The 230686-nt window shown below is 61.5% G+C and carries 191 protein-coding genes, 2 tRNA genes and 3 rRNA genes (2 of these 196 only partly in view); 86 read left to right on the top strand and 110 right to left on the bottom strand.

Translation table 11 applies throughout. The features are described 5' to 3' along the window. The 4 genes from BUS06_RS31430 to BUS06_RS31415 all read left to right on the top strand — a co-directional run. Positions 1-281: the 3' end of an MgtC/SapB family protein gene (locus tag BUS06_RS31430; RefSeq protein ID WP_074268211.1), read on the top strand. It extends 427 nt beyond the left edge of the window; the window shows 281 of its 708 coding nt (coding positions 428-708); the start codon falls outside the window, past its left edge; it ends in the stop codon at positions 279-281. A 457-nt stretch (positions 282-738) separates the two neighbouring features. Next, entirely contained in the window at positions 739-996 is a 258-nt protein-coding gene (locus BUS06_RS31425; protein ID WP_074268210.1) for a GlsB/YeaQ/YmgE family stress response membrane protein, read from the top strand. 277 nt (positions 997-1273) lie between these two features. After that, complete coding sequence (locus BUS06_RS31420) at positions 1274-2668, top strand: selenium-binding family protein (RefSeq protein ID WP_074268209.1); 1395 nt, start codon at positions 1274-1276, stop codon at positions 2666-2668. A gap of 5 nt (positions 2669-2673) precedes the next feature. After that, positions 2674-3324: a hypothetical protein gene (locus BUS06_RS31415; RefSeq protein WP_074268208.1), complete on the top strand. Its 651-nt coding sequence runs from the start codon at positions 2674-2676 to the stop codon at positions 3322-3324. A 158-nt stretch (positions 3325-3482) separates the two neighbouring features. Here the strand turns inward: BUS06_RS31415 and rrf are convergent. The 14 genes from rrf to BUS06_RS31340 form a co-directional block, all read right to left on the bottom strand. Further along, positions 3483-3596, bottom strand: a 5S ribosomal RNA gene (rrf, locus tag BUS06_RS31410). A 231-nt stretch (positions 3597-3827) separates the two neighbouring features. Continuing rightward, a 23S ribosomal RNA gene (locus tag BUS06_RS31405) occupies positions 3828-6707 on the bottom strand. Positions 6708-7025: 318 nt separating this feature from the next. Then, positions 7026-7101: transfer RNA gene (locus tag BUS06_RS31400), tRNA-Ala, on the bottom strand. Positions 7102-7174: 73 nt separating this feature from the next. Further along, positions 7175-7251: transfer RNA gene (locus BUS06_RS31395), tRNA-Ile, on the bottom strand. Between the two features lie 64 nt (positions 7252-7315). Next, a 16S ribosomal RNA gene (locus BUS06_RS31390) occupies positions 7316-8846 on the bottom strand. Together the 16S, 23S and 5S rRNA genes with 2 tRNA genes alongside form the textbook arrangement of a ribosomal RNA operon. 570 nt (positions 8847-9416) lie before the next feature. Beyond that, positions 9417-9977 (bottom strand): phosphonate degradation HD-domain oxygenase, encoded by a 561-nt coding sequence (locus BUS06_RS31385; RefSeq protein ID WP_074268207.1) that lies wholly within the window; start codon positions 9975-9977, stop codon positions 9417-9419. A gap of 4 nt (positions 9978-9981) precedes the next feature. Further along, entirely contained in the window at positions 9982-11433 is a 1452-nt protein-coding gene (gene phnY, locus BUS06_RS31380; RefSeq protein WP_074268206.1) for a phosphonoacetaldehyde dehydrogenase, read from the bottom strand. After that, positions 11430-12698, bottom strand: coding sequence for a phosphonoacetate hydrolase (gene phnA / locus BUS06_RS31375; protein ID WP_074268205.1), 1269 nt, complete (start codon positions 12696-12698; stop codon positions 11430-11432). Before phnA ends, phnY begins: the two co-directional genes overlap by 4 nt. 22 nt (positions 12699-12720) lie before the next feature. Then, entirely contained in the window at positions 12721-13467 is a 747-nt protein-coding gene (locus tag BUS06_RS31370; protein ID WP_074269405.1) for a phosphonate utilization associated transcriptional regulator, read from the bottom strand. A gap of 78 nt (positions 13468-13545) precedes the next feature. Next, positions 13546-14409 carry a 2-aminoethylphosphonate ABC transport system, membrane component PhnV gene (phnV, locus tag BUS06_RS31365; RefSeq protein ID WP_074268204.1) on the bottom strand — a complete coding sequence of 288 codons (864 nt, stop codon included), beginning with the start codon at positions 14407-14409 and terminating at the stop codon, positions 13546-13548. After that, on the bottom strand, positions 14409-15335 hold the full coding sequence (locus BUS06_RS31360; protein WP_074268203.1) for a 2-aminoethylphosphonate ABC transporter permease subunit: 927 nt from the start codon (positions 15333-15335) through the stop codon (positions 14409-14411). The genes phnV and BUS06_RS31360 overlap by 1 nt, the downstream gene beginning before the upstream one ends. Further along, positions 15313-16410 carry a 2-aminoethylphosphonate ABC transport system ATP-binding subunit PhnT gene (phnT, locus tag BUS06_RS31355; protein ID WP_074269404.1) on the bottom strand — a complete coding sequence of 366 codons (1098 nt, stop codon included), beginning with the start codon at positions 16408-16410 and terminating at the stop codon, positions 15313-15315. The genes BUS06_RS31360 and phnT overlap by 23 nt, the downstream gene beginning before the upstream one ends. A gap of 117 nt (positions 16411-16527) precedes the next feature. Next, positions 16528-17622, bottom strand: a complete 1095-nt coding sequence (gene phnS / locus BUS06_RS31350) for a 2-aminoethylphosphonate ABC transporter substrate-binding protein (protein WP_074268202.1) — start codon at positions 17620-17622, stop codon at positions 16528-16530. A gap of 553 nt (positions 17623-18175) precedes the next feature. After that, on the bottom strand, positions 18176-18931 hold the full coding sequence (locus tag BUS06_RS31340; RefSeq protein WP_074269403.1) for a DeoR/GlpR family DNA-binding transcription regulator: 756 nt from the start codon (positions 18929-18931) through the stop codon (positions 18176-18178). A gap of 156 nt (positions 18932-19087) precedes the next feature. Here BUS06_RS31340 and BUS06_RS31335 point away from each other — a divergent pair, with 156 nt between their 5' ends. Both BUS06_RS31335 and BUS06_RS31330 read left to right on the top strand, forming a co-directional pair. Then, complete coding sequence (locus BUS06_RS31335) at positions 19088-20647, top strand: ABC1 kinase family protein (RefSeq protein WP_074269402.1); 1560 nt, start codon at positions 19088-19090, stop codon at positions 20645-20647. Between the two features lie 127 nt (positions 20648-20774). Then, positions 20775-21656, top strand: coding sequence for a DMT family transporter (locus BUS06_RS31330; RefSeq protein ID WP_074268200.1), 882 nt, complete (start codon positions 20775-20777; stop codon positions 21654-21656). 46 nt (positions 21657-21702) lie between these two features. Here BUS06_RS31330 and BUS06_RS31325 read toward each other — a convergent pair whose 3' ends face one another. Beyond that, positions 21703-22620, bottom strand: a complete 918-nt coding sequence (locus BUS06_RS31325; protein WP_254369095.1) for a L,D-transpeptidase — start codon at positions 22618-22620, stop codon at positions 21703-21705. A gap of 435 nt (positions 22621-23055) precedes the next feature. Here BUS06_RS31325 and nadE point away from each other — a divergent pair, with 435 nt between their 5' ends. Further along, a complete protein-coding gene (gene nadE / locus BUS06_RS31320; RefSeq protein ID WP_074268199.1) occupies positions 23056-23907 on the top strand; it encodes an ammonia-dependent NAD(+) synthetase in 852 nt (283 codons plus the stop codon). A gap of 149 nt (positions 23908-24056) precedes the next feature. On the opposite strand, the gene BUS06_RS31315 is transcribed toward nadE, so the two are convergent. From BUS06_RS31315 to BUS06_RS31300, 4 genes are all read right to left on the bottom strand, one after another. Next, positions 24057-24323: an RNA recognition motif domain-containing protein gene (locus tag BUS06_RS31315; RefSeq protein ID WP_074268198.1), complete on the bottom strand. Its 267-nt coding sequence runs from the start codon at positions 24321-24323 to the stop codon at positions 24057-24059. A gap of 481 nt (positions 24324-24804) precedes the next feature. Further along, entirely contained in the window at positions 24805-25419 is a 615-nt protein-coding gene (locus BUS06_RS31310) for a hypothetical protein (protein WP_074268197.1), read from the bottom strand. 120 nt (positions 25420-25539) lie between these two features. After that, on the bottom strand, positions 25540-27195 hold the full coding sequence (locus BUS06_RS31305; RefSeq protein ID WP_074268196.1) for a S10 family peptidase: 1656 nt from the start codon (positions 27193-27195) through the stop codon (positions 25540-25542). 154 nt (positions 27196-27349) lie between these two features. After that, entirely contained in the window at positions 27350-28906 is a 1557-nt protein-coding gene (locus BUS06_RS31300) for a S53 family peptidase (protein WP_074269400.1), read from the bottom strand. Positions 28907-29213: 307 nt separating this feature from the next. On the opposite strand from BUS06_RS31300, the gene BUS06_RS31295 reads away from it, so the two are divergent. Then, entirely contained in the window at positions 29214-29720 is a 507-nt protein-coding gene (locus tag BUS06_RS31295) for a DUF1993 domain-containing protein (RefSeq protein ID WP_074268195.1), read from the top strand. A gap of 102 nt (positions 29721-29822) precedes the next feature. Here the strand turns inward: BUS06_RS31295 and BUS06_RS31290 are convergent, their stop codons facing one another. Together BUS06_RS31290 and BUS06_RS31285 are read right to left on the bottom strand one after the other, a co-directional pair. Further along, complete coding sequence (locus BUS06_RS31290) at positions 29823-30143, bottom strand: YnfA family protein (RefSeq protein WP_074268194.1); 321 nt, start codon at positions 30141-30143, stop codon at positions 29823-29825. Positions 30144-30280: 137 nt separating this feature from the next. After that, positions 30281-30910 carry a LysE family translocator gene (locus BUS06_RS31285; protein ID WP_074268193.1) on the bottom strand — a complete coding sequence of 210 codons (630 nt, stop codon included), beginning with the start codon at positions 30908-30910 and terminating at the stop codon, positions 30281-30283. Between the two features lie 134 nt (positions 30911-31044). Between BUS06_RS31285 and BUS06_RS31280 the strand changes: the two genes are divergently transcribed. Together BUS06_RS31280 and BUS06_RS31275 are read left to right on the top strand one after the other, a co-directional pair. Beyond that, entirely contained in the window at positions 31045-31509 is a 465-nt protein-coding gene (locus tag BUS06_RS31280) for an Lrp/AsnC family transcriptional regulator (RefSeq protein ID WP_074268192.1), read from the top strand. A 95-nt stretch (positions 31510-31604) separates the two neighbouring features. Then, positions 31605-31838, top strand: a complete 234-nt coding sequence (locus BUS06_RS31275; protein WP_074268191.1) for a hypothetical protein — start codon at positions 31605-31607, stop codon at positions 31836-31838. Between the two features lie 304 nt (positions 31839-32142). On the opposite strand, the gene BUS06_RS31270 is transcribed toward BUS06_RS31275, so the two are convergent. Next, on the bottom strand, positions 32143-32463 hold the full coding sequence (locus BUS06_RS31270) for a DUF4148 domain-containing protein (RefSeq protein WP_074268190.1): 321 nt from the start codon (positions 32461-32463) through the stop codon (positions 32143-32145). A 263-nt stretch (positions 32464-32726) separates the two neighbouring features. On the opposite strand from BUS06_RS31270, the gene BUS06_RS31265 reads away from it, so the two are divergent. Both BUS06_RS31265 and BUS06_RS31260 read left to right on the top strand, forming a co-directional pair. Beyond that, complete coding sequence (locus BUS06_RS31265) at positions 32727-33029, top strand: ArsR/SmtB family transcription factor (protein ID WP_074268189.1); 303 nt, start codon at positions 32727-32729, stop codon at positions 33027-33029. 84 nt (positions 33030-33113) lie between these two features. Next, positions 33114-34175 (top strand): alkene reductase, encoded by a 1062-nt coding sequence (locus BUS06_RS31260; protein ID WP_074268188.1) that lies wholly within the window; start codon positions 33114-33116, stop codon positions 34173-34175. 92 nt (positions 34176-34267) lie between these two features. Here the strand turns inward: BUS06_RS31260 and BUS06_RS31255 are convergent, their stop codons facing one another. Next, entirely contained in the window at positions 34268-34795 is a 528-nt protein-coding gene (locus BUS06_RS31255) for a GNAT family N-acetyltransferase (protein ID WP_254369014.1), read from the bottom strand. A gap of 232 nt (positions 34796-35027) precedes the next feature. On the opposite strand from BUS06_RS31255, the gene wrbA reads away from it, so the two are divergent. After that, complete coding sequence (gene wrbA, locus BUS06_RS31250) at positions 35028-35630, top strand: NAD(P)H:quinone oxidoreductase (protein WP_074268186.1); 603 nt, start codon at positions 35028-35030, stop codon at positions 35628-35630. A 270-nt stretch (positions 35631-35900) separates the two neighbouring features. Then, positions 35901-36341, top strand: coding sequence for a hypothetical protein (locus BUS06_RS31245; protein ID WP_074268185.1), 441 nt, complete (start codon positions 35901-35903; stop codon positions 36339-36341). 48 nt (positions 36342-36389) lie between these two features. Here the strand turns inward: BUS06_RS31245 and BUS06_RS31240 are convergent, their stop codons facing one another. The 9 genes from BUS06_RS31240 to BUS06_RS31200 form a co-directional block, all read right to left on the bottom strand. Then, positions 36390-37949, bottom strand: a complete 1560-nt coding sequence (locus tag BUS06_RS31240; protein WP_074268184.1) for a DHA2 family efflux MFS transporter permease subunit — start codon at positions 37947-37949, stop codon at positions 36390-36392. Positions 37950-38052: 103 nt separating this feature from the next. After that, positions 38053-39342, bottom strand: coding sequence for an HlyD/EmrA/EmrK family protein (locus BUS06_RS31235; RefSeq protein ID WP_074268183.1), 1290 nt, complete (start codon positions 39340-39342; stop codon positions 38053-38055). A gap of 44 nt (positions 39343-39386) precedes the next feature. Continuing rightward, positions 39387-40937, bottom strand: a complete 1551-nt coding sequence (locus BUS06_RS31230) for an efflux transporter outer membrane subunit (protein WP_074268182.1) — start codon at positions 40935-40937, stop codon at positions 39387-39389. Positions 40938-40976: 39 nt separating this feature from the next. Continuing rightward, positions 40977-41414, bottom strand: a complete 438-nt coding sequence (locus BUS06_RS31225) for a MarR family winged helix-turn-helix transcriptional regulator (RefSeq protein ID WP_074268181.1) — start codon at positions 41412-41414, stop codon at positions 40977-40979. 226 nt (positions 41415-41640) lie between these two features. Next, positions 41641-42492 carry a carbohydrate ABC transporter permease gene (locus BUS06_RS31220; protein WP_074268180.1) on the bottom strand — a complete coding sequence of 284 codons (852 nt, stop codon included), beginning with the start codon at positions 42490-42492 and terminating at the stop codon, positions 41641-41643. A 10-nt stretch (positions 42493-42502) separates the two neighbouring features. Further along, positions 42503-43465: a carbohydrate ABC transporter permease gene (locus tag BUS06_RS31215; protein ID WP_074268179.1), complete on the bottom strand. Its 963-nt coding sequence runs from the start codon at positions 43463-43465 to the stop codon at positions 42503-42505. Positions 43466-43538: 73 nt separating this feature from the next. Continuing rightward, a complete protein-coding gene (locus BUS06_RS31210) occupies positions 43539-44792 on the bottom strand; it encodes an ABC transporter substrate-binding protein (RefSeq protein WP_074268178.1) in 1254 nt (417 codons plus the stop codon). Positions 44793-44826: 34 nt separating this feature from the next. Next, entirely contained in the window at positions 44827-46815 is a 1989-nt protein-coding gene (locus BUS06_RS31205; protein WP_074268177.1) for a beta-galactosidase, read from the bottom strand. 15 nt (positions 46816-46830) lie between these two features. Continuing rightward, positions 46831-48000: an ABC transporter ATP-binding protein gene (locus tag BUS06_RS31200; protein ID WP_074268176.1), complete on the bottom strand. Its 1170-nt coding sequence runs from the start codon at positions 47998-48000 to the stop codon at positions 46831-46833. A 191-nt stretch (positions 48001-48191) separates the two neighbouring features. Between BUS06_RS31200 and BUS06_RS31195 the strand changes: the two genes are divergently transcribed. Then, complete coding sequence (locus tag BUS06_RS31195; RefSeq protein WP_074268175.1) at positions 48192-49238, top strand: LacI family DNA-binding transcriptional regulator; 1047 nt, start codon at positions 48192-48194, stop codon at positions 49236-49238. Here BUS06_RS31195 and BUS06_RS31190 read toward each other — a convergent pair whose 3' ends face one another. Further along, on the bottom strand, positions 49239-51566 hold the full coding sequence (locus tag BUS06_RS31190) for a bifunctional diguanylate cyclase/phosphodiesterase (protein ID WP_074268174.1): 2328 nt from the start codon (positions 51564-51566) through the stop codon (positions 49239-49241). Positions 51567-52147: 581 nt separating this feature from the next. On the opposite strand from BUS06_RS31190, the gene bcsD reads away from it, so the two are divergent. From bcsD to BUS06_RS31155, 7 genes are all read left to right on the top strand, one after another. Continuing rightward, a complete protein-coding gene (bcsD, locus tag BUS06_RS31185; protein ID WP_074268173.1) occupies positions 52148-52603 on the top strand; it encodes a cellulose biosynthesis protein BcsD in 456 nt (151 codons plus the stop codon). Between the two features lie 91 nt (positions 52604-52694). Then, positions 52695-53666, top strand: coding sequence for a cellulose biosynthesis protein BcsP (bcsP, locus tag BUS06_RS31180; protein WP_074268172.1), 972 nt, complete (start codon positions 52695-52697; stop codon positions 53664-53666). Beyond that, entirely contained in the window at positions 53663-54451 is a 789-nt protein-coding gene (gene bcsQ / locus BUS06_RS31175; RefSeq protein WP_074268171.1) for a cellulose biosynthesis protein BcsQ, read from the top strand. The genes bcsP and bcsQ overlap by 4 nt, the downstream gene beginning before the upstream one ends. Next, positions 54448-56658, top strand: coding sequence for a UDP-forming cellulose synthase catalytic subunit (gene bcsA, locus BUS06_RS31170; RefSeq protein ID WP_074268170.1), 2211 nt, complete (start codon positions 54448-54450; stop codon positions 56656-56658). Before bcsQ ends, bcsA begins: the two co-directional genes overlap by 4 nt. Positions 56659-56715: 57 nt before the next feature. Continuing rightward, complete coding sequence (bcsB, locus tag BUS06_RS31165) at positions 56716-59178, top strand: cellulose biosynthesis cyclic di-GMP-binding regulatory protein BcsB (RefSeq protein WP_254369013.1); 2463 nt, start codon at positions 56716-56718, stop codon at positions 59176-59178. 58 nt (positions 59179-59236) lie between these two features. After that, on the top strand, positions 59237-60367 hold the full coding sequence (bcsZ, locus tag BUS06_RS31160; RefSeq protein ID WP_438803571.1) for a cellulose synthase complex periplasmic endoglucanase BcsZ: 1131 nt from the start codon (positions 59237-59239) through the stop codon (positions 60365-60367). Beyond that, positions 60358-65172: a cellulose biosynthesis protein BcsC gene (locus BUS06_RS31155; RefSeq protein ID WP_074268168.1), complete on the top strand. Its 4815-nt coding sequence runs from the start codon at positions 60358-60360 to the stop codon at positions 65170-65172. The genes bcsZ and BUS06_RS31155 overlap by 10 nt, the downstream gene beginning before the upstream one ends. A gap of 195 nt (positions 65173-65367) precedes the next feature. Here BUS06_RS31155 and BUS06_RS31150 read toward each other — a convergent pair whose 3' ends face one another. From BUS06_RS31150 to BUS06_RS31110, 8 genes are all read right to left on the bottom strand, one after another. Beyond that, on the bottom strand, positions 65368-66546 hold the full coding sequence (locus tag BUS06_RS31150) for an SEL1-like repeat protein (protein ID WP_254369012.1): 1179 nt from the start codon (positions 66544-66546) through the stop codon (positions 65368-65370). Positions 66547-66832: 286 nt separating this feature from the next. Next, positions 66833-68110, bottom strand: coding sequence for an SEL1-like repeat protein (locus tag BUS06_RS31140; protein WP_254369011.1), 1278 nt, complete (start codon positions 68108-68110; stop codon positions 66833-66835). A gap of 3 nt (positions 68111-68113) precedes the next feature. Next, positions 68114-68323, bottom strand: a complete 210-nt coding sequence (locus BUS06_RS31135) for a hypothetical protein (protein ID WP_074268165.1) — start codon at positions 68321-68323, stop codon at positions 68114-68116. A 73-nt stretch (positions 68324-68396) separates the two neighbouring features. Continuing rightward, a complete protein-coding gene (locus BUS06_RS31130) occupies positions 68397-69674 on the bottom strand; it encodes an SEL1-like repeat protein (RefSeq protein ID WP_254369010.1) in 1278 nt (425 codons plus the stop codon). Between the two features lie 3 nt (positions 69675-69677). Beyond that, complete coding sequence (locus BUS06_RS31125) at positions 69678-71594, bottom strand: phospholipase D-like domain-containing protein (protein ID WP_074268163.1); 1917 nt, start codon at positions 71592-71594, stop codon at positions 69678-69680. 2 nt (positions 71595-71596) lie between these two features. After that, on the bottom strand, positions 71597-74233 hold the full coding sequence (locus BUS06_RS31120; protein ID WP_074268162.1) for a type VI secretion system Vgr family protein: 2637 nt from the start codon (positions 74231-74233) through the stop codon (positions 71597-71599). A gap of 563 nt (positions 74234-74796) precedes the next feature. Next, a complete protein-coding gene (locus BUS06_RS31115; protein WP_074268161.1) occupies positions 74797-75618 on the bottom strand; it encodes a YkgJ family cysteine cluster protein in 822 nt (273 codons plus the stop codon). Positions 75619-75685: 67 nt separating this feature from the next. Next, positions 75686-76915 (bottom strand): DUF2252 domain-containing protein, encoded by a 1230-nt coding sequence (locus tag BUS06_RS31110; protein ID WP_074268160.1) that lies wholly within the window; start codon positions 76913-76915, stop codon positions 75686-75688. A gap of 261 nt (positions 76916-77176) precedes the next feature. Between BUS06_RS31110 and BUS06_RS31105 the strand changes: the two genes are divergently transcribed. The 5 genes from BUS06_RS31105 (at position 77177) to BUS06_RS31085 (ending at position 87519) form a co-directional block, all read left to right on the top strand. Then, positions 77177-79315, top strand: a complete 2139-nt coding sequence (locus BUS06_RS31105) for a hybrid sensor histidine kinase/response regulator (RefSeq protein ID WP_074268159.1) — start codon at positions 77177-77179, stop codon at positions 79313-79315. A gap of 90 nt (positions 79316-79405) precedes the next feature. Further along, the gene (locus BUS06_RS31100) at positions 79406-80314 is read left to right on the top strand and encodes a DUF72 domain-containing protein (RefSeq protein WP_074268158.1); all 909 of its coding nucleotides are present in this window, start codon (positions 79406-79408) and stop codon (positions 80312-80314) included. 144 nt (positions 80315-80458) lie between these two features. Continuing rightward, a complete protein-coding gene (locus BUS06_RS31095; RefSeq protein ID WP_074268157.1) occupies positions 80459-82000 on the top strand; it encodes a methyl-accepting chemotaxis protein in 1542 nt (513 codons plus the stop codon). A 215-nt stretch (positions 82001-82215) separates the two neighbouring features. Then, on the top strand, positions 82216-83955 hold the full coding sequence (argS, locus tag BUS06_RS31090) for an arginine--tRNA ligase (RefSeq protein WP_074268156.1): 1740 nt from the start codon (positions 82216-82218) through the stop codon (positions 83953-83955). Between the two features lie 828 nt (positions 83956-84783). Beyond that, entirely contained in the window at positions 84784-87519 is a 2736-nt protein-coding gene (locus tag BUS06_RS31085; RefSeq protein ID WP_074268155.1) for a TonB-dependent receptor, read from the top strand. A gap of 114 nt (positions 87520-87633) precedes the next feature. On the opposite strand, the gene BUS06_RS31080 is transcribed toward BUS06_RS31085, so the two are convergent. Together BUS06_RS31080 and BUS06_RS31075 are read right to left on the bottom strand one after the other, a co-directional pair. Further along, complete coding sequence (locus BUS06_RS31080) at positions 87634-88278, bottom strand: HD domain-containing protein (RefSeq protein WP_074268154.1); 645 nt, start codon at positions 88276-88278, stop codon at positions 87634-87636. 70 nt (positions 88279-88348) lie between these two features. After that, positions 88349-88600 carry a hypothetical protein gene (locus tag BUS06_RS31075; RefSeq protein ID WP_074268153.1) on the bottom strand — a complete coding sequence of 84 codons (252 nt, stop codon included), beginning with the start codon at positions 88598-88600 and terminating at the stop codon, positions 88349-88351. A 147-nt stretch (positions 88601-88747) separates the two neighbouring features. On the opposite strand from BUS06_RS31075, the gene BUS06_RS31070 reads away from it, so the two are divergent. After that, positions 88748-89581 (top strand): AraC family transcriptional regulator, encoded by an 834-nt coding sequence (locus BUS06_RS31070; RefSeq protein ID WP_074268152.1) that lies wholly within the window; start codon positions 88748-88750, stop codon positions 89579-89581. A 229-nt stretch (positions 89582-89810) separates the two neighbouring features. Continuing rightward, positions 89811-90236, top strand: a complete 426-nt coding sequence (locus tag BUS06_RS31065) for a PRC-barrel domain-containing protein (RefSeq protein WP_074268151.1) — start codon at positions 89811-89813, stop codon at positions 90234-90236. A gap of 234 nt (positions 90237-90470) precedes the next feature. Here the strand turns inward: BUS06_RS31065 and BUS06_RS31060 are convergent, their stop codons facing one another. Then, positions 90471-90980: a GAF domain-containing protein gene (locus BUS06_RS31060; protein ID WP_074268150.1), complete on the bottom strand. Its 510-nt coding sequence runs from the start codon at positions 90978-90980 to the stop codon at positions 90471-90473. Positions 90981-91079: 99 nt separating this feature from the next. Beyond that, entirely contained in the window at positions 91080-91886 is an 807-nt protein-coding gene (locus BUS06_RS31055) for a DUF899 family protein (protein WP_083611693.1), read from the bottom strand. Positions 91887-92192: 306 nt separating this feature from the next. Here BUS06_RS31055 and BUS06_RS31050 point away from each other — a divergent pair, with 306 nt between their 5' ends. Then, positions 92193-93710 (top strand): GGDEF domain-containing protein, encoded by a 1518-nt coding sequence (locus tag BUS06_RS31050; RefSeq protein ID WP_074268149.1) that lies wholly within the window; start codon positions 92193-92195, stop codon positions 93708-93710. Positions 93711-93780: 70 nt separating this feature from the next. Here BUS06_RS31050 and BUS06_RS31045 read toward each other — a convergent pair whose 3' ends face one another. Beyond that, positions 93781-94830: a HoxN/HupN/NixA family nickel/cobalt transporter gene (locus BUS06_RS31045; RefSeq protein ID WP_074269398.1), complete on the bottom strand. Its 1050-nt coding sequence runs from the start codon at positions 94828-94830 to the stop codon at positions 93781-93783. Between the two features lie 226 nt (positions 94831-95056). Here BUS06_RS31045 and BUS06_RS31040 point away from each other — a divergent pair, with 226 nt between their 5' ends. Next, complete coding sequence (locus BUS06_RS31040; protein WP_074268148.1) at positions 95057-96175, top strand: 3-deoxy-7-phosphoheptulonate synthase; 1119 nt, start codon at positions 95057-95059, stop codon at positions 96173-96175. Positions 96176-96333: 158 nt separating this feature from the next. Here the strand turns inward: BUS06_RS31040 and BUS06_RS31035 are convergent, their stop codons facing one another. From BUS06_RS31035 to BUS06_RS31015, 5 genes are all read right to left on the bottom strand, one after another. Then, positions 96334-97815 carry a heavy metal sensor histidine kinase gene (locus BUS06_RS31035; protein ID WP_174567564.1) on the bottom strand — a complete coding sequence of 494 codons (1482 nt, stop codon included), beginning with the start codon at positions 97813-97815 and terminating at the stop codon, positions 96334-96336. A gap of 8 nt (positions 97816-97823) precedes the next feature. Then, entirely contained in the window at positions 97824-98510 is a 687-nt protein-coding gene (locus BUS06_RS31030; protein WP_074268147.1) for a heavy metal response regulator transcription factor, read from the bottom strand. Positions 98511-98628: 118 nt separating this feature from the next. Continuing rightward, entirely contained in the window at positions 98629-100110 is a 1482-nt protein-coding gene (locus tag BUS06_RS31025; protein ID WP_074268146.1) for an efflux transporter outer membrane subunit, read from the bottom strand. Beyond that, positions 100110-101333, bottom strand: coding sequence for an efflux RND transporter periplasmic adaptor subunit (locus tag BUS06_RS31020; RefSeq protein WP_074268145.1), 1224 nt, complete (start codon positions 101331-101333; stop codon positions 100110-100112). Before BUS06_RS31020 ends, BUS06_RS31025 begins: the two co-directional genes overlap by 1 nt. 22 nt (positions 101334-101355) lie before the next feature. Beyond that, on the bottom strand, positions 101356-104559 hold the full coding sequence (locus BUS06_RS31015; protein ID WP_074268144.1) for an efflux RND transporter permease subunit: 3204 nt from the start codon (positions 104557-104559) through the stop codon (positions 101356-101358). A 686-nt stretch (positions 104560-105245) separates the two neighbouring features. Here BUS06_RS31015 and BUS06_RS31010 point away from each other — a divergent pair. Continuing rightward, positions 105246-106265, top strand: a complete 1020-nt coding sequence (locus BUS06_RS31010) for a DMT family transporter (RefSeq protein WP_083611691.1) — start codon at positions 105246-105248, stop codon at positions 106263-106265. 78 nt (positions 106266-106343) lie between these two features. Here BUS06_RS31010 and BUS06_RS31005 read toward each other — a convergent pair whose 3' ends face one another. From BUS06_RS31005 to BUS06_RS30995, 3 genes are all read right to left on the bottom strand, one after another. Continuing rightward, positions 106344-106763, bottom strand: coding sequence for a type II toxin-antitoxin system HicB family antitoxin (locus BUS06_RS31005; RefSeq protein ID WP_074268143.1), 420 nt, complete (start codon positions 106761-106763; stop codon positions 106344-106346). 127 nt (positions 106764-106890) lie between these two features. Further along, positions 106891-107070 (bottom strand): type II toxin-antitoxin system HicA family toxin, encoded by a 180-nt coding sequence (locus BUS06_RS31000; RefSeq protein ID WP_074268142.1) that lies wholly within the window; start codon positions 107068-107070, stop codon positions 106891-106893. A gap of 171 nt (positions 107071-107241) precedes the next feature. Further along, positions 107242-108366 carry a mandelate racemase/muconate lactonizing enzyme family protein gene (locus BUS06_RS30995; RefSeq protein WP_074268141.1) on the bottom strand — a complete coding sequence of 375 codons (1125 nt, stop codon included), beginning with the start codon at positions 108364-108366 and terminating at the stop codon, positions 107242-107244. 129 nt (positions 108367-108495) lie between these two features. Here BUS06_RS30995 and BUS06_RS30990 point away from each other — a divergent pair, with 129 nt between their 5' ends. The 5 genes from BUS06_RS30990 (at position 108496) to BUS06_RS30970 (ending at position 113424) form a co-directional block, all read left to right on the top strand. Continuing rightward, entirely contained in the window at positions 108496-109407 is a 912-nt protein-coding gene (locus BUS06_RS30990) for a LysR family transcriptional regulator (RefSeq protein ID WP_074268140.1), read from the top strand. Positions 109408-109682: 275 nt separating this feature from the next. Next, positions 109683-110678, top strand: a complete 996-nt coding sequence (locus BUS06_RS30985; protein ID WP_083611690.1) for a dihydrodipicolinate synthase family protein — start codon at positions 109683-109685, stop codon at positions 110676-110678. Between the two features lie 119 nt (positions 110679-110797). After that, positions 110798-112105, top strand: coding sequence for an MFS transporter (locus BUS06_RS30980; RefSeq protein WP_074268139.1), 1308 nt, complete (start codon positions 110798-110800; stop codon positions 112103-112105). Between the two features lie 201 nt (positions 112106-112306). Next, entirely contained in the window at positions 112307-112945 is a 639-nt protein-coding gene (locus tag BUS06_RS30975; protein ID WP_074268138.1) for a LysE family translocator, read from the top strand. An 89-nt stretch (positions 112946-113034) separates the two neighbouring features. After that, the gene (locus BUS06_RS30970) at positions 113035-113424 is read left to right on the top strand and encodes a hypothetical protein (protein WP_074268137.1); all 390 of its coding nucleotides are present in this window, start codon (positions 113035-113037) and stop codon (positions 113422-113424) included. A 95-nt stretch (positions 113425-113519) separates the two neighbouring features. Here BUS06_RS30970 and BUS06_RS30965 read toward each other — a convergent pair whose 3' ends face one another. Continuing rightward, positions 113520-114245: a hypothetical protein gene (locus BUS06_RS30965; RefSeq protein ID WP_074268136.1), complete on the bottom strand. Its 726-nt coding sequence runs from the start codon at positions 114243-114245 to the stop codon at positions 113520-113522. Positions 114246-114683: 438 nt separating this feature from the next. On the opposite strand from BUS06_RS30965, the gene BUS06_RS30960 reads away from it, so the two are divergent. Next, positions 114684-115649 (top strand): hypothetical protein, encoded by a 966-nt coding sequence (locus BUS06_RS30960; RefSeq protein ID WP_074268135.1) that lies wholly within the window; start codon positions 114684-114686, stop codon positions 115647-115649. Positions 115650-115706: 57 nt separating this feature from the next. On the opposite strand, the gene BUS06_RS30955 is transcribed toward BUS06_RS30960, so the two are convergent. Next, positions 115707-117416, bottom strand: coding sequence for a SulP family inorganic anion transporter (locus BUS06_RS30955; RefSeq protein ID WP_074268134.1), 1710 nt, complete (start codon positions 117414-117416; stop codon positions 115707-115709). A 653-nt stretch (positions 117417-118069) separates the two neighbouring features. Here BUS06_RS30955 and BUS06_RS30950 point away from each other — a divergent pair. Continuing rightward, positions 118070-118927: a PA4780 family RIO1-like protein kinase gene (locus BUS06_RS30950; protein WP_074268133.1), complete on the top strand. Its 858-nt coding sequence runs from the start codon at positions 118070-118072 to the stop codon at positions 118925-118927. Positions 118928-118933: 6 nt separating this feature from the next. Here the strand turns inward: BUS06_RS30950 and BUS06_RS30945 are convergent, their stop codons facing one another. The 6 genes from BUS06_RS30945 to BUS06_RS30920 all read right to left on the bottom strand — a co-directional run bounded on the left by BUS06_RS30945 (position 118934) and on the right by BUS06_RS30920 (position 125678). Then, a complete protein-coding gene (locus BUS06_RS30945) occupies positions 118934-119959 on the bottom strand; it encodes a LacI family DNA-binding transcriptional regulator (protein WP_074268132.1) in 1026 nt (341 codons plus the stop codon). Between the two features lie 24 nt (positions 119960-119983). Continuing rightward, the gene (locus BUS06_RS30940; RefSeq protein ID WP_143787688.1) at positions 119984-121066 is read right to left on the bottom strand and encodes an ABC transporter ATP-binding protein; all 1083 of its coding nucleotides are present in this window, start codon (positions 121064-121066) and stop codon (positions 119984-119986) included. 16 nt (positions 121067-121082) lie between these two features. Beyond that, positions 121083-122015: a carbohydrate ABC transporter permease gene (locus BUS06_RS30935; RefSeq protein WP_074268130.1), complete on the bottom strand. Its 933-nt coding sequence runs from the start codon at positions 122013-122015 to the stop codon at positions 121083-121085. Next, positions 122015-122950, bottom strand: coding sequence for a carbohydrate ABC transporter permease (locus tag BUS06_RS30930; protein WP_074268129.1), 936 nt, complete (start codon positions 122948-122950; stop codon positions 122015-122017). The genes BUS06_RS30935 and BUS06_RS30930 overlap by 1 nt, the downstream gene beginning before the upstream one ends. Before the next feature lie 8 nt (positions 122951-122958). Beyond that, on the bottom strand, positions 122959-124197 hold the full coding sequence (locus BUS06_RS30925; RefSeq protein WP_074268128.1) for an ABC transporter substrate-binding protein: 1239 nt from the start codon (positions 124195-124197) through the stop codon (positions 122959-122961). An 89-nt stretch (positions 124198-124286) separates the two neighbouring features. Then, a complete protein-coding gene (locus BUS06_RS30920) occupies positions 124287-125678 on the bottom strand; it encodes a GH1 family beta-glucosidase (RefSeq protein WP_074268127.1) in 1392 nt (463 codons plus the stop codon). Between the two features lie 390 nt (positions 125679-126068). Here BUS06_RS30920 and BUS06_RS30915 point away from each other — a divergent pair, with 390 nt between their 5' ends. Further along, positions 126069-126410, top strand: a complete 342-nt coding sequence (locus BUS06_RS30915; RefSeq protein WP_074268126.1) for a hypothetical protein — start codon at positions 126069-126071, stop codon at positions 126408-126410. Positions 126411-126412: 2 nt separating this feature from the next. Beyond that, on the top strand, positions 126413-127297 hold the full coding sequence (locus BUS06_RS30910) for a 4-hydroxy-tetrahydrodipicolinate synthase family protein (RefSeq protein ID WP_074268125.1): 885 nt from the start codon (positions 126413-126415) through the stop codon (positions 127295-127297). A 146-nt stretch (positions 127298-127443) separates the two neighbouring features. Here the strand turns inward: BUS06_RS30910 and BUS06_RS37240 are convergent, their stop codons facing one another. The 4 genes from BUS06_RS37240 to BUS06_RS30890 all read right to left on the bottom strand — a co-directional run bounded on the left by BUS06_RS37240 (position 127444) and on the right by BUS06_RS30890 (position 130950). Next, a complete protein-coding gene (locus tag BUS06_RS37240; RefSeq protein WP_254369009.1) occupies positions 127444-128319 on the bottom strand; it encodes a PTS sugar transporter subunit IIA in 876 nt (291 codons plus the stop codon). A gap of 165 nt (positions 128320-128484) precedes the next feature. After that, entirely contained in the window at positions 128485-128673 is a 189-nt protein-coding gene (locus BUS06_RS30900) for a hypothetical protein (protein WP_074268124.1), read from the bottom strand. An 85-nt stretch (positions 128674-128758) separates the two neighbouring features. Then, positions 128759-129052 (bottom strand): hypothetical protein, encoded by a 294-nt coding sequence (locus BUS06_RS30895; protein ID WP_074269394.1) that lies wholly within the window; start codon positions 129050-129052, stop codon positions 128759-128761. A 650-nt stretch (positions 129053-129702) separates the two neighbouring features. Beyond that, a complete protein-coding gene (locus BUS06_RS30890) occupies positions 129703-130950 on the bottom strand; it encodes an NRAMP family divalent metal transporter (protein WP_074268123.1) in 1248 nt (415 codons plus the stop codon). 193 nt (positions 130951-131143) lie between these two features. On the opposite strand from BUS06_RS30890, the gene BUS06_RS30885 reads away from it, so the two are divergent. Together BUS06_RS30885 and ggt are read left to right on the top strand one after the other, a co-directional pair. Next, positions 131144-131848, top strand: a complete 705-nt coding sequence (locus BUS06_RS30885; protein ID WP_074268122.1) for an MgtC/SapB family protein — start codon at positions 131144-131146, stop codon at positions 131846-131848. Positions 131849-131964: 116 nt separating this feature from the next. Beyond that, positions 131965-133578, top strand: coding sequence for a gamma-glutamyltransferase (ggt, locus tag BUS06_RS30880; RefSeq protein WP_074268121.1), 1614 nt, complete (start codon positions 131965-131967; stop codon positions 133576-133578). Positions 133579-133610: 32 nt separating this feature from the next. Here ggt and BUS06_RS30875 read toward each other — a convergent pair whose 3' ends face one another. Beyond that, the gene (locus BUS06_RS30875) at positions 133611-134348 is read right to left on the bottom strand and encodes a GntR family transcriptional regulator (RefSeq protein ID WP_083611687.1); all 738 of its coding nucleotides are present in this window, start codon (positions 134346-134348) and stop codon (positions 133611-133613) included. Beyond that, positions 134345-135310: a polysaccharide deacetylase family protein gene (locus BUS06_RS30870; protein WP_074268120.1), complete on the bottom strand. Its 966-nt coding sequence runs from the start codon at positions 135308-135310 to the stop codon at positions 134345-134347. The genes BUS06_RS30875 and BUS06_RS30870 overlap by 4 nt, the downstream gene beginning before the upstream one ends. 283 nt (positions 135311-135593) lie before the next feature. Between BUS06_RS30870 and BUS06_RS30865 the strand changes: the two genes are divergently transcribed. The 4 genes from BUS06_RS30865 to BUS06_RS30850 all read left to right on the top strand — a co-directional run bounded on the left by BUS06_RS30865 (position 135594) and on the right by BUS06_RS30850 (position 139955). Then, a complete protein-coding gene (locus tag BUS06_RS30865; protein ID WP_074268119.1) occupies positions 135594-136652 on the top strand; it encodes an ABC transporter ATP-binding protein in 1059 nt (352 codons plus the stop codon). Between the two features lie 97 nt (positions 136653-136749). Beyond that, the gene (locus BUS06_RS30860; RefSeq protein ID WP_074268118.1) at positions 136750-138045 is read left to right on the top strand and encodes an ABC transporter substrate-binding protein; all 1296 of its coding nucleotides are present in this window, start codon (positions 136750-136752) and stop codon (positions 138043-138045) included. A gap of 88 nt (positions 138046-138133) precedes the next feature. Next, on the top strand, positions 138134-139048 hold the full coding sequence (locus tag BUS06_RS30855) for an ABC transporter permease (RefSeq protein WP_074268117.1): 915 nt from the start codon (positions 138134-138136) through the stop codon (positions 139046-139048). A 1-nt stretch (position 139049) separates the two neighbouring features. Next, the gene (locus tag BUS06_RS30850; RefSeq protein WP_074268116.1) at positions 139050-139955 is read left to right on the top strand and encodes an ABC transporter permease; all 906 of its coding nucleotides are present in this window, start codon (positions 139050-139052) and stop codon (positions 139953-139955) included. Between the two features lie 45 nt (positions 139956-140000). Here the strand turns inward: BUS06_RS30850 and BUS06_RS30845 are convergent, their stop codons facing one another. The 9 genes from BUS06_RS30845 to BUS06_RS30805 form a co-directional block, all read right to left on the bottom strand. After that, positions 140001-141320: an MFS transporter gene (locus tag BUS06_RS30845; RefSeq protein ID WP_074268115.1), complete on the bottom strand. Its 1320-nt coding sequence runs from the start codon at positions 141318-141320 to the stop codon at positions 140001-140003. Positions 141321-141434: 114 nt separating this feature from the next. Then, positions 141435-142202, bottom strand: coding sequence for an FRG domain-containing protein (locus tag BUS06_RS30840; protein WP_254369008.1), 768 nt, complete (start codon positions 142200-142202; stop codon positions 141435-141437). Between the two features lie 88 nt (positions 142203-142290). After that, on the bottom strand, positions 142291-144060 hold the full coding sequence (phnN, locus tag BUS06_RS30835) for a phosphonate metabolism protein/1,5-bisphosphokinase (PRPP-forming) PhnN (protein ID WP_074268114.1): 1770 nt from the start codon (positions 144058-144060) through the stop codon (positions 142291-142293). Between the two features lie 36 nt (positions 144061-144096). Then, a complete protein-coding gene (gene nadC / locus BUS06_RS30830) occupies positions 144097-144933 on the bottom strand; it encodes a carboxylating nicotinate-nucleotide diphosphorylase (RefSeq protein WP_074268113.1) in 837 nt (278 codons plus the stop codon). A 58-nt stretch (positions 144934-144991) separates the two neighbouring features. Next, positions 144992-145723, bottom strand: a complete 732-nt coding sequence (locus tag BUS06_RS30825; RefSeq protein WP_074268112.1) for an ABC transporter permease — start codon at positions 145721-145723, stop codon at positions 144992-144994. Positions 145724-145748: 25 nt separating this feature from the next. Further along, entirely contained in the window at positions 145749-146519 is a 771-nt protein-coding gene (locus tag BUS06_RS30820) for an ABC transporter permease (RefSeq protein WP_074268111.1), read from the bottom strand. Positions 146520-146546: 27 nt separating this feature from the next. Continuing rightward, positions 146547-147404: an ABC transporter ATP-binding protein gene (locus tag BUS06_RS30815; RefSeq protein WP_074268110.1), complete on the bottom strand. Its 858-nt coding sequence runs from the start codon at positions 147402-147404 to the stop codon at positions 146547-146549. Beyond that, a complete protein-coding gene (locus BUS06_RS30810) occupies positions 147401-148405 on the bottom strand; it encodes an ABC transporter substrate-binding protein (RefSeq protein WP_074268109.1) in 1005 nt (334 codons plus the stop codon). The genes BUS06_RS30815 and BUS06_RS30810 overlap by 4 nt, the downstream gene beginning before the upstream one ends. 362 nt (positions 148406-148767) lie before the next feature. Further along, positions 148768-149250 (bottom strand): MarR family winged helix-turn-helix transcriptional regulator, encoded by a 483-nt coding sequence (locus BUS06_RS30805; RefSeq protein WP_074268108.1) that lies wholly within the window; start codon positions 149248-149250, stop codon positions 148768-148770. 232 nt (positions 149251-149482) lie between these two features. On the opposite strand from BUS06_RS30805, the gene BUS06_RS30800 reads away from it, so the two are divergent. Next, on the top strand, positions 149483-150214 hold the full coding sequence (locus tag BUS06_RS30800; RefSeq protein ID WP_074268107.1) for an alanyl-tRNA editing protein: 732 nt from the start codon (positions 149483-149485) through the stop codon (positions 150212-150214). A gap of 10 nt (positions 150215-150224) precedes the next feature. Continuing rightward, positions 150225-151076, top strand: a complete 852-nt coding sequence (locus BUS06_RS30795; protein ID WP_074268106.1) for an AraC family transcriptional regulator — start codon at positions 150225-150227, stop codon at positions 151074-151076. Positions 151077-151150: 74 nt separating this feature from the next. Here BUS06_RS30795 and BUS06_RS30790 read toward each other — a convergent pair whose 3' ends face one another. The 6 genes from BUS06_RS30790 to BUS06_RS30765 form a co-directional block, all read right to left on the bottom strand. Then, a complete protein-coding gene (locus tag BUS06_RS30790) occupies positions 151151-152308 on the bottom strand; it encodes a peptidyl-alpha-hydroxyglycine alpha-amidating lyase family protein (RefSeq protein ID WP_074268105.1) in 1158 nt (385 codons plus the stop codon). A gap of 359 nt (positions 152309-152667) precedes the next feature. Beyond that, entirely contained in the window at positions 152668-153843 is a 1176-nt protein-coding gene (locus tag BUS06_RS30785) for a glycosyltransferase (RefSeq protein ID WP_074268104.1), read from the bottom strand. Then, a complete protein-coding gene (locus BUS06_RS30780) occupies positions 153840-154700 on the bottom strand; it encodes a polysaccharide deacetylase family protein (RefSeq protein ID WP_074268103.1) in 861 nt (286 codons plus the stop codon). The genes BUS06_RS30785 and BUS06_RS30780 overlap by 4 nt, the downstream gene beginning before the upstream one ends. A gap of 267 nt (positions 154701-154967) precedes the next feature. Beyond that, a complete protein-coding gene (locus BUS06_RS30775) occupies positions 154968-155186 on the bottom strand; it encodes a hypothetical protein (RefSeq protein WP_074268102.1) in 219 nt (72 codons plus the stop codon). Between the two features lie 42 nt (positions 155187-155228). Then, the gene (locus tag BUS06_RS30770; RefSeq protein ID WP_143787687.1) at positions 155229-155738 is read right to left on the bottom strand and encodes a lysozyme inhibitor LprI family protein; all 510 of its coding nucleotides are present in this window, start codon (positions 155736-155738) and stop codon (positions 155229-155231) included. A gap of 315 nt (positions 155739-156053) precedes the next feature. After that, positions 156054-158675, bottom strand: a complete 2622-nt coding sequence (locus BUS06_RS30765; RefSeq protein ID WP_074268100.1) for a TonB-dependent receptor — start codon at positions 158673-158675, stop codon at positions 156054-156056. A gap of 209 nt (positions 158676-158884) precedes the next feature. On the opposite strand from BUS06_RS30765, the gene BUS06_RS37625 reads away from it, so the two are divergent. From BUS06_RS37625 to BUS06_RS30740, 6 genes are all read left to right on the top strand, one after another. Next, complete coding sequence (locus BUS06_RS37625; protein ID WP_143787686.1) at positions 158885-159235, top strand: hypothetical protein; 351 nt, start codon at positions 158885-158887, stop codon at positions 159233-159235. A gap of 503 nt (positions 159236-159738) precedes the next feature. Continuing rightward, positions 159739-160899 carry an alpha-D-ribose 1-methylphosphonate 5-triphosphate diphosphatase gene (locus BUS06_RS30760; protein WP_302050893.1) on the top strand — a complete coding sequence of 387 codons (1161 nt, stop codon included), beginning with the start codon at positions 159739-159741 and terminating at the stop codon, positions 160897-160899. 208 nt (positions 160900-161107) lie between these two features. Further along, entirely contained in the window at positions 161108-162007 is a 900-nt protein-coding gene (locus tag BUS06_RS30755) for a phosphate/phosphite/phosphonate ABC transporter substrate-binding protein (protein WP_074268098.1), read from the top strand. After that, the gene (gene phnC, locus BUS06_RS30750; protein WP_143787685.1) at positions 162004-162864 is read left to right on the top strand and encodes a phosphonate ABC transporter ATP-binding protein; all 861 of its coding nucleotides are present in this window, start codon (positions 162004-162006) and stop codon (positions 162862-162864) included. The genes BUS06_RS30755 and phnC overlap by 4 nt, the downstream gene beginning before the upstream one ends. Beyond that, entirely contained in the window at positions 162861-163661 is an 801-nt protein-coding gene (gene phnE, locus BUS06_RS30745) for a phosphonate ABC transporter, permease protein PhnE (RefSeq protein ID WP_074268097.1), read from the top strand. Before phnC ends, phnE begins: the two co-directional genes overlap by 4 nt. Positions 163662-163703: 42 nt before the next feature. Further along, positions 163704-164360 (top strand): LbetaH domain-containing protein, encoded by a 657-nt coding sequence (locus tag BUS06_RS30740; RefSeq protein WP_074268096.1) that lies wholly within the window; start codon positions 163704-163706, stop codon positions 164358-164360. An 18-nt stretch (positions 164361-164378) separates the two neighbouring features. On the opposite strand, the gene BUS06_RS30735 is transcribed toward BUS06_RS30740, so the two are convergent. Next, positions 164379-165374: a DUF1571 domain-containing protein gene (locus tag BUS06_RS30735; protein WP_167379450.1), complete on the bottom strand. Its 996-nt coding sequence runs from the start codon at positions 165372-165374 to the stop codon at positions 164379-164381. Positions 165375-165647: 273 nt separating this feature from the next. Here BUS06_RS30735 and BUS06_RS30730 point away from each other — a divergent pair, with 273 nt between their 5' ends. Continuing rightward, the gene (locus BUS06_RS30730) at positions 165648-167903 is read left to right on the top strand and encodes a TonB-dependent receptor (protein ID WP_083611685.1); all 2256 of its coding nucleotides are present in this window, start codon (positions 165648-165650) and stop codon (positions 167901-167903) included. A gap of 146 nt (positions 167904-168049) precedes the next feature. Here the strand turns inward: BUS06_RS30730 and BUS06_RS30725 are convergent, their stop codons facing one another. Continuing rightward, positions 168050-169561 carry a CoA-acylating methylmalonate-semialdehyde dehydrogenase gene (locus BUS06_RS30725; protein WP_074268095.1) on the bottom strand — a complete coding sequence of 504 codons (1512 nt, stop codon included), beginning with the start codon at positions 169559-169561 and terminating at the stop codon, positions 168050-168052. A 109-nt stretch (positions 169562-169670) separates the two neighbouring features. Between BUS06_RS30725 and BUS06_RS30720 the strand changes: the two genes are divergently transcribed. From BUS06_RS30720 to BUS06_RS30690, 7 genes are all read left to right on the top strand, one after another. Continuing rightward, positions 169671-170612 (top strand): LysR family transcriptional regulator, encoded by a 942-nt coding sequence (locus BUS06_RS30720; protein ID WP_074268094.1) that lies wholly within the window; start codon positions 169671-169673, stop codon positions 170610-170612. Positions 170613-170779: 167 nt separating this feature from the next. Beyond that, positions 170780-171490: an SDR family NAD(P)-dependent oxidoreductase gene (locus BUS06_RS30715; RefSeq protein WP_074268093.1), complete on the top strand. Its 711-nt coding sequence runs from the start codon at positions 170780-170782 to the stop codon at positions 171488-171490. A gap of 75 nt (positions 171491-171565) precedes the next feature. Continuing rightward, positions 171566-171796 carry a tautomerase family protein gene (locus BUS06_RS30710; protein ID WP_074268092.1) on the top strand — a complete coding sequence of 77 codons (231 nt, stop codon included), beginning with the start codon at positions 171566-171568 and terminating at the stop codon, positions 171794-171796. A gap of 65 nt (positions 171797-171861) precedes the next feature. Further along, positions 171862-172788 (top strand): LysR family transcriptional regulator, encoded by a 927-nt coding sequence (locus tag BUS06_RS30705; protein ID WP_074268091.1) that lies wholly within the window; start codon positions 171862-171864, stop codon positions 172786-172788. A 135-nt stretch (positions 172789-172923) separates the two neighbouring features. After that, positions 172924-174180: an MFS transporter gene (locus tag BUS06_RS30700; protein WP_074268090.1), complete on the top strand. Its 1257-nt coding sequence runs from the start codon at positions 172924-172926 to the stop codon at positions 174178-174180. A gap of 149 nt (positions 174181-174329) precedes the next feature. After that, positions 174330-174767, top strand: a complete 438-nt coding sequence (locus tag BUS06_RS30695; RefSeq protein WP_074268089.1) for a helix-turn-helix transcriptional regulator — start codon at positions 174330-174332, stop codon at positions 174765-174767. 2 nt (positions 174768-174769) lie between these two features. Beyond that, positions 174770-176095 (top strand): type II toxin-antitoxin system HipA family toxin, encoded by a 1326-nt coding sequence (locus BUS06_RS30690; RefSeq protein WP_074268088.1) that lies wholly within the window; start codon positions 174770-174772, stop codon positions 176093-176095. Between the two features lie 2 nt (positions 176096-176097). Here the strand turns inward: BUS06_RS30690 and BUS06_RS30685 are convergent, their stop codons facing one another. After that, complete coding sequence (locus tag BUS06_RS30685) at positions 176098-177291, bottom strand: MFS transporter (protein ID WP_074268087.1); 1194 nt, start codon at positions 177289-177291, stop codon at positions 176098-176100. Between the two features lie 160 nt (positions 177292-177451). Continuing rightward, positions 177452-177973, bottom strand: a complete 522-nt coding sequence (locus BUS06_RS30680) for a dihydrofolate reductase family protein (RefSeq protein ID WP_074268086.1) — start codon at positions 177971-177973, stop codon at positions 177452-177454. A gap of 500 nt (positions 177974-178473) precedes the next feature. On the opposite strand from BUS06_RS30680, the gene BUS06_RS30675 reads away from it, so the two are divergent. The 3 genes from BUS06_RS30675 to BUS06_RS30665 all read left to right on the top strand — a co-directional run bounded on the left by BUS06_RS30675 (position 178474) and on the right by BUS06_RS30665 (position 181989). Further along, complete coding sequence (locus BUS06_RS30675) at positions 178474-179961, top strand: GGDEF domain-containing protein (RefSeq protein WP_074268085.1); 1488 nt, start codon at positions 178474-178476, stop codon at positions 179959-179961. Between the two features lie 86 nt (positions 179962-180047). After that, positions 180048-181250 (top strand): sensor domain-containing phosphodiesterase, encoded by a 1203-nt coding sequence (locus tag BUS06_RS30670; RefSeq protein WP_074268084.1) that lies wholly within the window; start codon positions 180048-180050, stop codon positions 181248-181250. Between the two features lie 112 nt (positions 181251-181362). Continuing rightward, positions 181363-181989, top strand: a complete 627-nt coding sequence (locus BUS06_RS30665; RefSeq protein ID WP_074268083.1) for a LysE family translocator — start codon at positions 181363-181365, stop codon at positions 181987-181989. A gap of 76 nt (positions 181990-182065) precedes the next feature. Here BUS06_RS30665 and BUS06_RS30660 read toward each other — a convergent pair whose 3' ends face one another. Then, positions 182066-183223 carry a porin gene (locus tag BUS06_RS30660; protein ID WP_074268082.1) on the bottom strand — a complete coding sequence of 386 codons (1158 nt, stop codon included), beginning with the start codon at positions 183221-183223 and terminating at the stop codon, positions 182066-182068. 458 nt (positions 183224-183681) lie between these two features. On the opposite strand from BUS06_RS30660, the gene BUS06_RS30655 reads away from it, so the two are divergent. Beyond that, complete coding sequence (locus tag BUS06_RS30655; RefSeq protein ID WP_074268081.1) at positions 183682-184056, top strand: hypothetical protein; 375 nt, start codon at positions 183682-183684, stop codon at positions 184054-184056. 45 nt (positions 184057-184101) lie between these two features. Here BUS06_RS30655 and BUS06_RS30650 read toward each other — a convergent pair whose 3' ends face one another. The 4 genes from BUS06_RS30650 to BUS06_RS30635 form a co-directional block, all read right to left on the bottom strand. After that, a complete protein-coding gene (locus tag BUS06_RS30650; RefSeq protein ID WP_429288594.1) occupies positions 184102-186456 on the bottom strand; it encodes an LPS-assembly protein LptD in 2355 nt (784 codons plus the stop codon). Between the two features lie 259 nt (positions 186457-186715). Continuing rightward, positions 186716-187717 carry a 4-hydroxythreonine-4-phosphate dehydrogenase PdxA gene (pdxA, locus tag BUS06_RS30645; RefSeq protein ID WP_074269388.1) on the bottom strand — a complete coding sequence of 334 codons (1002 nt, stop codon included), beginning with the start codon at positions 187715-187717 and terminating at the stop codon, positions 186716-186718. 53 nt (positions 187718-187770) lie between these two features. Further along, on the bottom strand, positions 187771-189036 hold the full coding sequence (locus BUS06_RS30640) for a four-carbon acid sugar kinase family protein (RefSeq protein ID WP_074268080.1): 1266 nt from the start codon (positions 189034-189036) through the stop codon (positions 187771-187773). Then, on the bottom strand, positions 189033-190049 hold the full coding sequence (locus BUS06_RS30635; protein ID WP_074268079.1) for a 2-keto-3-deoxygluconate permease: 1017 nt from the start codon (positions 190047-190049) through the stop codon (positions 189033-189035). Before BUS06_RS30635 ends, BUS06_RS30640 begins: the two co-directional genes overlap by 4 nt. A gap of 194 nt (positions 190050-190243) precedes the next feature. On the opposite strand from BUS06_RS30635, the gene BUS06_RS30630 reads away from it, so the two are divergent. The 4 genes from BUS06_RS30630 to BUS06_RS30615 all read left to right on the top strand — a co-directional run bounded on the left by BUS06_RS30630 (position 190244) and on the right by BUS06_RS30615 (position 197205). Then, on the top strand, positions 190244-191020 hold the full coding sequence (locus tag BUS06_RS30630; RefSeq protein WP_074268078.1) for a DeoR/GlpR family DNA-binding transcription regulator: 777 nt from the start codon (positions 190244-190246) through the stop codon (positions 191018-191020). Between the two features lie 315 nt (positions 191021-191335). Next, the gene (locus BUS06_RS30625) at positions 191336-194527 is read left to right on the top strand and encodes an efflux RND transporter permease subunit (RefSeq protein WP_074268077.1); all 3192 of its coding nucleotides are present in this window, start codon (positions 191336-191338) and stop codon (positions 194525-194527) included. Continuing rightward, positions 194517-195704: an efflux RND transporter periplasmic adaptor subunit gene (locus BUS06_RS30620; RefSeq protein WP_074268076.1), complete on the top strand. Its 1188-nt coding sequence runs from the start codon at positions 194517-194519 to the stop codon at positions 195702-195704. Before BUS06_RS30625 ends, BUS06_RS30620 begins: the two co-directional genes overlap by 11 nt. Continuing rightward, on the top strand, positions 195697-197205 hold the full coding sequence (locus tag BUS06_RS30615; protein ID WP_074268075.1) for an efflux transporter outer membrane subunit: 1509 nt from the start codon (positions 195697-195699) through the stop codon (positions 197203-197205). The genes BUS06_RS30620 and BUS06_RS30615 overlap by 8 nt, the downstream gene beginning before the upstream one ends. 56 nt (positions 197206-197261) lie before the next feature. Here BUS06_RS30615 and BUS06_RS30610 read toward each other — a convergent pair whose 3' ends face one another. Continuing rightward, positions 197262-198143: a LysR family transcriptional regulator gene (locus tag BUS06_RS30610; protein ID WP_074268074.1), complete on the bottom strand. Its 882-nt coding sequence runs from the start codon at positions 198141-198143 to the stop codon at positions 197262-197264. A gap of 136 nt (positions 198144-198279) precedes the next feature. On the opposite strand from BUS06_RS30610, the gene BUS06_RS30605 reads away from it, so the two are divergent. The 3 genes from BUS06_RS30605 to BUS06_RS30595 all read left to right on the top strand — a co-directional run bounded on the left by BUS06_RS30605 (position 198280) and on the right by BUS06_RS30595 (position 200727). Further along, positions 198280-199065, top strand: a complete 786-nt coding sequence (locus BUS06_RS30605; RefSeq protein WP_074268073.1) for an SDR family oxidoreductase — start codon at positions 198280-198282, stop codon at positions 199063-199065. A gap of 34 nt (positions 199066-199099) precedes the next feature. Beyond that, positions 199100-199828, top strand: coding sequence for a ribonuclease activity regulator RraA (locus BUS06_RS30600; RefSeq protein WP_074268072.1), 729 nt, complete (start codon positions 199100-199102; stop codon positions 199826-199828). Positions 199829-199956: 128 nt separating this feature from the next. Beyond that, positions 199957-200727: a c-type cytochrome gene (locus BUS06_RS30595; protein WP_083611684.1), complete on the top strand. Its 771-nt coding sequence runs from the start codon at positions 199957-199959 to the stop codon at positions 200725-200727. Positions 200728-200746: 19 nt separating this feature from the next. Here BUS06_RS30595 and BUS06_RS30590 read toward each other — a convergent pair whose 3' ends face one another. After that, entirely contained in the window at positions 200747-201055 is a 309-nt protein-coding gene (locus tag BUS06_RS30590; protein WP_074268071.1) for a putative quinol monooxygenase, read from the bottom strand. A 195-nt stretch (positions 201056-201250) separates the two neighbouring features. On the opposite strand from BUS06_RS30590, the gene BUS06_RS30585 reads away from it, so the two are divergent. The 5 genes from BUS06_RS30585 to BUS06_RS30570 all read left to right on the top strand — a co-directional run bounded on the left by BUS06_RS30585 (position 201251) and on the right by BUS06_RS30570 (position 206580). Next, positions 201251-202201, top strand: coding sequence for an oxidoreductase (locus BUS06_RS30585; RefSeq protein ID WP_074268070.1), 951 nt, complete (start codon positions 201251-201253; stop codon positions 202199-202201). Positions 202202-202394: 193 nt separating this feature from the next. Then, the gene (locus BUS06_RS30580) at positions 202395-203642 is read left to right on the top strand and encodes an MFS transporter (protein ID WP_074269386.1); all 1248 of its coding nucleotides are present in this window, start codon (positions 202395-202397) and stop codon (positions 203640-203642) included. A 237-nt stretch (positions 203643-203879) separates the two neighbouring features. Continuing rightward, positions 203880-205145: an MFS transporter gene (locus tag BUS06_RS30575; protein WP_254369006.1), complete on the top strand. Its 1266-nt coding sequence runs from the start codon at positions 203880-203882 to the stop codon at positions 205143-205145. 233 nt (positions 205146-205378) lie between these two features. Continuing rightward, positions 205379-205501 carry an ankyrin repeat domain-containing protein gene (locus BUS06_RS38420; protein ID WP_254369005.1) on the top strand — a complete coding sequence of 41 codons (123 nt, stop codon included), beginning with the start codon at positions 205379-205381 and terminating at the stop codon, positions 205499-205501. Positions 205502-205626: 125 nt separating this feature from the next. Further along, positions 205627-206580, top strand: a complete 954-nt coding sequence (locus tag BUS06_RS30570) for a LysR family transcriptional regulator (protein ID WP_074269385.1) — start codon at positions 205627-205629, stop codon at positions 206578-206580. On the opposite strand, the gene BUS06_RS30565 is transcribed toward BUS06_RS30570, so the two are convergent. Next, complete coding sequence (locus BUS06_RS30565) at positions 206577-207521, bottom strand: cupin domain-containing protein (protein WP_074268068.1); 945 nt, start codon at positions 207519-207521, stop codon at positions 206577-206579. The two genes, BUS06_RS30570 and BUS06_RS30565, sit on opposite strands and share 4 nt — an antisense overlap. 364 nt (positions 207522-207885) lie before the next feature. On the opposite strand from BUS06_RS30565, the gene BUS06_RS30560 reads away from it, so the two are divergent. After that, the gene (locus tag BUS06_RS30560; RefSeq protein WP_074268067.1) at positions 207886-208392 is read left to right on the top strand and encodes a cupin domain-containing protein; all 507 of its coding nucleotides are present in this window, start codon (positions 207886-207888) and stop codon (positions 208390-208392) included. Positions 208393-208421: 29 nt separating this feature from the next. Here the strand turns inward: BUS06_RS30560 and BUS06_RS30555 are convergent, their stop codons facing one another. From BUS06_RS30555 to BUS06_RS30515, 9 genes are all read right to left on the bottom strand, one after another. Then, positions 208422-209324 (bottom strand): NAD(P)-dependent oxidoreductase, encoded by a 903-nt coding sequence (locus BUS06_RS30555; protein ID WP_074268066.1) that lies wholly within the window; start codon positions 209322-209324, stop codon positions 208422-208424. A 42-nt stretch (positions 209325-209366) separates the two neighbouring features. Further along, on the bottom strand, positions 209367-210521 hold the full coding sequence (yqhD, locus tag BUS06_RS30550; protein WP_074268065.1) for an alcohol dehydrogenase: 1155 nt from the start codon (positions 210519-210521) through the stop codon (positions 209367-209369). 95 nt (positions 210522-210616) lie between these two features. After that, positions 210617-211021, bottom strand: a complete 405-nt coding sequence (locus tag BUS06_RS30545) for a cupin domain-containing protein (protein ID WP_074268064.1) — start codon at positions 211019-211021, stop codon at positions 210617-210619. A gap of 459 nt (positions 211022-211480) precedes the next feature. After that, positions 211481-212773, bottom strand: a complete 1293-nt coding sequence (locus BUS06_RS30540; RefSeq protein ID WP_074268063.1) for an MFS transporter — start codon at positions 212771-212773, stop codon at positions 211481-211483. A gap of 113 nt (positions 212774-212886) precedes the next feature. Next, positions 212887-214422 carry a UxaA family hydrolase gene (locus BUS06_RS30535; RefSeq protein WP_254369004.1) on the bottom strand — a complete coding sequence of 512 codons (1536 nt, stop codon included), beginning with the start codon at positions 214420-214422 and terminating at the stop codon, positions 212887-212889. Positions 214423-214665: 243 nt separating this feature from the next. Continuing rightward, positions 214666-215655 (bottom strand): LacI family DNA-binding transcriptional regulator, encoded by a 990-nt coding sequence (locus BUS06_RS30530; protein WP_083611683.1) that lies wholly within the window; start codon positions 215653-215655, stop codon positions 214666-214668. Between the two features lie 161 nt (positions 215656-215816). Beyond that, complete coding sequence (locus BUS06_RS30525) at positions 215817-216623, bottom strand: NAD-dependent epimerase/dehydratase family protein (RefSeq protein ID WP_074268060.1); 807 nt, start codon at positions 216621-216623, stop codon at positions 215817-215819. Next, on the bottom strand, positions 216620-217387 hold the full coding sequence (locus BUS06_RS30520) for a GntR family transcriptional regulator (protein WP_367946974.1): 768 nt from the start codon (positions 217385-217387) through the stop codon (positions 216620-216622). Before BUS06_RS30520 ends, BUS06_RS30525 begins: the two co-directional genes overlap by 4 nt. After that, the gene (locus BUS06_RS30515) at positions 217384-219162 is read right to left on the bottom strand and encodes an IlvD/Edd family dehydratase (protein ID WP_074268059.1); all 1779 of its coding nucleotides are present in this window, start codon (positions 219160-219162) and stop codon (positions 217384-217386) included. The genes BUS06_RS30520 and BUS06_RS30515 overlap by 4 nt, the downstream gene beginning before the upstream one ends. A 140-nt stretch (positions 219163-219302) precedes the next feature. Between BUS06_RS30515 and BUS06_RS30510 the strand changes: the two genes are divergently transcribed. Next, positions 219303-220301, top strand: a complete 999-nt coding sequence (locus tag BUS06_RS30510) for a 2-hydroxyacid dehydrogenase (protein WP_074268058.1) — start codon at positions 219303-219305, stop codon at positions 220299-220301. 107 nt (positions 220302-220408) lie between these two features. Here BUS06_RS30510 and BUS06_RS30505 read toward each other — a convergent pair whose 3' ends face one another. Continuing rightward, the gene (locus BUS06_RS30505; protein ID WP_074268057.1) at positions 220409-221701 is read right to left on the bottom strand and encodes an MFS transporter; all 1293 of its coding nucleotides are present in this window, start codon (positions 221699-221701) and stop codon (positions 220409-220411) included. A 185-nt stretch (positions 221702-221886) separates the two neighbouring features. On the opposite strand from BUS06_RS30505, the gene BUS06_RS30500 reads away from it, so the two are divergent. Then, on the top strand, positions 221887-222825 hold the full coding sequence (locus BUS06_RS30500; RefSeq protein WP_074268056.1) for an SMP-30/gluconolactonase/LRE family protein: 939 nt from the start codon (positions 221887-221889) through the stop codon (positions 222823-222825). 54 nt (positions 222826-222879) lie between these two features. Here the strand turns inward: BUS06_RS30500 and phoU are convergent, their stop codons facing one another. The 3 genes from phoU to BUS06_RS30485 all read right to left on the bottom strand — a co-directional run bounded on the left by phoU (position 222880) and on the right by BUS06_RS30485 (position 225554). Continuing rightward, positions 222880-223587, bottom strand: coding sequence for a phosphate signaling complex protein PhoU (gene phoU / locus BUS06_RS30495; RefSeq protein WP_074268055.1), 708 nt, complete (start codon positions 223585-223587; stop codon positions 222880-222882). Positions 223588-223695: 108 nt separating this feature from the next. Then, entirely contained in the window at positions 223696-224835 is a 1140-nt protein-coding gene (locus BUS06_RS30490; protein ID WP_074268054.1) for a threonine synthase, read from the bottom strand. 89 nt (positions 224836-224924) lie between these two features. After that, positions 224925-225554 carry a helix-turn-helix transcriptional regulator gene (locus BUS06_RS30485; RefSeq protein ID WP_074268053.1) on the bottom strand — a complete coding sequence of 210 codons (630 nt, stop codon included), beginning with the start codon at positions 225552-225554 and terminating at the stop codon, positions 224925-224927. 221 nt (positions 225555-225775) lie between these two features. Between BUS06_RS30485 and BUS06_RS30480 the strand changes: the two genes are divergently transcribed. From BUS06_RS30480 to BUS06_RS30465, 4 genes are read left to right on the top strand one after another with little or no spacing between them, the layout of a single operon-like run. Continuing rightward, positions 225776-226675, top strand: coding sequence for a TauD/TfdA dioxygenase family protein (locus BUS06_RS30480; protein WP_074268052.1), 900 nt, complete (start codon positions 225776-225778; stop codon positions 226673-226675). Positions 226676-226734: 59 nt separating this feature from the next. Then, complete coding sequence (locus tag BUS06_RS30475) at positions 226735-227787, top strand: ABC transporter substrate-binding protein (RefSeq protein ID WP_074268051.1); 1053 nt, start codon at positions 226735-226737, stop codon at positions 227785-227787. Next, positions 227787-228605, top strand: a complete 819-nt coding sequence (locus BUS06_RS30470) for an ABC transporter ATP-binding protein (protein WP_074268050.1) — start codon at positions 227787-227789, stop codon at positions 228603-228605. Before BUS06_RS30475 ends, BUS06_RS30470 begins: the two co-directional genes overlap by 1 nt. Further along, the gene (locus BUS06_RS30465) at positions 228602-229480 is read left to right on the top strand and encodes an ABC transporter permease (protein WP_074268049.1); all 879 of its coding nucleotides are present in this window, start codon (positions 228602-228604) and stop codon (positions 229478-229480) included. Before BUS06_RS30470 ends, BUS06_RS30465 begins: the two co-directional genes overlap by 4 nt. A gap of 80 nt (positions 229481-229560) precedes the next feature. On the opposite strand, the gene BUS06_RS30460 is transcribed toward BUS06_RS30465, so the two are convergent. Both BUS06_RS30460 and BUS06_RS30455 read right to left on the bottom strand, forming a co-directional pair. Continuing rightward, entirely contained in the window at positions 229561-230598 is a 1038-nt protein-coding gene (locus tag BUS06_RS30460) for an ABC transporter substrate-binding protein (protein ID WP_074268048.1), read from the bottom strand. Positions 230599-230640: 42 nt separating this feature from the next. Further along, positions 230641-230686, bottom strand: the 3' portion of a protein-coding gene (locus BUS06_RS30455; RefSeq protein ID WP_074268047.1) for an ABC transporter ATP-binding protein. 785 nt of this gene lie beyond the right edge of the window; the window shows 46 of its 831 coding nt (coding positions 786-831); the start codon falls outside the window, past its right edge; it ends in the stop codon at positions 230641-230643.

Raw genomic sequence — 230686 nt, 5'->3', positions numbered from 1 at the left:
TCGTGCGCGAGTACGTACTGACCGTGGTCTGCCGCGAAGAGGATGAGGTTCATATCCGCGCGGCGCTATCGAACTCGATGTATTCCATGCCCCTGTCGTTTCAGAGTCTGACGAGCGAGGACGTGGCAGAGCAGCCTGGGCGCATACGCGTCACGGCTAACCTGAAACTGCATCCGAAGGATCAGTCGAAGCTCGAATTGATGGCGAGTCGCATCAGCATGGAAGCGAGTGTCTCGAGCGTAAGCTGGATTGCGAAAGAAGCGGAACCGGCGCCGGAGTAGCGCCGCGTGCTGTGTGGAAGCCGGCACCTAAACGTCTGTTCGGCCCGCGCCGCCGCTTCGCTTTCAAACGCCCAACCTGGGGGCACCGGCCGCGGGTGGTAGTCCACGCCTTGCGCCCGGCGACGGCGTCATCTATAACAACCGTAGACGAAGCATCGGCCGGCGCCGCGTTGCATTGATGGTAGAGTGCGTCGTGTGAATCGATGGTCCGTATGTCTGTGCAGCCCGAGACCGAGAACGAAATGAACCGAGCGACTGCGCGTTGTCTTACCGTGCCTTTGCGCCATAGCCACTCTGGCTATGCGCCCTGTCCCGCCACCGCGGCGGCCTCATCGCCAATCCCTCCACAATACATTCAGACATTGTTAAATCCATATCCTGAATATGGACTGCGTCACCCCCTTGGACTAAGCTCTGTCACCGTGAATTTTTCACGCTCAACCATGGAGTCTTGATTATGGAACACGGCATCATTGCATGGCTCATCATTGGCGCGATCGCCGGCTGGCTAGCTGGTGTGCTCGTCAAGGGCGGCGGTTTCGGGTTGATCGTCGACATCATTGTCGGGATCGTCGGCGCGTTTATCGGCGGTTGGCTTTCCGGCGTCCTGCACATCTCGCTTGGGGGTGGCTGGATCGGCTCGATCATCACAGCGGTAATCGGTGCGGTCATTCTGTTGTTTATCGTCCGCCTGTTTAGTCGGCGCGGAGTCTAGCGTTTGCCGTGTCGGGCGACTTCGGTCGCCTGACTTGCAATGCATCAAACCGCTGCTACGTCGCTCTCATCACGTCCCCCTTCTTCTCGCGATCGACTTCGTCGCACAGATCGCATACGACGCATTGTGCATTGCGCGTTGTGCGAACTCGCCTTGCCCCATAACGTCGGCGCATTTGCTTATTCCATATCGAGCTTTGAGCGTGGCTTAAACCAACTACAGTTCAAGATGGCTAGTTGTGTCGTCCCGAGTCGCACTGATACGGAGGAGGAGCACCATGGGCATCTGGAAGCCGGACCCGAGCTTTTATCCCTCACCGCGCCTTGCCGCAGAGGCGCCGCCCGAAAAGCTCGCCTATGTGGCCGCGTTCGATCCTGATCGCACCCGGCCGGATGAGATCGCAGTGGTCGATGTCGATCCGGCCTCTCCGGCTTATGCCAGCATCGTCGGCAATCTGGCCATGCCGCATGCCGGCGACGAGCTGCATCATTTCGGCTGGAATGCATGCTCTTCCTGCCTCTGCCCCAACGCGCCACATCCGCATACGGAGCGGCGTTACCTGGTTGTGCCTGGGTTACGCTCGTCGCGCATCTATATCCTCGATACGAAGCCTGATCCCCTTCATCCGACTATCGTCAAGACGATCGAGCCGGCCACCATTGCGAGCCGCACGGGTTATAGCCGTCCGCACACCGTACATTGTGGTCCGGGTGGGATCTATGTGACCGCCCTCGGCAACGCCGAGGGCGGTGCACCCGGTGGAATCTTCCTGCTCGATCCGGAAAGTTTTGAGCCACTCGGACGCTGGGAAGTCGACCGCGGCTCGCAGCAACTCGCGTACGACGGCTGGTGGCACCTCGGCTACGACACGCTCGTCACCAGCGAATGGGGTACACCGGATACGTTCGAGAATGGTTTGATTCCGGAGGTGCTTCTCGGCGCGCGTTACGGTCGCCGTCTGCATTTTTGGGATTTCACGCGCCGCAAACATCTGCAGGAAATTGATTTCGGACCGGAATACCAACTCGTGTTCGAATTGCGGCCGGCGCACGATCCGACCAAAGCGCATGGTTTCGTCAATTGCGTGATCAGTCTGAAGGATTTGTCTTCGTCCATCTGGACCTGGTATCGCGACAAGGACAAGTGGGCGGTGCGCAAGATCATTGATATTCCCGCTGAGCCTGCTGACCCCGCATTGCTTCCGCCAGTCCTCAAGTCCTTCGGCGCGGTGCCGCCGCTTGTGACTGACATCGATCTTTCGCTCGATGATCGTTTTCTTTACGTGTCCTGCTGGGGCACGGGCGATCTGCTGCAATACGACGTGTCCGATCCGTTCGCACCGAAACTTACGGGGAAAGTGCGTATTGGCGGCATCGTCTCGCGGGCGACCCACCCGGGTGCCTCGAACAGTGCGCTCAGCGGTGGTCCGCAAATGGTCGAGGTAAGTCGCGACGGCAAACGGATCTACTTTACGAACTCGCTGTACGGTGCGGTCGATCCGCAGTTTTATCCGGATGGCATCGACGGCTGGATGGTCAAGCTCGATGCAGGCCCGGACGGCGGTCTGTCGTTCGATGAGGAGTTCTTTCTGGAGTGGCCGGAAGGGCATCGGCCGCATCAGATTCGTCTGCAAGGCGGCGACTGTTCGTCTGATTCGTACTGCTATCCCTGAACGGCATGAATCCATCGACGTCGACGTGGTGGACATGGTTCGTGGTTGCCGCGCTCGGCGCGTTTCACGGCATCAACCCGGCGATGGGCTGGCTGTTTGCTGTCGCGCTTGGACTGTATCGACGCAGTCGGCGAGTGGTCTTGCTCTCGCTGATACCAATCGCACTCGGACATGCACTCGCCGCCGGCTGCATGCTGATGGCCGGGTTGTCGCTCGGTATGATCATCGATCATTCCGTATTGAGCCGAGTGTGTGGGGTCTTGCTGATCGGTTGGGCGGCGTGGCATGCGTTGCGAGGCCATTGCATGCGACCGCGCGTGGGTATGCAGACAGGCTTTGCCGGGCTGATGGTCTGGTCGTTTGTGATGGCAGGTTCGCACGGTGCCGGACTCATGTTGATTCCGGCTCTAATGCCGATATGCGGCGCGTTGGCTCACGCGCCAGGCACCGTGATCTCCAGCTCCGGGCCTACTGCGACGATCGCGGCGATCGCCTTGGGCGTGCATAGTGCTGCGATGCTGGTGACTACAGGTGTGATCGCTGTGGCTGTGTTCGACCACTTTGGCGTTGGCGGTTTGCGCACCAAGTGGCTCAACTTCGATCTGCTCTGGACAGGGACGTTGGCGGCATGTGGTGTGATGCAGTTGACGCTTTGATTTGGCGGGATGAAGCGGCGTTGCCAGTGAGCGACTCTGTCAGCGCTGCCGGAGTGCTTGGGTCTTTGAGGTCTGTGGAGGGGTTTGACGAGCGTATTTGCGCGCGTAAACGCAGAAACCCCACCTTTGCGGGGTGGGGTTTCTGATGCTGCTAGGGAGCCTGACGATTACCTACTTTCACACGGGTAATCCGCACTATCATCGGCGTGGAGTCGTTTCACGGTCCTGTTCGGGATGGGAAGGGGTGGTACCGACACGCTATGGTCATCAGGCATGACTTGTTGCTGCACTGCTCATGGAGCAGTACGGCCAATCGGGAAGAAGTAGTTTCTGGTGATGCTCACCAGCGGTGAGCGTTCTGGGGTTGTGTTGTTTCTGGCACAACATCGATCACTCAACCGTGCGTTCTGCTACCCCCGTCTGGGGGTTCACACGCATCCCCTTCGGGGATCGGACCCGGGTAGGCGCTAAAGCGCCAACCCGGGTCGAGACACACCTGTTATAGGATCAAGCCTTACGGGCAATTAGTATCAGTTAGCTTAACGCATTACTGCGCTTCCACACCTGACCTATCAACGTCCTGGTCTTGAACGACCCTTCAAGGGGCTCGAAGCCCCGGGGATATCTCATCTTAAGGCGAGTTTCCCGCTTAGATGCTTTCAGCGGTTATCTCTTCCGAACATAGCTACCCGGCGATGCCACTGGCGTGACAACCGGTACACCAGAGGTTCGTCCACTCCGGTCCTCTCGTACTAGGAGCAGCCCCCTTCAAATATCCAGCGCCCACGGCAGATAGGGACCAAACTGTCTCACGACGTTTTAAACCCAGCTCACGTACCTCTTTAAATGGCGAACAGCCATACCCTTGGGACCGGCTACAGCCCCAGGATGAGATGAGCCGACATCGAGGTGCCAAACACCGCCGTCGATATGAACTCTTGGGCGGTATCAGCCTGTTATCCCCAGAGTACCTTTTATCCGTTGAGCGATGGCCCTTCCATACAGAACCACCGGATCACTATGACCTGCTTTCGCACCTGCTCGACTTGTCGGTCTCGCAGTTAAGCACGCTTATGCCATTGCACTATCAGCACGATTTCCGACCGTACCTAGCGTACCTTCGTACTCCTCCGTTACACTTTGGGAGGAGACCGCCCCAGTCAAACTGCCTACCATGCACTGTCCCCGACCCGGATAACGGGTCAAGGTTAGAACCTCAAACAGACCAGGGTGGTATTTCAAGGTTGGCTCCACGCAGACTGGCGTCCACGCTTCACAGCCTCCCACCTATCCTACACAGACCGGTTCAAAGTCCAATGCAAAGCTACAGTAAAGGTTCATGGGGTCTTTCCGTCTAGCCGCGGGGAGATTGCATCATCACAAACACTTCAACTTCGCTGAGTCTCGGGAGGAGACAGTGTGGCCATCGTTACGCCATTCGTGCAGGTCGGAACTTACCCGACAAGGAATTTCGCTACCTTAGGACCGTTATAGTTACGGCCGCCGTTTACCGGGACTTCAATCAAGAGCTTGCACCCCATCATTTAATCTTCCGGCACCGGGCAGGCGTCACACCCTATACGTCCACTTTCGTGTTTGCAGAGTGCTGTGTTTTTATTAAACAGTCGCAGCCACCAGTTTATTGCAACCCCTTCACCCTTTGCCCGCAGGGGCATCAAGCTACAGGGGCGTACCTTATCCCGAAGTTACGGTACCAATTTGCCGAGTTCCTTCTCCCGAGTTCTCTCAAGCGCCTTAGAATACTCATCTCGCCCACCTGTGTCGGTTTGCGGTACGGTCTTGTTAGACTGAAGCTTAGAGGCTTTTCCTGGAACCACTTCCGATTGCTTCTTCACCGAAGTGAATGGCCTCGCACCCTTGAATTCCGCGCCCGGATTTGCCAAAGCGCCTTCTCCAATGCAAGGACCGGGACTTCCAACACCCGGACAACCTTCCGCGATCCGTCCCCCCATCGCATCTAACAATGGTGCAGGAATATTAACCTGCTTCCCATCAGCTACGCATTTCTGCCTCGCCTTAGGGGCCGACTCACCCTACGCCGATGAACGTTGCGTAGGAAACCTTGGGCTTACGGCGAGGGGGCCTTTCACCCCCTTTATCGCTACTCATGTCAGCATTCGCACTTCCGATACCTCCAGCACACTTTTCAATGCACCTTCGCAGGCTTACGGAACGCTCTCCTACCATGCATATAAATATGCATCCGCAGCTTCGGTATATTGCTTAGCCCCGTTACATCTTCCGCGCAGGACGACTCGATCAGTGAGCTATTACGCTTTCTTTAAAGGATGGCTGCTTCTAAGCCAACCTCCTGACTGTTTTAGCCTTCCCACTTCGTTTCCCACTTAGCAATATTTGGGGACCTTAGCTGGCGGTCTGGGTTGTTTCCCTCTTGACACCGGACGTTAGCACCCGATGTCTGTCTCCCGTGATTGCACTCTTCGGTATTCGGAGTTTGCTATGGCGAAGTAATCCGCAATGGACCCTTCAACCATGACAGTGCTCTACCCCCGAAGGTGATACACGAGGCACTACCTAAATAGTTTTCGGAGAGAACCAGCTATTTCCAGGTTTGTTTAGCCTTTCACCCCTATCCACAGCTCATCCCCTAACTTTTCAACGTTAGTGGGTTCGGACCTCCAGTACGTGTTACCGCACCTTCATCCTGGCCATGGATAGATCACCTGGTTTCGGGTCTACACCCAGCGACTGAATCGCCCTGTTCGGACTCGCTTTCGCTACGCCTGCCCTAATCGGTTAAGCTTGCCACTGAATGTAAGTCGCTGACCCATTATACAAAAGGTACGCCGTCACCCCTTGCGAGGCTCCGACTGTTTGTATGCATGCGGTTTCAGGATCTGTTTCACTCCCCTCCCGGGGTTCTTTTCGCCTTTCCCTCACGGTACTGGTTCACTATCGGTCGATCACGAGTATTTAGCCTTGGAGGATGGTCCCCCCATCTTCAGACAGGATTTCACGTGTCCCGCCCTACTTGTCGTACACCTAGTTCTTCCTCGCTGTTTTCGTCTACAGGGCTATCACCTGCTATGGCGGCACTTTCCAGAGCCTTCGACTAACAATGAAGATAAAGAGTACAGGCTGGTCCCATTTCGCTCGCCACTACTCTGGGAATCTCGGTTGATTTCTTTTCCTGCGGCTACTTAGATGTTTCAGTTCGCCGCGTTCGCTTCGCACAGCCTATGTATTCAGCTGCGGATACTCCATACGGAGTGGGTTTCCCCATTCGGACATCTACGGATCAAAGCTCGTTTGCCAGCTCCCCGTAGCTTTTCGCAGGCTACCGCGTCCTTCATCGCCTGTGATCGCCAAGGCATCCACCACATGCACTTGTTCGCTTGACCCTATAACGGGTGTGTCTCATGCCGCATCCACTGGGGATGCAACGCTTGCCACATCGTTACAGGTTGAGTATTCGTGTTGCGCCGTATTCCAAAGCAATCTTTCGATCACTTAAAAATACATTGATACAATCACAACCCTGATTCACCTACTCAATCACCCATCTCTAAGTGATCTTTCGTGAATCTCTTTACTACTTCTTCCTGATTGTTAAAGAACGACAGCCGATATCGCAATCTCTGATTGCGTACCACTCTGACTGGCTCAATCGCCAATGCATAACGCCCGGTTCACCGAACCAGACTTTCTGCATTGAGGATTGGTGGAGGATGACGGGATCGAACCGACGACCCCCTGCTTGCAAAGCAGGTGCTCTCCCAGCTGAGCTAATCCCCCAGTCACACAGACATCTCTATCTGTATTGATGCCCCAGGGGTTTCAGTCATTAGCGCAGCCACCGCAGAAACAGTGGTGGGTCTGGATGGATTCGAACCATCGACCCCCGCCTTATCAAGACGGTGCTCTAACCGACTGAGCTACAGACCCCTGAGTCTGTCTTAAATCACAGCCGATAAGCGTGAGCGCTCAACGTTTGACACGTTAGCTCGAGAAAGGAGGTGATCCAGCCGCACCTTCCGATACGGCTACCTTGTTACGACTTCACCCCAGTCATGAATCCTACCGTGGTGACCGTCCTCCTTGCGGTTAGACTAGCCACTTCTGGTAAAACCCACTCCCATGGTGTGACGGGCGGTGTGTACAAGACCCGGGAACGTATTCACCGCGGCATGCTGATCCGCGATTACTAGCGATTCCAGCTTCACGCACTCGAGTTGCAGAGTGCGATCCGGACTACGATCGGTTTTCTGGGATTGGCTCCCCCTCGCGGGTTGGCGACCCTCTGTTCCGACCATTGTATGACGTGTGAAGCCCTACCCATAAGGGCCATGAGGACTTGACGTCATCCCCACCTTCCTCCGGTTTGTCACCGGCAGTCTCCCTAGAGTGCTCTTGCGTAGCAACTAGGGACAAGGGTTGCGCTCGTTGCGGGACTTAACCCAACATCTCACGACACGAGCTGACGACAGCCATGCAGCACCTGTGTATCAGTTCCCTTTCGGGCACCCCCACCTTTCAGCAGGGTCCTGACCATGTCAAGGGTAGGTAAGGTTTTTCGCGTTGCATCGAATTAATCCACATCATCCACCGCTTGTGCGGGTCCCCGTCAATTCCTTTGAGTTTTAATCTTGCGACCGTACTCCCCAGGCGGTCAACTTCACGCGTTAGCTACGTTACCAAGTCAATGAAGACCCGACAACTAGTTGACATCGTTTAGGGCGTGGACTACCAGGGTATCTAATCCTGTTTGCTCCCCACGCTTTCGTGCATGAGCGTCAGTATTGGCCCAGGGGGCTGCCTTCGCCATCGGTATTCCTCCACATCTCTACGCATTTCACTGCTACACGTGGAATTCTACCCCCCTCTGCCATACTCTAGCCCGCCAGTCACAAATGCAGTTCCCAGGTTAAGCCCGGGGATTTCACATCTGTCTTAGCGGACCGCCTGCGCACGCTTTACGCCCAGTAATTCCGATTAACGCTTGCACCCTACGTATTACCGCGGCTGCTGGCACGTAGTTAGCCGGTGCTTATTCTTCCGGTACCGTCATCCCCTCAGGGTATTAGCCCAAAGGATTTCTTTCCGGACAAAAGTGCTTTACAACCCGAAGGCCTTCTTCACACACGCGGCATTGCTGGATCAGGCTTGCGCCCATTGTCCAAAATTCCCCACTGCTGCCTCCCGTAGGAGTCTGGGCCGTGTCTCAGTCCCAGTGTGGCTGGTCGTCCTCTCAGACCAGCTACAGATCGTCGCCTTGGTAGGCCTTTACCCCACCAACTAGCTAATCTGCCATCGGCCGCCCCTATAACGAGAGGTCTTGCGATCCCCCCCTTTCCTCCGTAGAGCGTATGCGGTATTAATCCGGCTTTCGCCGGGCTATCCCCCACTACAGGACACGTTCCGATGTATTACTCACCCGTTCGCCACTCGCCACCAGGATTGCTCCCGTGCTGCCGTTCGACTTGCATGTGTAAGGCATGCCGCCAGCGTTCAATCTGAGCCAGGATCAAACTCTTCAGTTCAATTCCTGTTACTGTTTTCGGTTCAATCAAGAACCGGTCGCTCACTCAACGTACTGACGAATTGTTCAATCATCTTGCGATGAAAAAACCTTCCTTTCATTACTGTGTGAGACTTGATACTTTCGCTTTCGCAGCAAACCCCGAAAGGCCCACCGCCGCGTCGCCATCAAGCGCCCACACTTATCGGCTGTTAATTTTTAAAGATCGGTTACGCATTCACCACCAAACCGGCACCGCGTTGCATCACCTTCACAACCCTTCGGTACCGCTTCGTTCTGCGTCGCTGCATCAGCAGCAGAGAAACGAGATTATGAAGAACTTCCGCTACGTCGTCAACAGGTTTTTTGCACCAGCCTGACCTGCCCAACCCGCCGAAAGCCTTGCCACTGCTGGCTCTCCCGCTCCCCGCGCTCCGCTGTCCGAAGCGCGAAAGAACGAGATTCTAGCGACCCAGCACATGGCTTGCAAGCGCTATTTGCACACTAGGAAAGGGACGTGAAAACGCAGCCGCGAACGTAAGCGACGCTTACATCACAGGGCCACCATAACCACAGAAATGAAGTACCCCGATCACGCCGTAGCGTGCGTCTCCATCACCCGTTCCACGACATCCAGGTAATGATCCACATCAGGGGTCGCGCGGTTCGCCTCTTTGGCGAGATCGTCCCAGCGGCGCACGCGTAGCGCATCTTCCGCAAAGGGTTTGTTGAGAAATTCATCCGCTTCCTGCCTGCTGAAGATGCCGCCCTGCAATTCAAGACTGCGCACAGAATCAGCCGAGAGGCGTCCAAAGTACGTATCGTCGATTGCGCACAGGCAACGCTTCGCGTCGACGTGCAGACGAATCGGCTCCAACACCGCATCCGGCAATACAGGACGCAGAAACGGCAACGCAAAATACTGATGCAGATCGTCGATACCGCGTGCGGTAGGCGTCTCGCCGAAGCGGTTCAGCAAATGCCCAAGATCATGCAGGAAAGCAGCAGCGACCAGTTCATCGCTTGCGCCCTCCTTTTCAGCCAGCGCCCCACTCTGCAGCGCGTGCTCCAGCTGCGTCACCGGTTCGCCGCTATAGGCGACGTTGCCGTACTGCTCAAACAATGTACGAATATCATGAAGACTCAAAGCCACAACATCACTCCCAAGGTAATGAAAACGTCTTGAGGTTGGTAAAGCTCTTCATGGCTTCCTGCACCCCTTCCTTGTAACCCAGGCCCGAATCCTTGATGCCGCCGAACGGCGTCAACTCGATCCGGTATCCCGGTACTTCCCACACATTCACCGTACCGACCCGCAATTCGTTGATGAATCGCGTGATCGCATCCTGACGGTTCGTACACACGCCCGACGACAGACCGAACACCGTGTCATTGCTGATCCGGATCGCGTCGTCGAGCGTGTCGAAGGTAATGATTGGCGAAACCGGCCCGAAGGTCTCTTCGCGAACCAGAGACATAGCCGGGTCCACCCGGTCGATAACAGTCGGCGCATAAAGCGCACCCGAGCGCTGGTTGCCCGTCAGCAAACGCGCGCCTTGGGCCGCCGCCGCGTTGACGCGCGCTTCGAAAAGCTGCGCTGCGGCCTCATCGATAACGGTACCCATCTGATTCGCAAGATCGAACGGGTCACCGTAGGACCATGCACGCGTCATTTCCACCACGCGTTCGGTAAATTCCGCGGCCACGCTCTTTTGCACGAGCATGCGCTTGACAGCCGTGCAGCGTTGACCCGAATTTTTGTAGGATCCCTGAACAGCCAGCGTAGCCGCGCGGTCGAGGTCAGCGTCTTCCAGCACGATCAACGGATCGTTGCCACCCAGCTCTAGCACAACGCGTCGGTACGCTGCTTTCGCAGCAATATATTTGCCAATCGCCACGCCGCCCGTAAACGTCACCAGTTCCGCAAGCGGATGCGTAATCAGTTCATCGGCGATTTCGTGCGGGTCCCCGGTCAACACCTGCAGCATCGGCTCCGGCAAACCCGCTTCATAAAGAATATCGGCCAGGTAGAAAGCCGATAGCGGCACCTTTTCCGACGGCTTCAACAAAACACGGTTATTGGTCGCGATGGCCGGTGCAATCTTGTGCGCCACCTGGTTCATCGGGTGATTGAACGGCGTAATCGCGACGATCACGCCCGCCAGCGGTTCACGCTGCGCGAACACCCGACGCTTTTTACCGTGCGGCGTCAGATCGCATGAAAAGCTCTGGGCATCGTCACGCAACGCTTCGATCGCCGCGAACTTGAATACATCGGCCACACGTCCGATCTCGTACCGCGTGTCCTGCTTCGACAGGCCCGATTCGAGCGAGATCAGATCCGAAGCCACCTCGGCGCGCTCACGCAGCAAAACCGCCGCACGCTCGAGAATCTGTGAGCGCTCGTAGCGCGTGAGCTTCGACTGATAAGCGCCGGCGTACTGAAACGCCGCGCGCACATCATCGACGCTTGCCAACGACACCGTGCCGACGCGCAATCCGGTGTACGGATCGAACACGTCGAGCGTGCGTTCGCGCAAACAACGCTCGCCCTCAAGGCGCAGCGCTTCGACGCGAAACGCGGGATGGTCCGTCAGCACCGCGTTCATGATGCCGCCACGTGGTTCAACGCGAGGTCGAACACGTCGAAGTTTCGCAAGCGCTTGCCGTCCGTAAGACCCTGAAGATGCCGGTTAAAAATCAACGGCACTTCCTGCTCGGAGATGCCACCGTGTGAACGAAGCGGCACGGTGAGGCCCGAAAGATCATGCTCGTCGCGCCGCGTGCCGAGCACCACATCGCGCTTGCTGACCACGACAATGTCGCCGACGCGGTCATTCGGCAACTCGAAGCGCTCACACGCCGCGCGGTTGTCCAGCACGACCTCCACGCCATCCAGACCGCCAATCCGTTCGATCACCTGCCTCGCGTTCACATCGTGCGGCAGATAGATGGTTGCAAACGAGCCCAGCGCGCCGTGGTGGACCACATAAGGATCCGTGATGGGCAGAATCACCCGAGCCTTGCGTGCGCCCAGCCATTCGTCCATCACGTCCTGCAGATAGATCACATTAGGCTCGCCAGTCTGCGGATTGTGCTTCGCGTTCATGCCGTGATCGGCCGTCAAACCGATCACCCAGCCAAGCGCATCAAGCTGTGCAAGATAGCGATCCATCATCGCGTAGAAATCGTTCGCGCCCTGGGTACCCGGCGCCCACTTGTGCTGAATGTAGTCGGTGGTGGACAGATACATCAGATCGAGCTTGCGCGTTTCCGCAAGACGCACGCCCGCGGCGAAGACGAATTCGGACAACCCCGCGCTGTACACATCGGGCACTGGCAAACCGACCAGATCGAGCACATCCGCGATGCCGTTGTCTGCCAGCGTCACCGTATCCGCCTTCTCTGCCGAGAAACAGATGCCCTTCAGTTGCCAGCCAAGCAGACGACGCAACTTGTCCTTGGCCGTCACTACAGCAACCGCAGCACCCGCTTGCGCCGCCGCTGCCAGCAACGTTCCGGCGCGCAGGTAAGCGGGATCGTTCATCATCACCTCCGCGCCCTCGCCGCCATTGGCCTGCGGATCCCAGAAGTAGTTGCCGCAAATGCCGTGCACCGAAGGCGGCACACCGCAAACGATCGACAGGTTATTCGGGTTGGTGAACGAAGGAATCACGCAATCGCCCTTGAGCGCGGTGCCCTCTTTCATCATCTTGCCAATAAAGGGAGCGACGCCCGCGGCAACCGCCGCCTCGAGGTAGTCGTACTCGCAACCGTCGACGCACACCACGACCACCGGTTGCGACGACGACAGCCGGTAAGCACGGCCATTCACCTCGATGCTGCGCTCGCTCTGCTCGGACTGAATAGACATCGTTTCCTTCCTTGCGCGTCGATTACGCGCGTTCTGCGTCGATTGGAACTGACGACGGCACCAGCACACTGCGTTGTCCAGCCGACTCACAGGCTTCGTGCGCGCGCTGCAACCCACCGTTGACATGCGCATGCATCAGCGCAGCAGCGCGATCGGCATCGCGCGATGCCAGCGCCTTCAGGATGGCGCGGTGCTCGGCCAGCGAGCGCTCCATCGCGTCGGCATGCACCACCAGCGCGGCGCGCCGGAACAGACTCAACTCACCCACGAGACGCCGGTACGTCTCATACAGCTTGCCATTACCCGCCGCCGCCACGATGCCGTCGTGAAACGCCACATTGGCCCGTGCGTAGGCGTCGTGATCCTGCGCGTCGAGCGCGCTGCGCATGGCGTCGATCTGCATGCGCAAACCCGCCAGTTGCGCCGCGTCGATGCTCGACGCCAGCATCCGGCACGCGGCCTCTTCAAGCACGGCCCGCACGGCATAAATCTCGTCAGCTTCCGCGAGCGACACCACCCGCACGAACACGCCACGATTCTTTTCGGTCGTGACGAGTCCGGCCTGCTCGAGCGCGCGGAACGCTTCGCGCACCGGCCCTCGCGAAACCTGTAGCCGCGCGGCCCAGTCGGCCTCGTTGAGCTTCGCGCCGGGCGCCAACACGCCTTCAACGATGTTGCGCTCGATCTCGTCGCGCACCAACGCGGTGAGCGAATGCCGGCGTACGACGTCAATCGGATCGGCGGCTGCTGTTTCCATATTTTCGGTCATTTCGACATTTTTTGCCACATCAACGTGCGTTGAACGCCGACTTGACGTTCAACACCGGAAGTCAGGGCAATCCGCGGGTCAGTCGGCCCGGCGGCGCGGAATCCGTGCGGCGATCAACAGCAGCGCCGCGAGCGAGACAAGCAGCAGAATCAGCGAGAGGGCCGAGGCCGGCAGGTAATAGCCGCGCTCGACCTGACCGACCACGACGATCGGCACCGTCGCAAATCCCGGCGGATACACGGTCAGCGTGGCGCCCAGTTCGCCAAGCGAAAGCGCGAAACCGAGCGCGAGACTCGCGCGGATGGCCGGCACCAGTTGCGGCAGGACGACCCGGCGCAGCACCATCGACGGCGGCGCGCCGAGGCTGGCAGCCGCCTCGCGCAGGATGGTCAGTTCCGGGCGCAACGCCGCGGCGGCACATCGGTAGCAGAACGGCAGGACTAGCGCGAGCTGCACCAGCACCACAATCGCGGCCGAGCTCGACAGATCGAGCGGACGTTTGTGATATGCAATCAGCACCGCCAGCCCGAGCACCACGCTCGGCACCCCGTTGGGCATCATCGCGATCGTATCGACGAACGCACCGAGCCCGCGCCGATCGCGCCCTTCGAGCGCCAGCGCCAGCCAGAGCCCGAGGATGGTGCCAAGCACCGCGACGCCGAAGCCGATCTCGAGACTCGTACTGAGCGCATCGAAATCGCTCGAACCGAGGCGCTCGAACCAGCGCATGCTGAAACCGTCGGGCAAGATCGTGCCGGACCAGTGAGCGGCCACGCTCGATAGCGCCACCACCACCACCGGCAATACGAACAGCCAGAAGCACAGCAACGCGGCGAACGCCATGAAGGCACCGCCTGCGACGCGCGTGGCGAGGCTACGCTGCACCGGACGCGCACGCTTGTGCATGACCGGCAAGACAGTGGGATCCAGTTCGACGGCCATTACCGTGCTCCTCTAACCTTGCGGCGGTTGACCTGGCGGTACAACGCATACAGCGACAGAGACATCATCAGCATCACCACAGCGCCGGCCGCGGCGGTCGGCAGATCCAGGTCGACGGTCGCGGAACTGTAGATGGCAACCGGCAGCGTGATCAGATGCGCGCTGCCGAGCACCAGCAAAATGCCAAACTCGTTGAGCGTCAGCAGAAAGCACAGGATCGTGCCGGCTGCAATGCCCGGCCATGCAAGCGGCAGGATCACCTTGAACGCCACCATCAAGCCATTCGCGCCGAGACTGCGGGCGGCTTCGATCAGGCGCATGTCGAGGGTCGCGAACGAGGCGAGCGTCGGGCGCACCACGAATGGCGCGTAGAACACCACTTCCGCGAGAATCACGCCGCCCACGCCGAACAGGAAATCGAGCGGCGGCGCCTGCAGATGAAAGAGCCGCTGCAAGCCGATGCTGACCGAACCTTGCGAGCCGTATAAAAAGATCAACGTGAAGGCGACAAGGAACGACGGAAAGGCAACGAACAGTTCAAGAAAACGCGTGACGAGCCGCGCGCCGGGAAACGGCTTGAAGAACAGCATCGACGCGAGCGCCACACCGAGCAGCGACGCCAGACCCGCGCTTGCGAACAGGATCCACAGCGTCGTGCCGACCACGCCGCGCGTGTCAGGATTGCTGAAAAACGCCGCGTACGCCTGAAAACCGAAGCCGCCATGCGGCCCGGTCAGACTCAACAACAGCAGCCGCACCAGCGGATAGATCACCAGCGGTCCGAGCACCACCACGGTGAGGAACACCAGTTGCCACTGCGCCGCACGTTCTCGACGGCGTACCGCAGCCGCGTGCGAAGCGAAGGTGGCCGCGCGCCGCGCGTCGCCGAGCGCGTCGGGACTATCAGGGGTTGATAAGGACGACATCGTCTGCCTCATAGCGCAAGGAGATACGCGCGCCCTTCTCGGGCAGCATGCCGTGGCCGCGTTGCATCGTGACGAGCACGGGCTCGCTGGGCATCGCATCGAGCACGACGGACACCGACAGCACCGCGCCATACCACTCGACCGAGCTGATCATGCCGTGCAGATGCCCTTCGCCGAGCGGCACGATCCGCAGCGCTTCGGGACGCAGGCAGGCCACCCGCTCACGTTCGTTGTAGCGCGAATCGCCGAGCGGAAACGCGACGTGCGGCGGCAGCAGATTGGCTGCGCCGAGATAACGCGCCACGAAGCCGTCGTTCGGTTGATCGTAGAGTTGCTGCGGTGTGCCGAGTTGCGCAATGTGACCTTCGCGCATCAGCAGCGTACGGTCGGACAACACCAGCGCGTCGTCCTGATCGTGCGTCACGCAAACAATGGTGAGATTCGGCAGACGCTCATGCAGCGCCTTCAGTTCGGAACGCACCGAGGCGCGCAGATTGGCATCGAGTGCGGAAAGCGGTTCGTCGAGCAACAGCACATCCGGCTCGATCACGAGCGCACGCGCGAGCGCCACGCGCTGCTGCATGCCGCCCGACAATTGTGCCGGCATGACATGGCCCGAATCGCCAAGCTGCACGAGCTTCAACGCATCCGCCACACGGCGGGCGATCTCCTTGGACGATTCACGACGCGCGCGCAAACCGAACGCTACGTTCTCGAACACCGACAGATGAGGAAACAGCGCATAGCTCTGGAACAACAGGCCGAGATTGCGCTTGTGCGGTGGTACATGCGTGAGATCGTGACCGGCCACCGTCAAGGTGCCGGCGAGACCATCCGCTTCGATGAATCCGGCGATGAAACGCAACAACGTCGTCTTGCCGCACCCGCTGCGGCCGAGCACAGTCAGCAATTCGCCGCGCTCGATGTTAAGCGACAGGTCATCGAGCACCGTGCGCGTACCGAAACGCACGGTCAGATGCTCGATCTGCACGCCGCCCGGCGTGCCCGGTTGCGCCGCAGCGAGCGCCTCCGGTGAGGCGCCGAGCGCGCCAGGGGCAAGAGTTGCGGTATTCACCGGATTCATCCTCCAACTAGGGTCTTGCGGGTGAAGACCTCGCGGCGCGCGTGTGGCGGGTCAGCTCAACAGCATGGGCCGGCCGTCACGCGTCCTGCGAGGCGTACTACAAGCGATTTACTGCGCCGGCTTGACGACTTCCACCTGCTTGCCGGAATCGCCGATCACGTCGTTCTTCCAACGTGCGGTCCAGTCAGCCTTCTTCGCCATGACCTGGGTCCAGTCCACCGGAATCAGCTTCACGCCGGCAATCGCCTGCTTCACCGCTTCGCCGTTCTTGCCGGCCAGCGGCACGTCAGTGCGGCCCGGAATGCCGAAGATATCCGGCACCTTGGCCTGCACGTCCTTCGACATCAGGTAGTCGATCAGCTTCTTGCCTTCAGCCTGGTTCGGGCCGTTCTTGATCAGACCGATCGCGTACGGCAACTGGAAAGTCGTCGGCTTGCCGCCCGGCGCTGCTGCCAGGAAGATCGGCTTGAGCGACAGACCGCCATTGGCCTGGTCGTCCAGATCCATCTGCAGGTCGCCGTTGGCGAGCGAGATTTCGTTGCGCGAGAGCAGCACGTCGAGGTAGCCGGTGCCCTTGGTGTGGAACTTGGCGCTCGCCTCGAGCTTCTTCAGATAGTCGAACGCCTTGTCTTCACCCATCAGCGAAGTCGTCAGGATGATCACGGCCATGCCGTCGCCGGCGGTCGCCGGGTTCGAGTAAGCGATCTTGCCCGTGTAATCCGGGTGCAGCAGATCGGCGAACGTCTTCGGTTCGGTCTTCACGACATCCGGATTGATCGCGAACGAGAAGTAGTTGTTCACGAAGGTCGCCCACGTACCATTCGGCGCCTTGGCGATGGCCGGCACGTTCTTGTAGTTGGCGCTCTGGTATGCCTGCAGCAGACCGGCCTGATCCGCCTGCTGGATGAACGGCGGCAACGTGACGAGCACGTCGGCCTTCGGCGCATCCTTTTCGATGGTCGCGCGATTCACCACTTCACCGCTACCCGCCGTGACGATATTGACCTTGACGCCTTCCTGCTTTTCAAAGCCCGGCAGCACGTCCTTGTAGAGGTTCTCGAGGCCATCGGCCGTGTACAGCACGACTGCGTCGGCGGCATGGGCCGGCAGCGCAGCGCCGCCGAATGCAGCAGCCGCAACCAGTGCCGGCAAGGTTTTGCGGACAATGCTGGCCGTCGCGCGAAGGTGATTCGTCTTTTTCATGTCGCTCTCTCCGAAAGGCAAAAAACCAGACGGTCGGGATAACCCGATACCTGTTGTGATTTGACGGCGGTAGCGCCGCGCCGATTGAATTCGCCCGCAGCGGCTGTCAGGTTCGTGCGATTGCAGATTGCTGACAACCTTGCTGCTTCTTTCCAGCCAGACTTACAGCCAACCCGACACTTTGGCGCTGCCTGCCTTGCCTGAACGGGCACGGCAAGGATTGCAGGTTTGCGTGACAGCGCCGTGACCATTCTGGCAATTTCCAACAAACGACACAATTCGCCAATAATATGCAAACGGAGATTGTTCAAAGCAGTGCGTCGAGAAGCCCTGCCCAATCCATTCGACGATATCGCCGCAGTATGTCAGCGGCACGGCAAGCACCTGATTACCGACGCGACGCATTCGCCCCTCGCATTGCCGCAAACCGGCGGGCGCACGGGGCTCCAGTGAGGCGCCCAGGCGCGCGTTTTTGAGCTTGAACGTCAGACGAAAGCGCAGCACCCGGGTAAGTGGCACGCTGATACCGTGCGTCGCGATCAGACAAACGACGTCACGCAATCAGCAGTTCCGGCCCGCGCGTGGCGATAGCCTTGGCAAGCGTGCGGTCCGGTGCGAGTTCGGTCACCAGATAACGGGTGCTTTCGAACCCGTTGATCCGCACCGGCGTGACACGCCCGAACTTCGAATTGTCCGCTACCACCACCGCCAGGTTGGCGGCAGCGATCATCCGGCTGCGCACTTCGGCGGCCATGCGCGTGTAGTCGGTCAGCCAGGCATCTGCGGAGATGCCGCCTGCTCCGACAAAGGCGAAGTCCGCGTGATACTGCGTCAGCTGATAAACCGTGTCGAGGCCGAAAGTGGCGTCCTCGTTCTCCGAGAGCTCGCCGCCCAGCAGGGTGACCCGGTTCTCGTTGCGACGGCCAAGCAGCAGCGCGATACGCCAGTCGTTCGTATAGACGGTGAGCCGGTGGCGCCCCGTCAGCGCCCGCGCGACGGCCTGGGTGGTACTGCCCGAATCGATGATGAGCGATGCACCGTCCGGCACCAGATCGGCCGCGCGCTCGCCGATCGCCCGCTTCGCGCCGGCATTGGCCGCTTCGCGTACATCGAGATCGGGTTCGCGCCGGTCGCCCGACAGCGCGCCGCCGTGGGTGGTCACCACCAGGCCGCGGGCGGCCAGCGTATTCAGATCGCGGCGGATCGTTTCGCGCGACACATTCAGTTCGCGTACCAGCTCAGCCACCGACAGCGCGCCATTTTTGGTCACTTGCGCGAGGATGTACTGATGACGTTGTTCTGCAAGCATCGATAGACGGCCGGCGAGCGGCACATATAGGTTCAGGAGGCCGCGGTATTGTAGTACGCGATCGCCCTGAGCGCTCCCCTATTCCCGCGCTTCCCTGCTAACCTGACGGTCCAGGTAGCGCGTCGCCCGATGCGCGCCGCGTCTTACGATCTACTCATGCCGCCATTGCTTCGCCGGTCACTGCTGCTTTTCCATGCGCTGCGCTTCGGCGCACGCCTGATCTGGCTCGCCGCGCCGCGTGAGCACAAGCTTCACTGGATGATCACGCTCGTGAAGCGTGTGCATGCAACCGAGGGTGGCCGCGATAGCCTGCACAGTTTGCTGCCCACGCTCGGGCCGCTCGCCAGCACGTTCATGCAGTCACTGGCCGAACGCCCGGAACTCGCCACCGGCACCCTGCACGATGCCTTCGACGCGATCGGCCGCATGGAAGCTCCGCTGCCGCCGCATGAGGTCGAGCCGGCGCTGGCCGGCGCGCTCGGACGACCGCTCACCGGGCTCTTTACACGCGTCGATCTGCTGCCGGCACGCAGCGGCTTCGCCGAACAGACCCACCTCGCCCGCCTCGCCGAACCGGTGAACGGCCACCGCGATATCGCGATCAAATTCGTGCGCGCAGCGCAGGTCGAACAGATCGGCGACGAGTTGGCGCTGCTGCGCTGGGTGGCGCGCTGGCTGGAAAAGTTTTCCCGCGACGCGCGTCGCCTGCAGGTCCGCGCGCTCGCCCAGTCGTTCACCGAAGACGTGCTGCGGCGCTTCGACCTGCGCGCCGAAGCCGCCAATCTGAGCCAGACCGGTCATCATTTCGATGGTGACAAGCGGCTGGTGGTGCCGGACGTGATCTGGGACCTGTGCACCGCGCAGACCCTGGCGGTGCAGCATCTCGACACGGTGAGCGCGACCAATCTGCCAGGGTTGCTCCAGCATCGCATCAAGCTCGCGCCGCTTGCCACCCACATCGTCGAAGTCGTCACCGAGCAGGCATTCGAGCACGGCTTCTTTCATGCGACTTTCGATGCCGAGCATGTGCGCGTCAGCGTCGAACCCGAGACGCTCGGGCGAATCGTGCTGGCGCAGTTTGCGGTGATGTCGAGCCTGTCCTCGCACGAACGGGAATTCTTCGTGCATGGCGCCACCGCCATGTTCGAACAGGACTACGGCCGCCTTGCCGACCTGCATCGCGAGGCCGGCCACGTCGAGTCGACGACGCGCACGGAAGTGCTGGAAGCCGAGCTGCGGCGGCGCAGCGAGGCGCATTTCGCCGCGGAACCCGAAGACCGCACGGCAGGGGCGCTGTTTCATCATCTGCTGCATGCGGTGCTGCCCTTCGAAGGCGGCACCGTCTCACCCCGGCTGGCCACCGCCCAGCGCTCGTTCCAACAGGCCGAAGCGCTGGCACGCGCGCTGCATCCCGGCGTCGATACGTGGAATGTCGCGCGCACGGTGCTGGCCGGCATCGCGCAGCGCGACATCGACCATCGCGGCTGGATCAAGCGCATCGCGCAGGAAGTGCCGCATCTCGCTCACATGCTGCCGCGCCTGCCACAGCTCGCGGTGCGCTATCTGCAACGTCAGCACGATGCGGCGGGCTCCCGGCAGCATACGCAATTGCTGCGCGAGATCGGCATCGAGTACCGGCGTACGAGGTTTTTGCTGTGGGCATGCGCCGTGTGCGGAGGCCTGCTAGGAGCGGGAGCGGTATTGCTGACGCGGTAGGGCTATGCGACGGTGAGGCGGCAAAGCGCGGTGAACCCTCGTTGCGCCCAGAGTGCAGCCTCGAACAAGACACGCCTGACGCACCGCGCAATACTGCGAGCCTTTTACGCCGCTGCTCACGCTGTCCATGCTCGCTACCCTCATCGCTGCTGTCTTTGTCGTGCTCTGGTCGACCGGCTTCGTAGTCGCCCGCGCAATCACGCCGTTCGCCGATCCCAACCTGTTCCTGCTCGCTCGCTTTGGCGGCACTGCCCTGCTGTTCGCGCTGGCCGCGGTTCTCGCGCGCGCCGCCTGGCCGACGGGACGCGACCTCGGCAAACATCTGTTGGCCGGCGCATTGCTGCAGGGAGTCTATCTCGGCGCCGGATACTGGGCCGTCGCGCAAGGTCTGAGCGCCGGCGTGATGGCCTTGCTCGGCGCACTGCAGCCGCTACTGACTGCGGCCGTGGCGGTCCCGCTTTTCGGTGAGCGTCTGTCGCGGCGCGGCTGGGCCGGCATGGGGCTCGGACTCGCAGGCGTCGTGCTCGTGCTGCAGCCCAAACTCAGCGCGGCTGCGCCGCATGCCTCTCACGTAGCGCACGGCAACGCACCGAGCTGGCTGGTGGTCGCCGTGTCGATTCTGGCGATTGGGGCAATCACGGCAGGTACGCTGTTTCAGAAGACTTCGCTCGCGCGGGCCGACATTCGCAGCGCCAGCGCCGTACAGAACTTCGGCGCCGCCGCCGTAGCGGCAGTCCTCGCGCTGGCGCTGGGCGAGCATCGCTGGGTCGCCTCGCCCACTCTCTGGGGGTCGCTTGCCTGGGGCATCGTGATGCTTTCCGGCATCAGCGTGACGCTGCTCGTGTGGATGGTCCGGCGCGGCGACGCCGCGCGGGCCACCGCACTGATGTTTCTGGCGCCGCCTCTTGCGGCGATCGAAGGATATATCGGCTTCGGCGAAACACTGCTGACGGTGCAGATCGCCGGTTTCGTGGTCGCGCTGCTGGGGGTGTTGCTGGCCCGTTCGTAGCGCAGTTTGCGGAGCGGAGTGTGGCCCGTCTTTCTGGCCGCACACCTCAGTCAGCCGTGTCCCCCGCGGCCGGCACTTTCGCACGAGCTTTACTGCCTGGCGCCGGCGACCATGCGGGGCGCGCTTTGCGCTCCGAATCGACGACAACGATGTAACGGCCCGCCCACGGCGTCACCTGGCGGTCCGAATGCAGCACCCAGAGCGGCTTGCCCGACTCCACCAGCGCCTCGTATTCCGCATCGAGAATACCGTAGTGATCGAGAAACACGTTGAGCGACGCGGGAATCCGCACACAACCTTTCGAATGACGGACACCCAGCAACGGTTCAAGCCTGTCAGGATCGGTCGCATGCATCTGGAATCGCATCTGCGACATACCGCCCTTGCCCCAGCCGCGTTCGCCCTGCGCCCAGCCGAGATCGAAGATCCGCATGTCGCGTTTGCCGTAGCCGCGAATGCCGTTCTCGTTCATCGTGCCTTCAGCGCGAAAATCCATGTTGTCGGGGGTGTGCTCGAACACGCCCAGCGGCGTAATGAAGTGATCGAACTCGCCTGGCCGGCCGGTCGCGACCGGTGACGCACCGATCATCAGCCATTTGTCGGATGGCGTCGCACGGAAATAGATGAAGAGCGCCTGAACGTTGGCGTTCCGATCGACCAGCACGACATACTCGCCCGACAGATTGCCAAGCTGATTCTGTTCGAGCGCCGTCTGAAGACGTTGGCCGTATTCCTGTTGCGCCGCTGCGGGCACGTTCAAACGACGCGTGACATCGCGCGCGAACATTGCACGCAGCAGCAGCGCCCGATGAGGATCCACCACGCCTGCCGCGTCCGGTGCCGCGACTGCGGAGGCTGTGATATCGGCCGGCGCAGCAGGCTCGCTCTTTTGCTCGCCGGCCGCGAAAGAGAAACTGTAAGTTAAAACAAATAATGCGCTGACTAATGCGGCAGCCCGCAATATGGCATTTGTCGCGACAACCAGTTTGTCACCTGATTTGGCAACCGCTGCACGGCATGTATCCCTGACGTGTAACGCCCTCTCAGCGGCGTTTCGATTAATTTCTACCCAATGGATCGCGTCACTTTCCGCGGGCTGGTCGAGCCGTTTTTTTTCGTTCATCGCGTGTTTGAGCAAACCTGCTTATCATTACCCGCCAAGCGGCTCATGCAGCGTACAGATTAACAGGATACTACTCAGGACATCCGTTACTGTCGATAACAGCGCTACCCGATTTCAACAGGCGATCCATTGAATAGGCGAAATTGGCGCAACGACGCGTGAGCGTATTTAAATCCACGGTCGAAGTGAGTTTAAACGGAAAATCCGCCGTTAAACTGGCAACGGGAAGTGCGCCCGCCCGCATACTTTGAGCAATCCATTTGCAGGGGAAGAAACATGACGCAACACGATCCGGTCGAACGGCAACGGCTTATCGCCAGGGAGATGCATGTCACGGACAGTTTCGTGGCCGAAGAGGAGATCGAGCGGCGTATCGCCTTCCTCGCGCGCTACCTGCGAACGAGCGGTCTGAAGACGTATGTGCTCGGCATTAGCGGCGGCGTCGATTCGACGACGGCCGGGCGTCTCGCGCAGCTTGCCGTCGAGCGCCTGCGCACAGAGCAGTACGCCGCACATTTCGTTGCGATCCGGCTGCCTTATGGTGTGCAGCAAGACGAAGCGGATGCGCAGCAGGCACTCGCCTTCATTCGCGCCGACGAAACACTGACGATCGATGTCAAGCCGGCGGCCGATGCCATGCTCGCGTCGCTGGGCACAGCTGGCATCCCGTTCACGGACGATGCCCACAAGGATTTCGTGCATGGCAACATCAAGGCGCGGCAACGCATGATTGCGCAGTATGCAGTGGCGGGGGCACGTGGAGGCGTCGTGATCGGCACTGACCATGCGGCCGAATCGGTGATGGGCTTCTTCACCAAGTTCGGTGATGGCGGCGCGGATATCCTGCCTCTCGCCGGCCTCAACAAACGCCGGGTGCGAGCAGTGGCCCGCGCGTTAGGCGCCCCTGATTCGCTCGCGCACAAGGTGCCGACGGCCGATCTGGAAATGTTGCGCCCGCAACGTCCTGACGAAGATGCCTATGGCATTCCGTACAACGACATTGATGATTTTCTGGAAGGCAAGCCGGTCAGCGCTGCGGCTCGCGAGACGGTGCTGCGCTTCTATGAAAACACGCGTCACAAACGCGCGTTGCCTTATACGCCGTTCGACTGGCCTGAGCAGGCGTGAACGGACGGGGTGCGCGTGCGATGCGGCGCGCCGCAACCGGGTGACGGTTGCGGACCTCTGGACTATCCGCCGCACACAAGCGAAGCCGCAGACGTTCCCGACACCCCAGGCGTTGGCGAAGGCCGCAACGGATTCAAGGATCGAACCGCTCAGCCTGCGGGCGGTTCCTCTTCCCGGAACAACTCGCTGCTCACTTCCAGCGGCAACCCCGCCAGATGCTTGCCGTGCAGTTCCCGAGCGATGACCTCGCCGACGTACGGTCCATCCGTCTCCAACTCGACGGTCGCGTTCGCTTCAGGCGTCCCGATCTCATGAACCGTTACGCTTTTCGCGTAGTGCCCCAGTTCATGCTCGAGAAACTCGCGAACTTGCTGCTCGGAGCATGATTCGGCGATATTCCGGACGAACAGGTTCATGGCGGCGTTACCTCAGCGCCCGCGGCGCTCCGTGCTACGTATGCGTACCGGCTGAAGGCTCGCGCGTTTCCTGGTTTGCGCGGCAGCACTCATGATGAGGGCTGTCCCAAGTACAGCCAATGACAGATAAAAGGCAATCATTTGAAATCTCCCCTTCGAGTTTCGTCCTGTTACCAGGATAGACAGAAGCGCTCGCAAATCCAATACCACACGTTGCTATGAGCAAGTTCGATTCCCGCTATCCCGCCAGCAGTCATGCTGACCGGATCACGCTGGAAAGCGAAATAAACTGTTGACGGGTATCGGTCATTACGGACGTTGTCAAAAGCCACCAATGCACTGTACCTGAATAAACGCAAACAAAAATACCTATACACGCGCTGTTTGGCCCAACCGCAACGTTTTTGGGCCAGGCGCACAGAAGAACGGGGGAAAGCGGGAGGGAGAAGTAGCCGGCCTGACGCATCGTGCGAGCGGTGCGTCAGGGCTCGCTATCGCGGGTGCCGGTCGCGACGTTGAGACCGCTCACATCGCACGAGTCCCGGCCGAATCCCGCATACGCGGCAGACCAGTTGCCGACAATGGCAGCCTGCGCGACGCTCAGGCTCATCTTGCCTTCGCACACGCACCGTTTGAGATGCACGACGAAACGTGCCTTGCGACGCTCGCCACTCGTCCCGGCCCACGGCAGCAGATCGAGATTGGCGGGCGCATCGGGCGAACCGCCAAGCAGGACCGGCACGCGGCGGTCGATCGCATAGTCGGCCCCGGCGTCCGTATCGATACCGCGCTCGGCGAGCAGATGGGCCTTGTGCTGCATCATCACATCGAACGGAGGCGACACGGCGTCCGCATAATCCGGGCGGCAGATCGTATCGGCAATCGATTGCTGGGTGACGCGCTCATCCAGCATGGTGGCGTCCTGCGCGGCCGCCTCGCCGGTGCGCAGTCCCGCAAGCGCACCGAACACCACCACCGCGCCCAGACGCAATACCCAGGCGGCACGACTGTCATAGGCGCCTTTCAGCGCGCGCAAAATATGAAATTGTCTACTGCGCAGCGATCCGCCACGTCTGCCTGCCTTTCCTTGATTCATTCGGTGGCGCGCCAGGCCTTGGCGCGGAATGGTTAAATTCGCAGGGCAATTAAAGCACACTCGGTATCGCGGTGGAAAATCGGCGCTGACCGGCAAGCACCTGGTCAGCGCCGAAACCGCCTAGCTCGGCCTGCGAGCCTGCAAGTCGCGAATCCTGGCCACCGCGGCTGTGTTCGACACCGTTGCCTCATACATCCTGGCCAGATCCGCTTTCAGCGCCGTACGCGAAGCGCCGTCGAGATAGACCATATGCCCAGAGGGATAGAAACGCGCGGACAGGTTCTGACGCACCTGCGGGCTGACGAGCGGCATCTTCTGCAGATCGATCACGGTCTGGTAAAACGGCGTGACGAAATCGAAGAAGCCGTTCGCCGACAACACCTTCAGGTCCACATTGAGCGCCATGACCGCAGCAAGATCGCCCGCGGTGTACAGAATCACGTTGCCCTTCGCGTCCACGCCCTTTTGCGCGCCGGTCGGATCGATATGGCTGAAGTCCCAGTACTGGAACGCCTGGTCGTTCAGATCCGTGAACGCCGAATTCGACGTATAGAGCAACTGCTCGTTGAGATAGACGTTCCACATGCTTGTGTAGACGCCTGTCACTGCCGTCATGGTCGGGTCGTTGCCGCCCGAGTTCGGGTCGATTTTCCCCGCGATGCCGGTTTCGATCGCGGTCACCCGGCCGTCATATTCCCCGAGCGCAAGCCCCTTCGATTTCAGCAGCGTGGTCAGAAACAGCGAGTTGCCACGGCTGTCATAAGCCGCAATGTCGAGGCTCCATGCGAGCAGCGTCGCCTTGTCGATGCCGGTGTATTCGCTCAGCTTCTCGACTGTCGCCGCATCCGTGGCGGGCACCTTGCGCAAGGCGGCGAGATAGTCCGTGCGCGAGAACTGGGCGACCTCCTCGGCGAACGCGCCGAGATCGGTCGGAGTGGGCGCAACGCCGAGCTTCTTGTGATACCACGCATCCGCGGCGGCCGTCGGCAAGGCGCCGACCGGATTGCCGGACTGCGTGTAGTCGAGTATCGACGACTGCAGCGTAATGCCGTTCAGATCGACGCCATCTTCGTGCAGCATATAGGCCAGCACGCAGCTGCGGGCCGTACCGTACGATTCACCGTAAAGATACTTCGGCGAATTCCAGCGGTTGTTCTTCGTCAGAAAGCGCTTGATGAACTGCTTGATCGAGGTGGCATCCTGATCGACGCCCCAGAAATTGCGGTTCGTGCTGGGCGCGATTGCCGCCGAATACCCCGTGCCGATGGGATTGATAAAAACCAGATCGCTTTTGTCGAGCAGGCTATCGGGATTGTCTTCCAGCGTATAGGGTGCGGGCGGCGTGAAACTCGGCATTGCCGTCTTGATACGGCGCGGCGCAAACGAGCCGAGCAGCACGAATACCGATGACGACCCCGGGCCGCCATTGTAGAAAAAGGTAACCGGGCGCGTTTCTTCCTTCTGGTTGTCCTCCGTGAAAGCCACGTAGAACATCTTGGCGTTGGGTACCGAGCTGCTCGGATCCACTGTCACCAGGTGACCCGCCGTCGCGGTGTAGGCAATCTTGCGACCGCCGATCACAATCGAATGCTTCGTGATCGCAGCATTCTCGGTGGTATCGGTGACGGAATCGTTAGGTCCGTTGCCATAGGCAACAGGATCGAAAAACGGTTGATCTCCTGACTTGTGCGCCGCGGTCGTGGCCGCCTTGGCGGGAGCAGCATGAGAATTGTGGGACGACTGCGGACTGCCGGAAGCTGACTCGGTGTTGGTCATGATCGCTCCATCTCGTTTTACGTCATTTTCGTCATCTAGGCGTCATACGGACGCTGTCTCGAACCACGCACCACCTTCTTTGCAATAACCTTCGCAACAACAACACCGCAAGCACACGCCAGGTTCATCGGGCGCGTGCTTGCGAGACTACAGACTATAGTGCCGCAGCGATCTTCTGACCATTGGGGCTGCCAAGTCCGGTACACGCATCCCAGCCCGCCGAAGCAGCATACGAGCCGTTGTTGCCTTGCGTGATGTCGTTAAACGCGCTCGTCGCGGCATACAGCTTCGGATTGACGAAGCCGACTGGCGAACCGTTAGCCGCGTTGATGCGGGCAATCAGCGCGGCCCACAGCGGCGCCACCGCGCTCGTGCCGCCCACTACCGTTTGGGACCCATCGATCAGCACGTCATAGCCGGTCTCCGGCGACGCGTCTCCCGCTACGTCGGGCACGCCACGCCCTGTCAATGCCGTCTTCGCACCGGATGCATTCGTGGAAGACAAACCCTCTTGCCAGGTCGGGACGGGAAATGCGGTACTCACACCGCCACCGCTTGCGCCGCCCTGGCTACCGTCGTTCCACACCACCTCCTGGGAGATCTTTGTTCCCGAGGCCGTCAGCTTGGTCCCGCCGCATGTCAGCACGTACGGACTCGAGGCGGGAAAATCGACCACATTGCCACTCGTGCCGTCGCTCGAACCGCTATCGCCGGAGGCCACGCAAACTGTCACGCCCATGGTTGCTGCGGATTGCAGCACGCTGTTGAACGCCTGCTGCGACTGCGCTGTCCATGACGACTCCGGGCCGCCCCAACTGATCGAGATGACCGACGGTTTGTTGGTCGTGTCGTGAACCGCGTTGCTCACGGCGTCGATAAAACCGGTGTCGGTATTGGGCGTGAAATAGACCGCGATTTTCGCGCCTGGGGCGATTGCACCGACCACCTCGATATCGAGCGACACCTCGCCGTCCGGACCGCTCGCGTCGCCGGTGGGCTTGTTCTTGCCTTTGTCGACACTCACCGCGACCACGGTAGGCGCAGTCACGCCGAGATTCGAAAAATAGGTGCTCAGATCGGACGTCTCATAGCCGCCGCCAAGCTCGATAATGCCGACGCACTGGCCGCTACCGTCGCCTTGCGGGTATTGATACAGCGCCGCGACCTGCAGCGGTGTGAACGCACCCGAGGCTTGTGCATTGGCGGAACGGATCGGCGGCCGGATGCGGAAATGCGGACGCGCCTGCGGCCGGTTATCGAGCCCGAGCACGGCTGTCACGACGTTCGCAAGGTTGCCGGGCAAGCTGATGACGCCGGTTCGGCCGCGATACTGGCCGATTGATTGATGCTCGTAATGATGCAACTCGACGTCGAAGGCGGCCTGAAACTGCGCAATGGTGCCGGAAAGCACAATAGTGCGGGCAGCGGGATTCTCACGCTCCACGGTCAGGCCCGATTGTGCTGCGAAGGCCTTGACCTTCTCGATATCTTCCGCCGCAGCACCGAACTCTTTGGCGAAGGCTTCGCGTGATAAAGGCTTGACGCTGGAGTCGCCCGCTTCGATCCTGGCGATCAACGCGTCGAATTGCTCCTGCGCGTGACGGCGCAGGACGACGTGGACTTCGATCCGTTCAGCCGGATCGCATTGCCCGATGAGTTTTGAACCTTCCGCTACCGTGCGCTCACTTCCTTGCAGGGGATGCTTGGCCATAGTTTCGATACTCCTCGGTGCGCCGCCGTGCGGCTGCGCGTTGGTCCCGGCGGGCATGCGCCTCGTGACACATTCAGGTTGCAGCGCAACCCGCGCAGGGTTCTGGTTGCATGGACATCATCAAGCCGTCCGACAGATCCATTCGAACACAGTTCCAGCGCGCGCAACAGTTGTCCGGATGGCTATGTCCTGGATGCGTCACGCGGGCCGCGCTATGATGCTGCAGCGGCGAACCAGTCGTTACGTTGTCTCGTGCGGCAATCCCGCACGTGCGTCAGAGAATCTGAGCGAATCAGGGGAAAGTTCCATGTCAATTTCGATGTATCAAGCCTCCGTGCCCGTGCTGGTGCGCGGTCTGACCTGCCTGCAAAGCATTCTCGGCAAGGCCGAGGCGCACGCGGCAGAAAAGCAGATCGACCCGTCAATTTTTGTCAGCGCCCGGCTCTTCCCGGACATGCTGCCGCTCGTGCGTCAGGTCTATATCGCGACCGACACAGCCAAGGGCTGCGCCGCACGTCTCGCTGGCGTGGAGCCGCCCAAGTACGACGACGTCGAGGTGACGTTCGAAGAGCTGCAGGCTCGTATCCAGAAAACGATTGATTACCTGAAGGAATTCAATGCGGCGCAGATCGACGGCTCGGAAGAACGCACCGTCACGCTGAAAATGCGCCACGGGCCGGTTGAGTTCACAGGCCTCAACTATCTGCTGCAGTTCGTGTTGCCGAATTTCTATTTTCACGTCACGACGACGTATGACATCCTGCGTCACAACGGCGTCGAACTCGGCAAACTCGACTATCTCGGCGCACGATAACGCCAGTTGTTAGAGTCAGCCGGTGAAGGGGCTGCCTGGGCGGAGCGTCAGGCGTGCCAGGCAGCTACTCACACGGCATAGAAAGTCGTGCCGGCCGCGCACTCAAACACGCGGCTGGAATGCGATGATCCCCATCCCAGCCAGCGTGAACGCGACTCCGGCCAGATCCCAGAGTGTTGGCCGCACCTGCTCGACGCACCACAGCCACAAGATCGCCACCGCGACGTACACACCGCCGTAAGCGGCATACACACGGCCGGCGGCCGCGCCATGCAACGTCAACAGCCACGCAAACGCGGCAAGACTGAGCGCGCCGGGTATGAGCAGCCATGCGGAGCCGCCCTCTTTCAGCCAGCGCCACGGCAGATAGCAGCCGAGAATCTCGGCGACGGCGGTCAGGACGTACAGCAGAAAGGTCTTCATTCAACGGCGAGGTTTTGATGGTGATTGGTTATGGACAGACCACGGCGCGCGAGGCGCGCTCGAGTCTATCGCCTTTATTAACATAATCACCTCACTCACGGCACCCCGGCCATGTGCAATCAATGGCGTACGCGCGGCTAGTCAAGCGACAGACGCAACGCGAAACCGATCAAGGCAGCGGAGAACGTCCAGCGCTGCAGTGTTTGCGCGAGAGGATGCGAGCGCATCCAGCCTGCAATACGCGCAGCGCCAATCGCACAGGCTATGTCGAAACATGCGCCGATAGCGACCAGGATCACGCCAAGTTCGATCATCTGCAACGCGACCGGCCCTGCTTCCGGCCGCACGAACTGCGGCAGCAGCACCGAGCAGAACAGCAGCGCTTTAGGATTCAGCAGATTGGTGAGCAGGCCTTTGACGAAGGCGGTCCGCAGCGGCCGCGGCCCACCCGTCGCGACGCCGCCCTCGGGCAACGCGAACACCGGCGAGCGGAAAATCTGTACGGCGATCCATGCGAGATAGACGGCACCGCCGTACCTCACCACCTCATAGAGCCATGGCGCGCTACGCAGCAGCGCCGCGACCCCGCACGCCGACAGGGTCACATGGGTCGCCCGTGCGAGGCCGAGGCCGCCCGCGGTAGCAAATCCGGTGCGTGCGCCGCGTCCGATGCTTGTCTGCAGCAAGAGCGCCATGTCCGGCCCTGGCACCGCGTAGACGATAAGCAATGCAGCGACGAAGACGATCAGAAGGTGCGCGGAAATCATAGGAGCCTCACGTTTATCAAGGCTCTATCTTGCTGTCGAAGTACGAGGGTTTTCTGGCGATTTACATAGACGAATCTCAGTACGCTGGTGGAATGCGCTAACATGCCGGAATCCAGCAGATCTTTCCCCTCTCGATGGACGACCTCGATAAAATCGACCGCGCGATCCTGGCCGCGCTGCAAAATGACGGCCGCATATCCAACGCCCGGCTGGCCGAGGTTGTCGGCCTCAGCGAGACCCCTTGCGCTCGTCGGCTAAAGCGTCTCGAGAGCGCCGGCTATATCGAGCGGTACCGGGCCATGCTGTCGCGTTCGGCGCTCGGCTTCGGCGTAGTCGCGTTCGTTTATGTTCGCTTCGCGGTGCACGATCGCGCGGTGGCGACCCGCTTCGAGCACGAAGTGCAGGCGATTCCCCGCATCCTCACGTGTCATAACGTGTCGGGCAGCGCAGATTACGTGCTGCAGGTGGTGGCGCGCGATCTCGACGACTACGGCACGTTCATGCGTGACGAACTGCGCAGCCTGCCGGGTGTGACGTCCGTGGAATCTTCGCTGTCGCTACGCGAAATCAAGTCCAATGGCGGCCTGCCATTCGTCTGATCCGTGGCATGGTGCGCGCCGCCCACCAGTCGTGGCATAGTCGCCGGTACGGCACGGCATGACGTTCTCGCCGGATGAACCACGGAGTTTTCTCGATGAATCACGAACAGGCGCGAGCCGAAGAATCGCGCGCGATGGAGCGCGTACTGACTGCCACACAACGCGTGCAGTCGGCTTTCACTTCCCTGCAGTCGCAATTTCCGCCCACCGGCGAGGGGCGCCCCTCGCAATTTGCGCTGCAGACCTTCGACGCGGCACTGCAGGAACTGGAAGATGCGCAAGCAGCGTTCGATGAATTGCTCGGAGATCTGCTTGACGGCAACCGGTGAGTGGCTTAGCTGTCGCAATCTTGCGTAGCCGCTGAGATTCGCGCGGTGGAGGAGGCTTTGGATCGCGTCCCCGCCCGCCGCGAATTCGGGTGGCGCCGGCGGGCTTGACCGTTAGTTGCGTTCATGCGCCTGCCCTACTCCCTCTAATCCACGCTTGACGACCCGTCCATCACCTACTTGCGCGCTCGCCCTCCGTCCGCGTCATGCCGAGCGCCCGCAGGAAAAAGGGCGATTGATGCACGTGCTAAAACAGGCGTCGTTGTGAAGCACAAGTGAAGCACAACGCGCCCGCCCTTACCCGCTTTTACTGACTCGCAGCCTGACCGGCCCCCGCCTTCTTCTCCGCGTTCTGCAGGTCTGTCGGATAGTTCGGATCATTGCGCGATGGGTTATAGCCGTTCGCCTCCAGTTTCTTCAATTCGGCGTTTTTCTTCGCCCGCGCCTGCTTGCGCGCCGCCTTTCGCTGAGCCTTGGTGGTTGCCGACGCCGGGGTCGCCGGCGCAGCTGCCGCGGCGCTGTCCGAAGCGCCCCCGCTGCTTTGGGCGAACACAGGTGCGGCCGATCCGATCATGAGTGCGGCCGATGCGAGGAGGACTGCCATTTTCTTCGAAGGTGAAAAGGTCATTGTTTATCTCCAGTCGAATGCAGGATTTAAAAGCCATATCTCGTCGATGCTTCATACGATTCCCAATCAAACCTCAGCATGGGAACCGTCAATGTATCCGAATACGTGGCATCGCGCCCCCGATCTGCGGGCGTCAATCAACCTCATCAACAGTAGTGGCTTGACGTATATCGCAAATATCCGATATATAATTCGCCCCGTTGCGATGCAGATGCCGGCCCGCTTCGGCCCCTGCACCGCTGTTCATGATTGAAACCTCACTGATGACCATCGACATCGACGCGATCCACAAGGCGCTAGCCAATCCCATCCGCCGCGAGATTCTGGCGCGGCTGCGGGACCCGCAAGCGCACTTCGCCGATCAGGAGTTGCCGCTCGATCACGGCGTGTGCGCCGGCAAGATCGACGCGAGTTGCGGACTGTCGCAGTCCACCGTGTCGGCGCACCTGGCCGCATTGCAGCGCGCCGGCCTCGTCACGTCGAAGCGGGTCGGCCAGTGGGTGTTTTTCAAACGCAACGAGCCCGTCATCCAGGCGTTTCTCGAGCACATGAACACGGATCTCTGACACGTGCGTCTGCCTCGCCGCGCTTCTTTCATCACGCTGTTCTTATTGTCCCGGGCCGCTGCCCGCCAGGAAAGGTGAATACTTATGCCGACGCTTTTTGACCCGCTGCAAATTGGCGATCTCACGCTGCAAAACCGCATCATCATGGCGCCGCTGACGCGTCAACGCGCGGGCGACGTCCGCGTGCCGAACGCACTGATGGCGAAGTACTACGCCGAGCGCGCCTCGGCCGGCCTGATCATCAGCGAGGCCACCTCGGTCACGCCGCAGGGCGTGGGTTACGCGGCAACGCCGGGTATCTGGTCGCAGGAACAGGTTGAAGGCTGGAAGCTTGTCACCAGCGCGGTTCACGCGGCGGGTGGCAAGATCTTCCTGCAGTTGTGGCACGTCGGCCGCGTGTCGGACCCGATCTTCCTGAACGGCGACCTGCCGGTTGCGCCGAGCGCCATCGCGCCACAAGGCCACGTGAGTCACGTGCGTCCGCAGCGTCCGTTTGTGACGCCGCGCGCGCTCGATCTGGCCGAGATTCCCGCCATCGTCGAGGCTTACCGCAAGGGTGCTGAAAATGCCAAGGCCGCTGGTTTCGACGGCGTTCAGGTGCATGGCGCGAACGGCTATCTGCTCGACCAGTTCCTGCAGGACAGCACGAACCATCGCACCGACGCATACGGCGGCCCGATCGAAAACCGCGCTCGCCTGATGCTCGAAGTGGTGGATGCGTGTATCGAAGTGTGGGGCGCGAATCGCGTCGGCATGCACCTCGCACCGCGCGGCGACGCACACACGATGGGCGACTCGAACGCCGCAGCGACGTTCGGCTATGTCGCGCGTGAACTCGGCAAGCGCAAGATTGCGTTTATCGCGGCACGTGAAGCGCTCGGCGAGAACCGCCTCGGCCCGCAACTGAAGGCGGCGTTCGGCGGCCCGTACATTGCCAACGAAAGATTCACGAAGGAGTCCGCACAACAGGTGCTCGACGCAGGCGAAGCGGATGCCGTGGCGTGGGGTCAACTGTTTATCGCCAATCCGGATCTGCCGCGCCGCTTCGAACTGAATGCGCCGCTGAACCAGCCGAATCCGGCGACGTTCTACGCCGAAGGCGAAGAGGGTTACACGGATTATCCGGCGCTGGAAACGGTGGAGTAAGCGCAGGAACACGTGCTGCAACAGGCACTGGATCGCGCGTTGCAATGAGCGCAAGTCACGCCTGAACGTGCGGCGGACGCAACCGGAATGTGTTACCCGGTTGCGTCCGCCGCAGTCACATCGCGGTACATAAAAACCCGTTTTGTTTCGTCAAGCCCGCGCGCCACGTGCGCGGCGCGGATTGCCCGCAATTTCGCATCGAGGCGCTCGCTTTCGATCACGCTAAAACCCAGTCGCCGGTAGTACGGCGCATTCCACGGCACATCGCGAAACGTCGATAGCACCAGCTGCGGCACACCCGCGCGACGGGCGAGTGCGGCCACCTCGTCGATCAGCCTGGCCCCGATGCGCCGCCCCGACCATGTGGTCAGAACATCGAGTTCCTCGATATAGAAACGCTTCGCCAATCGCGCGAACATCACAAAAGCGACACAGTTCCCCGTATCGTTCACCGCTACGATGATTTCCGACGCCTCGATCTTCCGGCGCACAAAGTCCACGTTCATCGGCCGGGCGTCCGCAATGCCGGTCAAGCCGACCGTAGCAAAGCGCTGCGCGGCTTCGTACTCGATCGCCCGCACCACCTCTGCCTCATCGGGCACAGCAAAACGATAACTCATGGCAAACGGATCCAGCATAAGCGTCCGCTACAGATGACTAACAGAAGGCAGTGTCGCACACTCCAAAACCCGGGTTCACTGCAGATCGGTTACCCAACGACAACGCCGGCCAGGCGCTCCACGCATACACAAGTTACGCCCACGCGCGCAAAAGCGGTGCTACTGTTAGATGCGCAGGCCGTTCAAATGCATCACTTCCCGTCAGGCGCGGCCGCTCACCCCAGGAGACATCATGGCGAAAGTATTGGTTCTCTACTACTCGATGTATGGCCACATTGAAACCATGTCGGAAGCGGTGGCCGAAGGCGCCCGCTCGGTGCCAGGCACCGAGGTCACGGTCATGCGCGTGCCCGAAACCATTCCGGCCGATCAGGCGGCGGCTCACGGCGTCAAGCTCGACCAGAAGGCGCCCGTAGCCAAACCCGACGATCTGGCGAATTTCGACGCCATTATCTTCGGCACGCCGACACGCTTCGGCAATATGGCCGGCCAGATGCGCACGTTCCTCGACCAAACCGGCGGCCTGTGGATGAAAGGAGCGCTGGTCGGCAAGGTGGGCAGCGTGTTTGCTTCGACCGGCACGCAGCACGGCGGCCAGGAGACCACCATCACCTCGTTCCATAACACATTGATGCACCACGGCATGGTGGTCGTGGGCGTGCCGTACGCATGTGCGGGACTCGTGAAAATGGACGAGATCACGGGCGGCACACCTTATGGCGCGACAACGATGGCAGGTGCAGACGGTAGCCGCCACCCAACGCAGAACGAACTGGAAATCGCGCGCTACCAGGGAAAACACGTTGCCGGAATCGCGGCGAAGTTGGCTAATTAAGCGCACTGGCGCGAGCGCGGACTGAATGCAGAGGGCCGTGAATGCCAACGCGGCGCGCGACACGTGAGCAACGCGCGCGCCGACTAGTCACACTAAATGAGTGCTTCGTTGTGTCACTGCGCTGACACAGAACGTTCACCTGAGACCGCGGCATAAGCCCAAAACAAAAAAACCTCCATAAAATTGGAGGTTTTAACAAAATTTAATTTGGGTTGCCGTCTTATATCAAGCAGACTGCGTAAACAGCACGGTCCGTTGACGGAGAAACTCATGAACGTTGAAGATACATGGGACGGTCACATGCGCCGCGCGCACATCGACGCCGCACACGAGCAACACGTAGCGGCGTCGCATGCACAGGCCGCCCCGCTCGCGCGACGCGCGATGCTGGTTTGCATCGCATTGGTGTGTGTATGGTCGATCGTCGAAACACCCTGGGAACTGAACCCCACTGATGGCCTCACGCGCTTCCTCGCGCTGATGCTCGCCAAATGCCTGCTACTAGCCGTCGGTGCCGCGGCATTTTTCGGGGTTCGGTATGCTCGCACCCTGTTTGTTTTCCTCTGCGCATCGAGCGTGTTCGCGGTCGCCTCTACGCTACCGTTCGAATACACGATCTCGCACGAGCTGTTCACGCTCTCGTTAGTCGAATGCGTGTGCAAGGTCGCGCTCGTCGTCAGCTATGCGACCTGGTATATAAAAAGCCATTGAGCGAGCGGCGCGTAGTACCACGCGCCGCGGCAGCACGATCGGGACTGCTTAGTGCGCAGCGGCAGCCGCTGCATCCGCACTGCCCTTACCCGGTTTCGTCAACCAGATCAGCGGAATGATGGCGATAAAGATCACCGCTGAGAGCCAGAAGATGTCATTGAGGCCAAGCATGGCCGCCTGCGCGTCGAGCGAACGTTCGAAGAATGCGAGCGCCTGATGCGAACCACCACCGAGTGTCGTTTGCACTGCATCGAGCCCGGAAACAAAGGTTGGATTGTCGACGCTCGATTGTTCCGCGAGGCGAGCGTGATGCAGGATCTGGCGATTGTTCCAGCCTGTGCTCGCTAGCGAAGTCCCTACGGCGCCGGCAAACACGCGCACGAAATTCGACAGACCAGCCGCAGAGGGAATCTTCTCGGCAGGTAGTCCCGAGAGAATGATCGCGGTCAACGGCACAAAGAAAAAGCCGGTCGGGAAGCCCTGCAGCAAAGTCGGAAGCACGAGCGTGCGAGTATCGACGCCCGTCGTATAACCCGAGCGCATGAAGAACACGGCCGCAAAACCGAGGAACGCCAGGGTCGCAAGCACACGGGCATCGGAACGCGGCAGGAGCTTCGCGATGACCGGCGAGAGCAGCACGGCGAAGATGCCGAGTGGCGCCATGACGAGACCCGCATCGACGGCGCGGTAGTTCAGATACTCTTGCATCCATTGCGGCAACAGCACGAGGTTCGAGAAAAACACGGCATACGCCACCGAAATCGCCGCGGTTCCGCCAAGAAAATTTCGTCCTGCGAACAACCGCAGGTTGACGATCGGATTTTTCTCCGTCAACTCCCAGATCAGAAAGAAAGCGAAACTGATCAACGCGAACACCGTTAGCGCGACGATGACCGGCGAGTTGAACCAGTCGAGATCCTTGCCTTTGTCGAGCATCACCTGCAGCGAGCCCACCCAGGCGATCAGCGACAGCAGACCTACCTTGTCGATGGGCAGACGTTTGGTCGGCGTTTCGCGCTCGCGATAGATGGCCCACGTCACCGCCGCGGCAAAGATGCCTACAGGAATGTTGATATAGAAGATCCATGACCATGAATAGCTGTCGGTGATCCAGCCTCCTAACACCGGGCCGGCAATCGGACCGACAGTCGCAGTCATCGCCCACAGCGCCAACGCAAGCGAGCTCCTTTCCTTTGGATAGGAGCCGAGCAGAATCGCTTGCGACAGCGGGATCAGCGGACCGGCCACCGCGCCCTGCACGATCCGCGCTGCAAGCAGCACCGGCAGGTTCGGCGCGAGGCCGCACAGCCACGACGACACCACAAACAGCAGGATCGCCCAGACAAACAGTTTGATCTGTCCGACCCGCTGCGTCAGCCACCCGGTGAGCGGAATCGAGATCGCGTTGGCGGCCGAGAACAGTGTGATCACCCAGGTGCCCTCGTCCACCGATACGCCGAGGTTACCGGCGATGGTCGGAATCGCGACGTTCGCGATCGACGAGTCCAGCACGTTCATGAAAGTGGCCAGCGCCACGGCGAGAGTCGCCAGCACGAGCTTGCCGCCGGAGAGCGGCGCGAGTGCAGCGGGATTGGTCGATTGATTCATTTCATCACCCGTCGGAAGGATCGACGGTCAGAGAGCGTGCACGTCTATCTGACCTGTCAGCTAATACGGCAAAAAAATTGGCGTCTGCGTGGGCTGTTGAAGGTCAACCGGCGTTCCGCGATGTCGCGTGACGTACGGCGATCTTCTGCGGAGTACTCTTCGATGCACCCTGGCTGAGCGGTATGTTCTGGGCGATGATCTGCTCGATCTGGGCCTCGGCTGCCGCGCCGTACTGGGCGAATACATCCGTGCGGTACGTCGTGTTGACTGCAGCGGCCAACTGGGTGCCGGACTCGTCATGTGTATTCACTTCGACCTGCATCGACAGACCGATCCGCAACGGATGCGCATCAAGTTCGTGCTGGTCCAGTTGTACGCGCACCGGCAGCCGCTGCACGACCTTGATCCAGTTGCCGGTGGCGTTCTGCGCCGGCAATACATCGAAAGCCGCGCCGGTGCCGGCCGAAAAGCCCACCACCTTGCCGTGATACTGGACATTCGATCCGTAGACATCAGCCGTCAATGTGACGGGTTGACCGATGCGCATGTGCCGCAGTTGCCCTTCCTTGAAGTTCGCATCAACCCACACCCCGTCGAGCGGTACGATCGCCATCAGCGGTGTGCCCGGGGCAACACGTTGGCCGACCTGCACCGAGCGACGCGCGACATAGCCAGTCACCGGCGCGGGCAAGGTATTGCGTGCGTAGTCGAGGTAAGCATTGCGCACCTTCGACGCCGCGGCCTGGACATCCGGATGCTGGCCAATCGTGGTACGGTCGGTCAGCGCGTGATTTGCTTCGGCTTGCTGACGCGCTGCCTCGAGCGACGCCTCTGCGGACCTGACGGAGTCCTGAGCATGCGAAATATCCTCTCCCGACACGGCCCCCGTTCCGGCCACGGCTTCACGACGCTTCAGATCGTCATTCGCGCGTGCCAGGTCCGACTCGCGCTGGGCGATGTTTGCCGCGTAGAAGTCGTTGTTCACATAGAGACCGCTGACTTGCCGCACGGTCTGGCCGAGCGTCGCTTCAGCGTTCAGGAGTGCGACCCTTGCGTCGGCGCCGTCCAGCGTGACCACCGGATCACCCTGCTTGACGATCTGCGTGTCGTCCGCGTTGACGGCAACCACCGTACCGCTGACCTGCGGGGTCAACTGCACGAGATTGCCGCTTACATAGGCGTCGTCGGTAGACTGCTCGAAGCGCCCAATCGTGTAGTAGTACCCACCGTAGGCAGCGCCGGCCACCGCGACAGTGGCGGCCAGCAGTATCAGCATAAGCTTGCGCTTGCCGGGATTCTGCGTGTCGCCCTGGCCAGCCTGCTCGGGCTGTCCGGTCTGCTCGGGTTGTCCGGCTTGGGCCGGCGCGCGCTCGATAGTGGTTGTATCGCTCATTTCAATGACTCCGGGCAAAGAATGAAGGTGTCGCAAAACGCGCCTTAGCGTGCGGCGACGACAGGGTTGGGTCGAGCCGCGGATGCATCCGGCTGGCTGCTTGTGTTGGACCGTTCGCCAGTGCCTGCCTTGGCCTCTGCACTGGCACCGGTGTCCTCCGTGTAACCGCCGCCGAGCGCTTGCGCGAGCGCAATCTGCTGATCGCGGCGATTCATCTTCAGATTGGCGACCGACTCGTCGGCAGCGAGTGCATTGGTGTCGGCATTCAGCACCGTGAGCTGATTCGTCAGCCCCGCCTTGTATTGGGTTAGCGCCAACTGGTAAGCGCTGCGCGCGGCGTCCTGGGCAGCCTCGGCGTCGCCGAGCTGGGTGTCGGTGGAACGGATCTGCGCGAGCTGCGTGGCGACTTCCGAGAGCGCCGTAACGAGCGTCTGGTTGTAGCCCGCGACGGCATCGTCAAAATCGGCGTAGCGCCCTTTCAGTTGCGCGCGCAGTTCGCCGCCGTCGAAAATCGGCAGATGGACCGCCGGCCCCGCGTTGGCGGTGCGGCTTGCTGCGGTCAGGAAACGGCCGAAGCCGAACGCATCCAGACCGATAGCCGCGCTCAGGTTGATGTCGGGGTAAAACTCAGCCTTGGCTTCCTTGACGTCGTGCGTCAGCGCATCGACGCGCCAGCGGGCCGCCACCAGATCCGGGCGACGGCTGACGAGATCGGCCGGGAGGTTATCGGGCACACGCACCTCATCGCCAATGCCGAGCGTGGGCCTCGCAATCGACAGGCCGCGATCGGGACCTGCGCCGAGTAAAGCAGCCAGTTGATAGCGTGTGGTGACGATGCTGCCGTCGAACGAGGCCAGCGTGGCGCGACTGGTGGCGAGATTGGCCTGCGCCGTTTTGCGCTCGACTTCGGTATCCAGTCCGTTGGCAATGCGACCCGCCGTGATGCGGTCGATCTGCTCGCGCTGCTCGACCTCCTGTTGCGCGATGTCGTGCAATGCGTACAGCCGGGCCAGCTGGTTGTAGTTGCGCGCGATCGCCGAGGTCAAGGTCAGCTTGACGACCTCCGCATCCGCTTCGCTTGCCTGGAGTTGGGACATCGAAGCCTTGAGCGCCTCGCGATTCTTGCCCCACAGATCGAGGTCGTACGAAGCTGTCAGCAAGCCCTCGTTTTCCGATTGCCAGCTGCCGGCATAAGGTGGCGGGATCAACGCGGTACCCGAGTACTGCTCGCGAGTGAACGAGTAGCTCGCGCCTACCTTGGGCAGCGTGCTCGACTTCGCCGTTTCGGTATATGCCGCGGCAGCGGCAATACGGGCGCGAGCCTGCGCGAGTGTCGGACTACCCTGCAGTGCTTCGGCCAGCAGTGCCTTGAGTTGCGCGTCGCCGAACTGGTTGGCCCAATCCGTTGCCGGCCAGCGGCCCTGATCCGACGGGATGCTCTGCTGGGTCGCGAAGCTCTGCGGCTGCGCCATCTGCCTGTCGCTGGAGATGCCCGCATAGTTGGCGCACGCCGACAGCACCGCCGCGCAGATCACGGTTACGCTGGCCTTCGCGAGCCGCAAACCCGCGATCTTTCCATTTAACTGTGACTTCATTCTCTGACCTGTCAGATATATGGGTAAAAAAAATGCCTCTCAGCTCTCAAGGAATTTCTTGAGCAAGCGGCCGAACTCTTTGTACTCTTCTTTGCTAAAGCTCTTGAGGCGCCGGTTCAGTACCATTGGTGCGATGTCGGGAATCTGACTCGCGACTTCTCGGCCCTTCTTCGTGAGTGTCAGGTTGACCACCCTCCGGTCTTCGAGGCTACGCGAGCGCTCCAGCAGGCCTTTGGACTCCAGTTTGTCGAGCATTCGGGTCATCAGGCCGGTGTCGATACCGAGGAACTTCGACAACTCAAACGGCGTGGTCGCCACGCCGCGCTGCATGGACAGCAGAATGCCCATTTGCTGGCTGGTGATCTCCAGGTCCTTCAGCGCGTTGTCCAACTCCGCGATCAGGAGGTTGCGGGCCTTGTTGATGAAAAAGCCGATGCTTTCCTCCGACTGAAACCGTTCTTTCGTGTAGTGATCCATCGCTGACTCCGTGATCGTTGCAATGCAGATTATCTGACATGTCAAATACTGTCAAGCAAGATTTTTAGCATTTTCGGGAGCGTCTCGGCGTAGGAACCACTGAGTTTCTCGTCCGAGGATACGTGAAAGGCGACAACCGCAAAAAAAGCCCGCATCAGCGGGCAACCCTCTCGGAGGAGAACACGGAACATCGCTTCGAACTCAGCGCATCACATTACCTCGGCCATCACCCTTTCGTCGCGCCAAACGTCAACCCCGCGACGAAATGTTTTTGCATCGCAAAGAACATCGCCACGGACGGCAGCGCCGCCAGAATCGACCCCGCCGACACCAGGTTCCACGCCGTCGTCCACTGCCCCTTCAGCGCGGCCACTCCGACGGTGATCGGCGCCGCCTCATCGCCCTGCGTCAGACACAGCGCCCAGAAGTAGTCGTTCCACACGAACGTGAACACGAGAATGGCGAGCGCCGCGAGCGCTGGGCGGATCAGCGGCAGGACAATCCTGAAGAACACGGTCCATTCGTTGGCGCCTTCAATCCGCGCCGCCTCAACCAGCTCGAACGGCAACTGCTTGATGAAGTTGCGCAGGAACAGCGCACAAAAGCCCGTCTGGAACGACACATGAAACAGGATCAACGCGCCGACTGTATTGAACAGCCCAAGCTTCAAGGACAGATCCCGCACCGGAATCATCAACACCTGCACCGGCACGAAATTGCCCGCCACGAAAGTGGCGAACAATGTGCTGTTGCCCCGAAAACGGTAGATAGCCAGTGCAAAACCCGCCATCGCCGCCAGCGTGATAGACCCGGCCACCGCGGGCACCGTAATCAGCACGCTGTTCCAGAAGTAATGCAGCATCGGCGAGGTGGTCAGCGCGTCGCGATAGTTGTCCCACATCGCAAAGTGCTTCGGCCAGCCCCAATAGTTGCCTTCGCTTAGCTCATCGGATGAGCGCACCGAGGTGACCAGTACAGCGATCATCGGCAGCAGCCAGATCAGCAGCGCCACCGGCAGCGAGAGTTTGTATAACCGCCGTGAAGTCGGCCGCCATTTGTCGATCGGCATCGGATACATATCGGGCTCCTTATTGCTCGGCGCGCAGCATCCGCCGCAGGTGATAAACGATGTAGACCAGCATGATCGCGAACAACACCACGGCGACCGCCGCGGAATACCCCACCCGGTAATACTTGATCGCCTGGTCGTACATGTAATACGCCAGCACGGTGGAACTCTCGAACGGCCCACCGCCCGTCATCACCGAGATCAGGTCGAAGCTGCGCAACGCGCCGATCACCGTGACCACAATCGCCATGAAGGTGGTAGGCCGCAGTTGTGGCAGGATCACATGCCACAGCATCGACCAGCCCTGAGCGCCTTCCATGCGAGCCGCCTCCACCTGCTCGCTGTTCAGCGAGGTCAGTCCCGTCAGATACAGAATCATGCAGTAGGCGGTTTGCGGCCACAGCGCCGCGAAGATGATGCCCGGCGTCGCATAACGCGCATCGCCGAGCACCGGTACGCCGTGCCCGAGTATCAGCGCGAGCAGGCCGAAGGTGGGATCGTAGAACCACGAGAAAATCAGCCCGACCACCACGCCTGAAAGCACAAACGGCGCAAAGAACAGTGACTTGACGACGCGAATGCCGGCCACAGCCTGGTTCAGATACAGCGCGACAGCAAGCCCCATGGGCGGCGCCAGCAGAAACAGCAATAACCAGATCAGATTGTTTTTTAGCGCGGTGTAGAAAGCGCGCGTGTGGAACAGCTCCAGATAGTTCGCTATACCGACGAAACTGGGATCGGTCATCCCATCCCAGTTGAAAAAGCTGATGCGGATCGTCGAGAGAATCGGCCAGATGACGTAGATCGCCACCATCACGCAAGCGGGCGCGAGGAAAACAAACGCCGCACGCTGTTGCCGGCGCGCCGTAGGCGATGGACCGCGCTGCTGCTTCGCCGCACGCGGCAAGGCGCTGCCGGAGGAGCCCGAAGCTCCCGGCCCGGCATTGCCGGTAATGGATTGACGGCTGACGGAGTGAACCACGGCGAGTCTCCTGCTCGATCTCGATCAAGCGCAGGCAGCGCGAAGCCGCCCACGCTCACTTCTCGTACTTCTCTTACTTCTTGTAGATACGCTGCCGCGTCTGCTCAAGCTGCGCCAGCACGTCGTCGAGCTTCGAAGGATCGGAGATAAACTGCTGCATCCCCTTCATGCCCTCGTCGGCCATCTCCTTGGTCATGTCACGATCGTAGAACTGCGCAATGCCGCCCTTCGTGTTGGCGAGAATCTGGAAGCCGATTTTCGAAATCGGATCTTCCGGTTCCGGCGACTTGCTGTTCGCGGACAACGACCCGAGCCCCGTCGCAAGCTGTGCGCCGATCTCCGGCGTTTCGACGAAGGCCAGGAACGCATGCGCATCCGCCTTGTTCTTCGCTTTCGACGGAATATGCAGCGACTCGACCGGGCCATCCTCGGCGGTCGGCACCTTCGAATCGATGATCGGGAACTGGAAGTAGCCCATTTCCGGCTTCACGTTTGCCGGAAAACCGCCGGTGATGAACGTCCCCATCAGCATCATCGCGGCCTTGCCCTGGAACAGGAACGGCTGCGCCGCGTCCAGATCGTAGGAGAGCGAATTGTCGATAAAGTAGCCGTCGTCGATCAGTTGCTTCCACGTCGTGTACACCTTCTTCACGCGCGGATCGGTGTACGGCACTTCACCGGCCATCAGTTTCTGATGGAATGCGTTGCCGTTCAGGCGCAGATCCAGATAGTCGAACCAGCCGGCAAGCGTCCAGGCATCGCGGCCACCCACGGCGATCGGCGTAATCCCGGCCGCTTTCAACTTCTTGCAGGCGTCGAGAAATTCGTCCCACGTTTTCGGCTCGCTCGCGATCCCCACCTTCTGGAACAGGTCCTTGCGATAGAACATGCCCCACGAGTAGTAGACGGTCGGTGCCGCGTACTGCTTGCCCTTATACGACGAGGCTTCCTTCGTCGAGGCGTAGGTATTGTTCCAGCCGTTCTTGCTCCAGTCTCCGCTCAGGTCCTCGAACAGGCCGCGCTGTGCGTAATACGCCATCCGTTCACCGTCGTGCCAGTTCACGATGTCGGGTGAGACCGTCGACAGCCAGCCAGGCAATTGCACCTTGTAGGCTTCCTCATCGATAAACGACACGTTGACGTCCGTGCCCGGATGGGCCTTCTTGAACTCGTCGATCACCTGCTGCCAGACCGCCCGTTGACTGGCGCCCTTGAACGCGATGTTGATCGCGAGTGTGCCTGCCTGCGCGCTGCCGGCCATCAATGCCGCTGCGGTGGCCGCCGTCAGCGCGACGGCAACCAGAACCTTCCGAAGTTTGAATTGCATGCCTGTCTCCTTGGTTTTTACGTCGTTTTAAGCTCTAACTGGTCCGATAAACTGCCACGCCCTGCGGCCCGATTTCACGCGAGCCGATTACAAATGCATCGTCCGCGACATCCGCGAGCGTATGAGACTGCTCGCCGTAATTCAACACGTACGCCAACCCACCGCGCCGGCTGATACGCAAACCGTCGCCGAGCGCCGTCACATCAAGTCCTGCTTCCCGCGCGACGCCTGCAAACAGTCGCGTCGTCAGGACGTCGTCGAAGATGCTCGCCAGGTAGTGAATCGAACCGCTCCGAACATACGCGGGATGACCGTCGGCGAAACGGCCGCGAATCTCGAGCGCTGCCGCGCTGGCCGACTCCGACGTTTCGATCAGATCGCGCCAATGCCGCCCTACCCCGTCCTCGAGGCTTGGGCTACCCGCGAGCCTGACCGGTTCAGTCACATTGGGCCGCAGCGACTCGACGCGCCACACGCGCATCGGCAATACCGAGGCCAGCGACCCCGGCGGCAACCCCGCGGGAATCTGCAGATCGTCTGTCTTCGAGCCGGTGCGCGGCCCGAGCACGACTTGTGCGCCCGAACGGGCCAGACGCTGCGCGAAGTCCGCGGGCACCACCGGCAACGGCGGCACGACAATCATCCTGTAGCCATCGAGCGGCGCATCGACCGGCACCACGTCGACATCGAGACCCAATCCACGCAGTGTCGAGTAATACTCGAAAGCAAAGCGCGGATAGTGGAAGTCCGCACCCTGCGGATGAATTTCGAACAACCACTTCGCCTCGTAGTCGTAGACGAGCGCGACCTTCGAGCGCACGTTCGCATTCGCGTCGGCGTCCGCGGCCAGCACCTTGTGAATCTCCTTGGCCACCTGGGCTGCCTCACTGCCGCCAAGATCCAGCAGGTTATCGGGCGTATTCAAACCCGCGTGCATCTGCTCCTGGGCAAACGGCGCCTGACGCCAGCGGAAATACGACACGCAGCCCGCCCCGTGCGCAAACGCCTCCCAGCTCCACAGACGCACCATGCCAGGCAGCGGCGCCGGATTCCAGTGCGCCCAGTTGACCGGCCCCGGCTGCTGCTCCATCACCCAGAACGGCAGCTTCGACATGCCACGATAGACATCGTGATTGAACGATGCGAAATCCGGATGACCGGTGCGCAGCCATTTCGCCTTGAGTTCGGGCGCAAACCACTGCTCTTCGAGTGCGCCGAGCGGATAGCTATCCCATGTGGCGACATCCAGATCGGCAGCGACCTTGTAGTGATCGAATTCGGTGAACAACTGCATGAAGTTGTGCGCAACCGGCCGGCCTGGCGAGTGCGCACGGATGATCTCGACCTGCATGCGGTTGTAGCGCGCGACTTCATCCGATGCGAAGCGCCGGTAGTCGAGCCGGTGCGACGGATGCGCCTCGGTGACGGTCGCCACCGGCGCGTCGATCTCGTCGAAGCTGCGGTACTCCATGCTCCAGAACACCGTGCCCCACGCGCAGTTCAGCGCATCGATCGTCTGATAGCGCGCCTTCAGCCACTCGCGAAACCGCAGCACCGCCGCCCGCGAATAGCTGACCACCGTCTGATGGCAACCGAACTCGTTATCGGTCTGCCAGTACGCAACGGCCGGATGCTTGCCGTAACGTTCGGCCACTGCGGTGCAGATACGTTCTGAAGCAGCAAAATACGAAGGCGACGAGAAATCGTAGTGACGACGCGAACCGAAGGCCCGCGGACGGCCGTCGACGCCAACCGGCAGGATGTCTGGATGACGGTCGATCAGCCATTTCGGCGGCGTCGCGGTCGGCGTGCACATCACCACTTGCAGGCCAGCCGCACCGAGCACGTCGACGGCGCGATCAAGCCAGGCCCAGTCGTATTCGCCAGGCGTTGGCTCCATCCGGCTCCAGGCAAATTCAGCAATCCGAACCTGTTCGATGCCGAGCGCTTTCATGCGGCGGGCGTCGTCTTCCCACATCGACTCCGGCCAGTGTTCCGGGTAGTAACAGACTCCAAGGCGCATCCGAGTGCCCTTCCTTTACGCGTAGTGTTCGACGGATTCGAGCGAAGCAACGGCGAAGCCGTCTTCGGTGAACAAATGACAGACCGGTGCAGGCGCCCGAAAGGTAGCCTGATCGCCCTGCTTCAGGCGCGTGTCTCCAGGCGCCTTGGCGATCAATACGACGCCCTCGCCTTCTTCAAGGTGGACATAGCTGTGCTCACCGAGCTGCTCGACGAGCGAGACCGCGCGGGTCAGCAACGAAGATTCATGAGCGGTGTCGGCAGGGGCTTCCTGAACCCCTTCGACCATTTCCAGATGCTCAGGCCGCACGCCGAACGTCACAGGCTGCCCGACCCCAAGCGCTGCCCCGTCGACGCTCACACGCACGGTCTCGCCGCTGCCATCGAGCTTCGCGCTCACGCCGCGGGCGTCGATCGAGGCAACCTTCCCTGGCAGAAAATTCATCCGGGGCGAGCCGATAAAACCGGCCACAAAGCGGCTCTTCGGACGGTGATACAGCTCGAGCGGCGCGCCGATCTGGGCAATGCTGCCGTAGCGCTCGGTGTCCTTGCCGGCGTGCAGCAGCACGATCTTGTCGGCGAGCGTCATGGCTTCGATCTGGTCGTGCGTCACGTAGACGACGCTCGCCTTGGCAAACTGCTTGTGCAGCCGGGCGATTTCGACGCGGGTCTGACCGCGCAAGGTGGCATCGAGATTGGAGAGCGGTTCGTCGAACAGAAACACGCCGGGTTGGCGCACGATGGCGCGGCCGATCGCCACGCGCTGCCGCTGTCCACCCGACAAAGCCTTGGGACGCCGGTCCAGCAGCGCTTCGAGTTGCAGGACGCGCGCCGCTTCCCGCACCTTGCGGTCGATTTCGTCCTTGGGCGTTTTGGCGAGCTTCAGGCCGAAGGCCATGTTCTCGAACACGGTCATATGCGGGAACAGCGCGTAGCTCTGGAAGACCATCGCTACGCCACGCTGGGCCGAAGGCACGGCGTTGACGAGCTGACCGCCGATAAAGAGATCGCCATCGCTCACGTCCTCGAGACCGGCGATCATGCGCAACAAGGTGGACTTGCCGCAACCGGACGGGCCGAGAAACACGCAGAACTCGTTCTCGCCGATCTCGAGATCGACATCGCGAATGACGGGTGCACCGTCACCGTACGATTTTTGGACGCCTCTTAACGAAATGCTCGCCATTGCTCCGTCTCCGTGATTTAATCGGCTCGAAGTCGGAGATTAAGCGCTTAATCTGTTCGGCCGAAAAAAATTGACCGCGTGCGATCAATGGCCTGCAGCGTCTCCGAAATCTTGCTGTCTGTGCGATTAATGGTGCCGTGCCTTCATGCCGGACGCAAATTTTGAGAAACAGTCCCACATACTGAACAACCATGCCAACACTGAGCGAAGTCGCACGCCGCGCCGGTTGCACCCCCGCCACGGTGTCGAATGTGCTGCGCAATCGCGGCCGGGTCGGCGCGCAGACCCGGCAACGGGTGCTCGATGCCGTCGAAGCGCTCGGCTATCAGCCGCATCTCGCGGCACGAGCACTTGCCGAGGGCCGTGCGCCAACCATTGCATTGATGGTCTCGAGCATCGCCAACCCGTTCTATCCCGAGTTTGCGCTGGCGGTCGAGCGTGCGGCGCGCGGCAGCGGCCACTTTCTGATCATCTGCAATACGAACGAAGATCCGCTGGCAGGCCGCGCGTATCTGGAACAGATCGCCGGCACGCTCTCCGAAGGCGTGTTGGTCATGAACGCGAATCTCGACTTCGCCGATCTGCACAAGACCGAGGCGCGCGGCGCGCCGGTCGTGCTGTGCATGTGGGAACGTCCGAACGAGCCGCCCGGCCTGCCCTGCGTGGCGGTCGATTTCAGGCTCGCCGGGCAACTGGCCGGACAGCATCTGCTTGAACTGGGGCATCGGCGCATCGGCGCCATCGTCGGCAGCAAGGTGGCCGGCATCCATGCAGCACGTTACGAAGGATTCCTCGACGCGCTGCGCACTGCCGGTCTCGATGTCGCGGATTCGCCCGTGCGCTACGCGCCGGACACGACCCAGGGCGGCTATCGCGCGACCCGCGAATTGCTCGAAGCGGATCCCCGCCTGACCGCGATCCTCGCAACCAACGACCTGCCCGCGCTCGGCGCCCTGCATGCGGCCGCCGATCTCGGCTTGCAGGTGCCGCATGATCTCTCCGTGGTCGGCATCACCGACATCCGGCTCGCCCAGGAATCGCGGCCTGCGCTGACCACTGTCGCCGTGCCGACTGTCGAAGCGGCCGAACTGGCGGTGTCCTTGCTGCGTGAACTGATCGAGGCATCGCCGCGTGGCGTGCGGGCTAACGGCGACGCGCCGCGGATGTGTGTCACGTCGGAGCCAAAGCTCGTCGTGCGTGGCTCGACACGCGCGCCTCGCACCGCTCAGGGTTCCTGACTATTCGCTGGCCGGCCAGGGCAGATGCGGCGCGGACCAGTCGAGTTCCGTGCCGACCACCGAGCGCATTTGCGGCGACTGGATCGCCACCGTCACCGCGACGCACGGCCGTCCGCTCGCGAGCGACAGATAAGGATTACTGGCTACCGGCACGCCCGGCAGCAGCACCGCGTTGCGGAAATACGGGCGATGGTCCCAGCGCGCATCGCGCGGATCGGAGACCGGCTGCAACGTGCCGGCAAGGCTCGTGCTCGCGACGCCAGCCACTTCGGGTCCGATCTGACGCCCCCGGTCATCGAGGATGAAGCAGCTGATGCAGAGGTCCTGCTGCGACAGATCGGCAAACGCATCCTCCATGGCGATGCCGCTCAGCAACGCATCGGCGGCGCTGCGCAAAGCGAACCGGTACGGCTCGACCTTGTTCTCGAACAGCGCATGCAGATGTGCGCGGCCCTGCGCAATCACATCGAACGAGCGGTCGATCATCCGGTTGACCGCGTCCGGCGGCGCGATTCTGGCAGCCGGCCGGCCCAGCAGATAACCCTGCGCGAAATCGACATTCGACTCGACGGCCAGAATCAGTTCCTCGGTCGTCTCGACACCCTCGACCACCACCAGCATGCCCGCCTGATGCAGCAAGGAAACGAGTTTGGGCAGGATCGAATGCTGGGTGTCCGGAATCGTCGCGCGAATCAGCTCGCCGTCCAGCTTGACGAAGTCCGGACGGATGCGGAACAGCCGGTCCAGGTTCGATTGACCCGCGCCGAAGTCGTCCACGGCAATCAGAAAGCCGTGCTGACGATAACGCGCCGCGGCACGCGACATCTCGTCGACGCTGCCGCCATGCGACTCGAGAATTTCGAGGACGATCTTCTCTGGCTCGAGTGCGGCCGAGCGCACGATCGCCGCAAGCTGGTCGGCGTACCCATCTGCGACGAAAGTGGCCGGCAGGATGTTGAGAAAGATCCACGCTTCGTCGGGTATCAGCCGTTGCGCGTTGCCAAGGTGCACCACGTGGCTGGCGCGATCGAGCTCGCCTTCGTCGCTGAGCGGCCGGGGCGCAAACAGCACCGCGGGCGGCACCAGTGAACCATCGCTCTGCTCGCCGCGCAGCAGCGCCTCGAAGCCGACCTGCTTCTGATGCGACAAGCTATAGAGCGGCTGAAAGTGCGACGTCAGGTAGTAGTCTTCCCATCTGGGCCGTGCGCTTCCCGACGGATCGGCCGGGTCGCCGGCAAACAGTAGCTGCAGCGGATCGAACGGACTCGAACGCTCGGCACAGACGCGATTTCTGCCGGACTGTTTGGCGCGCAACAGCGCTTCGTCGGCGCGGTCGAGCAAGGCCATGATGCTCTCTCCCGTGCGATGCTCGGCCACGCCGAAGCTTGCAGTCACGTAACCATCCGGGCGAGCGATACGGGAGACCGCGCCGCGCAAACGTTCAGCCAGTTCAAGCGCGGACGCCAGCCCCTCGCGCCGCAAGATCGCGAACTCCTCCCCGCCGATACGGCTCACGCTATCCTGCGCGATGGTCTGATCCATCAGCACCTGGGCGACTTCATAAAGTGTCTGGTCGCCGGCAGCATGGCCGAACTGGTCGTTCAACGACTTGAAATAGTCGATGTCGACAAAAATCGCGCAGACCTTGACGCCTTCAGCGAGCGTCGAGAGGCGCCGCTCGGCCTGCTCCATGAAGGAGCGGCGGTTTTGCAGGCCGGTCAGCGGATCGGTCGCAGCCAGCTCGGCAAGGCGGTTCTCCAGCAGGAAGTGATCGCGCCGGAACCAGTAGAAGCCGAAATGGAACACCGACGCAGTCGGCACGCCAATCGCCACCCATAGCAACGTGACGACGTTCACATCGTGCGTATACCCTTGCCTGAACAGTAGCGGTAAACCGCTTGCGTAGAACACGACTGTGCCGGCAAAGAAGTGCGTCGGCGTGAGCCAGAGCGGCGCCGCGCAGATCGGAATCACCAGCAAGGCCGGCAGCGCCCACAGTAACGGCTCATTCAGGCCATTGACGTTCAGCGCGATCAGGATCACCAGCACCAGCGTAAACCCAACCCCGAGCGCGCCGAAGATTCCCGTGGTGCGCGCCTTGCGCACGCCCGCCACCAGCAGCGCCAGCATCGCGACACAAGCGAGCCGGTAAGAAATCGAAATGGTGGGGCCGGCTACGAGGCTGCGTGCCAGCACGAACAACAGGGCAGCCACGACCGTAGACGCCATCGTGATCGTCGAAAGCGGGCGCTGCTGGTCAAGCGAACGTCGATGAAAGCGGTCACGCAAATGGGCATCGGTCATGTGTTGCGCGTGGATGGGGAGCATGTTGATAGAAGTCAGCCTGGTTCCGTCACTCTGCCGCTGGTTAACGGCATATGTCTGACAAATATTAATGCCCTCATCAAAAACAAATTTCCGCGGCGAGCGACGCCGCTCGAGCCACGCCGCTGGGCGGCGCGCAGGTCACTCTTACCGCAAGCAAAGCGTCGGCTAGCAGAGCACTTATTCGCGGCGCGGCAGGTGCGTCAATGATGCAACCGCACAACAGTCCTATGCGTCGATCAACGGGCTCAAACCGTTTCAATTCGAGGTCGTGCGTTTTGGTCCTCGCCTTGTACGCCTTAATGCGTAACGGATCGGAAAAAAATTCGCGCAAAGTTTGCTTCTGTTAATGCGCAGTGTGCGCAAGGCCATATAACTTCACGCCGGACGGTGGTAGCGAAATATTTATCTCTTAAGTAGACTGCCGATAAAGGGGCGCCGATCAACATACAGCACGCAGCACAGGTAAAAACAACCGTCGCACGTGCCACGCACGCCTTACCAAAAATCACTTTCAGATGTCCGGATTCAGACACCCGTTTTAACGACGGATAAACAGCAGACGGTCATCCTTTTCGGAAAACATGGTCCCTATTCTCGACTACCTGCTCGACCGCCAGATCTCCCCTCAATGGCGCGGCTTGCTCACTGCATTGGCAGAAGAGTTCGAAGCGCAGATCGGGCAAGGCGAACTGCGTCAGTTGATGTATCGCGTCGGTTGCCGTTTTGCAGCGGCGCATCCCTTGCCGCCCTGCGGCTCGACTGCCGATCTCGCCGAGGCATTCAACGCACGCTGGCAGGAAGCGGATTGGGGTTACGTGGATCTTTCCGACGAACCGGATTACCTGCGCATCGCTCACTCGTGCGCGCCGTTGCATGCTTTCGGCTCCGCCGCGCTCAGCTGGACGCCCGCCTTCCTCGAAGGCGTCTATCAGACCTGGCTCAGCGCACTCGGTGCAGAGGGTCTGTCGGTCGCGCAAGCGAGCGAGTTCGATGAGCACGCAACGATCGAATTCAGGCTTGGCCGCCAGCCGGCATGAGCCCAGTCAGGGGATGGACTTCTACTGGCTGTGACGGCCAGCGGAAACGGGCAACGCAAGACAAGACAGACATGAACAACATGGCGGCGACATGAGTCCTTCGAGCGATATCGAAACCCTCTTCGGGCATTTCGGCGGGAATGCCGGCGACTATCAGGAGATCGGTCGCGAGAACGAGGCCAGCACGGCGCGCACGCGCTGGCCGCTGCTCGTCACGCTGGATCTGACGCAACCGTCGATTCCGGCGATCGTGCAACGGCGCGATGCCGCTTCGAAACAGGCCGACGACGCCGCCCAGGCGCAGGCCGCTGCAGACGACAGGCCCGAGGCGTCCGTCTCCGCCGACACGCCGCTGACCGGGCCGGCGCTGATGCGCAGCAAGGCGCCGTTGTTTGCGCGGCCGCATCGTCGCAACATTCCGCCGGTTGCCAATGTCGTGAAAGCGGACGGACCGCGCGGTGCAGAACGCTTTTCGGCGTTGCCGCAGGTTGCCGATCCGCAGGTCGCCGCAAGCCAGACCGCCGCGCCGGTAGCAGCGGCCGCGGCCGTTGCACCGGCTGCGTCGATTCCGACGGTCCCACCCATCCCGCCGGTCGTGGCATCGACAGCTCCCGGTTTTGCTTCTATCGCTCATATGGGCGACGTGCCGCCGGTAGTGGCTCCGGCCACTGCGCATGCTGTTCCCTCGCAACCGTCGGTTGCGCCCGCTCTGCGCGCCTTCGCACCACCCGCCGCCCCGCTGTTTTCCGCAAAGTTCGCGGGGGCCGGTGTCTCGCGCGTCCCGACCACCTCGTCCAGCTTTACCGCCGGGACGCCGCGCGCAGCTGTAGCGGCACCCGCACCCACACCCGCCCCGGCAGTCGCCACAGCACAGCCTGGGTCGATCCTCGGCAAGCTGTTCAAGCCGGCCGCGCACAACCCGGCTTCAGCCACCGCAACACCCGCGCCTCAAAACACAGCGGCACCGCTCGCGTCAGTATTCGATCGTTTGCGCGGCGAGGCACCCGCCGCGGCAACGCCTGCTCCTCACTCGTGGCTGACCAACGGCCCACGTCGCTCATGAAAGTCATTGCGGTCGTATCGGCGAAGGGTGGGGTCGGCAAGACCACCCTTGCTGCCAACCTGGCTTCCGTTCTCGCCACCAGTGGCCGGCGTGTGATCGCGCTCGACCTCGACCCGCAAAACGCGCTGCGCCTGCATTTCGGTGTGCCGCTCGACAGCATCGACGGCCTCTCGCGCGCCACCCTTAGCGGCGACGCGTGGCAGAGCGTCATGTTCGACGGCGTCGATGGCGTCACGGTGCTGCCCTACGGCGCCGTTCTCGAAGACGACCGCCGCCGCTTCGAAGCGCACATCGATCACGATCCGCTGTGGCTCGCGCATGCGCTCGCCACGCTACGGCTCGAAGCCTCCGACATCGTCGTCATCGACACACCGCCAGGCTCGTCGGTGTATACGCGCACAGCCCTGTGCGCGGCGACCTTCGCGCTGAACGTGGTGCTGGCGGACGCCGCCTCCTACGCGGCGATTCCGCAGATGGAGCGGATGATCGAAACCTATGCCTCGCCGCGTCCGGAGTTCGGCGGTGTCGGCTACGTGATCAATCAGGTCGACCAGTCGCGCCAGTTGACCAAAGACGTCCTCAAGGTGCTGCGCCATCTGCTCGGCGACAAGCTCTTCCCTGGAGTCATCCATCAGGACGAAGGCGTCAGCGAGTCGCTTGCCTGCGACACCACGCTGATTCACTACGATCCGCTCAGCCAGGCAGCCGTCGATTTTCGCTCCTGCGGCCAGTGGCTGATGTCGCGAATCGACGCGATCGCTGTTTCGCCGAGGAGTGTTGCATGAGCACACCGCAATCAGAGGGCATCGATACCGCCGCGCCACCTTCGCGGCTCGAGCGCATCGTCGACGCGCGCCTGTGGGGCAGCACGGTCGTCTCCGTCTGCCTGACGCTGTTTGCGCTGGTGATCCTGTACTTCGTGTTCACCGTGCCGCTGGCGTTCTACGAGCAACTGACCTTCGCGACCTGCTGCTTTATCTGCGCGCTGCTGTTTCGCCGACTGCAGGGACGCTATGCGACGCTCGTCATGATCATGCTGTCGGTGGTCGCGTCAGGCCGCTATATGTTCTGGCGGCTGACGGCCACCACCTACTGGGAGCATCCGCTCGACGCCGTCTGGGGTCTGCTGCTGGTATCGGCCGAGGTCTATTCGACCATCGTGATGATGCTCGGCTACTTCCAGACCGCCTGGCCGCTCAAGCGCGAGCCGATGCCCTTGCCGGCCGACCGCAACGCATGGCCGACCGTCGACGTGTTCATTCCCACGTACAACGAGCCGCTCTCGGTCGTCAAACCGACCATCTACGCAGCGCTCGCACTCGACTACCCGGCCGACAAGCTGTCCATCCACGTGCTCGACGACGGCCGCCGTCCGGAGTTCAAGGCGTTCTGCGAGGAAGTCGGCGTGCACTGGACGATCCGCACGCACAACCGCCACGCGAAGGCCGGCAACATCAACGAAGCACTGAAGATCACCAGCGGCGAGTACCTCGCGATCTTCGACTGCGATCACATCCCCACCCGCTCGTTCCTGCAGATCGGCCTCGGCTGGTTCCTGCGCGACAAGCTGCTGTCGATGCTGCAGACGCCGCACCATTTCTTCTCGGCCGACCCGTTCGAGCGCAACCTCGGCACCTTCCGCAAGGTGCCGAACGAAGGTGAACTGTTCTACGGCCTCGTGCAGGACGGCAACGACCTCTGGAACGCCACCTTCTTCTGCGGTTCGTGTGCGTTGCTGCGCCGCTCGATGGTGGAAGAGATCGGCGGCATCGCGGTCGAGACCGTTACGGAAGATGCGCACACTGCGTTGAAGCTGCACCGCCTCGGCTACACCACCGCGTATCTGGCGATTGCCCAGGCGGCGGGGCTCGCCACAGAAAGTCTCTCGGGCCACATCGGCCAGCGGATCCGGTGGGCGCGCGGCATGACGCAGATCTTCCGGATCGACAATCCGTTGACCGGCAAAGGCCTGAAAATCGGCCAGCGGCTGTGCTACCTGAACGCGATGATGCACTTCTTCTACGGTGTGCCGCGCCTCGTGTTCCTGACTGCACCGCTGTCGTTCCTGTTCTTCGGCGCCCACGTGATCGAAGCCGCGGCCGGCACGATCGCGATCTACGCGCTGCCGCACATGATGCATGCGAGTATCACCAACTCGCGCATGCAGCGTCTGTTCCGCCATTCGTTCTGGGCGGAAGTCTATGAATCGGTGCTGGCCTCGTACATCACCGCGCCGACGCTGCTCGCACTGATCAACCCGAAGCTCGGCAAATTCAACGTGACGGCCAAGGGCGGCCAGATCGAAAAGAACTATTTCGACTGGGCGATCTCGCGTCCCTACCTGTTCCTGCTGCTGTTGAACCTGCTCGGCTTTATCGTCGGACTCGTGCATATCTACCTGCGGTGGGACGTGTCCAGCGAAGTCAAAACCACCGTGCTCAATCTGGGATGGACCGGCTATAACATGCTGATCCTGGGCGCGAGCGTGGCCGCGGCAAGCGAGCGCCGGCAGATTCGCGCCGTGCACCGCGTGGCCATGAAGATGCCGGTGATGCTGAAATTTTCGACCGGCCGCACGCTGGCTTGCCAGACCATCGACTACTCCGAAGGCGGCGTCGGCGTCGAGCTGCCGAACGGCATCCAGGTGCCGATGCACGAGCGCGTCACCGTGTCGCTATTTCGCGGCGATGAGGAATACGCGTTCCCGGCCACGGTCGGCTTCACGGCACCCGGCCGGGTCGGCTTGCGCTTCGATGCCATGTCGCGCGAGCAGGAATACGAGTTCGTGAAGTCGACGTTCGCCCGCGCCGATGCCTGGATGGGCTGGGCCGAAGGCCGTCCAACGGACACCCCGTTGCGCGGACTCTCACACGTCCTGCTGGTCGGCGTACGCGGCATCGCCGGCCTGTTCGAACACCTCTATGAAGATCTGCGCGGCTCGATGCGTAGCCGCCCTATCGATGTCAAAAAGCTGGAAACGAAAAAAGACTGACTTATGGGCCATGGGATTGCGCGGACATACCAACAACACTTGCAAGGCGAGCACGGCATGACAGGATGGGCATTGCGCTTGCGCTCTAGCCGCCTCGTTCGCGGACTTGCCTTATGGCTGGCTTTTCAGACCGCGTTCGCGGTGCCGCTGGCGTCGGCTGCGGAGCTCGTCGCCGGTGCGCCGCATGGCGCCACCGCGCCGCCCGGCACGCCCGACGCCACTGGCGTGGGGAACGTGCCCGCGCCAAGCGCCGCAGTACCGCTCGATCCGAATGCGATCACCCAGCCCGCGCTGGCAACGCCGACTCCGGCGCTCGCGGCGTCCTCGGTGAAAGCGCTCGGCATCAAGACGCCGACCACCGCGGAACCCGGCACGCTGGTATCGGGCGGACGTCGCCAGACGCTCACCTTTGCCGACTTCGGCGCGCTCGATCCGCTGCAGTTGCGCGGCACCGAAGGCCAGAACGGTATCGCCTTCTCGGTGCGTAACGACGAAGTGGTGACCGGCGCGATCCTGCATCTGATCTACAGCTACTCGCCGGCTCTGCTGCCGAGCATCTCGCAACTGAAGGTGCTGATCAACGGCGAAGTCGCGGCAACGCTGCCGGTGCCGCACGAGCAGGCCGGCCTGCTCGTGGCGCGCGACGTGTCGATCGATCCGCGCTTCATCACCGAGTTCAACCACCTCAACGTGCAGCTGATCGGCCACTACACCGAACGGTGTGAGGACCCGGCGAACTCGTCGCTGTGGGCCACCGTCAGCAATGCGAGCTCGCTCGATCTGACCTACGCGTCGCTCACCAGCAAACCGGATCTCGCAGCGCTGCCGCAGCCGTTCTTCGATCGCCGCGATGTGCGGCGCCTCGAGCTGCCGTTCGTGTTCCCGGCCAAGCCTGGCGACGAAACGCTGGAAGCGGCGGGTATCGTGGCGTCGTGGTTCGGTGCGCTGGCTGGCTATCGCGGCGCGCTGTTCCCTGCCCAGGTCGACGAAGTGCCGCTGTCGGGCAATGCCGTGATATTCGCCACTGCCGACCAACGGCCCGCCGGCGTGACGATTCCCGCGATCTCCGGACCGACCATTGCGGTGGTGGACCGCGAAGCTCCAGCGCGCGGCAAACTGCTGCTGGTGCTCGGGCGTAACGAAGCCGAACTGAAAACCGCCGCGAAAGCACTCGGTGTCGGCCAGAGCGTGCTCTCGGGAGAAAGCGCGACGATCACACAACTGAACGAACTCGCCCCACGCGCTCCGTACGACGCGCCGAACTGGCTGCCCACCAACCGGCCGGTGCGTTTTGGCGAACTGGCCGATGCCCGCGATCTGACCGTCTCCGGCTACGATGCCGACGCCGTGCGCGTCAACCTGCGCGTGCCGCCCGATCTGTTCATGTGGCACACCAAGGGCGCGCCGATCGACTTGCGCTACCGCTATACCGTGCGGCCGACGCCGGACCGCTCGTCGCTGAACATCAGCATCAACGACGGTTTCGTCCAGGCGCTGCCGATTCCGGCGCGACCCGCCTCGGTGTTCGAGCTCGGCCACTATTTCAACAACATCCTGCCGGACAAGACCGCTGACGCGCGGCGCACTGTCTATATTCCGCCCCTGCTGCTGACGCCGCGGGCACAGTTGCGGCTGCATTTCTACTACGACATTCCGAACACCGGCGAATGTCACGGCCGCTTGCTCGACAACGTGGTGGGCTCGATCGATCCGAATTCGAGCATCGACCTGTCGTCGTTCCCGCATTACATGGCGTTGCCCGATCTGGCGGCGTTCGCCAACAGCGGCTTTCCGTTCACGCGGATGGCGGACCTCTCCGAAACCGCCGTGGTCCTGCCAAACGATGCCGACTCGAGCGACTACAGCCTGTACCTGCTCGAGATGGGCCGCATGGGTGCCTCGACCGGCTACCCCTCTACGGGCGTGACCGTCACGAGCGCCGACCAGGTCGATCAGAACGCCAACAAGGACCTGCTGATTTTCGGCTCTCCCGACCGTCAGCCGCTATTGCAGCGCTGGGCCAAATCGATGCCGTTCTCGAGCGATGGCGACTCGCGCACGTTCGAGCTCTCCGACATCGTCTTCAAGCTGGAAGACTGGTGGCATGGCGAACGCGGCGTGGAACGCGCGCCGGCGCGCGCGGACCTGTCGCTCGTCAGCTCGAACGGCGCGGCCCTGCTGACCGGTTTCGAATCGCCGTTGCAGAAGGACCGTAGCGCCGTCGCGTTTGTCAGCGCCGCGGGCCAGTCGGATGCGGACCTGAGCTCGGCCCTGCTCGACGCCGACGTGTTGCCGCAGATCCAGGGCGCGATGGCCGTGATCCATGGCCGCAGCGTCACGATCACCTCGAACGGCGTGGCTTACTACATCGGCCATCTGTCGCCGCAGGAATATATGCGCTGGGCGCTGTCGTCGCACCCGCTCCTGCTGCTACTCGGCGGCGTCCTCGCCGCGCTGATCATCGCCGCGCTGTTCTACCGTGCGCTGCGCTCGATCGCCGCGCGCCGCCTGAAGGATTGATATGGCGGTCAAACTCAACACGGCGCCCTTGGCACTTGCATTCGGTCTCGTTGCGTCCATGACGTCAGCGGCCATCCCGACCGCGGCCGCCGCGGCTACGGCCCCGGCTTCGACTTCCGCGCAGTGCGACTGGCCAGCGTATCGCACCTTCGTCGAGCACTTCGTGCAGGCCGATGGGCGCGTGATCGACTATTCGACGCCGACCCAGCAAACCACCTCCGAAGGCCAGTCGTACGGCATGTTCTTCGCGCTGGTCGCGAACGATCGCGCCACCTTCGACCGGCTGCTCGACTGGACTCGCACCAACCTCGCCGGCAACCAGTTCGACGCGCAGAACCTGCGTCTGCCTGCATGGCAATGGGGCAGGAAGCCGGATGGCTCGTTCGGCGTGCTCGATCCGAATTCTGCTTCGGACTCCGATCTGTGGATCGCCTACGATCTGCTGCAAGCGGGCCGTTTGTGGCGCGACACGGACTATACGAAACTCGGTGAAGCACTCGCCGCGCAGATCGTGAGCAAGGAAGTAACCAGCCTGCCTGGCCTCGGCCCCATGTTGCTGCCCGGCCCGCAGGGCTTCCAGGCCGGCGGCGTGACGCGCCTGAATCCCAGCTACCTGCCGTTGCCCGTGCTGCGTGCGCTCGCCAAGGCGCAGCCGGGCGGCCCGTGGAACAAACTCGCCGATGCCGCGTACCAGCTCGTCAAAACAACGTCGCCACAAGGTTTCGTGCCCGACTGGGCGGCATGGCGCGCCGGCCAGTTCGTGGTCGATCCGAAGAACGGCGACACCGGCAGCTACGACGCGATCCGCGTGTATCTCTGGGCCGGCATGACGGCTTCTGCCGATCCGCTCGCCAAGCCCTGGCTCGCCGCCCTCGGCGGCATGCGCAATCAGGTCGCCCAGGTGGGCTTCCCGCCCGAGAAGGTCGCGGCGACCACCGGCAGCGTCAGCGGCGAAGGACCGCTGAGCTATTGGGGCGCACTTGCGCCTTACTTCAAGGCGCTCGGCGACGAGCGCGGCCTCGGACTCGCGCGCACCCACCTGGCTGCGCTCGACAACCCCGTCGCAGGTCACGAACCAGTCTATTACGATCGTGTGCTGGGCTTGTTCGGCACCGGATTCATCGATGGCCGCTATCGCTTCGACGATGCCGGCCGCCTCGTGCCGAGTTGGAGAAACGCATGCGATTGAGCGCCCTCGCGCTGGCGCTGAGCCTCGCTAGCGTCGCTGCGGCGACGTTGCCCACCACCGCTTTTGCCCAGGCTTCGTCTGATCCGCTCAACGTGCTGATCGATCAGGGCAAGTACTGGCAAGCGCACCACCGCGGCGACCTCGCCGAGCAGGCGTGGCAGAAAGTGCTGCGCATCGATCCCAAGCAGCCCGACGCCCTGTTCGGCATGGGCATGGTGCTCGCCGACCGCAAGGACGGCAGCGGCGCGCAGCAATATCTGGCGCGCCTGCGGGCAGTCGCGCCGAACTATCCGACCATCGACGATCTCGGCCGGCGCCTTGGCGAAAGCAGCGTGCGCGACCAGACCGTCAACGACGCCCGGCGCCTGCAACAAAGCGGCCAGGCGGCGAGCGCCGTGCAGGAATATCAGCGCGCGTTGCAAGGCAAACCCGCTACGCCCGAGCTGCAGCTCGAGTACTACCAGGCACTCGCGGCCACGCCGCAAGGCTGGGACCAGGCACGCCGCGGACTGCAGCAGCTCGCGCAACAGAATCCGGACGATCCGCGCTACGCGCTCGCATACGCCCAGCATCTGACGTATCGCGACGTCACGCGTCGGGAAGGTATCGGCCAGCTCGAGAAGCTCTCCGGTGACAACACGGTGGGCCCGGCCGCACGCAAGAGCTGGCGGCAAGCGTTGCTATGGCTCGATGCACGCGCCCCCGACGCCCCGCTCTATCAGAGCTACCTGCAACTTGCACCCGATGATGCCGCAGTCAAGGCGCGCTTCGATTCGATGGTGCAACAGGACAGCGCGGCGCGCGAACGCGCCCAGCAGAACGCTGCCGTCGATGCACGCGGCCGCACGATCGCCGAAGGCTTCGCTGCGCTCGACCGCAGCGACCTTGCCACGGCGCGCGCCAAATTCTCTTCAGTGCTGGCGAGTAGTCCGAACGATAGCGACGCGCTCGGCGGCATGGGTATCGCCGCACTCAAGCAGGAACACTTCTCCGAAGCGCGCGACGACCTGGAGCGGGCCTCGCGCAGCGGCAACCCGGCACGCTGGAAAGACGCGTTGCTGAGCGCGACCTACTGGACCTATACCAGCGACGCGATCGGCGCACGCAGCAACGGGGAATTCGCCAAGGCCAAGTCGCTATTCGAGCGCGCCATTGCGATCAACCCGTCCGATGTCACCGCGCAGGTGCTGCTCGGCGAAATGCTGCTGAACAACGGCGATCCGGCCGGTGCGGAACAGGCATACCGGATGGCGTTGCGTCGCCAGGCGGACAACCCCGACGCGATTCGCGGCCTCGTCGGCGCACTTGCTGCGCAGGGACGCGGCGACGAAGCGCTGCAGTTTGCCAATCAGCTCAATGCCGAACAGCAGTCGAAAGCAGGCGGTATCGATCGGCTGCGCGGCGAAGCGCAGGCCGCTCAGGCGCGTGCCGCCGAAGCGCGTGGCGATCTGGGCGCGGCACGCAGCCTGTTCGAAGACGCGCTGCTCAGCAATCCTGACGATCCGTGGATGCGCCTCGACCTCGCGCGCATTTACGTGCGCCAGGGCGCGATCGGCAACGCGCGCAGCATGATGGACGGACTTCTGGCGGCTCATCCCGACATGACCGATGCGCTCTATGCGAGTGCGTTGCTGTCGGCGGAAACCGAGGACTGGTCAACCGGCCTCTCGCAACTGGACCGGATTCCGCCAGCCCAGCGCACCGACGCCATGGCGACGTTGCAGCACCGCCTGTGGGTACATCAACAGGCGAGCCTCGCGATCCAGATGGCGAAGCACGGCCAGACCCAGCAGGCCTTCGCGACACTCGCCGCCGCGGAACCCGTGGCAGCCGGCAATCCGGAGCTGATCGGCGTGGTGGCGTCGGCCTATCAACAGGCAGGCGATTCGAACCGCGCACTGTGGCTCGTGCGCAGCGCCATGAGCGCCGCGCCCGGCAATACGGATCTGCTGTTGCAATACGCCGGCATCCTGCTCGCGACTCATCAGGATGCCGAACTGGGCACGGTGATGCGCCAGCTCGCCGGGATGCAGTTGACGCCGCAACAACGCACCGATTTCGGCAACCTGAATCTGACGATCGTCGTACGGCAATGCGATGCCGTTCGGCAGCGTGGCGACCTCGCAAGCGCTTACGACGTGATCGCGCCGTGGCTCGCGGCGATGCCTGACAATCCGGATCTGCAGGCTGCGCTTGGACGCCTTTATGGGTCGGCGGGCGATGACCGCAATGCGCTCGCCAGTTACCGCGTAGCACTTACGCGCCGCCCCGATGATCTGAGCCTGATGCTGGCGGCCATCCCTGCCGCTACAGGCGCGAAGGATTTCCGTTATGCAGAGGCGCTTGCCACCCAGGCACTGAATGCTGCGCCGGACGACCCCGGCGTGCTGGCAGCCGTTGGCCGCATGTATCGCGCCGAGGGCAAGCTGACGCTTGCGGCCACGTATCTGCAACGCTCGCTGGTCGCGGCCAACACACCCGTGGGTTTGGCCGCGCCGCGCGCCGGCTCGGCGAGCAATGTGCCACGCGGCTGGGAAGTGGCCATGCGCCGGATCGGCGCGACGCCGCTGCCCGGCACCAATCCGTTCGAAGGAAAAACCGCCGTCGATGTGCCGGCCGATGCCGCCGGCTCGAGTGGTACATCCAGCGCAGGCGCTGGCTTCAACGTCGGCGCACGGGCACCGGCGTATGCCGCGCCCAGCGCGTCCCCGTATTCGCAGTCTTCCTATCAGACGCAGACCGTGCCGACCTATCCGCCGCCTTCACAGCCCGCACCGTACGTAGCGCCCTATGTGGCGCCCACGGCGCCTGTCGCGCCTGTGGTCCCGTACACGACGCCTTATGGCGCGCCTTCCAGTGCGCCGAGTTCGAGTAACGCAGCGGGCGACTACGGTCCCGATGACTCCGGTTCGTCCCAGGCGGGCGCACCCGGCGCTATGCCCTTGCAACCGTATCCGGGACAGGGACAGGCGCCGATGCAACAGGCGCCGCTGCCGTATAACGCGCCTTATCCTGCGCAAGCTGCGACGCCGTATGGGGCGCCTGCGCCCTACGTGTCGACGCCGTGGCCGATGTCGCCTGCGGCACGCGAGGCGCAGGCCAATGCAGCGGCACAGCAGACTCAGGGCGGCTATGCGCCGCTTCCTGCGAATCAGAGCAAGGCTAGCAAGAAGCAGAAGACGGCCCGCAATCAGGCCACCACGCACAAGGCGAACGGCGCGGGACAGGCGTACGCGCAAGCGCCGTATGGTCAGCAACAGGGTTATGGGCAGCAGCCGTATTACGGTCAGCAACCGTATCCGCAACAGCAGGGATATACGCAGCCTTACCCGCAACAACAGCAAGGGTATGCGCCGCAGCCGTATCCGCAGCAGGGGTATGGGCAACCGGCGTATCCTCAGCAGCCCTATGCGAATCAGGGAGCCTACGCGCAGCAGCAGCCGTATATTCCGCAACCGCCGGCGGGTTATGCGCAGCCGTATTATCCGCAGGCTCCCGCTGCGCAAGCTGCGCCGGCTAGCGGCGGCAGCTATGCGCCGTCGCCGGTCAATGCTGCCAATTCGCAGACACTTGGTGTTGCCGAGGAACTGGCGCAGGTCAATCGAGAGCAGACGAGTACGGTTTCCGGCGGCGTCGTATTTCGCAACCGGTCAGGCGAAGACGGTCTGTCCCAGTTGACCGATATCGAAGCGCCGATCCAGGGGCGCATCCAGGCCGGCAACGGCCACATCGTTGTGACAGCCACGCCGGTGACCCTCGACGCGGGCACTGCGAGCAACCAGCTCTCGACGATCGCACGGTTTGGATCGGGGCTCGCGCCCTATCTGCCTGGCAAAACGACAAGCTCGACCGAAGTGGTCGATGCAACCAATCAGTTCGGTTCGCAAAATGCAAGCGGCGTGGGTTTATCAATTGGCTATGAAGCCCGGAGTTTCAAGGCCGACGTCGGCACGACACCGATCGGCTTTCCGATTGAGAACATCGTCGGTGGCGCCGAGTACGACGGCAGCGTGACCGACAAGGTGTCGTACACACTTGCCGTCGCCAGGCGCGCAGTCACGGACAGCTTGCTCTCGTACGCAGGTGCAAAGGACTCGGGGCAAAACCTCGAGTGGGGTGGCGTAACGTCGAACGGTGGTCTCGCGAGCATCGCCTGGGACGACGGCACGAGCGGTCTGTACGTGAACGGCTCGGGCCAGTATTACACCGGCCGCAACGTGGAAGATAACTTTGCGGTTAAAGGCGGCGGCGGGGTTTATACGCGCGTCTATAAAGACGCCGATCAAACCTTCACTGTCGGCGTCAACACGACGCTCATGCACTACGACAAGAATCTGTCCTACTTCACGTATGGCCAAGGTGGCTACTTTAGTCCGCAGCAGTACGTCATCCTGAACCTGCCTATCGAGTACATGGGTCGCAACGGTCAATTCACTTACGACCTCAAGGGATCGATCGGCGTACAGCACTATCGCCTCAATTCTTCGCCGTATTTCCCGACGGACTCGACATTGCAGAGCGAGGCCGCGACGAACATGGACAGCGTCACCACGACCACGCTCGACAGCGGCGCGATCTACCCCGGTCAGAGCAAGACGGGAGTCGCGTACTCATTTAGCGCAGTCGGCGAGTATCAGCTTGGGCCGCAACTGGCGGTGGGCGCGACTGCTTCGCTCGGCAATGCTTATCAATATCGTGAATGGCTGGCCGCCGTGTATGTGCGATATAGCTTTACGAAGCAGAATGGTTTGCAGCCGTTCCCGCCGACGCCTTTGACTTCGCCTTATGTTTCGTTGTCTAACTAGCAGATGAAGTGGCGAGGGGTGACGGGGCGGATATGGATTTCCCGTGACGTACGTCGCATGTGCCGGCCGGATAGCAGATGCCGGTCGGACACGCCACCGGCCTGCTCATACCAAGCGGGGGTACCGGCCGGAAACGTTGCGCCAGCTACAGTTAGCGGAGAGTGCGTGACTTCTTTCACCTGGTCGGTATGCTCATCAAACAATTCCTCCTTGAGCAATACCGTTGCCCCCAGTAGTACGGGAGAAAAGAAAAATAGGGCTGTCGCGCCGGTTCTCAGGATTCCTCTCAGGCGGCAGTTCACTCGTGCGCGCGACAGTACCCAAAGGCGCGCGCTCATCCTTCGCGCTTTTGGCGGGAGCCAGAGGAAGCCCTGTCGCCGGGTCAAGGTTCTTATCACGCGCAAGACGTTCAACAAGCTTCTCCTCGGGTCTCTGCGGTGGGTTCGCGGCGTCCTGCTCCTTCTGCCACTGGAACGTGCCATCCCACTCCGGTAGCTGCGCGGGAGGCAGCGGCACAATCTGATCGATGTCCGGGACCTTCGGATTCAGGCCTTGGTGAGCATCAAGAAAATTCCAGATCAAGCCGTACCGACGCGTGCGTTCAGAATCCTTGGATAGTCCAATGTAATAGAGTTTGTCCGACGGGTCCGAATCGAGCCCATATTGCAAAGCGAAGGCAGATGCCGCATCACCCGCGGCCACACCCTTTTGAAACGCCAGGACAGCTTGTGAGTATTGCTTATCTGTCATCAGGTCTACAGCGAGATAACTAGCTGCCTTTCCGTATCCCTGGTCAGTTGCGCACTCCATCATCTGCCGCGAAATGTCTGGAGCGCGATCTTTACCCGAAAGTAAATCACCCACGTAATACTGCCCTTCCGGACTTCCCAGGTCCGCAGCCTTGCGGAAATAAATCCGCGCCTTCCTCTCGTCCTGCTTCACGCCGTAACCGAGTTCAAGGTAGTGGCCCATGTCGTAGTAGCCGCCAGGGATGCCCGCAGCGATCAACTGTTCGGCCAGGTCAACCGTTTCCGTGGCCGCGTGGGGAGACGATGCCTGTCCGGTGGAGACCAGCAGTTGCAGGTTGTGGTTGGCCTTGTAGTGACCATACGCGGCGGCGATCCGGTAGTAGCGCGCTGCGGCGTCGAAGTCTTTCGGACCCGGTTTCTTTTCGAGGAACAGCGCATATTTGAACAGCGTATCGGCCTGCGGATCGAGCGGTGGCAGGTGGTCCGCCTCGTGGACGCAGGTGAAGGCCAGTTTCGCGCGCACGGCGCTCCATTCGGCTTGCGTGGGCATCGGATTATCCTTGTTCGAACAGGCGCTGAGCGTAAGCGCCAGGCAGATCGCAATTAATTTACTTCGTCTCTTCATCGTTCAGTCCAGCCGCAAACGGCTCGCACCGGTCCACGTGAATCCAATGAGTGACGCGATGGGAGCTAGTCCATTTGTTTGATTACGGGCATTTTCCGTAATGATGTACTCCCACGCTGCAGCCGCGAGCTTCGAGTCGTCCGATGCACCGTTCCTCTCGCCTCCCATATGGATATTCCACAGGTGCCTGCGCAATGGCTGCGTCACGTCCATGCGCTCATGACAGATGTTCGGTTCGCTGCCCACCTCCATGCTGCACCGGTTGACGTTGGTCGAACCGGGTGTCCTACGCCTCGTCGCTGTAGGCAACCAGGCTCCACGTCACATCGGTATGGTGCAGGCGCATCCCAAGCAACGCGTCGAGTCCCGGTATGGCACGCGGCTGGGTTATGGTGAGGCGCGGCATGATTTCTCCCTTGCCGATACGCTGTGTCGCGTCCGGACTGAAACCCGCCCATTGTTTCGCGCACCAGACGCCATCCTGCGGGCAGAACTCGTTGGTGCGAGCCGTGGCGCCAAGTGGCAAACGGTTGTCCTTTTTGGTCGGCGTGAGAGGCAGGCCCGTCGCAGGGTCGAGGTTTTTCTCATGGGCCAGCTTTGTAACCAGCGACTCGGCAGGCTTCTGCGGTGGCTGGGCGGCGTCCTGCTCCTTCTGCCACTGGAACGTACCATCCCACTCCGGTAGGTTCGCGGGAGGCAGCGGCACGATCTGCTCAATGTCGGCCACCTTCGGATTGAGGCCTTCGCGGTAGTTGAGAAACTTCCAGATCAAACCGTAGCGGCGTGATCGTTCGTGATCCTTAGGCTGTCCGATGTAAGACATCTCATCCGATGTATTCGGATCGAAACCATATTTCAGGAAGGACGCCGATTGCGCATCACCCGCTAACACACCCTTTTGAAATGCTTGGACAGCCCGTGAGTATTGCTTATCTGTCTTCAAGTCTACAGCGAGATAACTAGCTGCCTTTCCGTATCCCTGGTCAGTTGCGCACTCCATCGTCTGCCGCGAAATGTCCGGAGCGCGATCTTTACCCGAAAGTAAATCACCCACGTAATACTGCCCTTCCGGACTTCCCAGGTCCGCAGCCTTGCGGAAATAAATCCGCGCCTTCCTCTCGTCCTGCTTCACGCCGTAACCGAGTTCGAGGTAGTGGCCCATGTCGTAGTAGCCGCCCGGGATACCCGCAGCAATCAACTGTTCGGCCAGGTCAATCGTTTCCGTGGCCGCGTGGGGCGACGATGCCTGTCCGGTGGATACCAGCAGTTGCAGGTTGTGGTTGGCCTTGTAATGACCATACGCGGCGGCAATCCGATAATAGCGGGCGGCCGCATCGTAGTCTTTCGGGCCGGGTTTCTTTTCGAGAAACAGGGCATATTTGAACAGCGTATCAGCCTGCGGGTTGAGCGGCGGCAGGTGGTCCGCCTCGTGGACGCAGGTGAAGGCCAGTTTCGCGCGCACGGTGCTCCATTCGGCTTGAGTGGGCATCGGACTATCCTTGTTCGAACAGGCGCTGAGCGCAAGCGCCAGGTAGATCGCAACTGATTTACTTCGTCTCTTCATCGTTCAGTCCAGCCGCAAACGGCTCGCGGCCGTCCACATTAAGCCGACGTGCGACGCAAGCGGCGTCTCATAGCTGTTCTGCTTTCCGGCGTTCCGACTGATGACGTACTCCCACGCTGCGGCCGCGCGCTTCGGGTCGTCCGACGCGCCGTCTTCAATGCTATTGATATGGATATCCCACAGGTGCCTGCGTAGCGACTGCGTCACATCCATGCGCTCATGACAGATGTTCGGTTCGCTGTCCACCTCCACGCTGCACCGGTTGACGTTGGTTGAACCGGGTGTCCTACGCCTCGTCGCTGTAGGCAACCAGGCTCCACGTCACATCGGTATGGTGCTGGCGCATCCCAAGCAACGCGTCGAGTCCCGGTATGGCACGCGGCTGGGTTATGGTGAGGCGCGGCATGATTTCTCCCTTGCCGATACGCTGTGTCGCGTCCGGACTGAAACCCGCCCATTGTTTCGCGCGCCAGACGCCATCCTGCGGGCAGAACTCGTTGGTGCGAGCCGTGGCGCCAAGCGGCAAACGGTTGTCCTTTTTGGTCGGCGGGAGAGGCAGGCCCGTCGCAGGGTCGAGGTTCTTCTCACTAGCCAGCTTTGTAACCAGTGCCTCAGCAGGCTTCTGCGGTGGCTGGGCGGCGTCCTGCTCCTTCTGCCACTGGAACGTACCGTCCCATTCCGGTAGCTTCGCGGGCGGCAGCGGAACGATCTGATCGATGTCCGGAACATTCGGATTCAGGCCTTGGTGAGCATCAAGGAAATTCCAGATCAAACCGTACCGACGCGAGCGTTCAGAATCGTTGGACAGTCCAATGTAATAGAATTTGTCAGACGGGACCGCATCGAATCCATGCCGCAAAGCGAAGGCAGATGTCGCATCACCTGCGGCCACACCCCGCTGGAACGCCTTGACGGCTTCTGCATAGAGTTGGTGATCCACAAGATCGATACCTAGATAGCTGCCAGCCTTTCCATAACCCTGATCGATCGCACATTCCATCATCTGTCGAGAAATGTCCGGCGCGCGATCCTTTGCGGAAAGCAGGTCGCCGACATAGTATTGCCCTTCGGGGCTACCGAGGTCAGCGGCCTTGCGGAAATAAATCCGTGCCTTCTTCTCGTCCTGCTTCACGCCGTAACCGAGTTCGAGGTAGTGACCCATGTCGTAATAGCCGCCAGGGATGCCCGCAGCGATCAACTGTTCGGCCAGATCAATCGTTTCCGTGGCCGCATGGGGCGACGATGCCTGTCCAGTGGAGACCAGCAGTTGCAGGTTGTGGTTGGCCTTGTAGTGACCATACGCGGCGGCGATCCGGTAGTAGCGCGCAGCAGCATTGAAGTCCTTCGGGCCGGGTTTCTTTTCGAGGAACAGGGCATATTTGAACAGCGTATCAGCCCGCGGGTCGAGCGGTGGCAGGTGGTCAGCTTCGTGGACACAGGTGAAGGCCAGTTTCGCGCGCACGGCGCTCCATTCGGCTTGAGTGGGCATCGGATTATCCTTGTTCGAACAGGCGCTGAGCGCAAGCGCCAGGTAGATCGCAACTGATTTACTTCGTCTCTTCATCGTTCAGTCCAGCCGCAAACGGCTCGCGCCCGTCCACATGAAACCGACGAGCGACGCAAGCGGCGTCTCACCGTTTTTCTGCTTTCCTGCGTTCCGACTGATGATGTACTCCCACGCTGCGGCCGCAAGTTTCGGGTCGTCCGACGCGCCGTCTTCGATGCTATTTGTATGGATATTCCACAGGCGCCTTCGCAACGGCTGCGTCACGTCCATGCGCTCGTGACAGATATTCAGTTCGCTATCCACTTCCATGCTGCGCCGGTTGATGTTGGCCGAACCATGCGTGAGAAACACGTCGTCAACGATCATGATCTTGCTGTGAACGTAAACTGGCATCCAGGGGCTGCCTGCTGGCGAGTCGGGCGCAACCAGCGAACAGACGTGAACCTTGAGACCCGGGATCGGCTGCGGCAGAACCGCCTTGCCCGTGTTGAGGTTGTCGTCGTACTCGTGTTGCAGCTTCGCCTGCCTGGCTTGCGCTGCGTCAACGGCGCGTTGTGCGTCGGCCCGTTCCCGCGGGCTGCTCGCGTTTCGCATCTGCGTGTTCGCCGCCGTAACCTCTTTCCGGACATCCTGCAATGCGGAGCCGAGCGCGTCACTGCGCTCTTCCTTCGCGATGACCGGAATGGTGTCCGCGCGGCCAAGACTATTGAGCATGTCATAGGTCGTTCCAGGCCCCTGCCCGATACCGTCCCTGTTCGCGTTGGTCACAACAAAAAGATGAACCGGCTTTGCAGGATCACGTCCTGCGCAGATCTGCGCCTGTACCGCGCTCTTGATCTTTTCCGCAAGAGCCGGCCAGCGGAAGTACTGATTCTCGATATAGATGAATTTCGTTGCGTTATTGACCGCCTGAAGGTAAAGCGCCCTGATGTTACGCACACCTTCCTGCGACTGCGTGCGGCTGATGTGCGCCATGACGCGTGTACCGATCCTGTCGCGCGGTTCTAACTGCGCTGCAAATCCACTACGCTTTGCGAGCAGGTCTTCCTTCGCATCACGTTGCCACGCCCAGCAGAAATTGTCGTTCAGATGTTCGAGAATCGGCCCCGCCACGATGGCCGACATGTCCTGCCGTGGTGTATCACCATTGCGCCCCTGGCCCGGCGCTTTCTTCGCGTAGCTGTGACGGTCATCGTCCCAATAGGCATCCAGCGTGTTATGTCCCATCACGAAGCCCACAGCCACTTCCGGCGCTTCATAGTCGATCAGCACCATTTTCTGGTGATGGGAGGGTTCCGCACCGTATGCGCCAATAGTCCCGGATGTTGGGCCATCGCCGCTTCCCCGCATGAGTTTTTCCCGATACATGATCTCCTCGCGGTCGTGCAGCGAGAAGTCACGCGTCACCAGTTCGATGCCGATATCCCTGAAGGACTGCGAACCGAATATCTGGTACGGGTCCTGTCTGAGTGCGGTATACATCTGCGATCCGGCAGGCGCTGCACCCGAAGGTTTGCCGCCTGCCGGCAACCGGGCGTTGTGATACCAGTTCCGGTCGTAGGCGATCTGATATGCATCCTCGTTCTGTGTCATGAACCGCGCACCCTCGGTCCACCCCGGTACCTCCTGTTCGCCGATCTGCGCGATCCAGGCGGAATCGAGCCAGCACAGGACGCGAACCTTGACACCCGCTTTGGCCTTCCTGATGAGCAGATCGCCAATACGCAGCGATTTGCCACCGTCCCGTTTGAAATACATCGACGGCTGGAAACCCCAGCAGATGTAATCAATGGTACGCGTCGCCTTGTCAATGGCGTCATAGAGTGCTCCGAACGCATCGTGGCCGTTCACAAGCGGCGTGTAGTTGGCGGGCTTTGGACGATATTCCGTCTTCTGCACGAACCACGGCAGGGTTATCACCGCGCTCCGCGCGCACGACAGCGCGATGGGTACGGTAATCGGTAGTTGCTGGGTCATGGTCAGGCGTCCGTATCAAGCAGTTCGTCATAGTCGGCGCGGTGTTGCGCGCGATCAACCGCGCCAGCATTCGTGCCGCTTTGCCCCTCGTAGAAGTGAAAACCCCCATTGGCAAGCGCACCGTTATCCGCGTTGCCCCGATATTGATCGGCCACGGGAATCGTGTAGCTCGCGCCATTGGCAAGCTTGAGCGTGTATTGCTGAGTGGTGGGGTGGTGTTCGACCTGAAGCAGACCGGTTTCGTCCATGACGCTCTGCTTGACCAGCGTACCGCCCGCGAACAGGCTGTAGGGCATGTTCGCGGGAATCGCCGCGCGAGAGGCCGGCGACGCACCCGCGTAGAACGTCAATGGCGTGGTCGGCATGCCGGCGAGCGCTGGGTGGTTCAGGTCCAGCGGCATGTTCAGTGTCGCCTTACCCTGCTTCTGCACCGTGATCGTCTTGATGAACAGGTCGAACGGGCCACCGAGCGTGATGCTGCCGTCCTTCATCTGGATGAACGCGCCACCCGACTCAAGCGTCAGTTCCTTCTTCGCACAGATGCGCACCGTGCCATTGACGCTCGACACCGTCAGATCCTGTTCCGCGATCAGCGACATGGCATCGGTCTGCGCCTGAATTTCGACCGGACCTTTGGCTGCAAAAATCCTGATGCCAAGTTTCTGCGCGAACAGAGACAGCTTTTCGCCCGCCGCCACCGTAAAGCGTTTGAGCACGCTCCAGTCGACGTTCTTCCCGGCAACCGCCGAGATGTCGCCCTGCGCCGCAAACTGCACGTCCTGGGCCGCCACGAGCGCCGCCGAAGCGGGTGTACTCATGAGCAGCCCCGGTTTCTTCAGGCCATCCAGATCCTCCCTCATCTGCTGCTGCGCATCAGTATCGGCAGGCTCGGCCTTGGCGCTGCTGGCCGATGCCGCCAACGCCTTCGCCGTCGCCAACGCGCTCTCAAGCTGGGCGATGGTCTCCTCCATGTCGAGCTGCCTGCCGGTCGCGCCGGGGCGGTCGTAGGTCGTGACCATCACCCCCTTGCCCGCGCGAAGCGCCCCCCAGCCCGCAGTCCTCAGCTCGTAGCCTTCGCCCCGGTACTCCAGCCTGCTGTTGACGAGATAGCCGAGATTCAGTTGCGACTTGCCCGAGTGTTCCGTGCTGACCTTGATGCCTTCCTGGCCTGCCCAGTCCTCCATACGCAACTTGTTATTCGATTGCGTGCGAATCATGTTGCGCGAGAGCCATCGACGGTCGTTCGTGACGAGGTCGCGCGCCTGGCTGTGGTGATGGAAGGCGACGATTTCAGGCTTGTCCGGGTCGCCGTCACGACAAACGATCACGGCTTCGGCATCGTCCAGCGCGGGGAAGTGGAAACCGGTCTGCAACTTTCCGGCGAACGGCTTCGCCAGGCGTAGCGGTACGCTCTCGCCGCCATTGGGCCACGTTTCGAAGTCCGCATCGAAGCGAACCGTATAGTGTCCGCTTGCGGTTATATAGGCATATTTGTACGAGTCCGGGCTTGTGACGCGCGCTGAAAGTGTGCCGGTCACTTTGGACCAGGTTTCCGGTTCGAGTCTGAGACGGAAACGGCGGTCGGCAGGAATCGCCTTGTAGCTATTCGCATAGGGCCTGTCGCGTGCGCCGCTGTGCGTCACCTCGACAATCACCTGGCCTTTCGGCGCATCGGGCAAGGTGGTGTCCATCTCAAGCACGCTCGCGCACCGCAAAGCCAGCACGTTGCTTTCGCCCTCATACACGACCTGCCAGGCAATGGCGGCTTCGTGCCGAAGCTGCGCCTCCCACTTCGCGCCCGCCTGGTCGAGGTGGTGCGTGCCGTAGATATACGTCTGGCCGTAGGTAGTTTCGTCTTGCGGCGCGACGTTGGCTTCATCCCTGAATCGCTCCCAGGCCTGGGCCGGGTTGTAATCCGCTACGACGAACGATTGCGGCACCGTCTCGGTATGGGTTTTGATCGCCGTCACTGCCTCGACGCCGCCCGCTTCAAGTCCCGCCGCCTCGCGATACGGCACAATCCGTTGCGGCTCGTCGTAAATGTAATGGTCTATGTCGTCCCCAAAGACCACCTGATCGCCGTATTCCGTCTCCACAATGAAGTAGTAGATTCCGGCCTTTTCCGCCAGCATGTGGATATAGGCACTGTCGCTCATCTGGTGCTGCATGCGGAACAGATGCTTGCGGTATTGCCTGCGCAACCTGAATGAAAACTGGTGCTCCCTGAGCCCATGGCTGCGCAGGATCGCCGCGATAATGTCGGGCGTGCTGGCATGCTGGAATACTTTCCTGCGGGTCACGGCCTCCAGCCGCGCCAGATGCGACTTCAGCACGACCTCGTACTTGACATGGTCCTTCGTGGTCTGGATCGTGGAGAAGCGCGCGATGAAGCCCGAGATTTTGCGTGGCGGCCCACCGTCAGGCACGATGGAGAACTTCGCATCGAGGTTCAGGTAATCAGCGCGCGCAAGCTGCAACGGATGGGTCAGCACAATGCGCACCTCGGTGGGCTCGCCCATCTTTTCGGTCGCTTCGAACGATACGACCGAGAGCGCCGCTGCGCTGTCCGTGCCAGGTACATCGAGGAAATACGCCTGCCGTCCTGTTAGCAGGTTTGCAACCGGATCGAATTCCGCCATACACGAGTCCCTGTTTTCTTGTTGTTGTTCCGCGCTGCGCCGGCCGCTGCACACCCGGCGATCGGACTCATCTGGAAACCGCCCATGCCAGTAAGTGCCAATGCGATCTTTAGCGCGTTCTGAAAATCAAACGCGCTAATGTTCGAAAAAACGGGCCCTCGGAAAGACACCCTTCCGGATAAATGTGTGGCGAACGACGAGCAACGTCCGGCATGGTAAAACGGTTTGTCATCCTAAAAAAGGGAGGAAAACCGGGGAATGAAACGAGGGGGACTCAAGCTCGAAAAAATGCTTAGCTTCGAAGACAAAGCAGAGGGGTCATCAGCATGACCGATACGCGCCGGTGGCCCGGCTTCCTGAGTCTGTTGCCAGAACAGATCTCTGCGCCTACAACCAGGTCGCCAAACTCAAACAGACCGGATGCCTGCTCGACTGCTATACCTTCAGAAAAACTTGTCCACAGAAACCGTTCATAAGGCTGTGGACAACCCGTCTGAACGCGCCGCAAGTACCTGACGCAGAACACTTAACGCTCTGCGTCCTCCGCGCGGGCAGAACGCTCGCTAAGCAGCGGCCGCGGGAAAAAAGCCGAGATATTCAAAGGCCTCCGGACGATCGGCATCAACCCAGGCACTGAGCGCCCCCACCGACTCAAGCGTGTTTACGGTTGCCCGGCGATTCGACACAAATCGCCAACTCGGCAACGCGCCAGACTCCGACTCAGCAGCAACTGCCTCCACGCCCTGCGCAACACCCAAACCATCCGCCTGCGCCCCCACCCGCTCAAGCGCCGCAAGCAACGCCTCACGCTTCGGCGTATGCACCACAAACCCCTCATTAGCCAACGCAGCCACATCGACACCAAGCAACGCACACAGCCTTTGCTTCGCCACCGCATCCCGAGCATCGGCCGCCCGCGATTGCTGAATCAGTTCAACCGTCGTCGCATCCACCAGTTGCCCCCCACGCATCAGCGGCGCAAGCCCAGGCGTCCACGCCTCCGGCGGACAGCCCTTGGCCGCCGGCTCCAACTGGATAAACGGATTGATTTCAGCCGGATAGATGCGGCAGACCAACGGCCGCTCCTCATAGATACCGCAGCGCATATCAGCCTGCAGGTTCGGACACGGCCCGGCAAACGCGCCAGTCAGGATCACCACGATCCGCGTGGGCAAGCTGCCGCTCATGGCCGCAAACGAACGGCGGCGTTTATGAGCCGCCTGCAGATTGTCCGCGGCGGGCTCTTCGGGCCAGGGCAAAGCCTCGCAGAGAATCTGCACTTCGTTACCGCGCCCAAGCCAGGCGAGTGCTTCTGCGACTGTCAACGGCAAACGCAGATCGTGGCAGCACTTGCCGCACATCGTGCATTCGAAATCGATATCCATGCTCATGCTCAATCAGCGTTCCATCGCGCGTTGCGGGGCCGGCCGGCGGCAGGCTGGCCGCACTCTATCACGCGCCGGCTTCGAGCGAGTAACGCCGGCAGTGTTCAAGATAGCCCGCCTCGTGACCGCTCATCAGTTCCACAATACTCTTCCAGAGCCACGGCGGCGCATCGATGGTTTTGCTGCGGCTGCGCCGCAGTTCACCCAGCCACGCCTTGCGCTCCGTGTCGTCCATCTGGCTCGCATGGGCCTTGCCGACAACAAGCGCGAGAAAGCGTGCCGCCTTCATCGCTTCATCGCGCGTCAGTTGTTCAATCGTAAGCTTCATGTCTTGCGGCAACAGTTCACGAATCACCACCGCTCGCTCGGCGAGACGAGCAGCGCGCATCCGGTCGCCAAGAAACGGCGCGAGATGGCGTGCGCCCTCCACCACCCGCTGCGCATTGTCACGTGGCATGCGCGCGCCGGCGTAGCGTGGCGCCGCCGCTTGCGCCGCCTCCTTGATGTCGATCAGGCAAAGATCGTCACCGTCGATCGAGGCACCGTCGACGTCGAGCAGCACGGCATAACGCAAACGCCCTAGCGAACTGCAGCCCTTGACCCAATAGGCTGCATCGAGCACGGTGACTTTCGCCGCTTCGTTCTCCGAACGTAACTCTGTGGCCAGACGCGCAAGCGTGCGCTTTTCGAACAGCGCCGCAATCTCGCTGCGCTCGCTTTTCGACAGCGGCCAGAAACGCTTGCCGAGTGGAATTTCCGGCTCGACATCTTCGATGCGCTCTTCGGCGAGGTGCTGCCACGAGCGACGCAGCGCTTCCCTCATGACCACCCGCACCGCCTCGGGTTTTTCGGCCTGGATGTCCGTGTGATCCGAGGCGTCGTCGAAGGCGCGTTCGTAACCGTCCGCGAGCGCTTCCATCATGCGTACGGTAATGACGCCGGACAGATCCGAGCCGCGTGCTGCCGTTGCGAGCGACAAGCCGAGCCGGATCAGATCGTGTGCCGGATTGCCGATTACCGTCTGATCCAGATCGCGAATCTGGATTTCCACACGGCCCTGCGCATTCGCCACCGGCCCGATATTGCCGGCGTGGCAATCACCGCAGATCCACACGGCAGGGCCTTGAGGCAACGCGTCACTTTCCATGCCGTCGAGCCACTCGTAAAACTTGCTGGTGCTGCCTCGCACATAGGCGTCGGCTGAACGCGCCATTTTGGCGTTGCGGCGGGCGGCCAGCAGTTCCATTCGGGCATCGGGCTTGGGAAGCGCAGCGCGGGCGGGATTTTTCTTTGGCATTGTGGAGACGTCCAGAGGCTGTCGATCGATTTGTCAGTCGTCCACCATGCCACAGCGCGACCGCGCGAACAACCCGACGAGGTGCTCCTGTCAGGGCTGCCGCCGCACGCAGCCTTTCGGGAACATTTCGGGAACGCGGATTGCTACCCGCATTCTGGATGCACTCGCCTGGCAAGTGCCCCGATCCAGTCCGCCGAACCCGCGACGCGGCACCTGCTGGTGTGAACGCGCGCATCTATGTGACAACTGTGGAGCAGAACAATGCCACTCACGGCAGACGACCATGGCTGCCCCGGCTGGAAAGGGGAAATGGCCGAACGGATCCGCGGATTCGACTGGACGGCAACCGAACTGGGTCCCATCGACCAGTGGCAGCAAAGTCTCGTCGCTGCCGTGCAATTTGTACTTGGCTCGCCGTTGCCGATCGTGATGTTATGGGGCAAGCAGGGCTACATGGTCTACAACGATGCCTACGCGGTGTTCGCCGGCGGTCGTCATCCCTACCTGCTCGGCTGTCCCGTCGAGCTGGGCTGGCCGGAAGTGGCGTCGTTCAACCGCAATGTGATGGCCACCTGTCTCGCGGGCGGCACGCTGTCGTACGTGGACAAGGAACTCGTGCTGCTACGCAACGGCCAGCCCGAAGACGTATGGATGGATCTGTACTACAGCCCGGTGGCCGACGACAGCGGTGCGCCGGCGGGCGTGATCGCCGTGGTCGTGGAAACAACGGGGCGCGTGCTCACCGAACGCTCGCGGCAGCACGCCGAAACTGCGCTGCGCCTGCTCACCGAGACGCTCGAGCAACGCGTCACCGACGCTGTCGCCGCGCGAGCGCTGGCCGAAGAGCAATTGCGCCAGGCTCAGAAGATGGAGGCAATCGGCAGCCTCACGGGCGGCGTCGCGCACGACTTCAACAACGTGCTGCAAGTGATCAACGGCAACCTGCAGATGCTGGCCGCCGACGCGAGCGACCATCCGGCCAGCCAGCGCCGTATCGCCGCCGCCACGCAAGCCGTCAAACGAGGCGCGCAACTGGCCGCTCATCTGCTTGCCTTCGCACGCCGCCAGCCACTCTCCCCCGCAGTACTGAATCCGCGGCGGCTGCTCGACGGCATGAGCGAGATGCTGCACCGCGCGCTCGGCGAAACGATCCGGGTCGACACCGTGCTCGGCCCCGATCTGTGGAACGTGCTGGCCGATCGCAACCAGCTTGAAAATGCCCTGCTCAATCTGTCGATCAACAGCCGCGATGCCATGCATGGCGAAGGCACGCTCACGATTCGCGCCGAGAATCTCGTTGTCGCCGAGCGCGACGATCCAGGCTACGCCGATCTGACTGCTGGGGAGTACCTGGTATTTTCGATCGCCGACACCGGCATCGGCATGCCCGCCGAAGTGCTCACGCGTGCAGTCGAACCGTTTTTCACAACCAAGCCCAATGGGCACGGCACCGGTCTGGGCCTCAGCATGGTGTTCGGCTTCGTCAAGCAAAGCGGCGGCCACACCGTGATCGACAGCGTGGTCGGCAAAGGCACCACGGTGCAGCTCTTTTTCCCGCGCTGCCGCGAAGCCGAGACCGCCGAGATCGCAGAGCAGAACGAGGCGCCGGTCGGCGGGCGCGAGACGATTCTCGTGGTCGAAGACGACGCCGAGGTGCGCCTGACCGCGGTCGAAATGCTGATGCAACTCGGCTACAAGGTATTGACCGCCGCAGACGGCGACGCGGCGCTCGAATTCGTCGACAGCGACCTGCAGATCGATCTGCTCTTTACCGACGTAGTGATGCCCGGCACCGTCAAAAGCGTCGAGCTGGCGCAGCGCGCCGCGTTGCGCTCGCCTGCCATTCCAGTACTCTTCACCTCCGGCTACACGCGCGACGAAATCTTTCACCACGGCAAGCTAGACGCCGGCGTGACGCTGCTGAGCAAGCCGTATCGGCGCGACGACCTTGCCAGCAAGGTGCGCGGCGTGCTGAATGCGCACCGCGCGAAGCTTGCAAATGCCGTGACAGACACACCGTATGCTGTGGCGTCGCCCTGTGTACTACTGGTCGAAGACGATCTGCCTTCGCGTGAAGCGATGGGTGAGCTGCTCGAATCGTTCGGACTGCAATACACTGCGGTGGCCAACGCCGAAGAAGCCCTCAAGCTTGCATCGACGCAACGATACGATATCCTCTTGAGCGACATCAGCCTGCCGGGACTATCCGGGGACACGCTGGCGCGAGCGCTGCGAAGTGCGCAGCCGGACCTGCGGATTCTGCTAATGTCGGGCTACGGCGAAAGTGCTGAAATCGGTCAGGCGATACCCGGCGCACGAATGCTCGCCAAGCCCGTAGATATCGAACTGTTGCGGCGTGAACTGGCTGCGTGCACCGCGCACGCCGAGCCGGCAACGTAGGAAGACTGCGCTCCTGCGCGGCGCAGCAGACCAATGCGAAGCAAACCGGGGCGGCCCGGGCAAAGCACTCAAAGCGACAGAATGGAGACCATGAACATCCAATGCGGCACCGCCGGCTGGACCGACAAAACACTAATCGCCTGCAAGCGTTTCTATCCGCGCGGCTGCAGTACGGCCGAAGCGCGGCTGCGTTTCTACGCAAGCCAGTTTCCCCTCGTCGAAGTCGACTCCGCGTACTACGGGATGCCGTCGGCGTCCAATTCGCAGCTGTGGGCCGAACGCACCCCCGACGGCTTTACCTTCAACTTCAAGGCTTTCCGTATCTTCACGGGACACCAGACCTCGCCCGACGTGCTGCCGAAGGACATCGCAATGGCCTTGAGCACACCCGCCCTAAGCGCGCGCAAGAAAAATCTTTACTACCGCGATTTACCGCCGGAGATTCGCGACGAGCTGTGGCGGCGCTACCTCGAAGCGCTAGAACCGTTACGGCAAACACAACGGCTCGGCGCGGTGCTGTTCCAGTTTGCGCCATGGATCACGAGCGCTCCGCAGGACCTCGCCCACGTCGATGAATGCGCCGCTCGCATGGCCGGTTATACGATGGCGGTCGAGTTTCGCAACCAGTCCTGGCTGGACGAAAACCACGCGCCCAACACGCTCGCGTTTCTGCGTGAGCGGGCCCTCGTGCACGTGATCGTCGATGCGCCCCCGGATGTGAAAAACCGCGTGCATACCGTGTGGGAAGTCACGAATCCGCAACTTGCGATGGTACGTATGCATGGCCGCAACACGGAGAGCTGGAGCCCCGGCGTCGGCGCGTCGGCGTCGGACCGTTTCAACTACGACTACAACGACGCCGAGCTGGGCGAGCTGGCCGCTTCGATTCGGGCGATTTCCACGCGGGCTGCGAAAACCCACGTGATTTTCAATAACTGCTTCGAAGATCAAGGGCAGCGCAACGCGCTGACCATGACTGCGATACTCGTCGATGCATAGAAAAATGTCGAAAGGCGGTACCCGCACAAGCCCCAGCGCTGTTTCGCCCGTCACGTATAAAGTTTTTGCACCCAGCGGCCGATAACGACAATAGGACCGGACTCCTCATCCGGACGTCAAATCTGCTGGAGCCCCCTCCTCGTCATGTTTTCCCGACTCTCGATCAAACTCCGTATCTGGGCGACGGTAGGATGCCTTGTCGTACTTTTGCTGCTCCTCGGCCTGGTGGGCCAATTCAGCACCGGATCCGGCCAGACCGCCTTGCGTGAGACGTACTCCGTGCAACTTGCTTCCGCGGTGGCGATGGGCGACAGCAAATACAACCTCGCCATTGCCCGCGTGACCATGGACCGTGCGATCCTGCACCCCGAATCGCCCGATCTGCCGACGCTGATCGGCAAGACGCACGGCTATCTCAACACCTCGAAGCAGGCGCTCGCCCGCTACCTCGCCCAGCCGCACGACGCCGATGAGCAACGCCTCGCCGATGTCGTCTCAAGCAACTTCGACAAGCTGCTCAACGAAGCGATCGAACCGGCATTGCAGGCACTGCAGCACGGCGATGCAAAGAGCGCCGACAAGATCGTGATGACGACGATGCCGGTCCTCTCGCTCGCACTGACCAAAAGCACCGATCAGTTGAACGCTTACCTGCTCAAACGCGGCGCCGACAACTACGACGGCTTTCAGCAGACGCTCAAAACCATGAGCATAGTGTCGGCCGCGCTGATGCTGCTGGGTATCGCCATCGCCGCACTGTGCGCGATGGGTTTGCAAAAAGCGATTTCGCGGCCGCTTGCGAACGCATTGCGCGCCTGCTCGGCCATCTCGAAGGGGGATCTTACCGACCCGATTGAAGTGGGCGGACACGATGAAATGGGCAAACTGATTGGCGCACTCTCGGCGATGCGCGACGGCCTGTCAGGCACCGTCTCGTCGGTACGTGACGGCAGCGCGACCATGGCGACCGCCACCCAGGAAATTGCCGCCGGCAATGCAGACCTGTCGCGGCGCACCGAATCGCAAGCTGCGGCCCTCCAGCAGACCGCCGCCAGCATGGAGCAACTGACGGCAACCGTGCGGCAGAACAACGCCAACGCGAGCCATGCGAGCCAGCTCGCGAAAGAGGCCTCCGAGATCGCAGCAAACGGCGGCGGTGTGATGGACCGCGTCGTGGGCACGATGGCCGATATCAACGAGCAGTCGGAAAAGATGTCGGCGATCATCGGCGCCATCGAAAGCATTGCATTCCAGACCAACATCCTTGCCCTGAACGCCGCAGTCGAAGCCGCGCGGGCCGGCGAAGAAGGCCGGGGCTTTGCCGTGGTCGCGGGCGAAGTGCGCACCCTGGCGCAACGATCGGCCGCGGCAGCCAAGGAGATCAAGGGATTGATCCAGACCGCGGCGAGCCGCGTCGGCGATGGCACGGGTCTGGTCCAGACCGCAGGCAACACGATGGCGCAGATCGTGGAATCGATCCGGCGTGTCAGCGAGATCATGACCGAAGTCGCCGCGGCATCCGGCGAGCAGAGCGATGGCATCGAACAGGTAAACCGGGCCGTGGCGCAAATGGACGAGGTCACGCAGCAAAATGCGGCACTCGTCGAACAGACGACGGCCGCGGCGCTGTCGCTCGACGAACAGGCGAAGGCCTTGCAACTCGCGGTATCGCGGTTCAGGGTTTAACGGAAGTCTTGCCGCGCGAACGGCGCTCCCCCGCCCAGGCGCTCGCCTGCGCCATGTAGAATCGCTGGAAGGACAAGGCGCCTGCCCGCCGGTCGCCTTGTCCACCAGAAGCAAAACTCAAGCTGCAGCGACCGCGTTTCTGCCCGACCTCCCCTTCCGGGGCTACGTCAGCCCTGCCTGGTCGCATCCTCCAAAAACACTCAACGCCCTGATCGATGCCGAATCAAACCCTGCTCCAACTTCTCAACGCGCGTGTCCAGGATGCCCTCGCGGCCGCAGGCTGCGCGGATGCCAGTGCCAACGTCCAACCTGCCGGCCGTCCCGAGCATGGGGACTATCAGGCGAACGGGATCATGGCGGCAGCGAAATCGCGCAAACTCAATCCGCGCCAGTTGGCCCAGACGGTGGTGGAGCACCTTGATCTCAAAGGCATTGTCAGCCAAGTCGAGATCGCCGGACCCGGCTTTATCAACATGACGATCGCACCAGAGTATCTCGCGCGCTGGGTGACGCAGGCGCTAAACGACAACGGTGGCCTCGCAGTGCCGCGCATGACCGGGAACGCCGTGCAATGTGTCGTGATCGACTACTCGTCGCCGAATCTCGCCAAGGAAATGCACGTGGGCCATCTGCGCTCTACCGTGATCGGCGACGCGTTGGCGCGGGTTTTGCGTTTCGTCGGTCACAAGGTGGTCGCGCAGAATCACGTCGGCGATTGGGGCACGCAATTCGGCATGCTGACCGCATCCATGGACGAAGCCGGCACAGATGACGCTTCGAACGTCGCCCTTGCCGATCTCGAAGTGTTCTATCGGAATGCGAAGAAACGCTTCGACGAAGATCCGGCATTCGCCAATCGGGCGCGCGACTACGTGGTCAAACTGCAAGGCGGCGACCCGCGCGTGCTCGAACTTTGGAAGCGCTTTCTCGATGTTTCGATGACTCATTGCGAGGAGATTTATCGTCAGCTGAACGTGGGCCTGACACGGGCCGATGTTCACGGCGAAAGTGCCTATAACGACGACTTACCGGTGGTCGTCGCCGACCTCCAGGCCAAGGGCCTCGCCGTCACGAGCGACGGTGCGCAGGTGGTCTTTCTCAGCGAATTCAGCGGCAAGGACGGCGAGCCCGCAGCCTATATCGTGCAAAAACAGGACGGCGGCTATCTCTACTCCACCACCGATCTCGCCGCGACCCGCTATCGCGTCGGCACGCTAAAGGCGGACCGTGCGCTCTACGTGGTCGACGCCCGGCAGAAGCTGCACTTCCAGCAGGTGTTTTCCGTGGCGCGCCAGGCCGGTTACGTACCGCCCGAGGTCCAGCTGGAACACGTTGGATTCGGCGTGGTGCTCGGCGACGACGGCAAGCCGTTCAAAACGCGCAGCGGCGACACGGTCAAACTCGCGGAGCTGCTGGCGGAAGCGACGCAACGGGCCTTCAATCTGGTCAGCGAAAAAAGTCCCGAGTTGCCGGAAGCCGACCGGCGTGCGATTGCGCAGGTCGTCGGCATTGGCGCCATCAAGTACTTCGACCTGGCCAGGAACCGCAGCACGGATTACGTTTTCGATTGGGCCAGCATGCTGTCCTTCGAAGGCAACACTGCGCCGTACCTTCAATATGCCTACACGCGTGTCCAGAGCGTGTTGCGCCGCGCAAATGCATCGGACGTGGACGCCACCGTGAGCCTCGTGGAACCGGCCGAGCGGCAACTTGCGCTGCAGCTGGCGCGCTTTTCCGATGCCGTGCTGGCCGTGGCACAAGACGCGTTGCCGAATTATCTGTGCGCCTACCTGTACGATCTGGCTGCAGTCCTGATGCGCTTTTACGAAGCGTGCCCGGTGCTCAGCGCAACCGGCGAGACACGAACAAGCCGTCTGCAGTTATGCCGTTTGACTGCCGACACGCTGCGCACAGGCCTCGGGCTACTCGGGATCGATGTGCTTGAGGCGATGTGAAAAAGCCAACTCGCGGAGCGGCACGCCACAGGCACACTCCGGCAGCGGGCCGCAACGGTCCGCACAATTACAAATCGTAATTTCACAGATCGAGCGCTCGGGGGTCGGCGTGCGCCGGCCGCACGCTCGACGGCGCTTCAGAACGATTCAGTCGCGCCTCAGGCGTAAGCACTTCCGACCGGCTAAGGGCACTCGCCTAGCGACGGCGAGCGGGTCGGCCATGATTAGACGAAGCACTCTAGACGCCCCGGCTGGGCGTGCAGACCGGCACAGCAAACAAATCGGCGAGAAAACAACAAGATTTATTTGTATCAAACTAATTTTGACTAGGCGATTGTGTCTTGGTAGTGTTTTGCAACCGTTCGTAAGACATGTGTCAACACAGCCCGTCGACCGGTAAAAATGGCCTCGGCAACATCTTGCGAATGCAAGCAACAGGCCCGCTTTGAGTTCTCGACAAGTGAGATGTGAAACGCATTAACCAGCGATCATGTAAAGCATTTAGTAAGGAATGCATAAGGTTAATGTGTGCTTGATTTAAAGATGAGAGTGTCAGCAGCAGGAAATCACAGGAGCTGACCGACACCCGCCTGGCAAGACAAAAACGCTGCGCAATCCGGCAATAGAACATTAGTGCTACTAAATACAAAGTAGCCCCCCACCGGTTTGGCCGTGCCTCGTGCATGGCAAGTCGTGGTGCGTGATGACACACGTGGGGCGGCTTGTGACGGAATACGGCGAATCTTTGCCGTGCAGAGGGTGGAGAGGTCCAAAAGGCCTCTCTTCGCACAACAGCGTCTGGCCTTACTGACAAGTGTGAGGGGAATGATGAAACAAAGGGCATTAGCAATCGCCATCAGAAGAATAATCTGGGCTGAGCTGGCATTCTCAGCTGCGATCGCCGTTCCGGCGTTTGCGCAAAGCCAGCCGGCTGCGACGGGGGCAACACCCGCAACACCTATAACAACAGCACAAAACGATGCAACGCCGGGCACGACACCAACGCCAGCGCCGGCACCCAGCGGCACGTCAGGCACCACCGGCACGGGCAGCGGCCAGGTGAAGCAGCTGCAAACCTTCCAGGTGACCGGTTCGCTGATCCGCAGTTCGGACAAGGTCGGTTTCAACCAGGTTCAGACGGTTACCCAGAAAGACATCCAGGACAGCGGGGCAACGACCGTTTCCGACTTCCTGCGGCAGACGTCGGCGAACTCGGCCGATAGCTGGAGCGAAGGCCAAACCTCGAATTTCGCTGCGGGCGCCGCCGGTATTGCCCTGCGTGGTCTCAGCGAAAAATACACCCTCGTCCTGCTCGACGGCCAGCGTGTCGCGCCGTTTGCGTTCTTTTCGAACAGCGTCGACTCGTTCTTCGACCTGAACTCGCTTCCGCTGAACGACATCGACCGCATCGAAATCGTGAAGACCGGGGCCGTTTCGCAATACGGCTCGGACGCCGTCGCCGGCGTGGTCAACATCATCACGAAGCACGACTTTCAGGGCCTGCAACTCGACGGCAGCCTGGGCACTTCGGTGAGCAACAGCGCGGGCAATGGTACGTACAAGTTTGGCGTGCTGGCTGGCTTTGGCGATCTGAATTCGGACCGCTTCAACGTCACCGTAGCGGCGAGCGCTTACAAGGACAACGGTTCCACGCTGGCCGACCGCGACTCGACGCGTAACCAGGACTTCACCGGTCAGCCGGGCGGTTATTCGTTGCTCGCGCCGTCATACTGGAACATGGCCGATGGCAGCGCGCAGGCTGTGGGCGGATGCCTCGGCGGCGGCACAACCCATCCGGCGTCCACCAACTCGCTGAGCGCGGGCTCGGCAGGTACGGTCTGCAGTTTCAACACTGCGAACGACACGTCCATCGCGCCGATGATGGAGCGCTACAACGCCAAGATTCACGCTGACTTCAAGATCAACGACACCACGACGGCGTACGCGGACTTGCTGGAAAGCTACAACCAGACCACGCAGAATGACGGTGTGCCGGTTGTCGGGAATCCGCAGGCCCCTACGCTGATCTGGAATCCGGCGACGAAGCTGCTCACGCCATTCAACTTCACAGTGCCGGCGAGCAACCCCTATAACCCGTTTGGAGTGGACACGCCGCTTACGTATGCTTTCCCGAGGGCTGTAGCGGAAACAACGGATGCCAACTATTACCGCGCGTCGACAGGCATCAAGGGTTCGTTCAGCCTGCCGTACGGTGACTGGGACTGGGCAACGTCGATCAGCCATTCGCAAAGCACGGTGTCGAACACGTATAGCAACCAGTTGAACGCGAGCGCGCTGGCCAACATCTACCAGAACGGCGTGTTCAACTTCGGCAATCCCGCGTCAACGCCGAACGGACTGAACGGTCTGTTCCAGAACGCGAACAATCTGGGTATCTCGAAGCTCGATACGGTTGACGCGACGATTTCGACGCCAAACCTGTTCCATTTGCCTGCGGGCGACGTGGGTGTGGGTTTCGGTGCGCAGTTTACGCACCAGAGCGAAACCCTCACGCCGGGTTACGAGTATGAGCAGGGCATCGTCACCAGTCCGGACCTCCAGACGGTGGATGGCCAGCGTAACGTGGCGGCCGTGTACTACCAGATCGACATTCCGATCGTGAAGAACCTGACGTTCAGCCAGTCGGGACGTTACGACCACTACAGCGATGTCGGCGGCGCGTTCTCGCCACGCTTTGCCTTGCGTTATCAACCGGTGCAGGCACTGACGATGTATACGTCGTACAGCCGCGGCTTCCGTGCACCGACGTTCGTTGAAAACAGCGCATCGCAAACGCTGGGGCTTCAGGTGAATCAGGCGACCGGCCAGAACTACACCTCGATTACAGAGGGCAATCCGAATCTGGCGCCTGAGCATACGAAGAACTTCAACATCGGCTTCGAACTGTCGCCAACGCGGACCACCGACGTCGGCCTCGACTGGTACAAGATTCGCGTCGACAACGTGATCGGCCAGGGTGCGCCTTCGCAGGTTGTTACCGACGCCAACGGCAACCTCCTGTACGAAGTCATCCCCTATCAGAACCTGGGCTACCTCGACACGAACGGCTTTGAAGGCACGCTGCGTCAGGCGCTGCCGACGAAGGTCGGTACCTTCACTCTCGCGGCTGACTGGGCTTACGTGAACAGCTTCAAGCTCGGCACCCCAGGTCAGGCGCCGATCAATGGTGCAGGCAACAACTACACCATCACGCAACCGTTCGGCGGCAGCTTCCCGCGCTGGAAGGGCAACACCTCGATCGACTGGAATTACCAGAAGTGGGACGCTCAGTTGACGTGGGAGTTTACGGGCCCGTACGCGCAGAATCTCTTGCCGGCCCCCGCTCCGGGCAAGGTTGGCTCGTATAGCCAGTTCAACCTGATGGTGCAGTACACGGGCTTCAAGCACTGGACGCTCTACGGCGGTGTCGACAACATCTTCAACCGCACGCCTCCGTACGATCCGATCTTTGCGAACGGCACGCTGGACCAGAGCGGTTACGACACGTCGATTTATAACTACCTTGGCGTATTCGCGCAGATTGGCGCAACGTACAAGTTCTAAGGACGTAGCGCGACTAGTAGTAGCTCTTCAGACCGCTCCGGCTCTCCTTGCGAGAACCGGAGCGCTAGTATGAGCAGGACACCTGATCTCTTTTGCGGTTACCCACACTAACGCTCAGATTTCGTCCGCGAATTCGTCGAGAAAGCGCTGCAGGCGTTCATGGCGGAGCTGTGCCAAACAGGCGCCCGTTTCAGTCTGGAAACCCGAAGCGAGTTTAAGAAGCTTCGCGCGGAAATGATCGAGCGCGAATCTTCGGTCATCCAGAGGCCGCTCCGATGCATGCGGATCGACCGGGTCATACAGCGCGCTGCCCATGCGGCCGGCGACATAAAAACACCGCGCCACGCCGAGCATGCCGATTGCATCCAAACGATCCGCGTCTTGCAGCGTCTTCGCCTCAACCGTCAGCGGCGCAACGCCAGCTGAAAAACTGTGTGCAGCGACGGCGTGCGCGACGGCTTCAACCTTGGCGGGTGGCCAGTCGAGCGCGAGCAGCACATGTGCGGCCTTGTCGGCGGAAAGACGCGACGCCTGACTGCGCAGCGGCGAGTCTTTCTCGGTCGGGACACAGTCGTGCAGCAGCGTCGCGGCGAACAGCACTTGCGCATCGCCGCCTTCCTTCGCCTGAATCGCCGCCGCATTTTTCCACACACGCTGCAAATGCGAGGTGTCATGCGAGCCGTCGCCGCCCGTGTCGCCCGTTTGCGGCAGCAAGGTGTTGGCCAGATCCTGGAAGGGGAAAAATGCAGGGTGCGTCATGAGGGTGATGGCAATCGCCAGTTGGGTAAGCCGGCGATTATCGCCTGGGACACCCTGACTCGCGGATTATTCAGTTCGCCTCGACCATCGACCGCAGCGCTACATCGCGGATCTCCAGCACCTCGAAGATCCCTAAAGCCCGCAGTGCCGGCAGGGCGTCGACGATATCGCGCTCTGCGTCAGCCCTTCCCTGCGCAGACGAACGGCGGTCCGTCCAGATTCTCGCGTTGGCGAGAAACGCACCCACGGTTCCCTTGCGCACCACAACCCCATTGATATCCCCCTGATTCAGATGGTCGGGTAACAGATCTTGTGCTTTCATCTTTAGCTTCCTTCATTGGTGATTTGAACCGGCCGCAGGTAGGCCACGCATCCGCCCATCAAGCCACGCCGCCGGAAAGATTCCACTGTAGATGGACGAGTCCAGCACGTCTCCGGTATAAAGGCCATTCAATACGTCGTTCCGGCCATGTCAGATCCTTTGATTTCCGTGCACGAGGCGGAATCCGCCAGCGGGCCTTTCCTGATCGCTGTCGAACGCAGCGGTGCTGAAACACGCATCACGCCCACGCATCAGCACGCCCGCGGCCAGTTGCTCGGCGCGTTGCACGGCTTGCTGTCGGTCGGGATCGCTAACCAGCAGTGGGTCGTGCCCGCCGTGCACGCGGTCTGGATTCCACCGCATCGGACGCATTCGCTGCGCTCGCACGGATCGTATTCTGGCTGGAGCGTCTATATCGACGAAGCGGCGTGTGCGGAGCTGCCCGCCGAACCCTGCACGATCAGGATGTCGGCGCTGCTGCGGGAAGCCGTCAAGCGTGCTGCGAGCTGGCGCGCGGCGGTGCTCGATACGGCGCAGTTGCGCGTGGCAGGCGTGATCGTCGACGAAATCCAGAGCTTGCCGCGCGAGCGTCTGGGCTTGCCGATGCCCCTCGACAGCCGCTTGCAGCGCGTCGCCCATGCGCTCACCGAAGACCTCGCGGACAACCGCCGGCTGGAACAGTGGGCCGCGTGGGCGGCGATGTCGCCGCGTACCTTGAGCCGCCGCTTTGTCGACGAGACCGGCTTCAGCTTTGCCGAATGGCGGCAACAAGCGCGCCTCTTGCGCGCACTCGAAATGCTGGCCACGCAGACGCCAGTCACGAGCGTGGCGCTCGAGCTCGGCTACGACAACGTGAGCGCTTTCATTGCGATGTTCAAGCGCGCCATGGGCACCACGCCAAGCCGCTATTTCCATTCATACGACGGAATTTCCGCGCGAGCGCCCTCTTCGGCAGGCAGCGAAGAAGAAGATGCCACGTAGCGCTCGCGATTGCCGTTGGCCTGGCACCGCGAGGCTGGCGCGACTACGGGCTTCTCACCGGTGGGCACAGTTAAAGTGCAGTGGTACGTGTTGAAAGGTATGATGGTTCCCCGCGCGCCCTGCCACGCCGGCAGCGCGCGACCCGCGGTTGCGGCGAAGCCTGGCCGGCGTCGCAACCGCGCGCACGAAGTACGTGCCCGAAACCGAATCTAACCACGGAGTGAACGATATGGCTTTGCACAAGGCAGTTTTGGTAGCAGTGGCACTCGCAGCATGTATCGACGCGCACGCACAGGTCGCCGGCACGCAGCCTCTGAGCGTCACGGTCGAGCAATCGCAGGCGCTTCTGCAAGGCTGGAGCGTGAAGAAGAGCGTGCTGGGCAAATCGGTCTATAACGACCAGAACGAAAAAATCGGCTCAGTCAAAGACCTGATCGTGGCACCGGACGGCTCCGTTTCGGCGGCTATCCTCGCAGCAGGCGGATTCCTCGGCGTCGCCACGCATGACGTCGCGGTGCCCATCGCCGCGCTCGACATTCGTGGCGGCAATCTGTATCTGCCGGGCGCGACCAAGGACGCACTGAAGGCAACGCCTGAGTTCCAGTACGCAAAGGTGCAAACACCGCCCAAGCCCAAGAAGGTTCAGGCGCAGTGACCCTGCAGTAGACCGCAGTGATCTGTTATCAGCAGTCCTGAGCTGAGGTTGTTGCGGCTGGCAGGGTCAGCCGCAACTCAACCGCAAGCGCAGCGCACCGGTTCGAGCCTTGCACTCGAATGAAAAGGATTCTCGCGATCGGCAAAGCTGTCGTGGCGGATCCACGCAAAATGCGCGACGTCGATAAAACCTTCTGTCTGGCGTCCCGCTGGATCACGATGCCTGCGTGCATCGCTACTTTGCCGCGGCACGCCCCCACGCGAGTTCGACGAACACCCGGCACAACGCCTCCATTCCCCTAGCGTCCTCGTCGTCGAAGCGCGCAATCAGCGGACTGTCGACGTCCCAGACGCCGATCAACGAGCCGTCGGCGGCAATCAGCGGTACGACGATTTCCGACTGCGATGCCGAATCGCAGGCGATATGCCCGGGAAACTCATGAACGTCACGCACGACCTGGGTCGCACGGGTCTGCGCCGCAGTCCCGCACACGCCCTTGCCGAGCGCGATACGCACACAGGCCGGCTTGCCCTGAAACGGCCCGACCACCAGTTCGACGCCGTCGAAGAAATAAAATCCCGCCCAGTTCAAGCCTTCGAGCGAGTTGAACACGAGCGACGAGAAATTCGCCGCGTTGGCGATACGATCGGTCTCGTCAGCGAGCAGCGAGCGCGCCTGGGCGATCAGCTCTTCATACTGGGCAGCCCTGGAAAGTTCGGTTGAAGCGGTAGAAACCTGAAACATGATGCCGTCCGTTGCGGATACCAAAGAAGCGGAGCGGCCACCGGCCTTGCGCGCCGGCCAGGCCGCTCCTGCGTTATGCGAACGCGTATCTTACGCCCGTCACGTCGGCTCGGCATGGGTGCCGCCATCGGTGGCCGGGTTCGTGTCGTCATGACAGCACGATCCAGCGCGGCCGGCGACCGCCGCCGGCGCGTCGTACTCCAGCTTCGGATACCAGTCCTTGCCACGGCCAGCCGGCGTCATGTCGAGCAAGGTCCAAAGCGGCATGATATCGGGGGCGCCGCGCGGATCCTGACCGGGATCGGCGGTCTGCGGTCCCATCTCCTCGCCCCAGAAATGCCGCAGCACGCCACCGGTGCGCGTGAAGACGTTGAACGCCGGGGTGTCGTCGCCGTCCGGGTCCTCATTGGCGTAATCGCGATTGAAGCTGTTGCCGCCCGACGAATACAGCCTCAGGTGGCGCCAACCCCGCTCGTTTTTGAACGCTACCAACCGCTCGATAGGTGATCGCGCAACCACCGCGAACGCCACCCGTTGCAGAATATCGGGCATCTGGCCGTCGAGGGCGCTCAGACACGACGTGCACATCGGACATGAGCGTGCAGTCTTCGGACCGTACATCCAGTTGTAGACGATCAGGGTATCGTGGGTACCGAACATCTCCGCGAGCGTCGCCGGCCCGTGTTCGCCGTCGAAGCGGTACTCCTGTGGCACCTTCCCGCCTGTCGGCAGCGCGCGACGCAGGGCGGCCACCCGCTCGATATGGCGACGCAGTTCGATTTCTTCCGCCAGCAGCGCATTGCGGGCCTCGCGATAGCGCGCGTCTTCGCCCGGGAATCGCCGCGGCGACTGCGCCAGCACCCGGGCCGGCTTCAGGCCTTGGGCAAATCCATCCGTGTAAATCATCCGTTACCTCCTGCCTGGTTTCGAGGAAATAAGGGCGCAAAAAACGGTCTGATGCGCGGCCTGGCTTTGCCGCATGACCGTCGATACCGCCCTACCTTCACGACGAACGGGAGATCGAAGAATCGACAGCGTCACCTCACAAACCCCTGGCGCCGCAACGTAATCGCGCATTACGGGTTGCCGGCTGCTACGCGCAGGGATATTGTCCATATAATCTAAAAAATGCACCGCAACGGTCGGCAATGGTGGGGGACAAGGTTTTCGCCATGCCGGCCGCAGACTGAAAACTGACTCCGGGGTCAAACCGTGCGCCGTCCGCCGAAGCTGACATACCTCGCGCTGATCGCCGTTTCGCTCGTGTGCCTGCACGTCATATGTCTACTGGCGTTTCGTGCGCAGGCAACGGTCGTCACCTACCCGTTCATGGTGCTGGCGCCCTCGCTTGCCTGCGCCAGTTGCTGCTGGCGGGCCGCGACCGAGCTTCCCGCGTCGCGTTCGCCCTGGATTCTGCTGAGCGCCGGGATGTTTTTGTGGACGTGCGGCATCTTCCTGAGTGCCTGGGAAGATATTTTCCAGCACATTCCGCAAAGCGCCGCGTGGTTCTCCGATTTCTCGTTCTTCCTGTATGGCGTACCGGTTCTGCTCGCCGTTTCGTCGGTATCGGACAAGCAACGCATCCCCTTCTTCATCTGGATGGACGCGGCCCAGGCGCTGCTGACCGGCTTTCTCCTGTACGTGAGCATTTTCTCCGTGGTGCCGTTTTCCGACGCCCCGCTCGAGCCAGTCTCGGCTACAACCCTGGTTCTGACCTACAACGCCGAGAACGTCATTCTCGCGATCGCCGCGAGCCTGCGTCTGCTTGCCCAGCCGCGTGGACAGGAGCGCAGATTCTATGCGCTGCTGTTCTGCTTCCTGTGGATCTACGCCGTCGCGGCCTACGTCTATAACAACTGGGCCGCCTCGACCGATGGGCACGCGCCGATGGACATCCTCGTCGATCTGCCGTTCCTGTTCCTCGCCGTGGCAGCGGTGGCGTCGCGGCCGTCGCGCCCGCTGCTCGAGGAGGTGAAGCACAAGCAGGCACTCGCGCTGTTCATCGAGAACGTCAGCCCGATCTTCTATACGGTGGCCCTGCTCGCGCTCAGCATCTCACTGATACACGAGCATTTTTATGCAGGAACGGTGGGGATTTTCACGGCTCTCGTGGTCTATGCCACGCGCTCGACTACGCTGCAGGCCCGGTATATCCGCGTGCAACGCGAGCTGCACGAGGCACGCGACCGGCTCGAACAGATGGCGCTCACCGATGCGCTGACCAATACCGCCAATCGCCGGCGTTTCGACGACGCGCTGACGCTCGAGTGGAATCGCGCCGTGCGCAACCGGCATCCGCTCGCGCTGCTGCTGATCGATATCGACTACTTCAAGATGCTCAACGACCGCTATGGTCATCCTGCGGGAGACAGGTGTCTCGTATCCGTCGCGCTCGCGCTGCAGTCGGCGTTGCCGCGCAGCGGCGATCTGCTCGCGCGCTACGGCGGCGAGGAGTTTGCGGCCATTCTGCCCTCAACCGATGAAGCCGGCGCACGCCTGGTAGCCCTAACGATGCAGGACGCAATCCGCGCACTGAAGATCCGCAACGAGACCTCCACGGGGCTCTTTGTCACCGTCAGCGTCGGCATTGCGGTGTTCGAATCGGCACATGCCGGCACCGCTGAAATCATCGAGGCCGCCGATCAGGCGCTCTACCGGGCCAAGCAGCTTGGCCGCAATCGCATAGAAGCGACTGCGCAGCACGATTTTCTGCGCAATGGCACACAGTAGGCTGGCGATCGGCACGCGGCAAGTCGTGGCTCGAAGCGCCCTCGTCGCGCCAGTGTCAGCTTCGGCCTCATCAAAGCGATTCAGCCTGAATGTCCACCTCTTCGAACCGCTTCCACCGGTAGATAGCCGCCGAAAGCAGCCAGCTGACGATAAACACGCCGACGATCCCATAGCCAATCAGGCCGAAATTGTCGTTCAGGCTGCCGATGAAACCCCAGAACGCGCCCGACAGATGCAGCTGGTCGGCGAGCAACCCAAGCCCTTCGATCCCACCCACCAGCAGCGCCACGACGACCGAGATCGTGGTGATGGTGATGTTGTAGTAGAGCTTGCGGATCGGCTTGACGAAGGCCCAGCCATAGGCGCCCAGCATCAGGATACTGTCGGTGGAATCGATCAGCGTCATGCCCGCAGTGAACAGCACCGGAAACACCAGGATCGACCAGATCGGCAGCCCTTGCGCCGCGCTCGCCGCGGAAATGCCCAGCAAACCGACCTCGGTTGCAGTATCGAAGCCAAGCCCGAACAGAAAACCCAGCAGGTACATATGCCAGCTTTTCGTGATCAGACGGAACAGCGGGCGGAAAATGCGTGCAAGAAAACCGCGGTTGTTCAGCAGCAGATCGAAGTCTTCGTCGTTGTAGGGCTCCCCGTTGCGCACGCGGCGAAACGCGCGGATCACCGAGCGCAGGATCACGAGGTTCATCAACGCAATCGCGAACAGGAACAGTGTGGAGACGATCGTGCCGATCACCGCACCGATTTCCTTCAGCCCATCCATCCGGCTTTGCAGCGCCAGGGCCGTGGCGGCGATGCCGGCCGAGGCCAGCACCACGATCGTCGAATGCCCGAGCGAAAACATCAGCCCGGTGCTGACCGGCCGCTTGCCCGCCTGCATCAGCTTGCGCGTCACGTTGTCGATGGCGGCGATGTGGTCGGCATCCACCGCATGCCGCAAGCCGAACGAATAGGCCAGCAGGCTCGTACCCATCAGCAGCGGATAGTGGTGAAACGCGATGAACGCCCATAGCCAGGCGGCGATGTTGAACACCACCAGGAAGCCGTATAGCCCGACGATTTTCCGCCTCAATTGACCGCCGCCGCCCAACAACGCTTTCATCAGATCCGTCACTGCCTGCCTCCCTGCATGCCCGGGTCGACAGCCTGCCGCCATGGCTCACTGTCGCGCTCTTGAAGTTGTCCGCCACAATAGTACTTTTTTCAAAAAAGATCATATCGATCCTGTTCCGTTTAGCATGCGGGACGGCCACTAACCGCCCAGCAAGCGCGGCACGCGCGGCGAGTGCGATAATCGAGGGCTACGACCGTGCCTTCAGGAGAGCATTTTGAGCAGCATCGACAATCCTTTACATGACCGCGAAGTCGGTGTGGCCGACCCGACCCAGGACACGACCCGTATCGACGACGTGCGGATCGGCGCGGTACGCCCGCTCATTTCACCGGCACTGCTGCAGGACGAGCTGCCGGTACCGCTGGGCGTGCAAACGCTCGTCGAGCAAAGCCGCGTGGCCATTGCCGACATCCTGCACGGCCGCGACGACCGGCTGGTGGTAGTGGTCGGCCCGTGTTCGATCCACGACCACGACCAGGCGCTCGACTACGCGCGCCGCCTCAAGCACGCCGCGGATGCGCTGAGCGAAGACCTGCTGATCGTGATGCGCGTGTACTTCGAAAAACCGCGCACCACGGTGGGCTGGAAAGGCTATATCAACGACCCGCGTCTCGACGGCAGTTTCCGCATCAACGAGGGGCTGCGCCGGGCGCGTCAACTGCTGCTGGAAATCAGCGAACTCGGTTTGCCCACCGCCACCGAATTCCTCGACCTGCTGAGCCCGCAATACATCGCCGATCTCGTGGCGTGGGGCGCGATTGGCGCGCGCACTACCGAAAGCCCGAGCCACCGTCAGCTTGCTTCGGGCATGAGCTGCCCGATCGGCTTCAAGAACGGCACCGATGGCGGCGTGCAGATCGCCGCCGACGCGATCGTGGCGGCGCGAGCCAGCCACGCGTTCATGGGCATGACCAAAATGGGCATGGCGGCGATCTTCGAAACGCGCGGCAACGACGACGCGCACGTGATTCTGCGTGGCGGCAAGAAAGGGCCGAACTACGACAGCGCCTCAGTGGAAGAGAGTTGCGCGGCGCTCAGAAAGGCGGGCTTGCGCGAGCAGGTCATGATCGACTGCTCGCATGCCAATTCGGGCAAGTCGCATCTGCGACAGATCGAAGTGGCGCAAGACCTGGCGCAGCAACTCAGTCAAGGCGAAAAGCGCATCATCGGCGTGATGATCGAGAGCAATCTGGAGGAAGGCCGCCAGGATCTGAAGCCGGGCGTGCCGCTGCGCTGCGGCGTGTCGATCACCGATGCGTGTCTGAGCTGGGTGCAGACCGAGCCCGTACTGGACACTCTGGCCAAGGCGGCACGCGAGCGCCGCGCACGCTGAAGCCAGCGCGCTGGTGTTTCCAGTGATGGCCATGGTGGCGCTGGTTGCCGTGAAGACGTTGCCGCGAATCGAAAAGCCATAGCGCACGCTGGCGCGGCCGACAACTCAGGGCCTGACGCTATCGCGCAGGCCTGTTCATCCGAGCCACCTGCCGCCTGTCAACGCCCAGCCGGGGCCGGCTCAGGCGTCACGCCGTGACCGCTCACGACGTTGTTGCGCTCGACGGTCATAACGGGTTCGCGTACCGTTTGCACTTCCTGCTCCGACTGTACATCGACCCACGGCGCATCGACCGAAAACGCGAACATGTTGACGCCGTTCGCGCTCTCGACCGACACCTTGCCGCGGTGCATCTCGGCGATTGCCTTGACAATCGCAAGACCGAGGCCGTGATTCTCGCGGCTATTGGTGCGCGACTCTTCCGCCCGGTAGAAGCGGTCGAACAGATGATCGAGTCTCGACGGATCGATCGCCTGACCTGGATTCGCCACCGCGATGCGCACCTGACCGTCCTGGCGCGAAATCGTCACCGTGACCGTGTCGCCGGGCGCGCAGTGCTGGATCGCATTCATCAGCAGATTGGTACAGGCGCGGCCGAACAGCGAACGGTTGACCGGCGCAAACGCATCGCCGCGCGACACGGCGCGCACCTGTGCCTCGTCGAACGGAATCTCGAGAAACTCCAACGTGCGCGCCACTTCCGCGGCGAGCGACACTTCGACGAGCCCCGTGGCGCGCTCGCCCTGATCGGCCCGCGCAAGGAACAGCATGTCGTTGATGATCCCGCGCATGCGTTCGAACTCTTCCAGATTCGACTGCAGCGTGTGACGCAGATCTTCCACGGAACGGTTGCGTGTCAACGCAACCTCGGTTTGACCGATCAGAATCGTCACCGGCGTGCGCAGTTCATGGGCCACGTCGGCATTGAAGGACTCGAGCCGCCCGTAAGCGCCGTCGAGCCGCTCCAGTGCGCCGTTAAAGGAGTGAGCCAGATCGTTCAGTTCGTGCGGCAGCGCCGCCGTATTCAGGCGCTGCGAACGGTTGTTCGGACTGACCTCGGAGGCGTCCTTGGTCAGACGCCTGAGCGGCGCAAGACCGATACGCGTGACCGAATAACTGAGGAGCAGCACCGCAAGACTGCCCAGGGTAGACAGCGCGGTGAGCGCGGCGCCGAAGGCCCGCATGGTGCGCACATTCGGCTGACAACTTGCCGCCACCTGCAGTTGCACCGCTGGCCGCACGCCCGCTGGCGGCACCACCAGCGTGCGCGTCAGCATGGCCGGCCCACCCGCCACGGGCTCGACCCGCGTATAACCGCCTGCCCAGCTATCGGTGACGCGCCCCTGAACCGGCGCACCGTAGTGGAAATCCGGATCGTCGCTGGAAACCGAGTACATCGTCGCACCGTCGCGCGGCGACATGTCGGTCAGCTTCTCGCGCGCCATCCGCCATTTATCCAGCGTAACCGAGTGGTACACGATGATCTTCGCGATCTCCATGCGGTCGTCGAGCGACTCGCGCAAATGGTGATCCAGCTGCGAACGCATCACGAGAAACAGGCCCGAGCCGACCAGCGTGAACACCGACAATGCGACGAGGGCAAACATCATCGCAAGGCGGCGCGCAATCGAGCGGTTAATTGAGCGGGTCATAGCAATTCTGCCTCCTCCCGTACCTCGAGCACATAACCCATGCCGCGCACCGTATGCAGAAGCTTGGTGCGAAATGGACCGTCCAGTTTGGCGCGCAGGCGCTTGATGGCGGTTTCGACAACGTTCGTATGACTATCGAAGTTGACGTCCCAGACCAGTTCGGTAATCGCCGTCTTCGACAGGATATCCCCCTGGCGGCGTGCCAGCACGCTCAGCAGCTGGAATTCCTTGGCGGTGAGGTCGAGGCGCACGCCGTCGCGCGTGGCGCGCCGGCCAATCAGATCGACAAACAGATCGCCGACCGAAATCAGCGTCGATTCCTGCGAACGGGTGCGGCGCGCGAGAGCATGCAGGCGCTCCACCAGTTCGAGAAACGAAAACGGTTTGGTCAGATAGTCATCCGCTCCTTCGCGCAGACCGCGCACGCGGTCGTTGATATGATCGCGTGCGGTCAGCATGATGACCGGTGTGGACTTGCGCATGCGCAGCGCCTTGAGCACGCTGAAGCCGTCGCGCTTGGGCAGCATCACATCGAGGACGATCACGTCGTAGTCGAACTCGGTGGCCAGATGCATGCCCTCTTCGCCATCGAGCGCAATGTCGACCACCCAGCCCTGCTCGGTCAAACCCGAGCGCAGGTAGTCCACCACCTTGTGTTCATCTTCGACGATGAGCAGTTTCATTCACGCCCCCTAATTCCTTACATTATACGAAACGCCCCGTTTTCCCGTGCGCGAGACGGGCACTCCCCCCTTTTTCCTGGTCATGCCCGGTCCATGCCGGGTACGTACCTGGCAATTGTCAGTTCGGATGGTTGTTCATTGCCTGCTTGTCCGTGACTGGCTGGCTGACATCCCAGCCGCCGCCCAATGCCTTTACCAGCGAGACCGACATGGTCATCTGCTGGCCGTGAATCTGCACATCCTGACGCTCGCTCGTCAGCAGCGACTGCTGCGCGGTGATGACGTCCAGATAGGCGACGAGGCCGCCCGAATAGCGGTCGTTGGCGAGCGACAGCAGGCTCTGCGCATCGACCACGGCCTGATGCGACTGTCTGGACGCGCCATCCAGCACCGACAGGCCGGTCACCCCATCCTGCACCTGCTGGAACGCGGTCAACACGGTCTGACGGTAATTCGCCTCGGCCTGCTGATAGCCTTCGCTCGCGAACTTGACGTTCGCCGAGCGGCGCCCGCCGTCGAACACCACCTGCGAAACAGCCGCGCCGAGCGTCCACATCAGACTGGGCGCGCTCAGCAGATCGGCGAAATTAGTGCTCTGCCAGCCGATACTCGGCGTGAGCGTCAGCGTCGGGAAAAACGCCGCCTTGGCGACGCCGATCTGCGCATTCGCCGCGGCCATCGCACGCTCCGCCGAGGCCACGTCCGGGCGCCGTTGCAGCACATCGCTTGGCACACCTAGCGGAATTTCGGGCACCTTCGTCTCGATCACCTTGGGCTCGATCGAGAATTGCGGCGCCGGCACGCCGACCAGCGCGGCAATCGCATGCTCGAACTGTGCCCGTTGCACGAGCAGCAGTTGCGCCTGCACCTGGGTTGAATCCAGCTCCGACTTCTGCTGCAGCACGTCGAGCCCGGACACCGAGCCCAGATCGTGTTCCGACGTCACGTAGTCGAGCGCTTTCTGCTGCAGGACCACGGAGCGGTTCAACACGTCGATCTCGGCGTCGAGTTCGCGCAACGAGTAGTAGTCGCTGGCGAGATCAGTCGTCAGCACGAGTCGCGCATTGGCGAGATCGTCGGCTGACTGCTCGGCGGAGGCCTTGGCCCCTTCCACCTCGCGACGGATCCGGCCGAACAGGTCCGTGTCGTAGTCGATTTGCGGTCCGACAATCAGGCCGTTCTGCACGGTCGACTGATTCGGTGTCGAATAGGTAGTAACCGGACGGTTCTTCGAGATCTTCAACCGCTCCGCCTGGCCGCCGAGATCGACCTCGGGTATCTCCTGCGCCGCGGTGTTGGCGAGCGTCGCCTTGGCTTGCTCGTAATGCGCGACCGCAGCGGCGAGTGTCTGGTTCTGGTCGAGCGCCTGGCCTTCCAGCGTATTGAGCGCAGCGTCGTTAAAGCTCATCCACCAGGTCAGATCCATCGGCGCGTGCGAGGGCTCTGCCACGTGCCAGTACGAGTCGGTGCGCCACTCAGGCGGTGCATCGGCATGCGGCTGATGATAATCGGGGCCCACTGTGCAGGCTGCCAGCAGTGCAGCCCCCACAGCCGCAGCCATCATACGCAGCGGCGGCACGGCGATCGGGCACCCGCGCATCACGCCGCCCCCTTGTTGGTGGCCGACGGCTGCTGGACTTGCACGTGATCGCCATCGGCAATCGAATCGCTCGGGTTGATGATGATCTTGTCGGTCGGCTCGATGCCGCTTTCGACTTCGAGCGTGTTGCCGAGATCCTGCGCAATCACGACCTTGCGCAGATGCACGATACCGTTACTGTCGACGACGGCCATCTGCGTACCTTGTGCGCGGAACAGCAACGCATTGCCCGGCACGAGGATATTGGCGTGCGTCGTCGACGGCACTGCGACCTGCACATAGGCGCCCGGGCGCAGCGCGCCGTCCGCATTCGGCAGACGCACTTCGATCTGCAACGAACGGGTCGGCACGTCGATTGCACCGGCGATGTGCGTGATGGTGCCGTGGAACTGCTTACCCGGCAATTCGGCCTGGGTCACCACGACCTCCTGACCGACTTTCACGTTCTGCGAGTAAGCCTGCGGCATCTGCACATAGACGCGCAGCGGATCGGACTGTGCCAGCGCGAACAATGCGCGGCTCGTGCCGCTGCCGGCATCGATCAGGTCGCCGACATCCACGTTACGCTGCGTCACCACGCCGTCGAACGGCGCCACGATCCGCTTGAACGATTCGAGCTGGTTCAGGCGCCGCACGTTGGCGTCCGCCGCGGCGAGATTCGCCACGTCCTGCGTATAAGTGCTCTGCCGCTCGTCCAGTTCCTGTTGCGAGACCGCATCGCGCGTGCGCAACTGCTGCCAGCGCTCATATGAACTCTTGGCGAGGCCAAGGCTCGAGTTGATCTGATCGCGCTGTGCCTTGGCCTGCTGCAGTTCCTGGTCGATTTCCGGCGTGTCGAGATCGGCCAGCAACTGCCCCGCCTTCACGTGCGCGCCGATATCGACGTACCAGTGCAGCAGATAACCGGTGGCGCGCGCGAAGATCGGCGATTCGACATAGCCGCGCAGCGTACCCGGCAGCAGCGTATTACCGCTGCCGTCGGCCTGTTTGGGCGTCACCACGTTCACGTATTGCAACGCGTTCTGCTGGGTCGTTTCGGCCACCGAACGGTTTTGCAGAATGTCCGCCACCACGGTGCGCAAGGCACCGAGCGCAAGCAGCACGAGCACGATCCAGATCGCGATCTTGGCGCGTTTCCATTCCTGGTGGCGGGGCGGCAAAGCGTGCCCATCCTCAGTGTCCCGCGCGGGGATTGCTAGCGAAGCATGAGTTTTTTCGGTCATCTCAGTCAGCCGTCATTTAACGTTACGCGTGCTTGCCATCGCCGGCGCTAGCGCCGTCGTCGGGGCCCTGCTCGCCATGCGCGCCACCGTTACGGCGAGCGAGGCGCGTATGGATCGCCGCAAAAACCAGCGGCACAAAAAAGAGCGTTGAAATCGTTGCAAACAGCAGGCCGCCGATCACCGCACGGCCAAGCGGCGCATTCTGTTCTGCCCCTTCGCCGAGACCCAGCGCCATCGGAATCATGCCGATAATCATGGCGAAGGCCGTCATCAGCACCGGACGGATCCGGCTCGCGCCTGCCTCGAGCGCCGCGGTCAGCGGCGGCGCGCCGGCGTGCAACCGTTGCCGCGCGAACGACACCATCAGAATACTGTTCGCGGTCGCCACGCCCATGGTCATGATGGCGCCGGTCAACGCCGGCACGCTCAGGTGCGTGCCGGTGAGGAACAGCATCCACATGATCCCCGCCAAAGCCGCCGGCAACGCGCTAATGATGATCAGCGGATCGACCCACGACTGGAAGTTCACGACGATCAGCAGATACACCAGCACGATGGCCATCGCAACGCCCACGCCCAAACCGAAGAACGACGTGCGCATGGTCTGCACCTGGCCGCGCACCACGATCTGGCTGCCGCGCGGCAGCGTCGCACGGGCCTGCTCCACCAGCTTGTTCACCTGCGCCGCGACGCTGCCCAGGTCGCGTTTTTCGACACTCACATACAGGTCGATCACCGGCCGGATGTTGTAGTGCGACACGAGTGCGAACTGCGTTTGCGGCCCGACCCGCACCAGGTTGCCGAGCAGTTGCGTCGGCCCGTTGGCCGTCGCCGACACCGGCGTGCGCAACAACTGATCGATCGACGAGATGTCGTACTGCGGCGTCTGTATCGCCACGCTGTACTCGACGCCGTTCTTGTTGTTGAACCAGAAGCTCGGCGATGTCTGCGTGCTGCCCGACAATGAGATGAGCACGTTCTGCGCCACGTTGTTGGCGTTGAGGTTCAACTGCTGCAAGCGGGTGCGATCCATGTCCAGATTGATCACCGGCTCGTCGACCAGTTGCTGGATGTGCGTGTCCACCGTGCCGGGAATCAGCCTCACCTGCTTGTAGAGCTTACGCGCCACGTCGAAGTTGCCTTGCTGGTCGTTGCCGACAACCTGCACGTCGATGGCGGCAGGCAACCCGAAGTTCAGGATCTGCGTCACGATGTCGGCCGGCTGGAAGAAAAATTCCACGCCCGGAAAGCGCTGCGGCAGGATCTGGCGCAGCTTGTCGACATAGGTCTGGGTAGGCTTGTGGTCCTCGTTAAGCGCCACCTGAATCTCGCCGTCGAGCGTGCCGATCGTGCCGGAATTGCTATAGGATAGGTTGATACCGCTATACGGCAACCCCAGGTTGTCGAGAATCGTCACCAGTTCTTTCTGCGGCACCACTTCACGTACAACCTTTTCCACTTCATCGGCAAGACGCGCGGTTTCTTCAATCCGCGTGCCGGTCGGTGCGCGCATGTGCAGACGGATGTCGCCGGCATCGACCGCCGGGAAGAAATCTTCGCCGAGCACGAACACCAGGCCCATCGAAACTATGCAGAAACCGAGGAAGATGGTGCCGAACCTGCCGCGACGTACCAGCACGGTACTCAGGATGACGATATAAGCTGCACGCATGCGCTCGAAGCCGGCGTCGAAGCGATGGTAAAGCCGCATGAACAGATTTGGCTTGCTGCCCGCTTTCGGCGCGTGCGCGTGACCCATCAGCAGCATGGCGAGCGTCGGCACCAGCGTACGCGAGAGGATGTACGACGCGATCATCGCGAACACCACGGCTTCGGCAAGCGGAACGAACAGGTATTTCGCCACGCCCGTCAGGAAGAACATCGGCACGAACACGATACAGATACACAGCGTGGAGACGAGCGCAGGCACCGCGATTTCGCCGGCACCTTCGAGAATCGCCTCGTGCAGATCCGTGCCCATATGCAGGTGCCGTTCGATGTTCTCGATTGTCACCGTGGCGTCGTCCACCAGGATCCCGACCGCCAGCGCAAGGCCGCCCAGCGTCATGATGTTGATCGTCTGGCCTAACGCATGCAGGACGATCAGCGAGGTGAGAATCGACAGAGGAATCGACACCGCAATAATGCAGGTACTTCGCCAGTTGCCGAGAAACAGCAGAATCATCGCTGCGGTCAGCGCGGCCGCAACGAGCGCTTCGCGGATCACGCCCTGCACCGCCGCCTTCACGAACACCGACTGGTCGAACAGCGCCTTGACGTCGAGGTCAGGCGGCAAGGCGGCGCGCGCGGTGGGCAGCAGCGCCTTCAACGAATCGACGATCGCCAGTGTCGAGGCACTGCCGGTCTTGAGCACCGACATCAGCACGCCGCGATGGCCATCCTGGCGCACGATATTGGTCTGAGGAGAGTAGCCGTCGCGCACATGCGCGACCTCTCGCAGATAGGTGGTCGCGCCATTGAGCGTGCGCACCGGCATGTCGTTGAGGCCCGCGATCGTGGCGGGCGACCCGTTCATGTTGACGGTGTATTCCTTGGGCCCGATCTTGGCCGTGCCGGTTGGCAAAATCAGGTTCTGCGCGTTAAAGGCATTCACCACGTCGGAAGGCGTCATGCCTTTTGCGAGCAAGGCGCGCGTGTTCAGGTCGACTGAAACGAGCCGTGTTTTACCGCCGTAGGGGTAAGGCACGGCAGCTCCTGGGATCGTCACGAGTTGCGGACGCAGGAAGTTGAGCGCGACGTCGTTGAGATCCTGCTCTGACTCTTTCGGACTCGACAGGCCGAGCTGGATCACCGGAATACTCGAGGCCGAATAGCTGATCACCAGCGGCGGCGTGGCGCCCGGCGGCATCTGCTTCAACTGCGCCTGTTCGACCGCGACCGTCTGGGCGATGGCGGTTTGAATGTTGGCGTTCGGCTGCAGGAACAGCTTGATGATCGTGATGCCGGCGAGCGATTGCGACTCGATGTGCTCGATGTCGTTCACCGTCGTCGTCAGACTCCGCTCATTGACGGAGGTGATCCGGTTGGCCATGTCTTCGGCCGACAGACCCGTGTAGCTCCAGATGATGCTGACGACCGGAATATTGATTTCCGGCAACACGTCGACTGGCGTCGTCAACAGCACGAACGGCGTCGCCAGCAGGATCAGAATAGCCATCACGATGAACGTGTATGGCCGCTTTAGCGCAACGTTGACAATCCACATTGAAACGCGCCCGAAAGAATTCTGGAAAGGATGAGAAGTCGCCGTGACCTGAACGTACGCGTCGTACGCGTTACGTTCACGCCGGATCAACGGTGACGTGCACGCATGACATCCGGGCGAATCATAAACGGATGAACGCCGCGTGCCGCAACGCTAGCGGACGCAATGCCAAACCGGTCGCCCCCGCTGACCGGCGAAGCCACACATGTCCCACGGTAAATCTGAGCCTATGCTAGTTGGTTGGCACCAACGTCTGCATGGCGCCAAAATGGCAAATCTGTCAGGAAGGAGAATGTAAGCTGACGGGTGTCGACGGCTGATTCTGCCGGCCTGACGGGCGAGCAAAAACGTGCTCAGCATAGCCTGTCCGTGTGACGACGAGCATCGGGTATGTTCCCACCTGGGCGGTCTGCGCGGGGTTGCGAACGGTGTGCATCGAGGTGGCTGTGATTTGCTCTATGGCTTCGAAACTCGCCTTGTATTATTGAACGATCAGTCATAATATTCGGACCAATGTTGGGCCGATGGGCTTATTGGTGCATGCGGTTCAGAACGTGGCCGCTTGCGGGGTTTTCTAAGTAAAACACCACGAAATAACAGCGTTCAGATAAGACGTATGGACACGGACAGTTCCACGGCGAAGACGCCACGGCGGCTCGTCTTTATCTATTTTTGACCATTCATTCATGAATAAAACACTCGAACCGTCCGTCGCCGTGAATCATGAATCCAGCGCTGCGGCCGCTCCAGGCCCACTCGTCGCCGCGTATGGCAGCTATGCGAAAGGCCTGTTTTGCTGTCTCGTCGCAACGGTGTCCTTCGGACTGATGTTTCCGGTGATGACGAGTGCGCTCACTCGCATCGATCCGTTCTCCTTCACGTCGCTGCGCTATCTGGTTGCGGGAGCAGCGTTTCTGATGCTGCTGCATCGCAAGGAAGGCAGCGCCGCTTTTCGTCTGCAAGGCGAGCCGGTCGTGCTCGCGTGGCTGCTTGGTTCGATCGGTTTCGCGGGTTTTGGCGCATTCGTCTTTCTCGGCCAGCAACTGGCAGGACGCGATGGCGCGCTCACCGCGTCGATCATGATGGCCACCCAGCCCATGCTCGGGCTGCTCGTCAATTCGGTAGTCCGGCGTGTGTTGCCGCCGGTCTATTCCTTTCTGTTCATTCTGCTGTCGTTTTGCGGTGTGGCACTGGTGGTGACCAAGGGGGATATCGGCGGGCTGCTGCACGAGCCACAGCATTACGCGGCCAATGCACTTATCGTGGCCGGCGCGCTCTGCTGGGTGATCTACACGTTCGGTGCGACGTTTTTCAAGCAGTGGTCGCCGCTCAGATACACGACGCTGACGATCTGGCTTGGCCTCACCACGATCATCGCACTCAACCTCGCGCTCTTTGCAGCGCACGCGATCGCGGTGCCGCGGCTCGCGGCGGTGGGCGCGATCACACCGCATCTGCTGTATATGGGACTTGGCGCGGGCTTTATCGGCATCCTCAGCTGGAATCTCGGCAACCGGATCCTGACGCCATTGAACGGGGTGCTTTTCATGGACGTCGTGCCGCTCACGACGTTTATCGTCTCGGCGTTGGCCGGCGTGATCGCCACGCCGGTGCAGATTGCCGGTGCCTGCATGACCGGCGCCGCGCTGGTTCTCAACAATCTGTATTTACGGCGCCGGGCGCGGCGGGTTACGGCTCTGGGATAATCCGGGGCAACTCGACCGCAAATACAAAGTCCCCGGAGGCACGAACGCACTCCGGGGACGAATCTCGTATCGCTCTCGTCAGACGATAGACACTTCCAGTCGCTTGCCCAGCTTGTTAAACGCCGCTTCAATGGCGTCGAGTTTGGACGAGTGACGCGGATCGAGTAACCGATCGACCTGCGGCATGTGTACGTCCAGACGACGTGCAAGTTCTGATTTCCTGATCCCTTGGCGCATCATCTCGTTGGCAAGCAAAACCTTGGAGACGACGAGTGCCGGCAACGTCACAACTGCTTGTCCTTTCTTCGGCTTTGAGGGAGCAGGAATTTCCCGCTTCTCATCGAAGTAAATCTCGATGGCGCTTTCCAGTGCGTCCAGCGCGTTAAGCAGCGCCTCGTCTTTATCGTCTCCGACCGATACAGCTTCGGGGATATCCGGGAAGGTCACCAGGTACGTGTTGTTCGTATCCAGCTCCAGTTTCACAGGATAAGACAGCATGGCGATTTGATTCTCCTGGTTATCACACCCATTGATAGAAGTGTGAGTCACACATCTATGCATACAACAACCTTTTGGCCCACCTCACGGAACAGTTGTGAAAAAAACCTTCGCCGGGGCCGTCACCTCACTTGATACCAAGTTGCTTCTTGATCTGCTCAACTAACCCAGTTCCTATTTCCTTCTTGCCATGGTCCGGAAAAATCGTGGTCTTGCCATTGAGCGTTACCCGGAAGTGGCTACCTTTGGCGGGTTCGAATTCGGCACCTAGTTTTTTTAGCCACCGTCTGAACTCGCTATAACTCATAAACCTCCTCTCGTTTACAAGTTACGGCAATAATACAACATTTGTGTTGTGTTACACAAGAACGGCACAACAGATCTGTTGTGCCGTTCTTTTCGTCTCTCTGGAAAGGGCAGCTAGACAGGCCGCGGGGGCCGACGCAATTGCCAGCGCAGTTCAGCCTGCACCGGGCGCCTACTTCACCACACTCCACGTCCCATACTTCGCCACCGCCTGTTCATCGAAGTCGAAGCCAAGCCCCGGCGTCTGATGCAAGATGATCCTGCCGTTCTTGTGCGCGAGTTGCCGGTCGATCAAGCGACGGAAATTGAGTACCTGATCATCCCAGAAGTACTCCACGTACCGGGCATTCGGAGTGGCCGCCACAAGCGGCGCATGCGCATCGTGGAACCAGTGCGGGCACATCACGACGCCATAGCTCGCCGCAGTCGCCGCGATGCGACGCCACTCGGTAATGCCGCCGCACACCAGCGCATCCGACTGCAGGATCGCCGCACCGCCCTTGTCGAGCAGTTCCTTGTGGTACCAGCGGCCGTAACCGATCTCGCCAGTGGCAACCGGCACACGCGTAAGCCTGGCGAGACGCGCATGATTATCGATGTCGTCCGGTGAAAACGGCTCTTCAATAAAGTACGGATCGAACTGCTCGATACGGCGCACGTGCTGCAGCGCTTGCGTGACATCGGCCCAGCCATTGTTGATGTCGATCATCAGTTCGACGTCCGGACCAACCGCCTCGCGTGCCGCCCTCACCCGCGCCTCCTCTTCACGCGGCGAGAGACGCCCGCCCTTCATCTTGACGGCCTTGAAGCCCAGTTCGACGTAGCTCGCCATCTCCTCACCGAGCATTTCCGGCGTCTTGCCCTCCAGATAATAGCCACCGCTCGCGTAGGCCGGCACGGTTTCGAGTTCGTTGGCGCCGAGGTACTTGTGCAGCGGCACGCCGTGCGTGCGCGCATTCAGATCCCACAGCGCCGTATCGAGAATACTGATGGCACGCATCACCGTCCCGGCGCGCCCCTGCAGCAGCGCTTCCTGGTACATCGCCTGCCACAGGCCCTCCACTGCATAAGAGTCCTTACCGATCAGTACCGGTGCCAGCAACTGCTCCACCGCGATACGCAGCAGCTCACCGCCCGCACTGCCCACGTAGCAAAAGCCAATGCCCTCGACGCCGTCGCTCGAACGCACCTTCACGAGGCCATAGTGGCGGGTGGACACAGTACGGGTGGCAAACGATGTGACGCGATCGAGCGGGACGCCGGCTGCGCAGACCGACACTGATTCAATTCTGGGCATTTCAACACTCCTCCATTTTTTGGGTACCGGTCCACGTGTTGCGCGGATCTGGCATGAACGCAGTGTGATAGCCGTGAGGCATCAAAAACAGTATGCTTTGGCTTCTTCAAAAGATAAAAGTTTTATTCGATGGACTCGCGCTATCTGCAAAGCTTTGTCTACGTGGTCGAGTTGGGCTCGATTGCGGAAGCCGCCCGCAGGCTCGATCTGACGCCTGCCGCGGTGGCGCAACGCGTCAAGATGCTCGAAGAAGAGCTGGGAGCCAAACTCGTGCGCCGCTCGGGACGCACGGTCGGAACGACCGAAGCCGGCGAGCGCATTCTCGAGCGGGCGCGCGCCGTCCTGCACGACATCCGCGATCTGAAGTCGGATCTGAACGACGCTTCGGAGCTGGCCGGCGAACTCCGCCTGGGCGGCACGCCCACCATGATGACGAGCCTGATCCCTGACGTGCTCGGCAAACTGCTCGCGCGGCATCCGCAGATGGATATCTATCTGGAGCCGGGCACCTCGGTCGATCTGTACCGCAAGGTCGTCAATGGCGATCTGGATGCCGCAGTGCTGGTTCAGCCGCTCTTCGATCTGCCCAAAAGCTGCGACTGGCATACGTTTCGTGAAGAACCGCTGGTGTTGCTCACGCCAGCTTCGATGCAGGTGAGCGATGTGCACGAAGCACTGCGCAGCCAGCCATTCCTGCGCTACGACCGCAACGTGGTAGGCGGTCAGCTCGCCGACGGCTACTTGCATCAGCATGGCATCAAGCCGCATCAGCGCTGCGAACTGGACGGGCTCGATGCGATTGCGGTGATGGTCGACCGGGGCCTTGGCGTGTCGCTGGTGCCGGACTGGCTGATGACCCGTTTTGGCGGCCTGGCGCTCGCCAAATGGCCGCTGCCGCATGCGTTCCCGAAACGCGTGGTGGGGCTGCTGTGGGGACGTTCGTCGGCGCGCATGCGGCTGGTACAGGCGTTCCTGCAGACGGCGATGGATCTGGGGCTCGAAGCTCCGGGCGCGCCGGCCGCGAGCCAACCCAAGGCTTAGGCCACGCCGGGGCCCGTATCCGGCCGTTTACGGCGAACACATAAGCCAGAACACGAGAAAACGCAGGCAAACACAAAAATAATTAACGTTTGAAGCAACCGCGCCACTCTTCTTCGTCGTTTGCGGGCACGCAATACTGCATTGGCACCTGAATGCCCGGCATGGGTGCCACAGCCAGCCTGTCGCGGCCCGGCCCACCACGGGCCTATCGCGCCCAGACAAACGAGGTCCGGCCAGGCGGCCCGGCCAAACGGAAACCGAAGGAGACACGTCCCATGAGCATCCCCACTGATGTCCTGCCAGCCACGCAAACGCCGCCGGCCACCCAGGGCCAGGCTTCGCATGGCGCAGGCCTGCGTGGCGTCCTGGCGCCGGTCCTGACACCGTTCAACGCGGACGGCTCAGCCTCGGTGGGACGCTTCGTCAAACACTGCCGCGCGCTGCTCAGTCAGGGCCTCGGGCTGGCCGCATTCGGCACGAACTCGGAAGCCAACTCGCTCAGCGTGCCGGAAAAGCGCCAGTTGCTCGACGCCCTGCTCGACGCCGGCTTGCCGGCAGCGCGCATGATGCCGGGCACCGGCGCGTGCGCGCTGCCCGACACCATCGAACTGACGCGCCATGCAGTGCAAAGCGGCTGCGCCGGCGTGCTGATGCTGCCGCCCTTCTATTACAAAGGCGTAAGCGACGAAGGCCTGTTTCGCAGCTTCGCTCAGGTGATCGATACGGTGGCCGATGCGCGCTTGCGGGTCTACCTGTATCACATCCCACAGGTCTCTCAGGTGGGGCTCAGCTTCGGCCTGATCGAGCGCCTGCTCAAGCGTTATCCGGGCGTAGTGGCGGGCATCAAGGACAGTTCGGGCGACTGGAACAACACCGCCGGCATGCTGAGCGAATTCCAGCCGGAAGGCTTCGACGTGTTCGCCGGCAGCGAGACCTTCCTGCTCGCCACGCTGAAAGGCGGCGGCGCGGGCTGCATCACGGCGACCGGCAACGTCAATTCCACGGCAATCGCACACCTCGCCTCCCACTGGCGCGACGCCGACGCTCCGCAGCAACAGCAACGACTCGACACCACCCGCGCCGTGTTTCAGCGCTTTCCGATGATCGCCGCCATGAAGGCCGCGATTGCGTGGCAATCGGGCGACGAAGGATGGGCCGCGATGCGGCCGCCGCTCGTCGAACTCGACGCCGGGCAGCGCCACGATCTGCAGACGGGGCTGTCGCAGATCGGCTTTGAGATCCCTGGGGCGGCCTCGCTCGCCGAGCGTTAGAAGTCGGGAGACCGCTGCGCCGGACAGCTAACGGCGCTGCGCAGATTGGCGCATCGCCACACAATAATTCGCCCGCACGCTCACTAAAACAACCCGCGTGACGGGTCAGGAGACACGCTTTGTTCACCCGTACCTCGCTTTCCCCCGCGCTCGAGGCCGACCCGGCCGATCTGCTGTTCCGGCGCGTCGCCTTCCGCTTCATGCCGCTGCTGTTTATCGGCTACGTGGTAGCTTATCTGGACCGCGTCAACGTCGGCTTTGCGAAGCTGCAGATGCTCAACAGCCTGCATCTGAGCGAGGCAGCGTATGGACTCGGCGCCGGCCTCTTCTTCATTGGCTATTTTCTGTTCGAAGTGCCAAGCAATCTGTTGCTGCACAAGCTCGGCGCGAGACGCTGGATTGCCCGCATCATGGTCACGTGGGCGCTGCTGTCGATGGCCAACGCATGGGTCAGCACACCGCTTGAATTCTACGTGGTGCGCTTCTTTCTGGGCGTGGCCGAAGCAGGCTTCTTCCCCGGCATGGTGCTCTATCTGACCTACTGGTTCCCGTCGCACCGCCGCGGCAAGATGGTTGCGCTGCTGATGGCCGGCAATCCGGTATCGGGGCTGCTAGGCGGTCCGTTGTCTGGCTATCTGATGCACGCGTTGCAAGGCACGTGGGGACTGGATGGCTGGCAATGGCTCTTCGTTGTCGAAGCGCTGCCTTCGATTGTCCTTGGCGTCGTCATCCTTCGCTACCTTGACGATCGCGTCGCGGATGCGACATGGCTCAGCACCGCCGAGAAGAGCCAGATCCAGAGCGAAATCGACGCCGACGCGGCCGTCCGCACGCATGGTTCGGTGCGCGCGGTGTTCACCTCGGCGCGCGTCTGGCTGCTCTGCCTGATCCTGTTCGGCGTCGTGATGGGCTCGTACGCACTGGGCTTCTGGCAACCCACTATCATTCGCGCCACAGGCGTCAGCGACCCGCTCACGATCGGCCTTCTGACGACGATTCCCTATTCCGTTGCCCTGATCTCGATGATCGCGGTTGGCCGCAATGCCGACCGCACCCGCGAGCGGCGCTGGCATATCGTGCTGCCTGCGCTGATCGCTGCCACCGGCTTCTGCATCTGCGCGACGAACGGCGATAGCTCCGCGCTCTCCATGCTCGGACTCACGCTCGCCGCAGCGGGCGTGGTGACCGCGCTGCCGATGTTCTGGGCGCTGCCCACCGCATTTCTGGGCGGAACCGGCGCCGCCGCGGGGATCGCCTTGATCAACTGCACCGGCAATCTCGCTGGGTTCATCAGCCCGGCCGTGATCGGCTGGCTGAAGACGCTCACCCACACGTTGTCTTCGGGACTGTTCGTCGTGGCCGGTACGCTGACACTGTCCGCAGTATTGATTCTGGCGTTTATCCCCGCGCGGCTCGTCAACCGGTAGACAGGGGACAAGCGCGGCCGGCTTGCCAGTGATGGCCCCGGACTGATTGTGCTGCTCGCGTTGGCCCCAACTGTATCTGTGAGAACAGCGGCGGCGTCGTGCAGAATAGCCAGGCATACTGACCGGCCACGTGGAGGACTAATCCGTCCAGGCTAGCCACACCGCGTCGCCGCCGCGAACCTATCCCTGGATAACCGTCCCATGACTGCCAGCGCCTTCCTGTCGGCCAATGTCCTGCTCGCCTACACCGCCTACTTTGTCGGCACCGCGAGCCCCGGCCCGAGCAACCTCGCCATCATGTCGCTCGCCATGGGTTCAGGCCGCAAGTCGGCTTTCGCCTTCGCGCTTGGCGTCATGTCGGGTTCGTTCTCGTGGGCGCTGCTAGCGTCGCTGGGCCTGTCTGCGGTCCTTGCCACCTATTCGCAACTGCTGGTAGCAATCCGCGTCGTGGGCGGTGTGTACCTGCTCTGGCTCGCGTGGAAATCGGCCCGCTCGGCCCTCACGCCGCAGGTGCCGATCACCCGCACTACGCGTGCGCCCGAATCTTCACGACGGCTCTACGTGCGCGGCCTGTTGCTGCATCTCACCAACCCCAAGGCGATTCTGGTCTGGCTGTCGATTGTCTCGCTCGCCGTTCCTGCAGCAGGCGGCGCTGGCCGCACGGCTCCCGTCGTACTCGGTTGCATGGCGATTGGCGTGTTTGTATTCAGCAGTTACGCCGTGCTGTTTTCAACTGAAACCGCACGCCGCGTGTACGGTTCGATCCGGCGCTGGCTAGACGGCTCACTCGCCGTCGTGTTTAGCGTGGCTGGTGTCAAACTTCTGACCTCGCGCAGCTAGACGAACGAAGCGCGGCCTGCGCGTGCAACGCGTGTTAGCCTTGCGCTACTGTGGCGGATGCCACATGAGCGCAGCGCTACGGACATGAGATGAGCAGTCGGCAAACACAGGACGGGCAGAACACAGCGCAGCAGCACACGCCGTTGCAGATTCGTCTTTATGTGGCAAGTGCGGTCATTCTTGTGGTGGGCCTGATCGGTGCCGCCATCATTTATGTCGCGGCCCCAGCCAGGGACAGCGCAGAACTGATCTACGGCGTCGCCAACAACCAGCAATATCTGCTCGAACTGCAGCGCATCGGCGGCACAGCCGAGGTGGCGTTGGCTGAGTTTCATCAATGGTTCGACAGCCTGTGGCATGGCAAGCCGCTTGCGTATACGGTGGCGTTTTTATGTGTTGTGCTTGCTGGCGCCTGTATTCTGGCGGCCCGTAGCCGGTTCTTCGAACCGGCATATGAAGAGACTGACGATCAGGACTAGCCCATCTGGATCGCGAGAACATGGCCGGACATGCAGGCAGGGAGCGCAACGCGGACGGCTCGTCCCTCGTGCGCCTCCGTCACCTGAGTCGATCGCTAGATCACGCGGTGGTTGCCGATCCGCTCCACCTCGCCCAGTCCGTTGATCACACACGCCTGACCGATCAGTTCCTCCCAGCTCAGTCCGGCATCTCCAAGTTGTTGCGCCGTCAAACTACCGCTGGCCACACCGATAAACACCCAGTACTGCAGCGGCCGGCTGCCAACGCCGAGCCCACCGGCATCTACGACCACGCCGAAATGCTTCTGCGCCCGATAGTGTTCGGGCCTGGCGTTCTTGTCGTCATCCGACTTCCATTCCTCGATAAAGCTGTCGTAGCGATTCGCGCGCAACGCCACGAAATCATAGGTCCACGCGTCGTTGAACACCGATTCGAGGAATGCCCGCCGCGCGCCCTCTGCACCCATCGCTTTGCACATCACGCCTAGCAACCCGCTATTGAGGTTCGATGTCGCATCGTTGAAGTGGGGCGGCAGGCCGACGACGGTCCAGCTTGCGACAGCGTCTGCATACCCGGTGACCGGTTGATCGAACTCCATGCGAATGCCGCGTGCGTCCCAATCCAGGAACTCCCGCATCAGGCATTCGACGTCATCCGCAAACACCCATTCATCGAGCTCGGCCCGGGCCCCGCCTGGATCGTCGCCTCCGCAACTGATGGCAAAGCGCGGTCGGCCGATCGCGTTGACGTATTCTTCGAATTGGGCACCACTTGTAATGACGGATCTAAAGACCGTGGTAGCGTGCGATGCGACTTTCATTGAAGATCTCCCGGGGGAACGTTCCTGGTGACAGACAGCACCGGAAAGAAAGTCCACGATACTCAATTTTTTATGCGCAGGGAAGCGATTAAATATAAATAAGTTTTACTAACCATTTTTTCCGGTTTCGACAACCGAATTAATTTAATCAATATTTTCATTCGACGAAACGCCACGCCACGCAAGCCTCTCCGCCAAATGAATATGAAAGAAAGTCGTAAACGTAAACAAGACTTTTAAAATCTTCGTCCGAATAAATTTATCTTTTATCGACTCTTTTTCCAGCCAGCCGTGAAAATTTGAACTAGACTTGTCACACAGTCCGTTAGCATTCCTTGATGGTTCCCCGCACGTTACGACCATCTCTCGGTCGTGGCCGATGAAACGCCCGCACGTTGCGGGCGTCTTTTTTAAAGGAATGCGACTTAACTCAAGACCATGTCGACGATCACCCCTTTCGTCTGGGTCGAAGGCAGCATCGGCCAGCCGCGTCTGGGTGCAGCGGGTCATCTGCCGCTGCCCTTCGGCGGCGAATGGACTTTGCTTGTTCCGGAAGGCGGCTTGCGTGCCGGTCTGAGGGCATTGCTGCGAACCTTCTGTCTACGCGAAGAGACCATCTGGTCAATGTGTCACTGGGCATCGACGCGGCCTGGGCAGCCGTCTGCCGCCCCGGCCGCGTCAGGGCAGCTCTGCGTGACGGCGCTTGATGAGCGTGTGCCAGCGGCCTCGTCTGCGGTACGCGTGGCGCCGGACCTGCCCGCGGTGCAGCAGTCGTTTGCAAACCGTTCCGCCACACGCGCAGCCAGCTTGTGCGCGATCGGCGGTGTAGCGATTCTGGCGTGCATCGGTATCGCGTATCTGTCGCATCAACATGCGAAACGGGACACTGCAGCGATGCCGCAACCCGGGCTCGCGAAAGGCAGTCGCATATCCGCACCCCTGCAAGTACCACGACATGGCGACACCAGCCAGGCCATCGCACAAAAACTCGTACCAACGGCTTCGCAACCGCGCCCGGAAGAAACAGACCACACACGTCACGGCTTGCGCGAAACGAAACACGCACGACGGCATATCGCTCATACATCCGCTACGCGGGCAGTGAAAAACAGGCAACATGCTGGTCACGCAGTATCGTCGGGCACGTCACACCGACTCGCCCATGCAAGCCACACGCACCGGTCGTTGGCGCGGGCATCGGCAGCCGGCAACTACTCGCCATTCGCGCCCGCAAGACTGGGCCACGATGAATATGCCACCATCACGATGCCAACGGATGCGCGTGCGAGCCATGAAACACTCGCACCGCCGCCAGCGCGTCGCGACAACGTGAGCGACACGGAATGGATGAACCACATTTCGCAGCGGCGCGTCACCGAAGTACCCGACGAATTCTCGAAGTAGCGCTCGCACATCGAGAACCGACGTCAAACACACGCTGCGGCCAAACCCGAACCAGCGCTATATCACTCCCGGCGTCGACACCTGTGGCGTCACGCCCACCGCAGCCAGTGCCTCATGCATCGTGCTGAAGACGCACGATGCCTTGACCGCTTCCGTAATGCCATGCCGGTCCATGTCCGAGCGCAGATAGCGGTTCACGCGCGCGAACACCACCTCGACATTCTGCTGCTTCAGGAGGTCAAGCAGATCGTTCAATGAGCGTGCTGCCGAATAATCGAGGTCTGTGATCGCACTCGCGTCCACGACGAACCAGCGCACCTTGCTCGGTGCCTGGCCGATCAGCGCGCGCACATCTTCGACGAAGAAATGGTCGTTGGCATAGAACAGGTCCGCACCGAAGCGATAGACGATCAACCCCGGTGCGGTCTGCGTGCCTGGCCTCGCCGGCACCGGTTGCCAGCGTCCACCGGCACCGGGTGCCAGCATCATCGTATGCGGCCTGTAGCTGTGCCGCACGTGTCGCAGCAACGAAAGCACGACCGCCAACAGAATCCCATGCTCGACACCGAGCACCACCACAGCAAGCGCCGTGATCACGGCCAGCGTGAACTCCCCTGGCGTTTCGCGGCGGATCGCCCTCAGGCTTTGCACATTGATGAGCCCGATCGCAATCGTGAACACGATGCTGGCGAGGATGCAGTGCGGCAGATATTGCAGATACCGGCTGAAAAACAGCAGCACCACGACGACCACGCCCGCAAACGCCAGTTGTCCGAACTGACTGCGCGTGCCGGCACGCTCGGCCATGGCGGTCTGGGTCGGGCTGCCGTTCACCACGAATGCGCCGGAAAAAGCAGCCACGGTATTGGCCACCGCCAGCCCGAGAATGTCGGCATTCAGATCGACTTCCTCATGATAGCGCTGCGCAAACACGCGCCCGGCGGCCGCGCTCTGGGCGACGATCATCACGAAGCAGGAGGCCGCCACCGGCAGCAGTTCGACCATCTGGTGCCAGCTCGCAACCGGCAGCCGGAACGGCGGAAGACCACCAGCGACTGGGCCGAGAATCGAAATCCCGTGTCCGGCGAAGTCGTAGAGGTCGCTGGCGGCGATGCCACCCACCACCGCCAGCAAAGGCACCGGCAAACGCGGCGAGAAGCGCTTTGCCAACAGAATGCAGACGACCACGCCTGCTGAAACCGCGAGGGTCGGAAAGCTGACCTGCCCCAGATGACTCGCGATCTGCGCTAACTGGGCCGTGCTGTGCGACGACGTGAAGGCGATGCCGAGCATATCGCCCAGCATCGCGATGCCCACCTGCACGCCTACGCCCGCGAGAAAGCCGACCAGTACGGTACGCGACAGAAAGTCGGCGAGAAAGCCGAGTTTAAAGATCCGGGCCACCAGCAACAGCACGGCAGTCAGCAACGCAACCATGCCGGCCAGTGCAACGTATTGGGCGCTCGCGAGCGGCGCCATGGTGGAGAGCTGACTGGAGAAAATGGTCGCAGTCGCCGAGTCTGCAGCAACCACAAGGTGCCGTGACGCGCCGAAGAACGCGAATGCCACCAGCGGCAGGAACACGGTATAGAGGCCAGTCACAGCCGGCATGCCGGCGATGCGCGCGTACCCGAGTACCTGGGGAATATCCATCGACGCCAGCGTGATGCCGGCAAAAGCGTCGCGCAACGCAGACGCACGATCAAGAGGGAGGATGCCTTTTAGCAGGCCAAAGCGCCTGGCCAGTTTTTCTGGGGTCTCTTGCATGCAGGAATGGGGTCTTAATCAGGTGGCAATCCCGCATCGTGCCGCGAGTGGGCACTTCAACGCAAGACTCGATTGCCAATCCATCAAGACAGCGGCCAGTCCCGGCTAGCGCCTGAGCTGCCCGGTACGCGGGTCGACGATCCTGGCAAAGCCGAACAGTGCCGCGATCAGGAGCGGACATGCAATGAGGAAAGTGACCAGCATCTTTCACCCCGTAACAAATAATTTTCCGCGAGTGTAAAGGATCGACCGTGCTTTTAAATCAGGTAAACCCCGCAAAACAAGGGGTCCAGGCAACATTCGGCCCACATTTGGCACACGCCCTCTACCTGACGCGGCCGAAAGCTCTCTTTACCGCCACCAACAGGACGCCTACGAATCTTACGGTGCCGAAAGCCATGACTTGGCACTCGAATAGCAGCCAGACAGACCCACCAGGCAATGCGCAAGATGTCTCGGACGAACAGCCACGCAACCCCAGTCAAACGTCGTTATGCCCCATGAATTCTGCCGATTGCCCGGTACACCTTATAATCGGGCATGACTTTATCTCCGCTCCAAGCCCCCTTTTCACAGGCGGCCATGCTTACCCGCCCCGCCGTCCTCCGTCGCGCCGCCGTTGCCGTCCCGTGCACAGTGCAGGCGGTGGCCGCATGAAAACACCCAAACGCCTGCTCCCGCTCGTTGAAGAAGGCCTGATCGACGAAGTCATCAGCCAGTTGATGAGCGGCAAGGAAGCCACCGTCTACGTCGTACGCAGTGGCGATTCGACCCGTTGCGCGAAGGTCTACAAGGACGCAAAACAGCGCAGTTTCCGCCAGGCCGCCTCGTATCGCGAGGGCCGCAAGGTCAAGAACAGCCGTGAAGCGCGCGCCATTGAAAAAGGCAGCCGTTACGGCCGCGAAGTGCAGGAACAGCACTGGCAGAACGCCGAGGTCGACGCGCTGTTCCGTTTAGCCAACGCCGGCGTGCGCGTGCCGCAGCCGTATATCTGCACAGACGGCGTCCTGTTGATGGAACTGGTGACCGACGAAGACGGCAACGTCGCGCCGCGTCTGAACGATGTGGAGATGAGCGAAACGCGTGCGGTCGAACTGCACACGCGGCTGCTCAACGAAGTGGTGCGTATGCTATGCGCCGGTGTGATTCACGGCGACCTGTCCGAGTACAACATCCTGCTCGCCGCGGACGGCCCGGTGATCATCGACCTGCCGCAGGCCGTCGACGCCGCCGGCAATCTCGAAGCGCCCGCCATGCTCGAGCGCGACGTGGACAACCTCGCGACATACTTTGGCCGCTTCGCGCCTCATCTGCTAACGGCGAAGTACGGCAAGGAGATCTGGGCGCTATTCGAAGGCGGCGGCCTGCACCCTGAGGTGCAATTGACCGGGCGTGTCGAACTCGACACCACGCCGGTCGACCTCGACGCGGTGCTGCAGGAACTCGAAGACACGCGTCTCGAGGAAGAAGCTCGCGTGCGCCATGAGCAATCGCTGCGCGAGGGCAGCTAAGCGCACCTACCGGGCCACCACGCGCTGCCGTGGCGCGCCCACCGAGGCGCGCATCGTCACCGTCACGGGAAACTCGCGGAAGATTTCCCACGAGGTTCCATAGCATTGATTCACCAGCCAGCGTACCGCGTTCTGCGTCAGGTCCGCAGTCGGAATATGCACTGACGTCAGCGCGGGCGCTGCATACGCTGCCGAGTAGTCGTCGTCGTAGCCGATCACGGAGACGTCGTTCGGCACCGAAACACCTGCCTGCTGAAAGCGCGCCAATACGCTGATTGCCATGGTGTCGTTGGCGCAGAACACCGCGGTAAAGGACCGCTTCGAGTCGAGCAGCGTTTGCGCGGCTGCATAGCCGCCCTCCGGCGAGAAGTCCGATTCGATCAAGGTCACGTCCGCCCGTTCGATGCCGTGGCGCGCCAGTTCCGCAAAGAAACCGTCCACACGCGCCTGATTGTCCGAAGCACTAAAGGGCCCCGAGATCACCGCAAGCTCGCGATGCCCATGCTCGAGCAAGGTGCGTGCGGCCAGTTCGCCGCCGCGCCTATGATCCGCGCAGAACGACGCCTCCGGCAGCTGACCGAAAGAGCGATTGAGAAACACCATCTTCGGGTGCATGCGATGCAGACGGTTGAGGTCGTCGTCATGCAGGTCATGGCTGATCACGATCACGCCATCGCAGTCGCGGCCAATCAGAAACTCCACTGCTTCGAGCGCCTGCTCGCGCGGCGACGACTCGCCGCAACCGGTCGCTACGACGACGTGCCGGTGCACCGCGCGCAACTCGGTATCGGTCTGTTTGAGGATCGTGCCGTAGTACGAACCGAAGAAAGTCGGCACGAACAGGCCGATCATGCCGAGCGACTGCGTCGCCATGGCGCGGCCGATCGAGGATGGCCGGAAATTCAGCGCCTCGATGGCGGCCCTGACGCGGCGCTCGGCGTCGGCCGAGACCGGTCCTTTGCCGGAAATCACCCGCGATGCCGTCGACATGCCGACTCCGGCTAACTCCGCCACGTCTTTCAGGGTTGCCACACGCGCTCCATCAAACCGTGCCGTTCACAGACGGGCGCCACCAGCCTCGTCGAACAGCGAAATATGTGCGCTGTCGAGCGAAAAGGCGCGCGCCTCCCCTACCTCGATGGGCGCTTTGTCCTGATCGATCGACGCGATCTGGACGCCATGATAATCGAGCCAAATAACCCGGTGGTTGCCCATCGGTTCGATCAGCGAAACGGTGCCGCGATCTGTAAAGTCGCCGCCGACGCGCACATCCTCGGGGCGCACGCCCAGCACGCAGGGCCGCGTCGTATCGGGGAGCGCCTTGAACGGATAGCGCGACACGTCGAGGTCGAGATGGTCTGTGCGAAAGCGCATGCCCTCCTCGCGCCGCTCCAGCCGTCCTTGCAGCATATTCATCGCGGGTGCGCCGAGAAAGCCCGCCACGAACAGATTATCCGGCCGCGCATAGACTTCGGCAGGCGTGCCGATCTGCTGGATCACGCCGCCCCGCATCACCGCCATGCGGGTAGCGAGCGTCATCGCTTCCACCTGGTCGTGCGTGACGTAGATCATCGTCGCGCCGAGCCGTTGATGCAGCTGTTTCAATTCGCGGCGCAACTCGGTGCGCAGCTTGGCGTCGAGATTCGAGAGCGGCTCGTCGAACAGGAACACATCCGCTTCGCGTACGATTGCGCGGCCAATCGCCACGCGTTGACGCTGGCCGCCGGACAGTTGTGCCGGCTTGCGTTTGAGCAGCGGCCCGAGTTGCAACATCTCGGAAGCACGCGTCACGCGCCGTTCGATCTCCGCCTTCGGCGTGCCGTTGATACGCAGCGCAAACGACAGATTGCGTTCGACGCTCATGGTCGGATACAGCGCATACGACTGGAACACCAGCGAGATGCGGCGATCTTTTGGATCGGCCCAGGTCATATCCTCGCCGCCTATTTCGATGCTGCCGTCGGTGACATCGATCAGGCCTGCAATGCTATGCAGCAAGGTGGACTTGCCGCAGCCCGACGGCCCGAGCAGCACGACGAATTCGCCGGCATTCACATCGAGATCGAGCGACTCGATGACCGTGTTCGCGCCCAGCTCGATGCGCAGATTGCGAACCGATACATTCGATACGTTGGTCATGCCCCTATCCCTTGGCCTACCCTTTGACTGCGCCCGAAGCGATGCCGCGCACAAACCAGCGGCCCGAAATGAAGTAGATCGCGAGCGGCACCATCGAAGTGAGGATGGTCGCCGCCATGTTGACGTTGTAGAGACGCTCGCCCGTAGTGGTATTGATGATGTTGTTCAGCTGCACTGTCATCGGCAGGTTCCTGGTTCCCGCGAACACCAGCCCGAGAATGAAGTCGTTCCAGATGCCGGTGACCTGCATGATCACCGCAACCACGATGATCGGCGTGGACATCGGCAACATCAACTGCAGGAAGATGCGCCAGAAACCGCCGCCGTCGACACGGGCCGCCTTGAACAGTTCAAGCGGGATCGATGCGTAGTAGTTGCGAAACAGCAGCGTCATGATCGGCATACCGAAGATTGTATGGATCACCACGATGCCTGGCAGCGAACTGAACAGGTGCACGCTCGCCAGCACGCGCACAAGCGGATAGACCATCACCTGCACGGGGATAAAGGCACCCATCAGCAGAACGGCGAACAGGATCCCTGCGCCGCGTGGCCGCCAGAACGACAGCGCATAGCCATTCACCGCGCCGATCGCGATAGAGAGAATGGTGCTGGGCACCACAATGCGCACGGAGTTCCAGAAACCGACCTGAATCCCGTTACAGTCGAGGCCCGTGCAGGCCGATGCCCACGCATCACGCCACGGCGCGAGCGTGAAATGCAGCGGCAGCGCCAGAATGTTGCCTACGCGGATCTCGCTCATCGGCTTGACCGAGGTGACGAGCATCACATATAGCGGCAACAGGAAGAACAAGGCCGCGGTAATCAGGAATGCGTAAATGCCGAAACGCGCGGGCGTGAAGCGCGAGTGACGTTTCGGCCGAGGTTTGGGCGTAGTTGCGATTGCGGGTTTGCCAACTGAAGATACACCGGAAGGGAGCGTATTCATCAGACGTCCTTTCGGAAGGCGGCGCGACTGCGCACATAGAAGAACGGCGCGAGAATTGCCAGCACGGTGGTCAACAATACGACCGACGCCGCGGAGGCAAGTCCGATATTGGCGCGGCCAAACAGGTAATCCATGATGAACTTGGCCGGCACTTCGCTCGCCGTGCCAGGGCCGCCCAGGGTCATCGCTACCACTGCGTCGTATAGCTTCACCACCATCACGAACAGCAGCACGAATGCGGTGGACATCGAGGTCTTGAGCATCGGCACCACGATACTCGCATAGACCCGCCAGCGTGGAATGCCGTCGATGCGTGCCGCCTTCCAGATCTCGTCGTCGATGCCGCGCAGGCCGGCCAGCAACAACGCCATTACGAGCCCGGAGGCCTGCCAGACCGTGGCGATCACGAGCGTATAGATCACCCAGTCCTGATCGACGATCCAGTCGAAGCGTGCGTGCGCAAAGCCGATGCGATGCAATACCTCCTGTATGCCCAGTTGGGGATTGAGAATCCACTGCCAGACGAGACCGGTGGCGACAAACGACATCGCATACGGATACAGAAATACCGTACGCAATGCGCCCTCTGCCACCACTCTCTGATCGATAAAGATCGCCAGCAGCAAACCGATCACCATGCACGCGATGATAAACAACACGCCATAGATCACGATGTGCTGCAGCGACACCATCCAGCGATCGTTCTGAAACAGCCGCACGTATTGCGACACCCCGGCGAAGCGATCGGAAGGAAACGTGCGCGACAAGGTAAACGATACCTTAGCCGTCCATAGCATCGTGCCAAGGTAGGCAAAAACGACCGTCACCACCATCGGCAACAGCGCAATCCAGGCGGCGAGCGGCCAGCGCCGCCCAAGCGGCTTCGACCGCCTCGCCGGTCGTCGAGATGCCGAGGCCAGGCCGAGTGCGCGCATCGCGGTGCTCAGCTCTTCAGCGCGCTGGCAAACGCCTTTTGCGCATCTTCAGCCGACTCGTTCTTGTTCCAGAAGTTGGTGATGACGTCGGTCAGCGCACCCTGCACGTCCGGCGAAATCAGCATTTCCGGATTCGGCAACTGGCGCGACTTGTCCTTCATGATCGCAATGCCCTCTTTCGCGCAGATATCGAGGCTCGAGGTATCCACGTCCGGACGGATCGGGATCGAGCCTTTCTTCGCGCTAAAGGCCACCTGCGCCTCAGGAGAAGTCATGACAGTCGCGAGCAGGTTCTGCGCCTTGATCGCGTTGGCGTTGTCTGTCTTCGGGAATACGAAGACGTCGCCCGCCACCATATACGGCGAATGCGGACCAAAACCCGGGAAGCAGCCGAAATCCTTGCCCGCCACCTGGTTGGCCGCAGAGAACTCGCCCTTTGCCCAGTCGCCCATGATCTGCATGCCCGCCTTGCCGGAAATCACCAACGCCGTCGCGTCATTCCAGTTGCGGCCGGGCGAACCCGGATCCACGTAGTTGTGCAGGCGCTTGAAGGTGGTCAGCACATTCTTGAACGCAGCCGAATTCACCGCATTCTGGTCGCGGTCGCGATAGACCTTCATATAGAGGTCCGTGCCGCCGACATCGGCAAACACCGCATCGAAGGTGATTTTTTCCTGCCATGCCTGGCCGCCCAGCGCGAGCGGAATGTAGCCGGCGGCTTTCAGCTTGTCGAGATCGGTGAACAGTTCATCGAAGGTCTGCGGCTCCGCTGCAATGCCCGCCTTCTTGAACGCAGGCTTCGAATAGAAGAACCAGTCCTGCATATGAATGTCGACGGGCGCGGCATAGAAGTGCCCGTTGACCTTGATAGACTCGAGAATCGACTGCGGGAAAATGGCGTTCCAGTTTTCCTTGGCGGCTACCGTGTCGACATTGTTGAGCATGCCCTGATCGATCAGGTCATGAAACTGCTTGGACGTATTGAACTGCGCTGCTGTGGGTGGATCGCCGCCTACGATCCGGTTGATGGCCGTGGAGCGTGCCTGATCGGCACCGGCCACCGCGTTATCGACCCACAGGCCACCGGCCTTGTTGTACGCATCCGCGAACTGCTTGATCGCGGCAGATTCGCCGCCCGAGGTCCACCAGTGGATCACGTTGGCCTTCAACGGATCGGCATGGGCAACCACGCCATTGAGAGCGAGGGCCAAGGCAATGCCGCTCAAGAGTTTCCTTCTGCAGTTCATTCCGTCTCCTTGAGGCTTTGCGCCTTTTTGTTTCCGGTCGACATACAAACCAGCTCAGCTTGTTCAGTTACGTGCCTCAGTTGAGTGACTCAGTTGCGTGCCTTACGTTCTGCCAGGAACTTTGCGATCAGCTCGGCACTGTGTTTGATGGTGCGCTTTTGCGTATCGTAGTCGACGTGCACCACGCCAAAGCGCCGTTCATAACCGAAGGCCCATTCGAAATTGTCCATCAGCGACCAGACGAAATAACCCCGAATATCGACACCAGCCTTGACCGCGCTGTCCACCGCTGCAAGGTGGCGCTTGAGGAACGAGATCCGTTGCAGATCGTCGACGCGGCCCTCGATCACCTGGTCATCTGAAGCCATACCGTTCTCAGTGATATAGATCGGCGGCAGGTTCGCGTAGTTCTTGTTAAAACCGATCAGGAGATCGCGCAGCCCATCAGGGTGCACCTCCCAGCCCATCTGCGTGCGCTCGACACCTTCCAGCGGGACCTCGGTAAAGCCATGCGCGCCGTCGCTCTTCACGTTGGTGCGGAAGTAGTAGTTGATACCCAGGAAGTCGAGCGGTGCGGAAATAGTCTTCAGATCGCCGTCGAGCACCAGCGGCTCGGTACCCGGCCAGAGTTCGAACAGATCGTCCGGATACGCGCCCTTCAATAGCGGGTCGAGAATCCACGCATTGTGCTGAACTTCGAACAGATGCGCGGCGCGGCGATCAGCGCCACTTTCCGAATTTGCGGTGCCTCTGCCCACGTTGGCGACGATCCCTTTCAGCGACGCCGGATCATTGGCGCGCAACACCGGAATCGCCAAGCCGTGTGCAAGCAGCAGATGATGCATGGCCTGGGTGGCAAAGCGCGCATTCGACAGACCCGGCGCATGATGACCGTTACCGTAGCCGAGATATGCCGAGCACCACGGCTCGTTGAGGGTCATCCATGCATCGACCTGGCCCGCGAGTTCGCGGCTCATCAGGTCTGCGTAGTCGGCGAAGCGGTAAGCGGTGTCGCGGTTGAGCCAGCCACCGCGATCTTCCAGATGCTGCGGCAAGTCCCAGTGGTACAGCGTGACAAAGGTCTTGAGGCCCTTCTCCTTGAGACGGCCGAGCAGGCGCTTGTAGAAGTCGAGGCCCTTCTGGTTCGGTTTGCCGTGTTCGTCCATGATGCGCGGCCATGCAATCGAGAGACGATAGGCCTCGAAATTGAGCGAGCTCAGAAGGTCGAAATCGGCTTCCCAGCGATGATAGTGATCGCAGGCCACCTCGCCTGTATCGCCGGCCAGCACTTTGCCTGGAGTGGCTGAGAAGGTGTCCCAGATCGACGGCAGACGCCCGTCTTCATGAACGGCTCCCTCGATCTGATACGACGCGGTAGCCGCGCCGAGCAGGAACTGCTTGCGCCAGAGCACCGAATCGGCCGATGGCGAGAACGGATCACCGTTCAGGTCCTGGGACAGCGCGGATACGTCGTTTGCCACAGATTCTCCTTTATCGACCAGAGCCTGCGCTCGAGCGCGCTACTCTAATCCCATGCAATTCGTTACGCAGAACCGCTGAAACCGGTTGGGTGGAAGCTGGGTGGAAGCGCTTCCACAAGACCTGCGAACGATAGCAGCGGCCAATTCCATGCAGCAATCAGGGTTTGTCTGGATGGGGGTGTTCTGCAATGATGTGGCTAATGGCTGGCATGGCGGAATTGCGCTCGCGGAACTCAACGCTTCGCAGAAACTCAGCACTGAAAGCACGATCCCAACGCGCCAGCCACCACCGCATTTTTCCATCAAGCGATCGGATTTTTGCGCGATGTTTACACCGCGGGGTCTACTCTAGTCACTGTGTTGAACAACCACAGCAGCGAATCTGATCTCATGGCACTTCCGCAAACACTCCAGGTCTACGACGCCGGAACTCACCGCGCGCAACCCGCCTCACACCACAACGTCATCCCCTTTCCTTCGCCACGCGTACTGTTGCCGGTGACGCTGCTCGGCGACTCCGAGCGCGACGCCCGCGCACAACTCAAGTCGCTATTGCACTCGCCGCTAGGCGTGTATGTGGTCAGCACCGAGGTCGTGCACGACCATGTTCACCTCGACCTCGATATTGCTCCAGACGACCTCGACTTCACGATGCACGCATTGATTACCTCGCTGCCCTACGCGATGATCGGACCGCTCAGGCGCCGCAACGCCAGCAAGGAGGCGCGCTAATCATGTATTCAGGCATCTGGTTGCCGCTCGTTACGCCGATGCGCAACGGCGAGGTCGACATCGACGCGCTACAGCATCTGGCGGAGTACTACTCGCGCACCGAGATCAGCGGCATGGTGGCGCTGGGCACAACCGGCGAAGCCGCGCTGCTGTCCGAGACCGAACGCGTCACGGTGCTGCAGGCTATCACCGACGCAGTTGGCAGCCGCCTGCCGGTACTGGTCGGCGTCGGCGGGTCGGACACACGCGAAGTGATCCGCGAGCTACGCCGCTATGAACATTGGGACTGCAGCGGCTATCTGGTCTCACCCCCTTCGTATATCTGTCCCGATCAGGCCGGCGTGCAATGGCACTTCGAACAGATTGCGCTCGCAACCGACCGCTCGATCGTGCTGTACGACGTACCGCATCGAAGCGGCGTCGCCATCGCGCCTGAGACGGTCGCGCGCCTGACCGAACTGGACAACGTCGTGGCGATCAAGGAGTGCGTAAAAGATCACTTCGACAAACTGCGTAGCGCGCCCATCAGTCTACTCTGCGGCACGGACGATGCGTTCCTCGACTGCCTGCGTTCCGGCGGCGCGGGTGGGATTCTCGCCAGTGCGCATGTCTGCGCCGATCTGCTGATCGAAGTGCAGGCGCTCGTCGAATCGGACCATGTAGCAGAAGCGCAAACGCTCTTCACGAGCCTGCTGCCGGTCATCAAGCTGCTGTTCTCCGCGCCCAACCCGTCTGCGATCAAGGCCATGCTGGCGTTCGATCACCCCATGACGGACGAGACGCGCATGCCGATCACGCGAGCCTCCGCGCAACTGGTGGCGAGCCTGGGTACTGCTCGCGAAGCTTTGCAGGATTTGCGCGCGGAGTTTGCTGGAGCGGCTCACTAAGCCGACTCGGTGAGTCGACTCGATGAGTTGACTCACAAAACGGGCTCGCCAGGCTGATTAGTGTTACTAACCGGCTCAATAGACAAGGGCCGCGCTTTCTAAAAGCGCGGCCCTTGTCGTTTCCCGTCAACCAGGCTCAATCAAGCTCAAGCCGCCTCGTACTCGACAAACAGCTGGCAGACGGCATGCTCATCTTCGCAGGCATGAAGCTGTTCACGGAACTGCTGGTCGCAAAATCGCTCCGCCACTTCCGCCAGCAGACGCAAATGCGCGGTATTGGCCCATTTCGGCACGAGCAGCACCACGATATCGCCAACCGGTTTTCCGTCCGGCGCATCGAAGGCGATCGGCGTGGCCGGCCTGACGTACAGCACCATCGCCTCGCGCAGACCCTTGATCTGGCCATGCGGAACCGCCACGCCCTGACCCAGTCCCGTCGAGCCCATCGCTTCTCGCGCGGCAAGGCCAGCGGTCACAGCGTCCGCCGGCAACCCATAGCGTTGCTGGAAAAAGCGGCCGAGTTCGTCGAACAGAGCTTGCCGGTCCGCGACGTCCAGACCGAGCAGCACGTGATCCCGCGACATCAGTTGTGCGATTGCGCTACCTGCAACGGCATTCTCATCCTCCTGCGACACCTCCACTTCAGACTCGCTGGACACGTTGATACGTGGCGGGGTCTCGGCGTGCATCAAGCCACGCCAGCTATCGGTAACCGTATCGGGGACTTCGAACAGTTGACCCAATTCCGCCGTGGGCGCCAGAACGGCCACACGCTGGATCGCGCCATCGACTGCGGTCTTGGGCAGATAGAGAGAGAGCCGCACGCGGCCCGTTCCGGGCAGTGGCGCAACCCGGATGGTCCAAGGCTGGTCGCCGCAGTCGCGGGTCAGCGCCTGGCGTAAAGGTGTGGCGTGTTGTGCGTCGAGCGTGACGTGCATCATCACGTTGCGGCCCGCGGGGGCGTGGGATCGGGGTTGTACCCGGCTCTTGCCTGTTCCGAGAAGAGCCCGCAGGCTTGTCATTGGGTGCGCCATGTCGCGCCTCGTTTCAATTGCCTGATCTCAGGCTACACGAATTGGCGTTAAGCTCGCGTAAAAATTTCTCGGCATGGCCCAACCGCTTTTCCCGTCGCGCTCAGCGCGTGCGAACGCGACCGGAAAAAAGGTCGGAATATCATGCCGCCTGTCTCAGAGGCCGAGAATGCGCCGGGCTTCGAGTTCCGCCAGCTCGAGCGCAGCATCGGAGCTGCGCATCGGCCGGCCACAGCCACGTCCAGTGATCTGTTGCAGCGTCTTTTCGTTACGCGTAGTGGTCACGCGAAGCGCGCCTTTGAACATCTGTCCCGGAGCGGGAAACACGCAGGCCTCTACGGTCATGTTTCCCCTGGATTGTTTGAACGCCATACGATTCCCCATACTGTCGGGCGCATCGCCAGCGGGCGGCACGCCTTGCTGCTTCGCCTCAGTGCGCCGCGCCGTTGATGGCGAGACCTGCTGGGCGTGCTTCGAAGCGGTACTGAAGATGCGTCGGATAATGCGGATCCACTTCACGCACCAGCCGGTCGATTTCCCGACCGAGTTCACTGCAGCCTTCCACCCCGAGCAGTTGGGTGGCTTTCGCGATTCCCTCGCCGAATTTCTCGACCATCAATGCCGCCAGCGCCGGCGTTTCTACGCCTCGGGCGACGTCGCTGAGACGATGCGCCGCATAGCGCCGGATCTCCACGATCAACGCCTTGATCTCGTCATTTGTCATTTTCCAGCCTCGACTGTCGGCAGCCGCGCCGAAGTGCGGCCCGTACGACGTCACCGCCCTGTTCACCGGCAATAACGCTCCCTACACTTAGAACTCCGAATGCTCTAACGAGTCCATCATGATGCTTGTATTTCAGCACATGCCGCGTCAAGAACCCGCAAAACCGGACGGGGTAGCTGCAAAGATTGTGTAATGGCGCGCGGCGTTGTAGCGGCAGCGGGAAGATGAAAGGCTTATGTACGCTGTTTCGGTACATCTGAAAGACATATGTACGGGACTTCAACCTATCTTTGCTCTGCCTGGCGAATCATGTTGACTTCCGTTTGTGCGCGCGCCTAAAATCCGGGCGTCTTTACAAAAGGGGCTAATGCCTTGGACTCCAGTAGTTGTCGATCTTCGAATAGTTTCGCTGCCTGACCGGCAGGACGTCCGCGCTCTCTTCTATTAGCCGCCGTCTTGCCAGCAGGCAGACGTGCGCGCCGTAGCAATACTCCCCGTGCACCTTAAGCGTCATATGAACGCAGTGGTTTCGTGCGTCCGTATGGCACCGTGTCGCGAGCATCGCCTCGCGGCACTGTGGCAACGCGTCAAGGCGTTCTTTGCTTGGGAAACGCATGCCGTTTTCGCCTCGCGCGGAGGCGGCACGCCGCTCAGGACATCCAACCCGAGACTGCGCCAACAATAGCGGCGACGCTAACCAGTGCCGCCACGCCTGACACCAGCCAAAGGTAAAGACCACGCGGACGGTGTTGTCTGGAAAGCGAGGTCACGCTAAGGGCGATAAGCAGGCCGACCACCAGAGGCAACATCAAGGCATTGACCACCTGAGCGGCGACGTTCAACGACACGAGGTTCGGCGCAAGCCAGACAAGATACGCACTGCCGGCGACGGACACGATGTACACGCCGTAAAACCATGGCGCACCGGTGGGACGGTCTTCGAGCGAGCGCTTGTAGCCCGCCACTTCACCGAGCCCCCAGGCGAGCGACAGCGAACAGACGATGGCCGCCACCATCGACGCCCCGAGCACACCCGCGCTAAACAGGAAGCGTCCGGCGTGCGGGCCGACGACCGTGGCGAGCGCGTCGCTGATCTCGCCGACGCTCTCGAGCGCATGCGGTTTGCCGTCACCCGACAGCGTGGCGGCAGCGGCGACCAGCACCGCTGCTGTCAGCAACTGGGTAAGGACGGCGCCCAACGCTGTTTCTGCGCGAGCCGCGCCGTAGTCTTGTGCCGTGAGTTTTTTATCGGCGACCGCGGCCTGTTGATAGAACACCATCCACGGATTGAAGGTCGCTCCGATCAGCGCAGCTGCCATATAACCAAACTGGCGATTGCTGAACGGGAGGCTTTTTATTTGCTGGAAAGCGTTACGGATATCGGGGTGGGCTTTCCAGGCCACCACGAAGAACGTCAACTCGAAGGCGCCGATCAGGATGGCCGCCTTGTCGACGCGCTTGTGCGAGCCGGTCAGCACCACGGCTATCAAGGCAAACACGGCAAGGGGTAAAGTCAGGGAGCGCGACACACCATACATTTCACCGATGCCCGCTACGCCTGTGAACTCCGTGACCAGCGAGCCGAGTACCGCAATCACGAGGCCAGCGGCAGAGATCCATGCCCACACGGGACCGAAGTTCGAGCGGATCAGTTCGCCATGGCCGCGGCCCGCGAAGATGCCGAGCCTCACCGTGAGTTCCTGGACCATGTAAAGCAACGGGATCAGGACAAGCAGCACCACCAGCAACTGCAGTCCCCATTGAGCGCCCGCTTGCGCAGCAGTGACGACATTGCCGGCGTCGCAATCGGCCAGCATGACGAGCAGGCCGGGGCCCCAAAGGGCAAGCCAACGCAGATTGCGGGAGGTCTTCGGTTTGGGCAGAGATGCGCCGGACATGCGTTATGAAAAGAAGCAAAGGTTGAGTTGAACGAGCCTGGCCGCGCATCACCATGCGGCCTGATTTCCACGCATGGGGACATGCGTGACACCGTACGATAGCAGGAGTGTGGCGAGAGTACCGGGAACGCCGCCGGTCGTAGCCGCTCGGGCAGGCGCTGCGCGCACCCACACACAAGATGAACAGGGAACCATGACACTCGATTTTGTTATCCGCCTGCTTGCCGCATTTGCGTGCGGCATTGCCATCGGCCTCGAGCGCCAGATGCGGCAACGCACAGCCGGGCTGCGCACCATTACGCTCGTCGCGAGCGGTGCGTGTCTGTTCGTCACACTTGGCGTGTTGACCGGAAACGGCACCGGGGTCACGCAAATTGCCTCGTATGTGGTGTCCGGCGTCGGCTTTCTCGGTGGCGGCGTCATCATGCGCGACAAGGGTTCGATTCAGGGCATCAATACGGCAGCGACGCTTTGGTGCGCGGCGGCCGTCGGCGTGCTATGCGGCGCGGGACACTACGGTCCCGCCCTCGCCGGGACCGCCATCGTGCTTATCACCAACACCGTGCTGCGCGAAGTGAGCCGTGCCATCAACACCGCGCCAGTGTCGGCGGCTGACCTCGTGCGCGATTACACGCTGACTGTAGTGTGCCGCGAGGAGGACGAAATCCATATCCGCGCAGCGCTGTCCAATTCGATGTCGTCGACGCCGTTATCGTTTCAGAGTCTCACGAGCCGCGACTACGAGAACGATCCACGACGTATCGAAGTCACCGCGACCCTTAAGCTGCATCCGAAGGATCAACCCAAGCTCGAGCACATCGCCAGCCGGCTAAGCATGGAAAAAGGCGTGTCGAGCGTGAGCTGGCTGGGGCTTGAAGCGCAGCCGACGCCGGAATAAGCGCGGAGACACGCAAAAGCACAGATGCGCCGTATCACGCCATCTGCACTTTTCCAGCGCTGATGTGCCCTCTATACTCGGACACAGAGCGGCACCTCTGCCGTACCGGAGTTCCGATGCACAACCCAAAACTCGCCTGTTCCAATGGAGGCATGGTTACCAGTCCGCATGCGCTGGCCAGCGCCGCGGGGCTCGATGTGCTGCGCACAGGCGGCAATGCAATCGAGGCGGCGATCGCCATCGGCGCAGCGCTAGGTGTGACCTACCCGCATTTCACCGGCCTCGGTGGTGACGCATTCTGGGTGATCGGCGATCGCAACGGCCTGTTGCGCACCGTGTCGGGCATCGGCCAGGCGGCGGCTGCACTGCCTGCGTTCTCCGGCGCCATCCCTGTGCGCGGCGCTGCAGCCGCGCTAACCACAGCGGCGACCGTCGACACATGGGATCAGGTGTATGCGATCAGCCAGTCTGCATGGCAAGGCCAAACGCCCTGGTCGACGCTGTTCGCAAAGGCGATCGATTACGCTTCCAACGGCTTTCCCATCACGCCCTCGCAGCACTTCTGGCAAAGTCTGCGTGCGGGCGAACTGCAGGCACTGCCGGGCTTCTCGAAGACGTTTGCACCAGACGGCCGGATTCCTGCCATCGGCGATCGCTTCGTCCAACCCGCGCTGGCACGTAGCCTCGAGCACATCGCGCGCTTCGGTGCGCGCGAGTTTTATGAGGGCGAACTGGCCGGACGAATCGCGCGCGGCTTGCAGGAAGCCGGCTCGCCACTGACACAAGCCGACCTCGCGAAAACCCGCGCACGCGGCGAGCCTCCCGTGCGCGTCGCCTATCGTGGCGGTGAACTGGTAAGCATGCGCCCGCCCACGCAAGGTGTCACGACCTTGCAGATCATGGGCATCCTCGAACGCTTCGATCTCGGATCCATCGCAGAAGGCAGCGCCGACTATTACCATCTGCTTGTGGAAGCGGTGAAGTGCGCGTTCATCGACCGGGACCGCTTCGTCTGCGATCCGGATTTCCGGACTGTACCGGTCGACACGATGCTCGCGGATGCCACGCTCGACGCTCATGCCCGCTCCATCAGCATGCAGACCGCGCGTCCCTGGCCGCATGTGTTTCGCCCCGGCGACACGGTGTTCATCGGCGCCACGGATCGCGACGGCCGCAGCGTCAGCGTCCTGCAGACGGTCTACTTCGACTGGGGCAGTGGCGTCGTCGCAGGCGACACCGGGATTCTGTGGCACAACCGCGGCGCATCGTTCAGCACCGATCCCACGCATCACAATGCATTGCAGCCTGGCAAGCGGCCATTTCACACGCTTAACCCCGGCATGTATCTGAAGGATGGACGTCCGCACCTGCTGTTCGGCACGCAAGGAGCAGATGGTCAACCGCAAACGCTCGCGGCCGTGCTCACGCGCGTGATCGACTACGGCATGGACCCGCTCAGCGCCCTCGCCCGTCCGCGCTTTCTACTCGGCAAGACCTTCTCGGACACACGCGATGCGCTCAAACTCGAAGAGGATGCCGGCCCCGACGTATTCGCGGCGCTGGCCGCACGCGGTCATGATGTGAGCGCGATCCCGGCACAAAGTCCGCTTGCGGGCCATCCCGGCGCGATACGAATCGATGCGGACGGCACCGCCTACGGTGCGCACGACCCCCGCAGCGATGGCCGGGCCATGAGCGTTGAAGACGAAGACGTGGACGCTGCGCCCTGAACGCGATCTGGCGACAGGCACACCGCGAGTAGTCAGGCCTCGGTCATCCCCAGCAATTGCGCGAGGCTCTTCTCACCCGGCATGCGCGATGTTTCGATACGCTCTTCCAGCTCGCGCAGATGCGAGGTCATGCGGGCGACCGCGCCAGCTGCATCGCGCGCCTCGATGCAATCGACGATCGCCGCATGTTCGTCGTGCTCGCACGGCGCATTGCCCGGTGCTTCGTATACCCCAACAATCAGCGAAGTACGCGAAATCAGCTCCGTCAAATAGTTTTGCAGGATCGAGTTGCCGGCCAGCGCACCGATGCGCAAATGAAAGCAGCTCGTCAGGCGGGCCCACGCCGGTTGGTCGAAGCGGTGCATTGCCTTGTGCTCCTCGGCAAGCTGCTGCCGCAGTGCTTCGATATCGCGGGCACTGGCCTTCTCCACAGCCAGTTCCACGAGCGTGCGCTCCAGCGCGCGGCGTGCCTCAAAAATCTCGCGGGTTTCCTCGGGAGTGGGCGCTGCGATCACCGCACCCTTGTTAGGCCGCAGGACGACGATACCGTCATAGGCCAGCTTTTCGAGCACCCGCCGCACGACCGCGCGCCCTACTCCGAACAACTGGCATAGCTGCGGCTCCGGCAGCTTCGTGCCCGGCGTCAGACGATGGTCGAGCACACCGTCGAAGATCGACTGATAGATGCGGGCTTCCACCGCAGTGTCGTCTTCGGCATCATGGTCTTTGGTCTTCTGCCCGGTGGCGGCCGCCTTGGATTTCACGGTCATAGTGTTCTCTGATGTGTGCCCGCGTTGCGCTCCACTTCATCCATGTGTGCCACGATGCCCCCTGGCGTGGTCACCCACACGTCACCGCTCGAACGTGCCGCGGCAATATGCTGGAGCGCACGGCGCAGATGACGGAGCCGGTAAGGCTGCCCCACCAGATAGGGGTGCAGGGCAATCCCCATCACCAGCGCCTGGGGCTTGCTGCCGCGGTTGGCCTGCTCGAGCATTTCGTCGAACTGATCGACGATCATGTCGGCAAACGCGCACGCGTCCATCTGCCGGCCCACCAGCATCGGCAAGTCGTTCAGTTCCTGCGGATAAGGAATCGACCATAGCGGTGCACCACGGGTCGCCATGCGCACAGGCCGGTCGTCGTGGCACCAGTTCAGTGTGTAGCGATAGCCGGTCTGCGCGAGCAGATCAGGCGTCAGGTGCGATTCGGAGATCCACGGCGAGAGCCAGCCCGAAGGCGCCGTGCCGCTTTGCGCCGCAATCCGTTCGCGGCAATGCACGAGCAGCTCGCGCTCGGCGTCTTCGTCGAGATCGCTCTGCCGGTGCGCGTTGGTGTGTCCATGGCCGATCAGTTCGTCGCCACGTGCAACGCAGGCGGCAATCAACTCCGGGCAGTGATCGTAGAGCGCTGTATTGATGAGCGTACCTGCCGGCATCTCGAGCTGGTCGAACAGTTCGAGGCAACGCCATGCGCCCACCCGGTTGCCGTATTCGCGCCAGCTGTAATTGAGCACATCCGGCTGCGGCGAGATGGGGCCGAGCGCCGCGCCCAGACCCTCGCCAAAAGCAAAGTGTTCGATATTGAAGCCCAGATACACCGCAAGTCCGGTGTCTCCCGGCCAGCGAAAGCCGTCGGTATCCGTAATAGGCCGATAAGGAAAGCGCCCATGCGTTGCGATCGGGTCGCGGGCGCGATCGCGCGCTTCAGGCATGTTCCGTGAGTCTGTCATTTCAAATGAGCCATGAGTAACGGTTAGCGCTCCACATGAACCGGTTTGGCGTTGCCATGCCCCGCAACGGACCGAAGACGCACCGCTATTGCGCAAGAACGGGGCTTCAGATCGTTAGCGATTCGAGCTTCCGATCGTTTGCAATATGTGAGCCAACTTGCAGACATTAGACGGCGCAACGCGTTGGCGATTGTCAGGGCCGAGTCGAAGCGCATGGCATATGTCTTGCATTTGAGAGGTTCGCACGCGATCCGCCTGTACCGTTCACGAGGACCTCTTCTTCATGATCCAGCCTGCTTCAACCGTGCTCCACACGGAGGCCGCCGATATCGAGCTGGTGCACGTCTCGAAGCAATACGGCGATGCACTCGCCGTCGACGCGATCGACCTGCGCATACCGGGCGGCCAGTACTGTTGTCTGCTCGGCCCGTCCGGATGCGGCAAGACGTCGACGCTCAGGATGATCGCGGGACATGAATCGGTCACCGAGGGCGACATACTGCTTGGCGGGCGCAACGTCACCCGCGAAGAACCCGCGGCGCGCGGCACGGCGATGGTATTTCAGAGCTATGCCCTGTTTCCCCACCTGAGCGCGCTCGACAACGTCGCGTTCAGCCTGAAGATGCGCGGCGTCGCGAAAGACGCGCGCCGCAAGCGTGCCGGCGAACTGCTGGAACTGGTCGCCATGTCCGCCTACGCCGAACGCAAGCCCGCGCAATTGTCCGGTGGCCAGCAACAACGCGTCGCGCTCGCGCGGGCACTGCTGAACCAGCCGCGCTGCCTGTTGCTCGACGAACCGCTCTCGGCACTCGACCCGTTCCTGCGCGTACAGATGCGCGCCGAGCTCAAGCGCTGGCAGAAGGAGCTCGGCATCACCTTCGTGCATGTTACGCACTCCCAGGAAGAGGCGATGGCGCTGGCCGATCTGGTCGTCGTGATGAGTCACGGCCATATTGAACAAAGCGGCACCCCGCACGAAGTCTTCAACCGTCCGCGTACCGAGTTCGTGGCGCGTTTTCTCGGCGGCCACAACGTATTCAGTACCAATGGGCGCCTGTTTACCGTGCGTGCGGACCATTTGCGCGTGGTGCCGCATGGCGTCACACCTGTTCAGGCGGCCGCAGGCGACGGCGGTCTCGCGCGGATCGGCGGCGTGCCCTGCATCGTACGCGAAGCCGAATACCAGGGTACCCATCTGCGCATGACACTCGTGCCACTCGACGGCTCACCGGAACTCGTCTCACTCGTGAGCGACGCCGACTACGACCCCGCGCGTCTCGGACCCGAGGCACGGGTGGTCGTGTGGTGGAACGAGCAAGATGCTCATCCGCTGGCCGCCTAAGCCGTCTCTTTTGGGTTACCCAGACTAGCCTTTACCGTTTTTTTGTCACACCCCACCAGAACGTCATATGAGCAGAACGTCACCTGAGGAGAATGCAATGAGTGAGCAGAACGAGCGCCCGGCCGCGGCCGAATCCGAGCTGACGGACAAAGGCCAGAAGCGCCGCACGCTCATCAAGGGCGCGGTTGCAGCGGCCGGCATTGCCGGCTTCCCGTACGTGCATGCGCAAGAGAAAATCGTATTGCGCTATCTGGGCACGGCCGTCAACCAGAGCTCCGACATCGCGAAGAAGTTCAAGGAAGATACCGGCATCGAGATTCAATATATTCCGGTCACGACCGACGACGTCGCCAAACGCATCATCACGCAGCCCAATTCGTTCGATATCGTCGATACCGAATATTTCTCGCTGAAGAAGCTGATTCCCGCGGGCACGCTCGCAGGCATGGACGCAAAGAAGATCAAGCTCGCCGACAAGATCACGCCGGTGCTCACCAAGGGCGAAGTGAACGGCAAGAAGATCGGCGACCAGGGCACTGCGCCGAAGAAGGTGATGTTCCTGACGGGTCCGCGCTCCACCGAGTTCTCGGCCACACCAACCGAGTGGATGACGCTGATTCCGACCACCTATAACGCGGACACGCTCGGTATTCGGCCTGACCTGATCAAACGCCCTATCAACAGCTGGGCCGAATTGCTGAACCCCGAGTTCAAGGGCAAGGCAGCGCTGCTCAACATTCCCGCGATCGGCATCATGGATTCGGCGATGGCCATCGAAGCAATGGGCCACGTCAAGTACGGCGACAAGGGCAACATGACCAAGGCCGAGATCGATCAGACCATCAAGATCCTGATCGACGCCAAGCGCTCCGGCCAGTTCCGCGCTTTCTGGAAGGACTTCAACGAGAGCGTCAACCTGATGGCCTCCGGCGAAGTGGTGATCCAGTCGATGTGGTCACCAGCCGTGACGAAGGTGCGCACGATGGGCGTTGCCTGCAAGTTCCAGCCCCTCAAGGAAGGCTATCGCTCGTGGGCCTCGGGCTTCGCCTTCCCGCGCTCGCTGACAGGCCGCAAGCTCGATGCCGGCTACGAGTTCGTCAACTGGTTCCAGGACGGCTGGGCGGGTGCCTATCTGATGCGCCAGGGCTATTACTCAGGTGTGCTCGAGACCGCGAAGACGCACATGCAACCGTACGAGTGGGACTACTGGATCGAAGGCAAGCCGGCCGCGCAGGACATCCATGCGCCGGACGGGCAGTTGCTGGAGAAAGCCGGCACCGTGCGCGACGGCGGCTCGTACGACGAGCGCATGGGTGCGATTGCGTGCTGGAACGCCGTGATGGACGAGAACATCTATATGGTCCAGAAGTGGAACGAGTTCATCGCCGCATAGTTCTTCGCACACCTGTATAAGACAGGCCGCGGTTGCTGCTGCATAACGCGGTAGCAACCGCAGTTTTCCCGACGACGGATATCCCGCCATGGCATCGATCGAGCTTTCCACCCACGCGCAGGATCAACCGGTGCGGCACCGCCGCACGCCGGCCTGGCTGCAGGCGACGCCGCTGACGCTGACCTTCCTGCTGTTCTTCATTGTGCCGCTCGTCATTACGTTGATCGTCAGCTTCTGGGACTACAACGAATATCAGATCATCCCCGCCTTCACGCTGAAAAACTACCGGGCGATTTTCGACGGCTGTTCGTCGATGACGGATATGTGCGTCACCTTCAAGACGTACCTGTCCACCATCAAATTCTGCGTGATCGTCTGGGCGGTGACGCTCGTACTGGGTTTCTCGATTGCCTACTTTCTGGCCTTCCACGTGCGCACGACGGCGATGCAGACCATCCTGTTCCTGATCTGCACGATTCCGTTCTGGACGTCGAACGTTATCCGCATGATCTCGTGGATCCCGCTGCTCGGCCGCAATGGCCTCGTCAACCAGGCGCTGCTTGGCGCGCATCTGATCGACGCGCCACTCGAATGGCTGCTGTACTCGAATTTCTCGGTGGTGCTCGCCTTCGTCCACCTTTTCACATTCTTCATGATCGTGCCGATCTTCAACGCGATGATGCGGATCGACCGTTCGCTCCTCGAAGCCGCGCGCGACGCTGGCGCCAGCGGCTGGCAGGTGATCCGCGACGTGGTGCTGCCGTTATCCAAAACCGGCATTGTGATCGGCTCGATCTTCGTGATCACCATCGTGATGGGCGACTTCCTGACCGTCGGCGTGATGGGCGGCCAGCAGATCGCTTCGGTCGGCAAGATCATTCAGGTGCAAACCGGTTATCTGCAGTTTCCGGCGGCGGCGGCCAACGCGATCATCCTGCTCGCCGTGGTGTTGATGATCGTGTGGGGTTTGACGCGGGTGGTCGACATCCGCAAGGAGCTTTGACATGCAGATCGCCCGCCGCAAGCATCGCGAGCGCCGCCCGGCCAGTTTCTACTGGCTGGCGCTGCTGTTCGGGCTATTCGTGCTGTTTCTGTATGGCCCCGTCATCACCATCTTCATTCTCTCGTTCCAGGGACCGGAAGGCGGCCTCACGTTCCCGATGCGCGGCGTCTCGCTGCACTGGTTCTCGGTGCTGCGCGACGGCGTCGGCGATATCGATATCTGGGCAGCGTTTTTGCGCTCGGTGCGCCTCGCGCTGGCCGTGACGGTGTTGACCGTGCTGTTCTCAGTGGCAGCGGGACTCGCGTTCCGCAAGCGGTTTCGCGGCGATACGGCGGTGTTTTATGTGTCGGTGGCGAGCCTGATCATGCCTTCGATCATCGTGTCGCTTGGCATCGGCCTGACGTTTCGTCTGCTCGATAGCGGTATCAAGTATCTGGCCACTGCTTTGGGCAACCAGGCATTCGTCGACAACTATTCCACTACGATGGGCCTCTTCACCTCGGCACTCGGTGCGCATCTGACGTGGACCTTGCCGTTCGGTCTGCTCGTGATGTTCGCCGTATTCAATCGCTTCAATCCGGCCTATGAAGAAGCGGGACGCGATCTTGGCGCGACGCCATGGCAAAACTTCAGGCATATCGTGCTGCCGATCATCGGGCCTTCCGTGATCGGCGTGGCCATGTTTGGCTTCACGCTTTCGTGGGACGAGATTGCCCGGACCTCGCAGGCTATCGGCGATCAGAACACGTTGCCGTTGGAATTGCAGGGACTTACTACGTCGGTCACGACACCGGTGATCTACGCGCTCGGCACGATGACCACGGTGTTGTCGCTCACGGTAATGGTGAGCTGTCTTCTCGCTGTGCGCTGGCTTACGCGCAAGCGGCTGGCTGCGGCACTGCGATAGCAGGCACGGGACACCGCCACTCACGCGTCCCGTGCGCTGTTGGTGTCACCCCAGTTTCGCCTGCAACTCGGCCGCGCCGCCGCGGCGATACAGCACCAGCGTCGCCACGAAACCGCACAGGGCCGCAAAGATCAGCCAATAGGCGGGCGCGGCCTTGTCGCCGGTCATCTCGATCAGGAAAGTCGAAACGGCCGGGGTGAATCCGCCAAAAATTGCGGTTGCCAGACTGAACGCGAGCGAGAAGCCGGCCACCCGCACCTCGACTGGCATCACCTCGGTCAAGGCCGGCACCATCGCACCGTTGTAGGCACCGAAGAAGAACGAGAAATACAGCAGCACGGTCAGCATGCGCAGGAAGCTCGGCGCATGCGCGAGCCATTCCAATGCCGGATACGCCGTCACGATGGCCAGCGCGGAAATGAACAGCAACAGTGGACGCCGGCCGATACGATCCGAGATCGCCCCGCCGATAGGCAGCCAGATAAAGTTCGATACGCCCACCAGCAGCGTGACGACGAGCGCGTCCGATGTGCTCAGATGCAGCACGGCGCGGCCGAAGGTCGGCGTATAGACGGTGATCAGGTAGAACGTGGTCGTGGTCATCGCGACCATCATCATCCCGGCAATGACGGTCTTCCAGTTGGTCAGCATCGAGCGGAACACTTCAGCCGTCGCCGGATGATGCCGGCGCGCCTGGAACTCAGCGGTTTCCTGCAGCGAGCGGCGCAGCACGTACAGGAACGGCACGATCAAGCAACCGATCAGGAACGGCAGGCGCCAGCCCCAGGCACCGATTTGCGCAGACGTCAGCAGCAGGTTCAGCGCATAGCCGAGTGCCGCCGCCACGACGATCGCTACCTGCTGGCTGGCCGACTGCCATGACGTGTAAAAGCCTTTCTTGCCGGGTGTCGCCATTTCGGCCAGATAGACCGACACGCCGCCCAGCTCCGCTCCCGCGGAAAAGCCCTGCAGCAGACGGCCCAGAAGGACCAATGCCGGCGCCAGCAGACCGATCGTGGCGAAGCCCGGCACAATCGCGATCAGGATCGTGCCGCTCGCCATGATCGCCAGTGTGACGATCAGGCCGCGGCGGCGCCCCACCTTGTCGATATATGCACCGAGAACGATCGCCCCTAACGGCCGCATCAGGAAGCCGGCCCCGAAGACGGCGAAGGTCTGCATCAGCGAGGCGAACTCGCTGGCGGCCGGGAAAAACGTCTTCGCGATGTACGTGGCGTAGAAGCCGAACAGGAAGAAGTCGAATTGTTCGAGGAAATTGCCGCTCGTCACGCGCAGTACCGCGCCGAACTTCGAAAGACGCGGAGCGGTACCGCCAGGCGCCTCGGTGGGTTGAACGGATTCCATGTCGTCTCCTGAATCGTTAAATGCGCAATTAATCATTATTCTGCTAGCGCAAGTGTACGACGTCAGGTGTCCTGCCGCCAGCCGGGGGCAGCCCCTGGTGTCCTGCCTGACGCCCTACTGCCTTGTTGGCGGGGCGATCCGGTCAACCGTCGGCCAGACCATCTCCAGCTCCAGCGCAATCGAGCGCGCAAGCCCCTCCATATCCGGAAACAACGACGCGTTGGTAATGTTCATCCGGTAGAGCGCACGCATGGCATCGTCCCGGACCGCGCGCGGCAGGACGATCTTGCGCAGCAGTTCGTCATCGCTTGAGTAATTGTTAAGGATTTCATCAAGCGGCTTTTGCAGCAAACCGGGCAAGACGAAGGTGCCGGCCTGGGCAATCAGCCGCTGATCCATCTCCGACGGCTCGCCAAACCAGATCACCGGATTCTTGTCGGTCAGAAAGAATTTTTCGAAGTTGCCTTTGCGGCGCGGATCGATCATGTCGCGCGTGAGATGCGGCGTGCTCGCCGGAATGGCGCGGTTAGTCCATAGGGCCGGCGTATTCACCGCGAAAATCGCGGCATCCGAAACCGCGCGCTCCAGCGCAAAGAAAGCCGCAACGAAGGGCGACTTCGTGAAATCGAGCATCCGGGTTGGTGCGCCATGGTGCTGCATCAGGCCGAGGCAGCGCAGATCGTCCGATAGCGCGCGCACATCGGAGAGATAGTTGTGGGCCTTGCGGCGAAAGATACGGATGGCGCGCTGCTCCTGAATGCGCCATGTCGAGCGGTCGGGCACAAAGGCCGCAAGGTAACGTGACAGCGAACTCTGCAACAACCAGTTGGCATCCTGCTGACCACGAAATGCCCAGCCATCGAGCTCGGCAGTCAAACTCATGAACTGCTGCCAACTCGAAACCACCGTCGTCTTCACCTTGCTCCCCCTCATCTGGTTGCGTCATTCAGTTCGAACCCACCCGATTGGGTCACTCGATCCTGCAGGCCGAATCGCGCGCCGCCATACGCATTGCGCGCTCGAGCGCGCCCGTCTCGTTGCCGTGAACCCGATACAGCGGCTCGCCTGCCGCCACCGTCTGGCCGATCCTGCACAGCAGGTCGATGCCAGCGCCGGCGTCTGCGGGCGCGCCCGCTTCACGCGCGATCTCCGCGATCAGCCAGCCATCGATCGACGTGACGATGCCTGCATGCGTGGCCATGACATCACGGACCTCTCGTGCAGGTAACGCCGGCGATGCATGCCGCCCCTGCGAATCGACGATCCGTTCGAACGCCGCGCGCGCTGCACCGCTTGCCAGCAGCTCTGCGGCAATCCGCTTGCCGTCGGCTACGTCCTGCACATCCGGTGCCCATGCCAGAATATGCGCGGCAAATGTCAATGCCTTGTCACGCAGGTCGACGGGCGCATCGGGATGGTTATCGAGCACCAGACCCACGTCGCGGACCTCGAGCGCAGGGCCGATACCGCGGCCGATCGGCGCCGTGCCATCGGTCACCAGCGCCTTGACCGTCACCCCCAGCCCATTGCCGACGTATTCGAACAGATCGCCAAGCGAGCGCGCTTCCTCGCTGGTTTTCAGCTTGGCGCGCGGCCCGCACGGAAGATCGACCATTACGTGCGTCGATCCAGCAGAGCACTTTTTCGACAGGATCGACGCCACCGACCAACGGTTGGACGCCAGCCCAAGCGGCCGCGTGAATGCGTTGATCCGCTCGTCGACCAGCGAATGATTCAGACGGCCATTCCACGCAATGCAGGCCCGCGCTTCATGGACGCAGCGCCGCACGTCCTCCGCCGTCAGGTCGACGCGCGCGAGCGTCTCCATCGCATCGGCGGTGCCGGCGGCGGAGGTAATGGCGCGCGAGGAAGTCTTCGGCATCGCCAGGCCGTAGGCCGCGACAATCGGCACCACGATCAGCGTGATCCGGCTGCCGGGAATGCCGCCCATCGAATGCTTGTCGACGACAATCGGTTCGTTCCACTCTATGCGCGGCATCAGCCTGGTGCGGGTTTTGGCAAGCGCCAACACCTCCGCGTCGCTCAGATGCTCGCACGCATGCAGCAGAAAGCGGTTGATGTCGCTCTCGGCGTAGCGCAACGCCAGCATGTCGTCGAACAACGCATCGTATTGAGCCTCATTGAGCGCGTCGCCCGCCAGCTTGGCACGCAGAAACGGGGCACTCGCAGGTGGTGGAAGAATGGCGCGTTCGAGCGCTGCAATGAAACGCGCGATGCCTTGCTGCAACGTGCCGTCATTGAAAACCTGCACGGTGGGCACATCCGCCGTATGCGCTTCAACCTGGCGTTGCACTCTCAGGCGCACCTGCTCGGGTGTTTCCCGGCCACGCGCCAGAATTCGCGCGGCCAGCATTTCATGCGGCGCACTCACTTCGATCACCACCATGCCCGGCACCCGCGCCGCCAACTCCGCAATCATGCCGCGCGAGCCGTTTGCAATCACATGCCGGCCTTCGGCCAATACGTCGAGCAATTCACGCCGCAGGCCATAGCGCAGACCGTGTGCCGACCAGGAGATCAGGAAAGCACCGGTACGCTCGAGTTCGGCGAATGCCGCTTCATCGAGCGCTTCGTGATTCTCGCCGGGCGACCCCGCGGGCCGGGTAATCACGCGACGGGCAAAGCAGAACCGGTCTGCGAGATGACGCGCGCCCTCGATCAGCGCATCCTTGCCGGCGCCGCTCGGACCCACCACGAAGAAGAGAATGCCGGAGGCCATGAGCCGCTTATCCGACCTGCCCGATCCATTGGCTCATCACTCGGCCTCGTCGAGACCAATGTCGACGCACGCCGCCGCCTGATTGATCTTGCTGGTGGAGATGTAATCGACGCCGGTCTTCGCCACCGCACCGATGGTCGCGAGGCTGATGCCCCCGGACGCTTCCAGCAACACGCGTCGGCCGACCAGTTCCACCGCGCGGGTCATGTCCTCGACGGACATGTTATCGAGCATGATCACATCGACACCGGCATCCAGCGCCTCCTTGACCTGCTCAAGGCGGTCGCATTCGACTTCCAGCTTGGTCAGCACCGGCAATTGCCGGCGCGCGCGCTGCACGGCCTTGGCGATGCCACCGCACACGGCAATATGGTTGTCCTTGATCATCACACCGTTATCGAGCCCGAGACGGTGATTCAGGCCGCCACCGCAGGTCACCGCGTGCTTTTCCAGCATGCGCAGACCTGGCGTAGTTTTGCGTGTATCGATCAGACGCGCCCGCGTGCCCGCCACCGCCGCAACATATTGCTCGGTGAGATTGGCAATCCCCGACAGCCGTTGCACGATATTGAGCGCAGTGCGCTCAGCCGTCAGTACGCTGCGCGCCGTGCCGCTCACATTGAGCATCACCGTGCCCCGCTCCACCTTTTGCCCGTCTTTCACGCGCACCGACACTTCGAGCGTCGGGTCATAGCGTTTGAAGATGCGCGCCGCCACGTCGATGCCGGCCACGATCAGTGTCTCGCGCGCGTTCATGAAGAAAGCGCCGGTCTCGTCCGCTTCGATCATCAGTTGCGCAGTGAGGTCGCAATAGCCGATATCTTCGGTCAGCCAAAGATCGATCAGGCGATCCGTCTGGAATACATCGTACATTTTGTCTTCCTTTCCAGGTGAAATGGAATTTGGTTGTTCATAACCGGTGAAGCGCCGTTCATCGGTGCTTCATGCGCCGGTCGGCCATCATCAGGAGGCCGTTACATGCGAGGGCAAACACGGTAAGAAACAGGGCAACTGCCATGATCGTGCGGATATCCCCAAGGTTCATCGCACTGGTCAGCATATAACCTAGCCCGCGCTGCGAGGCGAACATCTCGCCGATCAGCACGCCCAGTAAAGTCAACGAGAAGCCGAGCCGCAGGCCGGCAACCACCTCCGGAAAGATCGCCGGCAGCACGACATGCACAATCGTACGGAAAAACGACAGACGCATGGTCTTCGACGCACGCAGATAGACCGGCCGCATCTGGCGGATCGCATTCATCGTGAACATCAGGATCGGGATCAGGCCGTGCATCACGCCAAAGGCCACTTTCGCCGACAGGCCGAGGCCAAATACGAGCAACACCAGGGGATACAACGTCACCTTCGGCAGCGAATACAGGTTCAACAGAATCGGCTCCGCGACGCGGCCCGACATGCGGTTGATGCCGAACAGTACACCAAGCGCCACCCCGCCGATCAGTGCTATCAAGAGTGCATAGACAAGGGCACGGGCGGTCTCCGCGACGTTGCCCCAGAATGCTTCGGTGCCGAGCATCTGGGCCAGCGCCTCGAGCGTGCTCCATGGCGAACTCAACGAATGCTCGCCGATCGCCCAGTGCAGGCATTGCCAGCAAACGACAATGGCCAGCGCAACCAGCAGCGGATCGAGGAATTTTTTCATGGTGGCGTCTCCGCTATACGCAGTGCTAGCGTTGCCGGCGCGACTGAAACCGTTGATCGATCCGGTTCAGCACGGCGTTGACGAGCGTCACCAGCACGAGCACGAACAGCATCAGCGAATACATGTCGTCGTTCTGGAAGTTGTTGTATGCGTAACCGATTGCATAGCCGATACCCGAACCGGACAGGATGAATTCCGATGCGATCACGCCGATGAACGCATAGGCCACCGCAAGCTTCACGCCGGTGAACAGATACGGCAGCGTGGCAGGCAGCTTGATATGAAGCGCGCAACGCCACGGCGAAAGACGCATCACCTGAGCGCTTTTATGCAAGGCGCGCGGAATGCGGTCGAGTCCGTTTAGCGTCGCGGTAATCATCGTCACCACCGAAAGCATCACGGCAATGGCAATGATCGGCAGCGAGCCGACGCCGAGCACGACGATAAAGATGGGATAGAAAATGAAGGTGGGGATGGCGTAGTAGCTCGACAGCAGCGGTTCGATCGAGCGGCGCAGCGACGGTAGCGCGTGAATGCCGAGACCCAGGACGAAACCGAGCAGCACGGAGACAATCGACGCGGCGACGATCTCGATCAGACTCGTAACAATGTCGTAGTCGAATTTGCCGCCGCGCAGCAGCTCGATGCCATGCGTGAACATCGCGGATGGCGCAATCAGCACGCTCGGCGCAATGATGCCGCTGCGGCACAGCAGCTCGATCAGCACGATGAAGCCAACCACCACAGCGATACGGATCAGACTTTCCGTCTTCACTTCGAACTCCCAGGTTCGCATAGAAATACTGCGAAAAACACTGCGCACCTAGTGCGCGCCCATCACCTTCAATGATTCGACACGCAGCTTCTCCCACAGGCGGGCATTGATCTCGCCGAAGCGCGGTGTCGAGACGACGCGGCTATCGCGCGAACGCTCCCAGCCGGTCTCGACGATATCGATGAAGAGCCCGGGCCGCGCCGACATCACGCCGACCCGGTCGGACAGCATCGCCGCTTCGTCGAGTGCGTGGGTGATCAGCAGCACCGTGGCAGACGTTTCGCGCCACAGGCGCAGCAACTCGTCGCCCATCAGCAGGCGTGTTTGCTGATCGAGCGCGCCGAACGGCTCATCGAGCAAAATCAGGCGAGGCTGCAACACCAGCGTTCGGGCGATGCACACGCGTTGCCGCATGCCGCCCGACAACTGCGAAGGATACGCCTTGGCGAAATCCTTCAGGCCCATGAAACCCATCGCATAGTCAACCCGCCGCTGAATCTCGGCGCCATCCACGCCCGCCATGCGCAGTCCGAACGAAATGTTGTCGCGCAGATTCAGCCATGGAAAAGACGCGTCTTCCTGGAACACGACGCCTACTCCATCGGGCACGCCCGTCACAGGTTGTCCTTCGAACATTACCGTGCCGGAGCTGGGTCTGGAGAGTCCCGCAAGCGCATCGAGCAGAGTGGACTTGCCACATCCGGACGGACCGACCACCGAGAAGAACTCGCCCTTGGTCAGCGTGAGATCGATCGGGCCGAGCGCATGAAACAGTTCCTTCGAATCGCTGCGTGTGAAATAGCGGGTAACGCCGGTTAGCTCGACATGCGCCTCGGGCGAGGCCGGCGCCTGTTGCGCAGGCGACTCGACAACCTGCAGTGTCGGATGACCGTTGCGTGCCTTCATAGCGTACTCTTCGCTTTCAGATCGGGGGGCAGAAAGCTCGTGTCGACCAGCTTCGACCAGTCGACATCGCCGTTCAGCTCGCCTACAAGCTTCAGGCCGTCCGTCATGCGGTCAAGTTCACCGCGGTTGAATTCACCGTCGCTCCACATGCGTGACTTGACCATGTTGTCCACGGCTTCGCGTGCGACGTCTGGCGTGAGTTTGAAGCTTGTCTCCAGTAGTTTCGCGGCTCCGGCCGGATCCGCGTACAACGCATCCACACCCGAACGCCGCCCGGCAATGATCGCCCGCAACTCATCCGGGTGGGACCTGGCGAACTCGCGGGTGGTAATGCCGACCGAGGTGGTCATGGGCTGCAGAATGTCGCCCGCCCGGTACACGGTGCGGTAATTGGCTTTGCGCACAATCGAAAGCGGTTCAATCAGCACTGCACCGGAGACGGCCCCCTGCTCAAGCATCGTCAGACCGTTGACGTAGCCACCCGAGGCGACGCGGGTCACCTTGCCTGCGTCGACGCCCTTTTGCTTGAGCACCATCAGCAACAGCATTTCGGACACGCCTCGGGGCGACGTAATCGCGACCTTCTTGCCGGCCAGATCAGCAACGGTTTGCACGTTGCCGTTGGGCATGGCAACCATCGACGCCTCCGCGACGCTGCGCGTGCCGACATTCACGATGACGAGATCCATCCCCTGGCGCTGCGCGGCAAGCGCGGCCGCGACTGCGACTTCGCCGTACGGTGTCTTGCTGGCGAGGATATTGCGCACGGTCGTGCCGCCGCCGCTCGAGGTGAGAATGCCGGTGATGTCGACGCCGGCCTTCTTGAACAGGCCTCTGTCCATCGCGACGGCATACGGAAGGCCGTAGAGGCTGCTGCCCCACTGCGTGACGGAGATTTCATCCGCCTGCGTGACGCTGACGGACCCGCAGAACACACCGGCCACCGATAGCAGGAACGACGCGCCGAGCGCTGCGCCGATCTGCCTGACGAACCACTTCATATAGAGCACTCCCGATCACGAAATCAGACGGCTATAGAAGCTGGGTACCGCCAAAGCGCTCGATCTATAAGTGTCAAATGAGCGTACACGCGGTAATTCCAAGCTTAGTTGCAACCTCTATGCCACTGTTAGCGGTGTTTACCCGATCCGGTTCAATGGCCGGAAAAAATGCGTCAACCCCTTTAAATTCAACGTTCTGCATTTCGAACGATCGTGCTTGAGGCGCTCAAAGCAAGCACCGCCGCAGAAACAGGCCGCACCATCAAACAACATGTACACACTATAAATGCGCACTTTTCAGATTCGGCCCACGCTTGGTGCACTGCCAGGCGCAGGCACACCGGCGCTCGCAAACGTCTGCGCTACTCCAGCTCAGGACCGCAAAGCTTGCGTAGCAGATACAACACCGCCACCCGCTCGACAGCGTTGAGATCGCTCATCGTGAGTTCGCTGATACGCGCAGCGGTCGGCGTGGTCAGTTCGAGCAACTGGCGCCCGCGCTCCGTGAGTTCTACCACGCTCTTGCGCCGATCGTCCTGATTGGCTTGCAACTCCACAAGCCCGCGTGCCTGCAGACGTTCGATGATGCCGCGCACGGTCGCCCCATCGATGGCCGTCGCCTTGCCGAGATCGCTCATTGACGAAGGCCCGAGCCGCCGGTTCGCACTGAGCACCGCGAACTGCACCGCCGTCAATTGAGGATCGTCGATGGTCTGCGCGAAGATCGCGAGGTGGCGCTGGTAGGCCCGGCGCAGCAGATGACCGATCTGCTCCGAGAACTCATACGTGGATATATCGACCTGCGTGGGTGGCGTCGGCTCGGAAGGGGACTTGGGCGGCGCCATGATCGATGGATCTCTTGAAAGTGTTGTCGTGAATCGAAGCGGGGTCGGACAACGCCATTCTACAAAGATTTCGCGTAAGCACGTTGCGGAGCCGTCCGGCAAAAGCCTCAGCCACAGTGGCACCGAGCAACATTCCGCATGTCAAACAGCACTTTTGACCAAGACCGACCCCGCGCCCTGGCGTCTATACTGTCCCCATCGAAATCAGTCTCCCGTCACCCGGTTTGCTGCGATGCCTCATTATCTTTGCCACGAGCAGCCCGATCTGCTCGAGTTCGACGCCAGCGTAGTCGACGCCCGTCCTGGTGCGGTGCTGCTGTCACGCTCGGCACTTCATCCCGGTGGCGGCGGCCAGGTCTGCGACACCGCAACACTCCAACATGCCCATGGCATGGCGCGCATTGTTGGTGTTTCCGTGGAAGACGGCCAGTACTGGCATCAGCTCGATACGTCGATTGAACTGGCGGGCGAGCTGCACGTCTCGATCGACGCGCCGCGGCGCGCCACGCTTGCACAACTCCATACCGCGACCCACATCCTGAACGCGCTCGTGTACCAGCAGTTCGCCGGCGCACTGGTGACCGGTGCGCAGATCAACGCAGACGGCAGCGCGCGCATGGACTTCGATCTGCCTGAAGCGGATAACGACGCCTTGCGATCGCTCGAAGGGCCGCTCAACGACGTGATTCGCCAGGCTCTGGAGGTTCGCGCCAGCTACGTCGGCCTGCGCGACGCCCAGGCAACGCCTGGACTGATCCGCAGCCTCTCGGTCGCGCCTCCGCCCACGCCGGACGGAACGATCCGGATCGTCGAGATTGATGGGCTCGACCAGCAGGCGTGTGGAGGGACACATCTGACGAACACCGGGCAGTCGCGTGCGATACGGATGACGAAGATCGAGAACAAAGGCCGCCGCAATCGCCGTGTCCGGATCGAACTTACAGAGGATAACCTGGTATTTTAAGGAAGCAGTCATGCCAGACGGTAGCTTGGGCAAGGAAGTCGTTTACTGGCGAGACGGTGCGCTCGAGGGCGCGGCGCTCGCTACCGCGCGTTACGGCGCACACGAGTTCGAGCGCCATATGCACGACGAGCTCGTGATCGTGATGACCGAGTTCGGCGCAGGCCAATGCCGCACGCGCACCGGCAGCGACGTATCCGGGGCCGGCACCGTGTGGGTGTTCGGCCCCGGCGAATACCATTGCGGTGTGGTCTGGGAGAACAAGGCGTGGCACTACCGCGCGATTTACCTCGATATGCAGGGACTCGCGGCACTAAGCGCCGTCTTTAGCGACGACTCACGCAGCGACCGGCCCTTGACCATCCCGCCAGGACTTTACTGCGACCCGCAGTTGTGCCGGCTGCTGTTGAAAGCGCATGCAAGTCTCGACGAGAACTGCCCTGCGCCGCTAATGGAACGTCAAGCGAACTGGTGGGCGGCAATGGGCATGCTGTTTGGCCGCTATGGTCAGCCCAAACCCGTCGTCACCGAACTGGGCCGCGACACGCAGAAAATGGCACGCGTGCGCGATTACATCAGCGCTGAATATGCGCGCGATATCCCGATCGACGAACTGGCGGAAGTGGCCAACCTTAGCCGCTATCACCTGATACGCGCGTTCTGTAAGGAATACGGGCTGCCACCTCACGCGTACGCGAACCAGGTGCGGTTGATGGCCGCCAAGCAATTGCTCGTGGCCGGAAGCAGCGCGGCGGAGGCAGCTGTGAGCGCGGGCTTTTACGATCAAAGTCACCTTAACCGCGTCTTTAAGCGCGCTTACGGCATCACGCCTGGCGCCTATGCGGCGCTAAAGCCTGCGCTTTAGCCTTAGCTTTGGCTTTAGCGTCAGCTGCACGGAGCAATGCATCTGCCCCATGCGAAGGCCGAGCCCACGTTCGCTCAGGCATGCAGCACGAGCTTCTGCACGCGCCAGTTCAACAACTCGGCGACGAACAGCGTGTTTTCCGATGGGCAAGCCATCTGGTGAATCCAGCCGAACTGCTTCAGTTGCTTGCCGGACTCACCGAGCACGCCCAGCACCTTGCCGTCGAGCGTGAGCTTGTAGATGCGGCCAGGAAAGGCATCGGAACAGTACATCACCTGATCAGGACCCGGTGAAATGGCGATTGTCCAGGGCGAGCCTGGGGCGAAGGTGCCCGCGGCGATGGCCGCTTCATCGGGTGCATAGCCGATAGCGGGCCTTGCATTCGGCGGCACTGGCACGTCGATGGTGAACTGGCGCTGGAAGTTACCTTCGCCGTCGAACACCTGAACACGCCGGTTGCTGCGATCGGCCACATAGACGCTGCCGTTCGCGTCTAACGCGATGCTATGCGGTGTATGGAACTGGCCTGGACCCGTGCCGCGCTCGCCCCACGACTTGAGCCAGTTGCCGTCCTTGTCGACCTTGGCGACGCGCGAGTTGATATAGCCGTCGCTGATATACGTATTGCCGGCAGCATCCCACGCCACGTCTGTCACCTGCCGGAAGCGGCCTGGCTCGGCCGGTAGCGGCGGGTTCGGATGCTTGAGCGGACCGGTTTCTTCGTCGGCCGCTTCCTGTTTGCGGCCGAACACCATCGCAACGCGTCCTTCCGGGGTGAACTTGATCACCATGTCCGAACCTTTGTCCGTCACCCAGATATTGTCGTGAACATCGACCTTGACGGAGTGCGCGAACGACCACGCATACAGGTTGCGTCCAATCTCACGGATAAAGCGGCCGTTCGGTGCGAACTCAAGCAACTGGGTCGCTGCCGCCGCGTAAGCCGGCCCGCTGGTATTGCCGCGCGACAGTACGAAAATGTGGCCTTTAGAATTGAGCGCTACGCCCGAGCACTCGCCGAAGTACATGTCGATCGGCAACTTCACCGGGTCAGGAACCGAGTCGTAAGCGATGGTCGGAACCGTGGTTTCCGTTTCCGCATAGCCAAAGCGAGGCATCAGGGCAAGCGCTGCTGCACCCTCGCCTGCCAGCGCCAGGAAGCGGCGCCGCGTGACGGCACGTTGCTGCAGATCCCCGCAGCATGGACAGGATTCCGAATGACGGTGGTTCATTAAATCACCTCCTTGTTATCGGTTGATCGTGCCGGACACCGATTGTCTCCAACTTGCCGTGCGGGTGCATGACGCAACCCTTTGGCAGTTTTTCTTTCTACGTCACGTAGTCATACCGCATCGAACCTGTTCAACCGGTTATTCAGCAAGTAATCCAGCAGATAAGCGTGACGGATGTTGCAGACCTTACGGTTGCAAGCCGGCATAACTGACATGGCGACATGACCGCTCATGCGCATGCCGATGACACTATAGTCCATGTCGTGAATGGATGCGTTTGAGGGCAGCGCATGAAAAGACGATCTGTTCCATGTGAGAGCCCTGGGTGATCTGAGGTTTAAGGCTACCTCCACCGCAGGTCAGCCCGAGTGGCGCTGGACCTTCCATTTCGCCACGCCGCCGCTGCCTGCCCAAGGCCGCATTCTAGCAAGGCTCTCCTGGTAGACCACCTCGGTTCGGTCAGCGAAATCCTGCAGCGAGAATTGCGCCACGCTTCTCGCACGCGCCGCCATGCCCGCAAGCGTGACCTCAAGCCGGTTGTCGAGCAGGCGCATCAACAGTTGCGCAATCCGTTCGTGCTCGTGAGGTCCGACGATCCACCCGCTTACGCCCGCTTCGATATTTTCCGGCAGGCCGCCCGAGTCCGACACGATCACAGGCTTGCCCATCGCCATCATCTCCCGGCAAGCGAACGACAAGGTTTCACGCCGTGACAGCACAAAACCCACATCGAATGCTGCCACCAGGGGCCGCACGTCGCGCAGTAAGCCCGTGCAGATCAACAGGCCCGCCATGCCTAATGCACCGACCCTGGCTCGTTGTTGTGCATTGGGCGTCCGCCCCCCCAAGACCACGCGAATCCGTTCGCGTTGTGCCGGAGGCAGCAATGCGACTGCCTCGACCATATGCAGCCAGCCCTTGTTATCGTCCGTGCCCGCGATACTGCCGACCACCAACGCTCCGTCTGGGATCGCCGTACCCCAGCGTCTGCGAAGCCGCTCGCTTACGCCGCTTGCGACCGGCGCAAAGCGGCGCAGATCGATACCGTGATGCACGACCGACACCGCCTTCGTGTCATACACGGTTTTCGCGAGGTGCCGGCGCGTGTAGTCGGATACGCAGATCACCGAATCGGTCGCAAGCTTCCCTTTGAACCAGGTGCTCAAGCCGCTCACAGGCAAATCGTTGTGCTTGGTGAAGACGATGCAAGGCCGGGTGCGTTTCAATCCCAGCGTCGCCAGCATCGCGATCCGGTGATCCGCTGAACCGTTGACGTGAATGATGTCGAAGCCGCTCTTTTCGATCAGTTGCCGCAAGCGCCAGCCCGTTCCGACCATGGCGCCCAGTCTGTTACGAAACTCGAGCGCAATCGCTTCGACGCCGGGGATCACTTTCGCACTTGAATAGAGGCGACTCGAGCCCGGCGCCGCAACCGTCACGTGATGGCGCTCCGCAAGCGCCGCCGCCAAGGTGAGGATGTAGGTGGTGTGTCCGCCACCGTCGCCTGCGTGAAAATTGGTGTAGAGGATTTTCATAACCACGCTTCGCACCGGAATTGTCTGGCGCGTTTGAACCAGTAATACGCCCCGCCCCACAATGGATCCTGGTAACGCCGCAGTTTCTTTGCGAGCCAATCCGCGCCCCTGCCGTTATCGGCCAGGCGGTGAATCCGCAAGGTGTCGCTACCCGCTACGTTGCGTCGCAGATTCCGTGTCGTGTAGAGGTATTCGAATCCCGCTGCTTTAGCGGCGTCGATATAGTCGGCGTCGAAATAGCCTTCGGGCCAGCACAGGTGTTGCGAACCTGCGCCGAGACGCTTTGTCAGGATCGCTTTCGACTGTTCGATGTCCGCCCTGATTTGCTGATACTTTCCGATAGCGTCATCGCACAGCACGTCCCAGCGAAGATGGCTATGCGTATGACTATGAAATTCGAACGTGCCTGCTGCGCGCATTATCTCCACCTCGCTCCAGCGTACGGTCACCTCGTCCGCGCGGCCGTTGCGAACCAGGTGCTCGCACGCCTGATGTGTGTGCGCCGGTTCCGCACGCAGCGCGTCGATGCTGCGAAACGCGCCGTCATGCACGCGGCCCGTCACCAGAAACATGACCGCGTTGAATCCGTAACGCAAAAGGATGGGATGGGCGTAAATGTAGTTGTCCAGATAACCGTCATCGAACGTCAGCAAGACCGATCTCCGAGGCATCGGCGCCCCGCGCAGGAAGCGCGCAAATTCATCTGCGGTCAGCGTGATATAGCCGTTGTTCGCCAGCCACTTTATCTGCGACTCGAAGTTCTCCGGCGATAGGGTGAGCGGTCCGCCAGACGATGAAACATGGTGATACATCACTACCGGTACCGAATTCGCAAACGATTCAGCGGTTTGTATCATTTGCTCTGCATGCCGAAAGGTTTCTACATGGAAATTTGAATTAATATTAGATTGAACAAACTCCGCGATCTATCGGTCGTTTGTGGAGATTTGTGTCGCATTGTCGAAAGCGTCCATCATTCTCGACAAAGGATTGATCCACGCGATGCTGAAGATCGCGTAGCGGCGCTATATGCGCCTGAGAGGCTTACCGACGGGAATGGGTCGACACCAGCGTGTCAGACGCTGGTGTCGTTCGGTGGCAAGAGCGCGAAGCGCCCTGCCTTATCAACGCCGGATGGCGAGCCGGCGCAACTGCGAGACCACCTCGGCCGCGCTTCCAATCACTACCTTGTTGCGGAAGGCCCGCGTCACGACGATGCTTTCCATCGCGTCGTAATACCAGACGCCGACTTTGCGCCCGCCGAGCTCGACAATACCGCCAACGCTATCTAGCGGCCCTTCCTCTATTGAAACGATCAGCCTTACCGATGGCCCTTGGCGCATACGTAGTTATCCTCAGTTCGCCGCGCCGTGTTTCGAAGAAACTCACTTCGTCGCCGGGTTCGCGCCCTGGGCGGTCGCCACGATCGACTCATTCTTCAACTGCCTGACGGCGTCCGCCGCGGAGGGGACCAGCTTCTGGTCGACCAGCGCCGCTTCAAAGGCATCGTGCTGAGCCTGTTTGCCTTGCTCGTAGTCTGCATCCAGTTCGGCGATACGACGTTGATACCAGTTCAGCACGCATGCCTTGTCGGTACAGTTGTGCTGACGCCAGAGCCATTGCTGGATCCGCGCAGTCTCCACCGAACGCGGGTCGGGACTCGTATCCCGTGCGCGTTGATAGCTCACCGCGAGACGATCGTCGAGGCTGGATAGCTCCGGGTCGGCGCAGACGATCTTCTCGGAAGCCGAAGACCTGGTGCTGCAATGAAAGCTCGCAGCCGACGCGTTGCCAGCCAGCGTCGCGCAGACCGCCAGCACGCAGAGCGACAGCGTCGGCGAGGAATCTGCAAGGAGTCGGGTAACAAATGGAAAAGCAGTTTTCGATGTAGACATGACTAACCCTGTACGAGGAAAGTGTCGGATTGGGGCGCGCGGCATGCGTTCCCTGGCGCAAGCTGGCATAAACAGAACGATGCAGGTCGCGTGAGGGCAGAATAGTCGGCTTGGGCGCTATCTAGGCGCGAAGAAAAGGCCGTAGGACGCGAGTGCTTACGAAAGGTTTCCGCAGGAAATAAGCCGTTACCCGACCCCTACGTGCGGTGGGCTGAGGCACGGCGCCGTGTGCTGCGTCACAAACGAAAACGCGCCCGCGCCAGTCCCATTGCAAGGGACCGGCGCGGGCGCTTGAACAACTGTGCTACTCAGGCATCAGAACTTGTACGTCGCGCCAACCTGGCCATATAGGCCAACATACGTGTAAAGCGAGGTGTCATAGTAGCCCCGGGCTTCGTACTGCCACACCGGGTCGTACGGCGGCTTGTGGTTGAAAATGTTGTCGATGCCCGCGTACAGCGTCCAGTGTTTGAAGCCACTGTAGCTCGTGTAGATATTGAACTGGCTATACGATCCCACAGCAGGCGATCCGGCAACAATCGCTTGTGCGTACGGACCGGTGAACTGCCAGCTCAGCGTGGTCGTCCACTTGTGGAAAGCCCAGCTCAACTGCGTGTTGCCCCTCCACCGCGGGAACGATGCACCGAACACCGTGTCGATTGCGCCATTGTTGCCGGCATAATCGTCGGCGACGCCGTCGTTAGGCATAACGAAGTGCCACACGTACGCCCAGTCGCCGGACAGCGTGAACGTACCGATACTTGTCGGCAACGCCTGCTTGAACGTCCCTTCGAAACCATCCGTATGCAGATAGGCAAGGTTTTCGTAGGTTACGTTGTAGACCGTCGCGTTCGGATCAGCAGCAACCAGCGCCGCGATGCTCTCCTGACCGATCACATTGGTCACGTCGATCTTGTACCAGTCGAAGCCAATGTCGGTATTGCGGGCCGGCGACAACTCAAAGCCGATGTTGTAGTTCTTCGTGCGTTCAGGTTGCAGGTTCGGATTGCCGACTGAATTTTCGTAGACATCCTTGCCGTCGACGGTCTGGTAGCCGAGGCTCGCCTTTTCAGACGTTTCGACCAGTGTCGGTGCGCGGAAGCCGCGATTATAAGACGTATACATCGTCAGAGCCGAAACTGGCTGGTAACGCAGTGCAAAGCGTGGCGAGAAGGCGCCGCCGAAATCGTTGTAATGGTCGTAGCGTCCCGACTGGCTGAAGGTCAGGCCACGCAGCAACGGAATGTCGATCTGGTAGTAGACCGCCGCAACATTGCGTTCGCCATCCACCGCCTGCGTGAGCGGGTTCAGATATTCCGTAGAGCCCGCGCCGATATATTCGCTCTGATGCTGGAACTGCGCACCAAAGCCAAGACCCACATCGCCTGCCGGCAGCGAGAACAGATTCGCCGTGGAGATCGTCGCATCGAGCACATCGAGCTTCGAAATAGCCTGATCGTAAGACGTGCCAAACAGGCCCGGCAACGAATTGAGGGTCGACGAACTAAACGTGCTCTGCGTTACGCTGCTGAGATAGCTTGACAGCACGGAGGCATTGATCTGATTGCCGTACGCGTTGGACACTTCGCTTTGCGAGTGGCCGTATGACGTATTCCAATCCCAGTCGCCGAACTTGTCTGTGCTGATGGTGCCCTTCACCCCGGTCGAGAGGCGGTAGAAGTTCGAGACCGTCGTCACCGATTGCTCGGTCGGGAAGACATAGGTTAGTCCCGTTCCGCCCACTGTAGCGGGAAACGGCGAGACAACTCCATTTACCTCGTAGAGTGAAGTACCCAGGTTATCTCCATCACTGAACCCGGCGAGGCCCAGATCCGTTTTGGTGGTGTTGTAGCTCTCCCACACGTCGGCATACGCCTGCGTGGTGTCGTTGATCTTGAAGTCGGCATGGACCTTGACACTGCTGCGCTGGGTTTCGGGCTCGATGGACTCAGCACTTGCACCATTGCGCGAACACACCGTGCCGGACCCTTGGGTCGCGAGGTTGTTTGCCGCCGACGTCACGGTGCCACCCGATGCCGCGCAATCGCTCAGCGCCTGGGTGCCGGTAGCCGTGTTCCAGAAGGAGGCGGGCTGCGAGAAGAAGCCGCCGTTCTTGCTGGAGTAGTCCTGGTCGCTGGTGATGTCCCGCTCGGCCATGGTGATGCCGCTCGAGCGGTAGTAGCTCGCCGCGGCTGTCACGTTGAAGCCGTCCGACGTCAGATTGCCGAAGCCACCGAGCACGCTGAAGTTCGTCGTTCCTGCACCGCCGTGCTGGGCACCGCCAATGCTGCCGTCGAGTTGCAGCCCCTGGAAATCCTTCTTCGTGATGATGTTGACCACGCCGGCGATTGCGTCCGAGCCGTATTGCGAAACTGCGCCGGTCTTAACGATCTCGATGCGGTCGATCATGTTCGTCGGCAACGTGTTCAGATCGAAGAAGGTATCGGTGCCGTTGACTGCAAAGGCAAAGGGCGCGACGCGCTGGCCGTCGACCAACACCAGCGTGTATTTTTCGCTCATGCCGCGCAGCGCGATCCCCGCGCCGCCCGGGGCAAAGCTCGCGGACGTGCCCTCGCTCCAGCTGCTTGCCGAGTTGGCGGTTGTCGTACGCAGGTAGTCGGCGACCGTCGTGGAGCCGCTGTCCTCGATGTCTTTCTGCGAAATCGTCTGGACCTGATTGAAGCCCGTCTTGTCCGAACTGCGGATCAGCGAACCGGTAACCTCGAACTTTTGCAGCTGCTTCACATTGCCGGACGTGGCCGCCGGCGAAGATGCCGAAGTCGCAGTTGCCGGTTTCGCCGCCGTTGCGGATGCCGCATCTGCGGTAGCGGCCGCCGGTTGGCTCTGCGCGTATGCCGGTACACCACATGCAGCTGTTAGCGCCACTTCTGCCCAAACGATTCGTTGGATGGCGAGCGTCAAACCCCGTAGTTTCATTGCCCTTCTCTCTTGTCAGTAGGGACCCAATTCATAGTGAGAAGTCTTTTGGACCCATCACCCCGATCTGCAAACACGAAGGCCTCACTCGACCTTCGTCCGTTCTGAAGCGAACCCGTCAATTCCAGTTCATACGAATCGCAGTACTAATCGTATGAACTTTCAGATCGTCGTACCCTGTGACCGGCTAGCACGGCACGGCATATCAAGTGCAACAGACATCGATGGGCACACGCGTGCAGCGTCCTTCGCCTGAACGAATAGCGAATTACATTGCATTGATGAGTGGTATCGATCCAGATGCCGCCAAAGCGGTCCCGGACCAGCCGAACTCAGGCAAGACAAACCAGGAGCAAGTCACCCAGACCGGTTACAAGCCGCAACCAGCCTGTCTTTTGAAAATGATTCGGTATACGAACCAAACTCAATCACGTTCTGTCCAAGCTGGCTTCGTCACGCGGCAAACGAAAGTTAGCAAGACATTAACGCTGCATCAAACTTTTTTTGACAAACGTGGCATCTCAATCACAGTATTTACCTTTCGTCACCTTACCCGGTAAGCCCAACAGTTCCCGCCCCGGGCGACGAAGCGAACGATGCATCTGGCAGCAGCCAAATTCGCTTACTCAACGTTACTTGCCCACACCACGGCATATTCATCGGCATACGATGCGCTCACACTGCTTCTTACTCGTCGCAGTGGTCGTAAATACCTGTTTAGGTCCGCCTTATTGACCGTGGGGCGGACCCTTTTTCGTCTGGCGCTTTTTACACCTTTTCCACCAGCTCCCTTTCTCGCCCGTATCGTCTACGGATCGGCGCGGGACCCTCTTGCCTCCGTGAACAATCTCCCGCTCGCACCTCGGCGCGTGTCATGGTGCTGTCACGCACATCGGTTTCAATGAAAGCCTTACTGTGCATTTCAGCGCGCGAGCAGCGATGCAGGGTGAAGGCACGCCTTCTCGGGGCGATTGAGCATCATCCAAAACGTCTAGACGATTAGATGTATTGGTCCTCCTCGATTCCCCCGGAGGCGGCCGCGCCCGCAAAACGTCATTGCGCGATATCCGGCACCAAACGGAGCAAGTCCATGCTGATCAGGAACGCTCGCGTCGTCACGCGAGACGAAGAATTTCTCGGAACCGTGCGCATCGAAGACGGTTTCATCCGCGATGTGGAGCGCGGCAGCACGTCCGCGCCGAATGCCGAGGACTGGGACGGCGACTATCTGCTGCCCGGTCTGATCGAACTGCACACCGACAACCTCGAGAAGCATCTCGCGCCCCGCCCAGGCGTGCGCTGGAATATCGACGCCGCATTCGTGATCCACGATGCCCAGGTAGCCGCAGCCGGAATCACGACGGTTTTCGATTCGCTCAGAATCGGCGCGCGTTCGGACGTCGACATGCACAACCGCGACTTGCAGACGCGTTGCACGCAAGCGCTAGCGCGCCTGTCCGAGTGTCAGTTGTTGCGTGCCGACCATTTCCTGCATTTGCGCTGTGAAATCGCCGCCCCCGATGTCGTAGAGGTGTTCGACTCGCTCTACACCCACCCCCTTCTGCGGCTCGCTTCAGTGATGGATCACACCCCCGGCCAGCGGCAATGGCAGGACCGCGACCAGTGGCGCCGCTTTCAGGAGCGCCACGGCAAACTGACTGACGAACACTTTGCCGCTGTGGTGGCCGAGCTTTCAGAAGGCCAGGAGCGTTACGCAGATCAACACCGCCGCCAGATCGTCGCCCGTTGCGCGACGCTCGGCGTGCCGGTGGCGAGCCACGACGACACAGTGGTCGAGCACGTCGAGCAGGCCGCCGCCGAAGGCATCGTCCTGGCGGAATTTCCCACTACCCACGATGCCGCCAAGGCCGCACACCAATACGGTATCTCGACGATCATGGGCGCTCCGAACATCGTGCGCGGCGGTTCGCATTCCGGCAACGTGTCCGCGCTTGAACTCGCGAAATCCGGTCTGCTGGATATCCTTTCGTCAGACTACGTGCCCTCTAGCCTGCTGAGCGCGGCGTTCGAACTGGTCGACAAGGCGGGCTGGACGCTGCCGCGTGCCATGAGGACCGTCTCAAGCGAACCCGCCCGCGTGGTGGGGTTGCACGACCGCGGCTCGATTACAGCAGGCCTGCGTGCGGATTTCGTGCGGGTGCGGATGCACGACCAACTCCCCATTCCCCGCGCCACGTGGCGCGCGGGTGAACGGATCGTCTAGGCGCGCGGGCCGCCACCATGCTGGTGCCGTCAAATTCATCTAGACGTCTCTATCCGTACACCGATGTGTCATATGAGATTTCTAGAATGGTGCAGATTGAATTTTCGGACCGCGTTTGCAGCGCTCCTGCCCTAAAAGGCGCGAGACTGATGCGGGGTTCACAAGTCGTCGAATGTTCGCTGCGGTTCAAAACTAACTTGAGGAATTTATGAAGTTGTCCAAAGTTTTTGCCGCTTCGGCACTGGCAGTCAGTTTCATTTCCGGCGCTGCCCATGCGGCCGGCACCTGTCCGAACGACGGCGTGGTCCGTTTCGGCGTCGAACCGTACGAATCGGCGCAGCGCATGCTGCCCGTGTACAACGATCTCGCCAAGCTGATCGGCGACAAGCTCGGCTGCAAGGTTGATATCTACGTTGCGACCAGCTACAACGCCGAGATCGAGGCAATGCGCAACAACAAGCTCGAGTTTGGTCAGTTCGGCCCGCTGGGCTATGTGCTCGCCCATCAGGTTGCGCACGCCGAAGCGGTCGCGACGTTTGCCGGCGAAGGCGACAAGCCGGCCACCTACTACGCTTCTATCGTCACGTGGCCGGGCTCGGGCGTGAAAACGCTTGCCGATACCAACGGTCATTCATTCGCTTACGCCGATCCGGCCTCCACCTCCGGGCATCTGTTCCCTGCGTATGGTCTCAGCAAGAACGGCGTCGATCCGGACAAGGGCGTCAAGGCAATCTACGCGGGTAGTCACACCGCATCGTTCGAAGCGCTGCGCAACCACAAGGTGGATGCGGGTGAGCTGAACAGCGAAGAGATCGCGAGCGCCAAACTGCATAACGAGTACGATCCCGCCGGCTACATCACGCTCTGGAAATCCGAGCCCATTCCGCTCGATCCTCTGGCAGTGCGTGCCGACCTGCCCGCCGATTTCAAGGCGCGTCTGGCAGCCGTGCTGAGTTCACTCGATTTCCGCGAGTTACCGGAAGCCGACCAGAAATTCCTCGCAGCAAACGAGAATCCCCAGTTGAAGACGGTCCCGCAAACGGATGCCGCCTATAACCAGATTCGCGACCTGGTTTCCACGCTTCATATCGACCTGGCAAAACTGTGAATACCCTCTCCAGCACCTCCGGCGCATTGCCGCTGGACCCGGCCGGCGACCGTGCGGCCGCTGCCTCCAGCGTGCCGGCAACGGCACCGCGTGCCAAGCTCGCTCCCGGCGTGAAGCTCGCCGTGCGCGATCTGTCGATGCGCTATGCAAATGGTCACGCCGCGTTGCGCAATTTCAATCTCGCGGTGAAGGCCGGTGAAATGGTCGTGGTGCTGGGCAGCAACGGCAGCGGCAAGTCGACGTTCATGAAGTGCGTGGTCGGCTTGAACCGGCCGACGGGCGGCGCGGTCGAACTGGCCGGCCGCGATCTGGCCGCGCTTTCGGGCAAGGCGCTCCGGCAGGCCCGTCTGCCGCTCGCACTGATCTCGCAGAACGCCAATCTCGTGAAGCGCCGCAGTGTGCTGGCGAACGTCTGCTGCGGCACGCTGGGTCGCCACAAGACGCTCAGCACCGCGCTGGGACGCGTGCCGCGCGAGGAAATCGAACCGGCCCGCGCTTACCTCGACGAAGTCGGCCTGCTGCATCTGGCCGGGCAACGCGCCGGTACGCTTTCCGGTGGACAGGCGCAGCGTGTGGCTGTGGCCCGTGCGCTTGCGCAGCATCCACACGTCCTGCTAGCTGACGAACCGGTCGCCAGTCTCGACCCCGAAGCGGCAGACGAAGTCATGCGCCTGCTGCGCCGCCTCGCTACGGAAGACGGTCTCGCGGTGGTCTGCGTGCTGCATCAGCCCGAACTGGCCACCCGCTATGCCGACCGGCTGGTCGGCCTGCGCAGCGGACAACTGGAGTTCGACCGCCCCGCTTCGGCAGTTTCCAGCCAGCAGATTGCAAGTCTCTATCTGGCCGAGGCGGCATGAACAAGGTGCTCGACATGCGCACGCCGGTTGCGTCATCCGGAGTGCGAACTTTCTGGTCTGCCACTGTCATCGTCGTCATCCTCGCGCTGTTCGTCCAGGCGTGGATCGTGGTACAGGCTCGTCCGCAGGATCTGGTGACCGGCGCTCACGGTATGGCCGATATCATTTCGCGCGCCATGCCGCCGGCCTTCGATCAGTTCGTGCCGAATCTGTGGCCAGTGCTCGAAACGATTGACCTCGCCATTTTCGGCACTGTGTTCGGCGTGCTGCTCGCGTTCCCGCTGGCAATCCTCGCCGCCGCCAATGTCACGCCCGCGAAGCCTCTCTACTATGCTGCGCGTGCGGTGATCGGCGTCACACGTGCCGTGCCCGATCTGGTGTGGGCGCTGCTGTTCGTGACTGCGGTCGGATTGGGGCCGTTTCCGGGTGCGCTGGCGCTGGCGGTGCATTCGATCGGCATGCTGGGGCGGCTCTTCGCCGAGGTGATCGAAGACATGGACATGGGTCCGGTCGAAGCGCTCACGCTGACCGGCGCCGGCCGCTTGCAGATCCTGAGCCATGCTGTGGTGCCGGGCGTGTTGCCCTCGCTACTCGGCATCGGCCTGTTCCGCTTCGACGAAAACCTGCGCTCGTCGCTGGTGCTCGGCTTCGTGGGCGCAGGTGGCATCGGCTTCCAGTTGTTGACCGCCATGAACCTGTTCCAGTACCAGACGGTGTCGTTCCTGTTGATCGCTACGTTTGTGCTGGTAGCATGCGCCGAACGCGCATCGGCCTATCTGCGCGGTCTGGTCGCCTAACCTGCGACGGCTTCCCCTCCTTATCGAGTCACGAGAATTCGCATGCTGATCAATCATGGCGTCGGAGCCGACCCGTGGACGCTAGGCCGTCCCTTGACGGAAGAGCCGGACATCCACCCTACGGCGCTGGTGGGCGCCAGCGACTTCGGCCGCTACACCTATCTCGGACCGCGTAGCCATGTGGCGCAATCGGTGCTGGGCGACTACGGTTATGCGATGGGAGACAACCAGATCGCCCATGCCCATATCGGCAAGTTCGCAAATATCGCTACGGGCGTGCGTATCAACCCGCCGAACCACCCGGCATGGCGCGCGACGCTCCATCACTTCACGTATCGCTCACGCTCCTACGGCTTGTCGCTTGACGACGACGCCAGCATTTTTGAATGGCGCGCACAGGACTGCGTGGAAATCGGTCATGACGTGTGGATCGGCCACGATGCCATCGTCATGCCGGGCGTGAAGATCGGCACCGGTGCGGCAATCGGCTCGGGCGCCGTCGTCACCAAAGACGTGCCGCCGTTCGCGATCGTCGTAGGCGTACCGGCGCGCGTACTGCGCTTTCGCGTGGACGAGCAGACTGCGGAGCGCTTGCAGCAGATCGCCTGGTGGGACTGGAGTGCGGCGCAGATCGACGGCGCACTGGCCGATTTCCGCGAACTCAGCGCGGTCGAATTCGCGGAAAAATACTATAAGTAGGGGATGCCGGGCACGGCGTCAGCGGAAAGCGTACTCGGGATTGTGCCGGTCGAAAGTGGCATCGCTCCAGTGGCGAGGCACGACGTTTTCGAAACGGATCATCTCCAGCAGGTTGCCGTGCGCGTCCCACGCGGCTTCGCCGCTGGGCCACGGGTGCTGAAGATCGAACAGCAGCCGCACACGTGGCGCATAGTGGGCCGGCGGCCCTGAGCGGGCAACCCATGTCCACGCAAGCAGGCGCGTCCCCTGCGCGTTCATGAGCTCGATGCGGGTCGGCTTTTCGCTCAGGCCCTCGTCACGAAAGCTGCGCGCGTCATGTTCGACGGTACGGGCGATGAACTGCAGACCCAGATCGCGCACGCTATGGCGCGACTGGGCATGTGCGAACGACCCATCCACCGCCACCTTGCCTGACACGAGACGCAGCAGGCCGCCAGCGTGACCGTAGAGGCTGTCCGGATCCGTCGTTTCGTCGTACAGGATCTCCTGTCCCGCATGGGCGCCGTCTGGCAGCCACTTTGCGTAGACCTTTCGCGGCGTGTCCTGGTAACGGATGATCATGTGATCGGGCCGCTCGGACCATCGGCCGGAAATACGCTCCTGCCGGAACATGCTGTACTCGTAGCCGTTGTCGAGCGCCATGTCGAACTTCGCGTACTCGACGAAGGCCTCCGGCTTCATTGCGTTCATCAGGGAAAGGATCTGATCGTCGGAGAGCGACAGCAGCGAATGATTTTCGATTCGTGCGCGCAAGGACTTCGCCTGCTCTTCGGCTGTGAGACAGCGGAACCGTTCGATGTCCGCGCTCACGGCATCCTGTGTCGCGGCATGGCTGCATGCCATCGACGCGCCGGACATGGCCGCCGATACCGCACCGGTCGATTGGGCGAAAGCGCCCGCTGAAACCGTCAGGCAAGTCAATGCGAACGCGAGCACGCGCCGCCAGGTCCGCGCGCTTGCCTGCGGGCCCACAGCAGACAGCCTTCTCCAGCGTCGTGAACCATTGGAACTCATGAACAGCATCCCGGCACCGGGTGGGCTCGACACATCAAGCGTCAACGCACGGTAAACGCCGGCTGATGCCCATGTATTCCAGACGGCCGGCATAAAAATTTGCAAGACCATGGAATAAACCCCTCGGCCCTCTCGTTTGCACATGGTTAATGCGAATCACTTTGATTTGCGTTAGCAAATTCAGCCCACGGAATTGTGACACCGAGCGCGTACCCGCGTCGTCTCCGTGGAAAACGAAAGCAACATGTAATAAAAACGAGAAGGGGATTTACGATGAGTGCAAAGGGGAGCCGAGAGACGATCTGCACGGCCCAGGTATGCAGGCATATCGGCAACACCGTGTTTTCTCTGGCGGCATTGGCCTTGTCGGAAGCGGCGCTGGCGCAGCAGAGCGCGCAACCGGTGCCGCCCTCGCCAACCGAGGCGGCGGTTACTACGCTGCCAGCGGTCAAGGTCGAAGGCAAAGCGCCCGCTGACTATAGTCCATACGGCGGCAACGACAATGTCGACGACCCGACACAGGCCGCCAGCGCCAGCAAGACAGGCACGAAGCTTCAGGACCTCCCTTCGAACGTCCAGGTCATCCCGCGCGCCCTGCTGTCCGAACAGGGTGCGACGATGTTGCGGGAGAGCGTCAGCAACGCGAGCGGGATCAACGTAGGCGGTCAGGACAGCAAAGGCTACTACGACCACTTTCTGATTCGCGGCCTGAATGCGCAGATCTACGAAGACGGCTTCTCCGATGGCGATCTGCTCGGCGGCATCTCGCATTCGCTCAACGGCGTCGAGAGGATCGAGATTCTCGAGGGGCCAGGCTCGGCGCTATTCGGCAGCGGCCCTCCGGGCGGCACCATCAACATCGTCCACTACACGCCGTCGCCGGAACTTCACTACGGGGGAAGCCTGGAAGCCGGCTCGTTCGGCACGGTCTCGAACAGCGACTGTATCACCGGCCCAACCGGCATTGCCGGCCTGAACTACCGGGTGGACGCCACCTTCTCGCGCGCCGACGGCTTTCGCGATCTGTATAGCCGCGACGACGAAATCAGGCCGCAGCTGCAATGGCAACTGGGCAGCCATACGATCAACTTCACGCTCGATCTCCGGCAGACCCACGAAACACCGGATTCGTACGGGCTGATCTATTTCCACGGGACGCCCATCAGCGGTGTTTCAATCAATTCGAAGTACTCGACACCGTTTGCCTTCGCGAATGAGAACTTCGTCCGCCCGACCATCACGGACGCCTGGCGAGTCAATGACTTTCTGACGATCAACAACCGCTTCTCCTATTTGCACCGTACGCTTGACGTGCTGGGCAACGGCGATAGCACGAACACGAAGGTCGTGGGCGATGAAGTCGTGGGGCGGCAGCTTCGTCAGCAGGACGACAACGACAGCAGCTTCGACTATCAACTCGAGCCGGTCTGGCGATTCGGCACCGGAAGCGTCGCGCACACGTTGGTCACAGGCTTCGAATTCCAGCACCAGACTATCGACACGAACCGTAGCACGGCCGATCTCCCGAACATCCCCGATGCTTTCGCGCCGGTGCCGCCGGAGACGTCTCTCGCGGGCCTGACGTTCCTGTGCGATGCCAAGCATTCCTGCGACAACGATGATCTGGCCGCGAACTACTACAGCCTGTACGCCACCGATCAGATCGATGTAACGGACAAGCTGAAGATTCGCGCGGGCGTCCGCCAGGACTGGTGGGATACCTCGCTCACACCGCTGATTTCGGTGCCCGGCGCTTTCAATTCCAACGGCCAGCCGATACTCGCAGGCGTCAAGGAGACGCAAGACAATGCACCTGTCAGCTGGAACATCGGCGCGCTGTACAAGGTGCTGCCGTGGATGTCGCCATATGTCGGCGTGTCGAAGAGCTACCTTGCCAACTTCAATTCGGAAAACGCTCAAGCCGGCATCGGTGCGCCAGAGTCGGCGCTGCAATACGAAGCGGGTATCAAGTTTTCGTTTCTCGATGACCGGATTGTGCTGAACACGGCTTTGTTCGATGTATCGCGGAACAACGTCGCAGCGGCTGTCACGCTCAACGAGGTGGAGTCGGTCGTGTTCGACAGTCAGAGGACCAAAGGCGCGGAAGCATCGTTCGATGCCGCCGTGACGGATCATCTGCATGTCCTCGCGAACGTGACCGCGCAGCACGCGGTGATCACCGACAATCCGCAAGGCATCACGTCAGTGGGCAACCATCCGCAAGGCGCACCGGCCTACATGGCCAACTTCTGGACAACTTACGATTTTTCGATTGGGGGAATTCCGGGCTTTCACGTTGGAGCAGGCGTGAATTACGTGGGCAAGAGCTATAGCGACATTACCAACGTCAATTCGATTCCGTCTTATGTGATTGCAAACGCGGCGTTTGGCTATGAAGCGCGTACGTGGGGTGTCGACGTCAACGTCCACAACATCACGGACCGGCGCTATTTCGTGGCGGCTAACGCGGCGGGTGCCTATGTTGGCCAACCGCTGAGCGCGTTTGTGAACCTGCACGGAAACTTCTGATTGGGGAGACGGCGCGCGTCTGGCGCCGTATTGTTCAAGGGTAGACGCTCTCCATTCCGGCCAGCGCCTCCCCCTCCGATACTTCGATGCGTCGGCCGTGGCGGCAAGACCGCCGCGACCACGCAACGCATCGCCTTCTTTCAGACTTACTTCGCCGTCGGCATGGCGAACTCGGCACCCTTCTCGGTGCTCTCGGGCCAACGCTGCATGATCGACTTCTGCTTCGTGTAGAAGCGCACGCCCTCCTCGCCGTATGCATGCATATCGCCGAACAGGCTGCGCTTCCAGCCGCCGAAGCCGTGCCATGCCATCGGCACGGGAATCGGCACGTTGATGCCGACCATGCCGACTTCGATCCGGCGTCCGAATTCGCGTGCCACGTGGCCATCACGCGTATAACACGCGACGCCGTTACCGAATTCGTGGGCATTGATCAGGTCCACCGCCTCGGTGAAGTCCTTGACGCGAACGCACGCAAGCACCGGCCCGAAAATCTCTTCCTTGTAGATGCGCATTTCCGGCGTCACGTTATCGAACAGCGTGCCTCCGGTGAAGAAACCATCTTCATGGCCGGCAACCTTCAAACCGCGGCCGTCGACAACGAGTTTTGCGCCCTCTTCGACCCCAAGCTTGATATAGCCTTCGATGCGCTCCAGCGCCTGGCGCGTCACGATCGGGCCCATTTCCGCATCGGGCTCCATGCCGTTCTTCACCACCAGATTGCGGGCACGTTCGGCGAGGCGCGGAATGATCTTGTCGGCCACATCGCCCACCAGCACCGCCACGGAAATCGCCATGCAACGCTCGCCAGCAGAGCCGTAACCGGCACCGACGAGCGCGTCGATAGCCTGGTCGAGATCGGCATCGGGCATCACCACCATGTGGTTCTTCGCGCCGCCCAGCGCCTGCACGCGCTTGCCGTTTTTCGCGCCAGTCTCGTAGATGTAGTTGGCGATCGGCGTCGAACCGACAAAGCTCACCGCCTTTACGTCCGGATGTGCCAGCAGCGCGTCGACCACGACCTTGTCGCCCTGCACGACATTGAACACGCCATCCGGCAGCCCAGCCTGCTGCAAAAGCTCGGCCATGAACAGCGACGCCGACGGATCGCGTTCGCTCGGCTTGAGAATGAACGTATTGCCGGCCGCGATGGCAACCGGGAACATCCAGCACGGCACCATGCACGGGAAGTTGAACGGCGTGATGCCTGCCACCACACCCAGTGCCTGACGCGTGGTCCAGTTGTCGATGCCCGTCGAAACCTGTTCGGTGTAGTCGCCCTTGAGCAGTTGCGGAATACCGCAGGCAAATTCGATCACGTCGATGCCGCGCGAGACTTCGCCCTGCGCATCGGAGAACACCTTGCCGTGCTCGGCCGTGATGATGGCCGCGAGCTCGTCTTTATGCTTGTTCATCAATTCGAGGAAACGCAGCATGACCCGCGCGCGGCGGATCGGCGGCGTGTCGCTCCACGCCGGAAATGCGGCTTTCGCGCTCGCAACCGCTGCTTCGACGTCCGCGGCCTCGCCCAGCAACAGCGTGCGCGGCCGCGCGCCGGTGGCCGGATTGAACACAGGCTGGCTACGGGTGCCCGCACTTTTGACACGCTTGCCCTGAATGAAATGTCCTACGTCTGCACTATCGTTGAAGGCTTGCATGTCGACTCCTGGTCGTGGATTGGCGATCTATATAGTCTAGGGGTGCACGCCCCCCACTGCAAAGGCGCTATCATTGAACTCATTGTTTTCTATAGTGAACAATGAATGTATGGAAAGCGGAAAAATTGAAGGCCTCTGGACCCATCTGCACTGGCTGACGGTACTCGCGGAACAGGGAAGCTATACGGCCGCCGCCTCGCGCCTGGGGGTCAGCAAGGCCGCGATGAGTCAACGTATCTCGGAACTGGAGCGCTCGGCAGGTATTTCTCTGGTGCAGCGCACCACGCGCAGCGTGCGCCTGACCGAAGCCGGCCAGCGGCTCGTCGAGAATACGCGCAGCCAGTATGAACAGATCGCCACCAGCTTCGCCAGCGTGCGGGAGCTGGCCGGCGTGGCGCGCGGAGTCATCAGGATCACCGCGCCAGTGGCGCTCGCCCGGCAGCAGCTGGTGCCCAGATTACCCGCGTTTTTGCAGGCCCACGCCGAAGTCAGGGTGCAGCTCGAAGTTTCCGACCGGCTTGCCTCGCTCGCCACGGAAGGCTTCGATCTGGCAATTCGCCACAGTGCGGAAGCCCCGGATACACACGTGGCCTGGAAGCTCTGCGGCACGCAGTCCGTGATCGTGGCGTCGCGTGGTTATCTGCGACGGCGCGGCACACCCGGCACACCCGAAGAGTTGTCCGCCCACGATTGCCTGTTCTATCCGCGCGCCACCGGTCCTGCGATGTGGTCCTTCGAGCGCAAGACAGCGCGCAAAACCGCTACCGCGCCCGTCACGCTGCCGGTGAGCGGACCGTTTTCCGCCAACAACAGCGAGGACCTGCGCGATGCAGCGCTCGAAGATCTGGGCATCGCGCTGCTACCCGATTTCACGGCGCAGGCCGCCGTACGCGCCGGCAAGCTCGTTGTGCTGTTGCCCGAGTGGCGCGTCACCGGCGCATTTGCAGACCAGCTTTACGTGCTGCGGCCCTACGCGTCCCACGTGCCGCGCGCCGTGAGCCTGTTCGTCAGCTATCTGCGCGAGAGCTTTGCCGGCGGATTCCCGCTTTAGGAGGGTTTGGCGCGGAACCCACCGCGCCGCATTTATTCCTCGGAGTCACAAGTGTTTGACCATGGCGGGTATTCGAACTTTGCGCCAATGCGCCTAGATTTAGCACCTATCGGAGCCACCGGCCCGACCGGCGCAAGAGCCGGGTCAAACACACACTGAGGATTATCATGAGCACATCACAAAAGGTCGTTGTCGTTACAGGTGCGTCGCAAGGCATTGGCGCAGAAGTGGTTAAAGCATTCCGTCAACTCGGCTATCGCGTGGCCGCCACGGCGCGCAGCATCAAGCCGTCGGACGATCCGGATCTTCTGACCGTCGCAGGCGACATCGCCGATCCCGAAACCGGCCGCCGCCTGATCAGCGAAGCCGTGGCGCGCTTTGGCCGCATCGATACGCTGGTCAACAACGCCGGTATCTTTATCGCCAAACCCTTTACCAGCTACACCCCGGAAGACTATGCAGCGATCACCGGCGTGAATCTGGGCGGCTTCTTCTACATCACGCAACTGGCCATCGCCGAGATGGAGAAAAACTCGAGCGGCCATATCGTCAACCTCAGCACTACGCTGGCCGACCAGGCGATTGAAGGTGTGCCTTCGGTGCTCGCTTCGCTAACCAAGGGCGGTCTGAACGCGGCGACCCGCTCGCTTGCGATCGAATATGCAAAACGCGGCATTCGCGCCAATGCGGTCGCGCCCGGCATCATCAAGTCGCCGATGCACGCGCCCGAAACGCATGCTGCGCTCGGCGCCCTCCATCCGGTCGGGCATATGGGCGAAATGAGCGATATCGTGAACGCCATCCTGTATCTGGATTCCGCTCCGTTCGTCACGGGCGAAATCCTGCACGTCGACGGTGGCCAGAGCGCCGGCCACTAAGCGCAAACGGTCGCCTGCGGCCGGGTATATCCCGGCCGCAGGCGACCAGCCGTCCGATACTTCAAGGAGAACAGCATGCCAATCGTCACGATCCAGGTCACCCGCGAAGGCAGTAAGCCGGGCAACGACTCCGTCACCGCAGAAGAAAAGGCGCAACTGATCAAGGGCGCGAGCCAGCTCCTGCTCGACGTGCTGAACAAGCCGCTCGAAGCGACCTTCGTGGTCATCGAAGAGGTGCAAACCGAGAACTGGGGCTGGGGGGGACTGCCGGTCGAGGCGTATCGAAAGCAGCTCAGCCAGAAGTAGCAGGAGCACCCGCGTCGCACGGTACACTTGGGGAGGCAATTTCGCCGCCGCCCCTCTGATGCAACATGGACCGTATCGACGCGATGAAAGTGTTTATCGCCACGCTCGACGAAGGCAGTCTGGCGGGCGCGGCGCGCCGCCTTGGCCGCTCTCCGGCCGCCGTGAGCCGGGCGATTGCCTTTCTCGAGGAACACACCGGCGCGGCCCTGCTGCACCGGACCACCCGAACGATCAAGTTGAGCGAAGCGGGCGAACGCTATGCGTCCGCCTGCCGGCGCGTCCTCACCGAACTCGAGGAAGCCGATCTGCTGGTTGCAGATGAGCGCTCGGCGCCGCGCGGCCTGCTGACGATAACCGCGCCGGTTGCGGCGGGTCAGGACGTGCTGCGCGGCATCGTCGACGATTTCACCGACCGCTACCCAGACGTCTCGGTTCGCCTGCAACTGCTCGACCGTCCGGTGAGTCTGATCGACGAGGGTGTCGACGTGGCGCTGCGCATCGCGCATCTGGCGGACTCGACGCTGATCGCGATCCCGATTGGCGAAGTCCGGCGAGTGGTGGCGGCCTCTCCGCGGTATCTCGCCAAACATCCGTGCATTAATGAGCCGGCCGACCTCGCGCACCATCAGATCATTTCGATGACCCATTTCGGACTGGATTCGTGGAGTTTCCCGCCGGCGGGCCGCTCCACCGTTCCGCTCGTGGTGGACTTCACGCCGCGTTTTATCGTCAACACCATCCAGGCGGCGGTCGACTCGGCGGTAGCCGGTCGCGGCGTCACGCGCATGTTCTCCTACCACGTAGCGCAGGAAGTCAAGGAAGGCACGCTCAAGCTCGTCCTGCGCGATGCCGAACACGCCCCCCTCCCCATTCATCTTCTGACGCCACAGGGTCGCCTCTCGGTCCCCAAAGTGCGAGCGTTCGTCGACTTCGCGACGCCGCGGCTACGCCGTCATTTCAAGCAGATGCAGCTGGTTACAGACGCTGATTGAACCGTGCGGCGGAAGAATGTCTTCCGTGTCGAATGGATTCTCTCCTTATTCGGTTCAATCTAGACTGCTTCCATGAGTGACAGAAGGGTGCCGCATCACTGGCGCTCACATCCTGGTTGCCGCCTTGAGGACGAGATGAATCAACCTGCCCAATCACTGTTGCATCCGGTTCAGCAACCGGCGTCGCGCGGTTATGCCGAGCGCAACGAGAATCACTGGAAACGCAATCTTGCGGTCTGCGTATTCGGTTCATTCACCACGCTCGTCAGCCTGAGCATGCTGCTGCCGTTTCTGCCGCTCTATGTGCGGCAGCTCGGCGTCGAATCGACGTCGGCCGTGATCCAATGGTCGGGCATTGCTTTCGGCGCAACGTTTCTCGGCACCGCCGTGACCGCGCCGCTGTGGGGACGCCTTGCCGATCGCTACGGCCGCAAGCTGATGCTGGTGCGCGCGGCGATCGGCATGGCCATCGTGATGTCGCTGATAGGGGTGGTCCATTCGGTCCACCAGTTAGTGGCGCTGCGTCTGATCGCCGGTCTGGTGGGCGGTTACTCTTCGGCTTCCACCGTGATGGTGGGCTCGCAGGCGCCCAAGGCACGCGCCGGCTGGGCGTTGGGAATACTGTCGACAGGAGCGCTGGCGGGCAATCTGGTTGGGCCGCTGGTCGGCGGCCTGTTGCCCGAATGGATCGGGATTCGCGGCACCTTCTTCGCCGGCGGAGCGATGATCGCAGTGGCGGCGCTGCTGACGATCTTTCTGGTGAAAGAGGACTTCAATGCGGCCGACCACCTGGGCAACCGTGCTGCCAGCAAGACCGCGACGCCGGGCCGCCGGACCAACCATGTCGTGGTGGCCGCGCTCCTCGTCACCGCGATGATGGTGCTGCTTGCGAACATGTCGATCGAGCCGATCATCACCGTGTATATCGGCGGTCTGGGTGTGCAGGCGGATCATCTGGCCCGTATCGCGGGCCTGGTCATGGCGTGTTCCGCGTTGGGCAGCATGTTGACGGCGGCCCGCCTTGGCGCACTGGCCGACCGCATCGGCGGCTGGAATGTGATCGTGGGGTGTCTCGTGCTCACCGGTCTCGTGATGATCCCGCAGGCCTTCGTCACCGAATGGTGGCAGCTGGCCGGATTGCGCATGCTGATGGGCATGACGCTCGCGGGTCTGCTGCCGTCTATCGCCAAGCTGGCCAGACACTCGGTCGACGAGAGCAAGACGGGGCAAATGCTCGGTTATCTGCAATCCGCGCAGTTTAGCGGGCAAGTGATCGGCCCGGTGATTGGCGGCCAGATCGGTGTGGCGCTTGGCCTGCACTCGGTGTTTTTCGTTACCGGCTCCTTGCTGGTGGCATGTGCCGGGCTCGCGCTTTGGGCGCGTAAATCATAGGAAGTAGCGGTCGGCCAGAATACAGGCTTACGGCTGTATTTTGCATTAACAGTCTTTAGCTTGTATTTGCAAAATACAGAGGATAGACTGTTAGTTCGATTTACAGTCTTTAGCCTGTATGAACGTTCAGATATGGAACGGAGCCACCCGTGAATTATCCCGTCAAAACCGTTGCCCAGTTGCGGCCCCTCCTGCAGGGATTCCGCAAGGCCGCCGGGCTCACCCAGGCCATGCTTGCCAGCCGCCTCGGCGTGACGCAGCAAACCTACGCGCAACTCGAGGCTGATCCGTCGGCCGTCAGCGTTGAACGGTTGTTCAAGGTGCTGCGCGTGCTCGAAGTCGAAGTGGTGCTGGCCCAAACGGCCGCCAGCGCAGCGGAGCCCGCCGTCAGCGAAAAAAGTACGGTTCCATCCCGGCCCCCGAAGGCTAAAACACCGGGAACGCCCGCGCGTGGAATGAGTCTCGCCCGGCAGCGCGGTACAGCCGGGCCCGCTAAAGCGGTCCCGAAGGCCTCGCCACGCCCCCAGCAAGACACCGGGCCGAAGCGCCAGGCCAGTAAAACCAGCAAGGCAAAGGAAAACTGGTAACCATGCCGCGCGGCACGCAACCGAACCGGTTGAACCTGTGGATGAACGGGTTGCCAGTTGGCTATTGGGAGACAACCCGCAGCGGCGAGCGTCTCGCGTATCGGGACGACTGGATCGACCATCCGCAGGGTCGCCCGCTTTCGCTGTCGCTTCCGTTTACGCCGGGAAATCAGGCCTATCGGGGCGAAGTCGTCGCCGACTATTTCGACAATCTGCTCCCCGATAGCGAACCCATTCGCCGCCGTATCGCCCGGCGTTATCAGACCGGCGGCACCGCACCATTCCAGCTTCTCGCCACGCTCGGCCGTGACTGCGTTGGAGCCATCCAGATGCTGCCGCCAGACGAAGAGCCCGTCGGGCTCCAGAGCATCAGGGGGCGCCCACTCAACGACGCCGAGATCGCCCGCTTTCTACGCGACACAACCTCGGCACCTCAACTGGGTCAGCACGAACCCGTGGACGATCTGCGCCTGTCGATTGCCGGCGCGCAGGAAAAAACCGCACTTCTCTGGCACAACGGTCAATGGCTGCTACCCGAGGACAGCACGCCGACAACGCATATTTTCAAGCTGCCGCTGGGGCTCGTCGGCAACATGCGCGCCGACATGCGGACCTCCGTGGAAAACGAGTGGCTCTGCGCGAAAATCGTCGCGGCCTATGGGTTGCCGGTCGCTCAATGTGAAATCGCCACGTTCGAGGAACAGAAGGTCCTCATCGTCGAACGCTTCGACCGCAGACCATCAACGGACGCACGCTGGATCTTGCGCTTACCCCAGGAGGATATGTGTCAGGCAACCGGCACGCCCGCGCTTCGCAAGTACCAGGCGGACGGCGGGCCGGGTATAGAGGAAATCATGGAAGTGCTCGCCGGTTCCGAGCGCTCGATGCAAGACCGGCGCAACTTCTTCACGACGCAGGTCCTGTTCTGGCTGCTCGCCGCCACCGACGGCCACGCCAAGAACTTCAGCATCGCGCACCTGCCGGGCAACCGTTACGAGTCCACACCTCTCTACGACGTCCTCTCGGCCCACCCGATCATCGGCCGCGGCGCGAATCACATTGCCGCACAGCGGGTGAGACTGGCGATGGCCGTGCGCAGCAAGAACGTCCACTATCTGATCAACCAGATCCAGCGCCGCCAGTGGATCGCTCAGGGGCAACGCGTCGGATTTTCGCCGGCAGAGGTCGAGGAGATGCTCGGCGAGCTCGCAGCGCGAACGCCTGGCGTGATCGACGAGGTAGCCGCCCTGCTACCCCGGGATTTCCCGCTGGACCTTGCCGAGGCGGTTTTCAATGGCATGCGGCGGCTGGGCAAAAAGCTGGGCTAGCGCTAACCTGGCGACAGCTTGCGCAACCGGCTACGATCCAACGTCACCGAAGCGAACCAGAGAGCGAGGCCGCATAGGGCGAGCAGACTGCCCACCCATCCCGGCGAAGTCCATCCGTACCCTGCCGCGATAGCGAGGCCGCCAAGAAACGGTCCGAGCGCGTTAGCCGTGTTGAATGCCGAGTGATTCAACGCGGCTGCGAGACCTTGAGCGTCTTCCGCGACGTCCATCAGGCGGGTCTGCAGCACCGTGCCGAGCGCGCCGCCCAGCCCGATCAGAAACACATCCAGCGTGAGCAGCCAGACATTGCCGGCAACCAGCGGGAATATCGCGAGCGCAAGCGCGCTCCACACCAGAATCCCACCGGCCGTGCGCATCAGGGCGCGATCGGCAAGAATCGGCACCAGCAGATTGCCTATCGTCAGCCCCACGCCGAAGATACTCAGCACGATCGGCACAACATGCGCCGAGACGCCAGTGACCTCACCCAGCACATCGGCCAGGTACGTGTACACCGCGAACATACCGCCAAAGCCGATCGCGCTGATGCCCAGCGTCAACCACACCTGCGTGTGCCTGAGCGCGCCGAGTTCACGCAGCGGACTCGATTCCGGATGCGCCGGCTCGTACGGCGCCAGCCGCCATACAAAGGTCATCGTCACGACGCCCATCAAGGCAACGAGGCCAAAACTCCAGCGCCAGCCAATCGCCTGGCCCAGCCAGTTCGCCATCGGCACACCAACGATGGTCGCGAGCGTCAGGCCGAGGAACATGCGCCCGAGCGCGGTTGTGCGGCGGTTTTCCGGCACCAGCGAGGTTGCGACAAGCGCCGCGACGCCGAAATAGGCGCCATGGGGCAGCCCGCTCAGGAAGCGGAACACGAGCATCCAGTGGTAGTTCGGGGCCACCGCGCTCAGGCCGTTGCCGAGCGCAAAGATACCCATCAGCGAAATCAGCAGCGTGCGGCGCGGCAGCCGCGCTCCCAGCACCGCAAACACCGGCGCGCCAATGACCACGCCCAGTGCGTAGGCGCTGATCACGTGCCCTGCCGTGGGCGCATCGATCCCCAGACCGCGAGAGAAGAACGGCAACAGGCTCATCGTCGCGAACTCGGTCGTGCCGATCGCAAATCCCCCCATGGCAAGCGCGAAGATAACCCACCCTGGATGGAGTTTTTTGTTGCCGGTATTGCTCATTACCTGTCCTTAAATCGACCGCGTCGCTTCGAGGCTCACATATAGGGAAAGAGCATCGAAAGCGGACCGCGCCGCATGCTGCCGCGCACAATTCGGCCTGCACTTTAGCGCATTCCGGGAAATAGCGCTGAACGCTCAAAAAGCGTTGCGAGGCGCGGCATCAAACGCCCAGCCGATACTCGCTTTTGACGAGCCCGCTCGCGTACTGATGTGTCGCGATATGCGTGAGAGCAATGTCACGCAGCAGCTCGCCAAACAGGGGGATTCCTGTTCCGATAAGAACGGGCACGCGCGTGACAGTCAGATGCTGTATGAGACCCGCGCGCAGAAACGCCTGAATCGTGATCCCGCCATCCACGTAAATATGCTGGACACCACGACGCTCGAGCAGAGACACCACGTCCGCCGGCGATCCTTCGATATGCTCGACGAGCGCGCCGGCGGGCGCTTTCGCCAACGGGCGAGTACTTAGGACGAATACCGGCTTGCGGGCATAGGGCCACGTATCGAAACCCAGTACCGTTTCGTATGTATTGCGGCCAATGACGAGCGCATCCACCGTCGCCATGAATTCATCGTAGCCGTGGGGCTCGCCGCCGCCCTCGGGAAGAAAATCAAGCGAGCCATCGACCCTGGCGATGAAGCCATCAAGACTGGTTCCGACAAAGACGGAAGCTTTCATGGCAGAGCCCTCGATGTGCAGTGCGTCATCGCGAAGTCTGCGCTGCCAGTTTTACGCGAAGCTTACGCAAACAGTGGGCCACGATGTCATCGACAGTTATGCAAATTATTATTGGTCAGACAATTCTCGCGATAAAATCGCGAGCGAAATACAGGCGGGGGACGCTGTATGCCTGCAACTCATTCAAACAATATCGACCCACATCCGCAGATGAGTGGAAGCCCGACACGTGCTCCAATCCCATCGAACCGCGTGACCAGCAAGAGGCGCAAACGTTTGGCGAGCCCCTGCTGGACACCCCCACGCGATCGCATAGATCAACTGAATAATCGCGCTCAAGTTTTCTTCACGTGTGCCGTAAGTTTGCCTATGCGGAATGCGGCGATTGTGCAGGGTAGAACCGCATCGAGCCGCGTCCGCCTGCCTGGGGACTTTCGCCTGCTTTCCTCAGCCCCTGAGGTTCAACCTTGCGCCGCCCGTCGCCGTTACTGAAAGTTCTCTTGCCGCTCGCGTGTGCATTCGTCTGTCTGCACGCGCTGGTGCTGCTCGTCTTTCGCTCCCAGGGGGCGGTTCTGACCTACCCCTTTCTGCTGCTCTGCCCAACGCTCGTGATCGCGGCCTGCGGCTGGCGCGTGGCCACGGTCGAGCGCCAATCCCGTTCGGCGTGGATTCTGCTCGCCGCCGGCATGTTCCTCTGGTTGTGCGGCATGCTGCTCAGCGCCTGGGAAGACATCTTCCAGCACATTCCGGTCAGCGTCGCCTACTTTTCGGATGTCTGCTTCTTCCTCTTCGACGTGCCGATCCTGCTGGCGATTTCATCCGTCTCGACAGAACAGTCGATTCCCTTCTTCGTCTGGCTGGACGGATTCCAGGCACTGCTGACCGGTTACCTGACCTACGTCACCATCTTTTCCGTGACGCCGCTGTCCGGCGCCCAGTTGCAGCCTGTTTCGATCTCGGTGCTGCTTTTGACCTACAAGGCCGAGAATGTCATTCTCATCGTGGCATCCACGTTGCGTCTGGTCGCTCAGCCGCGCGGACACGAACGGCGCTTTTACGAAGTCCTCTGCGCCTTTCTCTGGATCTATGGCGTCATGGCGTGGATCTATAACGACCTGGCCGTGTCGACCGACACGCACAATCTGATCGACCTGATGGCCGATCTGCCGTTTCTGTTTCTGGCTGTGGTGGCCGTGATACCCACCTCGCCGCGATTTCAGCGGGTACAGCCCGCGCAGAGAAAGCGGCTTGCGCTGTTCATCGAAAACGTCAGCCCCATTTTCTATACCGTCGCGCTGCTGGCGCTCAGCATGTCCGTGATACGCCGGCATTTCTACGAAGGCATGGTCGGGGTGTTCACTGCGCTGGTTGTCTACGGCATCCGCATGACGACCTTGCAAGGCCGTCATTTACGGGTGCAACACGAGTTGCACGAGGCCCGCGACCGGCTCGAAGCGATGGCGTTAACCGATGGCCTCACCAATGCGGCCAATCGCCGCCATTTCGATCAGACGCTCATCGTCGAATGGAACCGCGCGGTCCGCAATCAGGAGCCGCTTGCGTTGCTCCTCGTGGATATCGACTACTTCAAGAGACTCAACGACCGCTACGGTCATCCGGCCGGCGACCGATGCCTCATTTCGATCGCGGCCGCCCTGCAATCGATGTTGCCGCGCGGCGGCGACCTGCTCGCACGCTATGGCGGCGAAGAGTTCGCTGCTATCCTTCCGTCGACCGATGAAGACGGCGCACGCCTCGTGGCGAAAAGGATGCAGGAAGCGGTCCGCTCGCTTAATATTCACAACGAGACGCCGACGGGTGAGCTCGTCACGGTCAGCATAGGCATTACCGTATTCGAATCGTCGTACGCCGAAGCCGCCGAGATCGTCGAGGCGGCCGACCAGGCGCTGTATCGCGCGAAAGAAAGTGGCCGCAACCGGGTCGAGGCAATGCCACAACGCGAGTACTTACGAGAAAGGATTGGTTAGATTGGACATAGTGTGCTTGTCATGCTGGCGCGGTACAGGCGGCTGATGCCACCGCAAATCGAATTCACCATGGGTACCGCTATACGATGAGCGAAGCGTATTCTTATCTTCTACCCAGCGTAAACAGCGCGTTTCAGCCCATTGTGTCTCTTGCCCATCTGACGCCCCTGGGATATGAGGCGTTGCTGCGTTCATCGATTAACGGCAGGCCCTGTTCACCGATCGAAGCGTTTCGCCGCGCAGCGCTCGTCGATCGCACCGGCGAATTCGAACGCGAATGCGTGCGTTGTCACACGGGTCAGTTCGCACGCCGTGCCGACCACGAAAGCGTTCTGTTCATCAATGTACAGCCTGAAGTACTGATTCATCCGGTTCACGGACCGGGCCTCATTGCGGACATCCTCGGCTGCGGCATCCCTTCCTCACGCCTCGCGATCGAAGTGCTCGAAACCCCGCTGCCAAGAAGTCAAACGCTCGTCGATGTGGCCAACCAGTTACGGCAACATGGCCTGCTCATCGCGCTCGACGATTTTGGCGCCGGCGAAACCAACCTGAGCCGGGTCTGGGATCTGCGTCCTGATGTGGTCAAGCTCGATCGCGAACTGATCAGACAGGCGGCGATGAGCCATCGCAATGCACGCAGTCTGCGGCGGCTGGTTGGCCTCTTGCATGAAATTGGCACCCTCGTTGCCATCGAAGGCGTGGAAACGGAAACGGAAGCGCTGTTGTGCCTCGATTGCGATGCCGACTTCGCACAAGGCTACTACTTCGGCAGGCCTGCGCCGTTGCCCGAGAACGGCGAATTGGTCGTGACCGGCACCGAACACCTGCTAGAAGACTTTCACAGTACCGAGCGGATCAAGCCGATTGCCGACCTGGTGGCGTTGCAGCCCTACCGGGAGGCGTTCCGGGATGTCACGCACGCCTTCTGCATGGGCGAAAGTTTCGCCGATATCGCGCCGCGCTTCCTCGCCCTTCCGCTGTCGATTCGCATGTTCCTGCTGGATCAACACGGCGCACAGATCGACAGACAGGTGGAATCGACCGATCACCCGATGCGCAAGCAATCTCGCTTCCCCATGCTCGGAAGAAGCAAGGGTGCCAACTGGTCGAAACGGCCATACTTCAGAGACGCGGTGAGTCATCCAGGCGAGGCCGTCGTCAGCGAGCCTTATGTCACCTCGGGATCGATGAATCTTTGCGTGACGCTCGCTGCATGTGTCGAAAGCGGCGGGGTCAGGTACGTCGTTTGCGGCGACGTCCTCTTCGAGGAACTGGGAAGCTATTGAGGCGCTGCCGGACCTCGCATTCCGCGCTTCGTCAACGCAACGGTTCGACATTGCGCTCCAGATCGCCGACAATCGCACATAATCTGGGTCCACCTCTGCTCGCGTCAATCCAATGCTTTCAACTTCAAGTGCCGCATTGCTGGCTTTAGGCAGCGCTATCGTGCTGGTCGTGCCTGGCCCAACCAACACCTTGCTCGCCACTGCGGGGCTGCGACGGGGTATGAGGCGCTCGGCACATCTGACGGGCGGCGAATTCGCCGGCTACCTTGTGTCGATTTCGGCGTGGGGACTTTTTCTTTCACATGCGGCAACGTCGCTCACCTGGCTGCCTACGCTGTTGCGGCTCGCGAGCAGCCTGTATCTTGCGTACCTCTCGGTTCGCATGTGGCAGACGGCGAACTCCTTTTCTTCGTCGACACACGCGACAATCGGCCTGCGTACCCTGTTCGTCGCCACGTTGCTCAATCCGAAAGCCATCCTGTTTGCCGGCACCATCTTTCCGGCGGCGGTGTTCCAGAGCCTCGGCGCCTATCTTGAAGCCATGGCGATCTTCACTGCCCTGCTCGTCCCCATCGGCCTGCTATGGATCACTTTCGGCGCGGGACTCGGCAGCGGCCGCCTGAAGCGGGTTAATCCTGTGCACGTACAACGTTGCGCGTCGATCATTCTGGCTGCGTTCTCTCTGTCACTCGCGTGGGCAGCGTTGCATCAGGTGGTGCGGTTTTCAGGTTCAGCGTAAGCATGAAGCCGGTCACCTGAACTCGCGCAGGCGACCGGCTTTTCGCATCCCCCAGTATGGATGCCCGACTGACCCGTTAGAACTTGTGACGGATGCCGATACTGATCAAGTCCTGCGAACTGGTTCCTGCCACACCATACGAACCGATCGAAGCCTCGGCGCTGCTCACAGTGCCGTCGCTGTTCAACTGCTCGCCGCTGGCGTGTTGCCATGCGCCGACCAGATACACGTCGGTGCGCTTCGAGATGTTGTAGTCCGCGCCCAGCGAAATCTGGTTATACGTCGCGCCCGTATCGCCGCTCGCCCTCGTGTAGCTGTAACCGAGGCCTAGCAGCAGCGCCGGCGTTGCCTGGTAGTTCAGGAAGGCTTGCCCCGTGTTGAACTTTTCCGTCACGAGGAACGCCGACTGTGCATCCGCCTTATACATCGAGTTGCTGTAGCTCAGACCGAACGTGTAGGGGCCTGCAACATACTGCGCGGCGACGCGTGCGATGTTGATCGACTTCGCCGTGTCATAACCGGTGTTGACGGGACCATCGAACGTGCCATCCGATGTCGAGGACCAGCCCGTTCGCGTCGCGGCGGTCGTGTCTGCATTGTCCGCTACGAAGTAACCGGCCGAGAGCGCAAGCGGGCCGTTGTTGTACGCCGCAGCCACCGACCACGTCTGCCCCGACCCGGTCGCGCCTGCCGTGCCGCCCAGTGCGTAAAGCCCTTCCACCTGCAGACCGCCGAACACCGGCGACACATACTTCAGCGAATTGTTGGTGCGCGAACTGTTGTCGTAATTGTCTACGTCGCCTGCGGTCGCAAACGCGCTGCCGAAGTAGTTATCGGCCGTTATACCCTGCACCAGGTCCACGAGAGGATCGTACTGACGCCCAGCGGTAAACGTGCCGTAACTGTCGCTCTGCAGACCGACATAGGCCTGGCGGCCGAATTCCGACGTGGTCCCGTTATAGGTGCCCATCTTGCCGTTGTTCAGGTTAAAGCCGTCTTCCAGCTGGAAGATCGCCTTCAGTCCGCCGCCCAGATCTTCCGAGCCCTTAAGACCCCAGCGATCGCCCGACAGGTTGCCGGAATAGAGCCCGACCGCATTGCCGCCGGTCGACGTAGCGTTATGTGTGTACTGGACCGATTCGTCGAGGATCCCGTACAGCGTGATGCTGCTTTGAGCGTAAGCGACCTTGGCGGCGCCCATCAGCAACGCCATTGTCACAACGGACTTTTTCATCTGTGGTTCTCCGAGGATAAACTTGAATAACGCTGTGCACGCTGCGATCGGATCGGTGGGAACCTCCCGATTTTTTCGGCACACGCGAGCCTGTGCGTTTCGATATCCGGCCTGCTGGCTATGCAGCGTCTGCCGGACGTCGCTATTAGCTCACAGCGCTTTGCGCGAATCGTTGGCAACGAACCACAGCGGGCTTTCGCTTTCTTTCGTGATCCGAAGTTTGTAATCCGGGACGTATCAGAAGGCATAAAGTCGACCGGTTTCAGGTTCGCTTCGCATCATCGGACAACGAACCTGTAAGCGAGTAATGACGTGGAACATACCCGTAACCAGAGCGGAATCTGCGATTGCTAGCATGAAGACCTTGGCTTCCGGGAAGCGACGTTGCATCGCTTTCCGCAAGCCAGCTAATGCTTTGCCGGCACCAGCAACATGCTTTACGTATCTGGAGGTGTTCTATGTACCAACGTATGTCTTTCGAACCCGTGCAAGTATCCGGAACCGCTGCACTCCGCTTTGTCATCGGAGACAACGCAGCACTGCTGAATGCTCACGAAATTGACGACCTCATTGCGCAACTCGGCGAGATCCGCAGGCAGATGCCCCCGGCCCCTCCACCTCAACCTCTGCGTACCGTGATGTATTCGCTTGAAGTCGACCCGTGCTGGTACGTCGACAAAGGCCCTCTTGTTGACGGCGCAGTCCTTCTGCTAAGGCATACGGGCTTCGGTTGGCTTTGCTTTTCCCTGCCACCGCCGAGCCTCTCCAGACTGGAGAAGGCATTGAGCGTCCAGCTTCCCATGACGGTTGCAATGAGCGCGACCGCCAATTGAGCTTCCGTTCGAGGTGAAGCGCCCGGGCACCCCTCCACGCCACCCCTACTGGTAATCGCTGAAGCGCGAATCCGCAGGCACCGTGGATGGCAGCGCCGTATAGCCCGGGACGCTCGACTGAAACTGCTGGAGCAGGCCGTTGTCGATCCTCGAAAATCCCTTGAGCTGCAGTTGCAGCAACACCCGTGTGCCGCTGGTGGGCTCCCCCGTCGTGTCATCCTCTTCGCTGTACTTCTGTACCGCCAGACTTAACGACCAGCACTGCGCGTCATACTGAACGCCAAGCAAACCGGCAATCAGATGATGTGACAGCATGTCGTAATTGAAGCGGCCCACGGTAGAGAGATTGCGAGTCAACGGCCATTGAGCCGACAGGATCACCTGATTTTCCGGTTCATCGTCGATGGTCGTGTTATCGCGAATGTAGCGATACCCGAAATTCACGACTTCACGGTCCGCAGGCTTCCATGTAAAACCTACGGTCGCGGCGTCGATGCGGTTATACCGTTCGTCGTATTCCATCGACTGCTCTGCCGAGACATCACGCCCCACCTTGAACGAAGTCCCCATCGCCAAGGAAGCGCCACGCAGATCGGTTTCCGGTTCATCCTCCACCAATGTCACCTCGGGATTGGTGAAATAGTATTCCTGCGCGATGGTGAAGCGCGCCCGCTCGTCACCCGTCGAAGGGTCGATAAAGCGTGTCGTCAAACCGCTCGTCAGGCGATTCAGATCGGCCACACGATCGCCGCCCACAAAAGTGTTGCTGGTGAAAATCTCCGTAAGACCAAAGTCCGCCTGGGCGGTATCGAAGATCGGCGCGAATGTCTGATTACGATACGGTGTGTAGACGTAATAGAGCCGCGGCTCCAGGGTCTGGATGTAGCTCGTGCCGAACAGATTGACGCTGCGCTCGAAGACCATTCCGGAATCGAGCGTGAGGGTGGGTACGTTGTAACTAAAGGTCTTGGGTTGACCGGTCGGCGCGGAACTGCTGATCGACGTCAGATCGTACGCCGCAAAATGCCATTGCAGCTTCGGTGTAAAAAACCAGCCCGGATGCACGATCGGGTAGCTGACGTACGGGTTGAACACAAGGCGGCTGCCTTCCGTGGCGCCCGCAGTGTCGATGGTGAAGCGCGTCGCGTCGGCCTCCGCGCCGAAATCGAAGCCGGCAACATTGTATTTCGCGTACTTGACGTCGACTTCCGGTTCGCGGTTGTACGACGGACTGGTCGTAAACGATTGCCAGTGCTGATCGCGGAACAGCATCGACCACGGTCCGTCGTTATAGGTCAAACCCGCTTCCTGCTGGAACTCCGTGGTGGCCGCAAGCGGAACTGCACTGCCTTCAGCGAGGTCGGTGGTCACGTTCGAATCCGACACACGGTTGTAATTCACGTACGCTCCAAAACCGTTTCCAAGATTCTGGTTGTGGATGAAGGTGATCGCGTAACGGTTGGTTTTGGTGATCGCATCGTCCGGCAGAAACGAAGCGCTCAGGCTTCCCGAGTAGTCAGGCGAAAGATAGCGAAAGTCCTCGGACAGCATGCCGCCACGCTTCGAGAGAAAGCGCGGCGTCAGGGTCAAATCGTAGTTCGGTGCCAGGTTGAAATAATATGGAAGCTCGATATCCTCACCGTTCGTCGAACTCACGGAGAAGGTAGGCGGAAGCACGCCGCTGCGGCGATCGCCGTTGAGCGGAAACGACAACCACGGACTGGCGAAGATGGGCACGCCCTCGAAAAAAATCACGCCGTTTCGTGCTACGCCTACGTTCGTCCCGTTGTCGATATCGAAGCGCGAGGCTTTGACGTACCAGGCGGGATCGTCCACGCACTGGCAGCCGGTATAAGTACCCTGGTGAATCACGGAGCGGTCGTTGTCGACAATGTCGATACGCGCGGCGCTGCCGGAACCGTTCGTCAGGTTGAAGTGATATTTCGGTGCAGTCATGTAACCCTCCGACGCATCGATCCTCAGATGCGCCTCGGGGCCGACGAACACGTCGCCATTCCTTACGACATGTACGTTGCCGTATGCATCGGCCACGTCCGTGTCCTCGTCGTAATAGATGGCATCGCCCTTCACGACGGTGGCGTTCACGCGTATTTCGCCATGGCCCTTTAGCGCGATGCCGGTGGCCGACACGCCGTAGACCATATCGCCAAGACCGAATTCGACCGCTGCCTGGCCGAGCCGCAGCAGATGCTCTTCGAGTTGCGGCGCAAAGCGCAGGCCCCATGGGCCGTCGAGCGATTGAGGTTGCGCGGCCGCACCGCTCAACTGGGCGTGCGCTTGAGACCAGGTAAGACTGGCTACCGCCGCGGCGATGGCCGCAAGGCGCGGCGCACGCACCACCCAGACGATCGACGCGCGTCGCAGACACTTTCGCAGCAACCGCGCCGCCCTGCCGGGCCGGATACGCGGCCGGTAGATCAACTTCCTGCTATCAGACAATGATTCTGGCTTCGCTCAAGGGTTTATCCGTCGCATACGCGCGGGCCCCCTCGCGGGCCTAAAAATCCGTGGGGGCGCGACGCTCTGCGTAGACAATCACGGTAGCGCGCACCGCCCTTTCGCAGGTTACCGGTTCGATACAGATCCTTATCTGCGCTACAGCACGCGATTGAGCCGACCGTTCATCCTGCCTGTCATCTCAGGCGCGCCGGGTAGCCAGTTCAGCGCCCTGACGCAATGCTTCGAGCATGCTGCGTTCGTCTGCGATGCCTTTACCGGCAATATCGAACGCGGTGCCGTGATCGACCGAAGTACGGATCACATCGAGGCCAACCGTCACGTTGACGCCCGCCTCGAGGCCCAGCACCTTCACCGGGCCGTGACCCTGGTCGTGGTACATCGCGACCACCAGATCGAAGTCGCCGCGGCCGGCGCGGTAAAACAGCGTGTCCGCGGGCAGCGGTCCTTCGATGTCCCAGCCGCGCTCGCGCAGAAGCTGCACCGCGGGCACAATCTTTTCTTCTTCCTCGCCGTAGCCGAACAGGCCGTTCTCACCCGCGTGCGGATTGATGCCGCACACGGCAATGCGCGGATTGGCGATACCCGCCTTGACGAGCGTGGCATGACCCCGCTCGATCGTGCGCTGTACGAGGCCCGGTTCGATCTTGCGAATTGCGTCGATGATGCCGATATGCGTCGTCACGTGAATCACACGCAATTGCGGCGCGACGAGCATCATCGACACTTCGTCGATGCCGGTGAGGTGCGCGAGCATCTCCGTGTGCCCGGGATACTTGTGGCCACCCGCATGCAAGGCTTCCTTGTTCAGCGGCGCCGTGCAGATCGCGTCGATCTCACCGCTTTTGGCCAGCTCGACGGCGCGCGCAATGTAGCGATAGGCGGCGTCGCCGGCAACGGCAGACAACGTGCCAAATGGCAGGCCCGCGGGAATCAGGCCGAGGTCAATGCAGTTGATGATGCCGGGCTCATAGCGCGCCTCCGAGGCCTTCTCGATGCGTCGTACGCTTGCCGTGCCGCCGACAATCCGGTTGGCCTCTTCGAGACGCCCAGCGTCGCCGATCACGAGCGGGCGGCACTGCCGGTAGAGCGATTCGTGCGTCAAGCTCTTGACCACGACTTCGGGGCCCACGCCGGCTGCATCGCCCATCGTGATGCCGATGACTGGAAGGTAGTTGCTAATCATGTTCTGCCTGAGTTTCAGTGAGTTCGTTGGTGGACCATGAGGTCCATGATTCATGAGTCCGTGCGCGTGACTTCCGCGAGGCCTCGAAGATGAAGGTAAGCGCCATACAGCGCATGCTCGGTGCCAAACGCGCCGGCTTTAGTGACGACCGTAAGATGCTCATGTCCATGCGGACGCGCTACCGCCACACCCGGCTCGATTTCCGAGAGCAAGCGAAGGCTTTCGATCCCAACCGCACCGAGCATGGCGCGCGCGGTCTCGCCGCCGGTGACGATCAGGCCGCCGAGATGCTCAAAGCACGGAGCGACGAGTGCCGCGAGCGCCGCGGACAATTGGGCGCCTTCGGCCGGATCAAACGCGTCGTCGCGGCCAATTCGCGCCAGCAGATCGGTGCGGCCAGCGAGGTATCCGGCAATGCGGCTCTGCCACGCTGCCCACTGCGGGTGGAGCGCGCCATCGCGCAACACCGCGGGCGGCACGATCACCTCGTCGACACCCGCGCGTTCGCGCAGCATCGCACACTGTTGCGCGGACACCGCCGACAGGCTGCCGACCAGAATCAGCACGGCCCCATCACGAGTGTGCGTGGTGGGGTGCGCTTCGGTATCGTCAACGGGTACAGCGGAGAAGAGCTCGTCCAATGCAGCAAGCTCACGCGCAAGACCACCTGAGCCAACCCAGAAGCACGGCGCTTCCAGCGCGAGCGTCGCTTGTGCAAGCGCTCTCAGGTCCGCTTCGGTGTGCGCGTCGACGATCAGCGCCTTCGTGCCGCTCTGCGCCACACTGGCGATCGCAGCACGCAAGGACTCCTGCTCACCGCGTAGCGCATCGACGCCCAGCAATGCGGTAGTGAGGCCAGCCGACTCCAGCATCGCCCATAGATCGGCCGACTGGCCGGCGTGCTCGAGTTTCCAGGTCTCAGTGTCGCCGAGCGGCACGCCGCGCACGAACACTCTGCCGCCGTCTACCGTACGGCCGGTGGCCGGAAAAGCGGGCGCCACGATCGCGAGACCGGCGAGCGGCTGCAAGGCCGCGACTTCGGCAGCCCAGTTGCCGCGCAAGGTGGAGTCGATCTTCTTGTACAAACGGCGCCCCGGCGCGCGCTGCGCCTGCCAGGCCGCACCGGCGCAACGCGCGGCCTCGGCTGGCGGCATCCTGCGCGTGTCGGTATCCACGGCGACCACGTCCGCGCCGCTCATCGCGCGCGTGGCCGTCAGCGTGACAGCAGTGTGCCTTCCTGCGCCCGCAAAGGCGATCGCGCAGTCCGCGGCGCCGGACAGGTCATCAGCAAGAATCAGAAGACTCGTATGACTCACCGCCTGGCTCCTGCTGTCGAATGGTTCGTGTCCTTGCTCTCAATCGTGCCCTTGGCTACCCGCTTTGCTACGCGCTTTGCGACGGCCGCGGTCAGGATCGGCGAGAGGATCGCCGTCACCACCACGCAGGCGGCCACCAGCAGCGTCGCGCTTTTCGCAGCCTCCGCATAGACCGGATTGGCCGCGGCGATCAAGGCCGGCACCGCCGCCCCATTGCCGGCCGTATTCGCAGCGGCGACGCCTGCCACCCCGGTGCCGCCTGTCAGGCGATCAGTCAGGTACAGCGGAATACCCGTTACGACCACTACGGCGACACCCAGACCAATGCCCAGCAAACCGGCCTGCCAGACCTTGTGCAGATCGAGACTGGCGCCGAGTGCGAGCGCAAAGAACGGAATCATGACCGGCACCGCACGCCCGAGAAATTCGCGCATTTCGCGGTCGAGATTGCCGAGCAGCATGCCCGCCACGAGCGGCAGGATGCTGCCCACCAGCGTTTGCCATGGAAACGCCGAGAGTCCCGCCACGCCCAGGGTGACCATGGTGAGGAACGGCCCCGATTCGAGCGACATGATGGTGTACGCGCCCACGTCTTCAGATTTGCCATATTGACCCATTAGCGCCATATAGAGGCCGCCGTTCGTGTCGTTCATTGCCGCCACCACGGCAAGCGTCGACATGCCGGCGAACAGTCCGGACGGCACCGGCTGCTCGCCGAGGAAATGCCCCAGTACCATACCTACCACGATCGCCGACCCCACCTTCGCCACAAATAGCGCACCGCCCTTCTTGAGCAGGTATGGTGTGGCCTTGATGTCGATCGCCGCGCCCATGCAGACGTAGAACACTGCAAGGATAGGCAACGCGCCGGTAAACAAGGCACTGGTGAACGAGCCGAAGAACTTCGGCATGCCTGGAAGAAAGGTCGCGACGACTGCGCCGAGCAGCAGTGGGACGATCATCATTCCGCCGGGGACGCGTTCAATTGCGCGCTTGATAGGTATCTGGGCCATGGGTGTCTCCTGTCCGTGTTTGACCGATTCAATCATTTATTTTGACTACATCGATCAGTCAGAGTGTACGGCACAGCTCCATCGTCTGCAATCCGGATGCAAATAACCCTTCAATCCAGTAAGATTTTGCTGATGCACCCGCATGGCCGGGCAAAGACTAGAATGACCGAATCGATCATTTTTGTGGCGAAGACATGAAAGTTACCAACCGCCGCGAGGCGATGCTGCAGGCTGTCCTGTCCGGCATGACCGATGTCGGCGCGCTGTGCGAACACTTCGGGATGTCCGAAGCAACGGTACGGCGCGACCTGCGCGCACTTGCAGAAGAGCGGCGCATCGTGCGCACGTACGGTGGCGCTGCCGCTTCGATCGGCATGCACGAGCCGGAGGAATCGCTCGACAGCCGGCGCGAAAGTTTTCGCGAGCAAAAGGCTGCGATCGCCCAGCTCGCAGCGAACCACGTTCACGACGGCGACACGATTTTTCTCGACGGCGGCACCACCACCGCTGAAGTGGCGCGACTGCTGGCCGGCCGCCGCAGCATCCGCGTCGTCACCAATAACCTGCTGGCAGTCAACCTGCTGGCGGCAAGCGAGGTGCCTGTCACGCTGATAGGCGGCGATCTGCGTCCCACCAGCATGAGCACGCTGGGGCCGCTTGCGCAGCTCGCCTTGAGCCGCGTCTCGGTAGACAAGGCGTTTCTCGGGGCCGACGGCGTCGTCGCCGGTCGCGGACTGTGTGAGGCGAGCGCCGAGCAGGCTTATCTGAAGGAGTGCATCATCAGGCAGGCTGCCCATGTCTTCGTGCTGGTGACGTCGAACAAACTGGACCGCGCGAACCAGCAGCACTGGACTCCCCTCGAGCGCGACTGGACGCTCGTCACCGATGCCCGGCCCGACGCGCCGGTGTTGGAACAGTTCGCGTTGCGCGGCGAAGTGACTATCGAAACAGCGGCACCGCAAAAAGGCTAAGCGTTTTCTTGCCGTTTCGTGCATGACTGTTTTGCGAAAACCGTCTCTTATATAACGCCTTCTCGCCCGGTACTCTGCGTCGGCTCTCCGGCGCGCAGGGGGAAAGGTGCTGGTCTGCGCCGGTCATCGCGGCATTTTTGCGCGACAGGCCGGCGAGAGCAATGGCCCGGTTAGCGGCGTTCAGAAACCTGCAATGCGTTTTTGACGTTCAGCAGAATTCCCGGGCCTTGTGTACATTCGCGCTTTAGGTTTCATTGCGCAAGCGCTTAATAAATTGCAAACCACCTCTACGTTTTTCCAAGTCCTGGAATTGTCATGCTCGGCCTAGTCCGCATTGCCCTTAGGCGACCCTACACTTTCGTCGTACTCGCGATCTTTATCCTGATCATCGGTCCGTTGTCGGCCGTCAAGACGCCGACCGACATCTTCCCCGACATCAGGATTCCGGTCATCAGCGTGGTGTGGCAATACACGGGCCTGCCGCCGGACCAGATGGTCGGCCGCATCACCTCGCCATTCGAGCGCACGTTGACGACCACCGTGAACGACGTCCAGCACATCGAGGCGGAATCGGTCGCAGGCTTCGGGATCATCAAGATATTCTTCCAGCCGGGCGTCAATATCAGTACGGCCAATGCGCAGGTGACCGCGGTTGCGCAAACGCAGTTGCGGCAGTTGCCGCCAGGCACCACGCCGCCGCTGATCCTGAACTACAACGCCTCGACGGTGCCGATCATCCAGCTCGCGCTGTCGGGTAAAGGACTGACCGAACAGAATCTCGGCGACCTCGGTTTGAACGCAGTGCGCCCGGTGCTCACTACCGTCGCAGGGGCCGCCATCCCCTACCCGTTCGGCGGCAAGACACGTGAAGTGCAGATCGACGTCGACCCGGCCGCGATGCAGGCGCGCGGCCTGTCTGCCCAGGACGTGGCCAATGCACTGGCTGGCCAGAATCTGATCACGCCGGTCGGTACGGAGAAAATCGGCGACTACGAATACACGCTGCAACTGAACGACGCGCCGTCGCAGATCAAGGCCCTGGGCGATCTGCCGATCAAGGCCGTCAACGGTACGACCGTCTATATACGCGATGTGGCGAACGTGCGCGACGGCAGCCCACCGCAGACCAATATCGTGCACGTAAACGGCAAACGTTCGGTGCTGATGTCGGTGCTCAAGAACGGCTCGGTGTCGACGCTGGGGATCATCTCCGGCATCAAGGCACAGGTCGCCGCAGGCAAGGCCTCGTGGCCCGACAACCTGCAGATCGATGCGATCGGCGACCAGTCGATCTTCGTGCGCGCCGCTATCAGCGGCGTGGCGCGCGAAGGCGTGATTGCCGCCGTGCTGACGAGCCTGATGATTCTGCTGTTTCTCGGCAGCTGGCGCTCGACGATCATCATCGCCACCTCGATTCCGCTCGCCATTCTCGGTTCCATCGCCACCCTGTCCGCGCTCGGCGAGACGCTGAACATCATGACGCTAGGCGGCCTCGCACTCGCGGTGGGGATTCTCGTCGACGATGCGACCGTTACCATTGAAAACATCAACTGGCACCTCGAGCATGGCAAAGAGGTGGAGACCGCGATTCTCGACGGCGCCGCGCAGATCGTGACGCCCGCGTTCGTCTCGCTGCTCTGTATCTGCATTGTGTTCGTGCCGATGTTCTTCCTCGATGGTGTCGCACGCTTCCTGTTCGTGCCGATGGCCGAAGCGGTGATCTTCGCGATGATCTCGTCGTTCATCCTGTCGAGAACGCTGGTGCCGACCATGGCCAAGTACCTGCTCAAGCAGCACGTGCAAGGCGAACATGGCCATGAGGCGAAGAGTCCGGGTCCGCTCGGACGTTTCCAGCGCGGCTTCGAAGCGCGCTTCGAAAAGGTGCGTTCCGGTTATCACGGCCTGCTCGAACTCGCGCTGAACCATCGGCGTCCGTTCGTCATCGGCTTCCTCGGCTTTGTGCTGGTGTCGTTCGCGCTGGTGCCGTTTCTCGGCCGCAATTTTTTCCCGTCGGTGGATGCCGGACAGATCCTCATGCACGTGCGCGCGCCGGTCGGGGTTCGGGTCGAAAAGACTGCGCAGATCTTTGCCAATGTCGAAGGGGCCGTCCGCCAGATCATTCCGCCGGCTGACCTCGGCGCGGTCGTCGACAACATGGGCCTGCCGGTGAGCGGTATCAATACTGCGTACAACAACACCGGCACGGTCGGCTCGCAGGACGGCGATATCCAGATCGCGCTCAACGAAGGCCACGCGCCGACCGCCGAGTACGTCCGCCTCATGCGCGAGCGCTTGCCGCGCGAATTTCCCGGCGTGACGTTCTCGTTCCCGCCGGCCGACATCATCAGCCAGATTCTGAACTTCGGCTCGCCCGCACCTATCGATCTGCAGGTCCGAGGCAATAACCTGGACGCCAACTTCGCGTACGCGGACCATCTGCTGCGCCTCGTGCGTGACGTGCCGGGCGTGGTCGATGCACGTATTGCGCAGTCGCATGCCAATCCGACCTTCAATGTCGACGTCGACCGTACGCGCGCGCAACTGGTCGGTATCAGCGAGAGCGACGTGACCAACAGCATGGTGGTGAACCTTGCCGGTTCGAGCCAGGTCGCGCCGACGTTCTGGTTGAACAACGCGAACGGGATTTCGTATCCGATCGTGATGCAGACGCCGCAATACAGCCTCGATTCGCTTGCCGCGCTGCAAAACCTGCCGATCACCGCGCGCGGCGGCAGCACCTCGCAGATCCTCGGCGGCCTGGCGACGGTGCAACGCACCAGCACCAACGAAGTGGTCAGCCAGTACAACATCCAGCCGATGGTCGAGATCTTCGCGACCACCCAGGACCGCGATCTCGGCGCCGTGGCGGCCGACATCCAGAAGATCGTGCACGACAACGCCAGCACCTTGCCCAAAGGCTCGTCGGTCGCGTTGCTCGGTCAGGTGCAGACCATGAACAGCGCCTTCACCGGCATGCTGTTCGGGCTGCTGGGTGCGGTGGTGCTGATTTATCTGCTGATCGTCATCAACTTCCAGTCGTGGGCCGACCCGTTCGTGATCGTCACGGCATTGCCGGCCGCACTGGCCGGCATTGTCTGGATGCTGTTTGCGACCCACACCACGCTCTCGGTGCCCGCGCTAACCGGCGCCATCATGTGTATGGGGGTGGCGACAGCCAACTCGATCCTCGTGGTCAGTTTCTGCCGCGAACGTCTCGCCGAGCACGGCGATCCGTTCAAGGCCGCGCTCGAAGCGGGCTTCACGCGTTTCCGTCCGGTGCTGATGACCGCACTGTCGATGATCATCGGCATGGCGCCGATGGCACTCGCACTCGGCGAAGGCGGCGAACAGAACGCACCGCTTGGCCGCGCCGTGATCGGTGGGCTGCTGTTCGCTACCACCGCATCGCTGTTCCTCGTCCCCGTCATTTTTTGTATCGTGCACGCGCGCCCAGGGCGTGCGTCCAACCCGGCACCCGCCTCGGGAGATCCTGCTCATGTCGTCTGATTCCGCTTTCCCCGTTAATCCGCCCTCGCGCCGTCCGCTGCGCATAGCCGGCGTGGTCGCGCTGCTGGTTGCGCTCGGCATTGTCGCCGCCGGTCTCGTGCTGAGAGCCGACGACGCTCACAAGCTGAAGACTTGGACCGATGCCCAGGCCGTACCGAGCGTGAGCGTCATCCAGCCGATCCGCGATGCCAACGGTCCGTCGCTGCAACTGCCCTCGCGCCTCGAAGCGTTTACCCGGGCGCCGATTTTCGCGCAGGTAAGCGGGTATCTGAAATCGTGGAATGTGGATATCGGCACACGCGTCAAAGCTGGCCAGCAACTGGCCGAAATCGAAACGCCCGAACTCGATCAGCAGTTGCTGCAGGCGCGCGCGGATCTGCAGAGCGCGCAGGCGAATGCCGTAGTCGCCGGCACTACTGCAAAGCGCTGGGAAGCACTGCGCGGAACGGATTCGGTTGCGCAGCAGGACGTCGATCAACGCACGGCCGACTACACCGCGAAGGCCGCGATTGTCGCCGCGGCGAAGGCCAACGTCGATCGCCTCGTCGCCACCAAGGCCTTCGCGCGCATCGTGGCGCCGTTCGACGGCGTGGTGACCGCGCGCGATACTGACGTCGGCGCACTGATCAATGCAGGCAGCGGCGGCGTAGGCCAGGAGCTGTTCGAGGTTTCCGAAGTCAAGCAGTTGCGCGTGTACGTGCAGGTGCCGCAGAACTATGCACCGGCCATCCACAACGGCACCACCGCAACGCTGACCGTTCCCGAGTATCCGGACCAGCAGTTCACCGCGCACGTGATCGCCGCGGCGGACTCGGTCAACTCGAATTCCGGCACGACGCTGGTTCAGCTGCTGGTGGACAATGCCGACGGCAAGCTGCTGCCGGGCGGCTTCGCCAGCCTCAAGTTCACCTTGCCGGTTGCCTCGGACGCGGTACGCGTGCCGGCCAGCGCAGTGGTCTTCGACAGCCGCGGCGTGGTGATCGCCACGCTCGACCAGGACAATCACGTGCACTTCAAGCCGGTAAAGATCGCCCGCGATCTGGGCGACTCCGTGGAAATCGGTTCGGGTCTCGCTGCGACCGATCGCATCATCGATACCCCGCCCGACGGCCTCAGCGACGGCGACAGCGTGCAGGTCGTAACGGTTGCGGACAAGAAGGCGGCAGCACATGGTTAAGGTTCGACGCAGCGTCCGGCTTCCCGCGCTTCCTCCAATGCGTCTTCCGGCGGTACTGGCGAGCGTCGCCGCGCTCGCCGCCTGCTCGCTCGCGCCGAAGTACGATGTTCCAGCCACCCCGGTCGCCGCGCAGTACAAGACGTATGGCCCCTGGACGAGTGCGCAGCCCGCCGACCAGATAGACCGCAACGGCTGGTGGAAGATGTACGGCGACACGCAGCTCGACGATCTGGAAACGCGCCTGCTCGCCAACAACACGGATTTGCGCGCGGCCTACGCACACTACGCGCAGGCGCAGGCATTCGTGGCGCAAGTCGAGTCCGGGCTGTACCCGACCGTTAGCGCGAACGCCGTACCGCTGCGCGAACGCCAGTCCGACACCGCGCCGTTGCGCGGCAACGGGCCCGCCGACTACAACTCCGTGACGCTCGGTGCGCAGGTCAACTACAACCTCGATCTGTGGGGCCGCGTGCGCGACTCCGTGCTGGCCGGCAAGGACGAGGCGCAAGCAACCAAGGCCGATCTGGCGTCGGTGAAGCTGAGCCTCGAGGTCGAACTGGCGGACAGCTATATCCGCCTGCGTGGTCTCGACCAGCAAACCGATCTGCTGAACGCGACCGAGACGGCCTTCGCGAAGGCCCTGCAACTCACGCAGACCCTGCATAGCCACGGCATCGTCTCGGGTCTCGACGTTTCGCGCGCGCAGACGCAGTTGTCCTCGGCACAGTCGCAGTTGTCGCAGAACCTTGCGCAGCGTGCGCTGATGGAGCATGCGATCGCGGTGCTGGTGGGCACCTCCGCGGCCGAATTCAGCCTGCCGCAACAGACCGCCGCCATCGCATTGCCGGCGATTCCGACCGACCTGCCCTCCACGCTGCTGCAACGGCGCCCTGACGTAGCCGCTGCGGAACGCCGGGTCGCCGAAGCCAACGCAAAAATTGGCGTGGCGCGTGCCGCTTACTTCCCGAACATCGGGCTGACCTTGCAAGGCGGTGTGCAAAGCGCCGCCTACTCGGGACTGGTTAGTGCACCGAATCTGTTCTGGGCCATCGGACCGCAGCTCGTGCAATACGTCTTCGACGGCGGCTTGCGCCGTGCGCAACTGGATGCCGCCAAGGCAGCCACCGAAGAGGCCGGCGACCGTTATCGCGGCGTGGTGCTGACCGCCTTCCAGCAGGTCGAGGACAACCTGGCGCTGCTGTCGTATCTGGGAACGGCGCTTGGCCAGCAACGGGACGCCGCGGCCGCCGCGCAGACCTCAGTGGACCTCGCGCTGCAACAGTACAAACAGGGCACCGTGGGCTACCTCGACGTGGTGCAGGCGCAGACGGTTCAGCTCGACGCACAGCGCAGCGTGCTCGACATCCAGACGCGCCAGCTAAGCGCCAACGTGCAACTGCTCGATGCGCTCGGCGGCGGGTGGTCGAGCGATGAACTCGCTCAGGTGGCGGCTACGCCGGAACTCGTCGCAACGACAGGGCAACCCGGCAAAACGCAGTAAAAACAGCGGACCAATGGCAGCCCCTTGCTGCTCCGATGCCGCGTCGCCCGCTGTGATCAGCCCCGATCCTGCTCGATAGCCTGCGCTTCAGCAGCCAGGCTGTCGATCAGCGTCGCGATCGGCTGCCGGTTCATCGCCGCCAGCCTGACGAGAATGCCGATCTCGCGCGCGAGCGGCCTGCCCGGCAGGGGGATCACCATGATCCCCGCGGTGTGCGCCACGGGCACCAGTTCGCCCGGAATGATCGAACATCCCAATCCTTCGCTCACCATCTTCAGGATTGCGGCCGGTTCATCCACTTCCATGCTGTCCATAGTCCACAAACCTTGACGCTTCAGAAACTGGTCCACCAGATGGCCGCCGTGCGAACGGCGGTCATAGCGGATGAAGGGCCGTTCGCGAAAGAGCTTGGCCAGGTCCTCCGGCGAGCCTTCTGGCGCCACGCCCACGTAGCGTTCCTGTATCAACGGAAGCCACTTCAGGTCAGCCGGCAAGCCAAGCCGGGGCTTGACCATCACCGCGACATCCAGTTCGTGCGAGTCGATCCGCGTCAGCAACTGGATCGACGTGCCGGGGATGATATTGATCTGCGCCACCGGTTGCTCCTGCCGGAAGCGCAGCAGCGCCTTCGGCAGGAAGCTGTGTTGAACCGTGGCGATCGCCCCCAGGCTGACAGGCCCTCTTCCCGCACTACGCGGGGTCTGCTTCAGGCCCTCGAACGATTCAAGAATGTGCGCCGCCTGTTCGAGCACTTCGCGGCCCTCATCGCTTAGCGTGACCGACTTGCCCGTGCGATCGAACAGCGCATAGCCCAACTCCTCCTCGAGGCGCCGGATCTGCGTGCTGACAGCCGATTGCGTCAGGCCAAGCCGGTTGCCGGCCGCCGAAAACGATTCGGTTTCCGCCGCAACGACGAAGGTTCGGAGGTAGCGAATCATGTATCGAACTTTTCCATGCTCAGGTCAAAAATTCTCCGTTTCATATCGAACTTCTAGTTGCCTATACTAACCCGGCATCGGGCCGTCCGCTATCAAGCCGACCGCTCCATCATTGCCCCTCTTTTGGAGTCGAATTTTGGATCTGGGAATTGCTGGAAAGACCGCGCTCGTGTTCGGCGCGGCAGGAGGATTGGGCAGCGACATTGCGCGAGCGCTTGCCGCTGAAGGCGCCCGTATCGCCGTCGCCGATATCAATGCAGACGCGTTGTCGCAAACCGTGGCGGACATCGAGGCGGCAGGCGCCACGGCACTGCCCCTGCAATGGGACCTGTCCGACCTGAGTGTCATCGAGAGCCGGATGCAGGCCATTGACGACACCTTTGGCGGTGTCGACATTCTCGTCAACAACACAGGCGGACCGCCGCCCACGCCAGCGGCCGGACAACCGGTGGAGTTGTGGAGCAAAAGTTTCGAATCGATGGTGCTGTCGGTGATCGCGATCACCGACAAGGTGTTGCCAGGCATGCGTCATCGCAAATGGGGGCGCGTGATCACCAGTACCTCGTCCGGCGTAGTTGCGCCGATTGCGGGGCTTGGTATTTCGAATGCGCTGCGCATGTCGCTGGTGGGCTGGTCCAAGACGCTGGCACGCGAAGTGGGCCGCGATGGCATCACCACGAACATCGTGCTGCCGGGCCGTATCGCCACACCGCGCATCACCTTCCTCGACGAGCAGAAAGCGAAGCGCGAAGGCCGCAGCGTCGACGAAGTGAGCGCCGAGAGCGTCGCAACGATCCCCGTTGGACGTTACGGCGATCCCCGCGAATATGCCGCGGTAGTGACGTTTCTCGCGAGCGTGCAAGCCGCTTACGTCACCGGTTCGGTGATTCGCGTCGATGGCGGCCTGATCGCCAGTATCTAACCCGCCTCACGAGCCTGATTACGGATTAATTTTCATGACTACCGAAACACTCCCTCTGCATCCCGACATTGCCAGCGCCCTAGCCGGCATCACCACCGCGACCCTGTCGACGGTTCTGCTGGAAAAAGGCATACGCAAGATCTGGATGCGCGGTCCCGCACCGCTGACCGGCAACCAGAAGCGCCAAGTGGGACGCGCGTTCACGCTGCGTTTCGTGCCGGCGCGCGAAGACCTCGCGACACCCGCGTCGTGGGCCTCGCCGATTTCGACACGTGCTGCCATTGAAGCGATGCCGGCGGGGTGCATTAGCGTGGTCGACGCAATGGGCGTCACGGATGCGGGAATCTTTGGCGACATCCTGTGCGCCCGGATGCACAAGCGCGGGGTCGCAGCGCTGATCACGGATGGCGTGGTGCGCGACGTGGTCGGCGTGGTCGACACTGGCCTGCCGGTCTGGTGTCGCGGCACGGCGGCCCCCGCGTCGGTGGCCGCGCTGACCTTTGTCGGCTGGCAAGACCCGGTCGCTTGCGGCGGCGTAGCGGTATTTCCCAATGACGTCGTGGTGGCCGATACCGACGGCGCCGTTCTGATTCCCGCGGCATTGCTCGAAGAAGTGGTCGAACTCGCAGCGCGTAAAGAACGCTTTGAGGAATGGGTGCTGCAAGAGGTCAACGGCGGCGCCGCACTACCCGGCCTCTATCCGCCCAACGCCGAAACGAAGGCCCGTTACGAAGCGGAAATTGCCAGATCGAGCGGACGGTGACACGCTGAGATTCGATTAATGGCGCTCTATAGGAATCCTCAATAGAGGCAATCGAAACTTCCAACTATACCTGCGCTGGGGACCTCGGAAATAATGAATCTCCCCCCGTCTCCAGCGCAAGATATCCCATGCCATGCATTACCCCCTCGAAGCGGTCCGCCCGCCCGCATGACCGGCAAGGTCACCCGCTCCGTCGCATCGCCAATGTGCTTTCGTACGCTGTCTGGCCGCATGCGGAGTCAACGCGCAAGACATCTGCAGTATCCGTTCGCGCGTTTGCTGCGATCACGCTAGTCGCAGGCCTGAATCTGCTCGGCGCCCCGCGCGCCTTCGCAGCATCTACGCCCCCTTCCGATCCCCACAGCGGCCTCGTAGCGACATGTGCCGCGTGCCACGGCGCCGCGGGAGAAGGCTCGCCGGCATCTGCAATCCCCAGACTCGCAGGACAGAACGCCGACTACATGGCGCACGCGTTAGCGATGTTCAAGGATGGCACCCGTGCAAGCCCGGTCATGCAAGCCGTCGCGCACAATCTGTCCGACAGCGACATGCACGACCTGGCCCAATACTTTGCTACACAGAAGCCACCGCTCGCGCATGCCGCGGAGCCTCCACAAGCCGCGCAGGCGGAAGCTGGACGGCAACTCGCGCAAATGGGTGGCGGCACTGGCCTCGCCGCCTGTTTCTCTTGCCACGCAGCCGGCGGAACCGGCAATGGCGCGCGCTTTCCCAGCATTGCGGGTCAGCCTGCGAGTTTCACAGTCGCGCGGTTGCATGAGTTTCAGGCGCGCGCGAAGAGCGGCGCCGTCAAGCCTGGGTCAATGACTGCGGTCGCGGCGCAATTGACTGATGCGCAGATCGAAGCCGCAGCCGCGTATCTGTCGACGCTGCCTCGTTAAGCGCAGGTCAATCGCGCAATCAATACGCGTGCAGCACATTGATGACGCGGCTCGCGAGCAGCGAGCGAGTCTTGCCCGCATATTCGGCCATGTGCGGCGCAGCTGCGTGCGCCTTCAACGCTTCGGCGCTTTCCCATCGTTCGACGACAGCAAACGTGTCGTTGCCGAGCGGTGTCTGAAATCCGCCGAAGTCGGGGACGTCGACCACCGCCTCGTAACTGATGCATCCCGCTTCCGCCAGCACCGCCGGACGGTTCGCGTTAAAGAGTGCCAGCACGGCTTCACGCTGGCCGGGGTGGGCGGTGATCGTAGCAAAGACATGGATCATGTGGGTAGTCTCCTGGAGGGTTTCGGCGCCGATCGCCGCATCAAATCATAGCCGCGATTGGCGAGATTTGCCGGCACACGTGCATCGTGCAGAGTGCCTTGGTATCGATTTGCCCCGCCCGTCTTACGCGGGACTTTTTTATGTCCGACTAGTGGTAGTCTCAATGTTGAGTCCCACTACCCTGCGCGGATCGATATGAATACACCGTGGACCACCGCCGACATTGCATCGCAGGCCGGCAAACGCATTCTCATCACTGGAGCGAACAGCGGGATCGGCTACCACGCGGCATTGATGCTGGCTCGCAAAGGTGCGCAGGTAATGCTGGCATGCCGCGACAAACAACGCGGTGAGGATGCGTTAGCCCGTCTGAACGCCGACGTACCCGGAGCGCACGCCGAACTGGCGCTTGTCGATCTCGCCAGCCTCGCGTCCGTGCATCAGTTCGCGCAGCAGGAACTCGCCGCGCAACGCCCGCTTCATATTCTCGTCAACAACGCGGGCGTCATGGCGCCGCCGAAGCGCCTCGAAACCGCCGACGGTTTCGAGCTGCAGTTTGGCACCAACGTGCTTGGCCACTTCGCGTTGACCGCGCTCCTGATGCCGGCGCTGGAACAGGCCGCGACCGGATCGTCCGAGCGGCCGCGTGTGGTCACGATCGCTTCGATCGCACACAAACAAGGCCAGATCGACTTCAATGACCTGCAATCCACGAGGCAGTATTCGCCGATGCAAGCCTACCGGCAGTCCAAGCTCGCGGATCTGATGTTTGCTTTTGAACTCGACCGTCGTTTGCGCGCAGCAAACTCGCGCGTGATGTCAGTCGCCGCTCATCCCGGCGTCGCGAAGACGAACCTGTTTCGCGGTGGCGATCGCTCCGCCATCTCGAGAGCGGCGCGAGACCTCCTGGGGGTTGCCATCGGCGCCATGTTCAACACCGATGATGCAGGCGCCCTGCCAACTCTCTATGCGGCCACCGCAGCCGATGTCCGCGACGGCGGCTACTATGGTCCGCAAGGATGGCTGGAGGCACGCGGCAGCAGCGTCGGCGAAGCGAACGTTGCCGCCCAGGCAGGCAATACCGCCAACGCCGCGCGCTTGTGGCAGGTGTGCGAGGATCTCACCCACACTCGCTTCACCCTCTAGTACCCCTACCCCAAGTCATGCCTTTGGCAGCGCATCGGCAAGGGAAATAATGCAATGGTATGGTGGTGCGTCATTCAAGACAGCACCCCGGACGCCTGACGCCAGGCGTTTTCATCAGAACCCGATGATGCGTTGGATTTGCACCGCAAATCCGCATCACTTCAATCAGTGTCCGCAAGGGACAAACAATACTATGTTGGTAGAGAGCAATCTGCCGGCGGGCATGCCCGCGCCGGAGAACGGTGATTCGTCGTCTTTACGCCAATGGCTTTCCGTCGGGGCCGTAGCGCTGGGTGCATTTGCATTCGTCACCACGGAGTTTCTGCCGGTCGGTTTATTGCCACACGTCGCCAAAGAACTGGACGTCCTGCCGGGCACCGCTGGACTGATGGTCACCGTACCTGGTGTCATTGCTGCTGTCTCCGCGCCAGGGCTCATGCTGGGAGCGGGACGTATGGACCGCCGTCATGTCTTTCTGTTGTTAACGGGACTGTTGTTGGCGTCCAATCTGTTATCGGCCTTCGCACCCAATTTCGCCGTCATGCTGATAGGTCGCGCGCTGCTGGGGGCCGCATTGGGAGGCTTCTGGACGCTGGCGATTGCCGCTGCTGGGCGGCTCGTACAGCCCAAAGATGCGGCCAGGGCAACCGCGATGATATTGACCGGCGTGACGTGCGCTACGGTGATTGGCGTGCCTCTTGGTACGTTGATCGCCGGCTTCTCATCCTGGCGCTTTTCCTTCATGGCCACCGGTGTGCTGGTTGCTGTCGCGTTCGTCGCGCAACTGTTGCTGGTACCGTCCTTGCCATCGAGTGCCGCGCTGCGGTTTGCCGACCTGGTCTCGCTGATACGGCGCCCTTATCCGCGTAGAAGCATGCTGATGGTGGCGCTCGTGTTCGGCGCTCACTTCTGTTCTTATACCTACATCACGCCGTTTCTGCTGCATAACGCCAGTTTCAGCATGTCGACCATTACCTGGTTGCTGCTGGGGTTCGGCATCATTGGCTTCTTCTCCAACTTCATCGTTTCGAGCACGGTCAACCGAAGTCTGAAGGCATCTCTCGCGACCATGGTGTCGCTGTTGATGTTCGCACTTTTGTCGATGCCTTTGCTAAGGCACTCGCAACTGGCGATCACGGTTGACGTACTCGCGTGGGGAATTTCATTCGGCGCGCTGCCGCTTTGTTTCAGCGTGTGGATTCAGCGCGCGACCCCCGATCTGCCGGAGGCGGGCTCGGCGCTATTTGTCAGCATCATTCAGGTCGCCATCGCGGTGGGTTCTCTGGTGGGTGGGACCATCGTCGACTCGGTCGGTGTCCCCGACGATTTCCTGCTTGGCAGTGCGCTCGCCCTGCTCGGTCTGGCCGCGCTTGCAAGCTTTGGGCGAAGCACCGCCGATGCCGGCAACGATTGCATCGCAAGTCAGGCGACGCCTGAATGATCCCGCATCGCTGTTCAAGGTTGATCTGAATGGCGCGAACCCCGTTACGCACAACTGTTTTGCGTAACGGGTAACTTTCGCAATGCTTCGCCAGCCCCTACTCTGCTTTGCTTTAGCGCGGTGCATGCCTGGCAATTCGGTCGGAGCATCTATACCTGTCAATGGCATTACTCGGTTCAAGGAAACAGCATGGTACGGGCTAACGGGATACTCGCGTCAGACGCAGCATCTTCGGCCATGGATGACGATTCGATATACGAAAAGGTGACGCGGCGTATCGTACCGTTGCTGTTCATGTGCTACGTGGTTGCCTATCTCGACCGCGTCAACGTCGGCTTTGCGAAGATCCAGATGCTCGCGGATCTGAAGTTTAGCGAAACGGTTTATGGGCTGGGCGCCGGAATCTTCTTCCTCGGATATTTTCTTTTCGAAGTGCCGAGCAACATACTGTTGCATCGCGTCGGGGCGCGACTCTGGATTGCGCGTGTGATGATCACCTGGTCCATCGTCTCGGCAGTGACCCTGTTCGTCAAAACGCCGACGATGTTCTACGCGCTGCGCTTCGTGTTGGGTCTCGCTGAAGCGGGGCTGTTCCCTGGCGTGATCCTGTATTTGACGTACTGGTACCCGGCGCGCCGGCGTGCAAACATTCTCGCGCTATTCATCACCGGAATTCCCATTGCTGGAGTGGTGGGTGCGCCCCTGTCCGGCTGGATCATGAATTCAGTTTCCGGCGCACACAATCTGGCCGGCTGGCAGTGGCTGTTCCTGATAGAAGCAATTCCCTCACTGGTGATGGGGATTGTCGTGCTTCTCTTTCTGGATAACAACGTCGAGAGCGCACGCTGGCTCAGCGCTAATGAAAAAGCGCTGCTTGCGCGCAACCTGGCAGACGACCGCCAGGGCGTACGGTCGCACAGGACGCGCGACGGTTTCACCAACCCGCGTGTCTGGTTGATGTGCATGCTGTATTTTTTCAACATGATGGGCCTATACGGTGTGGGTTTCTATTTGCCGACGCTGATCAGGAACACCGGCGTCAGCAATCCACTCAGTGTGGGGCTGCTTACGGCGCTGCCCTATGCCGTTGCGGTGGTTGCCATGCTGCTCGTGAGCCGCCACTCCGATGCACACCAGGAACGGCGTTGGCATATCACGATCCCGGCATTGGCAGGCACGCTAGGCTGGATCGCAAGCGCCGTATTCATGCACGAGGCAATGCTCGCCACAATCGCACTTACGGTAGCGACGGCAGCTGTGTTAGTCACCATGACACAGTTCTGGGTGCTGCCGACCGCAATGCTGACCGGTGCCGCGGCCGCTTCAGGAATCGCCGTGATCAATTCGGTGGGCAATCTTGCCGGGTTTGTCAGTCCGTACCTGATCGGCGGGATCATCGACGCGACTCATTCGACGCTACTGGCCGTGATCGCACTCGCGATCAGCATGTTTTTAGTGGGCGCCCTTGCCCTGACGCTGCCCAAGCGGATGGTCAACCGTTAAGCGCCAGAACAGATGGTTCGACGAAAACGCGTACCCCCGGGCAGCACAGTCAGCCGTGAAGCCGCTAGCAGGCACGCAGCCCACTTGACCGGCATCACACGCTTCTCGCCACGATCGTTTCATTGTGTTAATCGCAAAGGATTACTTAGCGTTGTTGGTCGACGCCCATTTTCCCCTCGAAACGAAGACGGCTGAGGGCTACACGGCGCTCATTCTCAGCGTCTACGACAATCGTGGCGCACGGTGCGAACGTCAACCACGTCGATGCGCGCGGAGGGACCGCGCTGCAAATGGCCCTCGCGCAACACAACACGTCTGCAGCGGACGCACTACGCCAGGCGGGCGCGATACAATGAGCGCACTTGCCGTCCCGGAGCGCGTCGCGTGGCGCAGTGCCAGCGGCACCATGCCCGTTTCATTGAGCCACGCAATGGCGTGCGAACCGGGCCCGTTCCAGCAAGTTCGATTTGCACCCCAAAAAATGGACTATTTTTCAGCGGTACACGCTTTCGTCCGTGCGGCGGAACTGCAGAGCTTCAGCAAAGCTGCGCGTGAAATGACGGTCAAGACCTCGACCATCTCGCGGTATGTGAGCGACCTCGAAAAGGATCTCGGCATCGCCCTCTTCAATCGCTCGACACGGGGTCTGGTGCTGACAGAGGGCGGCAGGGTATTTCGTGAGCGCGCGATCCTGGCACTCGAAGCACTCGACGACGCCCGGCAGGCCACGTCGTCCTTGAATAGCACGCCGCAGGGCCTGCTGCGCGTGACGATGCCATCCGCATTCGGGCGGCGGCATGTCGTGCCGCACCTGCCAGCATTCATGACCCGGTACCCGGACATTGACCTCGACCTCGTGCTGACCGGCGAGACCCTGAACATGATCGATGCCGGGATTGACTTAGCCATTCGCATCGGCGTCTTGTCCGATTCTTCATTAATGGCCAGACGTCTCGCACCCCATCGGCGGATCGTCTGCGGCAGTCCGAAATATTTCGATCGAAACGGTATGCCGTCCGTCCCTGCTGATCTTGAGGCTCACGAATCACTCCGCCTGTCGCTGCCACCCGCTGACAAGTGGTTTCTCACCCGCACGGGAAGTCCCAAAGCTGCCCTGGAGCAGACACTGGTCGGATTGAAAGGCCGGTTGCGCGGAAACGACTCCGAGGCTGTGCTCGACCTCGCGCTTTCGGGATGCGGTATCGCCCTCCTGCCGACCTGGCTCGCGGGCACAGCCGTACGCGAAGGGAGGCTGATCCACGCCCTCCCCGAATGGGAAGCACGCACAGGCAAGGCCGAACCGGCTATCTGGGCGGTCTATCCGCCGAAGAAGATCGTGTCGTCGAAGGTGCGCTCGTTTGTCGACTTCTATGCAGAGGCGATCGGCGAGCCGCCGTACTGGGACGACGGACTCGCACTGGAGCTTCAGCCTTAACGCGCAAAGCGGATGTCGAGCGTGCGCAGCCAGGTCTGCAAGCCGGCATCCTGAATCGGAATCACATAAGCGTTTTCGTTCGTTTCATTGAAATGCGCATGCCAGTATCCCGGCGGCGTGACGAAGGCCATCCCGGCTTCCCAATCGACGCGGGTCGGATCCACGATATTGCCGTTCTCGTCCAGTTCGGTACCCACCAGCGTATAGACGCCCGGGGCGCCCCCAGCGATGAAGTCGAGTGCGATCGACTGGTGGCGGTGCGGCTTCTGAATCGAGTTGGGTGGGACTATGCCGAACATGGCCCATAGCACGTGCGTGACCGTTCGCGTTTGCGGGAAGTTGACATTGCCCATCAGCACGCTGATGCGGTTGCGGCGCCCCGCATTGGCTTCTTCCGCGACCTTGCGCAATTCTGCCTGCGCCTGGGCGGCCGGATAGAGCGTCGGCGCAAAGCGCGCCTGGACGCCGGTCGTACCCAGATAGGTGAGCAGCGGCGCGTCGTTGACGTAATAGAGCGTGGCCGTCGCGTTGGCGGACAGCACAGCATCATCGCCGCCCGGCAGGGTAAAGAAATCGCCTTGCGCGAACGGGAAGCGGGTCTCGCCCTGCGTCACGCTGCCGGCCCCGCTGATGACATAGCAAAGCTGCGACGTGGCGTTCGGGGCGAGCGTCAATGCGTCTCTTGCGTTGATGCGCAGGAAATTGGCGCTCAAGCCTGGACCGGTCGCGGGGCTGGGGCAACCCAGTTCCGCGGAGAGGTCGAGCGGCACAATCCGAGTGGCGCCCTCTGCGTACAGCGAAGGCGAAAAATTGCGGAATGGCACGCGCGAGATGAGCTTCGCGCCGATCGGATTGGCTGATGACGTGTACTCGAAGTACTCGGCGTCCTGGTTCGCGGTCGCGGTTTCGACAGAGTCCGGTGAGAGCGTTCTGGTCAACATGGTCTGCTCCTGAAAGTGAGGGAAGCTTCGCGCAGGTCCGATCGAAGCGATGTGACGTGCGTTCGAGAGCTGATCTGACTATAGGTGCGGAGCATTGGCGGCAGAAGTGCCCGGCATCGATATCACCTTTGCACAAATGGGTGTGTCCTGCGTTCGCGGTACACGGCAGAAACGGGGAGCCCAATCGCGGGCCGGCACTTCCCCTTTTTTAGAAACGATCTTTTGTGCATCGGGATCTTCATCCCCTGCTTGGGATCCTTTAGTGTGATTGGTCATCTATCGGAGTTGACGAATCGGCTTGCCCTGTTCGTCCCGCGACACTCATGACCTCCGCGACAAATCGCTACTCAAGGAAAAGCTCTTCATGGAACCCATCGACCTGAACCGCCGCCTGATTCTGCTAACGTCCATGATCAGTGCATTCGCACCTGAGATGGCGCATGCCAGTCCGATCGACGCCCATGAGACATTCGTACTGCCGCGAGAACAGATCACTTTCAAGCCTTCGACAGCCGGCCCGCCACACAGCGGCGAGATGGCACCGCTCTACGGCGATGTCAACAAACCTGGCTTGTATCTCGTGATGATGAAATGGAATCCCGGTTGGTTCAGCGCACCGCATTCGTACGCGACCGATCGGATCCAGGTCGTAGTGTCAGGCACCTGGTGGGTCAACAGCGGTCCTGATTTCGCACCTCAAGACGCGGTGCCGGTCCCGGCTGGTGGCTTTGTCAAACGTGCCGCGCGCACGCCGCACTACGATGGCGTGCCACGGCATGTGAAAGAGCCGGTCGTCGTCGCGGTGTTCGGGATGGGTCCGGTTGACCTGCAACTTTCAGATCCGGACAAGCGTGCATGGCGCCGGGTCTGATCGGCGCTTCGCAGGCTTGTCCGGCGGCCTCACGCGCCGGGCTGCTGCTTGTTCAAGCCCGCGTCGGACAACGCGCACAGTGCGACCGCGGACCAGTCGCTCTCCGCACCGAGACCTTGCGACCGTAACGTGAGGAATCGGTCGTGGACGAGGCTGGCAAGCGGCAGGGGGACCCCAAGCGACTCGGCGGCCGCCAGCATCAGCCGGTTGTCTTTCTGACCAAGAGGCAAAGCAAAGCCGGGCGGCTGGAAGCGCTGCGATGCAATCAGCGGGCCGTAGATCTTGTACGGCGCTGCGTTGAAATTTGCACTGGTCAGCAATTCAACGAGATGCATCGGGTCAAGGCCTGCCTTGCCCGCTACCGCGCACGCTTCGCCCAGCGTTTCGATGATCACGGACAGCATGAAATTGCCGATCAGCTTGACGAGGTTCGCTTGAGAAGGATCCGAGCCGACGATGCCGACCGACTGCCCAAGGCCTTCAAGAAGCGGAACGGCGACCTTGAGATGCTCGTCGGCGCCCGCGGCCATGATAAAGAGTTTGCGTGCCGCGGCGGCGTCGGGTCGGCCAAAAACGGGCGCCGACACGAAGCCCAGACCTGCTTCGCGATACTTCGTTGCGTGGTCCTGTGCCGTTGCGACGCTGATCGTGCTCATCGAGATGTGTACCCCGCCCGGCTTCAGCGTCGTGGCGATACCCGCTTCGCCGAACGTCACGGCTGTGTGCGCAGCATCGTCGGCCACCATCGTAAACACAACGTCGGCCGACCGTGCTGCACCCGCGGGACTGGCCGCAACCCTTGCGCCCGCTTCGCGCAACCGTTCAGCGCGTGCCGGGGTACGGTTGAAAACATGTACTTCATGTCCTGACTCGATGAGGTTCGCTGCGATTGCGGCGCCCATGGAGCCAAGGCCAATAAATCCGATCTTCATAGTGACATTCCAAAGTAATGCGCCAGACGGACACGGGCCTGCTCAGACCGCAAGTTGATACACTCGGCGGCTGACCTCGGGCGTCACATCGCCGCGTTCGCCCAACGCCGTCATCCCGTGTTCTTCCAGTTTCGCGATCAGCTTGGCGACGGTCTGGCCGCCAATCTTGTAATCACGCAGGCGGGTACCGACGGTCATTCTCTCGAAGAACACGCGGGTCGCTGTGATCGCCGCGCTGATGCGTTCTTCCTCGCTGCCTTCGGTGATGTTCCATACACGCTCGGCATACTGCAGCAACTTCGCGCGTTTCTGCTCCTTGCGCACGGTCAGCATTGCCGGAAGCACGATTGCCAGCGTTTGCGCATGATCGAGGCCATGCAGCGCGGTAATCTCGTGACCGAGCATGTGCGTCGCCCAATCCTGCGGCACACCGGCCCCGATCAAGCCGTTCAACGCCAGCGTCGCGGTCCACATCAGGTTGGCGCGCACGGCATAGTTATTCGGCTCGGCCAATGCTTGTGGACCCACTTCAGTCAACGTGAGCAACAAGCCCTCGGCAAAACGATCCTGCACCTTTGCATCGACCGGATAGGTCAGGTATTGCTCGACGATATGCACGAACGCGTCGACCACACCGTTGGCGATTTGCCGGACTGGCAGCGAATAGGTCGTCGTCGGATCCAGCACCGAAAAGACCGGATACGTCGCTTCACTGCGAAACGGCAACTTGTCGCCTTTCGCGCGGTGGCTGATGACACCGCCATTGTTCATTTCAGAGCCGGTCGCGGGCAGCGTCAGAACACTACCGAACGGCATCGCCTCATGCACTTCGACCTGCCTCGCCAGGATGTCCCACGGCTCGCCATTGAACTTCAGCGCGGCTGCGATGAATTTGGTGCCATCAATCACGGAGCCGCCCCCGACAGCCAGCAGAAAGTCGATGTTCCGTTCGCGTGCGACAGCAACCGCTTGCATCAAGGTTTCGTAAGTTGGATTGGGTTCGATACCTTCGAATACGAACGAGGCACGCTCCCCGAGCGCCGCCTGCACTTGCGCGAGCACACCATTGCTCTTGATGCTGCCGCCGCCACAAGTGATCAGCACGCGCGCTTCGCGCGGTACATGGGCATCAAGTGCAGCAATCTGGCCTTCGCCGAAAATAATGCGGGTGGGGTTATGAAACGTAAAATTTTGCATTGGATCTCTGTTCCTTACATTGATACGGCTTTCGCCGGCTCGACCGAGTTCTCTCTCAAGTTTCATGCGCAACAGGCTTCGTCACGCGCTGACCTTCAGATATCTTCCAGGTGAGTCACAAAAGGTCGAATATGTGCGTCATCGGGATTTACATACACAACATCGGTCGGTACACGACGCGGAGCGTCCACGGTAAAAAAGACCGCTGGCGACTCCAGTATTTCCGTTATTGCGTGTACGGTGTTCCGCTCGAAGGTGACGAGCTGGCCCGCAGTAAGGACGCGAGGCGCCTCGTCCTCGATCGCAAAGGTGACCTTCCCGGTCAGGAGGTAAAGATGCTCTTCGCACGTTTCGTGGTAATGGCGAGGGATTGGATAATAAACACGAAAAAGTCTTGAGCTCGCGGATGGTTCGTCGGTGAGATAGGTGTCGACGATTGTGCTATCTGCCTCGTCAGGGAATTGGCCGATAATTTTTTGAAGGTCAAAGAATTTAAACAATTTGCACTCCAGAACAGGATAGAAACAGGCGGCACACCACAGCCCCTGCGCTAAATGACCATGCTTCCTGCGGCGTCAACTGTCCGTTGGGCTTGTGGTAGCCAGTTTCGCCGACGCTTTCCGACAATCATCCTGCGCCGCGATGGAGCATGTCGGGCCGGCTGACCGCCCAACGCTCTTTCCTGCTCGTCCATTACGATGTTCCCGCCTCTTAGATTCGTTGTACCAATTATCGATACTCAAATCTTGCCATGAGGTGAGCAGCGGCAAAATGACCGCCTTCGCAAATGACATTTGCGGAAATGAGGCAGGGCCTCGGATATGCGTTAGTTCATGCCGCGAGTGCGCGCTGAGGCGGCGTCATGAATTCCGGACCAACGGTACCGCGAGCAACACGCCACCGGTCCGTGTTGCTTCACATACGGTAAGGCCTCGCCGTTGATCTGCGGCAACGACCGCTCAGGCAGCCTTCGTCTGCGTATCTTCCGCAGTGGCTGCCCCTCGCCGGCCGATGACCAGCAGCATTGCCAGCACGCCGACCAGATCGACCGCCGCGCCGAGCACGAAGCCGCTGCTGTAACCGCCGAAGTACTGGACCGCCAGACCCATCATGGTCGGACCGACGATGCCCGAAATATTGCTCATCAGGTGAACAAAGCCGCTTACGCCGCCCAGATGCCTGCCTGGCACAAGCTCATGCATGGTGGCCCAGCACGCTTGCGACGAAGCCGTCAGGAACAGAACGGCGGACGCTACGAGCAGTACTGCGGGGATCACGGAATCGACCACGCTAACACCGAGCAGAGCGAGACCCGACAGCGCGAGCGGCACAGTCGCCGAGAGCTTGCGCGCCAGCAGCTTGTTGCTCATACGCTTGAAACACGCATCGGCAAGCAGGCCGCCGCCAAAGTAGCCGATCCCGCCGCATGCCCACGGCACCGCGCTCAGGATACTCATGTGCTTCATGTCCAGATGCAGCGCGTTGGTGAAATAGCTCGGCATCCACGAGATGAACACGAACAGCGTGTAGTTCACCGCGAACAGGCCGACGCCAAGTGCGAGCGTGCTCGGACGAAACAGGTAGCTGCGCAACGGCGTGCTTTCGTCGCCGCCCTCTGCCGGATGCGCCGCGCCGCGGCTCGCTTCGACCATCTCGCGTTCGGCCGCGCCAACCCGCGCGCTTTGCGCCGGCTTGTCGGTCGCGAATATGCGCCATGCGACGATCCACGTCAGCCCGAGCGCCGCGATGATCACAAACGACGTGCGCCAACCGTAAGCGATGGCAATCAGCCCGACCACCGGCCCGGCGATCGCACTGCCTACCGTCTGGCCCGAAAACGTAAAGCCGACCATGGTTGCGGTCTCATGCCGGGGAAACCAGTTGGTGATGGTCCGGTTGGTCGTCGAATTCATTGGACCTTCGCCGAAGCCGAACAGCGCCCGGGAAATGAGCAGCGTGCCGAAGCCGGTCGCGGCTGCGGTCAATCCGCAGAGAATCGACCACGTCCCCATCGCCCAGGAGAAAACGCGGCGCGGTCCGTACTTGTCGGCGAGTTGGCCGCCGACAAATGCAAAGATGGAATAGCCGAAGAAGAAACTGCTGAACACCACGCCGAGTTGCGACGGAGAAAGGCCCAGCTGCTTGTTGATGATAGGTGCGACCACACCAAGCGCGGCGCGGTCCATGTAATTGATCGCACCCGCAATAAACAGCAGCAAGGCGACAACGTAGCGATACTTCCCAGTCTTCATGTTGTCTCTATTCCGTATAAGTCGGGGTGACGGATTTTGTTATCTGGCACTTCTAACGAATGCCATGGAGGTACGACTTGTTGGCAGGCCTGGCAGGAAGCCGATTGAAAAACTCAACTCATGATGCCGATCTGCCACGGCACGAATTCGTGGTCGCCTAGCCCGAGCATTTCGCTCTTTGTTCGCTCGCCCGACGCGGCGGCAAGAATCGCGTCGAAGATTTTCTGGCCCGTGCTGCGAATCGACGCAACACCATCCAGAATCCCGCCGCAGTTCAGATCCATGTCTTCGGTGAGACGGTCGTACATCGGCGTGTTGGTGGCGAGCTTCAGCGAGGGCACGGGCTTGGCGCCGAACATCGAACCGCGGCCTGTAGTGAAGGCAATCAGATTCGCGCCGCCAGCAATCTGACCCGTCGCCGAGACGGGGTCGAAACCAGGTGTGTCCATGAAAACGAGTCCAGCCTGCTTCACCCGCTCGGCGTATCGATACACTTCCATCAGCGGGCCAGTGCCGCCTTTCATCGCGGATCCAATCGACTTTTCGAAGATGTTCGCGAGTCCGCCCACCTGATTGCCAGGGCTGACCTGGCCGTTGATCTGAACGTCTCGACCGACCGAATACTCGTCTTTCCACCAACGGATCCGCGCAACCAGCTTTTCGCCGACTTCGCGGCTGACCGCGCGCCGCGTGAGCGTATGTTCCACGCCGTAGATTTCAGGTGTTTCGGAGAGGATGGCCGTGCCGCCATGACGGACCAGCAGGTCCATCGCTGCGCCCAGCGAAGGATTGGCCGTGATCGACGAAAAGCCGTCCGAGCCGCCGCATTGCAGGCCGATCTTCAGGTGGCTCGCGGGAACCGTCGTGCGCTTCACGCGATTCGCGTCGGGCAGCAGGGCCTGGACCGCAGCCACGCCGGCCTCGATGGTCCGGCGGGTGCCGCCATTCTCCTGCATGATGAAGGTGTGCAGCCGCGAATCAACCTTCAGCTCTTCCTGATCCATCAGCCCGGCCAGCTGATTGCGCTCGCATCCCAGCCCGACGATTAGCGCCGCGGCGAGATTGGGATGCCGCGCGTAACCCGCCATCGTTCGACGCAGCAACGCCATCGGCTCGCCGCTCATCTCCATGCCGCAACCGATCGAGTGAGTGAACGCGACCACGCCGTCGACATTGGGGTAATCCGCCAGCCGTTCCGGCGTGAACCATTCGGCGATCCGGTGTGCGACCGTCGCCGAACAATTGACTGTCGACAACACGCCGATGTAGTTGCGCGTAGCAACCTCGCCGTTGTCGCGCACGATGCCCTGGAACGTGGCGCGTTGCGCTTCGGGCACCATCTCCACGGGCTGGTAATCCGCGCCAAACGCGTAGTCCCGGTCGAACTCGCGGAACTCGACGTTATGGCTATGCACCATCGTGCCGGGCGCAATATCCATCGCGGCAAAACCGATCACCACGTTGTATTTGCGAACCGGCTCGCCTTTTTTGATGGGCTTCGCTGCGATCTTGTAGCCCGCGCTCACCTGGCTGCGGCAAACAAAGTCTTCGGCTGGAACCGGCGTACCGATTGCCACGTCGATGCGCGCAATTACCACGTTGTCGGCGGGATGCAAGCGGATCACTGGCCCGCTCACGTTTTTGCTCATCGCCTCAGTCATCGGACACTGCCTTCTAAAAAATTTGCGCTCAGCGGCCGAACACGGGCGATACAAGTAATCGCTTTCTTTAAAGGGCCGCTACGAACGATGCTTCGCTGCTTGATATCCTAGGGTATCAGGCATCTTATGGCACTTCACTTGTGAGTTCAATAGAAAGCGCTTACTTTGACGGGCAGATTTGGGGCCGTGCATTGAGAAAGTGTTTTGCGCAAAACGTCGTACTACAGCCTCTTAACTGTTGCGAGGACGTGCAGTCGTACCGCGCACGATCAGGTCGGTCGGCACGATGTACTGCGAACTTACGGGCCGCCCTTCGATCCGTGCGAGCAGATACTCGGCGCTGCGCGCACCGATTTCATCGGCGGCGAGCCGCATGGTGGTGAGTGGCGGAGACGTAAAGCTCGAGAATTCAATATCGTTGATGCCCGCGATCGACAGGTCGCCCGGCACGTCGATACCCGCCTCGCGCGCTTCCGCCAGCGCGCCGACTGCCAACAGATCGGTGCCGCAGATCACGGCCGTCGGACGCTCGGGCCCGTTCATCAGCGCCTTCATTGCCATCTGGCCTTCAATGATCTTGTGCGGCATCTCGATCAGATGCTCGTGGCGCAACTGCAGCCCGCGCGACTGTAGCGCCGCGCGCACGCCGATGATGCGATCAGCCGCACGATCGCTGTGCTGCGTCATTTGCGTAATCATGCCGAAGCGGGTATGCCCGAGCTCGAGCAGATATTCGGCGAGGCGCCGCCCGACCGCAACGTTATCGAAACCGACATACGGATGGTCGTGATCGACGGTCCAGCCGTTGACGAGCGGAATCTGTTCCTTTTCGATCAGTTCATAGAGCGCGGGCGAGTGGCTACGGCCAACGAGCATCAAGCCGGCGATGCCGTCCGCGATCAGGGCGCGCACCTGCTTGAGTTCGTCTTCCTGATCGTAATACGAGCATCCAAGCAGCAACGTATAGCCGGCTTCGCCGATGCGCTTTTGCAGCGCGAACACGCCGATCGCGAAGTTCTGGTTTTCCAGCGATGGGATCACCGCGCCGATCGTCTTGGACTTCTGCGACGCCAACGCACGCGCGGCCGCATGTGGCGTATAGCCAAGATCGCGCGCGATGTCGCGTACGCGGGTCTGCAGCTCGGCGGCAACCGTTGCGTTGCCATTCAATACGCGCGAAACCGTCGCTGTTGAAACGCCCGCTGCGCGAGCCACATCCATGACGGAAATCGCATTCGATTTGCGACGCGGCGCTCTTTTCTTAGTGTCTGTGGTCAACTTGCACCCTGCCCGGAGTCGAGGCGCACCATCGCGCCATCCCTGTGCCGCATTCTATAACGTGCGGCAGCCAGCAATGACGATAGCCGGGTCAGAGTGCCGGACTAGTCGATCCGCTGCGGATCGCCGTCGAACTCGACGAGACAGCCAAAGCCACCGTGAAACAGCGCCTCACGCGCGTCTTCGGTTTGCCCTGTTGCCGCGATCTGGGCGGCATACTGTTCGGCGTTGTCTTCCGGCGCATAACCGAGCCGCCGCACATTCGCGTTGTCCCAGCGGTTACGCGCATTGCCCGAGACGCCATACACGATCAGGAAATGATAGTCGGGGTAGTCGATGCAGCGCTTCGTCAGTTGCACCATGTCGCGATGACTGATCCACGTGAACAGGTGCCGCGGCGCCGTCGGCGTGTTGTCGGGACGAAACGAGCCGATCCGCATGCATGCGACCGACATGCCGTGCTTGTCCGCGTACATCCGTCCAAGCGCTTCGCCGAACACCTTCGATACGCCATAGCGGCTGTCCGGCCGCGGCGCGACGGCATTGTCGATCATCCGGTCGCGCCGGTGAAAGCCCACTGCATGGTTGGAGCTCGCGAACACCACGCGTTTGACGCCAGCCTGCCGCGCGGCTTCGAAGACGTTGTAACAACCTTCGATGTTCATGTCGCGGATCTTCTCCCAACGGTCCTCGTCCGGAATGCCGGCCAGATGCACGACCACGTCGACACCCTGCATCACCGGCAACAGATCCTCTAGCCGGGTAATGTCGGCCGTGACGATTTCTTCGCCCTCGCCTGCTTCAGCTTGCGGCGCGATGTCCGCGAGACGCAACTGATATTGGCCACGCAAGCCGGCGCGCAATACCCGGCCAATATGGCCAGCTGCGCCGGTAATCAAAACCCGTTTCATTCGATGTCTCCATTCGGTGTCGATAAGTCAAACGCCGCGGCCGCGGCCGAGCGCTGGTGATACGCGTTGAGATAGGCGTCGCGGGACGGCACGAGATGCGCGCGGCACAGCGCGATCAGATCGTCGCGATCGCCGCGCCGCAACGCATCGATCATCTGATGATGTTCGGCGCGCGCTTTCTCCAGATAGACCGGAAATACGATCGATACGGAGCGGATCGCGTGCGTGCGCCGCTCATATTCATGAATCGCATCGACGAGCACCTGGTTGCCCGATAACGCGAAAAACGCCCGATGGAACGCCATGTTGACGCGAAAAACGCGGCGCAGATCGCCTGCCTGCGCAGCGGCGTCATGTTGCGCCTGCAACGTTTCCAGTTCCGCGAGCTTCGCGGCGTCGACAGGGAAAACAATCCGGCTCGCCGCGTCGGTCTCCAGCAGCTCACGCAACGCGTACAACTGCGTCACTTCGCTTGCGGTGAACGACTTGACCAGCGCGCCGACATGCCTGCGACGTTCGATCAGGCCACGGCGCTCCACTTCTCCCAGCACCTGGCGCGCCACATGACGCTTCAGATTGAAGCGCTCGCACAGGTCGTCTTCAACCAGACGTTCGCGCGGATGCAGCAGGCCGAGCACGATCTCTTCTTCGAGCTGGTCCGCGACACGGCGTATCGTTTCATCGGTATTGCGGTCGCGCAGCACCGGCGCAACTGCACTGGGCCGCTGTTGCCCCGCACCGTTGCCGATCGGGTCTGACGTCACGGCTTGTTTCCAGGCACCGTGGCTACGGTCTGCGGCGCTTTCAGAAAGTCGAAGTCGCACCCTTCGTCGGCTTGCGTGATCGTGGTCAGAAACAGTTTTCGATAACCGCGCAGGTTCGGTTCGGCTTCGCGCGGCGGCAGCGCCGCCAGACGTGTGGCGATTTCCTCGTCGCTCACCAGCAGCTCCACCGAGCGCTGCGCCACACTCAGGCGAATCCGGTCGCCCGTGCGCACGATCGCGAGCGGACCGCCAATCGCCGACTCCGGCGTCACGTGCAGCACGATGGTGCCCGCCGCGGTGCCGCTCATGCGGCCATCGGAGATGCGCACCATGTCTTTCACGCCAAGCCTTCCGAGCTTGCGCGGAATCGGGATATAGCCCGCTTCCGGCATGCCGGGTGCCCCGACCGGCCCGATCTGCTTGAGCACGAGCACGTCATGCGCCTCGACGTCGAGCTCGGGATCGTCGATGCGCAACGCGAGGTCCTCGGCATTCTCGAACACCACGGCGCGGCCTTCGTGTTCCATCAAGTCCGGATTCGCTGCGGACTGCTTGATAATCGCACCGCCCGGCGCCAGATTGCCGTGCAATACAGCGATGCCGCCTTGCGGAAAGATCGGCTTGTCAAACGGCCGCACGACCTCCTGCGCGAAGCTGGCGGGCGCCGCGTCGAGTTCTTCGCCCAGCGTGCGGCCCGTGACGGTCAAGGCATCGAGATGCAGCAGGCCCTTCATTTCGCGCATGACGGTAGTGAGTCCGCCGGCGCGATGCAGGTCTTCCATATAGTGCTGCCCCGACGGTTTCAGATCCACCAGCACCGGCGTCTCGCGTGCCATCCGGTCGAGCGCGTCGAGATCGATCTTGATGCCCAGACGCCCGGCAATTGCAGTCAGATGGATGATGCCGTTGGTCGAACCGCCGATAGCCAGCAACACGCGCAGCGCGTTTTCGATTGCTTTCGGCGTGAGGATTTTCGCAGGCGTGAGATTCGCGCCGATCATCGCGACGGCCTGGGCGCCGGTGCGCTCCGCAATGCGGATGCGGTCGGCGCTGACCGCCGGCGGCGAGGCGCCGCCCGGCAACATGATGCCCATCGCCTCAGCGATGCAGGCCATCGTGCTGGCGGTGCCCATTACCGAGCAGGTGCCGACCGTCGCCACCAGCTGGTTGTTGACCGCATCGATTTCGTCCGCGTCGATCTGGTCGCCGCGGAAGCTCGCCCAAAAGCGGCGACAGTCTGTACAGGCACCCACTCGCTCGCCACGATGCGAGCCGGTCAGCATCGCGCCTGTCACGAGCTGGATGGCGGGGACGCCCGCGACGGCGGCACCCATCAGTTGCGCGGGCACAGTCTTGTCGCAGCCGCCGATCAGCACGACCGCATCCATCGGCTGCGCGCGGATCATCTCCTCGGTGTCCATGGACATGAGGTTGCGCAGATACATGCTGGTCGGATGCGAGAAGCTTTCCGCGATCGAAATGGTGGGGAATTCGACCGGCAGGCCCCCCGCCAGCATCACGCCGCGTTTGATGGCCTCGACCAGTTGCGGCGCGTTGCCGTGACACGGGTTGTAGGCGCTGCCGGTGTTGGCAATGGCGACGATGGGCCGCGCCAACGCGTCGTCGGTGTAACCCGCGCCCTTGATAAACGCCTTGCGCAGGAACAGCGAAAAGCCCGCGTCCCCGTAATTGGTCAACCCTTTGCGCAAACCGCGCGGCGCGTCGACGTCCGGCGTATCGACGCCCGGCTGGGCTTTATCGAGCTTGTCTGCCATCACTATGTCCCTTGATCAAATTATCGATAATCTTGACGATGATTCTAACGAGACTTATAGTGATCCGCAAGTAAGCGCTTTCTCAAAGTTAACATTTTTTGGGCTACGTGCTCCTTTCTCTTTTCAAACCGGATGTCCCGATGAAAAAAAGTGTTGTCGCCTACCGCAAGCTGCCTGCCGCAGCCCTGCGCATCCTCGAAGCTCAATACGACGTGACCTGCGCCGACGCCGACACCCAGCGCGACGCCTTCCTCGCGGCACTCGCGAACGCGCACGGCACGATCGGCAACAAGCTCAAGCTGAACGCTGAATTTCTCGATGCTGCGCCCAAACTCGAAGTGGTGTCGACCGTCTCCGCCGGCTACGACGACTTCGACGTGGCGGACCTCACGCGCCGCGGCATCGTGCTGTGCAACACCCCGGAGGAAGTCACCGAGACGACGGCCGATCTGATGTTCGCGTTGATCCTCGCCACGGCGCGCCGCATCGCCGAACTCGACGCCTCCATCCGCCGCGGTGAATGGCAGAGCTCGTCGGGGCCTGCGCAATTCGGCGTCGACGTGCACCACAAGACGCTCGGTATCATCGGCCTCGGCCGCATTGGTGCCGCGGTGGCCCGGCGCGCGGCGCACGGCTTCGGGATGAACGTGCTCTATGCGAACCGCTCGCGCAATGTGGCCGCGGAGGAAGCGTTCGGTGCGAAATGGTGTCCGTTGCCCACACTGCTGGCCGAAGCGGACTTCGTGTGCGTGCTGGTGCCGCTTTCCGCCGCGACCGAGAAGCTGATCGGCGCGGCCGAATTGCGTTTGATGAAGTCGAGCGCGATTCTCGTCAACTGTGCGCGTGGCCAGGTGGTCGACGAAGCGGCGCTGACGGACGCGCTACGTGAGGGCCGCATTCTCGGCGCGGGGCTCGACGTGTTCGAACGCGAGCCGCTGCCCGCCGATTCGCCGCTATGCGCGCTGCCGAATGTGGTGCTCGTGCCGCATATCGGCTCGGCCACAGCCCAGACACGCGAAGCCATGGCGCGCCGCGCTGCGCAGAATCTGGCCGACGCGCTCGAAGGACGCCTCACGGCGACGTGCGTCAATCCGTCTGCAGTCGATGCCCGTTCCCTGCTGCATACGCCGGGCAACTGACGAGCCGCCGCTGTGCGGTCTCGTTGCGAGGTTCATCTTCGTCAACAAACGGCACGCTTCGCTCACAGCCGAAGCGCGCAGCGGAACCACGCACTCGCCTCGCCTGCTCAATTCGGCGAGTGAGCCGCCACCGCCGCACTGATCTGCGGCCGGCTGCGAATGAAAACCAGCATCGCGAGCACACCCGCAAAATCGATCAGTGCACCGAACATAAACGCGCTGTGATAACCGCCAAAATACTGGATCAGCATTCCCGTCAACGCCGGCCCGATGATCCCCGACAGGTTGCTCAGAAAGTGAATGAAGCCGCCCACGCCGCCCTGGCGGTGCAGCGGCAGGATTTCGTGCTGGATCGCCCAGATCGACTGGCACGATCCGGTCAGGAACAGCAACGCGGCGGCAATCAATGCAACCGCCGCCGTCAACGACCCGGCCGAGGTAATGCTCAGCACCGCGACGCCCGACAACGCCAGCGGAATCGTGGCGACCAGTTTGCGCGCCTTGATCGGATCGTCCATGCGCTTATAGACGATGTCGCCGATCACCCCGCCGCCGAAATAGCCAATCGCTCCGCAGATCCACGGAATCGACGTGATGATGCTCATCGACTTCAGGTCGAGATGCATCACGTTGGTCAGATAGCTCGGCAGCCACGAGATGAAAACGTACTGCGTGTAGTTCACCGCGAACAGACCGGCACCGAGTGCCAGTGTGCTCGGACGGCGCAGATACGCGCCGAGCGTCATGCCGTCGTCTTCAACGTTACGTGCTTCCGCAATAGCACGGCTATCGTTGATCAGTTTTGCTTCGCCCTCGCCGACGCGGCGGCTCTGGCTGGGCTTGTCGGTGACGAACAGACGCCACAACAGCAGCCACAGGAAGCCCAGTACGGCGATCACGATAAACGACGCGCGCCAGCCGAAGCCGATGGCGATCAAACCCACCACCGGCCCTGCAATCGCGTTGCCGAGCGTCTGTCCGGAGAAGGTGAAGCCGATCATCGTCGCGGTTTCATGACGGGGAAACCAGTTCGAGATCGTGCGGTTGGTGTTGGAGCTCATGGGCCCTTCGCCGATGCCGAAGAACACCCGGTACACCAGCAGCGAGACAAAGCCGGTTGCGCTCGCGGTCAGTCCGCAAAACAGCGACCAGAATCCCATAGCCCACGTGAAGACGCGCAGCGTGCCGAACTTGTCTGCGAAATAGCCGCCCAGGAACGAGAAGATCGAATAGCCGATGAAGAAGCTGCTGAAGATGACGCCGAGTTGCGACGGCGACAGTTCGAGCGTCTTGCTGACGATTGGCGCGACGATGCCGAGTGCCGCCCGATCCATGTAGTTGATCGCGCCGGCCATGAAGAGCAACCCGGCGACCACATACCGATACTTTCCCGTGTCCATATGTCTCCAATAATGTAATCGCTTTCTTTTAACGTATGAGTCGCACCGCCACCCAATCGAAAGCATCTAATATTCAGGCACTTTAGTAGAACCCGGAGGGGAAGACAAGAGAAAGCGCTTACTCGTTTTGCCGTATACTGAGCCATGATCCGCCATCCACTTACCCCCAACACGGAGACAAACCCATGTGGCAGCAGGCTGAGCGCTATCCCGACCCCCGCGTCATCTCACTCGATCCGTCCTTCGATCAATATCGCGTCGCGTTCTCCGCGGTCGAGCGCCTCGCCACCGGCTACCGCTGGACGGAAGGGCCGGTGTGGTTCGGCGATGGACGCTATCTGTTATGGAGCGATATCCCGAACAATCAGATGCTGAAATGGGAGGAAGAGACCGGTGTGGTCAGCGTGTTTCGTAAACCGTCGAACTTCGCCAACGGCAATACGCGCGACCGGCAGGGCCGTCTCGTCACCTGCGAACATGGGCGCCGTGTGACACGCACCGAATATGACGGCAGCATTACCGTGCTGATGGATTCGTTCGAAGGCAAGCGGCTGAACTCGCCGAATGACGTGGTGGTCAAGTCGGATGGCTCGATCTGGTTCACGGACCCGCCAATGGGTATCGCGGGTCACTATGAAGGCGTCAAGGCCGAGCAGGAACTTCCGCATTCGGTGTACCGGATCGACGGTGTCACGGGAGAAGCTTCCGTTGTCACGCGTGATCTGAAGGGGCCTAACGGTTTGTGTTTTTCACCTGACGAACGCTTGCTGTACATCATCGAATCGCGCGCCGTGCCTGAGCGCCTGATCCACGTCTACGAGATGGAGCCTGATGGGAAAAGAATTGGTAAGGGACGCGTTTTCTACAATGCGGGGCCAGGTACGATCGACGGCATGCGCGCCGATATTGACGGCAACCTGTGGTGCGGCTGGGGTATGGGTAGCGACGAACTGGACGGCGTGGTGATCATCTCGCCGGCTGGAAAGCCGATCGGCCGCATCGCGCTGCCTGAACGTTGTGCGAACCTGTGTTTTGGCGGCCGCGCCCGCAACCGCCTGTTCATGGCTTCGTCACAATCCATTTACGCGGTCCACGTGAACACCCAGGGCGCCGTGGGCGGTTAAGGTGTCTACGCAGGATGACGGCGGCGGGCCGCGAAGGCCCGGTCCGCCGCCGTATTAAGTGCGCACCGCTTCGGGTTCTTGCCGCTTTCTATGTTCGTGACGGATATCGGTGCCACGAACCACATACACGACGGATTCGGCAATGTTGGTGGCATGGTCGCCGATCCGCTCGATCGCCTTGGCGATAGACAGATAGTCCAACGCCGTCGAGATCGTGCGGGGGTTTTCCGTCATCGACGTCACGAGCTTGCGCACAAAGGCCCTGAACTCGTTATCGATCGCCTCGTCGTCAAGAATGATCTGTTCGGCGGCAGCCGTGTCCATGCGCGCAAACGCGTCCAGCGCGCGGCGCAGCACGCTCGCAGCCATGGCGCCCGAGATCTTGATCTCGGCGATATTGACGTCCTGCGCACTGACCTGCGGCGCAATGCGGCGGATTCGCTTGGCGATCTTGCGCGCCTCGTCGCCCGCACGCTCGAGATTGGTGACGCATTTCGAAGCCGCCATTAGCAGACGCAGGTCGCGAGCGGCCGGCTGTCGACGCGCGATGACATTGCAGATTTCTTCGTCGAGCTCGATTTCCATCGTATTCAGACGGCGCTCGCCTTCGAGGACGAGTTCGACAAAATCGAGCTCGAAGGTATCCAGGGCCTGCATCGCATACGCGATCTGCGACTCCACCAACCCACCCATGGCGAGCAAGCGCGTGGAGAGCAGCGTGAGATCGGCGTCAAACTGGCTGGAGAGATGTTTATCCGGCATATATGCTCCTTAGCCGATAAGGGCCGTTGACGTGTTTCGAAAACAGTATATACCGTATTATCTCTGCGCCAAATCTTACCTGGACAAGTATTCGAACGAGTGTGGTAACTACGCAGCAGGTTGCGCAAACAGCTCCGCGATGTAGCCTGCAGCCTTGATCCCTGTCCCCGTCAACAGCACGACCGTGCGCTCGTTTGCCTTGATGGTGCCGCGACGGCTCAACTCGTCGAGTGCGGCGGCGGCGTGCGCGCAGGTCGGTTCAACAAAGACGCCCTGACGCGCCAGCTTTTTAAGCGCGGCAACAATGTCGTCTTCGGAAACGGCTACCGTCGAACCACCGCTGTCCCGCAGTGCGGTAATCATTTCCCGCAGACGAAGCGGATGCGCAATCGCCGTGCCTTCTGCGACCGTCTTCAGGACCGGCCGGCCCACGGGCGTGTCGACCCCGGCCTGGAACGATGCATCGAGCGGCGAGCAGTTCAGCGGCTGCGAAGCAAACAGACGTGGCAGCTTTTTGATCTGCCCTGCAGCAAGAAGCTCCTTGAAGCCAATGTCACAACCGAGCAGGTTGCTTCCTGCTCCCACCGGAATGACGATGTTGTCCGGCGCCTCGAAATTGAAGTCTTCCCATAGTTCGTAAGCAATGGACTTGGTGCCCTGCAGAAAGAACGGCTGCCAGTTATGGCTGGAGTAGAAGATCTCGGCGGATTGGCGAATCGCCTCCGCCTGCGACTCTTCGCGCGGCCCCTCAACCAGCTGGATCTCGGCACCGTATGCGCGGACCTGAGCCACCTTGGCTGGAGACGTGTAAGCCGGGGCAAGAATCTTCACGCGCATGCCTGCGGCTGCACCGAACGCGGCAACCGACGCGCCACCGTTGCCCGAACTGTCTTCGAGCACAGCGTTCACGCCGATCTGGCGCAGGAACGACAGCATGACAGCCGTGCCGCGGTCCTTGAAGCTGCAGGTCGGATTGAACCACTCGAGCTTGAAAAACGGGCGGTGCTCATTCCATTCCTTCTGCACCAATGGGGTACATCCCTCCCCCATCGAAACCGGTTGAGCGATATCGACCGGCAGCGCAGCACGGTAGCGCCACAGCGAACGATTGCTGCGGTCGATATCGTCACGTCCGATGCCTTGCAGTGGCGTGATGAGAAGCGGTGTCTGGTTATCCGAGCACCAGCGCGGTTGCTCGAACGGATAGAGCGCTCCAGTGAGCGGGTCGATGTACTGAGCTTTAGACATGTTCGTTCCTGACGTTAATGATGTGGCGATCCGGCCTGTCGCCGACCCAGGCGCCGGCCCCGGCTCCGAAAACACCCCGGCGGCGTGCATCACTTCGCATCGCTGTACACCGTCGCTCGTGAGACACCCAGATACTGCGCCGTCACTTCCATCGCCCTGCGGATCTCCATTACACCGGAGTCCTTAAGTTCACGCAGGAGCGTACGGCGGTCTTCCGTCTTGAGAGCGCGCGGCGTGGTGGCGAGTCTGGCCGCAAACTGGTCGATGCGCGCGCGGATCAGGTCCGCCCCCGCCGGGTCCAGCGATTCTTTCATGGCCGAGCCCGCATCGACCCGGACAAATTGACCGACGGCGCTCTGCAAGCCGCGGAACAGCGTCAGGTCGATATTCATGCACAACGCGGCAACGTATTGGCCGGATGAATCCTTGATGCCGATCGAGGTGCTTTTTGCCGCACGGCCATCCGCAAACTGATTGGCATAGTTCGCAATGACCTGGGGATATTCCGGGTCGGCGATGCGCGCCAGTCCGAGTTCGGTTGCCGGGTGGCCGACCTCCCGGCCGGACAGATTGTTGTGGATCGCCAGAACGGCATGTTTGGGGTCGAGCAGATCGTGCACGACCACTTCGCAAAACGGCGCAAAAGTCTCAGCCAATCCTGCTGCGATCTGGCCGACCTGCTCGAGCAGTGCGCGCTGCTCAGGGGTCTGTTTCGTCATAGGGACGGCTCACGGGACATCGATAAAAGACAGATTATCTATTATTGGACATTTCGTCAATTTAAGCTCGATGCCCGCCGCGTCCGGTACAGCGTCGGGTTTATCACTCCAGCAGATAAACGTATCGCATTTGCTTCGTTGCTCTTGGCTGTACAGGCCGGTAAATTGGGGGCATCGCGCCACCACCGGCGCCTCCGCTGCGACCGACCAAAGAGTTTAGTGTGACGATTGCTACCGACCGCGCTGTGTCCGCGCACCACGCCGTTCCCCAGGCCATTGAAATTCGGGCCTTCGACGGCCCTGTGGGCGCCGAAGTCCTCGGGCTCGATCTGAGCCAGCCGCTGGCTGCCGAAGATTTTGCGCGCATTCATCGCGCGCACCTCGACCACCACGTACTGGTGTTTCGCGACCAGCGCATCACGCCTGAGGAGCAGATTGCCTTCAGCCGCCGCTTCGGTCCGCTGCAGATCCACGTGCTGCACCAGTTTCAGCTCTCAGGGCATCCGGAAGTGCTGATCGTCTCGAACATCGTCGAAGACGGCAAACCGATCGGCCTGGGCGACGCCGGCCATTTCTGGCACTCCGACCTGTCGTACAAGGAAACACCGAGCCTCGGCTCGATGTTGCATGCTCAGGAACTGCCGTCCGAAGGCGGCGATACGCTGTTCGCCAACATGCACCTGGCGTGGGACACGTTACCCGCTCATCTGCGCACTGCCGTAGAAGGACGCTCGGCGGAGCACACGTATTTGGCGAAGTACGCGGAATTGCAAAAGCGGAGTCCGTGGCGGCCGAATCTGTCCGCCGAGCAGATTGCCCAGGTCAAACCGGTCGTGCATCCGGTGGTCCGCACGCATCCGGAGACGGGCCGCAAGGCGCTTTTCATCAGCGAGCATTTCACCACCCGCATCATTGGGCTGCCTGAAGACGAAAGCCAGCAACTGCTCGAAGAACTGTTCGCGCATAGCGTGCGCCCCGAGCACCTGTACACGCACAAGTGGGCGGAACACGACATGGTGTTCTGGGACAACCGCTCGCTGATGCATCTCGCCGCTGGCACACCCGACCATCTGCGCCGCAAGATGTACCGCACAACCATCGAAGGCGACGTGCCGTTCTGACGGCCCTGTTCGTCCGTCTGCGCCCGCTTGCGCACGCCCACACGCTGACTGGAGTTTCAATGCAGTCCATTTTTCGCCCGACGGCCGTCGGGCCGTCTTTCGCTCGCCGTTTTGCAGCGAGCATGCTCACGATCTCGATCGGCGCCGCCAGCCTCGCCGCTCCGGCGCTAGCGCATGCCGAAGGGCAGATTCGCGTCGCCGAGCAGTTTGGCGTGGTTTATCTGCTGCTCAACGTGGCGCGCGACCAGCAGTTCATCGAAAAGGAAGGGCACAAGCAGGGCATCGACATCAAGGTGGACTGGCTCAGGCTCTCAGGTGGCGCAGCGGTCAACGACGCGCTGCTCTCCGGCGCGGTGGATATCGCCGGAGCCGGCGTCGGCCCCCTGCTGACGATCTGGGACCGCACGCATGGCAAGCAAAACGTCAAGGGTGTCGCCTCGCTCGGCAATCTGCCCTACTACCTCGTGTCCAACAACCCGAACGTGAAAACGATTGCCGATTTCACCGACAAGGACCGCATCGCCGTACCGGCGGTCAACGTGTCGGTTCAATCGCGGGTACTGCAGTTCGCCGCCGCAAAACAGTGGGGCGACAAGGATTACAACCGGCTTGACAAGTACACCCAGGCAATTCCGCATCCCGATGCGGCTGCTGCGATTATCGCTGGCGGCACGGAAATTACCGGGCATTTTGGCAATCCGCCGTTTCAGGATCAGGAACTCGCCGGCAATCCCAAGGCGCACATCGTGCTGAATTCGTACGACGTGCTCGGTGGACCGAGCTCGGCCACGGTTCTGTATGCGACTGAAAAATTCCGCGACTCGAACCCGAAAACGTATCGGGCCTTCGTCGATGCGCTTGCCGACGCGGCACGCTTCGTTTCCGCCAATCCGGATGCCGCAGCCGACATCTATATCCGCGTGAACCAGTCGAAAATCGACCGCAACCTGTTGTTGAAGATCATCAAGAATCCGCAGGTGCAGTTCAAGGTCGCCCCGCAGAATACCTTCGGACTGGCGCAGTTCATGTACCGGGTTGGCGCGATCAAAAACGAACCGAAGTCGTGGAAAGACTACTTCTTCGACGACCCAGCGACGGCGGCGGGAAGCTGATGGATACGATTGCCGATACCGCGCCGGTCATCACGCGTCCGCAAACCAGTGAAAAACTTCTGGCGGTGGACCGCGTAAGCCTCGAATACCGCACGCGCGAACGGATCGTTCGCGCGACCCATCAGGTCAGTTTCGACGTCTACGGCGGGGATCGTTTCGTGCTGCTCGGTCCCTCGGGCTGCGGTAAGTCGACGCTGCTCAAGGCCGTCGCGGGGTTCATCCAACCCACCTCCGGCAGTATCTCGCTTGACGGACAACCCGTGCACGGGCCGGGCCCCGACCGTATCGTGGTGTTTCAGGAGTTCGACCAGTTGCCGCCGTGGAAGACCGTGCTGCAAAACGTTGTGTTTCCGTTGCGCGTGGCCAGGAAACTCTCGCGTGCCGAAGCCAATGAAAGGGCACTGCACTACCTCGACAAGGTGGGGCTTGCGTCGTTTGCAAAGGCGTATCCCCATACCTTGTCGGGCGGCATGAAACAACGCGTCGCGATCGCACGGGCGCTGGCGATGCAGCCGCGCGTTCTGCTGATGGATGAGCCGTTCGCCGCGCTCGACGCCTTGACGCGCCGCAAGATGCAGGAGGAGCTGCTGCGTCTTTGGGAAGAGGTCAATTTCACGTTGCTGTTCGTGACCCATTCGATCGAGGAAGCGTTGATTGTCGGCAACCGGATTCTGTTGCTGTCCCCGCATCCGGGCCGCGTGCGCGCCGAGCTCAATAGTCATCAATATACGCAGGACAGTACCGGTCGCAGCGATTTTCAGCGTACGGCCGAGCGCATCCATCATCTGCTGTTCGAACAGACGGACTCCGCGCAATGAGCACGCCCCCTACTTTGCTGCCCCCCGTTCGCGAGGAATACGAACGTCCATTGGAGCCGCTCGGCGATATCGCGGTCGAAGCGTCCTTGCCAATCGGCAAACGCATTTTCGCGCAGACATGGCTGCGCAAGACGCTGATCGCGCTGGTCCTCGTGGTCATTTGGGAATTCGCGGCTCGCGCGGTCAACAACGATCTGTTGCTGCCGACGTTCAGCGCCACGCTTAGCGCATTCGTGCAGGGCATCTGGTCCGGCGAGTTGCTGCAGAAGGCTGCCGTGTCGATGTCGGTGCTGCTGCGCGGCTATCTGCTTGGCGTCGCATGCGCGTTCGTGCTGACTTCGCTGGCCGTTTCGACCCGCATCGGCCGTGACCTGCTCACCATGCTGACCGCGATGTTCAATCCGCTGCCGTCGATCGCGCTGTTGCCGCTTGCGTTGCTGTGGTTTGGCCTTGGCACGGGAAGCCTGCTGTTCGTGCTGGTTCACGCCGTGTTGTGGCCGCTTGCACTGAACACATATTCAGGCTTTCAGGCAGTGCCCGCGACACTGCGCATGACGGGCCGCAACTACGGTCTCACGGGCTTGCGCCACGTCGTGTCGATTCTGGTGCCGGCGGCGTTGCCGTCGATACTCGCCGGGTTGCGGGTAGGCTGGGCCTTCGCGTGGCGCACACTGATCGCCGCTGAACTGGTGTTCGGCACCAGTTCCGGTAGTGGCGGCCTCGGCTGGTACATCTTCGAGAACCGCAATGAGCTGTATACGGACCGGGTCTTCGCGGGCCTCGCGGCCGTCATTGTGATCGGCCTCCTGATCGAGCATCTGGTGTTCGATACGCTCGAGCGCATTACCGTGCGCCGCTGGGGCATACAACACTGAGGGCCGGCCCGGCGCCTGCTCCTCTTGCCTGCCCCGAGCCATCGCAGCAGGCAGGCAAGACGTCGCAACAAGCGCCCGTTCTACGTCGTCAACACGTCCGAAAACACCCGCGAAGCGAGACGATTCGAATCGGTGCCGCTGTTGAGCACATTGACGGCTTTCAGATCGTCGGCGTAAAGCGCAATTTCTTTCCTGAACACATCCCCCGTGGGGTGATGATGATCGGTGTGACTCTTCAGCATCGCGGTCAACTGGTTGACGTCCGCGGATGGCGCGTGCACCGAGAATATCTCCGCCGCCTTCTCCGGATTGTTAGCAGTCCATTCGGTTGCTTCCAGCAACGCCTGTGTCAACGCCTGGGCGGTCGCCCGGTCTTTGCGGATCAGCGAACCGCGTACGCCGAGCACGCAGCACGAGCGCGTCTGATACTCGCCGCACAGGTTGTTCGACACTTCATACAGGTGATCCGACTCGCGAATGTTCCAGATGGTCGGATCGCCGTCCGCGATTGCGTGGACCTCGCCTTTCTTCAGCGCTTCGCCCAGCAGGTTGGCCGGATACTGCCGCCACGTGACCTCCGTGTCGGGATCGATGCCCTGCTTCTTCAGCACGATCGCAAAGAAGTTCTTGGTCGGGCTTGCCATGTCGCTCACGCCGACAATGCGCCCTTTCAGCCCGGCCACATCGACGATGCCCGAACTGCGCGTCGCCAGAAGCCGCATGCAGCCGCCGTGTATGCCTGCAGTCAGCTTCACGTCGAAGCCCTGCTCCAGGGGCTTCAGCCAGCGCAGCGCCATGCCGACGCCCGCGTCGGACTTGCCCGTCGCAATCGCCTCGAGGAGTTGATCGGTCGAACCGGCGAAGTTAACCAGTTCCACCTGCAGGCCATGACGGGTGAAAAAACCCTGCTTGTCCGCAACCGCGACTGGCGCCGTGCAGATCGCCCCTGCATTCCACGAAAGATTCAGTGGCTTGAGCGGCGTTTGCGCCGAGGCGAGCGGCACGGCCAGACCCAGCGAAGTGCCGCCAAACGCGGCCGCCCCGGCTGCCCAGGCGGTCTTGCGAAGCCACGCGCGGCGCGCGAGGCTCACGGGAGAAGTGTCGTTGCTGAATGTCATTTTGGTTTTTCGTCGTGTGGTCAATATGGTACGGATACGTGCTCAGGTTTCCAGACCCAGTTGTGCAAGCACTTCGCGGCGCAGCGCA

It is taken from the genome of Paraburkholderia phenazinium (genome assembly GCF_900141745.1).
GTDB lineage: Bacteria > Pseudomonadota > Gammaproteobacteria > Burkholderiales > Burkholderiaceae > Paraburkholderia > Paraburkholderia phenazinium_B.
This window is presented reverse-complemented; position numbering and strand designations above follow the sequence as displayed.

Excerpts from the sequence above, each read along its gene's own strand:
- BUS06_RS31155 (WP_074268168.1), top strand. The coding sequence starts at position 60,358 with ATGCGATTGAGCGCCCTCGCGCTGGCGCTGAGCCTCGCTAGCGTCGCT.
- BUS06_RS31420 (WP_074268209.1), top strand. The coding sequence starts at position 1,274 with ATGGGCATCTGGAAGCCGGACCCGAGCTTTTATCCCTCACCGCGCCTT.
- BUS06_RS30755 (WP_074268098.1), top strand. The coding sequence starts at position 161,108 with ATGAAGTTGTCCAAAGTTTTTGCCGCTTCGGCACTGGCAGTCAGTTTC.
- BUS06_RS31085 (WP_074268155.1), top strand. The coding sequence starts at position 84,784 with ATGAAACAAAGGGCATTAGCAATCGCCATCAGAAGAATAATCTGGGCT.
- BUS06_RS30990 (WP_074268140.1), top strand. The coding sequence starts at position 108,496 with ATGGACTCGCGCTATCTGCAAAGCTTTGTCTACGTGGTCGAGTTGGGC.
- BUS06_RS30900 (WP_074268124.1), bottom strand. The coding sequence starts at position 128,673 with ATGACCGTAGAGGCCTGCGTGTTTCCCGCTCCGGGACAGATGTTCAAA.
- BUS06_RS31265 (WP_074268189.1), top strand. The coding sequence starts at position 32,727 with ATGACCATCGACATCGACGCGATCCACAAGGCGCTAGCCAATCCCATC.
- BUS06_RS30690 (WP_074268088.1), top strand. The coding sequence starts at position 174,770 with ATGCCGCGCGGCACGCAACCGAACCGGTTGAACCTGTGGATGAACGGG.
- BUS06_RS31330 (WP_074268200.1), top strand. The coding sequence starts at position 20,775 with ATGCTCGCTACCCTCATCGCTGCTGTCTTTGTCGTGCTCTGGTCGACC.
- BUS06_RS30510 (WP_074268058.1), top strand. The coding sequence starts at position 219,303 with ATGAAAAAAAGTGTTGTCGCCTACCGCAAGCTGCCTGCCGCAGCCCTG.
- BUS06_RS30970 (WP_074268137.1), top strand. The coding sequence starts at position 113,035 with ATGAGCAGTCGGCAAACACAGGACGGGCAGAACACAGCGCAGCAGCAC.
- BUS06_RS30965 (WP_074268136.1), bottom strand. The coding sequence starts at position 114,245 with ATGAAAGTCGCATCGCACGCTACCACGGTCTTTAGATCCGTCATTACA.
- BUS06_RS30715 (WP_074268093.1), top strand. The coding sequence starts at position 170,780 with ATGAGCACATCACAAAAGGTCGTTGTCGTTACAGGTGCGTCGCAAGGC.
- BUS06_RS30560 (WP_074268067.1), top strand. The coding sequence starts at position 207,886 with ATGGAACCCATCGACCTGAACCGCCGCCTGATTCTGCTAACGTCCATG.
- BUS06_RS30890 (WP_074268123.1), bottom strand. The coding sequence starts at position 130,950 with ATGTCCGGCGCATCTCTGCCCAAACCGAAGACCTCCCGCAATCTGCGT.
- phnA (WP_074268205.1), bottom strand. The coding sequence starts at position 12,698 with ATGTCTATTCAGTCCGAGCAGAGCGAGCGCAGCATCGAGGTGAATGGC.
- BUS06_RS30615 (WP_074268075.1), top strand. The coding sequence starts at position 195,697 with ATGGTTAAGGTTCGACGCAGCGTCCGGCTTCCCGCGCTTCCTCCAATG.
- BUS06_RS31130 (WP_254369010.1), bottom strand. The coding sequence starts at position 69,674 with ATGAAGAGACGAAGTAAATCAGTTGCGATCTACCTGGCGCTTGCGCTC.
- BUS06_RS30775 (WP_074268102.1), bottom strand. The coding sequence starts at position 155,186 with ATGCGCCAAGGGCCATCGGTAAGGCTGATCGTTTCAATAGAGGAAGGG.
- BUS06_RS31275 (WP_074268191.1), top strand. The coding sequence starts at position 31,605 with ATGAATCACGAACAGGCGCGAGCCGAAGAATCGCGCGCGATGGAGCGC.
- BUS06_RS31030 (WP_074268147.1), bottom strand. The coding sequence starts at position 98,510 with ATGAAACTGCTCATCGTCGAAGATGAACACAAGGTGGTGGACTACCTG.
- BUS06_RS31270 (WP_074268190.1), bottom strand. The coding sequence starts at position 32,463 with ATGACCTTTTCACCTTCGAAGAAAATGGCAGTCCTCCTCGCATCGGCC.
- BUS06_RS31295 (WP_074268195.1), top strand. The coding sequence starts at position 29,214 with ATGTCAATTTCGATGTATCAAGCCTCCGTGCCCGTGCTGGTGCGCGGT.
- BUS06_RS30515 (WP_074268059.1), bottom strand. The coding sequence starts at position 219,162 with ATGGCAGACAAGCTCGATAAAGCCCAGCCGGGCGTCGATACGCCGGAC.
- BUS06_RS31200 (WP_074268176.1), bottom strand. The coding sequence starts at position 48,000 with ATGGCGAGCATTTCGTTAAGAGGCGTCCAAAAATCGTACGGTGACGGT.
- BUS06_RS31020 (WP_074268145.1), bottom strand. The coding sequence starts at position 101,333 with ATGACCGAAAAAACTCATGCTTCGCTAGCAATCCCCGCGCGGGACACT.
- nadC (WP_074268113.1), bottom strand. The coding sequence starts at position 144,933 with ATGTACGATGTATTCCAGACGGATCGCCTGATCGATCTTTGGCTGACC.
- BUS06_RS30895 (WP_074269394.1), bottom strand. The coding sequence starts at position 129,052 with ATGACAAATGACGAGATCAAGGCGTTGATCGTGGAGATCCGGCGCTAT.
- BUS06_RS31000 (WP_074268142.1), bottom strand. The coding sequence starts at position 107,070 with ATGAGTTATAGCGAGTTCAGACGGTGGCTAAAAAAACTAGGTGCCGAA.
- BUS06_RS30940 (WP_143787688.1), bottom strand. The coding sequence starts at position 121,066 with ATGACCAACGTATCGAATGTATCGGTTCGCAATCTGCGCATCGAGCTG.
- BUS06_RS31070 (WP_074268152.1), top strand. The coding sequence starts at position 88,748 with ATGTCAGATCCTTTGATTTCCGTGCACGAGGCGGAATCCGCCAGCGGG.
- BUS06_RS31290 (WP_074268194.1), bottom strand. The coding sequence starts at position 30,143 with ATGAAGACCTTTCTGCTGTACGTCCTGACCGCCGTCGCCGAGATTCTC.
- BUS06_RS31240 (WP_074268184.1), bottom strand. The coding sequence starts at position 37,949 with ATGAATCAATCGACCAATCCCGCTGCACTCGCGCCGCTCTCCGGCGGC.
- wrbA (WP_074268186.1), top strand. The coding sequence starts at position 35,028 with ATGGCGAAAGTATTGGTTCTCTACTACTCGATGTATGGCCACATTGAA.
- BUS06_RS30735 (WP_167379450.1), bottom strand. The coding sequence starts at position 165,374 with ATGAGTTCCAATGGTTCACGACGCTGGAGAAGGCTGTCTGCTGTGGGC.
- BUS06_RS31190 (WP_074268174.1), bottom strand. The coding sequence starts at position 51,566 with ATGCTCCCCATCCACGCGCAACACATGACCGATGCCCATTTGCGTGAC.
- BUS06_RS31015 (WP_074268144.1), bottom strand. The coding sequence starts at position 104,559 with ATGTGGATTGTCAACGTTGCGCTAAAGCGGCCATACACGTTCATCGTG.
- BUS06_RS30585 (WP_074268070.1), top strand. The coding sequence starts at position 201,251 with ATGAATACACCGTGGACCACCGCCGACATTGCATCGCAGGCCGGCAAA.
- BUS06_RS30855 (WP_074268117.1), top strand. The coding sequence starts at position 138,134 with ATGGCATCGATCGAGCTTTCCACCCACGCGCAGGATCAACCGGTGCGG.
- BUS06_RS31125 (WP_074268163.1), bottom strand. The coding sequence starts at position 71,594 with ATGACCCAGCAACTACCGATTACCGTACCCATCGCGCTGTCGTGCGCG.
- BUS06_RS30600 (WP_074268072.1), top strand. The coding sequence starts at position 199,100 with ATGACTACCGAAACACTCCCTCTGCATCCCGACATTGCCAGCGCCCTA.
- ggt (WP_074268121.1), top strand. The coding sequence starts at position 131,965 with ATGCACAACCCAAAACTCGCCTGTTCCAATGGAGGCATGGTTACCAGT.
- BUS06_RS31195 (WP_074268175.1), top strand. The coding sequence starts at position 48,192 with ATGCCAACACTGAGCGAAGTCGCACGCCGCGCCGGTTGCACCCCCGCC.
- BUS06_RS31025 (WP_074268146.1), bottom strand. The coding sequence starts at position 100,110 with ATGCGCGGGTGCCCGATCGCCGTGCCGCCGCTGCGTATGATGGCTGCG.
- BUS06_RS30575 (WP_254369006.1), top strand. The coding sequence starts at position 203,880 with ATGGATGACGATTCGATATACGAAAAGGTGACGCGGCGTATCGTACCG.
- BUS06_RS31150 (WP_254369012.1), bottom strand. The coding sequence starts at position 66,546 with ATGAAGAGACGAAGTAAATTAATTGCGATCTGCCTGGCGCTTACGCTC.
- bcsA (WP_074268170.1), top strand. The coding sequence starts at position 54,448 with ATGAGCACACCGCAATCAGAGGGCATCGATACCGCCGCGCCACCTTCG.
- BUS06_RS30635 (WP_074268079.1), bottom strand. The coding sequence starts at position 190,049 with ATGGCCCAGATACCTATCAAGCGCGCAATTGAACGCGTCCCCGGCGGA.
- BUS06_RS31280 (WP_074268192.1), top strand. The coding sequence starts at position 31,045 with ATGGACGACCTCGATAAAATCGACCGCGCGATCCTGGCCGCGCTGCAA.
- yqhD (WP_074268065.1), bottom strand. The coding sequence starts at position 210,521 with ATGCAAAATTTTACGTTTCATAACCCCACCCGCATTATTTTCGGCGAA.
- BUS06_RS31415 (WP_074268208.1), top strand. The coding sequence starts at position 2,674 with ATGAATCCATCGACGTCGACGTGGTGGACATGGTTCGTGGTTGCCGCG.
- BUS06_RS31080 (WP_074268154.1), bottom strand. The coding sequence starts at position 88,278 with ATGACGCACCCTGCATTTTTCCCCTTCCAGGATCTGGCCAACACCTTG.
- BUS06_RS30935 (WP_074268130.1), bottom strand. The coding sequence starts at position 122,015 with ATGAATACGCTCCCTTCCGGTGTATCTTCAGTTGGCAAACCCGCAATC.
- BUS06_RS30810 (WP_074268109.1), bottom strand. The coding sequence starts at position 148,405 with ATGAAGTGGTTCGTCAGGCAGATCGGCGCAGCGCTCGGCGCGTCGTTC.
- BUS06_RS31060 (WP_074268150.1), bottom strand. The coding sequence starts at position 90,980 with ATGTTTCAGGTTTCTACCGCTTCAACCGAACTTTCCAGGGCTGCCCAG.
- BUS06_RS30730 (WP_083611685.1), top strand. The coding sequence starts at position 165,648 with ATGAGTGCAAAGGGGAGCCGAGAGACGATCTGCACGGCCCAGGTATGC.
- BUS06_RS31230 (WP_074268182.1), bottom strand. The coding sequence starts at position 40,937 with ATGAAGTCACAGTTAAATGGAAAGATCGCGGGTTTGCGGCTCGCGAAG.
- BUS06_RS30660 (WP_074268082.1), bottom strand. The coding sequence starts at position 183,223 with ATGAAAAAGTCCGTTGTGACAATGGCGTTGCTGATGGGCGCCGCCAAG.
- BUS06_RS30470 (WP_074268050.1), top strand. The coding sequence starts at position 227,787 with ATGGATACGATTGCCGATACCGCGCCGGTCATCACGCGTCCGCAAACC.
- BUS06_RS30620 (WP_074268076.1), top strand. The coding sequence starts at position 194,517 with ATGTCGTCTGATTCCGCTTTCCCCGTTAATCCGCCCTCGCGCCGTCCG.
- BUS06_RS30800 (WP_074268107.1), top strand. The coding sequence starts at position 149,483 with ATGCCTCATTATCTTTGCCACGAGCAGCCCGATCTGCTCGAGTTCGAC.
- BUS06_RS37240 (WP_254369009.1), bottom strand. The coding sequence starts at position 128,319 with ATGACAAGCCTGCGGGCTCTTCTCGGAACAGGCAAGAGCCGGGTACAA.
- BUS06_RS31135 (WP_074268165.1), bottom strand. The coding sequence starts at position 68,323 with ATGGATGTGACGCAGTCGCTACGCAGGCACCTGTGGGATATCCATATC.
- BUS06_RS31210 (WP_074268178.1), bottom strand. The coding sequence starts at position 44,792 with ATGCAATTCAAACTTCGGAAGGTTCTGGTTGCCGTCGCGCTGACGGCG.
- BUS06_RS30840 (WP_254369008.1), bottom strand. The coding sequence starts at position 142,202 with ATGAGTTTGACTGCCGAGCTCGATGGCTGGGCATTTCGTGGTCAGCAG.
- BUS06_RS30590 (WP_074268071.1), bottom strand. The coding sequence starts at position 201,055 with ATGATCCATGTCTTTGCTACGATCACCGCCCACCCCGGCCAGCGTGAA.
- BUS06_RS30610 (WP_074268074.1), bottom strand. The coding sequence starts at position 198,143 with ATGATTCGCTACCTCCGAACCTTCGTCGTTGCGGCGGAAACCGAATCG.
- BUS06_RS31220 (WP_074268180.1), bottom strand. The coding sequence starts at position 42,492 with ATGTATCCGATGCCGATCGACAAATGGCGGCCGACTTCACGGCGGTTA.
- BUS06_RS30845 (WP_074268115.1), bottom strand. The coding sequence starts at position 141,320 with ATGGAATCCGTTCAACCCACCGAGGCGCCTGGCGGTACCGCTCCGCGT.
- BUS06_RS30525 (WP_074268060.1), bottom strand. The coding sequence starts at position 216,623 with ATGAAACGGGTTTTGATTACCGGCGCAGCTGGCCATATTGGCCGGGTA.
- BUS06_RS30885 (WP_074268122.1), top strand. The coding sequence starts at position 131,144 with ATGACACTCGATTTTGTTATCCGCCTGCTTGCCGCATTTGCGTGCGGC.
- BUS06_RS30780 (WP_074268103.1), bottom strand. The coding sequence starts at position 154,700 with ATGATACAAACCGCTGAATCGTTTGCGAATTCGGTACCGGTAGTGATG.
- BUS06_RS30475 (WP_074268051.1), top strand. The coding sequence starts at position 226,735 with ATGCAGTCCATTTTTCGCCCGACGGCCGTCGGGCCGTCTTTCGCTCGC.
- BUS06_RS30770 (WP_143787687.1), bottom strand. The coding sequence starts at position 155,738 with ATGTCTACATCGAAAACTGCTTTTCCATTTGTTACCCGACTCCTTGCA.
- BUS06_RS31110 (WP_074268160.1), bottom strand. The coding sequence starts at position 76,915 with ATGCCAAAGAAAAATCCCGCCCGCGCTGCGCTTCCCAAGCCCGATGCC.
- BUS06_RS31315 (WP_074268198.1), bottom strand. The coding sequence starts at position 24,323 with ATGAACCTGTTCGTCCGGAATATCGCCGAATCATGCTCCGAGCAGCAA.
- BUS06_RS31100 (WP_074268158.1), top strand. The coding sequence starts at position 79,406 with ATGAACATCCAATGCGGCACCGCCGGCTGGACCGACAAAACACTAATC.
- BUS06_RS31305 (WP_074268196.1), bottom strand. The coding sequence starts at position 27,195 with ATGACCAACACCGAGTCAGCTTCCGGCAGTCCGCAGTCGTCCCACAAT.
- BUS06_RS31310 (WP_074268197.1), bottom strand. The coding sequence starts at position 25,419 with ATGAATCAAGGAAAGGCAGGCAGACGTGGCGGATCGCTGCGCAGTAGA.
- BUS06_RS31115 (WP_074268161.1), bottom strand. The coding sequence starts at position 75,618 with ATGGATATCGATTTCGAATGCACGATGTGCGGCAAGTGCTGCCACGAT.
- BUS06_RS30705 (WP_074268091.1), top strand. The coding sequence starts at position 171,862 with ATGGACCGTATCGACGCGATGAAAGTGTTTATCGCCACGCTCGACGAA.
- bcsP (WP_074268172.1), top strand. The coding sequence starts at position 52,695 with ATGAGTCCTTCGAGCGATATCGAAACCCTCTTCGGGCATTTCGGCGGG.
- bcsD (WP_074268173.1), top strand. The coding sequence starts at position 52,148 with ATGGTCCCTATTCTCGACTACCTGCTCGACCGCCAGATCTCCCCTCAA.
- BUS06_RS31075 (WP_074268153.1), bottom strand. The coding sequence starts at position 88,600 with ATGAAAGCACAAGATCTGTTACCCGACCATCTGAATCAGGGGGATATC.
- BUS06_RS30865 (WP_074268119.1), top strand. The coding sequence starts at position 135,594 with ATGATCCAGCCTGCTTCAACCGTGCTCCACACGGAGGCCGCCGATATC.
- BUS06_RS31425 (WP_074268210.1), top strand. The coding sequence starts at position 739 with ATGGAACACGGCATCATTGCATGGCTCATCATTGGCGCGATCGCCGGC.
- BUS06_RS31225 (WP_074268181.1), bottom strand. The coding sequence starts at position 41,414 with ATGGATCACTACACGAAAGAACGGTTTCAGTCGGAGGAAAGCATCGGC.
- BUS06_RS31065 (WP_074268151.1), top strand. The coding sequence starts at position 89,811 with ATGGCTTTGCACAAGGCAGTTTTGGTAGCAGTGGCACTCGCAGCATGT.
- BUS06_RS31335 (WP_074269402.1), top strand. The coding sequence starts at position 19,088 with ATGCCGCCATTGCTTCGCCGGTCACTGCTGCTTTTCCATGCGCTGCGC.
- BUS06_RS31105 (WP_074268159.1), top strand. The coding sequence starts at position 77,177 with ATGCCACTCACGGCAGACGACCATGGCTGCCCCGGCTGGAAAGGGGAA.
- BUS06_RS30720 (WP_074268094.1), top strand. The coding sequence starts at position 169,671 with ATGGAAAGCGGAAAAATTGAAGGCCTCTGGACCCATCTGCACTGGCTG.
- BUS06_RS30995 (WP_074268141.1), bottom strand. The coding sequence starts at position 108,366 with ATGCCCAGAATTGAATCAGTGTCGGTCTGCGCAGCCGGCGTCCCGCTC.
- BUS06_RS30555 (WP_074268066.1), bottom strand. The coding sequence starts at position 209,324 with ATGAAGATCGGATTTATTGGCCTTGGCTCCATGGGCGCCGCAATCGCA.
- phnS (WP_074268202.1), bottom strand. The coding sequence starts at position 17,622 with ATGAAAAAGACGAATCACCTTCGCGCGACGGCCAGCATTGTCCGCAAA.
- BUS06_RS30700 (WP_074268090.1), top strand. The coding sequence starts at position 172,924 with ATGAATCAACCTGCCCAATCACTGTTGCATCCGGTTCAGCAACCGGCG.
- phoU (WP_074268055.1), bottom strand. The coding sequence starts at position 223,587 with ATGCCGGATAAACATCTCTCCAGCCAGTTTGACGCCGATCTCACGCTG.
- BUS06_RS31005 (WP_074268143.1), bottom strand. The coding sequence starts at position 106,763 with ATGCTGTCTTATCCTGTGAAACTGGAGCTGGATACGAACAACACGTAC.
- BUS06_RS31285 (WP_074268193.1), bottom strand. The coding sequence starts at position 30,910 with ATGATTTCCGCGCACCTTCTGATCGTCTTCGTCGCTGCATTGCTTATC.
- BUS06_RS30630 (WP_074268078.1), top strand. The coding sequence starts at position 190,244 with ATGAAAGTTACCAACCGCCGCGAGGCGATGCTGCAGGCTGTCCTGTCC.
- BUS06_RS30960 (WP_074268135.1), top strand. The coding sequence starts at position 114,684 with ATGTCGACGATCACCCCTTTCGTCTGGGTCGAAGGCAGCATCGGCCAG.
- bcsQ (WP_074268171.1), top strand. The coding sequence starts at position 53,663 with ATGAAAGTCATTGCGGTCGTATCGGCGAAGGGTGGGGTCGGCAAGACC.
- BUS06_RS30505 (WP_074268057.1), bottom strand. The coding sequence starts at position 221,701 with ATGGACACGGGAAAGTATCGGTATGTGGTCGCCGGGTTGCTCTTCATG.
- BUS06_RS30910 (WP_074268125.1), top strand. The coding sequence starts at position 126,413 with ATGTATTCAGGCATCTGGTTGCCGCTCGTTACGCCGATGCGCAACGGC.
- BUS06_RS30530 (WP_083611683.1), bottom strand. The coding sequence starts at position 215,655 with ATGGATGTGGCTCGCGCAGCGGGCGTTTCAACAGCGACGGTTTCGCGC.
- BUS06_RS30785 (WP_074268104.1), bottom strand. The coding sequence starts at position 153,843 with ATGAAAATCCTCTACACCAATTTTCACGCAGGCGACGGTGGCGGACAC.
- phnN (WP_074268114.1), bottom strand. The coding sequence starts at position 144,060 with ATGGCCTCCGGCATTCTCTTCTTCGTGGTGGGTCCGAGCGGCGCCGGC.
- BUS06_RS30535 (WP_254369004.1), bottom strand. The coding sequence starts at position 214,422 with ATGAGCAAAAACGTGAGCGGGCCAGTGATCCGCTTGCATCCCGCCGAC.
- BUS06_RS30950 (WP_074268133.1), top strand. The coding sequence starts at position 118,070 with ATGAAAACACCCAAACGCCTGCTCCCGCTCGTTGAAGAAGGCCTGATC.
- BUS06_RS31245 (WP_074268185.1), top strand. The coding sequence starts at position 35,901 with ATGAACGTTGAAGATACATGGGACGGTCACATGCGCCGCGCGCACATC.
- BUS06_RS30825 (WP_074268112.1), bottom strand. The coding sequence starts at position 145,723 with ATGAAAAAATTCCTCGATCCGCTGCTGGTTGCGCTGGCCATTGTCGTT.
- BUS06_RS30500 (WP_074268056.1), top strand. The coding sequence starts at position 221,887 with ATGTGGCAGCAGGCTGAGCGCTATCCCGACCCCCGCGTCATCTCACTC.
- BUS06_RS30795 (WP_074268106.1), top strand. The coding sequence starts at position 150,225 with ATGCCAGACGGTAGCTTGGGCAAGGAAGTCGTTTACTGGCGAGACGGT.
- BUS06_RS30820 (WP_074268111.1), bottom strand. The coding sequence starts at position 146,519 with ATGCGAACCTGGGAGTTCGAAGTGAAGACGGAAAGTCTGATCCGTATC.
- BUS06_RS30655 (WP_074268081.1), top strand. The coding sequence starts at position 183,682 with ATGTACCAACGTATGTCTTTCGAACCCGTGCAAGTATCCGGAACCGCT.
- phnE (WP_074268097.1), top strand. The coding sequence starts at position 162,861 with ATGAACAAGGTGCTCGACATGCGCACGCCGGTTGCGTCATCCGGAGTG.
- BUS06_RS30465 (WP_074268049.1), top strand. The coding sequence starts at position 228,602 with ATGAGCACGCCCCCTACTTTGCTGCCCCCCGTTCGCGAGGAATACGAA.
- BUS06_RS30710 (WP_074268092.1), top strand. The coding sequence starts at position 171,566 with ATGCCAATCGTCACGATCCAGGTCACCCGCGAAGGCAGTAAGCCGGGC.
- argS (WP_074268156.1), top strand. The coding sequence starts at position 82,216 with ATGCCGAATCAAACCCTGCTCCAACTTCTCAACGCGCGTGTCCAGGAT.
- BUS06_RS31235 (WP_074268183.1), bottom strand. The coding sequence starts at position 39,342 with ATGAGCGATACAACCACTATCGAGCGCGCGCCGGCCCAAGCCGGACAA.
- bcsZ (WP_438803571.1), top strand. The coding sequence starts at position 59,237 with ATGACGTCAGCGGCCATCCCGACCGCGGCCGCCGCGGCTACGGCCCCG.
- BUS06_RS30460 (WP_074268048.1), bottom strand. The coding sequence starts at position 230,598 with ATGACATTCAGCAACGACACTTCTCCCGTGAGCCTCGCGCGCCGCGCG.
- BUS06_RS30985 (WP_083611690.1), top strand. The coding sequence starts at position 109,683 with ATGAGCATCCCCACTGATGTCCTGCCAGCCACGCAAACGCCGCCGGCC.
- BUS06_RS30925 (WP_074268128.1), bottom strand. The coding sequence starts at position 124,197 with ATGAACTGCAGAAGGAAACTCTTGAGCGGCATTGCCTTGGCCCTCGCT.
- BUS06_RS30805 (WP_074268108.1), bottom strand. The coding sequence starts at position 149,250 with ATGGCGCCGCCCAAGTCCCCTTCCGAGCCGACGCCACCCACGCAGGTC.
- BUS06_RS31095 (WP_074268157.1), top strand. The coding sequence starts at position 80,459 with ATGTTTTCCCGACTCTCGATCAAACTCCGTATCTGGGCGACGGTAGGA.
- BUS06_RS30680 (WP_074268086.1), bottom strand. The coding sequence starts at position 177,973 with ATGAAAGCTTCCGTCTTTGTCGGAACCAGTCTTGATGGCTTCATCGCC.
- nadE (WP_074268199.1), top strand. The coding sequence starts at position 23,056 with ATGACGCAACACGATCCGGTCGAACGGCAACGGCTTATCGCCAGGGAG.
- BUS06_RS30665 (WP_074268083.1), top strand. The coding sequence starts at position 181,363 with ATGCTTTCAACTTCAAGTGCCGCATTGCTGGCTTTAGGCAGCGCTATC.
- phnV (WP_074268204.1), bottom strand. The coding sequence starts at position 14,409 with ATGGCCGTCGAACTGGATCCCACTGTCTTGCCGGTCATGCACAAGCGT.
- BUS06_RS31010 (WP_083611691.1), top strand. The coding sequence starts at position 105,246 with ATGAATAAAACACTCGAACCGTCCGTCGCCGTGAATCATGAATCCAGC.
- bcsB (WP_254369013.1), top strand. The coding sequence starts at position 56,716 with ATGACAGGATGGGCATTGCGCTTGCGCTCTAGCCGCCTCGTTCGCGGA.
- BUS06_RS30625 (WP_074268077.1), top strand. The coding sequence starts at position 191,336 with ATGCTCGGCCTAGTCCGCATTGCCCTTAGGCGACCCTACACTTTCGTC.
- BUS06_RS30725 (WP_074268095.1), bottom strand. The coding sequence starts at position 169,561 with ATGCAAGCCTTCAACGATAGTGCAGACGTAGGACATTTCATTCAGGGC.
- BUS06_RS30955 (WP_074268134.1), bottom strand. The coding sequence starts at position 117,416 with ATGCAAGAGACCCCAGAAAAACTGGCCAGGCGCTTTGGCCTGCTAAAA.
- BUS06_RS30875 (WP_083611687.1), bottom strand. The coding sequence starts at position 134,348 with ATGACCGTGAAATCCAAGGCGGCCGCCACCGGGCAGAAGACCAAAGAC.
- BUS06_RS30860 (WP_074268118.1), top strand. The coding sequence starts at position 136,750 with ATGAGTGAGCAGAACGAGCGCCCGGCCGCGGCCGAATCCGAGCTGACG.
- BUS06_RS30670 (WP_074268084.1), top strand. The coding sequence starts at position 180,048 with ATGAGCGAAGCGTATTCTTATCTTCTACCCAGCGTAAACAGCGCGTTT.
- BUS06_RS31260 (WP_074268188.1), top strand. The coding sequence starts at position 33,114 with ATGCCGACGCTTTTTGACCCGCTGCAAATTGGCGATCTCACGCTGCAA.
- BUS06_RS30740 (WP_074268096.1), top strand. The coding sequence starts at position 163,704 with ATGCTGATCAATCATGGCGTCGGAGCCGACCCGTGGACGCTAGGCCGT.
- BUS06_RS31360 (WP_074268203.1), bottom strand. The coding sequence starts at position 15,335 with ATGTCGTCCTTATCAACCCCTGATAGTCCCGACGCGCTCGGCGACGCG.
- BUS06_RS30595 (WP_083611684.1), top strand. The coding sequence starts at position 199,957 with ATGCCATGCATTACCCCCTCGAAGCGGTCCGCCCGCCCGCATGACCGG.
- BUS06_RS30685 (WP_074268087.1), bottom strand. The coding sequence starts at position 177,291 with ATGAGCAATACCGGCAACAAAAAACTCCATCCAGGGTGGGTTATCTTC.
- phnY (WP_074268206.1), bottom strand. The coding sequence starts at position 11,433 with ATGAACGCGGTGCTGACGGACCATCCCGCGTTTCGCGTCGAAGCGCTG.
- BUS06_RS30765 (WP_074268100.1), bottom strand. The coding sequence starts at position 158,675 with ATGAAACTACGGGGTTTGACGCTCGCCATCCAACGAATCGTTTGGGCA.
- BUS06_RS30975 (WP_074268138.1), top strand. The coding sequence starts at position 112,307 with ATGACTGCCAGCGCCTTCCTGTCGGCCAATGTCCTGCTCGCCTACACC.
- BUS06_RS31255 (WP_254369014.1), bottom strand. The coding sequence starts at position 34,795 with ATGAGTTATCGTTTTGCTGTGCCCGATGAGGCAGAGGTGGTGCGGGCG.
- BUS06_RS31300 (WP_074269400.1), bottom strand. The coding sequence starts at position 28,906 with ATGGCCAAGCATCCCCTGCAAGGAAGTGAGCGCACGGTAGCGGAAGGT.
- BUS06_RS31120 (WP_074268162.1), bottom strand. The coding sequence starts at position 74,233 with ATGGCGGAATTCGATCCGGTTGCAAACCTGCTAACAGGACGGCAGGCG.
- BUS06_RS30790 (WP_074268105.1), bottom strand. The coding sequence starts at position 152,308 with ATGAACCACCGTCATTCGGAATCCTGTCCATGCTGCGGGGATCTGCAG.
- BUS06_RS31055 (WP_083611693.1), bottom strand. The coding sequence starts at position 91,886 with ATGATTTACACGGATGGATTTGCCCAAGGCCTGAAGCCGGCCCGGGTG.
- BUS06_RS30580 (WP_074269386.1), top strand. The coding sequence starts at position 202,395 with ATGTTGGTAGAGAGCAATCTGCCGGCGGGCATGCCCGCGCCGGAGAAC.
- BUS06_RS30485 (WP_074268053.1), bottom strand. The coding sequence starts at position 225,554 with ATGACGAAACAGACCCCTGAGCAGCGCGCACTGCTCGAGCAGGTCGGC.
- BUS06_RS31205 (WP_074268177.1), bottom strand. The coding sequence starts at position 46,815 with ATGCGCCTTGGAGTCTGTTACTACCCGGAACACTGGCCGGAGTCGATG.
- BUS06_RS31370 (WP_074269405.1), bottom strand. The coding sequence starts at position 13,467 with ATGACCGAAAATATGGAAACAGCAGCCGCCGATCCGATTGACGTCGTA.
- BUS06_RS30930 (WP_074268129.1), bottom strand. The coding sequence starts at position 122,950 with ATGCGCGCACTCGGCCTGGCCTCGGCATCTCGACGACCGGCGAGGCGG.
- BUS06_RS30570 (WP_074269385.1), top strand. The coding sequence starts at position 205,627 with ATGGACTATTTTTCAGCGGTACACGCTTTCGTCCGTGCGGCGGAACTG.
- BUS06_RS31045 (WP_074269398.1), bottom strand. The coding sequence starts at position 94,830 with ATGAAAGCGTTGTTGGGCGGCGGCGGTCAATTGAGGCGGAAAATCGTC.
- BUS06_RS31140 (WP_254369011.1), bottom strand. The coding sequence starts at position 68,110 with ATGAAGAGACGAAGTAAATCAGTTGCGATCTACCTGGCGCTTGCGCTC.
- BUS06_RS30850 (WP_074268116.1), top strand. The coding sequence starts at position 139,050 with ATGCAGATCGCCCGCCGCAAGCATCGCGAGCGCCGCCCGGCCAGTTTC.
- BUS06_RS30870 (WP_074268120.1), bottom strand. The coding sequence starts at position 135,310 with ATGACAGACTCACGGAACATGCCTGAAGCGCGCGATCGCGCCCGCGAC.
- BUS06_RS30565 (WP_074268068.1), bottom strand. The coding sequence starts at position 207,521 with ATGTTGACCAGAACGCTCTCACCGGACTCTGTCGAAACCGCGACCGCG.
- BUS06_RS30815 (WP_074268110.1), bottom strand. The coding sequence starts at position 147,404 with ATGAAGGCACGCAACGGTCATCCGACACTGCAGGTTGTCGAGTCGCCT.
- BUS06_RS31340 (WP_074269403.1), bottom strand. The coding sequence starts at position 18,931 with ATGCTTGCAGAACAACGTCATCAGTACATCCTCGCGCAAGTGACCAAA.
- BUS06_RS30540 (WP_074268063.1), bottom strand. The coding sequence starts at position 212,773 with ATGAAGACTGGGAAGTATCGCTACGTTGTCGCCTTGCTGCTGTTTATT.
- BUS06_RS30915 (WP_074268126.1), top strand. The coding sequence starts at position 126,069 with ATGGCACTTCCGCAAACACTCCAGGTCTACGACGCCGGAACTCACCGC.
- BUS06_RS30490 (WP_074268054.1), bottom strand. The coding sequence starts at position 224,835 with ATGTCTAAAGCTCAGTACATCGACCCGCTCACTGGAGCGCTCTATCCG.